The 177,065-nt window shown below is 44.0% G+C and carries 167 protein-coding genes, 10 tRNA genes, 1 riboswitch and 1 other annotated feature (1 of these 179 only partly in view); of the genes, 28 read left to right on the plus strand and 149 right to left on the minus strand.

Annotated features, from left to right (window positions below):
• The 12 genes from AC0MXB_RS16260 to AC0MXB_RS16315 form a co-directional block, all read right to left on the minus strand.
• Positions 1-141 carry the beginning of an amino acid ABC transporter permease gene (locus tag AC0MXB_RS16260; protein WP_474040777.1) on the minus strand. It extends 513 nt beyond the left edge of the window, so the window shows 141 of its 654 coding nt (coding positions 1-141); the start codon lies at positions 139-141; the stop codon falls past the left edge of the window.
• A 109-nt stretch (positions 142-250) separates the two neighbouring features.
• Positions 251-1,030, minus strand: a complete 780-nt coding sequence (locus AC0MXB_RS16265) for an amino acid ABC transporter substrate-binding protein (RefSeq protein ID WP_474040778.1) — start codon at positions 1,028-1,030, stop codon at positions 251-253.
• Between the two features lie 165 nt (positions 1,031-1,195).
• Positions 1,196-2,332 carry an acyl-CoA dehydrogenase gene (locus tag AC0MXB_RS16270; RefSeq protein WP_474040779.1) on the minus strand — a complete coding sequence of 379 codons (1,137 nt, stop codon included), beginning with the start codon at positions 2,330-2,332 and terminating at the stop codon, positions 1,196-1,198.
• Positions 2,333-2,455: 123 nt separating this feature from the next.
• On the minus strand, positions 2,456-3,715 hold the full coding sequence (locus AC0MXB_RS16275; RefSeq protein WP_474040780.1) for a CaiB/BaiF CoA transferase family protein: 1,260 nt from the start codon (positions 3,713-3,715) through the stop codon (positions 2,456-2,458).
• A gap of 223 nt (positions 3,716-3,938) precedes the next feature.
• A complete protein-coding gene (gene menC / locus AC0MXB_RS16280) occupies positions 3,939-5,051 on the minus strand; it encodes an o-succinylbenzoate synthase (RefSeq protein ID WP_474040781.1) in 1,113 nt (370 codons plus the stop codon).
• A gap of 222 nt (positions 5,052-5,273) precedes the next feature.
• Positions 5,274-6,812, minus strand: a complete 1,539-nt coding sequence (gene citF, locus AC0MXB_RS16285; RefSeq protein ID WP_474040782.1) for a citrate lyase subunit alpha — start codon at positions 6,810-6,812, stop codon at positions 5,274-5,276.
• A 10-nt stretch (positions 6,813-6,822) separates the two neighbouring features.
• Positions 6,823-7,686: an HpcH/HpaI aldolase/citrate lyase family protein gene (locus AC0MXB_RS16290; protein WP_474040783.1), complete on the minus strand. Its 864-nt coding sequence runs from the start codon at positions 7,684-7,686 to the stop codon at positions 6,823-6,825.
• 5 nt (positions 7,687-7,691) lie between these two features.
• A complete protein-coding gene (gene citD / locus AC0MXB_RS16295; RefSeq protein WP_474040784.1) occupies positions 7,692-7,964 on the minus strand; it encodes a citrate lyase acyl carrier protein in 273 nt (90 codons plus the stop codon).
• 10 nt (positions 7,965-7,974) lie between these two features.
• The gene (locus AC0MXB_RS16300) at positions 7,975-9,267 is read right to left on the minus strand and encodes a 2-hydroxycarboxylate transporter family protein (RefSeq protein WP_474040785.1); all 1,293 of its coding nucleotides are present in this window, start codon (positions 9,265-9,267) and stop codon (positions 7,975-7,977) included.
• A gap of 72 nt (positions 9,268-9,339) precedes the next feature.
• The gene (locus AC0MXB_RS16305; protein ID WP_474040786.1) at positions 9,340-10,017 is read right to left on the minus strand and encodes a response regulator; all 678 of its coding nucleotides are present in this window, start codon (positions 10,015-10,017) and stop codon (positions 9,340-9,342) included.
• On the minus strand, positions 10,017-11,564 hold the full coding sequence (dcuS, locus tag AC0MXB_RS16310) for a DcuS/MalK family sensor histidine kinase (protein WP_474040787.1): 1,548 nt from the start codon (positions 11,562-11,564) through the stop codon (positions 10,017-10,019). Before dcuS ends, AC0MXB_RS16305 begins: the two co-directional genes overlap by 1 nt.
• A gap of 87 nt (positions 11,565-11,651) precedes the next feature.
• Positions 11,652-12,035, minus strand: coding sequence for a winged helix-turn-helix transcriptional regulator (locus AC0MXB_RS16315; RefSeq protein WP_474040788.1), 384 nt, complete (start codon positions 12,033-12,035; stop codon positions 11,652-11,654).
• A 173-nt stretch (positions 12,036-12,208) separates the two neighbouring features.
• Here AC0MXB_RS16315 and AC0MXB_RS16320 point away from each other — a divergent pair, with 173 nt between their 5' ends.
• Positions 12,209-13,687 (plus strand): aldehyde dehydrogenase family protein, encoded by a 1,479-nt coding sequence (locus tag AC0MXB_RS16320; protein WP_474040789.1) that lies wholly within the window; start codon positions 12,209-12,211, stop codon positions 13,685-13,687.
• Between the two features lie 354 nt (positions 13,688-14,041).
• Positions 14,042-14,626, plus strand: coding sequence for a hydrolase (locus AC0MXB_RS16325; RefSeq protein WP_474040790.1), 585 nt, complete (start codon positions 14,042-14,044; stop codon positions 14,624-14,626).
• A 116-nt stretch (positions 14,627-14,742) separates the two neighbouring features.
• On the opposite strand, the gene AC0MXB_RS16330 is transcribed toward AC0MXB_RS16325, so the two are convergent.
• The 14 genes from AC0MXB_RS16330 to AC0MXB_RS16395 all read right to left on the minus strand — a co-directional run bounded on the left by AC0MXB_RS16330 (position 14,743) and on the right by AC0MXB_RS16395 (position 31,361).
• Positions 14,743-15,831, minus strand: a complete 1,089-nt coding sequence (locus AC0MXB_RS16330) for a glycerol dehydrogenase (protein ID WP_474040791.1) — start codon at positions 15,829-15,831, stop codon at positions 14,743-14,745.
• Positions 15,832-16,040: 209 nt separating this feature from the next.
• On the minus strand, positions 16,041-16,811 hold the full coding sequence (locus AC0MXB_RS16335; protein ID WP_474040792.1) for a hypothetical protein: 771 nt from the start codon (positions 16,809-16,811) through the stop codon (positions 16,041-16,043).
• Positions 16,812-16,876: 65 nt separating this feature from the next.
• Positions 16,877-19,144, minus strand: coding sequence for a hypothetical protein (locus AC0MXB_RS16340; protein ID WP_474040793.1), 2,268 nt, complete (start codon positions 19,142-19,144; stop codon positions 16,877-16,879).
• Positions 19,132-19,899 (minus strand): ATP-binding cassette domain-containing protein, encoded by a 768-nt coding sequence (locus AC0MXB_RS16345; RefSeq protein ID WP_474040794.1) that lies wholly within the window; start codon positions 19,897-19,899, stop codon positions 19,132-19,134. The genes AC0MXB_RS16340 and AC0MXB_RS16345 overlap by 13 nt, the downstream gene beginning before the upstream one ends.
• Positions 19,899-20,813, minus strand: a complete 915-nt coding sequence (locus AC0MXB_RS16350; protein ID WP_474040795.1) for an ATP-binding cassette domain-containing protein — start codon at positions 20,811-20,813, stop codon at positions 19,899-19,901. Before AC0MXB_RS16350 ends, AC0MXB_RS16345 begins: the two co-directional genes overlap by 1 nt.
• A complete protein-coding gene (locus AC0MXB_RS16355; protein ID WP_474040796.1) occupies positions 20,806-21,648 on the minus strand; it encodes a hypothetical protein in 843 nt (280 codons plus the stop codon). Before AC0MXB_RS16355 ends, AC0MXB_RS16350 begins: the two co-directional genes overlap by 8 nt.
• Positions 21,629-22,195: an RNA polymerase sigma factor gene (locus AC0MXB_RS16360; RefSeq protein ID WP_474040797.1), complete on the minus strand. Its 567-nt coding sequence runs from the start codon at positions 22,193-22,195 to the stop codon at positions 21,629-21,631. The genes AC0MXB_RS16355 and AC0MXB_RS16360 overlap by 20 nt, the downstream gene beginning before the upstream one ends.
• Positions 22,196-22,346: 151 nt before the next feature.
• Positions 22,347-22,793 carry a YaiI/YqxD family protein gene (locus AC0MXB_RS16365; RefSeq protein ID WP_474040798.1) on the minus strand — a complete coding sequence of 149 codons (447 nt, stop codon included), beginning with the start codon at positions 22,791-22,793 and terminating at the stop codon, positions 22,347-22,349.
• A 204-nt stretch (positions 22,794-22,997) separates the two neighbouring features.
• Positions 22,998-24,431, minus strand: coding sequence for a hypothetical protein (locus tag AC0MXB_RS16370; RefSeq protein WP_474040799.1), 1,434 nt, complete (start codon positions 24,429-24,431; stop codon positions 22,998-23,000).
• 49 nt (positions 24,432-24,480) lie between these two features.
• A complete protein-coding gene (locus AC0MXB_RS16375) occupies positions 24,481-25,737 on the minus strand; it encodes an MFS transporter (RefSeq protein WP_474040800.1) in 1,257 nt (418 codons plus the stop codon).
• A 92-nt stretch (positions 25,738-25,829) separates the two neighbouring features.
• Entirely contained in the window at positions 25,830-26,972 is a 1,143-nt protein-coding gene (locus AC0MXB_RS16380; protein WP_474040801.1) for an acyl-CoA dehydrogenase family protein, read from the minus strand.
• 24 nt (positions 26,973-26,996) lie between these two features.
• Positions 26,997-28,133 carry an acyl-CoA dehydrogenase family protein gene (locus AC0MXB_RS16385; protein WP_474040802.1) on the minus strand — a complete coding sequence of 379 codons (1,137 nt, stop codon included), beginning with the start codon at positions 28,131-28,133 and terminating at the stop codon, positions 26,997-26,999.
• A gap of 7 nt (positions 28,134-28,140) precedes the next feature.
• Complete coding sequence (locus tag AC0MXB_RS16390) at positions 28,141-29,715, minus strand: acyl CoA:acetate/3-ketoacid CoA transferase (protein WP_474040803.1); 1,575 nt, start codon at positions 29,713-29,715, stop codon at positions 28,141-28,143.
• Between the two features lie 242 nt (positions 29,716-29,957).
• On the minus strand, positions 29,958-31,361 hold the full coding sequence (locus tag AC0MXB_RS16395) for a sigma-54 interaction domain-containing protein (protein ID WP_474040804.1): 1,404 nt from the start codon (positions 31,359-31,361) through the stop codon (positions 29,958-29,960).
• A 359-nt stretch (positions 31,362-31,720) separates the two neighbouring features.
• Between AC0MXB_RS16395 and AC0MXB_RS16400 the strand changes: the two genes are divergently transcribed.
• On the plus strand, positions 31,721-32,830 hold the full coding sequence (locus AC0MXB_RS16400) for a hypothetical protein (protein WP_474040805.1): 1,110 nt from the start codon (positions 31,721-31,723) through the stop codon (positions 32,828-32,830).
• Between the two features lie 88 nt (positions 32,831-32,918).
• Here AC0MXB_RS16400 and AC0MXB_RS16405 read toward each other — a convergent pair whose 3' ends face one another.
• From AC0MXB_RS16405 to AC0MXB_RS16415, 3 genes are read right to left on the minus strand one after another with little or no spacing between them, the layout of a single operon-like run.
• Positions 32,919-35,165, minus strand: coding sequence for a hydratase (locus AC0MXB_RS16405; RefSeq protein ID WP_474040806.1), 2,247 nt, complete (start codon positions 35,163-35,165; stop codon positions 32,919-32,921).
• Between the two features lie 14 nt (positions 35,166-35,179).
• Complete coding sequence (locus AC0MXB_RS16410; protein WP_474040807.1) at positions 35,180-36,184, minus strand: isocitrate/isopropylmalate dehydrogenase family protein; 1,005 nt, start codon at positions 36,182-36,184, stop codon at positions 35,180-35,182.
• Positions 36,185-36,244: 60 nt separating this feature from the next.
• Positions 36,245-37,351, minus strand: coding sequence for a citrate/2-methylcitrate synthase (locus tag AC0MXB_RS16415; protein WP_474040808.1), 1,107 nt, complete (start codon positions 37,349-37,351; stop codon positions 36,245-36,247).
• A 1,138-nt stretch (positions 37,352-38,489) separates the two neighbouring features.
• Between AC0MXB_RS16415 and AC0MXB_RS16420 the strand changes: the two genes are divergently transcribed.
• Positions 38,490-40,166 (plus strand): methyl-accepting chemotaxis protein, encoded by a 1,677-nt coding sequence (locus AC0MXB_RS16420; protein ID WP_474040809.1) that lies wholly within the window; start codon positions 38,490-38,492, stop codon positions 40,164-40,166.
• A gap of 343 nt (positions 40,167-40,509) precedes the next feature.
• Here AC0MXB_RS16420 and AC0MXB_RS16425 read toward each other — a convergent pair.
• The 3 genes from AC0MXB_RS16425 to AC0MXB_RS16435 form a co-directional block, all read right to left on the minus strand.
• Positions 40,510-40,586: transfer RNA gene (locus AC0MXB_RS16425), tRNA-Arg, on the minus strand.
• Between the two features lie 86 nt (positions 40,587-40,672).
• Entirely contained in the window at positions 40,673-41,602 is a 930-nt protein-coding gene (locus AC0MXB_RS16430; RefSeq protein WP_474040810.1) for a response regulator, read from the minus strand.
• 4 nt (positions 41,603-41,606) lie between these two features.
• Positions 41,607-42,929: an ATP-binding protein gene (locus tag AC0MXB_RS16435; protein WP_474040811.1), complete on the minus strand. Its 1,323-nt coding sequence runs from the start codon at positions 42,927-42,929 to the stop codon at positions 41,607-41,609.
• A gap of 226 nt (positions 42,930-43,155) precedes the next feature.
• Between AC0MXB_RS16435 and AC0MXB_RS16440 the strand changes: the two genes are divergently transcribed.
• Positions 43,156-44,433, plus strand: a complete 1,278-nt coding sequence (locus AC0MXB_RS16440) for a cation:dicarboxylate symporter family transporter (RefSeq protein WP_474040812.1) — start codon at positions 43,156-43,158, stop codon at positions 44,431-44,433.
• Between the two features lie 33 nt (positions 44,434-44,466).
• Here the strand turns inward: AC0MXB_RS16440 and AC0MXB_RS16445 are convergent, their stop codons facing one another.
• Together AC0MXB_RS16445 and AC0MXB_RS16450 are read right to left on the minus strand one after the other, a co-directional pair.
• Positions 44,467-45,537, minus strand: a complete 1,071-nt coding sequence (locus tag AC0MXB_RS16445; protein ID WP_474040813.1) for an EFR1 family ferrodoxin — start codon at positions 45,535-45,537, stop codon at positions 44,467-44,469.
• Between the two features lie 45 nt (positions 45,538-45,582).
• Entirely contained in the window at positions 45,583-46,176 is a 594-nt protein-coding gene (locus AC0MXB_RS16450) for a DJ-1/PfpI family protein (RefSeq protein ID WP_474040814.1), read from the minus strand.
• A 188-nt stretch (positions 46,177-46,364) separates the two neighbouring features.
• Here AC0MXB_RS16450 and AC0MXB_RS16455 point away from each other — a divergent pair, with 188 nt between their 5' ends.
• Entirely contained in the window at positions 46,365-47,372 is a 1,008-nt protein-coding gene (locus AC0MXB_RS16455) for a sodium:calcium antiporter (protein ID WP_474040815.1), read from the plus strand.
• Between the two features lie 162 nt (positions 47,373-47,534).
• Here AC0MXB_RS16455 and AC0MXB_RS16460 read toward each other — a convergent pair whose 3' ends face one another.
• The 10 genes from AC0MXB_RS16460 to AC0MXB_RS16505 form a co-directional block, all read right to left on the minus strand.
• Positions 47,535-47,831, minus strand: coding sequence for a hypothetical protein (locus tag AC0MXB_RS16460; RefSeq protein ID WP_474040816.1), 297 nt, complete (start codon positions 47,829-47,831; stop codon positions 47,535-47,537).
• Between the two features lie 36 nt (positions 47,832-47,867).
• Positions 47,868-49,964 carry an RNA degradosome polyphosphate kinase gene (locus AC0MXB_RS16465; RefSeq protein ID WP_474040817.1) on the minus strand — a complete coding sequence of 699 codons (2,097 nt, stop codon included), beginning with the start codon at positions 49,962-49,964 and terminating at the stop codon, positions 47,868-47,870.
• A complete protein-coding gene (locus AC0MXB_RS16470) occupies positions 49,957-51,519 on the minus strand; it encodes a Ppx/GppA phosphatase family protein (RefSeq protein ID WP_474040818.1) in 1,563 nt (520 codons plus the stop codon). The genes AC0MXB_RS16465 and AC0MXB_RS16470 overlap by 8 nt, the downstream gene beginning before the upstream one ends.
• A 297-nt stretch (positions 51,520-51,816) precedes the next feature.
• On the minus strand, positions 51,817-52,965 hold the full coding sequence (locus tag AC0MXB_RS16475) for a tyrosine-type recombinase/integrase (RefSeq protein ID WP_474040819.1): 1,149 nt from the start codon (positions 52,963-52,965) through the stop codon (positions 51,817-51,819).
• A 225-nt stretch (positions 52,966-53,190) separates the two neighbouring features.
• Positions 53,191-53,430, minus strand: a complete 240-nt coding sequence (locus AC0MXB_RS16480; RefSeq protein WP_474040820.1) for a helix-turn-helix domain-containing protein — start codon at positions 53,428-53,430, stop codon at positions 53,191-53,193.
• A gap of 426 nt (positions 53,431-53,856) precedes the next feature.
• Positions 53,857-54,159, minus strand: coding sequence for a Rha family transcriptional regulator (locus AC0MXB_RS16485; RefSeq protein ID WP_474040821.1), 303 nt, complete (start codon positions 54,157-54,159; stop codon positions 53,857-53,859).
• 215 nt (positions 54,160-54,374) lie between these two features.
• A complete protein-coding gene (locus tag AC0MXB_RS16490) occupies positions 54,375-54,731 on the minus strand; it encodes a hypothetical protein (RefSeq protein ID WP_474040822.1) in 357 nt (118 codons plus the stop codon).
• Complete coding sequence (locus AC0MXB_RS16495) at positions 54,728-55,183, minus strand: terminase small subunit-like protein (protein ID WP_474040823.1); 456 nt, start codon at positions 55,181-55,183, stop codon at positions 54,728-54,730. The genes AC0MXB_RS16490 and AC0MXB_RS16495 overlap by 4 nt, the downstream gene beginning before the upstream one ends.
• Positions 55,184-55,367: 184 nt before the next feature.
• Positions 55,368-56,078: a helix-turn-helix domain-containing protein gene (locus AC0MXB_RS16500; RefSeq protein ID WP_474040824.1), complete on the minus strand. Its 711-nt coding sequence runs from the start codon at positions 56,076-56,078 to the stop codon at positions 55,368-55,370.
• Positions 56,079-56,093: 15 nt separating this feature from the next.
• Positions 56,094-56,345 (minus strand): helix-turn-helix domain-containing protein, encoded by a 252-nt coding sequence (locus AC0MXB_RS16505; RefSeq protein ID WP_474040825.1) that lies wholly within the window; start codon positions 56,343-56,345, stop codon positions 56,094-56,096.
• Between the two features lie 559 nt (positions 56,346-56,904).
• On the opposite strand from AC0MXB_RS16505, the gene AC0MXB_RS16510 reads away from it, so the two are divergent.
• The 3 genes from AC0MXB_RS16510 (at position 56,905) to AC0MXB_RS16520 (ending at position 60,413) form a co-directional block, all read left to right on the plus strand.
• Positions 56,905-57,465, plus strand: a complete 561-nt coding sequence (locus AC0MXB_RS16510; RefSeq protein ID WP_474040826.1) for a biotin transporter BioY — start codon at positions 56,905-56,907, stop codon at positions 57,463-57,465.
• 133 nt (positions 57,466-57,598) lie between these two features.
• Complete coding sequence (gene ppx, locus AC0MXB_RS16515; RefSeq protein WP_474040827.1) at positions 57,599-59,113, plus strand: exopolyphosphatase; 1,515 nt, start codon at positions 57,599-57,601, stop codon at positions 59,111-59,113.
• Between the two features lie 193 nt (positions 59,114-59,306).
• Positions 59,307-60,413: a tetraprenyl-beta-curcumene synthase family protein gene (locus tag AC0MXB_RS16520; protein ID WP_474040828.1), complete on the plus strand. Its 1,107-nt coding sequence runs from the start codon at positions 59,307-59,309 to the stop codon at positions 60,411-60,413.
• On the opposite strand, the gene AC0MXB_RS16525 is transcribed toward AC0MXB_RS16520, so the two are convergent.
• The 3 genes from AC0MXB_RS16525 to AC0MXB_RS16535 form a co-directional block, all read right to left on the minus strand.
• A complete protein-coding gene (locus tag AC0MXB_RS16525; RefSeq protein WP_474040829.1) occupies positions 60,361-61,542 on the minus strand; it encodes a DNA polymerase IV in 1,182 nt (393 codons plus the stop codon). The two genes, AC0MXB_RS16520 and AC0MXB_RS16525, sit on opposite strands and share 53 nt — an antisense overlap.
• Positions 61,539-63,254: a methyl-accepting chemotaxis protein gene (locus AC0MXB_RS16530; protein ID WP_474040830.1), complete on the minus strand. Its 1,716-nt coding sequence runs from the start codon at positions 63,252-63,254 to the stop codon at positions 61,539-61,541. Before AC0MXB_RS16530 ends, AC0MXB_RS16525 begins: the two co-directional genes overlap by 4 nt.
• Positions 63,255-63,419: 165 nt before the next feature.
• Complete coding sequence (locus AC0MXB_RS16535) at positions 63,420-64,292, minus strand: LysR family transcriptional regulator (RefSeq protein ID WP_474040831.1); 873 nt, start codon at positions 64,290-64,292, stop codon at positions 63,420-63,422.
• 148 nt (positions 64,293-64,440) lie between these two features.
• On the opposite strand from AC0MXB_RS16535, the gene AC0MXB_RS16540 reads away from it, so the two are divergent.
• Positions 64,441-65,382, plus strand: a complete 942-nt coding sequence (locus AC0MXB_RS16540; protein WP_474040832.1) for a nitronate monooxygenase — start codon at positions 64,441-64,443, stop codon at positions 65,380-65,382.
• Between the two features lie 20 nt (positions 65,383-65,402).
• Positions 65,403-66,584: an NAD(P)-dependent malic enzyme gene (locus AC0MXB_RS16545; protein WP_474040833.1), complete on the plus strand. Its 1,182-nt coding sequence runs from the start codon at positions 65,403-65,405 to the stop codon at positions 66,582-66,584.
• A gap of 94 nt (positions 66,585-66,678) precedes the next feature.
• Here the strand turns inward: AC0MXB_RS16545 and AC0MXB_RS16550 are convergent, their stop codons facing one another.
• From AC0MXB_RS16550 to AC0MXB_RS16585, 8 genes are all read right to left on the minus strand, one after another.
• A complete protein-coding gene (locus AC0MXB_RS16550) occupies positions 66,679-68,271 on the minus strand; it encodes an L-lactate permease (RefSeq protein WP_474040834.1) in 1,593 nt (530 codons plus the stop codon).
• A 46-nt stretch (positions 68,272-68,317) separates the two neighbouring features.
• On the minus strand, positions 68,318-69,139 hold the full coding sequence (locus AC0MXB_RS16555) for an acyl-CoA dehydrogenase family protein (protein ID WP_474040835.1): 822 nt from the start codon (positions 69,137-69,139) through the stop codon (positions 68,318-68,320).
• 17 nt (positions 69,140-69,156) lie between these two features.
• Entirely contained in the window at positions 69,157-70,278 is a 1,122-nt protein-coding gene (locus AC0MXB_RS16560) for a 2-hydroxyacyl-CoA dehydratase subunit D (RefSeq protein ID WP_474040836.1), read from the minus strand.
• Positions 70,279-70,280: 2 nt separating this feature from the next.
• On the minus strand, positions 70,281-71,546 hold the full coding sequence (locus AC0MXB_RS16565; protein WP_474040837.1) for a 2-hydroxyacyl-CoA dehydratase subunit D: 1,266 nt from the start codon (positions 71,544-71,546) through the stop codon (positions 70,281-70,283).
• Positions 71,543-72,352 carry an acyl-CoA dehydratase activase gene (locus tag AC0MXB_RS16570; RefSeq protein WP_474040838.1) on the minus strand — a complete coding sequence of 270 codons (810 nt, stop codon included), beginning with the start codon at positions 72,350-72,352 and terminating at the stop codon, positions 71,543-71,545. The genes AC0MXB_RS16565 and AC0MXB_RS16570 overlap by 4 nt, the downstream gene beginning before the upstream one ends.
• A gap of 24 nt (positions 72,353-72,376) precedes the next feature.
• Positions 72,377-73,948 (minus strand): acyl CoA:acetate/3-ketoacid CoA transferase, encoded by a 1,572-nt coding sequence (locus AC0MXB_RS16575; protein WP_474040942.1) that lies wholly within the window; start codon positions 73,946-73,948, stop codon positions 72,377-72,379.
• A 275-nt stretch (positions 73,949-74,223) separates the two neighbouring features.
• Positions 74,224-75,606, minus strand: coding sequence for a sigma-54 interaction domain-containing protein (locus AC0MXB_RS16580; protein ID WP_474040839.1), 1,383 nt, complete (start codon positions 75,604-75,606; stop codon positions 74,224-74,226).
• A gap of 317 nt (positions 75,607-75,923) precedes the next feature.
• A complete protein-coding gene (locus AC0MXB_RS16585; RefSeq protein WP_474040840.1) occupies positions 75,924-77,063 on the minus strand; it encodes an acyl-CoA dehydrogenase in 1,140 nt (379 codons plus the stop codon).
• Between the two features lie 479 nt (positions 77,064-77,542).
• On the opposite strand from AC0MXB_RS16585, the gene AC0MXB_RS16590 reads away from it, so the two are divergent.
• Positions 77,543-77,890, plus strand: coding sequence for a hypothetical protein (locus tag AC0MXB_RS16590; RefSeq protein ID WP_474040841.1), 348 nt, complete (start codon positions 77,543-77,545; stop codon positions 77,888-77,890).
• Positions 77,891-77,966: 76 nt separating this feature from the next.
• Here the strand turns inward: AC0MXB_RS16590 and AC0MXB_RS16595 are convergent, their stop codons facing one another.
• The 13 genes from AC0MXB_RS16595 to AC0MXB_RS16655 all read right to left on the minus strand — a co-directional run bounded on the left by AC0MXB_RS16595 (position 77,967) and on the right by AC0MXB_RS16655 (position 92,552).
• The gene (locus tag AC0MXB_RS16595) at positions 77,967-80,006 is read right to left on the minus strand and encodes a methyl-accepting chemotaxis protein (protein ID WP_474040842.1); all 2,040 of its coding nucleotides are present in this window, start codon (positions 80,004-80,006) and stop codon (positions 77,967-77,969) included.
• A gap of 227 nt (positions 80,007-80,233) precedes the next feature.
• A tRNA-Ser gene (locus AC0MXB_RS16600) sits at positions 80,234-80,324 on the minus strand.
• A 5-nt stretch (positions 80,325-80,329) separates the two neighbouring features.
• A tRNA-Ser gene (locus AC0MXB_RS16605) sits at positions 80,330-80,418 on the minus strand.
• Between the two features lie 220 nt (positions 80,419-80,638).
• Positions 80,639-81,541: a chemotaxis protein gene (locus tag AC0MXB_RS16610; protein ID WP_474040843.1), complete on the minus strand. Its 903-nt coding sequence runs from the start codon at positions 81,539-81,541 to the stop codon at positions 80,639-80,641.
• A gap of 42 nt (positions 81,542-81,583) precedes the next feature.
• Positions 81,584-82,810, minus strand: a complete 1,227-nt coding sequence (locus AC0MXB_RS16615; protein WP_474040844.1) for an EAL and HDOD domain-containing protein — start codon at positions 82,808-82,810, stop codon at positions 81,584-81,586.
• Positions 82,811-82,869: 59 nt separating this feature from the next.
• Positions 82,870-84,555 carry a methyl-accepting chemotaxis protein gene (locus AC0MXB_RS16620; protein ID WP_474040845.1) on the minus strand — a complete coding sequence of 562 codons (1,686 nt, stop codon included), beginning with the start codon at positions 84,553-84,555 and terminating at the stop codon, positions 82,870-82,872.
• Between the two features lie 585 nt (positions 84,556-85,140).
• Positions 85,141-86,772 carry a hydroxylamine reductase gene (hcp, locus tag AC0MXB_RS16625; protein WP_474040846.1) on the minus strand — a complete coding sequence of 544 codons (1,632 nt, stop codon included), beginning with the start codon at positions 86,770-86,772 and terminating at the stop codon, positions 85,141-85,143.
• 105 nt (positions 86,773-86,877) lie between these two features.
• Positions 86,878-88,269, minus strand: a complete 1,392-nt coding sequence (locus tag AC0MXB_RS16630; RefSeq protein ID WP_474040847.1) for a sodium:solute symporter family protein — start codon at positions 88,267-88,269, stop codon at positions 86,878-86,880.
• Between the two features lie 285 nt (positions 88,270-88,554).
• A complete protein-coding gene (locus AC0MXB_RS16635; RefSeq protein ID WP_474040848.1) occupies positions 88,555-89,214 on the minus strand; it encodes an energy-coupling factor transporter transmembrane component T in 660 nt (219 codons plus the stop codon).
• Positions 89,214-90,026, minus strand: coding sequence for an energy-coupling factor ABC transporter ATP-binding protein (locus tag AC0MXB_RS16640; protein ID WP_474040849.1), 813 nt, complete (start codon positions 90,024-90,026; stop codon positions 89,214-89,216). Before AC0MXB_RS16640 ends, AC0MXB_RS16635 begins: the two co-directional genes overlap by 1 nt.
• Positions 90,020-90,859: an energy-coupling factor ABC transporter ATP-binding protein gene (locus tag AC0MXB_RS16645; protein ID WP_474040850.1), complete on the minus strand. Its 840-nt coding sequence runs from the start codon at positions 90,857-90,859 to the stop codon at positions 90,020-90,022. The genes AC0MXB_RS16640 and AC0MXB_RS16645 overlap by 7 nt, the downstream gene beginning before the upstream one ends.
• Positions 90,856-91,434, minus strand: a complete 579-nt coding sequence (locus tag AC0MXB_RS16650) for a tryptophan transporter (protein WP_474040851.1) — start codon at positions 91,432-91,434, stop codon at positions 90,856-90,858. Before AC0MXB_RS16650 ends, AC0MXB_RS16645 begins: the two co-directional genes overlap by 4 nt.
• Before the next feature lie 52 nt (positions 91,435-91,486).
• Positions 91,487-91,749 (minus strand) — a binding site (T-box leader).
• 83 nt (positions 91,750-91,832) lie between these two features.
• Entirely contained in the window at positions 91,833-92,552 is a 720-nt protein-coding gene (locus tag AC0MXB_RS16655) for a polysaccharide deacetylase family protein (protein WP_474040852.1), read from the minus strand.
• Positions 92,553-92,595: 43 nt separating this feature from the next.
• Between AC0MXB_RS16655 and AC0MXB_RS16660 the strand changes: the two genes are divergently transcribed.
• Entirely contained in the window at positions 92,596-93,753 is a 1,158-nt protein-coding gene (locus AC0MXB_RS16660; RefSeq protein ID WP_474040853.1) for a D-alanyl-D-alanine carboxypeptidase family protein, read from the plus strand.
• Between the two features lie 55 nt (positions 93,754-93,808).
• On the opposite strand, the gene AC0MXB_RS16665 is transcribed toward AC0MXB_RS16660, so the two are convergent.
• Genes AC0MXB_RS16665 through hypA form a run of 4 tightly spaced genes read right to left on the minus strand, consistent with a single transcriptional unit; the run spans position 93,809 to position 95,803 of the window.
• Positions 93,809-94,588, minus strand: a complete 780-nt coding sequence (locus tag AC0MXB_RS16665) for a CheR family methyltransferase (protein WP_474040854.1) — start codon at positions 94,586-94,588, stop codon at positions 93,809-93,811.
• Complete coding sequence (locus AC0MXB_RS16670; RefSeq protein ID WP_474040855.1) at positions 94,585-94,791, minus strand: aspartyl-phosphate phosphatase Spo0E family protein; 207 nt, start codon at positions 94,789-94,791, stop codon at positions 94,585-94,587. Before AC0MXB_RS16670 ends, AC0MXB_RS16665 begins: the two co-directional genes overlap by 4 nt.
• Positions 94,792-95,460: a hydrogenase nickel incorporation protein HypB gene (gene hypB, locus AC0MXB_RS16675; protein WP_474040856.1), complete on the minus strand. Its 669-nt coding sequence runs from the start codon at positions 95,458-95,460 to the stop codon at positions 94,792-94,794.
• Between the two features lies 1 nt (position 95,461).
• The gene (gene hypA, locus AC0MXB_RS16680) at positions 95,462-95,803 is read right to left on the minus strand and encodes a hydrogenase maturation nickel metallochaperone HypA (protein WP_474040857.1); all 342 of its coding nucleotides are present in this window, start codon (positions 95,801-95,803) and stop codon (positions 95,462-95,464) included.
• A 117-nt stretch (positions 95,804-95,920) separates the two neighbouring features.
• Here hypA and AC0MXB_RS16685 point away from each other — a divergent pair, with 117 nt between their 5' ends.
• Positions 95,921-96,175 carry a small, acid-soluble spore protein, alpha/beta type gene (locus tag AC0MXB_RS16685; RefSeq protein WP_474040858.1) on the plus strand — a complete coding sequence of 85 codons (255 nt, stop codon included), beginning with the start codon at positions 95,921-95,923 and terminating at the stop codon, positions 96,173-96,175.
• 45 nt (positions 96,176-96,220) lie between these two features.
• Here the strand turns inward: AC0MXB_RS16685 and AC0MXB_RS16690 are convergent, their stop codons facing one another.
• From AC0MXB_RS16690 to trmB, 4 genes are all read right to left on the minus strand, one after another.
• Positions 96,221-98,188, minus strand: coding sequence for a penicillin-binding protein (locus tag AC0MXB_RS16690; RefSeq protein WP_474040943.1), 1,968 nt, complete (start codon positions 98,186-98,188; stop codon positions 96,221-96,223).
• Between the two features lie 80 nt (positions 98,189-98,268).
• Entirely contained in the window at positions 98,269-99,447 is a 1,179-nt protein-coding gene (gene ftsW, locus AC0MXB_RS16695; protein ID WP_474040859.1) for a putative lipid II flippase FtsW, read from the minus strand.
• 129 nt (positions 99,448-99,576) lie between these two features.
• Positions 99,577-100,803 (minus strand): DUF2935 domain-containing protein, encoded by a 1,227-nt coding sequence (locus AC0MXB_RS16700; protein WP_474040860.1) that lies wholly within the window; start codon positions 100,801-100,803, stop codon positions 99,577-99,579.
• Between the two features lie 65 nt (positions 100,804-100,868).
• Positions 100,869-101,510 (minus strand): tRNA (guanosine(46)-N7)-methyltransferase TrmB, encoded by a 642-nt coding sequence (gene trmB / locus AC0MXB_RS16705; RefSeq protein WP_474040861.1) that lies wholly within the window; start codon positions 101,508-101,510, stop codon positions 100,869-100,871.
• A gap of 181 nt (positions 101,511-101,691) precedes the next feature.
• Between trmB and AC0MXB_RS16710 the strand changes: the two genes are divergently transcribed.
• Complete coding sequence (locus tag AC0MXB_RS16710; RefSeq protein WP_474040862.1) at positions 101,692-103,488, plus strand: heme NO-binding domain-containing protein; 1,797 nt, start codon at positions 101,692-101,694, stop codon at positions 103,486-103,488.
• A gap of 94 nt (positions 103,489-103,582) precedes the next feature.
• Here the strand turns inward: AC0MXB_RS16710 and AC0MXB_RS16715 are convergent, their stop codons facing one another.
• The 27 genes from AC0MXB_RS16715 to kduI form a co-directional block, all read right to left on the minus strand.
• A complete protein-coding gene (locus AC0MXB_RS16715) occupies positions 103,583-105,712 on the minus strand; it encodes a heavy metal translocating P-type ATPase (protein WP_474040863.1) in 2,130 nt (709 codons plus the stop codon).
• 14 nt (positions 105,713-105,726) lie between these two features.
• Positions 105,727-106,092 carry an ArsR/SmtB family transcription factor gene (locus AC0MXB_RS16720; protein WP_474040944.1) on the minus strand — a complete coding sequence of 122 codons (366 nt, stop codon included), beginning with the start codon at positions 106,090-106,092 and terminating at the stop codon, positions 105,727-105,729.
• 211 nt (positions 106,093-106,303) lie between these two features.
• Positions 106,304-108,679, minus strand: coding sequence for a ferrous iron transport protein B (gene feoB, locus AC0MXB_RS16725; RefSeq protein WP_474040864.1), 2,376 nt, complete (start codon positions 108,677-108,679; stop codon positions 106,304-106,306).
• Positions 108,680-108,822: 143 nt separating this feature from the next.
• Complete coding sequence (locus tag AC0MXB_RS16730; RefSeq protein WP_474040865.1) at positions 108,823-109,035, minus strand: FeoA family protein; 213 nt, start codon at positions 109,033-109,035, stop codon at positions 108,823-108,825.
• A gap of 23 nt (positions 109,036-109,058) precedes the next feature.
• The gene (locus AC0MXB_RS16735; RefSeq protein ID WP_474040866.1) at positions 109,059-109,286 is read right to left on the minus strand and encodes a FeoA family protein; all 228 of its coding nucleotides are present in this window, start codon (positions 109,284-109,286) and stop codon (positions 109,059-109,061) included.
• Positions 109,287-109,305: 19 nt separating this feature from the next.
• Positions 109,306-109,947: an HD-GYP domain-containing protein gene (locus tag AC0MXB_RS16740; RefSeq protein WP_474040867.1), complete on the minus strand. Its 642-nt coding sequence runs from the start codon at positions 109,945-109,947 to the stop codon at positions 109,306-109,308.
• Between the two features lie 49 nt (positions 109,948-109,996).
• Positions 109,997-110,983, minus strand: a complete 987-nt coding sequence (locus AC0MXB_RS16745) for a GGDEF domain-containing protein (RefSeq protein ID WP_474040868.1) — start codon at positions 110,981-110,983, stop codon at positions 109,997-109,999.
• Positions 110,984-111,155: 172 nt separating this feature from the next.
• Positions 111,156-111,635: an FMN-binding protein gene (locus AC0MXB_RS16750; protein WP_474040869.1), complete on the minus strand. Its 480-nt coding sequence runs from the start codon at positions 111,633-111,635 to the stop codon at positions 111,156-111,158.
• Positions 111,628-112,347, minus strand: coding sequence for an ABC transporter ATP-binding protein (locus AC0MXB_RS16755; protein ID WP_474040870.1), 720 nt, complete (start codon positions 112,345-112,347; stop codon positions 111,628-111,630). The genes AC0MXB_RS16750 and AC0MXB_RS16755 overlap by 8 nt, the downstream gene beginning before the upstream one ends.
• A gap of 15 nt (positions 112,348-112,362) precedes the next feature.
• Positions 112,363-113,487 (minus strand): ABC transporter permease, encoded by a 1,125-nt coding sequence (locus AC0MXB_RS16760; RefSeq protein ID WP_474040871.1) that lies wholly within the window; start codon positions 113,485-113,487, stop codon positions 112,363-112,365.
• Between the two features lie 4 nt (positions 113,488-113,491).
• A complete protein-coding gene (locus AC0MXB_RS16765) occupies positions 113,492-114,772 on the minus strand; it encodes an ABC transporter permease (protein ID WP_474040872.1) in 1,281 nt (426 codons plus the stop codon).
• 11 nt (positions 114,773-114,783) lie between these two features.
• Complete coding sequence (locus AC0MXB_RS16770) at positions 114,784-116,046, minus strand: Fe-S-containing protein (protein WP_474040873.1); 1,263 nt, start codon at positions 116,044-116,046, stop codon at positions 114,784-114,786.
• Positions 116,047-116,115: 69 nt separating this feature from the next.
• Entirely contained in the window at positions 116,116-116,667 is a 552-nt protein-coding gene (locus tag AC0MXB_RS16775; RefSeq protein ID WP_474040874.1) for an iron transporter, read from the minus strand.
• A complete protein-coding gene (locus tag AC0MXB_RS16780) occupies positions 116,664-117,851 on the minus strand; it encodes an FTR1 family iron permease (RefSeq protein WP_474040875.1) in 1,188 nt (395 codons plus the stop codon). Before AC0MXB_RS16780 ends, AC0MXB_RS16775 begins: the two co-directional genes overlap by 4 nt.
• A 146-nt stretch (positions 117,852-117,997) precedes the next feature.
• Complete coding sequence (locus tag AC0MXB_RS16785; RefSeq protein ID WP_474040876.1) at positions 117,998-118,660, minus strand: energy transducer TonB; 663 nt, start codon at positions 118,658-118,660, stop codon at positions 117,998-118,000.
• The gene (locus tag AC0MXB_RS16790; RefSeq protein WP_474040877.1) at positions 118,660-119,076 is read right to left on the minus strand and encodes an ExbD/TolR family protein; all 417 of its coding nucleotides are present in this window, start codon (positions 119,074-119,076) and stop codon (positions 118,660-118,662) included. Before AC0MXB_RS16790 ends, AC0MXB_RS16785 begins: the two co-directional genes overlap by 1 nt.
• Positions 119,063-119,710 carry a MotA/TolQ/ExbB proton channel family protein gene (locus AC0MXB_RS16795; protein ID WP_474040878.1) on the minus strand — a complete coding sequence of 216 codons (648 nt, stop codon included), beginning with the start codon at positions 119,708-119,710 and terminating at the stop codon, positions 119,063-119,065. Before AC0MXB_RS16795 ends, AC0MXB_RS16790 begins: the two co-directional genes overlap by 14 nt.
• 25 nt (positions 119,711-119,735) lie before the next feature.
• A complete protein-coding gene (locus AC0MXB_RS16800) occupies positions 119,736-120,740 on the minus strand; it encodes an FAD:protein FMN transferase (protein WP_474040879.1) in 1,005 nt (334 codons plus the stop codon).
• 4 nt (positions 120,741-120,744) lie between these two features.
• Complete coding sequence (locus AC0MXB_RS16805) at positions 120,745-121,161, minus strand: FMN-binding protein (protein ID WP_474040880.1); 417 nt, start codon at positions 121,159-121,161, stop codon at positions 120,745-120,747.
• A 286-nt stretch (positions 121,162-121,447) separates the two neighbouring features.
• Complete coding sequence (locus tag AC0MXB_RS16810; protein ID WP_474040881.1) at positions 121,448-122,401, minus strand: hypothetical protein; 954 nt, start codon at positions 122,399-122,401, stop codon at positions 121,448-121,450.
• A 31-nt stretch (positions 122,402-122,432) separates the two neighbouring features.
• Positions 122,433-122,732 (minus strand): DUF2325 domain-containing protein, encoded by a 300-nt coding sequence (locus AC0MXB_RS16815; RefSeq protein ID WP_474040882.1) that lies wholly within the window; start codon positions 122,730-122,732, stop codon positions 122,433-122,435.
• Positions 122,733-122,768: 36 nt separating this feature from the next.
• On the minus strand, positions 122,769-123,203 hold the full coding sequence (locus tag AC0MXB_RS16820; protein ID WP_474040883.1) for a flavodoxin: 435 nt from the start codon (positions 123,201-123,203) through the stop codon (positions 122,769-122,771).
• A 54-nt stretch (positions 123,204-123,257) separates the two neighbouring features.
• The gene (locus AC0MXB_RS16825) at positions 123,258-123,878 is read right to left on the minus strand and encodes a DUF3793 family protein (RefSeq protein WP_474040884.1); all 621 of its coding nucleotides are present in this window, start codon (positions 123,876-123,878) and stop codon (positions 123,258-123,260) included.
• Positions 123,879-124,040: 162 nt separating this feature from the next.
• Positions 124,041-124,316, minus strand: a complete 276-nt coding sequence (gene nrdD, locus AC0MXB_RS16830; RefSeq protein ID WP_474040885.1) for an anaerobic ribonucleoside-triphosphate reductase — start codon at positions 124,314-124,316, stop codon at positions 124,041-124,043.
• A gap of 161 nt (positions 124,317-124,477) precedes the next feature.
• A complete protein-coding gene (locus tag AC0MXB_RS16835) occupies positions 124,478-125,245 on the minus strand; it encodes an IclR family transcriptional regulator (protein WP_474040886.1) in 768 nt (255 codons plus the stop codon).
• Positions 125,246-125,280: 35 nt separating this feature from the next.
• The gene (gene kduD, locus AC0MXB_RS16840; protein ID WP_474040887.1) at positions 125,281-126,036 is read right to left on the minus strand and encodes a 2-dehydro-3-deoxy-D-gluconate 5-dehydrogenase KduD; all 756 of its coding nucleotides are present in this window, start codon (positions 126,034-126,036) and stop codon (positions 125,281-125,283) included.
• Positions 126,037-126,068: 32 nt separating this feature from the next.
• On the minus strand, positions 126,069-126,896 hold the full coding sequence (gene kduI, locus AC0MXB_RS16845) for a 5-dehydro-4-deoxy-D-glucuronate isomerase (RefSeq protein WP_474040888.1): 828 nt from the start codon (positions 126,894-126,896) through the stop codon (positions 126,069-126,071).
• A 290-nt stretch (positions 126,897-127,186) separates the two neighbouring features.
• Between kduI and AC0MXB_RS16850 the strand changes: the two genes are divergently transcribed.
• The gene (locus tag AC0MXB_RS16850; protein ID WP_474040889.1) at positions 127,187-129,094 is read left to right on the plus strand and encodes a sigma 54-interacting transcriptional regulator; all 1,908 of its coding nucleotides are present in this window, start codon (positions 127,187-127,189) and stop codon (positions 129,092-129,094) included.
• A gap of 60 nt (positions 129,095-129,154) precedes the next feature.
• On the opposite strand, the gene AC0MXB_RS16855 is transcribed toward AC0MXB_RS16850, so the two are convergent.
• Positions 129,155-129,670, minus strand: coding sequence for a hypothetical protein (locus AC0MXB_RS16855; protein ID WP_474040890.1), 516 nt, complete (start codon positions 129,668-129,670; stop codon positions 129,155-129,157).
• 147 nt (positions 129,671-129,817) lie between these two features.
• Between AC0MXB_RS16855 and aroD the strand changes: the two genes are divergently transcribed.
• From aroD to AC0MXB_RS16870, 3 genes are read left to right on the plus strand one after another with little or no spacing between them, the layout of a single operon-like run.
• Positions 129,818-130,585 carry a type I 3-dehydroquinate dehydratase gene (gene aroD / locus AC0MXB_RS16860; RefSeq protein ID WP_474040891.1) on the plus strand — a complete coding sequence of 256 codons (768 nt, stop codon included), beginning with the start codon at positions 129,818-129,820 and terminating at the stop codon, positions 130,583-130,585.
• 30 nt (positions 130,586-130,615) lie between these two features.
• Positions 130,616-130,846, plus strand: coding sequence for a hypothetical protein (locus AC0MXB_RS16865; protein ID WP_474040892.1), 231 nt, complete (start codon positions 130,616-130,618; stop codon positions 130,844-130,846).
• A 19-nt stretch (positions 130,847-130,865) separates the two neighbouring features.
• Entirely contained in the window at positions 130,866-131,039 is a 174-nt protein-coding gene (locus tag AC0MXB_RS16870; RefSeq protein WP_474040893.1) for a YjfB family protein, read from the plus strand.
• Between the two features lie 447 nt (positions 131,040-131,486).
• Here AC0MXB_RS16870 and AC0MXB_RS16875 read toward each other — a convergent pair whose 3' ends face one another.
• From AC0MXB_RS16875 to AC0MXB_RS16890, 4 genes are all read right to left on the minus strand, one after another.
• Positions 131,487-131,645, minus strand: a complete 159-nt coding sequence (locus tag AC0MXB_RS16875) for a hypothetical protein (RefSeq protein ID WP_474040894.1) — start codon at positions 131,643-131,645, stop codon at positions 131,487-131,489.
• A 170-nt stretch (positions 131,646-131,815) separates the two neighbouring features.
• The gene (locus AC0MXB_RS16880; RefSeq protein ID WP_474040895.1) at positions 131,816-132,079 is read right to left on the minus strand and encodes a GlsB/YeaQ/YmgE family stress response membrane protein; all 264 of its coding nucleotides are present in this window, start codon (positions 132,077-132,079) and stop codon (positions 131,816-131,818) included.
• A 146-nt stretch (positions 132,080-132,225) separates the two neighbouring features.
• The gene (pyk, locus tag AC0MXB_RS16885; protein ID WP_474040896.1) at positions 132,226-133,977 is read right to left on the minus strand and encodes a pyruvate kinase; all 1,752 of its coding nucleotides are present in this window, start codon (positions 133,975-133,977) and stop codon (positions 132,226-132,228) included.
• Positions 133,974-135,131 (minus strand): glycerate kinase family protein, encoded by a 1,158-nt coding sequence (locus AC0MXB_RS16890; protein WP_474040897.1) that lies wholly within the window; start codon positions 135,129-135,131, stop codon positions 133,974-133,976. The genes pyk and AC0MXB_RS16890 overlap by 4 nt, the downstream gene beginning before the upstream one ends.
• 212 nt (positions 135,132-135,343) lie before the next feature.
• Here AC0MXB_RS16890 and AC0MXB_RS16895 point away from each other — a divergent pair, with 212 nt between their 5' ends.
• Positions 135,344-136,498 carry a CdaR family transcriptional regulator gene (locus AC0MXB_RS16895; RefSeq protein WP_474040898.1) on the plus strand — a complete coding sequence of 385 codons (1,155 nt, stop codon included), beginning with the start codon at positions 135,344-135,346 and terminating at the stop codon, positions 136,496-136,498.
• On the opposite strand, the gene AC0MXB_RS16900 is transcribed toward AC0MXB_RS16895, so the two are convergent.
• From AC0MXB_RS16900 to AC0MXB_RS16920, 5 genes are all read right to left on the minus strand, one after another.
• The gene (locus tag AC0MXB_RS16900; RefSeq protein ID WP_474040899.1) at positions 136,495-137,094 is read right to left on the minus strand and encodes an LOG family protein; all 600 of its coding nucleotides are present in this window, start codon (positions 137,092-137,094) and stop codon (positions 136,495-136,497) included. The genes AC0MXB_RS16895 and AC0MXB_RS16900 overlap by 4 nt on opposite strands.
• 154 nt (positions 137,095-137,248) lie before the next feature.
• Positions 137,249-137,956 carry an amino acid ABC transporter permease gene (locus tag AC0MXB_RS16905; RefSeq protein ID WP_474040900.1) on the minus strand — a complete coding sequence of 236 codons (708 nt, stop codon included), beginning with the start codon at positions 137,954-137,956 and terminating at the stop codon, positions 137,249-137,251.
• Between the two features lie 17 nt (positions 137,957-137,973).
• A complete protein-coding gene (locus AC0MXB_RS16910; protein WP_474040901.1) occupies positions 137,974-138,678 on the minus strand; it encodes an amino acid ABC transporter permease in 705 nt (234 codons plus the stop codon).
• A gap of 23 nt (positions 138,679-138,701) precedes the next feature.
• Entirely contained in the window at positions 138,702-139,568 is an 867-nt protein-coding gene (locus AC0MXB_RS16915) for a transporter substrate-binding domain-containing protein (protein WP_474040902.1), read from the minus strand.
• Between the two features lie 104 nt (positions 139,569-139,672).
• Positions 139,673-140,674, minus strand: coding sequence for a uroporphyrinogen decarboxylase family protein (locus AC0MXB_RS16920; protein ID WP_474040903.1), 1,002 nt, complete (start codon positions 140,672-140,674; stop codon positions 139,673-139,675).
• Between the two features lie 267 nt (positions 140,675-140,941).
• Here AC0MXB_RS16920 and AC0MXB_RS16925 point away from each other — a divergent pair, with 267 nt between their 5' ends.
• Positions 140,942-141,178: a DUF4405 domain-containing protein gene (locus AC0MXB_RS16925; protein WP_474040904.1), complete on the plus strand. Its 237-nt coding sequence runs from the start codon at positions 140,942-140,944 to the stop codon at positions 141,176-141,178.
• A gap of 125 nt (positions 141,179-141,303) precedes the next feature.
• Here AC0MXB_RS16925 and AC0MXB_RS16930 read toward each other — a convergent pair whose 3' ends face one another.
• The 3 genes from AC0MXB_RS16930 to AC0MXB_RS16940 form a co-directional block, all read right to left on the minus strand.
• The gene (locus AC0MXB_RS16930) at positions 141,304-142,002 is read right to left on the minus strand and encodes a hypothetical protein (protein ID WP_474040905.1); all 699 of its coding nucleotides are present in this window, start codon (positions 142,000-142,002) and stop codon (positions 141,304-141,306) included.
• A 126-nt stretch (positions 142,003-142,128) separates the two neighbouring features.
• Positions 142,129-142,377, minus strand: a complete 249-nt coding sequence (locus AC0MXB_RS16935) for a hypothetical protein (protein WP_474040906.1) — start codon at positions 142,375-142,377, stop codon at positions 142,129-142,131.
• 135 nt (positions 142,378-142,512) lie between these two features.
• Positions 142,513-142,737, minus strand: coding sequence for a hypothetical protein (locus tag AC0MXB_RS16940; RefSeq protein ID WP_474040907.1), 225 nt, complete (start codon positions 142,735-142,737; stop codon positions 142,513-142,515).
• A 190-nt stretch (positions 142,738-142,927) separates the two neighbouring features.
• On the opposite strand from AC0MXB_RS16940, the gene AC0MXB_RS16945 reads away from it, so the two are divergent.
• A complete protein-coding gene (locus AC0MXB_RS16945; protein ID WP_474040908.1) occupies positions 142,928-143,560 on the plus strand; it encodes a trimeric intracellular cation channel family protein in 633 nt (210 codons plus the stop codon).
• Positions 143,561-143,591: 31 nt separating this feature from the next.
• Here the strand turns inward: AC0MXB_RS16945 and AC0MXB_RS16950 are convergent, their stop codons facing one another.
• Both AC0MXB_RS16950 and AC0MXB_RS16955 read right to left on the minus strand, forming a co-directional pair.
• Positions 143,592-144,734, minus strand: coding sequence for a YkvI family membrane protein (locus tag AC0MXB_RS16950; protein ID WP_474040909.1), 1,143 nt, complete (start codon positions 144,732-144,734; stop codon positions 143,592-143,594).
• Between the two features lie 207 nt (positions 144,735-144,941).
• Entirely contained in the window at positions 144,942-145,448 is a 507-nt protein-coding gene (locus AC0MXB_RS16955; protein ID WP_474040910.1) for an L-2-amino-thiazoline-4-carboxylic acid hydrolase, read from the minus strand.
• A gap of 326 nt (positions 145,449-145,774) precedes the next feature.
• Between AC0MXB_RS16955 and AC0MXB_RS16960 the strand changes: the two genes are divergently transcribed.
• The 3 genes from AC0MXB_RS16960 to AC0MXB_RS16970 all read left to right on the plus strand — a co-directional run bounded on the left by AC0MXB_RS16960 (position 145,775) and on the right by AC0MXB_RS16970 (position 149,435).
• On the plus strand, positions 145,775-146,395 hold the full coding sequence (locus tag AC0MXB_RS16960) for a GntR family transcriptional regulator (protein ID WP_474040911.1): 621 nt from the start codon (positions 145,775-145,777) through the stop codon (positions 146,393-146,395).
• 13 nt (positions 146,396-146,408) lie between these two features.
• A complete protein-coding gene (locus tag AC0MXB_RS16965; RefSeq protein ID WP_474040912.1) occupies positions 146,409-147,221 on the plus strand; it encodes a D-alanyl-D-alanine carboxypeptidase family protein in 813 nt (270 codons plus the stop codon).
• Between the two features lie 246 nt (positions 147,222-147,467).
• Entirely contained in the window at positions 147,468-149,435 is a 1,968-nt protein-coding gene (locus AC0MXB_RS16970; RefSeq protein WP_474040913.1) for a methyl-accepting chemotaxis protein, read from the plus strand.
• A gap of 148 nt (positions 149,436-149,583) precedes the next feature.
• Here AC0MXB_RS16970 and AC0MXB_RS16975 read toward each other — a convergent pair.
• Positions 149,584-149,659 (minus strand) — tRNA-Thr (locus tag AC0MXB_RS16975).
• Positions 149,660-149,884: 225 nt separating this feature from the next.
• Between AC0MXB_RS16975 and AC0MXB_RS16980 the strand changes: the two genes are divergently transcribed.
• A complete protein-coding gene (locus tag AC0MXB_RS16980) occupies positions 149,885-150,538 on the plus strand; it encodes a GGDEF domain-containing protein (protein WP_474040914.1) in 654 nt (217 codons plus the stop codon).
• Positions 150,539-150,613: 75 nt separating this feature from the next.
• On the opposite strand, the gene AC0MXB_RS16985 is transcribed toward AC0MXB_RS16980, so the two are convergent.
• The 23 genes from AC0MXB_RS16985 to AC0MXB_RS17095 all read right to left on the minus strand — a co-directional run bounded on the left by AC0MXB_RS16985 (position 150,614) and on the right by AC0MXB_RS17095 (position 170,643).
• The gene (locus AC0MXB_RS16985) at positions 150,614-151,849 is read right to left on the minus strand and encodes an HD-GYP domain-containing protein (protein ID WP_474040915.1); all 1,236 of its coding nucleotides are present in this window, start codon (positions 151,847-151,849) and stop codon (positions 150,614-150,616) included.
• A gap of 99 nt (positions 151,850-151,948) precedes the next feature.
• Positions 151,949-152,022 (minus strand) — tRNA-Gly (locus tag AC0MXB_RS16990).
• Positions 152,023-152,072: 50 nt separating this feature from the next.
• Positions 152,073-152,600 (minus strand): ATP-binding protein, encoded by a 528-nt coding sequence (locus tag AC0MXB_RS16995; RefSeq protein ID WP_474040916.1) that lies wholly within the window; start codon positions 152,598-152,600, stop codon positions 152,073-152,075.
• Between the two features lie 150 nt (positions 152,601-152,750).
• Positions 152,751-152,826: transfer RNA gene (locus AC0MXB_RS17000), tRNA-Phe, on the minus strand.
• A 3-nt stretch (positions 152,827-152,829) separates the two neighbouring features.
• Positions 152,830-152,906, minus strand: a tRNA-Asp gene (locus tag AC0MXB_RS17005).
• 30 nt (positions 152,907-152,936) lie between these two features.
• Positions 152,937-153,012: transfer RNA gene (locus AC0MXB_RS17010), tRNA-Val, on the minus strand.
• 5 nt (positions 153,013-153,017) lie between these two features.
• A tRNA-Glu gene (locus AC0MXB_RS17015) sits at positions 153,018-153,092 on the minus strand.
• Between the two features lie 6 nt (positions 153,093-153,098).
• Positions 153,099-153,174, minus strand: a tRNA-Lys gene (locus AC0MXB_RS17020).
• 232 nt (positions 153,175-153,406) lie between these two features.
• Positions 153,407-154,690: an adenylosuccinate synthase gene (locus tag AC0MXB_RS17025; RefSeq protein ID WP_474040917.1), complete on the minus strand. Its 1,284-nt coding sequence runs from the start codon at positions 154,688-154,690 to the stop codon at positions 153,407-153,409.
• Positions 154,691-155,129: 439 nt separating this feature from the next.
• Positions 155,130-156,464, minus strand: coding sequence for a replicative DNA helicase (dnaB, locus tag AC0MXB_RS17030; protein ID WP_474040918.1), 1,335 nt, complete (start codon positions 156,462-156,464; stop codon positions 155,130-155,132).
• Positions 156,465-156,487: 23 nt separating this feature from the next.
• Positions 156,488-158,416 (minus strand): Lon family ATP-dependent protease, encoded by a 1,929-nt coding sequence (gene lonC, locus AC0MXB_RS17035; protein ID WP_474040919.1) that lies wholly within the window; start codon positions 158,414-158,416, stop codon positions 156,488-156,490.
• 40 nt (positions 158,417-158,456) lie between these two features.
• Positions 158,457-158,906 (minus strand): 50S ribosomal protein L9, encoded by a 450-nt coding sequence (gene rplI / locus AC0MXB_RS17040; protein WP_474040920.1) that lies wholly within the window; start codon positions 158,904-158,906, stop codon positions 158,457-158,459.
• Positions 158,878-160,875, minus strand: coding sequence for a DHH family phosphoesterase (locus AC0MXB_RS17045; protein ID WP_474040921.1), 1,998 nt, complete (start codon positions 160,873-160,875; stop codon positions 158,878-158,880). Before AC0MXB_RS17045 ends, rplI begins: the two co-directional genes overlap by 29 nt.
• A 16-nt stretch (positions 160,876-160,891) precedes the next feature.
• Complete coding sequence (locus AC0MXB_RS17050) at positions 160,892-161,851, minus strand: YybS family protein (RefSeq protein ID WP_474040922.1); 960 nt, start codon at positions 161,849-161,851, stop codon at positions 160,892-160,894.
• Between the two features lie 4 nt (positions 161,852-161,855).
• A complete protein-coding gene (locus AC0MXB_RS17055) occupies positions 161,856-162,164 on the minus strand; it encodes a MazG-like family protein (RefSeq protein WP_474040923.1) in 309 nt (102 codons plus the stop codon).
• Between the two features lie 222 nt (positions 162,165-162,386).
• The gene (locus tag AC0MXB_RS17060) at positions 162,387-163,022 is read right to left on the minus strand and encodes a nitroreductase family protein (RefSeq protein WP_474040924.1); all 636 of its coding nucleotides are present in this window, start codon (positions 163,020-163,022) and stop codon (positions 162,387-162,389) included.
• A gap of 95 nt (positions 163,023-163,117) precedes the next feature.
• Positions 163,118-163,618 carry a nucleoside recognition domain-containing protein gene (locus AC0MXB_RS17065; RefSeq protein ID WP_474040925.1) on the minus strand — a complete coding sequence of 167 codons (501 nt, stop codon included), beginning with the start codon at positions 163,616-163,618 and terminating at the stop codon, positions 163,118-163,120.
• Positions 163,611-164,267, minus strand: a complete 657-nt coding sequence (locus AC0MXB_RS17070) for a nucleoside recognition domain-containing protein (RefSeq protein WP_474040926.1) — start codon at positions 164,265-164,267, stop codon at positions 163,611-163,613. Before AC0MXB_RS17070 ends, AC0MXB_RS17065 begins: the two co-directional genes overlap by 8 nt.
• A 71-nt stretch (positions 164,268-164,338) precedes the next feature.
• The gene (locus tag AC0MXB_RS17075) at positions 164,339-165,499 is read right to left on the minus strand and encodes a M20 family metallopeptidase (RefSeq protein ID WP_474040927.1); all 1,161 of its coding nucleotides are present in this window, start codon (positions 165,497-165,499) and stop codon (positions 164,339-164,341) included.
• A 204-nt stretch (positions 165,500-165,703) separates the two neighbouring features.
• A complete protein-coding gene (locus AC0MXB_RS17080; protein WP_474040928.1) occupies positions 165,704-166,999 on the minus strand; it encodes a hypothetical protein in 1,296 nt (431 codons plus the stop codon).
• Between the two features lie 160 nt (positions 167,000-167,159).
• Positions 167,160-169,181 carry a methyl-accepting chemotaxis protein gene (locus AC0MXB_RS17085; protein WP_474040929.1) on the minus strand — a complete coding sequence of 674 codons (2,022 nt, stop codon included), beginning with the start codon at positions 169,179-169,181 and terminating at the stop codon, positions 167,160-167,162.
• 134 nt (positions 169,182-169,315) lie between these two features.
• Positions 169,316-169,410, minus strand: a riboswitch (cyclic di-GMP riboswitch).
• A gap of 101 nt (positions 169,411-169,511) precedes the next feature.
• Positions 169,512-169,982, minus strand: a complete 471-nt coding sequence (locus tag AC0MXB_RS17090; RefSeq protein ID WP_474040930.1) for a YjiG family protein — start codon at positions 169,980-169,982, stop codon at positions 169,512-169,514.
• The gene (locus AC0MXB_RS17095; protein WP_474040931.1) at positions 169,954-170,643 is read right to left on the minus strand and encodes a nucleoside recognition domain-containing protein; all 690 of its coding nucleotides are present in this window, start codon (positions 170,641-170,643) and stop codon (positions 169,954-169,956) included. The genes AC0MXB_RS17090 and AC0MXB_RS17095 overlap by 29 nt, the downstream gene beginning before the upstream one ends.
• Before the next feature lie 156 nt (positions 170,644-170,799).
• On the opposite strand from AC0MXB_RS17095, the gene AC0MXB_RS17100 reads away from it, so the two are divergent.
• Complete coding sequence (locus tag AC0MXB_RS17100; RefSeq protein ID WP_474040932.1) at positions 170,800-171,921, plus strand: amidohydrolase; 1,122 nt, start codon at positions 170,800-170,802, stop codon at positions 171,919-171,921.
• 184 nt (positions 171,922-172,105) lie between these two features.
• Here the strand turns inward: AC0MXB_RS17100 and rpsR are convergent, their stop codons facing one another.
• The 6 genes from rpsR to AC0MXB_RS17130 form a co-directional block, all read right to left on the minus strand.
• Positions 172,106-172,336 (minus strand): 30S ribosomal protein S18, encoded by a 231-nt coding sequence (gene rpsR / locus AC0MXB_RS17105; RefSeq protein ID WP_474040933.1) that lies wholly within the window; start codon positions 172,334-172,336, stop codon positions 172,106-172,108.
• A gap of 15 nt (positions 172,337-172,351) precedes the next feature.
• Positions 172,352-172,768, minus strand: coding sequence for a single-stranded DNA-binding protein (locus AC0MXB_RS17110; RefSeq protein WP_474040934.1), 417 nt, complete (start codon positions 172,766-172,768; stop codon positions 172,352-172,354).
• 23 nt (positions 172,769-172,791) lie between these two features.
• The gene (gene rpsF / locus AC0MXB_RS17115; protein WP_474040935.1) at positions 172,792-173,079 is read right to left on the minus strand and encodes a 30S ribosomal protein S6; all 288 of its coding nucleotides are present in this window, start codon (positions 173,077-173,079) and stop codon (positions 172,792-172,794) included.
• 145 nt (positions 173,080-173,224) lie between these two features.
• Positions 173,225-174,334 carry a redox-regulated ATPase YchF gene (ychF, locus tag AC0MXB_RS17120; RefSeq protein WP_474040936.1) on the minus strand — a complete coding sequence of 370 codons (1,110 nt, stop codon included), beginning with the start codon at positions 174,332-174,334 and terminating at the stop codon, positions 173,225-173,227.
• A gap of 102 nt (positions 174,335-174,436) precedes the next feature.
• Positions 174,437-174,643 (minus strand): DUF951 domain-containing protein, encoded by a 207-nt coding sequence (locus AC0MXB_RS17125; protein ID WP_474040937.1) that lies wholly within the window; start codon positions 174,641-174,643, stop codon positions 174,437-174,439.
• Positions 174,644-175,477, minus strand: a complete 834-nt coding sequence (locus AC0MXB_RS17130; protein WP_474040938.1) for a mechanosensitive ion channel family protein — start codon at positions 175,475-175,477, stop codon at positions 174,644-174,646.
• A gap of 172 nt (positions 175,478-175,649) precedes the next feature.
• On the opposite strand from AC0MXB_RS17130, the gene AC0MXB_RS17135 reads away from it, so the two are divergent.
• On the plus strand, positions 175,650-176,459 hold the full coding sequence (locus AC0MXB_RS17135) for a hypothetical protein (protein ID WP_474040939.1): 810 nt from the start codon (positions 175,650-175,652) through the stop codon (positions 176,457-176,459).
• Here AC0MXB_RS17135 and AC0MXB_RS17140 read toward each other — a convergent pair.
• Positions 176,456-177,065, minus strand: a 610-nt coding sequence (locus tag AC0MXB_RS17140) for a cation diffusion facilitator family transporter (RefSeq protein WP_474040940.1), incomplete at its 5' end; no start/stop codon positions are given. The two genes, AC0MXB_RS17135 and AC0MXB_RS17140, sit on opposite strands and share 4 nt — an antisense overlap.

Raw genomic sequence — 177,065 nt, forward strand, 5'->3', positions numbered from 1 at the left:
AAGCGGCCGATATTTTGAAATACGGGCAAGCGCTACCAGCAATCCCAAAGGAATTGATAGCACTAAAGTGATAAAAAACATTTGCAGTGTCAGGCCGGCGCCTTCCATCATGGGTTTAATCATGGCAATAAGTGATTCCATTTTTCGTCTCCTTTGTGGAAAATCGGGGAATTTTGAATGAGTTTAAAAGGCAAACAAGAGGCTAATGGTATTATACCATCAGCCTCAACGTGCTTGCCATACACTGTACTTATTTTACGATATCAGCGCCGAACCATTTTTTCGAGATTGTTGCCGACGTACCGTCTTTCTTCATTTCATTCAGTACGGCCTGAACTTTATCGCGCAATTCTTGATCTTCTTTTCTAAAGCCAACGCCATAAGTTCCAATTTCTCCGAGCGGCTGTTCAATCGCGATATATTTGCCGGGTTCTTTCGACATATAATATCTGCCAAGGATTTCATCAGTTACTACTGCATCAAGACGGCCTGTTTTGAGGTCCATGAAAGCAGCGATACAATCAGAATAGGTTTTGAAGTCTTTTAAAGAGCTTTTCAGTTTCTGGTCTTTCGTAACAGCTTCTTCACCGATGCTGGACTGCTGTACGCCAACAACTTTTCCAGCTAAATCAGCCGCACTTTTGATTGGAGAACCTGCCATAACAAAGATCAGCTGTTTGCTATCCATATATGGATCGCTAAATAACATATTCTTCTTTCTTTCTTCGGTAATATTCATACCGTTCCAAAGAGCGTCAATGCGTTTGCCGTTAAGTTCCGCTTCTTTACTGCTCCAGTCAATCGGCTTAAATTCAACTTCAATTCCGAGACGTTTTGCCGCTTCTTTCGCCATATCCACATCGAAACCAACGATATTATTCTTTTCGTCCTTGAAGCCCATTGGCGGAAAACTATCATCCAAACCAATTACAATTTTCTTTAGAGGCGCTTTGGCTGGCGCACCGCCGCAACCAGCGATGAGCAGGCCTGCCATCATAACCGTGAGTACCAGTGCAACTACTTTTTTCATTTAAAATCCCCACCCTGCTATTATCTTTACTTTCTAAGCGTTGATCTTATTTTACTTTAACTCGCTAAAATAAGAAAGTGATAAATTGCAGTAACAGGAGACTTTTTCCCTGAGTTTCCTCTAGTTAGCTCACAAATACTCATTTTTTTGCACTTTTTAAATGACTCAGCGCAACAGCGTCCCGGCAATAACCATTTTTTGAACCTCTGAGGTTCCTTCATAGATTTCCGTAATTTTAGCATCACGGTAAAAGCGCTCCACTTTGTTACCTTTTACATAGCCATAGCCACCTTGAATCTGCACGGCTTTCGCAGCGCATTTTACGGCCGTTTCGGAAGCAAACAGCTTAGCCACGGCTGCTTCTTGCGAAAATGGCTTCCCACTGTCTTTTAGCGCCGCCGCCTGATAAACAAGCAATCTCGCTGCCATAACATCTTTGCCCATATCGGCAATCATCCACTGAATCGCCTGATTAGCCGCTAAAGGACGTCCGAATTGCTGACGTTCTTTCGCATAACGAATCGATTCATCAAGACACCCCTGGGCAATGCCTAGCGCCTGCGCGCCAATGGCAATCCGTCCGCCATCAAGCGTTGCCATAGCAATTTTAAAGCCTTCGCCGATTTTTCCTAACAAGTTTTCTTTGGGTACGCGGCAATTCTGAAATAACAGTTCCGTCGTATGGGAACCGCGAATTCCCATTTTGTCCTCATGCTTACCTACAGCAAAGGGCGATACGGCTTTTTCCACAATGAAGGCGCTAATTCCTTTCGTTCCGGCGCCAGGCCCGGTTTTCGCCATAACAATGACAAGTCCAGCTTTATCACCATTTGTGATGAATGTCTTAGCACCATTAAGAACATAGAAGTCGCCGTCCAGTTCGGCCGTCGTCGTCACAGCCCCGGCATCAGTCCCTGCGCCAGCTTCGGTCAAAGCAAAGGCGCCCAAAGTTTGATACTCGGTCAGAAGCGGTAAAAACTTTTGTTTTTGCGCTTCTGTGCCAAACAGCACAATCGGGGAAGCCGCTAGAGTATGTACCGCTAAAATCACTGCCGTCGAGGCACATTCACGGGAGATTTCCTCGATGGTTAACGCATAACTTACATAGTCGGCGCCGCTGCCGCCATAGGCGCTGTCATAAGGAATCCCCGTCATCTCGAGTTTCGCCAATTTATCCATGGTTTCACTGGGAAAACGGCCATCGCGATCGAGTTCTTCCGCCAAAGGCGCCACTTCCGCTAACGTGAACTCCCGTACAGTACTCTGTAATAATTTGTGCTCTTCTGTAAGCATGAAATCCATATTTTCGCCTCCTATTTTAACATGCCGCTCTGCTACTACACACCTCTGCATCTATGCCATTTCGTAACTATATTGCCGCTACACTGATCATCCGTTCGCTGTCCCTCACTACAGCCACGCCTATTATATATAGCCTTTTTCTTTCAACGCCTGAATCTGTTCCGGCGTATAATGGAGGATTTTTGTTAAAACGGTTTCCGTATCTTGTCCCAACGAAGGCGCACCCCGCCACACTTTACCAGGTGTTTCGCTCAGCTTCGGTATAATACCTAATGCTTTAATGTCTTTTTGCAACGTCTGATCTTTATAATTGATAAAATCGCCTCGATCTAACCAATGGGGATCATCCACAACGTCTTTCGCTGTATTTACTTTGCTGCAAGGAACCTTGTATTTAGCCATCTGCTCTACAACTTCCAGGGCCGTCCTTGCTGCCACCCATTCCGTCAGGTAAGCATCAAGCGCTTTTCCCTTGGGTGATGCTAACGCCTCTGGCGTGGCCGCACATTCTTCATATTTATATTCCTGCGGATCTACGCCAAGAGCTTGAATGAAACGCTTATATACCCCAGCGCCGAAAGCGCCGATCGCCACATAATCATGATTTTTATCTAAGAACAGACCATAAGGCTGAAAAGCTGCTGACTTAGAGCCAGTGCGAGTCCGCACAATATCCGCTTCTGTATAGGAGACAAAAGTATCCGCCATAATACGAGCCTGCGCCTCAAACTGAGCGACATCCACAACTTGTCCCTTGCCAGTTTTCAAGCGATTTACATAGGCAGCAAGCAACCCAAAAACGCAATGCAGACCGGAAATATAATCATTTAGCCACGGTTTGCTTAGCGCTGGCACCGACGGCTCAGCATCCCCGTTTAAATGCATAAAGCCACTATAAGCCTGTCCCATCATATCGTAAGAAGCACGGTCGCACACTTCCGGCAAACCGCCAAATTGAGGCCGACCAAAACCGCTTACATGAACAATAATCAAAGCGGGATTCACACTTAGCAGCTCTTCATCGTTAATTCCATACTTATCAAGCCAAACCATATTCTCCATAAACACGTCAGCTTCTTTAATCAAGCCAAGAAACATTTCTTTCACTTCAGGAATATTCAAGTTAAGTTCCACTGTCATACTCAGTCGGTTACGGGCATCCTGAGCCCAACTCGTACTGACTTGACGGCCTTCATAATTAGCGAAAGGCGGCATAAAACGCCAGGTATCGCCTACATTCGGGCGTTCAATGTGAATTACTTCTGCACCAAAATCAGCTAACAGATTGGCGGCATGAGGCATAGCCACCAGTGAACCAGAAGAAATAATGCGCATACCGGCAAAAGCGCCAAACTCAGGAACAATGTACTCACGTTTACTCATTTGTTAAACCTCCTCTACTTTACTCTCTATCTTTATTTATTCTGCAGCAAAATCAAAATGCCTGTAAGTATTTATAAGAATTTTCCGTCTTTTTAACAAGAAGGGCTACCACACTCATAGAAAAATCCCGCATACGTTGTGATTCCATTCGGCAAAACTCACAAGATATAGGAGCAGTTTTTCTTAATATGATAGCTCTTTATGTTCTGATTTGAAAGCAAATTTATCGGATTACTTCACGACTAATCATAAATTTATCAATGGCTGTTTCATTCACTGCATAGCGAATATCATTCGTTTCATCAGGCACAATCAAAGTACAGCGCGACGTAATATCTACAATAGGCGTTGTAATATCATCCGCAAAATACCGATTGCTTGCGGCAATATCATGAGCTAGAAAAGCAAAGTTTGGCAGACTGGCGAAGGAAATGTTTTGAACGCGGCCAATTCCGAGTTCCGTCATACCGCCCACCCAAATCGGAATGTTATGCTTCTGGCACAAATCATGAATCTTAATGGATTCATGGAGTCCGCCGCAACGGCTTGATTTAATATTAATGATTTTGCAACTGCCTAGTTGAATCGCTTTGCGGGCCGTTTCGACCGAAACAATACTTTCATCAAGGCAAATTGGCGTTTGAATCGCTTTTTGCAAGACAGCATGATCGACAATGTCATCTTCCCCTAAAGGTTGTTCAATATACTGCAAATTAAATTCATCCATAGCTTTAAACAGTTCTATATCATCTAATGTATAGTCTGAGTTTGCGTCCACAGTAAGCGTAATGTCCGGATAGTGACGACGAACTTCTCTAAGCACCTCAATATCCTTACCTGGCTTAATCTTGATCTTGGTCCGATGATAGCCTTCGGCAAGATATTTTTCAATCTTTTTCAGCAGCTCCGTTGTTGTCGCCTCAATGCCGAGACTAACGCCGACCTTGACTTCTGTCTGCGTACCGCCAAGTAGCGTTTTTAACGACTTTCCTTCACGCTGGGCGTAAATTTCCCAAAGCGCATTTTCGACGGCTGCTTTCGCTAAACGATTTCCCACAATAAAAGAGACCTTAGCCATAAAATCGGCTGGATCCACAATGTCTTTATGTAAAATCACTGGCGCAATCATATTTTTGATGATGTGAAAACAAGTTCCGTTATCTTCCGGATTATACAAGGGGCCATAAAAAGCCTTACATTCCCCATAGCCGATGAGATCTTCTGAGTAGATCTTGATGAGCAACGCATCTCTTTCTTCAAAGCGGGTAAAGCTCGTTTCAAAGGGATGAATAAAGGGAACTTTTACGCGAATTATATCAATACGGTCAATAATCATAACATGCAGCCTCTCCCTTAAATGAAATTTAATAAAGCTCGATCCATTTTTATGTTACTTTTTACAATTTTATTATATGATTAAAAAATTCGACTTAAAATAGACTCTATTTTGTCTCAAACCCGACAAAAATAAAAAACCCAGAAAACTCCTTTGAGTCTTCTGGATTTTTCACCCATTATAAATTGAAATACCCCATCACTTGATGTAATACGTTAACACCTAGCCGATTACTTTGCGGACCACATCAATGATGGTTCCATCACGATACTCTACCAGAGCTACTACTTCATCACTTGTAGCAATTTTTTTTGGCGTACCGGCAATTTCTTCGGCCAAGTCTTTAAGTTCTTCAATGGAATAAACGGGCAGCCCTTTTTCCAATAAAGCGGCTTTAATCTCTGGTCTACGAGGATTTACAGCAATACCTTGTTCCGTCACAAGTAAATCAACCGTTTCTCCCGGCGTCGTAACCGTCATAATTTGATCACGTACAATCGGTAACCGACTGCGCAGTAAATTAGCCACAATAACGGTCAAGCCAGCACCAGCTGCCGCGTCACTATGACCGCCAGAGCCCCCCATAATCATGCCATTCGATCCGGTTGTCACATTCACGTTAAAATGAACATCAATTTCTGTGGCCCCTAATACGACACAATCTAGTTGATTGACCACGCAGCCCTTAGTATGGGGATTCGCATAATAGCTCGCGCTAATCTCTCTATGGTGAGGATTTACTTTTAAAGAGTCAATCGCCCGTTGGTCAAAACATTGTACATCGTAAATTCGTTCGAACAGCCCAGCGTCCAAAAGATCCACTAAATAGCCTGTAATTCCGCCCATAATAAAACTGCCTCGCAGCGACAATCGCTCCATCTTTTGCCGCAAATAATGTGCTACAGCAAGCGAAGCGCCGCCGGCGCCAGTTTGAAAAGAAAAACCCGGTTGCAACACCCCAGCCGCCTCAATCGCATCAGCAGCCAAAGCAGCGATCCGCAATCCTACGGGATCGCGCGTAATCTTGGTCGTACCAGAAACAATGCCGCTAGGATTGCCAATTTCCTGAAGAACTAAAATATAATCAACCTGCGTCATGGGAATAGAAAAATCCGCTAACGGCATTTCTACCAAATGATCGGTTACAGCAACAACAGTATCAGCATATTCAGCGTCAACCATGGCATATCCGAGCGAACCACATGCCGCTAGTCCATCTTTGCCGGAAATATTACCAAACCGATCCACTAGGGGTGCGGCAATAAAGGCAATATCGATTTTTAGACTACCTTCTTCAATCGCCCGCGGACGACCGCCATGGCTCCGCATAATTACAGGCGTCGACAAGTAGCCGCGGCTTACCGCTTCCGCTACAGGCCCATTCATATAATTTGTATCAATTGCTGTAATTGTACCGTCTTTTATTAGCGCCACAAGTGGTTCATGACAGGGAAAAATACTACTAAGGGCAATCTTTAAATTTTTAAGACCCATTTTTTGAGCGGCAGCCATTATGGTATTCACTACATAATCGCCATTGCGAAAATGATGATGGAAGGAAAAAGTCATACCATCTTTTGCCTGCAATTTTTGCAATAAAGCCTCGGCTGATTCCACAAGTTTCTGCTGTTTTGGCGAAAAACTGACGAGTCGCCGCGTTGCACCTTGCAGCGTCTGATTCCATTTGACCCCTTGAAAAGCTGTAACAGGACCCCAACCTTCGATATAGTCAGGCAACTCTCTGCCATCTACTGTTTTCATAGAAACCTCCTCAAATAAGCCTAGCTGACTTGGCAATATCAAGTAATCGTGTTGCCCGTAGCATAATTGGCAAATCGATCATTTTATTATCTAGCGATACAGCACCTAGACCGCGGGCTTTTCCCGCCTCTAAAGCTTCGACGACTCGCTGCGCCCAAATAATTTCTTGCTGCGAAGGCGTAAATACTGCTTGGATTGCCGCAACCTGCCGTGGATTAATTGCCAGTTTCGCCGTAAATCCCATTTGCTTAGCTAACATAGTATCAGCAATTAAACCTGGTTCATCATTTACATCTGTAAAGGGAGTATCAATCGCCTGTACGCCAGCAGCATAGGCAGCCGTCACAAGTGCCGCACGGGCATAGGCAATTTCAGCGCCTGCTTTTGTCCTTGTTGCATTAATTCCCGCTGTAAAATCTTCCGCGCCCAGAGCTAACGCCTTTACCCGAGAATTTGCCTTGGCAATAGCAAGAGCATTGCTAAGGCCTAGTGGTGTTTCAATCAAGGCAAAGAGAGAAATTTCTTTGTTCAGTTGATGCTCTTGCTCCAAGCGAGAAAGTTCTTGGCTCACTAACTCAATATCGCGAGCTTCCTGCACTTTAGGCAATAAAATCGCGTCAGGTGCAGCTGGGACAATTACAGGAAGATCCTCTTTAGCGTACGTTTCCAAAGGATTAATGCGAACAACGACTTCCGTATGGCCGAATTTGACTCTTTTTAATGCATTGGCTGTTAAAAACCGAGCAGCATCTTTTTCCGTAGGCGCTACAGCATCTTCTAAATCTAAAATCACCGTATCACTGCCTAGAATCCCGGCATTTTGCAACATATTAGGGTTACTCCCCGGAATAAACAGCAACGTGCGTCTCAACATATTCTTCACTCCTTTGAAGCGCGAAACAGCGCTGTCTGCAAGCGGCTCTCTAGCACATAGTCCAGCGCGCCACGATCTTGAATAAACACCCTAATGTCAGTTACTTTTGCCTGCTGTAAAAACTTTTTCACGGTCGCTTCGATTTGATCGCCATATTGGGCCTGCACGATACTTTGAATTTCGATAATAGTACCACTATTAGGTGACTCAGGCTGAATTTGAACCATGACATCACTTGATTCCAACGTGCCCGCCTGGGCAGTTCTCAATAAATTCATAACGATCCTCCTACTGAATCATTTTCAAAAGAACACACGCGCCAATTACGGTACAACCGCCGCCTAACCGCGTCGATACTTGGGCAAAAGGCATAAGCGACATCCGATTGGCACTGGAAAGAATCGCTACGTCGCCAGTTCCTCCCAGACCGCTATGGCAGGCTGTTACAATCGCAGTTTCAATTGGGTACATATTCATCATTTTGCCAACGAAAAATCCAGAAGATACCATCGTAATCACAGTTGCCACAATCGTAATCACATAAGCTGGCGAAACAGCAGCCACAACATCTTGCCACGGCGTGTAAAGTACACCAACGCCCACTAAAAGCGCCCAGGTTAGCGAGGAAGCTACAAACCGATACAAATGATAGGCGCCTTGCTCCATCGAAGCAGGCATAATACCAATCGCTTTAATAATAGCAGCCGAGAAAATCATAACAATCGGCCCAGGAATATCAATAAACTTATTTACTAATCCGCCAAACACAAAGAAGGTAGTTGCTAAAAGCAGTCCTGCTCCCATTAAAGCAAAGTCAACAGGCTTTTCTTCGGACTGAGCCTTACGCAAAAACTCATCATTTCCTGTTTTAACAAGCATTCCTTCGCCGGAGAATTCCGGTCGTTTTTGGCTTAAACGCTTTAATAATCCCGCCAGAATAATTGCACAAAGGTTACCAAGCATTGCCGCAGGCATAAGCTGCGGAATCAGCTGTGTATTAGACACATTAAGTATCTCAGCATATCCCACGGACAGCGGCAACACACCTTCACCGACACCGCCAGCAAATACAGGAATAATAACAAAAAACAAGGCCTTATAGGCGCCAAGACCCGTAATCGTGCCAACGGCAACCCCAACAAGAGATGCACAAATGGTTCCCACCAACAGCGGTACAAACATCTTCAAAAAACCTTGAATCAAAACAACGCGAAGCATCCCAAGAATACTGCCTGTAACTAAGCAAGAAATATAGAAATACAAAAAGTTAGAACCTTTCATAAATGCTGTAATTGCTTTTAATGAGGCCGGATCAAGCAGTTTATAAAAAACCATAATACTAGGAACAAACACGGATAGAATAGCCGGTCCGCCAATATCGCGCAAAATTGGAACTTTTAACCCAATATCGCCAAGGAGCATTCCCATAACAACCATGACGGCAATCCCGCCAATCATATCGGCAGGCAATTTACCATAATGAGCCCCGGCAAAAATAATCGCTACGACCACCAGGTAGATTGGCAGCGGCATTGGCCCCACTTTATATTTTGTAAATACATTTACGTCCTTTTCGGACATAAAAATCACCTCCGTTTTTATCATAAACGGAGGCGGCCTTTTTCTGTCTATTTTGGAAATTTCGAATATAATTTAGTTCATATTGTTCACAGCTGCATATTTGCAGACAGGCCGTCCGACACTGCCATAAGAAAAGTCTTTTTGTACTTCGTCTCTACTTACGAGATACTCCAAATAGCGACGGGCAGTAATACGAGAAACGCCCAATAAGGCGCCTGCTTCCTCGGCCGTAAAAGGCTCTGTCAGCTGCCCCACCAGTTCTCGTACATGCTCTAAAGTAACTTTATCTAGTCCTTTGGGCATTTCCGGTTCGGTCGGACGATGCAAAAGATAGCGATCAATCGCTTTTTGATCCAGCTCTTCAGTTTTGATAATCCGCCGTCGGCTTTGGTATGTTTCAATTGCTTCACAAACACGAGTATACTCAAAAGGCTTCACTAAATAGTCAACCGCCCCTAACCGCAGCGCTTCTTGAATATGCAAGGAGTCACGGGAAGCGGTAACTACAATCACATCAGTCTTCGCATTATTTTTCCGTAATATCGATAAAAATTGCAATCCATTGGTATCAGGCATATAAATATCAAGCAAAATTAAATCAATCTTTTTACACTGAAGAACTTGCAACGCTTCTTTAACAGATGCCGCCAAAGTAATTGATAAAATCCCTCGCAACTTCATCAGATACCGACGGTTTAACTCTGCCACCATGGGATCATCTTCTACAATCAATACATGAATATCAGACATTATTTACCTCCCAAGTGGACTGTAAAAACACAGCCAAAATCCGTATTGGCAAATTCTAAAACGCCATTATACTTTTTTACAATCTCATCAACTAAAAAGAGGCCCACGCCGCGTTGTCCCCCCTTTGTAGAAAAACCCCAATCAAAAATCCGCTGAGAAACATCAGCTTCAATTCCCTGGCCCGAATCGCAGATTTCTAGCATAAATTCAGTCTCATCACCTTGCAAAAACAAATGAACTTCCCGCTTATCCTGAAACCGTACCGCTTCAATGGCGTTATCAAGCAAGTTTCCTAATATGGTAATTAACTCAGCGTTCACTAAGCAAGTTTTCTCCGCTAGCGTAGATTCTGGATCAATGCAAAGACTTGTTCCCGCCTCGCGCATCGTGGAAAACTTAGCAATGAGTAGTCCAGCAACAGCAGGATTTTTAATGCGAGATATAACAAATTCCGCTTCTGTTTCGGCATGTGATACGATCGAGCGAATATAATCAGTCGCTTCGCTATAACATTCTAGTTTTACCAACCCCCAAACCACATGAAGTTTATTCATAAATTCATGAGCCTGCGCCCGTAAAGCTTCCGTATAGGTGCGAATTCCCGTCAATTCATCAGCCAGTTCTTTCATTTCTGTTATATCGCGAAATGTAGCAACAGCGCCAACCACTTGCCCGCGAACAAGAATTGGAATCCGATTTGTAACAATTCGCTTGCCCTGTAAATCTTGTACTTGGTTATATTCAGGACACCCTGTCTTAATGACCTCATTAAGCCGTGTATTTGGTACAAGCTCTTCTACTGGTTTTCCTAAATAATCGCCTGCGCCTAATAGCTGCAGGCTAGCTTTATTAACTAGGGTAATCAAACCCTCGCGATTAATGGCAATAACGCCTTCCTTAATCCCTTGTAAAACAGCATTCCGTTCTTCTAGTATTTTGGCAATCTGCTCTGGCTCAAGGCCAAATAAGCCTTGTTTAATATTGCGTGCTAAAAAATAGGAACCGATCGCCCCAATCAACAGGCCAAAAATCATTACTGCAAAAACAAATTTACGACTTTGCCAAACTGCCGCTTGCAAATTTTCCATCAAGACACCAACAACGACTCCGCCAATAATCTGCCCATTTTGGCTATGAATGGGCGTAAACGCCCGCAAAGATTCGCCAAAAGTACCAACACTATGAGAAAAATATTCCTGCCCCTGCAAGGCCATACCTTCATCACCGCCTTGAATGGGTTGGCCAACTAATTCTGCCACAGGATGAGAAAACCGAAAGCCCTGCGTATCGAAAATAACAATATATGTCGATCCAGTTGTCGTACGAATCCGTTCTGCCATTTCCTGAACACTTTGCCGATCGCCTAGCTCCATCGCTTCGATAATTGCTTGATTGTTCGCAACCGAACGAGCCACGTTCATACTACTGTTCCCGAGATTTTCTTTAATTGTCCCTTCTATATAATTGGACATGCCAACAGCAGTCACAACTAAAGAAATCGCTACAACAAATGAAACTAGCAGAATAATTTTGGTGGTTAATCGCATGATAAGCTCCTTATACAGGTAGAATTACAGTGAAATTTAAGTCCAAAAAAGCTCTTACCGCCCCTTTAGGGGGACAATGAGAGCTTCTTACGATTGGACTTCCTGCGGTTGAAATTCTTCAAGATGCTCCGCGCCAAAGCGATGCATCATGGAAAGAATCGAAAGAAACTTCTCGCCTTCTTCCGTCAGGCTATATTCTACTTTTGGCGGAACAACAGGATATACTTTTCGATGAATCAAATGATCCTGCTCTAAGCTTTTTAGCTGCCTTGCCAGCACTTTTTGTGTAACTTGCGGTAATTTCCGCTGTAAATCGCTAAATCGCAAGGTACTATAGCCTAAGTACCATAAAATAAGAATCTTCCATTTTCCTGCCAACATATTCTGCACAATGATCATAGGACACTCATCATATTTGGCGCATTTATCGCGCATGAAACATTCTTCATGGCGGCTTTTTTCAGTCATCATCTAAAGCCCCTCGCTTTTCATAGTGACATTTTAGTCACTATATGACAATAAAGTGCGTTCTTGTGAAAACCCTTTTTCTCCCTTACTATAATAACATACTCATAAAAAATACGCACTTGTTACCAAAGAGCGTATGAATCGGCTTTATTATTTACTTTGAGGGGGCGTTTTACATGACTATGATTCAACCAGATAAACATTATGACCTTTTTATTGACGGACAATGGACCAAAGGCAGCGTTGGTAAAACCTTTACTTCGGTCAACCCTTCAAACGGCGAGCCACTAGCTACCTGTATCGACGCCACAAAAGAAGACGTAGATCAGGCTGTGACCGCCGCCTGGAAAGCTTTTAAAACTTGGAAAGATGTCAGCCCGCAAGACCGTTCCAGAATGCTATTAAAAATTGCTGATCTCATTGACGCCAATGCTGAACGGCTGGCGATCATTGAAACTCTCGATAACGGCAAACCGATTCGTGAAACCCAAAATGCCGATGTACCGCTTAGTTCCGATCACTTCCGGTATTTTGCCAGCGCCATTCGTACCGAAGAAGGCGAAGCTGTTCTGATTGATAAAAACAATCTCAGCCTAGTTCTGCGCGAGCCTATTGGTGTTGTCGGGCAGATTATCCCCTGGAATTTCCCCCTGCTTATGGCAGCATGGAAAATTGCTCCGGCCTTGGCGGCTGGAAACTGCATCGTTATCAAACCTTCCTCCAGTACTTCACTCAGTCTTCTGGAATTAACGAAACTACTGGCACAAGTATTGCCGCCAGGTGTTATAAATGTCATTACAGGTAAAGGCTCCGTGTCAGGCAATTATATTTTAGAGCATGAAGGCTTCAGCAAGCTGGCCTTTACTGGCTCTACTGAGGTAGGCTATACCGTATCAGAGGCAGCAGCTAAACGACTGATTCCTGCCACACTCGAATTAGGCGGAAAGTCAGCTAATATTTTCTTTGCCGACGCCCCTTGGGAAAAAGCGATTGAAGGCTTCCAGATGGGCATTCTCTTTAACCAAGGGCAGGTTTGCTGCGCTGGATCCCGCGCCTTTGTCCAGGAAGAAATCTACGATAAATTTGTCGCAGCGGCTATTGAAGCTTTCTCAAAAGTCAAAGTAGGCCTTCCTTGGGAAAAAGACACGCAAATGGGCGCTCTCGTAAATCCCGGACAGCTCAAAAAAGTTCTCGGCTACGTAGATATTGGCAAAGCCGAGGGTGCTAAAGTGGCGTTCGGCGGTGAAAAGATTACGAGCCCTGAACTGGAAAAGGGATCCTTTATTCAGCCAACCATTCTGACTGATGTGAATAATAGTATGCGCATCGCCCAAGAAGAAATCTTTGGCCCTGTCATCTCAATCATCAAATTTAAAGATGAAGCAGAAGTGATTCGCTTGGCCAATGACAGTGACTATGGCCTTGGCGGCGCTGTTTGGACCAAAGATATCAACCGGGCCTTCCGCGTTGCCCGTGCTGTAGAAACAGGCCGGATTTGGGTCAATACCTACAATAATCTGCCTGCCCATGCGCCGTTTGGCGGTTATAAAAAATCAGGCATTGGCCGTGAAACGCACAAAATGATGCTTGATCACTATAGCCAAAAGAAAAATATTTTCATCAACTTATCAGACAGCAAAATGGGCCTTTACTAAAAGACCTTAGCAAAGTCTATAAAAAGTAAACCGAAGCAGCGCTTCTCGCTATTGAGAAACGCTGCTTTTTTTATAAACAATTTTCTCGCTTTAACCAGCTTTGCAAGTGGTCAATAAATTTTTTAGCAGCTGTCGAAAGTCGCTTTGCTGAGAGAAACCAAAAACCTTACGAGCAGTTTTTGCTACAAAGTATGATCATCCTTTGCTCGGTACTGCTGATCAGCCGACAAGAAAAATTAACATAATAACAGTTTCGCATGTTAAAAACGCTAAAAAATTTACAAAATAGCAGGGATACAAGAAGAAATAGAGTATTAATGGATAGAAAACGTTTACAGAACAGGAGACGATAGAATGGTAAGCGCAATTACACGCCAAGAAGCACTTGATCTACTGAAGACTTATAATAAGGAACCGTTCCATCTTCTTCACGCACTCACAGTCGAAGGCGTCATGAAGTGGTACGCTGCGGAACTCGGCTATAGCGAAGAACTGGACTACTGGGGAACTGTAGGTCTGCTCCACGATATCGATTTTGAGGAGTATCCCGAGGAACACTGTAAAAAAGCACCTGAATTATTAAAACAAGGCCGCGTAAGTGACGAAATGATCTACTCAATCTGCAGTCATGGCTATGGTCTCTGCACAGATATTGAGCCAAAGCATCAAATGGAGAAAGTTCTATTTGCCGCCGATGAACTGACAGGTTTAATTGGCGCCGCCGCTAGAATGCGTCCATCGCAAAGCGTAATGGATATGGAACTTTCTAGCCTAAAGAAAAAGTTTAAGGATAAAAAATTTGCCGCCGGCTGTTCTCGTGATGTTATCAAACAAGGCGCCGAACGACTCGGCTGGAGCCTTGACGAATTGCTTGAAAAAACGATCTTAGCCATGCGGTCTTGCGAAGAAACAGTAAACAAAGAAATGGAAACTCTCTAAAAACCAGCTTATTGCAAAACAGGAGCAGAGTATTTTCTCTGCTCCTGTTGCTGTCTAACTCCGCTATATTCAATGATGTCCAAAGCGAATCAAGTTTCTGTTTTTATAAATTTCTTTTATTCTAAGTAGCTTTTTCCCAAAGTGTCAGCTGCCAACAAAGCATCATACAGCTGCTCAGGTGTTACATCGCCAAGCATATTATGGATCGATTCGCCCGGAAGGCAAGCTTTTTCAGCCGCAATTTTCACACGGCTAACATCGGAAACTCCCACTTCTGCCAATGTAACAGGCAAGCCGACAGAGAGGCAAAAACCAATAACTTCCGTAATTTCCTCCATTGGCGCATTTTCTAAAATAAGCTGCGCAATTGTGCCGAAAGCGACTAGATTTCCATGCATGGTTGCTTCGCATTCTTCTAAAGCAGTAAAACCATTATAGACAGAATGAGCCACAGCCAGTCCACCATTATCAGCGCCAACGCCGCTTAGATAGGTATTTGTTTCAATGATGCTTTCTACGGCTGGTGTAAGCAAGCCTTGTTCAACAGCCAGCTTGGCCTTATAACCATCAGCCAAAAGAGTTTCGTAGCATAATTTACACAAAGCCATTGCGGATTTTGTAATGCCGCCGTTTTCTAAGCTAGGTGAATTCGTCTTTACACAAGCTCTGGCCTCAAAATAAGTGCCAAGCGCATCGCCCATACCAGCTACCAGGAACTTCACTGGCGCTGCGGCAATAATCGAAGAATCAACAATAACCGTTTCCGGATTCTTCGGATAAAAAATATATTTGCAAAACGTGCCATCATCATTGTAAATTACCGAAAGACCTGTGCAAGGAGCATCAGTAGCCGCTACAGTCGGCATAATCACAACAGGCCGATTTTCATAATGAGCTGTCGCTTTCGCTGTATCAATGGCGCTACCGCCGCCAATGGCGCCAATCACTTCAATCTTATCATCCCGAACAATCTGACGCATCCGTTCTATTTCACCAGTAGAACTTATGCCATTAAATACTTCAAACCGTAATGTAGCCGCCGAGTCTTTAAAGCTCTGCTCAATTTTGGGCTTAGCTGTCTTATAACCACTGCGACTGCAAATAAACAAAAAAGATGATCCTAGTTCTTTGGTGTTTTCATATGTTTCTAATAATGCATCCTTTCCCTGAACATATTTTGCAGGCGCTCTCATTAATTTCAACATACACGTAACCCCCCTAGACTCTTTTTGTTAAAAAATTCACATAAACAAAAATTTACCTTTGTCTATGTATAATAAATCTTCTCTGACTTCTGTCAGAATCCTGCCATACAGAAAAATCACCTTTCGCTAAAGTTAAAGGGTAGGGCAATGAAGCTAAGAATCGCTCCGTTGACCTACCCTAACATTTACTCTTTGTGAAAGACTCTATATTAAAAGCTTGAGCCAAGGCTGAAAAAGATCCCGCGCAACTCAACGCGTTTTTTATCATCATCATTCTTCGCGGTTTGCAACCGTTCGGCACGATATCCAACCTTTAACCCCAACTGATTTCCCATCGGAACTTTCATTCCGAATTCATATTGCCAATTACCACCGTTCCCCAAAGTCACAGGCAATACTTCTGCAAAATAATTCACACCTCGCGCATTTACACTTTCCCAGCCCCAACCGATATTGAGACAATTCAAGGCATCATCAGATGTCCGATTCAAGGCGGCTGTCGTATCGGTTAAACGAGTCTTAATATTACCGTGGTTATACTGGTAAATTGTCGCGATTTTACCACTCTCTGTTACTTTTTCATTGCGAAAACCAAAATGCAGCACATTCACCTTCACTTCGCTATCCACATGATTGCCCTGACCAAAAACCCCGCCGCCATAAGTAAAGTTCTGCGAAAGCTGCTTTGATCCGTTATACTTTACATCTGTATTGCTAAGGAAAAAGCTCTGATGATCCTCATTGCTATACTTTAGGGTCAAACCAGCAAGGTTTTTTTTCTCGGAAAAGCCCAAATCATTTTTCAAATGAATCGTCGATCCCTTGCCTGATCGAATTGTGCTGTTATTCGTTATCGATGGTTGCCAAACATCGGCATCAACAGCAATCGCGTTGGCGCCAGCAACCCCCATCGAACTGCAAGATACAATTGCCGCCGAAAAAACGGCAGCAATCTGTTTTAATTGTTTGTCTCGTTTCATTCTTTTTGACTCCTTTGTCTGTTTTTTATGCTTCACTGTAATTACGACAAAGGAGGGACTTTGGTTCACGGTAACCAATCTTCCATGCGAAAAGCAAAGAAAGACAGAGAGAATGGCGCTTGTTTTTTAACCTGATCTTGATTGTCTAATTGTGCTGCAAGCGTTTGCTGACAACGAGTCAAAGTTAGCTTTTCCTCTGGACTCCAGGAAACTTGCGCCGTAGTTTTTGCCAAAGCCGTTGAAAACTGCGCCTCTGATAAAGTTCCTGTCTGGTCATAAACAACATAGAGTTCCTGTATAAACGCCTTAAACGCCCTGGAATCTTTTGTCTGCACTGCATCAAGAATCATAAAAACATTATTTGCTACAGGTCCGCTCAATAAAAAAGGCTCTACAAAATCGTCACGAGTCCCCTTGGGATAGGTCTTTTCTTGATGAAGGTTATATAAATAGGCCATAACAGCTTCAGGAATTGAACCACCACGCCACTGACTGCTCTCTGCCGTCATATCATTCTGCCACCAGCGCTGCAGCGCAGCGATAGTATACTTACTTTTTTGAATCTCACGCAAAAATTGGAAAGGCTTATAAATGCCATAGTCATTTTCGCCAATCACTGTTGTTTGATAAAGAGTAAGCTCCTTTATCGGTTGTCCAACGCTGTTGGAGCCAAAGGATTGCGGTACTTCAATGATGGTACTTGGCAACGCCGCCCCGTCCCCGCCTTTGGCAATCCAGCTGTCATAAAACCAAGATGGCTCAGCAAGTTCCTGCAATGCTTCATTTCTTCGCATCTGATCCCAGGAAAAGGTATACACAGTGACCGGTGTTGCTTGCCCAGGAATCTCAGCTTCAGATCGTACATAGGGACCGGCAATCACAAATAAATTACGTCCCTTGGGCGAGTAAAACCGATAGCTCGTTTGATTCGCTGCCGCTTTAGTCTCTTGACCAACCAAAGGAAGGTTCGTGGCAATAGTCAAATCACTGCGATCCATTGTCACGGTTAGCTGAAATGGCACGGCCTCATGGAAAGCAGGCTGCGCCCCAAGCGTCACCTCTTGCTGTTTCGTCCAGGGATTTTCATAAGTTCCCTGTTTATAAAGCACCTGCTGTCCCGGTATAGGATACCAAGCATAGGCGCTGCGCAGCAACGAAAAATCACTGCTGATTCGGTTAATAACGCCGCGTGGCTGCGCCAACCGATCATTAAAGGACTCATCCACTCTACCGCCATAAACGATGGAAAGCGTCAACTCACCAGTTCCCTTCACTGCAGGCGGTACCTCTATAAAAAGATAGGCTCCCTGCCGCTGCCACGGTAAATCTCTGCCATCACTTGTTTTAACAGTCTGTACTGTTAAATAGGGTCGCAAGGTAAATACAAGTTCTTGCGCTGTCATTTTCATTCGACCGTGCATCGTCGCAGTAGCTGCTAAATGGCCTGTCTTGGTGTCAAGATTAAGCGCTAAATCATAAGACTCTAGCTGTAAGACGGCCTGGTCTTCTGCCGTTACTTCCGTAGCGGCTACTGCCACGGCTTGTCGAAAAGCAGCTTCACTTCGCTCAATAGCCGACCGTGTTTCAAAGCTGCCATAAAGAGCCATGCAACAAATCAACAAAAAGAACCAGCTCAAAATTCTCTCCTGGCAAATTGACTCCTGACGCCGCAGCATAGCCGCCAAAACGACCAGCCAAAGCGACAGAAAAGCTGCTGCAATTTGAGTAACAGCAAGAGAAAATATTAACTGCCAATCTGTAAAAAAGAGGCTCAGCGCCGACGGCGCCGTAGGCAACATCAGGCCAAATCCCCACAAAGCAAACCGTATGCTATAAGGTAAATAGCTGAGATTGTCAGCAAGAACCGTTCCAATGACCCAATAAAAAATAGCCAGCAAATAAAGCCAACCGCTTCTGCCGCCGCAAAGCGACGACATAAAAAAAACAAACCCGATTGCACAAAAAACCATGATTGCATACTGGAAAGTGAGCAGCGCTAATGCCATGGTATGCTGCAGAAAAAACTCAGGTCCTAACGGCCATAGGCTAATAACAATAACCATACAGGGCCATAAACATAACAAAAACAAAAATAAGACGGCAACGCGAATCGCAATTAGCTGCCACACCTTATAACTGTAAGAGTTTAGTAGAAAGTTTACGCCCTTGCGACGGTCTTCTGTTACACTTTGAATCACGAGTAGCTGCAGTAATAAAATCTCCGTACTGGGAAATAAGATAGCTACTATGGCCAAAACAGCCAGCAAACAGATGAGGCGATTTCGAATCAGCCGTTTATACTCAAAACTAGCTAAATCCTTTAAATATGCCACTTTTTTGCCTCCTGCAAAACAGCTTCGTAGCCTTTTTCTAGCAGAAAAGTCCAATGTTCCCAGGAACCTCTTTGCTGTTTCATTCTTACCAAAGCCGTAAGTTCTCCCGCTTTGGCAGCCAATTCAACAACAGTCCCATCAAACCCAATTCGGCCCTCTTGCATTACAAGAACCCGATCTGACAAGAAAGCTGTCTGCACATCACTGTCAGCAATCAAAATAGCCTGCTGTTCCCCGCGCTTTACCAAAATTTTAGCCAATAAATTTCTTTCTTCCGGATCAAGACTCATAAACGGCGCATCGAGAAAAAGTAGTGGCTTACCAACGACTAACGCCTGCCCAACAGCAATTTTTTGGCGCATTCCCGGCGAAAAAGAGCTAAGCCGTTGCCCTTGCCTGCCGCTTATGCCCAATTCAGTTAACAACGCTGTAATGCGTTGCTTTCGTTCCTTGGCAGAAACAACGCCCTGTAAAAGAGCGCTATATTCAAGCATCTCTTCGGCTGAAAAAACATCATACAAGCCGTAATGTTGCGGCAAGTAAGCGCATAAATTCCGCCGTTCCGGTGCAGTTACCGCTTTTCCATCAAAAAAGATTTTTCCCTGCGTCGGCTCGCTTCCGCCTGCCAGTATCTGTAGCAAGCGACTCTTTCCAGCCCCAGGTGGTCCCAAGAGGAGCGTAACTCCTACATCAGCCCGTACCGTTATCGCCGCCTGCCCAACTTGCATCTGCACCTTCTCTAATCGAATTTTCATTACAAACGCGGCCTTTCTCTGCCTCGAATTTCTTGCAGCCAAAAAAAGTAGGCTTTTTCTAGCGACGGGTCAACAGCCTTTATACCTTCGATTGGTGGTTTCTCCCGACCAATAATCGTATATTGACAAATTTCACCGTAATACCGGACCAGACTTGTATCACCATAAACCGATTCCCAAAACAACCAATCTTCTTTTGGCATCGTTCCCGTCCAAACTGCGCCCTGCGCTTTGGCGCAAAAAAGATTGGCAGCGCCGATAAACTCTAAATTACCAGCTACCAAGAGCAAAATTCTGGCTATCGGCAATGCATCAAATACATGAGTACTTAAGATCACCAATCTAGTTTCAGCCAGCCGCAGCAAAAGTCCATGAATCTGCATTCTTTCCTGCTCATCTAGTCCAGCATAAGGCTCATCAAGAATCAGAACAGACGGATCATTGAGCAGAGCCTGAGCTAAACCAAGACGCTGGCGTAGCGGCTGCGTCCAAGCAGATACTTTCCGATCCAGCCAAGACTCAAGTGAAAAAAGCTCAGCTACCTCGTTCACTCGTTGCACTACCATAGCTGCGGCAAGACCTTTCAGTCTCGCAAAATAGCCTAAGAAGTCTCTTCCCGTCATATGCTCATACACACCAAATATCTGGGGTAAATAGCCCAGCTTTGCTCGATAGAAACGAGCTTGTTTTTCTAGTGAGCGACCATTCCACCAGATCCGCCCCTGCTGCGGTTGCAAAAGTCCGGCCAACAGCCGCAACAAAGTCGTTTTTCCGGCTCCATTTGGCCCTACTAATATATATAAGCCTCTCTCTAACTCAAAAGACAAATGATCAATACCAAAACCACTCTTAGAAAAACGAAGGCTTACCTGATCCATAACTAACTGCCCAGATAAATACTTAGAATCATTCATTGGCCTCACCTGGCCCCATCAAAAGATCGCTGCCGCGTCGTAAAGCAGCGACAGCTAAAACAATACCAATAATACACCCTAAGCAATCAGCCCACAAAGCAGCCTGCTGCGGTAATAACAGCCGCAACAAAAACTCGCCTTTCCCAGCCACTAACTGCCAGACCCAAAGCGCCATCGCTAAAAGCATACCGCCAGTAACGCCCCAGCGAAGCGAAGCTGCCAGATTGACTCCTAAAATAAAAAACAAGGGTCCTAGCCAGCTAAGTACCGCTTCCCCTACCATAACTCTTTCTCTGGTCGATATCATCGGCATCGCCAAACAACTAATGATAATGGTATACCCCAAAACAACCACAAGACGGGCTGTTGCAATTTGCGCCGGCGTATAAAGACATACAGCCTCCATTTCAGCCATTTTGTTTTGTCTGGCCCGAAACTCATAAAAAACTGTTAAAATCCCCAATAAAGGTGATCCATTCGTCAAAAAGACAAGTTGATTCCCCGACAAATGACCAGTAAGCCAAAAACACAAGAAGAACAAAACCATCGTGGCTAGCATAAAGGGCTTGCTAAGCAGAGCCGCCTGCGGTTGCAATAGACGAAATAGGTCATTGAGCCACTCATAAAACCCGCTTGAATTTACTTCAGATTGTTCCATCTGTTCAGCGGCAAATGTCGGCTTTAAAAAAGCAATTAAGTTCTTTGTATCGGCTTCAGATGGAGCGTGCAGCTTATACCGATCCAGTTGCTCCATCGTCTTGATTAATTCACGATCTAGCGGATCTTCATCTAATTCATGAAGAATTTGCTTCTTTTTATCGAATGGCTGCATCATGAAATATCGCCTCCTTTGCCAGTAGGTCTCTGACGCGATGCAACGCCGTCGACAACCGCGATTTGACGGTTCCCTGCGGTATATTCATCATTTGCGCAATTTCACTGAGTTTTAACTCTTGATAATAGCGTAGTACTAACACCTCTCGATGCATTGGGGCAAGAAAACCCAAGGCCTGTTCCACGATCTGTTTATCCTCCTGCGCTGCGACAAGGTCTTCTAGCTCTGGCTCATAATCAGGGATTGATTCTGCTTCATCAAACAATACGCTGTCGTGACGTACATAAGCCTTTTTCAAGTAATCTTTAAAGGTATTGGAGGCAATTGTATAAATCCAAGGTCGAAACAGTCGTTGCGTCTCATAAGTATCAAGATTGCGGAAAACCTTGAGAAACACGTCTTGTACCAAATCCTGCGCCCGATGAAAATCGCAGCCCATCCGTACAACATAACTGTGAATCGGCCCGTGATAGCGGCTTACGAGAACCTCAAACGCCGCTTCATCACCATTTCTAATTTTCTGCACTAAAATTTCATCTGATATCATAGATCATCACCCGTTCTACTTCTACTACGAGTTCCGATGAAAAAAGGTTCGGATAGGCATAAAAAAACCGCCTCTGCTACTACAAGCATAGTCGGTTTTTCCTTCATTGGCAATTTCTAGTACACTTTCGCTGACGGGGTACTTCCTGTTGTCATAAATCAGAAATTACTCGATTTATTATGATTTCTAAATGTGCAGCAAATCGTTGATCCTGTTCTTTCGTACGCTTACTAGGCCCTTTGGTCCGACCGCCACCACGCCGATATTTCGCTTTGATCTCTCGCTCTTCCAGTAAAAAATCAATGGTTTCCGCGCGATATTCTGTGCCGGTCGGACTAATACAAGCCGCCCCTTTCGCCAACACCATCGAAGCCAAGCCCCAGTCCTGAGTCACAATAATATCACCGGATTCCGTTAAATTAATGATTTTCAGATCGGCTTCCTGTGACATACTCCCCACCGTTATATGGTTAGGAGAAACAATATTATGATTAAAGCTCGCGACAGTCATTACATCAATCCTATGTTTTTTCCCCGCCGCGAGACAACACTCCAAAACAGGTCGCGGACAAGCATCGGCATCTATCACTATTTTCATGGATTTCCCACCATTCTCACTGCCTAGCGAAAGACAGCATATGTAATAATTCTATCATTTTAATAGTCTGCTATTCTACAAACAACCTTGCTATATTATACCTAAGTTTACACTTCTAGAATACTAATTGCCGGAAATTTACCAAAATAAAGAGACAGCAACGCAATATATTGCGTTGCTGCCTCCACTGTATTGATGATCAATTTAGAACCAGAATCCAACTGTGAGTCCATAGGTTGTATCGAGTTTATCGCTTCCCAATTTTGGCGTTAAGGAACGGTCTGTTACTTGCAACCGTTGATAAGTGAAATTAACAGTCAAATTCTTTACAGGCACAAACTCATAGGCAAGGAGCCAGCCTTTCACATTATCGGTTCCATGTAGATATACATTATAAGGCTGGGATGTATAGGAAACAGCCATTGTATCAAATCCGCCTAATCCTAGCGGCGTGGTGCCTGACTGAACATGCCGATAGTTCACAAGCCAGGCGCTATCGCCAGCCTTGGCGACATTGGTAATTGGCGAATTATTGAAGAACATCTTCGCAGAAGGCCCGGTACCATTACTTAACTGCACAGACCAACCTTTTGGATTGCCCTCCATATTTACAGGTCGTTTCAATGTAGTTCCGATGTATTCACCTAAGAGTGTCACATCATCGAATTTATAGGAACCAAACAAATCATAGCCATGGGAATTTGCATAGGAAGCGCCATTTGTTGCTAATAAAGTTTGTCCCGAAGCGCTCGGGTTACTCGTTCCAGGAATATTGGCCCAATAATACCCTACACCGATCTTTGCATTGCTATTAATTTGCCACGCCGCCTGCCCGACAGTGAATTGATTTGATTTGCCAACGTCTGTTCCACTGCCGCTGCCAGCGCTGCTGTCACTGTTAGGATTCCCAGTGAAAGCGCTGAACGTTACATCGCCGCTTTTTTTCTCCAGCCAAATCCCATCGACTGCCAAAGGCTTCCCAATGAGGCCATTGCCAGTAGCAAAATTATCCCGCCCTAATTTAATGCTATCTAACCCAATCACATGATTTCCTTTTACATTAAATACATCAAAATAAGCCGTCGAACCATAAGATGAGTCCGTATTGCCAAAACGGTTACTCCAATTCGTAACAATTCTGGCATTTGCCGTAAATTGATCATTGATCGGACCGGTAATCCGAATACGACCTCTCCAATCAAACTGATCAGAGCCTCTTAATCTAGCTGTTCCTGGTGTTTGAGGATTGTCAGTGTGGAAACGGAATCGCATATCTCCGCCTATTTTCCACTCATTCTTCTTGGCCTCTGGCATAGGCGCCGCAGCGCGAACGCCCATTTTATTCAGCTCCGATGCAAACTCAGCCGATAATTTATCAATTCGCGCCTTGTCAGGATCACTGGCTTTTTCATACTGATCAATCGCATTCGCCACAAGAATTGCCGCTTCATAGCGATTCAAAATTTTATTGGCGCGATAGGAATCAGTCGATAATATTCCGTCTTTTTGCAATTGGGAAAATTCCGGATAAATCCAGTTGCCAGCTGGAACTGTTGCCAGTGGCATGGCATAGGCGCTTGTCATAAAAGAAAGTCCAATAATCGTATTCGCAATGGCTCGTTTTGTGCATTTATTCATAATTTTCCAACTCTTTTAATGGTAATTCGGTATATTATGAGTCATCCTTTTAAGCCTTTCGCGGCATCCTGGCAAAAACAAGGGCAATAATTCCAATAAGCGCAATAAGCATATTCAAATAAAACGCCATTTCATAACTTTTAAATGTATCAAAAATTTTACCGCCAATCAGACCGGCTGGTGAACAGAACAGTGCCGATAGCATCATCGTGGTGCCATTGACCTTGGGAAAAGCCACCGGACCGTAAAAGTTCCCAATAATTGTGTTGAGACAAACAAATGTCCAACCAAAACCGATCCCATATAAGGCAGCAGCGATCAAGGCCCAGAAAAAGGTCTGTGAAGTGACTTCAATTGCTAGCAGCGATCCGCCAAAATAGCAGCAGATTCCCAGCATAAAAACGTAGCGAGCTGATAATTTATCCATAAGCCAACCGCCTACTAAGCGTCCGCCAATTCCCGCCATCGTAAAAATCCCCATAGCCCACGCAGCATCAGCCGGTGAAATACCAACCCCTTTTAAATGAAGAACCCAATGCGCTGTAAAGAAAAAGAAAGGAAATTGACAAGCTACAGACGCGATCACTACCATCCAATAACTTCTTGTTTTATACGCCTCGGACGGCGTCCAACTCTCGCTAGTTACTAACGAGTTCAACTTTGCCGCCGACCCCTGCCCGTCTTCCTCCATGCCGCCATCCACTTCTTGTCCCAGATCTTCTGGCTTCTCCTTGACAAAGACCATGGCAATCATTCCAGCCAAAATAGCGATCCCTGCTACAATCAGCCAAGCTTGACGCCAATTACCACCGTTCATTGTTAAAATTTGATTCATAACAGGAGCACCCACAAATCCCGCAAAACCAGAAGCAGTCATCGCTAAAGCCATCGCTCTACCGCGATACCGTTTAAACCAGCGTGTTACCGTTGTTGACAGAGGAACTATCGTGCCAAAACCAATTCCCGAACCAATAATAACACCAAACCCCACTAAAAATTGCCAAGCTTCTTTCACAACAAAAGCAAGCCACAAGCTGCCCGCCAAAATCAAGCCTGAGCCGATCGAAAATGCCCCGCGCGTACCCCATTTGGAAATGGCCATAGCAATAAAGACAGAAGGAACGCCAATAAAAAAGTTTAAGAGAGTAAAAGCCATGCCGAAAGTACTGCGACTCATTTCCACTTCTTTTAACATATACGTATTAATGATAGCGCCACCATAAAGCGGAAATCCCATATTCAGCAAATAGAGAAACCACAAAGCCCCTGCTAACTTCCAGCCATAAAAAGACTTGGCTTTTGTCATATCGATAACCCTCCTACCTATATTGATTTACTGGGATCGTTCGGTATGTAAACCGGAAGCGAAGCAACCCCGCTTCCGGTTCGTCCTAGATATCAGCCAACAAGCTTTTCCACAATACTTTTTTCCGGATAGTCTGCTAAACGATCCTGAATGATCGTTCCTTGTACATCCCGGTATAGTCTGGATACAAGCATATCCTCGCTGTAGCCATAGCCGCCTTCTACTTGAATGATATCAATCAAAGCCGTTTGACCAATTTTCCCTGCCGCCAGTTTAACCATAGCTGCCGCCAGACTAAAATCTTCGCCGGCATCGGCAAGGCGTCCGGCATAGTAAACAGCAAGGCGGGCCAAATGTATATTGGTAGCGGCCTCGGCTAACATCGTTTGAATGGCCGGAAAGGAACCGATTGGCCGCTTAAACTGTACACGTTGTTGCGAATAAGCTATCGCATCATCAACAGCCATTTGGGCAATTCCCACCATCTGCGCGCCTGCGGCGATAGCGGCAAAAGATGAAATCTCATCTAAAATTCCATAGCCCGCCCCTTCACTGCCTAAAAGGTTTTCCGCCGATACAACGACCCCGTTAAACGAGATTTCGGCCGACGGACAGCCGCGAAGTCCCATCTTTTCAATCTGACGCTCCACTTTCACACCTTCAGTTGTGGCGTCGACAAGGAACATACTAAAAGCGCCTTGTTTCTTCGCCGCGTTATCAGTCTGCGCTAGTACAAGATATACATCAGCAACGCCGCCGTTGGCGACAAAGGTCTTTGTTCCCGATAAAATATAATGATTTTCATTTTTTACGGCAGTCACTTTCTTATCACTGTCTCCCGATGCGCCCCCCACCTCGCTGACAGCAAGTGCTCCGATTTTTTCTCCAACGCTTAATGCCGTTAAATAGCTTTCTTTTTGCTTCTCACTGCCAAATTTATATAGCCCGTAAGCCGCCTTAGCGCTATGCTCAATGACAATAGATGCAACTGAGCCGCTATAACGAGCCAACTGCTCCACAACAAGTAAGAAACTTACGACTCCCGCTTCTGCTCCGCCCGCTTTTTCCGGCAGATATAAACCCAAAAAACCCTGTTCTGCAATATTTTGAATTAAATCTGCCGGATATTTAGCTGAGCGATCTATTTCATTTGCCACACTTTCAATATACTGCTGAGCAAACTCGCCGGCTGTCTGCTGAATCAATTCCTGCTCTTCTGTAAATGAATGGCCCATTATATACCCTCCTAAAACGTTTGTTTACTTCAATAAAATTCCGGAAATGACAATACGCTGTACTTGATTCGTCCCTTCATAAATTTGAGTCACTTTGGCATCACGCATTAATTTTTCGACTACTGAATCTTTCGAATAGCCTTCCTGCCCCATCATATCAACAGCACTCGCCGCCACTTTCATAAACGTATCGGTACAAAAAGTTTTTGCAATCGCCGCTTCTTTCGTAAACGGTAGTCCCATGCCTTTCAGTCGCAGCGCATTTCTCACAACCTGCCGCGCCGCTTCTACCTGAATCTGCATATCAGCCAGCTTAAACTGAATCGCCTGATTTGCCGCTAAGGGCTTTCCGCCGTCAATATGCGTTTTGGCATACTTTACCGCCTCGTCAAGGGCGCGCTGTGCTCCGCCGACAGCCATGGATGCCACTATGGGACGAGCCATATCAAGCGTCATCATGGCAATTTTCATGCCTTCGCCTTCTTTACCAAGAAGATGGCTTGCCGGAATTCTCACGTCTTTTAAAATGAGTTCAATCGTGTTGGAACTGCGGATTCCCATTTTGTGCTCAACACCGCCGATAATCATACCTGCCCGCTCTTTTTCCACAATGAAAGCACTAAGACCCTTTACGCCTTTAGACGGATCGGTCGAAGCAAACACGACAAAAATAGCAGCATAACTGCCCGTAGTACAAAAGCACTTTGTCCCATTCAATACATATTCATCGCCATCGCGTTTCGCAAGAGTCGCCACGGATCCGGCATCTGATCCGGCATTGGGCTCAGTCAGAGCAAAGGCTCCCATGCCGCCTTCTACAAGACGGCTGAAATACAACTTTTTCTGTTCATCCGTTCCCGCAAGCAATAGCGGGTAAGCGCTAAGACCATTTCCGCCAAGAGTTGTGGCTACACCAGTACAACCATAGCCCCACTGCTCGACCACAACAGATTGTGTCAAAGAATCATAACCAGGACCGCCATATTCTCGCGGTACAGCCATGCAGTTTAAACCGACCTTTTTGTTTTCTTCTAAAATTTCAAGTGGAAAGTCACCGGTACGGTCATACTCACTGGCAACAGGAATAATATGCTTTGCCGTAAAATCCTCGGCTAGCTGCTGTAATCGCTGTTGTTGTTCCGTAAGTGATTTATCAATCATCGCTTCATCAACCTTTCTGTTTTGCTGCTATAATTTGACCTAACTCTCCCCAAGATTCCTGGAAAATCCCCCGCGGCATTTCTCGTAACGGTTCGGCAATTTCAGGTTTAAAATCCATCTGATCCAAAATATCACGTTTTAAATCCACTCCGGGAGCAATTTCAATGAGAGTCACCTTGCCATCAATTAATTCAAATACAGCCCGTTCTGTGACGTACGTAACCGCTTGACCGACTTTCGCCGCATATTTACCGCTAAAAGTAACCTGCTCCACATGATCAATAAATTTATGGCCTTTGCCTTCCTGCTCAATTACAAGCTGCCCTTCCTTCGCTGCAACGGCAAGTCCGCCAGCAGTAAAAGTACCACAATACACTACCTTTTTAGAGTTTTGCGTAATATTAATAAAGCCGCCGCATCCCATAGCACGTCCCTTGAATTTGCTTACATTGACATTTCCCCAAATATCAGTTTGCGCCAAACCGAGAAAAGCCGTATCGACGCCACCGCCGTCATAGAAATCAAACTGCGAATGATGATCGACTGTAGCCTCCCCGTTATAAGATTGTCCGAAATGAGGCAGGCTTGCTGGAACGCCGCCGATACCGCCCGCTTCTGTCGTCAAGGTCATTAAGTGATCAATTTTTTCTTCGGCTGCTACAGCAGCCACATCGCTAGGAATGCCGACGCCAAGATTTACAACTGTATTTGGCAAAAGTTCCATAGCCGCCCGGCGAGCAATAATTTTTCTTTCACTCAATGCCAACGGCGGAATTTTGTCTAAAGACACTTTTAAATCGCCAGAAAAAGCCGGATTGTAATAGGTGCCTTCTGTCTGCCAGCAAGATTCCTGCTTTTTAGCTACTACAATATGATCAACAAGAATGCCCGGAACTTTTACTGCCTTCGGATGCAGCGATCCGGTTTTGGCTAAATACTCAACTTGCGCAATCACAATGCCACCGGAATTATGCACCGCTTGCGCCAGTGGCAAAAGCTCCAAAGAAACGCCCTCATTGCCAATCGTTAAGTTTCCTTTTTCATCTGCCGTAGTCGCACGAATTAGCGCAACCTGAATCGGAAAACTTTTATAAAAAAGCCACTCTTCCCCTTCAAAATCCACAACTTTCACAAGGTCTTCCGTTGTTTTACTATTCATTTTTGCCCCGTCAAGACGCGGATCGACAAATGTTCCTAACCCAACCTTTGTAATGAGGCCAGGACGCTTTGCCGCAATTTCACGATAGAGTTGAATAATAACCCCTTGCGGTAAACAATACCCTTCGATTTTCCCTTCGCCAACCAATTTTGACATATTCGCCGAAGAGCCGATGTGAGCGCCAATCCAACGCTTAACGAGACCTTCTTTGCCCAGTCGCGTTGTGCCTCGCTCTTTCCAATCACCAATCGCCGATCCGTGAATCAACGTAATATCTTTCGGCTGTGATGATTCTAAAAAGCGCTGCTCGATTGCCTGAGCAATTTCTTCCGGCCAACCAGCCAAACCAAATCCAGTAGCTCCAACTGTTGCTCCATCAGGAATTAATGCTGCGGCCTCAGCGGCCGTAATGACTTTTGACATCTCTTCGCCTCCTGAATGATTCTTTTTCATGCGCTTTACTTATTTTGCAAAAGTTATGCCAATATGTAGCCGCGCCTTACGAAGCCAATAGACAAGCGATTTCTTCTTTGCTGACCGCAAAAAGTTGCGAAAAAAATGTATCATTTTATTCTCTATTTTCAGAATAAAAAAAGCTTTCTGACATTCAACGTACTGTTTAAGGTACATTGTGCCAAAAAGCACTTACTTGCAATAAGGATTCTTTATTCCGCGGTATTCTGCCGCAATTCTTTTAACTTTCGATATAAAACAGTTCGATAAATCCCTAGCTTGTCCGCTGTTTTACCAATTTTACCGTCACAAGATGCCAGAACATATTGGATATACTGTTCTTCGATTTGTTTCATCACATCTTTTAACGGCCCATTTAAGCCCATCAATTTAAAAATATCGATTTTGGCCACTTCGTAGGATTGAGTTGCTAAAGCAACACGATCATCAGAAAAATCATGAAGATCACTTACGACAATTCGTTCAACCTCATTACGCAGTTCTCGTACATTTCCTGGCCAGCGATACGCCAAAAGCGCCGACACGGTTTCTGGTTTCAGTTCAACATCCAAATGATACTTCTGATTAAATCCGGCTAAAAACTTTGCCGAAAGGGCAATAATATCTTCTGGCCTTTCCCGTAATGGCGCTATCTCTAAAGTAAAAACATTCAGCCGATAATACAAGTCCTCGCGAAACAGCCTTTCCTCAACCAGAGCTGCTAAATCACGATGAGATGCCGCAATCAAGCGTATGTCCACTTTGTGATAAGAAGTGCTTCCCAACCGTCGAAGCTCGCCTGTCTCCAGCACACGAAGCAACTTAGCCTGCATCGGCAAAGACAATTCTGCAACTTCATCTAAAAATAACGTACCGCCTTTAGCCGCTTCAAACAGGCCAAGTTTTCCATCTGTACTAGCTCCAGTGAAAGCACCCTTTTCATAGCCAAAGAGTTCCGATTCCGCCAAAGTATCCGGTAAGGCAGCACAATTTATCGCAATAAACGATTCGTTTGATCGCTTACTATGTCTATGAATATATTTTGCCAAAACCTCTTTACCAGTACCCGATTCCCCTTGCAAAACGATAGTACTATCTGTCTGAGCCAGACGATGAGCTTTTAGTAAGACTTGCCGCATAGCTGTACTTTCCGCCACTATTTCATCTGTTTCTAGCACGCGACTACGTAAATATTCAATCTCTCGTTTATATTGAGATACTTTTTCCCGTTCCTCTGGCGTGGAGCTCTTTTCCAGTTCGCGTAAGGATTTCCCCACAGTAATAACAGCAATCACTTCACCTGTTTCATTAAGAATAGGCGTACTTGTCGACATCATTGTGAAGTTAAGTTTTGTTTGAATGATGCCTTTTACCACACATTTTTTTCTTCCGGCCTGTACGGCATAAGATTCATTATAATAACCAAGCTTGACGACATCATTTAGATTTGATTTCAAAAGCTGATCAAGTGACATGTCCAAAGTCATTGCCGTCGAAGAATTCGACAATAAAACATTTCCATCTTTATCTGTAACAAAAATCGGATCAGGAAAACTATCAACAATTTTTTCTAGCGCACGCTTATTCATTTTAGCCTGGTTTTTGCCGATCGTCATATAACTTCACCTTCTTCTAAGAATCAAACAGATGTAAATTCGAAGCTATAAAAAAACCATTTTGAATAAATTTGAAATTTTCTTGAAACATCTTGTACATCCCCTATATTATATTCATCATGAAATGAATTCTGTCAAGTTTTTTCAAGACTCCGCTCTAGTTATTACCGATTTGTCTGTTTGGCTTTGAGTTATAGAAGATTTTTGATCAAAGTCTCTATGTATAAGACAATTGTTAAAACTATGTTAAGATTCTGTTAAAACAGTCAATTGCCAGCAGGGATTTGTTTAACCTTGTCTAATTATACCTCTCACCACATTTTTAACTAATTAAATCTATTAAAAGAGAGGTGTTATTCATGAAAGAGAGCTGGCAACGACTCACTAATGAAAGAAAGAAATTCCTCATACAGTTTTCTATCGGTATTCTAATTTTATATTCCTTTGTTACTTTCTTTAGTGCGCAAACCATGTACCAAAATAAACACCGCTCTGATATGAATCATGCTGCCAGAATGAATCCGACTGGCGCCGAACCGGGAAAAACACCGTCTGATCCGTTGCCAGAAAGCAACAATTATGTAAATGTTACTGTTGGCACCTACATTGAAGATGTTGACAGCTTCTCCATTAAGGACTCCTTCTGGAGCACAAACTTCTACATTTGGTTCCGGTGGAATGGCGATAAGGCTTTAGACCCTGGCGGTAAATTCGTCCTTGTCGACGGAATGATTAATAAAAAAGAGCTCATTGAAGAATACCATGGTCCTGATGGAGTAAACTACCAGCGCTATCGTATTTCCGGGAAAATCATCAAATTCTTTGATACTTCCCGTGTCCCCATCGAAGATCATATGCTAAACATCTATGTGGAAGACGGTGCTCGCGATGGTGGCAAAATTCGCTACATAGCTGATGAAACTTCCAACATCAGTTCAAGATTGAATATCCCAGGATACAAAATTACTAAGTCCAGCAATATAGTAAAAACTCATAGTTATCGCTCTTCGTACGGTGATCCGAGACTTGACCCCAACACGAAAAAGACGTTCTCACAATATATTGCTGCCGTACAAATCAGCCGAAATGACTATGGTTTTTACATAAAAATTTTCTTGTCACTCTTCGCTGCCATCCTCCTGACACTCTCCAGCTTTTTTATCAAACCCTCTGATATTGGACCACGCTTCTCGCTGCCAACTGGCGCTTATTTCGGCGCTGTGGCCAATTCTTACGTGGCCAATTCCATTTTGCCGCCATCTGGCGCGTTCGGGATTGCTGACCATATTGCCGGCATTGGCCTATTTACCATTGGGTTATCCATCATCTTATCTTTATGTTCCCATTACTACTATGTGCGCAAGGACGAAAAAGACCTCTCTATCGTAATGGATCGCCTAATGTTCTTGATTGTTGGCGGTAGCTGCCTGATCGCAAACATCCTGATTCCCTTGTGCGCTCGCGGTTAATCGTAAATACCACACACCTGTCTGGTATAAAAAGCAGCCCTTGGTTCTTCCGCAAAGAAGAATCAAGGGCTTGCTTTCTGTCTCCATACTATAAAGTCTCAGCGTAATAATTGATTAAGCAGCCTGCCAAAAGAATCTTTCGCTCTTCCTCTGACAATTCGCCTAAACGTAGATGTAGCGGCATCTTTCCGCCAGCTTGAATCTGCACTGCTGTAATTTCTGTTTTGCCACTAGCAATACACTCTCTAATATTGGGAAGATAAATATAATCATCTAGCTGCAACTTATGACAGTCCTGTTCATCAATCAAGAATGGCAGCATCCCCCAATTAATCAAATTGCTCCGATACCGTTTCGTTGCATAGTCTATTGCTAAATTGGCGGCGCCGCCTAACACGCGCTGTGAGGAAGCGGCTTGCTCTCTAGCCGAACCATCACCCGGTTTTCTGGCAAAAATCACACTACCTAAGGCAATTTGACTTAGCTCTTTAGGGGCGTCAATTTGCGCCAAAACAGGAGCTAACTCCAGGTGAAATTTATCAGGATAGTCCTGCCGCAGCTGTTCCAAACCTTGCAACTCTTTCGCTCTGGCAACATACTTAGGATCACGCCGCATTAAAGTAAATTCAGCTAATTTCAATGGATTGGACCGGAAAGAAGAAGCTTCTCCCGAAGGAATCAGTTCATCAGTTGTAGTAACAGGGTCATAAATTAAAGCTGACACTTTTAGCAGTAAGTGGTTGGTAAGTGGTGCAATCGTTGGCCATGGCGTAATATTGGGGCCAAAAACAATCTCTTTTTCGGCCTTACTGCAGCCAAAGCCTTGATACACGCACCGCTGGTAGATCGCTGCATCAAAGCAATACTCCTCTTGCTTATTGCTGACAGCAATCTCGGTGGCAGCTGTTAAGCGTCCGCCATTACGCACCGTAGCGGCAATCGACCGAGCATCCATGAGCGCCACAAAGGCACTCTGTCCCTCGCTAGGAATCGATCCTTCGCGGCTGGGAAAATTCCGTGTCGTATGACGGATACTGAGACCGTTGTTTGCTGGCACATCGCCAGCGCCAAAGCAGGGACCGCAAAAAGCCGTTCGCAAAATTGCCCCTGAGGTAATAAACGACTCTAGTTTATTCTGGCGAAGCAATTCCAAATGAATCGGCTGACTCGCCGGATACACGCTGAACGAAGTATTGTGGTTTTGTAAAAAAGGCTCTGCCAGAATATCGGCCATAGCCGCAATGTTTTCAAAGGTTCCGCCAGCACAGCCTGCCACAACAGCTTGATCAACTTGGAGCCGCCCCTCAATCAATTTATCTACTAAAGAATCATTGCTAGTTTCTCGCAGAATCTCAGCGCCATAGCGATTTAGCTCAGCAATCGTCCAGACATTACTTGGATGGAATGGCAGCGCGATCATGGGAGAAATATCATGGAGCAGCACTTTGACGGCGCCATCATAATAAGCAAGCGACCCTGGCTCTAATTTCGTATACGCTTCCGGGCGACCATGAGTTTGATAATATTTTGCCACCGTTTCATCCGTACGCCAAATCGTTGACAAGCAAGCAGTCTCCGTCATCATGACATCAATGCCATTGCGATAATCTACTGAAAGATTTTTGATTCCAGGACCGACAAATTCTAAAATTTTATTTTTAACAAAGCCCTTTTTAAATACAGCGCCAATGATCGTTAGGGCAACATCTTGCGGCCCCACGCCTGGCAAAGGATCTCCCTCCAAATAAACGGCAATGACTTCTGGATAGGCAATATCATAGGTCTGCTTAAATAACTGCTTTACCAGTTCTGGCCCGCCTTCGCCAAAAGCCATCGTTCCTAACGCGCCATAGCGGGTATGACTGTCAGAGCCGAGGATCATTTTGCCGCAGCCTGCCATCATTTCTCGCATGTATTGATGAATAACCGCTTGATGGGGCGGCACAAAAATCCCGCCTAATTTTTGAGCAGCACTAAGGCCGTAACGATGGTCATCTTCATTAATCGTTCCCCCTACAGCACAAAGACTGTTGTGACAGTTCGTCAGTACGTAAGGCAGGGGAAATTCCGTTAGCCCCCCGGCAAGAGCAGTCTGAATAATTCCAACATAAGTAATATCATGGGAAGCTAGCGAATCCATCCGCAGTTTCAAATGCTGTTCATCACCGGAAACATTGTGACTCATTAACAGCTGATAAGCGATGGTGTTGCGCCGAGCAATTTCTTTAGCCGCCGAGTCGGTTTCCTCGCAAGTATACTGCTGCAAAGCCTGCTTTGTTTCCAGCAGTTTTTCTCCTTGCACTACATATACGCCATCCTGGATGAGTTCAATCATACGTCCCATTGCTCCTATCCTTTCAACTTGCTAATAATAGCATTTGTAAATTCTAGTGTGGTGGCTTTGCCGCCTAAATCGGCTGTCTTAGTGATTCCCTCTTGCAAAACGCTTTCCAAGGCTTTACGAATTTCTTGGGCCTTATCACTTTCCCCGAGATGATCAAGCAGCATCGTAGCCGATAACAGCATGGCCGTCGGATTCGCCAGTCCCTTGCCGGCAATATCCGGCGCCGTACCGTGAACGGCTTCAAAAATTGCACAGTTCTCACCGATATTAGCGCCAGGCACTACGCCTAAACCGCCAACTAGGGCCGCACAGAGATCGGAAATAATATCGCCGTACAGATTCGGCGCTACCAGAACATCATATTTCTGCGGATTCAGTACAAGCTGCATACAGAGATTATCAATAATCACTTCTTGATAAGCAATATCAGGATAGTCTGCAGCTACCGCTCTAACACATTCCAAAAAGAGGCCATCCGTACATTTCATGATATTGGCTTTATGAACCGCTGTGACGGTTTTTCGGCCATGAGCCGCCGCATAGGCGAAAGCCGCTTTCGCAATCCGCAGCGAAGCATCGGCAGTAATGGTTTTTAAGGCTACAGCAGCACTTTTTCCTAGTTTCTGCTCGGTTCCGGCATAGAGGTCTTCCGTATTTTCGCGAAAGATAACAATATTGACGCCTTCGGGATAGCGAGTAGCAATACCAGGCAGTGTTTTAACCGGACGTAAATTACAGTATAAATCAAAGGTTTGCCGCAGCGTCACATTGAGACTACGATAGCCAGCGCCAATCTGCGTCGTTAGCGGCCCCTTCAGTGCAAGCTTATTCGTGCGAATACTGGCAAGTGTGGCTTCTGGCAGCGCGGTTTCATTGGCTGCAAGCGCCGCTTGACCAGCTAAGCAGGTCTCCCAAGTAATCGGGGCTTTCGCCGCAGCAAAGATCTTTTGTACGGCTTCTGCAATTTCGCTACCGATGCCGTCACCGGGAATTAATGTTACTTTATGCATAGTATAATCGCTCCTTCAATTCGTAACTTCTACTGGCTATTTTATTGTAAAGATTCCTACTCAGCGATCTTCTAGGTCAAGCCAGGCAATTTCTGACTTACCTTGATAAAAAGCTCGGGGCCGAATCAATTGATTGTCGTCATGCTGCTCTAAAATGTGAGCAAGCCAGCCACTAGTGCGGCTGATTGCAAAAATGAGTGTAAATAAATCACTAGGAATATGTAAATAGGTATATACAGAAGCAGCATAAAAGTCTACATTCGGCAATAAACCAATTTTTTTATGAACAGTTGCTTCAATTTCCGTAGACACTTCATACCAATAGGGCTCTTGACGCCATTCAGCCAGCTGTTTGGCTAAATTGCGCAAAATAGCGGCGCGCGGATCGCCTGTTTTATAAACCCGATGGCCAAACCCCATAATGCGTTCTTTTCGTTTTACTTTTTCTTCAATATAAGCTTCTACACGATCCTTACTGCCAATTTCCTGCAGCATATTAGCCACTTGTTCATTGGCATTGCCGTGTAACGGGCCTTTCAGCGTACCAATCGCTGACACAATGCCCGAATAAAGATCTGACATAGTTGATGCAGTGACACGAGCAGCAAAAGCAGATGCATTCAATTCATGTTCCGCATGGAGAATCAAACACTGATCAAGCGCTTTGACTACGAGCGGAACCGGTTTTTCACCTGTTAACTGCCATAAAAAAGCTTCGGATAAAGAGTCATAAGCCTGCACATCCAGTTCAACGGGCTCCAAGCCCTTACGGATTCGCTCAATTGCTGCAACAATGGCCGGTATCCGGGCCATAATCCGAATCGCCTTACGATGGTCTGCCGCAAAGGAACTATCTGTTACTTCATCATCAAAATGAGTTAAAAACGATACGCATGTGCGAAGCTTCGCCATGGGATTTCCCCATGGTGCATATAAATGCAGTAAATCATAAATTTTCTGCGGGAGTTTAGCCTGCTCTGCCAAGTCTTGTTTCAAAGCTTTCAACTCTGTTTTATTAGGCAAACGGCCATACCATAAAAGATAAATCGTCTCTTCAAAAGTTGCCTTTTCTGCTAAATCCTCAATAGAGTACCCACAATAGCGCAAGACGCCTTGATCGATAGAAGATATTGAGGTCTTACACGCAAAGTTCTGTACTGCTGCCATCTTCCATTCCTGCTCCTCTCTACCCGCGCCATTTTAAAATACATTAATACATGTATACGTGGGTTATGAAATGCATTATAACATTATTTTTTGCCTAGTGCAACGGATGATAAAATATGCAGAATTTTTGTATTTTATCATCACGAACTGGAAGCAAATAGGGAGAACCGTTGCGGAGTCACCCAATTACAAAAAATAAGAAGATCTCTCAATAAAATGAGAAATCTTCTTATTTTTGCGTATATTTTATGATGCACAAAAGTCGAAATTTAAAGTCCAAGTCTTGATTTTCTTATGTCTAAGTAGTTCACTAGGAATTACAACATTTTAGAAGCATGCCACTCTCACACTGAAAAATCTAATTGCTGCACGGTATGTGTGGCCGTACTTCCATCGCCTAATAGAATTTATTATTTAGCAAAAAAGTTTTACAATAGCACAATAATCTTCATACAAAATTGTAAAATTGAGGTATATAGTTATTTTTAAGCGGCTGGCATGGAATAACTTGTAAAATATACCAAAGGATGGCGATTTTTCTTGGAAAACACTTCTAAAGAATTATTCCCCGAAGTAGTATATTTAGATAGAACCGGACATCATGTTGACCCCAAAATAGCGTATCAAAAAGTCACGCGGCTATTCAATCGACATCGTGAGATCCTGAAGGTTTATCTACATATTCGTTTTTCCCTAGATACCGAGTGGTAATATCCTAGTTCTAAAATAAGGGATTCCATGCTACGCTACATAATGCACCAAATTGCCTATGGTTGCAACAATGTTGTTATAGATTCTTTTTGCTCCTCTATATTTCTACAAGGTCTGTGCTGCTCCGTACCTTGTTCTTCTAAATAAAATACTACTTTCTATACGCACTATTGGTAATGGACACCTCCGCCTTTTTGCCGCCAAGACTATTAGGGTTTTCTGTAGACTTGGCATTTTTATTGTCTACTCCAGTTTTTCCGCTTTACTAATTTGCTCTTTTCCATGTAAATATCACGTAAAATTTGTAGTATTTTAATGAAAAGTGGCAATTTTTTATGAATAATTGAAAGGCAACAACCTACATGTTAAACTGTTAAAGAGCTGCATTGGAAAACATTACGGCATTAATCGAAGAAAGGGATAACACATGACCATCAAAACAAAACTACTTCTAGGATACTTAGTAACTTCACTACTTATCGTCGTCATATCCGCTATTACAATGTATGGATTTACGACAACCCAAACACAATATGACACCATATTATCAAGAAATACTCCTGTCACTGTAGCGCTAAGAGAAATACAGTATTACTTTACCGGACAAGCTAATGATGAACGCGGATTTTTATTAACTGGAGGAGGCGAGTTTAAAAACGAAATAACTCAAAAATCTGACCAGATAAAAATGCGACTCCAGCTCATTCAAGGACTAGTTACTACCGATAATGAGAAACAACTTTTACAGGAAATAGCCAGCTCGCATGAACGATTTACCCAGATGAATTATAAGGTGATTTCTTTATACAACGAGGGAAAAATAGATGAGGCTAAAGCCCTTTCATTCGGAGAAGGGCGAAAAATCCGAAAAGAACTAGAAACCAGTTTCAACAATTTTGTAAAGATCAATCAGACCAATTCTGAAAACACAGAAGCCAATCTTCGATTATTACTCCAGAAAATGAAAGGGATTATTATCGGCGTAAGTGGAATTGCAATAATTTTTGGAATATGTATCGGGATTTTTATGTCAATCTATATTACTAAACCAATCAAAAAAGTTACTTCGCATATTGCAAAAGGTGATTTAAATATTCAAGAAAATATCGGTAACTCTCAAGATGAAATCGGGCAACTTGTGACCGCATTCATGAAAATGGTAATTGATTTGAAAAAGATGGTGCTGACCATTAAAACCAATGCTGAACATATTTCAAACTCATCGAAAGAATTATCCGTTAATGCCGATCAATCCGCTCAGGCAGCAAATCAGGTTGCTCAATCCATTGCTGAAGTAGCCACAAATGCTGAACAACAGCTTAGTGTAACTAATGCAACCTCTGTTGTAGTAGAACAGATGTCGTCCAGCATTCATCAGATTTCTGCCAATGCCAACCAAGTAGCTACTCAATCGACTCAAGCAGCAAATAAGGCAAATGAAGGTAATAAGTTGACTGAAAAAGCAGTCATTCAGATGACTAATATCGAAAAAGCAGTGAGTACTTCAGCACAATTTATTGGTAAATTAGGAGATCGCTCAAAAGAAATTGGTCAAATTGTAGATATAATCTCCAGTATTGCTGGTCAAACCAATCTATTAGCTCTCAATGCGGCCATTGAGGCAGCTCGTGCAGGTGAGCAAGGACGAGGGTTTTCTGTAGTAGCAGAAGAAGTCCGTAAACTGGCAGAGCAGTCACAAGATGCAGCTAAACAGATCGCAATATTGATTAGTGAAATTCAAGGAGATACAGAGAAAGCTGTATTAGCTATGAATAATGGAACGTCAGAAGTAAAACTTGGCGCCAATATCGTCAATGCTTCTGGACAAGCCTTCCAAGAAATTACGACAATGGTAAGCTTGGGTTCTGAGCAAATGATACAAATCTCTGTTGCTGTCGAGCAAATGGCTATCGGCAGCCAAAAGATCGTTAGCTCCGTAAAGCAGATAGAGGAACTGAGCAAAAAGTCATCTGGAGAGGCTCAAACAGTCTCAGCTGCTACAGAACAACAATCAGCTTCAACGGAAGAAATCGCCTCATCCAGCCAAACGCTAGCTCATTTAGTGACAGATCTTAATGCGGCCGTTAGTAAGTTTCAAGTCTAATTTAAACGTATGACAATATACTCCACAGCGGACGTTCGAACGTCCGCTTTTTTAAGTCAAGCTATTCGTGCCCCTCGCACTACCCACCATATTTCAGTCGCAGTAGCTCCACATTGCCCTTGCAAAAAACGCTATGCCCAATTACAAGCTAAAAAGCTCGCCGGAAATACTCGCATAAAAGTACACAATCTCGGCAAAAGCATTAATGAAAAAACTAACTGAAGATAAAAAAGAAAGCCCCTCAACTGAATGAGAGGCTTTCTTTTTCGGGAAGGTTTCACCACTATTGCACCATCAATGATAAGCAGTTATGATTGCACCGCCCCGGAACTGTTGATTTTACTGGTGCGCCCGAGTGGATTCGAACCACCGGCACGCAGTTTAGGAAACTGCTGCTCTATCCACCTGAGCTACGGGCGCATGATCTATTTTCAACGTTAATAAGTATATCATTTCGCCTTTCGAGTGTCAATTCAGCGGCAGAGAGGAAGCGACGCTAAACCCGCTTATTTTCTGGCTTCCTGCTTTGCCTCGAGATACAAAATCTGAACAAATTTCTTCATATTAATCTTAGAATCAGAAATCGAAGACTTCTGATTTTTTTGCAGGCACAGCATGATCTTTCGGACTTCCGTAAAATCAAAAAACTTCGGTGCGTAATTTTCAAAAGACGGGTTCGTATAATCAATAATTCCGAGCGAAGCTAAATGCGTCAATCCCTGAAAAATGGCTCGACGCACTCGCTGCTCTAACGCCTTTGCCTCTTTTTTTACGGCCGCTGCTTCAGCCTCAGTAGCGGCCACATGCTTCATGGCCACGTTTGTAAAAATATCCTTTAGCGAAGGAAAAGCGGCTTTTTCCGGCTGTTCCTGCTCATAGGCCTGCACATATTCAAGCATATCAAGCAGATCCTTACAGCCGCTTTCGCCGATCATGCCAAGTTCACTCAGTAGAAATTGGCCCGAAGTTAACAGAGCCACTGATTCATTTTTCAGTTTAGGACCCGCAGCGGCTTTTCCCCCTACCAATCCGTGTAAATTCTTTTCAATATTCTGGATGACATTTTGCAGCTGAATATGCTCCATTACATTTTGAATAATACTAATGACTTCAAGGCGATTAATTGGTTTTGTAATATAATTATTGACTCCTAAACCGTAGGCATTGCCGATCGTCTCCTTATCTTCCACCTGCGATAGCATAATGATTCTCCCCGTAAAAGCCGCTCTTAAATCTTTCACAGTTTGTATTCCATCTTTAATCGGCATTAGAAGATCAATAATCAGAATATCGACCGCTTTAGCGGCAAGCAGCATGGCATTGACTTTAGACCCATTTTCAGCCTCGCCAACCACTTCGCCAAGCTCGCAATCTTCAATAATTTCAGCAACCATGGACCGGATAACTTCATCATCGTCTACAATAAAAAAACGCATTGTCTTATCCTCCCTGTGTCAAATTCCGTAGCGGCAGCGTAATAATAAAAGCTTTTTCGCCCCTATCCCGCAGATCTTTTAAAAGGATATCGCCTTGTAGCTGATTGGTCAGATACTTTACGTACGGAAGTCCCATCCCAGTAGACGGATTCCCCGCTTGATCAAATTTCGTCGTATAGCCAGGCTGAAAGATCAGCTTTTGTTTACGCGCCGTAATTCCTGGCCCATTATCAGTAATTTGTATCTTTAGAGTACCTTCTACCTGCTCAAAGTTTATACGAACAACCCCTGCCGTTTCGATGGCCTCTACAGCATTTGAGACAAGATTATTGACAAGCGATAAGATCGTATATACATGAAGCTGCGGCAGAGAAGGCGTCACTTGCAACTCAAATTGTATTTCTTTGTTCAAAGAACGACTGTATTTTATATGAGACTGAATGATCATATCCGCTAGGTCAGGAGCGGCCATATACTCTTTCACTTCCCCATCGGCAATCAAGCGGGTCAAGCTCGCATAAATCCGCTGATTGTCTTTTTTTATGTCATGAACCTGACCGGCTATCTCCAGTAATTTTTGGGCCAACGCACTTGGGTTAAGCGAATTCTGGTTATTCTCCAGACTCTGATACAGTTGATAGCAGTCTTTAGTAACCAATTCGGCATTCTGCTGGGACTTAGTCAGATGAATCAGCTCTTTGTAAAGACTGGCTACGAGTAAAAGCATGTGCTCATTCTGTTCCTTTTGCTGCTCTGCCATAAACTCAGCTTGATGAAGTTTCATTATAAAGAAAAAGCTGAGCACAAAAAAACTACGGATCACGGCAATCAATAAAATCTTGCCGACTACAGGCCAGGTAATTGCGACCTGCGAGATGGGATAGTGCAACGTAAATAACAGTTCAACAATACTAGCCGTCATTTCCGCAGCAATGGCAACACAACCAATCCAGACTGGACGATTGTAAAAATGCTTGATTCTTATGCCGTAAAAAACGGCTGAATACGTTACATAATAGAAAAAAGCAGGAAAGTGAATCATAAAAGTCTGTGACAAACCAGCGCCGCTTACTAGCCAATCTAAAGTAATACGAAAAACTAATACGGCGGCGCCAGCGGTAAAGCCTGCTAAAAAATAAGCCTGACGCTGCGTCCATAGTAAAAAGAATAAAAAGGCCGGCGATCCTAAACAAACTCGAAACGTGCCGAATACACCGTCAAAAGGATGGAACTGCAATTCCCCCGCTAGCGGTACAACAAGAATCATCAGGAACAGCCACAACCACTTTTTCCCCAAAAAAATCACATCCTCCGCTGCAGAAATCATTTCTGATCATATCCTTATCCATTGTACAGAATAGCATAAAGATTTTTGATATTCCATAGATCTTGTCTACTGATCTATTTATTTTTTGTTCTTTTTGGGGAGACTTATAAAGTTTATGTAGATTTATATTGGATTTTATAGATTGCATGATACATTTTTAATAGAATTTACTGAAAAAAGCGACAACAGAAATTTTTACAAAATTTTGTGCGAAAGGGATGATTTTATGAAGAAACTACGTCTCGGTTTGGGAACTCAAATCTTAATTGGCCTTATTTTAGGCATTACCGTTGGCGGCGCCTTTTACGGCAATCCCGCTGTAGCAAGTTACCTCAACCCTATTGGCGATACCTTTATCCGTTTAATTAAAATGATTGTAGCTCCTATCGTACTCTCTTGTCTCGTTGTTGGAATCGCTGGCGTCGGCGATACAAAAAAACTGGGAAAAATCGGCGGCAAAACAATTTTCTTCTTTGAAGTTGTTACCACTATTGCAATCTTCTTAGGTCTTCTCGTTGCTAATCTGGTGAAACCAGGAGTGGGAATCGACAATAGCGGCGCTCTGGCCAAAACTAATATTTCTTCTTATCTAAATACAGCCGAATCAGTTGGTCATCACAGTCTGGCGGACACCTTTGTCAATATTGTTCCAAGCAATATTTTCGAGTCTTTAGCAAAAGGCGATCTCCTCGCCATTATTTTCTTCTCTGTTGTGTTCGGGTTAGGCGTTGCCGCAATTGGCGAAAAAGGCAAGCCTGTACTGCGATTCTGTGAGGGCGTAGCAGAGACCATGTTCTGGGTTACAGGACTTGTTATGAAATTTGCCCCCTTTGGCGTTTTCGCCTTAATCGGTGTAACTGTCTCTAAATTCGGCTTGCAATCGCTCATTCCCCTTGGCAAACTTGTATTAACTGTCTATGGCGCCATGGCTCTGTTCATCTTTGTTGTCTTTGGCCCGATTGCCAAAGCTAGCGGAATTAGCATCATTGCCTTAATGAAATTTATTAAAGATGAACTAATTCTGGCCTATACTACAGCTAGCTCCGAAGCAGTTCTGCCCAATATTATGAGTAAAATGGAACGACTGGGGTGTCCCAAAGCGATTACTTCATTTGTAATTCCTACAGGTTATACCTTTAATTTGACAGGCTCCACTCTTTACGAAGCAATTGCCGCTATTTTCCTAGCTCAGTTTTACGGCATTGATATTTCCCTGAGTGATCAGATCTATTTAATGTTTGTCTTGATGATTACCTCCAAGGGAATTGCCGGCGTTCCGGGAGCCTCTTTTGTCGTCCTCTTAGCCACTTTAGGCTCTGTAGGAATCCCCGTCGAAGGTCTTGCTTTTATTGCTGGCATTGACCGTTTCTTGGATATGTCCCGTACGGTCGTAAACGTTATCGGCAATGCTCTTGCGGCTATTGTCATTGCCAAATGGGAAGATCAGTACGATGAAGAAAAAGAACAAGAAACCATTGCACAAATGGCCTATGAATCTCATTAATAAACATCAGCTGAAAATGAAAAAGCAAAGACCTCAGGGTCTTTGCTTTTTTTGAAATTTTGCCCATAGAATGCCAGGAGCATGATATCTTCGCATATAGCGAGTATGGCACAAGTAGGAAAATAGCTTCCTTATCGGCTTATACCGCATAGCTTGATGCAATAGCCAATAGGCGACTGCAACAGCTAAAAAAGCATAGCCCATCTGGAGCACCATACCAAGATAAGACGGTATATAGCCCCCAACCAGATAATGGCTTACGTAGGTAATTAGCGGCACTGTTAATAAATAGTAAAAAACAATTACAAATAACGGACTGACTTCTATCGCCTGACTCGGACAGTAATTCATACAAGCCATGCAGCTATCACAAGAGAAACGCCAATAAGGGCGTTTTTCTTGTTTTCCTCGCATCATAATAGCTTGCTTAGGACAAAACTGCGCGCAGAGCCCACAGCCGCTGCATTTTTCTGAGCTAAAGAAAAGCTTTGCCAAGAAAAACTGTCCAAGCAAAAGATAAAGCAACGAAACCGGAACTAACATTAAGCCCATCACGAGCGGAATGATGCCTTGAAACGAAGCCTTGCCCGCAACAATGAAACGTACAAATTTTTTCACCTTTGCTTCGGCCCTATTGATCAGACTACTAACGTTTTCTTCACTCATGCCCCAGTGCAGCGCCGTCCAATTACTGGGCATGTCGATGCCTTTCACACCACGAACTCGATAGCCTTTTAAGGACAAAAGCAAAGCAACTAAATAGCCCGCTGTCCCTTCCATTCCCGGCAAAGCAACTCCCTGTACTCTCGTGCCAGCCCGTGACGGCAATACTACAGCCCTAGCATGATTGCCGCGAGGCAACCGCCAAATCGCCCGAATAACCTGCCACGGCGCCGTAAAGCCATGGGTAGGAAAGGCAAATACACATAAATCCGCTGCGTTAAGGGGTTCACCAGCTTGAGTTGCTGCGAAACCCTTGGAATCAAACAAACTATAAACCGTCGCAGACAGCCCTAATGATTCACCTAACTGCGCGCACCATAACGCCACTGTATAGGAATTCCCTGTTCCGGTCATATAAAATATAGCGAGTTTTTTGATCATAAAAAACCACCAACACTTTATCGGAATTGCCAAAGGCAAGAAAAGCTATATATCATATTCCATGCGTTTCGCTGTGTGCTGCCTAGCCTCTTCCCCTAGCAGCCGTTTTACAATATGAAGCGACATGACAATGCCTGCCGCAATACCGCCAGAAGTAATAATCTGGCCCTCATCGACGAATTTACTGTTTCGTTCTACCTTGATACGGGGAAAGTCCATCGCTAGCTGCTCCAAATCCATCCAGTGGGTTGTCGCCCTTTTCCCATCAAGCAGTCCTGCTTTCGCCAGTAAAAATGCGCCAGTACAGACAGAGGCAGTAATTTCCCCTAATATATGCTGATTTTGAATCCAAGCAATCAGATTTTTATTATTGATCTCAATTTCTTCAGCACCATAGCCGCCAGGAATAATCAAAATATCCAGCTTCGGCGCTGTGGCAAACGAAAATCCTGGTTGTACTAGTAGCCCGTTTCTTGCCTTAATCATTTTTCCCTGCTCGGAAATCGTATGTACAGAAAAAGGTTGAAACTCACTCTTAGGCTGTCGTGCCAAGGAAAATACTTCAAAGGGACCGGCAAAATCAAGCACTTCTACTTCATCAAACAGCAAAATTCCAACTTGACGTGTTGTATGCTCCACATTCTCTCCCCCAACCTTATGGCGTTCACTTCGCTCATCTTCTACTACGACACTCCCGCAGGAAATCCTCCCCTTTCCCTTCTCATCTCGACTGAACAGGACGCTTATTTGACTTTCAGTCGTGCTTTCGTTACAATGAGTTTGTTTTAACATTTTTTTCATGAAGAAATATTGTAAGGAGAATCACAATGACAACTTATTTAGCCTTATTGATTTCGGTAATTGTAATTTATTATAGCTGTGAACTCTTTGTAAACGGCATTGAGTGGGTCGGCAAAAAACTCAATATCTCACAGTGTGCTGTCGGCACGATTCTCGCAGCGCTTGGCACAGCTCTGCCGGAAAGTGTCGTTACCTTAGTCGCTGTAGCTTTTCAGGGTAGCAGCGAACAAAAAGACATTGGCGTCGGTGCGGCTCTGGGCGGACCGCTGGTACTTGGCACGCTAGCCTACGCCGTTGTGGGCCTCTGTATTATCTTGTTTCGGAAAAAACGCGATGCTGGTCTTGAAATTGACATTGACGGCCACAAATTATCGCGAGATCAGCTATGGTTTGTATCTATTTTTATCTTTAAAGTACTGCTTGGTCTCGTTCTTTTCGCCTATAAACCGCTCATGGGATTTGTGTTTCTGGGCCTCTATGCTTTCTATTTTTACCGGGAATTACGCGCCGAATGTCTTGAGGAATGTCTGCTGCCAGAGCCGCTAAAATTCCAACCTAAGCGGCAAGAGCCAACTATGACAGCGACATTTTTCCAGACGGGACTAGCCCTTGTGCTGATTTTTGCCAGCTCTCATGTCTTTGTAACGGAACTGGAAGTACTCGGTCGCTCTTTAGATGTCTCACCTTTAATCATTTCCTTATTATGCAGCCCGATCGCTACAGAACTACCGGAAATTTTAAATGCTGTGATTTGGGTGCGGCAAGGCAAGGAAACGCTGGCCCTTGGCAATATCAGCGGCGCCATGATGATTCAGGCAACGGTCCCCAGCGCCTTTGGACTCTTCTTTACCCCCTGGCTCTTCGATCTCCACCTGCTCTGGTCAGGCATCGTAACCTTACTTTCCGTAATGTATCTGCTCATTACGCTGAAAGAACACAAACTATCGCCCCATCGGCTGCTTTACGCAGCGATCTTTTATTTGCTCTTTGCCGCCATTTTTTTCTTCCCAGTAACCAATTTTTATAGCTTATAATGACTTATCCACATAAAATAAGGAATAAATTGTCACTCATCCACATAAAAGCTCATGTGAAAAATCCCGCAAATGCCGAAATTCAGCGACTTTGCGGGATTACTTTTTTGCACTTATGCACAATATCAACAGGTTTGTGAATAACTCTGTGGATAACTTGACTTATTCGATCACAGGATGACTCCAATCCACCAAAACCTGTGTATGATTATAAAGACGCGTCAAAACTTGTTTGAAAAAAGCAAGGCTTTCTGTTGGCAGACCTGTCTGATCAGCAAAATCACGAATTGTGGCGCCACTGGCAATATGAATGGTTTGTTCTGTCGATAAATACGTCTCAATTTCGCGGCGTTTTGCTTCATTAGCAAGCTTTACGCAAAAACTTTTATCCGCTTCGTTATAACGGATGGAACCATAGTCATTTTCATAGTGAATACAAACTACAAAATCTGTGTTCATTCTGTCACCTCAACGTTCTTTTTCATTACTTGAGAGCTATTCCTTACGATACAACGGTTTTAACCGATGCTCTAAAGGAACTTGCGGCAACTCGGCCGCCTTTTTCGCAAGTTTACAAAGCTCTTCTTGGCTTTTTACGACCTTCCCGCGTTTTGCCACGCGGCGATAAGTACCGTCGCTGCACATGCTGTGCGCCTTCTGATTGTCAGCAAGCATAAGCTGTAAAATCTGCTTAATCCGTTCGATATGTTGTTCGGCTTCCACCGGAAAAAGCAACTCAACTCGCTCATTCAGGTTTCGTGGCATCCAGTCTGCACTAGATAGAAAAACTTTTTCATCATCATCATTGGCAATATAGAGGATGCGATGATGCTCTAAAAACCGGCCAATAATACTGCGAACTTTAATGGTTTCACTAACTCCAGCTATTCCGGGCCGTAAGACGCAAATACCACGAACAATCAAATCTATTTTAACACCATATCCAGATGCTTCATATAGTTTTTTTATAATATCCTTATCTAACAGCGAATTCATCTTCGCCGCAATATAGCTGCGTTTCCCCGTTTTAGCGACTTCAATCTGTTCATCAATTAACGCCACAAGCTTTTGGCGCAAACCTAGCGGCGCCACTGTGATCTTATTCCAAACTGGCGGATCAGAGTAGCCGGAAAGCACATTGAAAAAGGCTGAAGCATCTGCGCCAAATTGATCATTGGCGGTAAAAATGCCCATATCAGTATAAAGCTTTGCCGTCGAATCATTATAATTTCCGGTTCCCATATGAACATAGCGCTGAATCCCGCGCGCTTCCCGCCGTACCACGAGAATCATTTTGGCATGAGTCTTTAAACCGCGCAGGCCATATATAACATGACACCCTGCTTCCTCTAACCGTTTGGCCCATAAGATATTGTTTTCTTCATCAAAACGCGCTTTCAGTTCCACTAAAACCGTAACCTGTTTGCCATTTTCCGCTGCCTGCGCTAACGCGCGAACAATCGGCGAGTTACCGCTCACCCGATATAAGGTCTGCTTAATGGCCAAAACAGCCGGATCCACAGCGGCCTGCTGAACAAACTGTACGACAGGTTCAAAGGATTCATAGGGATGGTGCAATAATACATCACTTTCGCGAATTCTGGCAAACAGATCGGTGCAACCGACTAAGTCCTTGGGAAGCTGCGGCGAAATCGGGGGAAGTTTTAGTTCCTCCAAGCCAGGCAACCCGATAAATTTAAAGAAACAAGTTAAATCAAGCGGTCCGTTAATATCATATACCTCTCGGTCTAGAACATGCAAGGAACTGACAAGAAGGTCTTTTAAGGCAGGCGCCGCCCCTTTGCCGATCTCCAATCGCACAGCCTGACCGCGTTTTCTCTGGCGCAGCGACTTTTCTACTTCTTCTAATAGGTCCTTGGCATCTTCCTCATCAATAAATAGGTCCGCATTACGAGTAATCCGAAACGGGATAACGTCTTCGACTTGATACCCATAAAATAATTCTTCACAGTAAGCTTCAATGATCTTTTCTAAAAAAACAAAGCGCCGTTTTCCTCCTTCAGGCGGAATTTCTACAATACGAGACAACACGGCAGGCACTTGAATGACGGCGAGTTTTTTTTCGTCTTTGCCTTTACGGCTAATTTGCAGCGCCAAATTGAGACTGCGGTTTGATAAAAAGGGAAATGGATGGCTGGCATCGACAGCAACGGGTGTAATAACTGGGTAGATGGTACTGCGAAAATACTCATAACACCATTCTTTATCAGAATCACTTAACTTATCCATAGCGGCGAAAAAAATCTTTTCTTCTTCCAAATGATACAAGACATTTTTTAAGATGCGATATTGGAGATTTACAAGCCCGTGAACTTCAACAGCAATATCAATCAACTGCTCTTCTACGGTCCGACCTGAAATATCGAGTTTATGGACGCCGCTATCGAACTGATGCTTAAGACCGGCCACACGAATCATAAAGAACTCATCAAGGTTCGAGCTGGTAATCGCTAAAAAATTAAGTCGATCTCCTTGCGGTCTATTCTGACTACCGGCTTCCTGTAGCACCCGTTCATTAAACTTAATCCAGCTTAGTTCGCGATTCAGAAAATACTCGCTACTTTCAAACATATATCTTTTCCACCCTTTCCAAATTGGCGCGAATCCCGAAAACATCTTCAAAAAAATCGGCTTTATCGGCAAAAGTCCATTCTTCCAAGGAATAATCTTCATTCACTTTCACTTGTATGTTTAACTCATTATTCTTGAAAACAGCGGCAGCCGCAATGGCCTTTTGCCGATGGCTCCGGTCCATAGCATCAGCCAAGCGCAGTATGGCCGAAAGCTTCGCGACAGTAACCTGGCTCTTTTTCGTAAGAATGGAATAGTTGTAATGATGATTGTCAGGAATCCCTTGCGAATGATAGTAGGCCACATTAGCCATTACCGCTTTTTCCTTCTCTGACAGTCCCAAAATATCAGAAGAACAAATCAGTCGATAGGAATAATAGGGGTGGGAACGAAGGCTCACGAACTTCCCAATATCATGCAGAATAGCCGCCCCTTGCAATAAAAGCCGTTCACGATTTCCTAGGCCATGAATCCTGGCCATGCGGTCAAAAATCAACAAGGAAAACTGTTCTACCGCCTGTGAATGCCGTTTATCGTACTGATAGCGCTTCCCAAGGGTTCGAATTAAACTAAAGACCTGATCTTCCATTGTTTGCAGCCACGGGTCTTGGTGTTTTCCTGCCAAATACAACAGCGTAATTCCATCCATAAATTGATCACAAGGAATGACAATCTGCTCAATCGTCGTTAACGATAAAATCTGATGGTATAAAACAAGCGTAGGTAAAACCATCGCTGCGTCATCTGGCGAAAGCGAGAAAATTTGCTGAAGTTGCGATAAGTTCAATCGCTTAATTTTTTCATATAAAGCCCTAAATTCGCTCAAACTGACAGGACAAGCTTCGACTTCTCCCCAGGTCTTGCCCAGCATTTTGAGCAGCAGTTCCGTTTCCCGGCCTGATAGACATAAATAATCAATGTCAACATGACCTAGATAGGCTTTTACTGGTTCAATGGCGGCATAGATAAACTCTTCTAACGCTTGATGAAAATATAGGGAATCGCGCTGCGCCGCCGAAAAGCTTTCTTTAATCCGTAGCGCCCCCATTTTTAAATTTTGCTGATATTTAATAGCGCCGTCCTGCCATAAGGTCATGCCGAGTCCGCCGGAAGAAATATCGACAAACAGCACGGCTTTCTTAGCTTCGAGAAAACCCTGTTCTGCTAGTTTTTTATAAGATGAAACGTATTTGTAAAAGATCTCCTGCGGTACATCCACTACTTTCACATCAAGACCTGTTTTTACTTTAATCTGATCAATAATATATTTCTGGTTTTCCGCTTCCCGTACTGCCGTTGTTGCAATGAGACGATAATCACGGACGCCATATTCAGCAAGCATCCGACGATAGCCTTTTAAAAGCTCACAAACCTCATTTAACGTACCAAAACTAATTTTATTGGTCTGAAAAGCCTCCTCACCTAAATCAACGGCGCGGCTGGCTCGGTCTATAACCTTCATATTTTGAAGTGAAGTATATTCGACAATCTGCATACTCACTTGCTCAGAACCTAAGTGAATCGCGGCAAAATAGTCTGGCATTTTATCTGCCACAACGTCGCCTCCTCTATCATATCTGCTCTATCTGCTCTACCTGCTCTATCTGCTCTATCTGCTCTATCTGCTCTATCTTATCTATCTTATCTTTCTTATCTTTCTTATAATTCGTGTTACTTTCATTTATTTTCCTGCTTAAATAATCCTCTTTATGTTAAGTAATTATTACAAAATTGTTATTTTTTTATGTTTTACTATAACCGTCAATGCCCGAATTTACTGGATTCTTGCCTTTTAGTATTTTTCTATAATTTTTCTTTGAGACATAAAACCGTCCCAAAAAACGTCCCAAAATTACAGTCCAAAATACGCAGTTACGGCCTGAGTAACAGACTCTTTATCGCCTGGAAGTAAATGACCGTATGTATCAAGTGTCATACTTATATTTGCGTGTCCTAAAACCTCTGATACAGCTTTTATATTCATTCCCTCACTTATTGCGACACTGGCGAAGGTATGCCTAAGTTGATGAATTGAATGATGTTTTATTCCTGCCTTTTTTACAGCAGTGCTAAAGCGATTCGCTAAAGTAGTCGGTGACATAATGTTTCCATCAGTCTCACTAAAGACTAAGCCTAAATCACTGTAAGACTCGCCAAACTCCTTTTTTAGCTTGTTTTGCTTTCTCTTATGCCACTTTAAAGACTCAATAAGCCTATCGCCTATAGGAACGATTCTATCTGATTTCGTTGTTTTTAAAGAACCCAAAAACCACCTATTTCCATCATCACGGTCTAGCTTTGCCTGTTGCTTTACATGAATCTCTTTTTTCTTCCAGTCAATATCAACCCATTTTAGACCACAAATTTCACCCCTTCTCAGGCCAGTTGTAACACCTAAGAGGATTATAATATACATATCGTTTTGATTTCCCACATCGCTAAGTAATTCCTGTATTTCGTCAGCCGTAAAAGGATTAATTTTCTTTCTCTGCACTTTTGGCAGGCTAATTCTTACCATTGGCGTTTTCAACAAAATGGAATCTGCAACAGCAGAATTAAAACAATCTGCTAAGATTGACCGAATCAGAGAAAGAGTTGCAGGAGAATAATCTTCTGCTAGCTCATTGAAATATGTCTGAATATCCGTTCGTTTTATGTTCTTTAAGGCAATTTGAGCTAACTTGCTTTTGTAAATATAAAGTTTAGCTATATTCCTGTAATGATTATAGCTAGTCACACCTACACCGTTTTTCTTTTCCGCTTCTATCCAAAGTTTCAACCAATCGCCTAAAGATTCTTTCCCTGCATTAGCCTTTAAACCCTCTGCAACGGCTTTTCTTAATGCCTTTTCTTTCTCTTGGACTTCTGTCTTTGTCCCGCCTCTGACAGTCGTCCGCTTAGACCGCCCTGTCTCAGTATCAATATATGTGATTTTCTTCCAGTAACGCCCGCTCTCGTCCTGATAGATCTTACTTCCTTCGCCATTATCGCGCCTTGTCATGATCTCAACACCTCCACATATTTTTCTCGATCTATGTAAAATCGCCTATAACGTCGCATAGGCTTAAATAAAATAACTCAGGGATAAATCCAGTAGTGGTATTTTTCACCACTACAACGCCCCACCTTGTATGCGCCTAGATAAAACAATGGCGACAGATAGACATATCAACCTATTGTCGCCACCCGTCCCTCTCATACTCATGAGCAGGCCTTTTGTTTTATTTCATGCTTCTGTTTCATTTTCCGAAACCTCGACTTTAAACTCTTCACTTTTAGCAGGTTTCATTTTACCCAGGAATTTCATAATGTCAGTTTCTGTAATACGCCATACTCGCCCAAGCTTCGACGCTTCAAGGCTACCGTTTGCAATATAATCGCGTACTGCCTGCTCGGTAATTTTCAACCGCTCTGAGGCTTCTCTTACAGTAAATATCTCGTCGATACTATCACCCCCTATAAACAAAATAAATGTTTTAGTATATATTTGTCAAGTTCTAATATATCTCCAAACTGTTTTACTTCCGATAACCATACATTATCGGAACTGATAATAAATGAGAATAACAGGGGTTTTTGCTACTCAAAAGAAGGTAGTTTCAACCGACACCGTTAAGATAAATTCACCTTGAAATAAAAGTTAATGGTTCAAATTTCGTCGGTTAACTCAGTATCGCAAGAAGTTGCGACAAGACGTTAGCCTTTAAGGCGAAGGTATATATGTTGATTCAAAGAATAGATTGGCACAATTTTGTGCCGATGTCACATAGAAAAGTTAGTGGACGATTTTCGGCTACTAATCCTCGTGCGCACAAGTGTGTACGACTCCCATTCACCATGAATGGTGAGAACAAAATTTTCCGTTTTATAAATTTCACCAATTTATTCCATTTCATTCAAGTGCTTCTTTTCCTGTAAATCCCATAGCCAAAAGAGTGAACCCATCCCTGTTCGTTAGATACTCAGGGTATTGTTTACCGCGATTTTCATAGGTTGACTCATAAAATAAATTGGTTCCTGAAATTTCAGGAACCAGATTTTTAATGTCAGCAAGTACATTATCATGCCTTTTCCCAAAATTTCCCGCTACCTGTCTACTTGAAACTACCGCTTGACCAGTCAAAAAACACCAATCTAAAAATAAACATATCGTACCATTATCAAAACACGATCTACCCACACCACTCAACAGCATTAATTCCGTCCTAATATCGCCAAAATTAAACTTTTACATATCACTGAATGTTTTTTACACACCAAGCAAGCAAAATGCCTTAAAACGGAAAATAGAGGTTGTATAAGAAAGAGTACTAATGTTTTCAAGGGTCTGTATTAAACACATACCCTCTTGACGAACAAAGAGACCGAACGTATTGCCAGCCTCTCCGTCTCGCCATTATTGAAGAATCGTCAAATCACCCCTGCTTGTCTGGCCTTTACATACTCTTCCATTGACATATCCTCGACGTCAATCTTATCATCTTGGGCTTTTTTGTTATTCGCGATAAACTCCGAATTTGTTTTCAGAAATTGATGAACGCCATCTTCGACAGGAAGCAGGTTCCCCCACATATCGCGGTACGCAACTTGCTGTCCGTCAATCACCTCCACGTCTTGAAAAAGAGCTTCTGCTAGCATCTCAGGCTTAATAGCTCCCGCCTGTGACAACGCCTGCCCTAAAGCCATCTGCTTCACAGTAACTGTCAACTTTTTATTTTCTGCTGTCAGCCTATCAACCTCGGCCTGTAACTGGTTTAGGTTTTTCATTTCATCACCTCCTGCGGTACGTTGTTTACGATTGTTGGCAACTTCTCGCCTTTCTCCAGAATTCCTCGCACCTTGCGAATGATTTTTGCCTTTTCTCGCGCGATTTCGAGTTTCGCTCTGTCGCATCGTTTCGCTTTGCCCCATCTCGCAGGGAACTTGTGTTCTAAAAGCCAAGCCAATGCACGCCAATCCTTTTGCCCTGCTTCGTTTATTTCAACCAAAGCTTTCACCTCGAACTCGGCCTGTGCCTTTCGAATAGCTTCGTAAAACTCCGCATATTCGGGCATTCTAGCCTGTCCTTTTTTGAGCCATGTGTAAAAAGTCGCTCTGCCAATCCCTGCAAAAATACAAGCCAGCTCAACAGCGGAACCGTTCTTCAAGTGCTTACAAATTGTTTTTGTTACGTCATCAGATAATTTGGGGGCTTTGGGCCCCGTTTTCGATCTAGCCAATCAACAAAACCTCTCTTTTTTATAATGTCCAATCGTCATGTAACCATCGTCACAATGACGAACCTCTTCCCACGATGTTGGGAAATCCACCTCATCTTATCGCAACTTCCTGCGATGTTTTGGAATCCAAAATTTCCAAAAGCGGTACTCTCACCTTCCGCACGCCTCGCTGTCCCGCATTTTATCAGAAATTTACATCTTCATTGCCCCATTTTGGGGACTCGTTATAATTCCGCTCAATATTTTTCCGATTGATTTGACTCCCCGAATCAGACAAAACCTCGTCCAACCACCGTTTTTCGCTCAGCCATCGGGCAGGGTTGGGCACGTACCGCCCACCATCTTCACGCCACGCGCTAGACTGCTTTTGTATTTCGACAGCGCGAAAAATTCTTTCAGCGAGAGATTGGTCGATGCCCAGTTTTTGCCACTCTCTTCGTGCTGTCGCCAGTTCTCTTTTCTTTGGATAAATCCTCCAAAATTGATCAAAACCTGTGCAAGTATCGGCGGGCGCTGTGTCTTTTTCTTTATAAGTGATATTTTTTCTTGAAAAAACTGGTTCTTTTTCCAGTGCATCCTGTGCACCATTACCGCGTGCACCCTGTGCACCCTGCTCGAACCTCGAAAAATCGACTGAATAGTGATTCACGCCCTGTCGCCCTTTGATGTTTTTTGCAACCGTCTTATGAATTAACCCCTTTGACACTAAGGACTCGATCGTACCAACAGCTTTCCGTCGACTCATGCCCGTTTTTGATGCAATTGTGTCATAACTCGGAAAGCCTGTTTTCCCCCCATTACAGCACCGTAACAGGTATGCATAGACGGAAAAATCGTAAGGGTTCAGTTCCATATCAAAAACATCGTTTGGCACTTGAAAGTATGGGAAACGCATGGTGATTCACCACCTCTACGCTTGCAAAAATTCATCAATCGCATCGCTGGGAATCAACCAACGACGGCCAGCGCGTACTGCTCGGATTGTCCCATCATTTAACAGCTTCATGATGTTGCTCCGCGATATGCCTAGAATCTCCCGCGCCTCGTCAGCGGAAAAGGCCTTCTTTTTTTGTGCAATGCCTTCGCTTTTTTGCAAGTCTGCCACGTTAACCTCCACCAATTTTCCATCTTCGATTTTGTAAATTTTGTCTTGGTTTTTCATTATTTTTACATCTCCTTACGCGTCCAAATTTTACTTCGCTCTATATATTATGCAAAATCAATACGTGTTACCGCGTTTTTAAAAATTTTTTTTATTTTTTTTGATTCTGTAGTTTTTGATAATAACTTTATATGTTTATATAAAGTCTTATGCAAAATAAATAGAACAAAAGCAGAAGCATTAAAATAGCTCTGAGTATTAATTTCATGACTTTATTACTCAACCTAATTAAAAAACCTCATAACTTTTATTTCTTATGACTTTATATAGTTTTTTACATAGAAAAAGGCCTCATTTTAGCAAAACCGTCCCAAAAAACGTCCCAGACAAGAAAACACACCATACTCTAAACAAGCTAGAAATACAGCATTTATAAGGTTCTATGGCATATCATAGAGCCCGTTGGTATGTTAAGTAATTATTAAATTTTACGGAGCTTCGACTGAGAAAGGGACTATCAGCTCATTAAAAGTTAACCTTTCATATTTTTTAGGTTTACATTGGCTGTAAAGTATTTTAGAATAGAGACAGAATTGATTAACAAAGGAGATTGTAATCCATGAAACTTCCTGTACGTGATATGATCCTCATTGCTTTATTTGCTGCCTTTACAGCGGTCGGCGCTTTTACTAAAATTCCAACTCCCATTGTCCCCTATACGCTGCAATTCTTATTCTGTGCCTATGCCGGTTTGTTGCTTGGTTCAAGAAACGGCGCTTATTCACAGCTTCTCTATGTAGCGCTCGGCCTAATCGGAATTCCCGTTTTTGTAAATGGCGGTGGCCCTGCTTATGTATTGCAACCGACCTTCGGCTATCTAGTCGGATTTATACTCTGCGCTTTCATCATTGGTAAATCAACCGAAGGATTCACAGGCAGACCCTCTTTTTTGCGTCTCTTTAGCGGTATTTTACTAGGGCTCGCTTGTCTGTATCTCATCGGCGTCACCTATCTTTACGGCATTGTAAATTTATATCTCCACAAAGAAATGGCTGTATTAAAAGCAATTGCTGTAGGGTTCACACCATATATTTTGCCGGATCTTCTTCTTAGTATCATCATTGCTTACAGTGGTACTAAAATTATACCGATCTTAAACAGTCTGGGGCTTCGTCGCTAGATCCTACCATAAATTACTGTCGATTCAAAACAGAAAGGGGAATGGAAAAATAATCCATTCCCCTTTCTGTGGTGTTCAGCCGACAAAGAGCGTGATAAAATAAGGGAAGTAAGATTTCTTCAGGAGGCAGTATATGACAGAAAGTGTAGCAGTTATCGATCTTGGCTCCAACTCAGCGCGTCTTGTCATTTCGAATATTTACCATAATGGCGCCTACAATCTTGTATACAATCAAAAAGAATCGGTCCGGCTCAGCGAAGGCATGGAAAAAGACAATTGCCTGCAGCCTGCAGCAATAGAGCGAGCGATTCGCACCTTAAACGCCTTTGCCCACATGTGTCAAATTCACAAAGCGGACAAGATTATTGCCGTAACTACGGCAGCAGTACGCAATGCCCATAATGGACAAGAATTTATCCAGCTCGTAAAAGACAAAACAAACATTGATTTAGAAATTATCAGCGGCGAAAAAGAAGCCAAAATCGGTAGTATTGCCGTGACCAATACAATTGATATTCGCGATGCGTTGCTCTTTGATCTTGGCGGCGGTAGTACGGAACTTACTCTGATCCGCGATCATAAGGTAGTCGAATTAATCAGCATTCCTTTTGGCGCCATTACTTTGACGGAAAAATTCAAAACCCAAGACAAAGTATCAAACGAAAACCTTACGGCCTTAACGGAATACATCAAAAAGACCTTTGCCGCCATCCCTTGGCTGCAAAATCTGAAACTCCCCCTTGTGGGCATTGGCGGCACAGCTCGTAATATTGCCAAAATGGACCAGAGACAAAAAAACTATCCCTTCCCGAAAATCCACAATTACCGCATGGGAATGATTTCTTTTGAAAATCTCTGGCAAACGTTAATTCGTACAAACCTCAATCAGCGACGCAAGCTGCCGGGTCTCAGCAGTGAACGGGCTGATATTATTATTGCTGGCATCAATATTGTAAAGACCTTGTTTGAGGTTGCTGCGGGAACGCAATTTATTGTCAGCGGCAGCGGTCTGCGCGAAGGATTGTTCATGCACTACTATCTGCAACGGGAAAATCAACCCGACGTTCTGCCTGACATTCTAATGCACAGCACTCGCAATATGTTGCTCTTTTATAAAGGGAATACCCTCCATGCCTACCACGTCTCTTATCTAGCTTTGAGCCTCTTTGACGGCTGGAAGGATCTCTTGCAGCTTACTGGGCGGGAACGCACGCTGTTAAAGGTCGCCGCGTTTCTCCATGATATCGGCATAACGATTAATTATTATGACCATACCCGCCACACAGCCTACCTCGTAGAAAACGCCCGTCTATTTGGCCTGACCCACCGCGAACAAATGCTTGTTGCCGTTGTAGCTGGCTGGCATCACGGCATGAGCGGCAAAGCCGTTCGCCGCAATTATTATGAATTTCTTGATGAAGCGGATTGGAGCACAGCTCGCAAGCTCGCTTTACTGCTCTCTCTGGCGGAAAGCCTTGACGAAACGCAAATGCATCGCATCCAAAGTGTCAGCGCCACTATAGAGAACGATAAAGCCAAACTCACGCTTAAGACGTTTGAAGAAGATGCGCTGATTGAACGACAATCCGCGGAGAAACACACCAAGTGGTTCCGTAAAGAGATGCAAATTCCACTGGTTATTGAATAACGCCTCAGACTCCTACCCATTCGCCTAAACCGGCGAAACGGTAGGAGTCTTTTTATGGTCGCTAAGCATAAATACAAAATATTCCTGGATATACTGATAACAAGAGCCGCTCTTGACTCACATACACACACAACTACTTATAAAAACGAAAGTGGACAGCGGATTCGCCATGAACTAAAGGAGCGTATGCACTATGACCTCTTGTTTAAGCAACTGGCCCCTGCTCTTACGCCTAATCGGGCGGAATTTCCCCCTCGTCAAACAAAAATTAACCGTTTGGCAAAAAAGCGCCTGTGAGCAGTTAGAACCCCGCTTGCGCCACGAAGCGCTTATCAGTTTACGGCAAAAACAATTTCATTGTCTTGGCGGCAGTGTCTTCAGTCTTTATCCTGGTGTAAAGCGCCAAGAGCTTACCGAATTTATTGTGGCTTTTCAAACCATCAGCGACTACCTTGATAACTTATGCGACCGTCTTGGACCCATGGAAGCAAAATGCTTTGCCCAGCTCCATGAAGCCATGTTACGAGCCGTCACGCCAAAAGCGCCACAGATAGATTACTACGCTTTCTATCCCATTACATGCGACCGAGGCTATCTCTATGACCTTGTGTCAGCCTGTCAAAAAGTTTTGTCGAACCTGCCTGCCTACGATCAGGTTCAACAAGATGTCTATGAGTTTACCAAATTGTATGTCGAACTACAGACCTATAAACATTTAACCGTGGGGAAACGGGAACCCGTGCTGACTGCCTGGAATGAGCAGCACAGCAGCACTTATCCTGAATTGATTGGCTATGAATTTGCCGCAGCGGCTGGTTCTACATTAGCGATTTTTTATCTTTGCGCCTTAGCATCACAGCCCGCCTTACCGCGAGAAAAAAGCACAGCCGCTAAAACACTCTATTTCCCCACCATTTGTGCACTCCATATTTTACTAGACTATTATATTGATAGAGAAGAAGACCGCTTGCATAATGACTTTAACTTTTTCAGCGCCTATGATTCACTTCTCCAGGGCGAAAAACGACTTCACTTTTTCGTAACCGAAGCGTACCGCCAAACAGAATCGCTCCAGACAATGATGACTCTAACCCCGTCATCATTGACCGTCCCACTATCCCGTAAAGAAATCTTATTTACGAGAACAGTAATCAGCGGCTTGCTAGCTCTCTATTTGTCGGATGAAAAAATCAGCACAAAACAAGAAAAAGCGCTGCGCAGCAAGCTGCTCAGCGCCTCTTCCGAAGCTAAATTCTTTTATTATCTTTGTTTAATACTGCGTCGCTGCCATAAACTTTAGCCTGCGCCCGACTAACGATCGCTGAGCCAAAGCGTTCCTTTAAGGAATCGGTTACAGCAGCGATTTTTTCCTGTCGCTGATTGGTCTGAAACAAATCAAAAGGCCGACTTCCCGTAAGATGCGATACGGTAACACCTAATAAGCGCACAGGCTGTAATATCTTTAATTTATTTAGTAATTCAACTGCCGTCTGATAAATCTCTTCATCCAGCGAAAAAGGCTCGATCGTTTTGCTGCGCGTCACCGTCTCGAAGGACGGATAGCGAACTTTAATCGTTACTGTCCGGGCAAACAGGCGTTCCTGCCGCAGCTGCCAACCTACATCTTCCGCTAACGCCAAAAGATAGCTAAACAATTCGTCTGGCCCGGTTATATCCTCAGAAAAAGTAATTTCCCGACCAATAGAGGCCGCTTCCCGGTGCGGCTCTACTGGCCGATCATCAATGCCCTGCGCCAAGGTAATCAGCTTAGTCGAAAAATCGCCAAGTTCTGCCGCAAGTAATGCGGCATCGGCTTTCGCCACATCATCAATCGTGTGAAAACCATAGCGATGCAAAATATCTGCGGTTCTTTTCCCAACGCCCCAGATTCGCTCCAAAGGAAGAGCGGCAATGCTCGCCGCTTCTTCCCCCGGATAAATAACCTTAAGTCCATCAGGTTTATTCATATCAGAGGCGACTTTGGCAAGAAATTTATTGGGAGCAAGGCCCACTGACGCGACAAGTTGCACTTCTTTCGCTATAGCTGCTTTAATTTCCTGGGCAATTGCCACTGGATCATCGTACAGAAGCTCCATGCCCGAAACCTCCAAAAAGGCTTCATCTAAGGAAAGTGGTTCAACAATAGGTGAAAAGCAAGCAAAAATTTTCCGTATCTGATGAGATGCCGCTTCATAGCGCGCAAAGTCCGGTCGAAGATAAATTCCCTGAGGACAGCGGCGACGCGCCTCTGTCATAGCCATAGCCGAGTGAACGCCAAACCGTCTTGCTTCATAGGAAGCTGTCGCCACAACACCGCGGGCGCTTAAGCCGCCTACAATAACGGGTTTACCCTGATATTCAGGATGATCTCGCTGCTCAATCGCAGCAAAGAAGGCGTCCATATCGACATGCATAATCCAGCGGCTCATAGGTGGAATTTCTGAATGGTCTCTTGCAAGTCCTGCGCTAGCAGCGCTAGGCTTTGACTACTTGCAGCAATTTCTTCCATAGAGGCGGATTGTTCCTCAGTCGAAGCGGAAATCATTTGCGCTTGTTCCATAATATTACGGCTCATCTTTTCTACATCATGAACATATTGGTCAATTTTAACTGTACCCTTGCCCATTTCCTGGCGCATTTGAATGGACTCCTGATTAAGCGTTACTACCTGACGCACAAGCGTGCTGATATTTTCAAAGGCGCTGCCAGTCTGCTTGATCACTTCCGATCCCTGCTTCGCTTCCTGCGTGCCTTCTTTCATAACAATGACAGCCTGCTGTGTATCGGCTTGAACGGATCGTATGAGATCCGCAATTTGTTTCGCTGCCTCCTGAGACTGTTCTGCTAGCTTTCTTACTTCCTCAGCCACCACGGCAAAGCCTTTTCCTTGTTCACCGGCTCGTGCGGCTTCAATCGCGGCATTGAGCGCTAAAAGATTCGTCTGACCGGCAATGCCGGCAATCGTATCAACAATATTACCGATTTCCTGGGACCGTTCGCCCAGCTTTTCAACCACACCAGCTGAATGATTTACGGAGGATTCAATGCGTCCCATCTGATCCACCGCGGTTTCTACCAGACGATTGCCTTCTTCTGATGCCGCCGCCGTTTCCTCTGATACTTTCGTAATCGTTACAGCCTTCTCACCGACGGCTTTACGCATTTCACCTGTTTCTACAATAAGTCTTAACGTTTCTTCTACTTTGTCAGCCTGCTGCTGGGCCGCCGCAGCGGTTTCCGAAGTCGAACCAGCAACTTGGGTCACTACATCAGCGGACTGCTGAGCTCCTGCGGTTAGCTCTTCCGAAGAAGCAGCAACTTGCTGGGCCGAGTGAGAAGCCATGCGAATCAGCTCCCGCAGATTTTTCAGCATAACATTGACAGCCACGGCCACTTGGCCTGATTCATCGCGCGACTGAATGGCAAGATCAGAAACACTTAAATCTCCTTTGGCCACAGCTTCAACAACGGTGACAACTTGCTGCAGCGGTTTTACAATCAAACTGCGAATCAGCCAGCCTACAGCGACAATGAGGATAAAGGACAAGATATTTAATGCGACCATCAAGAAGGTGGCTGTTTTCTCTTGCTGAGAATTTCGTTCCGCTGCCTCTGCCGCCTTCTTTTCGGTATAATGCGCTAGTCCCTCAAGTTTTTCACTAAAAGCATGAGCATGAATCTGAACCTTACTTGTGTATAAAACGTAAGCTTCTTGATTTTTATTCTGCATAGCTAGGTCAATGACCGGTCCCCGGCCATCACGATAATTTTGCAGACTTTGTTTCACATCTTGCAAGGCGGCCTTTTCTTTTGCATCTAAGGGAAGTTTCTCGTAATTTGCTAACGTTTCATTAAACCCTTTTACCTGGGCATCAATATCACTTTTCAATCGCTTATTTTCTGCATCATCGGTCGTAACCATCAGCGCAAAAAGATCACTTTCAATCTGTTTGGCAGCCGTCCGGCCCGTATTCAGCCAATCAATCGCCAAAAGCTGCTCTTTATACATACTGTCAATAGCCCGATTGGACTGGGACAAGTAATAATAGCCGGTCAACCCGACCAGAAAGACAAAAACAACGGCAATACTAATTAGAAAAGATATTTTCTGGCCAATTTTTAGATCGCGAAAAAACTGCATACACTTCTCTCCTGTCTCTCTCAATATTGCGGCAAACTGCCGCAGCCTTTACGTCAGCAAAATTCTTCCTATTATCTTACTGTTCATCATAACATAGCTCGATAACCGACAACAACAAAAAAGCGTCTGATTCTTTAAAATACTACAAAAAGTCCTATAAAAGCTTCAAAATTTCAAATGTCCCATATAGTCAATAAAAACTTGTGCGGCCTTTGATAGGAAACGATCTTTTTTCCAGGCCAAGCCAATTTCAATTTTCATGCTTTCTGCCAAAGACACCGATTGGATTTTATGATCTTGTTGAGCAATGGCATCAAGCAAAAAAGAAATCCCCACACCTTTGCCCACAAGGCCTCGTACGGTTTCAATCTGACTGGAAGATAAGACAATATTCGGTTCAAAGCCATGCTTGCGACACTCTTCCAACACGACTTGACGATGATAAGCATCTTCTTTAAGCAAAATAAAAGGTTCTTGCTTGAGATCATCAAAAGACACAGCGGTCCGTTCCGCCAAGGGATGCAATGGTGATACGCATAAAACAATTTCCCCTGTCGTAATTGGCTGCGTTTTTAATAAGGAAGATGTGAGCGAAGTAATGACCATACCTAAATCAAGTTCATCCTTTTCAATCAGTTCCCGCACAGCAAGAGATCCTTCTTCGATAACAACAAGATTCAAGTCAGGATATAGTTTTTGAAAACCGGCAAAAATATGGGGGAAAAGATAGGACCCAATCATGGGCGGCACGCCAAGCTTGATTCGTCCGCGCCGCAGCTCTTTATACTCGTTCATTTCCAAAACAGCATCTTGGGAGCGCTGCAAAATATCCTCAGCCCGTTCTAAAAAGACCCGGCCTTCCACGGTTAAGGTAAACTGCTTCTGACTGCGCTCAAAGAGCCGCACGCCGAGCTCTTCCTCCAGTTTTTGAATCGCCACGGAAATGGCTGGCTGCGCTACATGCAGCCGTTCTGCCGCCCGTGTCATATTATTAAGCCGACAAACCATCTGAAAGTACTCTAACTGCCGTAAATCCATCAAAGAATCACCTCGCTATGGCTTAAAGTTTTCCATACATTAAAATTATTATAACATAAAGAAAGTCTATTTCCCTTTTTTCGTCAATTCTCTTACACTAAAAGTAATCGAATTATCCCAAAACATTTACAAATAGGAGTGATGTTCTGTGAATACAAAAGTTACCCGCCTCTTAGGCATCCAATTTCCTCTCATTCAGGGCGCGATGGCCTGGATTTCTGAAAGAAAATTAACCTCCGCTGTCTCTAACGCTGGCGGTGCTGGCGTGATTGCGGCAGGCGGTCGCTCTGCCGACTGGGTCAGAGAAGAAATCCGCGCCACAAAAAAACTGACTGACAAGCCCTTTGGCGTAAACGTCATGCTGATGGCTCCCAATAAAGACGAAATCGTAAAGGTCATCTGCGAAGAAAAAGTCGCTTTTGTTACTCTCGGCGCTGGCAACCCCGTTCCCTTTATTGAAACATTTCACCAAGCTGGTATTAAAGCAATTCCTGTCGTCCCTAGCGTAAAATTAGCTAAACGTATCGAAGCAGCTGGCGCTGACGCCATCGTCATTGAAGGTATGGAGGCAGGCGGTCATATTGGTACGCAAACGACCATGGCGCTCCTCAGCAATGTCATCCCTGAAGTAAGTCTGCCAGTGATCGCCGCAGGCGGTATTTCTGACGGTCGGGCCATGGCAGCAGCTCTGCTCATGGGCGCTGATGGCGTTCAGATGGGTTCACGCTTTTTATTAACAGAAGAATGCACAGTTCATGACAAAGCCAAAGAAAAAATTATTGCTGCCACCGATACTGATTCGGCTGTTACAGGCTTCTCCCGCGGCCATGGTGTACGCGGTTTAAAAAATCAGTTTACTGACCGCTTCCTCGATCGGGAACGGAGCGGCGCTCCCCAAGAAGAATTGAATGATATGGCTACAGGCACGAATAAGCTAGCAGCGATTGACGGCGATGTCGAAAACGGCCTCGTACAAGTCGGTCAAAGCTTAAATCGTTTGACTAAAATCCAGCCAGTCCGAGAAGTTGTCACCGAGTTGATCGCTGAAGCTCTAGCTACGCTAAAATTAGCGCCGGAAAAAGCGAAATAATTGCTAAAGGAGTGATCCCCATGAGTGTATATGAACGGTCTCTCGCACTCCATAAACAGGCGCGGGGAAAAATCGGGATTGTCAGTAAACTTCCCTTAAATAACCTTACAGATCTGAGCCTAGCTTACAGTCCTGGCGTAGCCGAGCCTTGCCGCCGCATCGCGGCAAACGAAGCAGAGGTCTATGACTATACTTCAAAGGGCAATATGGTAGCCGTCGTTTCTGACGGCTCCGCCGTGCTCGGCCTTGGCAATATTGGCCCCAAAGCAGCCATTCCTGTCATGGAGGGCAAAGCCATTCTCTTTAAAAATCTCGCCAACGTTGATGCGATCCCGATCTGCCTAGACACACAAGATACGGAAGAAATTATTAAAACCGTAAAATTTCTCGCACCGACCTTTGGCGCCATTAATTTAGAAGATATTGCGGCGCCGCGCTGCTTTGAAATTGAAGCGCGTCTTAAGGCGGAGCTTGATATTCCCGTTTTTCATGATGATCAACATGGTACCGCTATTTGCGTCTTAGCCGGTCTGATTAATGCTCATAAGGTTGTCGGCAAAGATTTGACAGAGAGTGAAGTCGTCATTAACGGCGCCGGCGCTGCTGGTATCGCCATTGCCCGGCTGCTTCTCGCCTACGGCGTCAATCGTCTTATCCTTGTCGACCGCGAAGGCATTTTACATAAAGATATACCGCAAACACTGTTAAATGAAGGCCACCAGGCCATTGCACCGCTGACGAATCCTCAGGGAAAACAAGGAACCCTGGCTGATGCCCTCCAAGGAGCCGATGTCTTTGTCGGCGTATCGCGGCCCAAACTGGTTACTAAAGAAATGGTCGCTTCCATGAACAGTCAGCCTATTATCTTCGCCATGGCCAATCCCGAACCGGAAATTATGCCTGAAGAAGCAAAAGCAGGCGGTGCTGCGATCATTGGTACCGGTCGAGCTGATTTCCCGAACATGATTAACAACGTAGTTGCTTTCCCTGGCATTTTGAAAGGCGCTCTATCAGTAAGAGCTAGCGATATTAATCAGCATATGTGTCTTGCCGCTGCTGTCGCCATTGCCAACTGTGTAAATGCCTGCGACCTAAACGCCGAAAATATTTTCCCGGATCCGCTCAACGCAAAAATTTCTTGTCTCGTTGCCAAAGCAGTTGCTAAGGCGGCGAAGCAATCCGGTGTCGCTAGGATCGAATAATTACAAATAAACAAGGACTGCCAGCAATCCCCTAACAAGGACTGCTGGCAGTTTTTATTGTCGCTCAATAATATCTATTCTATTTTAAGCTAGTTTAGCCAAGGAAAAACCGCATATAGTTTACGAAAAACACCCAGAAGCCAAGCATCACCGTATAGATGAGGCAGTAGCCCACAGTGGAGCGAAGAATATCGCCTTCAATACCGATTTGATTCGTTGCGGAAGTGGCAATGGCAATACTTTGCGGTGAAATCATTTTTCCCGCTGTAGCGCCCGATGTATTGGAAGCAGTAATCCAGGTCGGATCGGCGCCAATCTGCAGAGCCGTCTGCTTCTGCAATGACCCAAAAAGCACATTAGCATTCGTGTCACTGCCTGTTACAAAAGTTCCCAGTGTCCCAATAATAGGGGCAATGAAGGGATAGGCGCCGCCTGTTGTCATAGCTAGCGCATAGGCGATATCTGAAATCATACCAGAATAACTCATAATTTTAGCCATAGCTACAATCGTAATGACGGTCAGTGAAGTTTTCTGCAATTGCTTTAAGGTTTTACCAGTTACGTCACAAAGATCCTGCCAAGATGCTTTTTGCAGTCTGGCTGAAAGCAATGACCCCAGCAAAATCAGCGTTCCTGGCGTAAGAATCCATTCAATGGAAATCGGATTGCCACCGGGACCGGAATAAATATGAACTGTTGTACTAAGATTCCGTAAGGCTTCATTCAAAGCGGGGAAAATGACTTCATTCGTCCCCAGAATAAAGATAAGCAAGAAAAAGTAGGGCGACCAAGCAATCATCTGCTCCTTAAGATTCGTCTGAAAAGCAGCGTCACTTTCTAACCCAGCCGCAGTTTCATCAGGAAAACGCCAAACTTTTTTGGGCGGTGAAATTTTATTAATCACTACAATTGCCAGCATCGACATAATCGAACCGACGATAGAAGTCAGTTCTGGTCCAATATAAGCTGCAATAAAGAGCTGTGGTACGGCAAAAAAAGCGCCAGCAGCGACAGACATCAGGAAAACGCCGCGAAAACCAGAAGCTTTTTTGGTAATTAGCCAAATCAAAGCCAGCGGAATCACCAGGATAAACGGCGTAAGCTGAATCGCGCAATCCAAGGTTAAACGAAGCACATCGACATCGGCCACTTTCGCTAAAGTGATAACAGGCAAGCCTACGCCTCCGAAGGCAACCGGAACGGTATTGGCAATAAGACATACCACCGAAGCAAAAAAGGGCGGAAAACCTAAACTGATTAAAATAGCGGCCGGAATGGCTACAGCCGTACCAAAACCAGCTGCCGATTCTAAAAAAGCGCCAAATCCCCAGGCAATTAATAAGGCCTGAACCCGCCGATCTTGAGAAAAGCTGGCCATTAAGCCTTTGATTTTATCCATAGCGCCAGTTTGTACAGTCATATTATAGGTAAAAATAGCAGAAAAAATAACGAGAATGATCGGCCATAAGGCCAAAACCACGCCGTCGGCAATTCCGAGAAAAACAAGATTTCCCGGCATCTGCCAAACAAATAAAGCCAAGACGGCGCTGAGGATGAGAGCCACGAAACAAGTTTTATGTGCCGCTAATTTCCAGACACAGAGTCCTAACAGAAGCCAAGTAAGGGGAATCAACGCCAGAAGTGCTGATACTTCAATTCCGAGGGGATGAGGAACGATTTGCCACATGTAGATCATCTCCATTCTCATAGTACAAAAAGTAAAGATTAATACGTCAAATCTTAATATTTTGAAAATTTTTCGCATTATTATTGCTATAACGTTGTTCCTGCTGCCATAACTGGCTCATATAGCTGAAAGTCGCACGGGAATGGCCCAGCGCATGGACAGCAATGCTAGCACGGACTATATGAATCGCCGCTATAGCGATTTTACAGCCATCGCCTTCTTCTCCCAGGCGCGCCGTTTCTTCCACAGAGCAATGATTCATGATCATAGTGGTTTGCATTGGCTTTGCCTGATCATATTCTATCTCGTCGCATTCAAAGGAGAGGCCCCGCTTTCCCTTGTCGACGATAAAAGCACTTACGCCGAGGAATTTTTGCGTACGATCCGTTGCTGCAAAGACAATTGCCTGATCGGCACTCGAAAAGCTCTGATAAAGCACTTTCCGCCCGTTCAGAATATAGCGTTTGCCATCTTTAATCGCCGTACATCCCTCTTTATACAAGTCTTGCGTCATGGAGCTTTCCGCTAAGGCAAATGAAACGATCTTTCTCCCTGACAGTAAATCAACAAGATATTTCTGTTTTTGTTCCTCCGTACCAAACTGAAAAATAGGCCAACAGCCTAAGATAATGTGATTGGAAAAAGCCATGCCTAATGCGGCAGACAGCCGGAAGATTTCTTCGGCGACAATCGCAAAATCCGTGAAACTGCCATCGGCTCCGCCATATTTTGCAGGAAAGGCCAGGCCCAAAAGGCCGGCCTCTCCTAATATGGTAAAAGCCTTACGAAGCGGGAAAGACTGCGGAGACTTCTCTTCTAGCACGGGGACAATGCTTTTTTGTAAAAACGCTTTGATTTTCTCGCGCATGATTTCCACCTCGGTTTTTAAGCAAGCATTTCCACAAAACTTTGAATCCGTGTTTTTGCTTGTTCGAACGAGACGGTTTGCTGGTCGATTTCGAGCATTAAGCTTTTTACGCCCGCTTCTTCCATTTCACGATACATTACCGGATAGTCCCATTCTTCTGGATCACAGAATTTCATCATACAGACAATCACTGCATCAGCGCCATATTTATGGACCATGTCGATCAGCATAGAACCACGCGGCTTTTTCGTATTCACAGCGAGGGAACAGCCATCAAAATTCTGCCAGGCTTTCGCCAAGGCGTAGAGCGGATCACGATGTTTTGGCGTGTCGACTCTTACTTGACGACTTTCTTGCGCTAAATCATCAGCCACAACAGCAATATTAAATTCCTGAAGCAACGCCAAAAATTCATTCGGTTCGGCTGTTATGCCTGTTAGTATGACTCGTTTTCCCTGCCAAGGAGTGATAGGTAAAACAGTGATTGCTGCAATCAGTTGCTGCAATAAGGCCGTATGCTTGGCTTTGTCCATAAAGAGACGCGCTTTCATAACAGCATGACGGTCTATAGGATTAATCACTTGCGGATAAGCAGCAGCGATTTCTAAAAAGAGACGTGTGGCCTGTTTATTCGCATTATACACAGCAATCGCTTCCTGAATTGCTTCTGTCGAAATGGTAACGCCAAGAATCTTTTCCAGCTTGGCTTTCACAATTTTATATTCTTCCACGAGGAATTGATTGGCTGATTCCAATTTACGATTTTGCGGATGAGTAAAAACAATAACTGGCGCTGTTCCCTTCCATTTCTGACTGAGACATTTCAGTGTATCACAGGGAACCGACATGAGAATCGCGTCAAAAATATCGTAAACGCCTTCGAGTTCCATTTCCATGACAGACTGCATGATTGAACAAGCAAAGGCTGGTAGATAGGTAGGCGCTTTCTTGATCTGTTTCTGACCGCCCCAAATTCCTACAGGCAGATAGCCTGCGGCATAAATAAGTTCTTCCGGCGCATAGTAAGGGAGAACGCCTACAGCGCCTTTACCTGTTGCGGCTTTATGTTCCTGAATTGATTTTTGCGGCTGAGCGGCAAATTCAGTGAATTGCTGTAATAATGCCTTGATCTGTTCCATGATTAACAACCTCCCTTTTTGGCTTGCGCTTCCATCATTTCACCTAAAGCCTGCACACGAGTATCAAACTGGGCCGGTGAAAAATTATTCGGGTCTGCCTGGTCGCCGTCAAAGCTGACAAAAGGAAGGCCTGTTCTTTCTTTCAGCTGCTCTGCTGTTTCTACATTCAAAAAGCTCATAAGCTTACAGCTGCGGTTTAAATGATACACTACGCCGTCGGATTTACTCTTGGTGATAATGTCATAAAGTACATCCACTTTGTTCTCTAAACAGGTATTAATATAAACATTACTGTAAGATTCGCCCATGGACCCAAGGTCCCCCGGCGTATAACTAAGATCCCACAAACCGGGATAGGCTGAACCAGTCATAATTGTTCCCTGGTTTTTCAGCGATTTAAAAGTATGTCCCAAATAAGGCCATACGGCAATTCCTTCCCAAGTTACGCGGTCCTTTTCGGCTCCTTTAAAGGCATAAACTCCATTTTTTAGGTTTTCTTCCAATTCATCAGCAAACTTTTTGAAAGTTTTTTCCGCATAATCACGGCTGCGGGCGCAAACAATGAGAGCCATATAGTTAAATAAATCAAAACAGTTTAAGGGTGATGGTTTATGCGCCGAAAGGTCGGCAATCCGTTTCCATTGCGCTACAGAACGCTGCGTCTGTTCCTGAACCGCTAAAAATTTATCAGGATCCATTTTCCTGCCGCTCAGTTTTTCTACTTGAGCGATGCCAGCACGAATCTGATCAGCAATATAAGCTTTGGCATATTCGGGAATCGGCATGGTGTGATTAAAGGGAACATCAATGACGATACAAGGAATATTGAGCTCAGCCGCCAGGTTTTCATACCACTTTAACAAGGTATTGCAAATGTTGTTGCAAGTAATGACAAAGTCAGGCAGCGGAACCTTAGCCGCTGGCGAATTGGCTAGTTTTTCTGGTGTTTTTCCCGTAATCGCCTGTTCTTTCAGTAATTCCATATATCCCATATTGACTCGGCCATAGGAGCAGCAATCAATAGAATAGCCTTTATTCGCAGCGACTTCGAGCAGATCCTGCGAGCCTTTGCGAGCAGCAACTCCCGCAGCGTGGGTTTCCGGATAGACGAGGGCTACATCCATAGCCACGCAGAACTCACTTGGCGCAACCGATGCAGACCAAGCAACCAGTCTCCCTTCGGCTTTTGCCTGACGAGCTTCCTCATCAAGCTGTTCCTGATAGTAAGCAAGTAATTGTTTGGAGCTCATGTTTTCTGTTTCATTCATGCTAACGCCTTCTTTCTATTATTTTGCAATAAACCAAAGAGATCTTCATAGGCAAATAAGGCCGCGCCGAGCGCGCCGGCAAGCTGTGATTCCGGTAAAACGATGACTTCCTGGGACAATTCTTTGGCAATCGCGGCAACAACGCCGCTATTTTTTGCAACGCCGCCACTCATAACCACATCGCCATCGATAGAACAGCGACGAATTAAACCGCAGGCCTTTACAGCTACAGACTGATGAATTCCGGCAATAATATTTTCTTTGGGTGTTCCCTGAGCTAGTTGGGAAATCACCTCAGACTCAGCAAAAACAGTGCAAGTGCTACTAATCGCAGCTACCTCTTCAGCTCGACTGCCATATTCAGCCATTTGGCTAATATCGATTTCTAAGATGCGGGCCATAACTTCTAAAAAACGGCCCGTACCGGCAGCGCATTTATCGCTCATAAAGAATTGATCAACCATGCCGCTTTGACTGAGCTTAATTGCCTTTAAATCTTGACCGCCAATGTCAATAATGAGCCGCACACTGGGACAAAGATAGGCTACGCCTTTGGCATGACAGCTGATTTCACTGATTTGCTTGTCTGCATCTTCGATGCGAAACCGACCATAACCGGTAGCCGCAATCTTCTTGATGTCTTTGGTCTGTAAATTAGCTTGTTTCACCACTTCCTGCATGACCCGTTGCGGTCCGGTTGATCCTGTACCGGCAGAAACAACAGCCGCGCCGACCACCTTAAGATCAGGATTCAAAATGACCGCTTTGGATGAAGTAGATCCCACATCAATTCCTAATACATACATTGAAAAAACCTCCTTGCCTCGTGCCTAGCGTCCCTTGATCATTGCCTGCAGCCCCATAGTCTCCAACTGAAAGATAGCCGGATTCATTAAGGACAGTTCCTGACTGATCTTCGGCTGAAAATCCATTTGATCGAGAATATGAGTTTTGAGATCAACTCCTGGTGCAATCTCCGTAAGATAAAGACCATCGCTGCGCAGCTCAAATACGGCGCGTTCTGTTACATAGAGTACTTTTTGGTTATTTTGCGCGGCGTAAGCGCCGCTGAAGGTAACTTGGTCTACCGCAGTAATAAACTTATGCTCTTTGCCTTCCTGTTCAATCAACAGACTTCCCTGCTCTACCTTAGTTTTCAAACCATTGGCCGTAAAGGTACCGCAAAATATTACCTTTTTAGAGTTTTGCGTAATATCAATGGAGCCGCCACAGCCAGCGAGCCGCGAACCAAAGCGGCTTACATTGATATTGCCTTGTTGATCAGCCTGTGCCATACCAATACAAGCTAAATCAAGACCGCCGCCATCATAGAAATCGAATTGGATCCCCTGTTCGAGCAGACAGTCGGCATTGCGACTACCGCCAAAACGCACACCGCCTTGCGGATTCCCGCCGACAGCGCCGCCTTCTACAGTAAGGGTCATATAATCGCTGATGCCCTCTTCGCCAGCAATCGCAGCAACATATTCCGGCGCGCCAATACCAAGATTAACGACAACGTTTTCAGCAAGTTCCATGGCTGCTCGGCGACCAATAATTTTTTTAGCGGAAAGCGGCAAAGGTTCCAGCGTACATTCTTCTGCCAGTCGCGCTTCACCGCAGAGACTGGGATCAAAACAACAGCCAAGACTTTGCTGCTGCGTCGCTTCGGGACCAATCACAACAGCGTAAACATAAATTCCTGGAATTTTTACCAGTTTGGGATCTAATGTGCCGGCTTTTACAATTTTCTCGACTTGGACAATGACTTTACCGCCACAATTTTTTACGGCCTGCGCCATAGAGGTCGCATCAAAGGGCCCTAGTTCTTTTTCAAAAGAGATATTACCAGTTTCATCGGCGTAGGTGCCGCGAATAAAAGCTACATCAATCGGAAAGGTCTTGAAGAAGAGACGCTCTTTACCATTAATTTGAATGACTTCCACTAAATCTTCTTGGGCCCTTTCATTGATTTTGCCGCCACTGTTGCGGGGATCGACAAAAGTATGAAGACCCACGTGACTGATCATGCCTTCACGTTTGGCCGCAATATCGCGATAGAGACAAGATAAAATGCCTTGCGGCAGATTATAACCGGCAATTTTATTTTCTACAGCCAACTTGCTGAGCTTTGGCGCCAAATTCCAATGACCGGCAATAACCTTTCCTGTCATTTTTTCATGGGCAAAATGATCGGCGCCGCTGCCATCTTTATTGCCTTGCCCGCCGGAATAAAAGAGAGTAAGGTTTTCCGGCTTTCCCGTAGCCAAAAATCGTTTTTCTAAAGCTTCACTGAGAGCTTCCGGCAGAGAACTGCCAACAAAACCGCCTGTAGTAATGGTCTGACCATCCTGAACCAGTGCTGCAGCCTGCTCTGCTGTGAGAACTGGAATTTTTCGCATCACTTATTACCGCCCTTTCCTTGATGTACAGAACAAATTTAATTACGTCTATATCTCAATGCATAAAGGATGCCAAATAAAATTGTCATTATCTTTGGAAAAAGCGAATTTTTCAGCCCAAATAACGCAAAAGTAAGCAGATTTACCGCTCTATTTTGTGGTAAAAATCGAAATGATGCATTTTGCTTCGGCCTGATGCAAAAGTACAGCAAAAAAGATGCCTGTAAAATCAGAATTTTACAGGCATCTTACGAGTTTGATGTATTTTGCATCACTTATTCAATGGAAAATCCGTATTTCTTCATTTTTCTCAGTACCGTACTTTGATTAATTCCTGTTATTTTAGCAATCGCTCGGCTGCTATGACAAGATTGTAAGGCTTGCTGAAAAATCTTCCGTTCAATTTCGGCAACAGCATCAGGTATAGACAGCGAGTGCAGTGTAATTGGCTCGCCAGGCAGCGCCGCCGCTTTATTCAGCAGCGCTGAAGAAGTAATTTCATCAGACAGCCCTTCCAGTGTAATGATATCGTCCCGACTCATCACAACCATTCGTTCAATGACGTGACGCAATTGCCGCACATTGCCTGGCCAGTCATAGTGGATCAACAGCTCCAATACCGTCTCATCGAGCTTTTTATTCTGTCCGTACCGCTCATTACAGAGATTCAAAAAATAAATACATAAAGAGCGAATATCATCTTGCCGTTCCCGGAGCGCCGGAATCTGCAAATGAATTACATTTAAGCGATAATATAAATCTTCACGAAACTTTTGCTCACTCACCATTTGCTTGAGATTTTTATTGGTCGCTGCTAGAATCCGCACATCTACATCGAGTTCCTGACTATCACCAATTTTCGTAATTCGCCCAGTATCGAGGGCCCGTAGCAGTTTTACCTGCAAATTGAAAGGAAGATCGCCAATTTCATCTAAAAACAAAGTCCCGCCATGGGCTGTTTCAAACAAACCCTTTTTGCCGTTTTTTCTCGCCCCAGTAAAAGCGCCGTTAGTATAACCGAAGAATTCCGATTCCAATAGATTCTCCGGAATGGCGCCGCAGTTTACCGCCACAAAAGGGCCTTGGCTGCGTCGACTCTGATCGTGAATATAACGTGCTACGACTTCTTTACCTACGCCGGATTCGCCAGTAATCAGTACCGTTACGTCAACAGATGCTACTTTTTCAGCCGCAAACAACAGCTGCTTCATATTGGGACTAGCCGCGATCGGACCGGATACTTTATTGCGCTCATGCTCGAGGTCTTCACGCAGTTTGGCAAGCTCTGTCATATCACGGCAATTGCCGATGACAAAACTAATATTCCCGTCGTCGTCAAACACAGGATTCGCTGTAACCATAATGACCTTGCCTGGGGACATGTCATAATGAATCCGCGTCGTCGATTTTTTATGATCTAACGCTTCTAAAATCGCAGCGGAAAAAACTCGTTTGGACCAGACCTCGCGAAAATTCCTTTGAATAATGTCTTCTCGCTTAATATGGGTAGAGCGGCAATAAGCGTCATTGACTAATACTACAGTTGCCTGACTATCAATAACGAGGATTCCATCATAAGACTGCTCAATGATCACGGTGATTTGATTATAAGAGAGATATCCTTCTACCTGATGTATATTTTGAAAAGTTGGAGCCACAAGTTTTCCCTCCTGCTATTTGTTAGCGCAAACTTCTAAAAAAATTACATAATCCCTTGTAGATTTCTGTTTAGAAAATATTTTCCCTTCATGTCGCCAAGAAAAGATCTTTTAAGCAAAATAGAAAAACCTCTTTATAGCGCAAGAGAGCTAGAGAGTGAGCTGTCTTCAAGCGTCAAAGAGGTTTTTCTTTCTATTTGATCTAAATCCTACCATTACAAGTCTACTGCCAACTATGAATAATCTATTAAGTCTTCTCTATACTATCCCTCACTGATAAATCCTGCAACGAAAACCACATGCATCAGAAATAAAACTTACCGCAAAATAGCGCCAGAAACAACCATCCGCTGTACCTGATTTGTGCCTTCATAAATCTGACAGATCTTAGCATTTCTAAAGAGTCGTTCTACCGGATATTCTTTCGAATAGCCATAGCCGCCAAAAATCTGAATCGCATCGGTTGTTACGGCCATAGCCGCATCAGAGGCGAACATTTTAGCCATAGCGGCTTCTTTCGAAAAGGGTTTTCCCTGTCCCTTGAGGTAAGCGGCTTGATATACAAGCAGGCGTGAAGCTTCAATCTGCGTAGCCATATCAGCCATCATAAAGGCCAGTACTTGCTGCTTGGCAATGGCTTTGCCAAACTGTACCCGTTCTTTCGAATAGCGGATCGAATGATCAAGCGCCGCTTGGGCAATCCCCAGAGCTTGGGCGGCAACGCCAATACGACCGCCGTCGAGAGTTGCCATAGCGATTTTAAAGCCATCGCCTTCTTTTCCGAGACGATTCGCCGCCGGAACGCGTACATTCTGGAAAATCAGTTCCATCGTTTGGGAAGAACGAATCCCTAATTTGTCCTCTTTTTTGCCAAAAGTAAAACCAGGCATTCCTTTTTCTAAAATAAAACCGGTAATCCCTTTCGTACCCAAACTGCGATCCGTCATGGCAAATACCACGTAAACATCGGCCACTTCTGCATTCGTAATAAAAATTTTACTGCCATTAAGAATATAGTCATCGCCGTCTTTTACGGCAACAGACTGCTGCGCACTGGCATCGGTACCAGCATTCGCTTCAGTTAAGCCAAAAGCGCCAAGGGACGTGCCTTCTGCCAAGGGACGCAGATATTTTTGCTTTTGTTCTTCCGTACCGTATTTGTAAATAGGCCAAGCACAAAGCGATACGGTTACCGAAAAAGCGATCCCCATACCATCGTCCACACGTGACAGAGCTTCTACTGCCATAATATAGGTTAATTCATCGCCGCCGGCGCCGCCATACTGTTCGGGAAAACAAATTCCCGGCAAACCCAGTTCGGCTACCTTAGTGTAGAGACTCCGGTCGAATACATCTTTTTCATCACGTTCGGCAACACCTTCCGCGAGTTCGGCTACAGCAAATTCATTTACCATTTTTTGCATCAAGGCTTGATCTTCTGTTAACTCAAAGTTCATTTTTTTCACACCTTTACTCATTTTTAATTGCCTTACATCATGAAAAACTTCTCTCTGATTTCGTGTAGAATAGAATCATGATCGCAAGTTTTTATATTGCAAAATCTATACCAAAACAAATTGAAAAAAGTGACTGAATTTTGTTTTTTTTAGTCATAAAGCTTGTTGATCAAGCGTCTATTCTAGCTATTAAGAATACAAATCCCCCACAAGGATGCAAAATGCATCAGTCATGAATAAAAGTGCATCACTAAAAATTAATATAAACAGAGCGTTTTGCCTAAATATTTCGTGAAATGGTCGTTTCTTTTGATGCAAGATGCATCAAAAGAAGCGCTTTCGCTTAAAATAAGCCGAAGTAATTAAAAAACTTTCTTCAGGTACTAGCAATAAATTTTGCATTTTAACGGCTCAGGGTATAGGCTTTTCCTGCAATACCTGATACAATCAAGATGTAATATGTTGAAGGAGAGATTTGCGTGCGCTACAACCAATATCGTCAACAAGAAAAACAAATGCAGATGCAGATGCAGATGAACACCAAGCCTGCTATGAAAGCAGACAATAAGATATACCGAGTACAAAACCCTGTTCGGAGCGAAGTATCGCTAAGTATTTTCTTCTTTCTGAAACCTTTAATCAAAGCAGGTATTAAAAAAACAGCCTTAGCTCATCCACAAGCTAAAATTATTTATGACAGAGTAGGCGGTTCCTGGTGGAAACCAGAAATCCGAATCATTGTCGGTGGCAAAACGAAAAAAGTCGTAGAAGAAGCTGCTAAAGCACTTGAGCAGAATTTAAACGGAAAAAAGAAGAAAAAAGAATAAGTTATGTTATTTAAAAAGGCCTGCTCGTTATATCGAGCAGGCCTTCTTTATAGTGCAAGCTATAGCTTTGCGTTTTCTATGCTTTGAATTTCGCTACAGCGTCTTGCAAATCCATCGCCAGCTTCGCTAATGTTTGGCTAGCTGAAGCAATTTCCTCCATAGCCGCTGATTGCTGCTCCGTAGCAGCCGAGACCGATTCGCTTTCTGCCGCATTGGCCTTACTGACTTCGTCAATTTTACCAATGGCCTGCAGCATCGTAAAACTATTGGCAGCCATATCTTGAATGGCTTCAGAAATAAGAGCAATTTCCCGGGAAAGGTTTTCCACAGCCACTACGATCTGAGTAAAAGTCGCATCAGCCGATTGAACTGCGTCGATCCCTCGCAAGATCCGCCCAGATCCTTCCTGACTTGCTGTTACAGCGTCTCTCATGTCTGCCAAATTCCGTTTTACCAAATCACCAATTTTTTGCGAAGATTGATTCGATTCTTCCGCTAATTTCCGGACTTCTTCGGCCACAACAGCAAAGCCACGGCCTTGCTCGCCAGCCCGAGCTGCTTCAATCGCCGCATTTAAAGCCAAAAGATTGGTCTGTCCCGCAATATCTGAGATTAAATCAACAATATGGCCAATCTCCTGCGCTCCCTGATCTAATTTTGTAATAGCTGTTTGAATTTGGGCAGACCCTCGACTGATCTCTTGCATTTCGGTAACGGCCTGAGCAATAGCGCCACGCCCCAGTTCCGCTTTATCAGCCGCCCCCTGAGCAATTGTCACGACATTCTGCGTCTTGGCGGCCACAGCCTCTGATCGACTCGAAAAAGTCTGAGCCAAATGATTCACTGCCTTGGCTTCAGCCGACTGCCTGTCAATCCCTTGGGCAATCGCTGTAATAGAGTCAGCGACCTGAGATGCCGCATCAGCCGATTGTTGCGAACTTGCTGTCAATTCTTCACTGGCCGCCGCCACTTGCTGTGACTGATCTTGCACACTGCGGATCAAACGTCGCAAGGTTTGCCGCATTTCATGAAAGCCTTTTGCCAACTGGCCAATCTCATCTTGCGATACCACACTGACATGATCTTGCCGTAAATCACCGTCATTTAATACCATGCATTCATCACGAATTGCCTCGATCGGCTGTGAAAGTCGCTTGGCCATAAAAAAGATAACAAAAATAGCAAAACCAATAAAAAAGGTTGAAACCACTGTCATCACTTTAAACAATAGGTCAGCATCATCCTGTACCTCGGCACGCGGCGCTGTAACAGTAATGATCCAACGACGCCCTTCCAGCTCGATGGGCGTCATCACCGCAATTGCTTCAATCCCGCCAACGGTTTTGTACTCTGCCGAGGTCTGCTGACCAGACTGAGCCACCGCCTTAAAGCTGTTGATTAGTCGATCATCTAGCTCGCGTTCCTTCGTATTTAATTCAGGTGGAACCTTTTTTTCTGTCAAGTTAAACTTACCAGCCCATTCGGGTTTACCGCCAAAACCTAAGACAACGCCAGAACTATCAGCTAAATAACCATAGCCGCTTTTTTCAAATTTAACCTGTTCCATCATGTGAGAAATATTATCTAAACTAATTGTGCCGTAGACAAAACCAATCAAATTGCCCTCGCGTAAAATAGGCCGGGCAAGCACCGTAATCAATTTTCCTGTAGTCCCTGATACAAAAGCGCTAGAAACATAAGGCTTTTTTGTCTCTTGCATTTTCTTAATATATTCACTTTGACTACGATCCATCGTAATGCCTGTATCACTTAAAGCTGCCCCATTGGCGTTAGCGTAGGCAACCATATCAAACCCCGGGCTACGCTGTTTTACACCAGCCAAAAGCTTCACCCGTCCAGATTCATCGTTACTTACTAGCTCTGGCATAGCGGCTAGCTCATCAAGGCGAATCATTTTTTCAGCAATTTCTTTTTCAATCTTAACGGCAAACTTATCGCCTACTCCGCGGGCAATTTCATCGGCTCCCCCCAAAATGGCTCGATTTGCCACGTAATAACTAATTCCTGATAGAACGACAAAACTCACTAAAAATAAGGGGATGAACAGAAGCAAGAATTTGACACGAATCGAATGTAACCGTGCATTAGATATCATTCTAAAACACCTCCAGCGAAAGCTTATATTTCTTTTCCCCGCCTTACCGTGTATCATCCGATCCTTAGCTTCATCTGCTTCACCTCGCTACTGACTATCTTTTTGCTGATTCACGCGGCAACTTTCTTTGCTACATTATAGCATATTAAGTCGAATTTGATCGAACAAAAGTTTTTCGTCACACAAAAAAACTGCCTACTAAACAGTAGGCAGTACTTGTTTCTATATGGCGGAGTGGCAGGGATTTGAACCCTGGCAGGCCTCACGACCTCTAACGATTTAGCAAACCGTCCTCTTCAGCCACTTGAGTACCACTCCATATATGGCGGAGAGGGTGGGATTCGAACCCACGGTCCCTTGCAGGATCACTGGTTTTCAAGACCAGCTCCTTAAACCACTCGGACACCTCTCCAACTTTCAAACACATTAAACAGTATAACAAAATAAGAATCTCTTGTCAATCATAACCGATTGTAAAAAGCCACCAACGATAAACTCTGGCAATAGACGGAGAAAATTTAAACGAAAGCCCTAGAAAAGAGAACTTGTAGTAACAATTCTCTTTTCTAGACTAACTTCGCTACGTTTAACATCGCCCTGGCTTGTATCATTTCCTCGGCACAAAGCTTTTCCTATTCAAACATAATCTTATCTACTACGCCAATTAACTGTTCAATTTCTGGTTTCGTGATTTGAGCACAGGCGCCTAAAGCCTCACCTTTTTTGCGCATAGCATCATTGATTAATGAAGAAAATACAATGATTGGCAGTTCCTGCAAAGCTTTATCCTCCTTTACTTTTTTCATTAAGTGATGGCCATCCATTTGGGGCATTTCTATATCGGTAATAAGCATTTGGAGCTGCTGCGTAATTGATTCGTCGCTGGTTACTAAATTCTTCATCTTTTCCCACGCGACCTGACCATTTTCCGCGGAAATCGTATTATAACCGGCAGTAGTTAAGGTTTGCAGTAATAATTCTCTTAGCATATGTGAATCTTCGGCAATCAACACCGTCTTTTTCTTGCGCAAATTGATTAACTCTTCCGTTGAAACAGGCACAGCAGTTAGTTTCCTAACGATTTCAGGATTTACTTCTGATAATATTTTTTCAAAATCCAATAGAAGAACTAAACGGTTTTCTAGCTTTACAACACCAATAATCTGCGCCGAGTCAGATACATTGGGAGCAGGTTCCATTTGACTCCATGAAATGCGATGAATTCTAGACACATCATCTACTTTAAAACCTACAAAGTACCCATTCATTTCAGCAACAATGATTTTCGGATTAGCAGCTTGGTCATCCCCATGTAAGGATCTCGCCAAATTTAATAAAGGCATAATTTTACCGCGCAAAGTAAAAATGCCATCAACAAGGGAATGGACCTGGGGCAACTCCGTAACAGGGACGATATTAATAATTTCTCTTACTTTTGCTACATTGATACCATAGGAACGATTACCAATAGAAAACTCAATAATTTCAAACTCATTTGTACCCGATTCTAATAAAATCCCTTTTTGATTGTCCATAAAGCCCTCCACTTTCTTAATCATTTACTGCTTTCATTATTTTCAGGCACTAGTAACTATATTATCGGCCCAAATAACAGCCGCTTTATACGCCTCTATTACATCATGTTCAGCCATACCCATTTTTCCAATACAATAAAAGCAGGTCTCCCAATCCCCTTTTTCATAGCTTATCACTAAATTATATAATAATGAGAATTCATTATTATGATTAGGAGTCTCTAGTAAAGCCTGTTTGAGTTCTTCCGCTAAATGAAGCTCATTCAATATTTCCGGCAAAGGCCGTTCCAGCAGCACATCAAGGTAAGAAAACATTCCCATGAGAAAGGTATGTTCTGCAAAGGCTTTGGGTAGTTTACGCAAGGCTAATCGCTTACAGAATTCCGCTCTAATCAGTGATTGTACGATGAGTTCATTCGGCTTATCAGTCGCAATATTTTTTAAAGCAATCAGTGATATCCATTTTTTCAGCTCTTGTTCACCCAATAGCACCAAGGCTTGCTGTAAAGAACAAATTCGTAGCCCAAAACCAAAAATAGGCGAATTAATAAATTTTAATAATTTATAAGATAACGAAAGATCCTTTTGTATAATTTTCCCAATTTGATTTAAATTCAATTCAGGCTGATTTAGTTCTTGCAGAATTCGCAGATAGTTCCCTTTATATTCAGGAATTTCCTTATGAGATGCAATCACAGGTTTACCAAAAAAATAGCCTTGAAAGTAAGAGTAACCCCGCTGCAACGCCCATTGAAACGCCTCTTGTGATTCAACCTTCTCTGCCAAAAACTTGACGGGATAATTTTTTAATCGCTGAACAATGGCAACTCTTTCCTGTTCAGTCGTATTACAAAAATCCACTTTAATAATATCAATCAACGGGATCAACGGTGCGAACTTATCTAAAAGAACAAAATCATCTAATACTAATAAATAGCCATCTTTTTTTAGTTGTCTACAGACTTTAATGATTGCTTCGTCAGGAAAGACATCTTCTAGAATCTCTACGGCAATTAATTCTTTCGGCAACATCCCAGGAGTATTATTTTTTATCGAATTAGCAGTAAAATTAATAAAAGCCTTTTTCCCTTTTGTTAATCGTTCAATGCCCATCAGTAAAAAAGAATTTACAATCACACTATTTGTCGAACAATCCCCATCCAAGCCATCGTACTGATCAACAAATTTATGCCGAAATAACAATTCATAGCCAACAACATTTAATTTGACATCAAATATTGGCTGCCGTGCTACATAAGCATCTGCCAAAACAAAGCTACCCCTTTCAGCTAATAAACGGCTAATACCATGAGACTACCGATTAGATTTTATAATTTAAAATACACAACAGCGGTTTGCAGCTCTTGGGCTAGATCCGCTAAGACCTGGCTCGCTGAGGCGATCTCCTCCATGGAAGCAGACTGCTCTTCTGTGGCTGCCGAAACATTCTGGGTTTCACTTGATGAATGTTTACTCAATATATCAATTTGTTCTACAGAAACAACTATTTTCCTACTTCCGCCAGCCAGATATTCCATAGAAGACGAAATCTCTTGAACCTGTTTTGAGACATTAGCCACAAGCGCGGCGATATCGGCAAAAGCCTCGCCTGATTCATTCACGGCAACGGCGCCAGCGCGTACTTCGCTACTCCCTTGCTGCATGGCAATAACAGCCTGGTCTGTATCACTTTGTATTTCCTGAATCAAGCTACTAATCTTTTTAGAAGCTTCTTGCGATTGTTCTGCTAGCTTTCTAACTTCTTCTGCGACAACAGCAAAGCCTTTGCCTTGTTCACCGGCTCTAGCCGCTTCAATCGCCGCATTAAGCGCTAAGAGATTCGTCTGGCCCGCTAAAGTAGAAATTGTATCAACGATTTGCCCAATGTCTTTAGACCGCTCGCCGAGTTTGGTAACTAGCTGCTCTGACATACCTACAGTCGCTTCAATTCGCTTAATTTGATCAACCGTCTTTAAGGCCTGCTCATTCCCTCGCTGCGCCTTAACAGCAACATCGGCTGCCGCACCGGAAGCGTGATTGACATTGCCAGAAATCTGCTCCATACCTGCCGACATATTTTGTACGACAGAAGTTGTCTCATGAGCCGCCGTCAGCTGTTTCGCTGCCCCATCAGCCACATTCGTAATGGCTACTGCCACTTGTGTTGCTGCCTGGGCTGACTGATTTGAACTTGCCGTCAACTCTTCGGAAGAAGCAGCTACCTGCTGTGCCGATTGACTAATTTTTTGTAAAAGCTGACGGACTTGCGCACGCATATCAGCTAACGCATTGGCCATCTCGCCAAGCTCGTCGCGCCGCGTTACTTTACGAGGCTTATCGCGAAAATCCCCTGCTGCTAACTCCTTGCTAAAAGCAACTACAGCTAAAATAGGCTGCACGATATTATGAGCAGCATAAAGGCCTACGAGTATGGCTAAAACAAGAGTAAAGGCCGCACAGATCAAAGCAACATATTTTGTATGTTCCGCTTCACTCACATCTTTTTCCATTACGCTGACAATCTGCTTACTCCGATAGTCTTGCGACTCCTTGATCTTGGCAAATAGCGCAGCCGCGCGCGGCGCCAAATCTGTTGCCATAAGCTGAGTCAGCTCTTCTTTCTTGCCTTGTTGTATCAAGACAAGAGCTTTATCAGCAGCCACAGAGTATTGATTATCAAGTGTTTTGATCTCTGTCGCCATTTTTTTGCCTTCCGGAGTAGTAGACATTGCAATTAATTCATCTTCTAAGACATCATTTTCTTTGGCTAATCGCCGATAGTCTTCTAATACGCCTTGATTATTAGTTAATGCATAACCTCGTAACTGCGCCACCATCTTTATCGCGTTTTGCGCCACTTCCTGATTCTTCATTTGACGAGGAATATCGCGTTCCTTCAATAATACAATGCTATCGGCTGTTGCCGCCACGTTCCAAATTGTATAGGCAAAACCGAGTGTCGCCACAAGCGCAACAAATAGAAAAAAAGCAGTAATTTTTGTTTTTAGTTTCATGTCTCTCTGGGTTCTTAGTCGAACCCTCTCCCTCCTCTAAATCCTTTTTAAATTGTATATATGTAAACAAAAAAACGCCCGCAACAATCTAAGTTGCAAGCGTCTCACTAAACAGCTTCAGCTATACCACACTGTTTAACTTTGCTCCCAAGGACCGGATCAAAATGGCCGCGATAAGAAACCAAAATACACTGCAAGGTAAAAGTCTACACCACAGACCACCCAATTTTATTTGCCAGTCCCACGGCTTATAAACTATACGTTGAACGTATCTAAAAAGAGTCTCCTGTTAAAACCGATAAAGCTTGATCGCGTATCGTTAAATCTCTGTCATTTATATTAGCAAATTTTAGTATATTATACTATTTAATAGTCTATTTTTCAACATTTACCCGGTCACTTTGACACATAAGCTTAGTACCTTCCCTGATATTATATCCAAAAAGCTCTAAACTAAGCTTATTTTGTAAGATATGATCAGCTCCTGTTGAATCTTTTTTAGCAAAACATTATTTAAAACAAAAAGCGTCTAGAATCCTTAAAAACAAAGGACTCTAGACGCTTTTATTATTTTAACCAAACATTTTAACCAAGAATCGCTTTTAAATCTTCTTCTGGCGTCGTAATCGCCATCAAGTTGAAGTTGTCTTGCAGCACTTGCAGCACAGCCGGTGTTACAAAAGCTGGGAGACTTGGGCCAAGACGAATATTCTTGATACCTAGGTGAAGCAGTGTCAGTAAAATTGCTACAGCTTTCTGTTCATACCAAGACAGGATCAAGGAAAGCGGCAAACTGTTTACATCAGTTTTAAACGCTTCTGCCAAGGCAACTGCAATGCGAATTGCGGAATAAGCATCATTGCACTGACCAATGTCTAAGAGACGCGGCAAGCCTTCGATCGTACCAAAATCCAGTTTATTAAAGCGATATTTACCACAGGCTAAGGTTAAAATCAAGCAGTCATCAGGAATTGCCGTAGCAAGATCCGTATAGTAGTTACGTCCGCTCTTGGCGCCATCACAACCGCCTACGAGGAAGAAGTGACGAATTTTGCCTTGCTGAACAAGCTCAATGACTTTGTCAGCGGCGCCAAGCACACTGTTATGACCAAAACCAACAAGAATTGTTTTTTCATCCTGATCAACAGCAAAGCCTTCTGCAGCCTGTGCAGCGGCAATAACTGGCGCAAAATTGCGGTCAGAAATATGGACAACATCAGGCCAAGCCACGAGACCACAGGTAAAGATGCGGCTCTTATAGCTATCAGCCGGTTTTTGAATGCAGTTTGTCGTCATCAGAATTGCGCCAGGGAATGCGTCAAATTCTTTTTGCTGATCCTGCCATGCTCCGCCATAATTTCCAACAAGATGAGCATATTTTTTCAATCCGGGATAACCATGAGCTGGCAACATTTCGCCATGAGTATAAATGTTAATTCCCGTACCTTCCGTCTGTTTCAACAATTCTTCCAGGTCTTTGAGATCATGACCTGATACAAGAATCGCTTTGCCTTTTACTGGAGTTACCCGTACAGCTGTCGGTACTGGATCGCCATAAGCGCCGGTATTAGCAGCATCTAACAGAGCCATTACTGTTAAATTCACTTCGCCGACTTTAAAGGCCATAGCCACAAGCTCGTCAACAGTAAAGGTATCTTTCGCTAAAAAGCTTAAGGCTTCGTGAAAGAAGCCATATACAGTTTCATCTTCCTGGCCTAATACCTGAGCATGATCGGCATAAGCCGCCACGCCTTTAAGGCCGGAGAAAATCATTTCCATGAGACCAGAAACATCGGCGCCAAAATTTTTCGTGCGATCCGCAATATAAGCAACGGTATCGCCGGCTAAAGTACTGTCATAAGTAAAATTAGCTGCAGCAGCCAATTTGTCTTGATTTACACCCGCTTTGGCACAAGCATCTTCATAAAGAGCCTTTGCCTTCTCTTTTAAACGATAGGCTTCTTGCAGCAGTCCTTGCAAACGAAGCGGATCAAAATTCACATTCGTTACAGTCGTAAATAAAGCATGAACAACAAAAAGATCTATTTCATGATCAACAACGCCTAATTTTCTAGCGGCATGAGCGTACACGGCAATGGCTTGAGCACCGTAAAGGAGCACATCCTGCAGACCAGCTGTTTCAGGGTTCTTACCACAGACACCGAAGGATTCACAGCCTTTCCCCTGGGCCGTCTGTTCACATTGATAACAAAACATAAATTCATTCCTCCTATAGCGGTTTCTTATCTGTCACTGCCTTAAGTATACAAATAAAAAAGGCAGGGCACTGTGATAGATATCACAGTGCCCTGCCTTTTTTTATTATTCTTCGTTCGTCTGTTTCTTCGTTACTAAGCTTAAGCCGACAAGAGCGATAAAGCTTACAATTAAGCCTGGATAAAGCGGATCAATTCCCTTTGGATACATCATAAACCAAATAATATTAGCCAAAGGCCCTAGTATTGCAGCAACAACGCCGGCCGTAGGAGAAACAAATCGCGGCAACAGCATCGCGCCAAGTAGCGGAAACAAAGCAGCGCAACCGCGCAGGCCTTGCGATAAGTAGGTCCAGCCTAAAATGAGCGATCCCGCATTCCCGTTGGCAATGATAGCCGTAATTACACAAACAACTACAATCAAAAGACGCTGTACCAGCAACGTTTCTTTGCCGCTGGCATTGATCCGGAAGAACTTTTGGTAGATGTCACGAGTAAACATCGTCGTAACACCTAAGGTCAAACCAGCCCAAGTACCGACAACCGTAATAAGTAGCGTACCTAAGATAATGCCGGCAGCCAAAGGTGGCAGATAATGCATAATAAAAGCAGGAAATACTTCAGCCGAAGGTGTATTCGGGAAATTTGCTTTCATAAATAAGCCGACTAAAATACCTCCAATACCGATAGGCGGCGCCAAAATAGCAGCCATAATCGCGCCCTTTTGCGATTCTCGCAAATTCTTCGCTGATACTACAGCCTGCATATAGGTCTGAGTCGATAAAATCCCGACAATAACCGAAAAGATAGCTGCGGTATCTTTTTCGATGCCACGACCAAAGAAGGAAAACCAAGGATATGCCGGAAACGCATTTGCATAGCCACTAACGCCGCCCATAAAAAAGTAGGCGGCAATCCCGCACATAATCATAGAAGCATATACGAGAAACAGTTTGGCCAAACCAGCGTAGCCAGTTCCCCAGATCCCGCCAAAAAGTACATAAGCCAAAGCAATGACTACACCGATACTTGACGATATGACGGGATTCATATGAAACATCGCACCCATTAATGCTACAAAAGATAAAACTTGAGCCACCAAGTTAAAAAAGATGCCTACAGACGTAAAAATACTGGAAATCGGGCCAATCTTATCACCATATGTTTTAACAAGATACTGTGGAATCGTTTCAGCGGAACTGGCATAAAACTTCTTAGTTAAGCCAAGTCCCAAAATAACCAAGCCAATGCCGCCGCCAATCGTATACCACCAAGCGGAAAAGCCATACTGAAAGGCCAACTGCGCTGTCCCAATTGTCGATGCGCCGCCGACAAACGTACCTAATAACGTCCCAGTTACAAGCGACCAGCCTGCTTTGCGGCCGCCTGTAGAAAAATCAGCCGTTGATTTTACTTTACTACCAGCATAAAGACCGGCTCCGGCTATAAGTACAAACGCGATCACAATTCCAATAATATGTGCTGAAGAAAGATCCATAATTTATGCCCCCTCACCAAAATAAAAGAATCCATCAAATAGTCTCTCTCTAAACTCTGCGGCCGCCTCACCCTCTTCTGCAACATTTGACCTCATATAATAAGGTAAAACTTTACACTTTTTATTCAAGTATACATGTACCCATGTCTTTTTGCTACTTTTTTTTTACTAATGGGCCAAAAACAACTCCAAGCGGGTAAGAAAACAAAACCAGCCGCTTAGAAAAATATCCAATCAGCTGGTTTGCTAAAACTTCATTTTTATTATATAGCAGCCTTATCTATTTTAATGAATATAAAAGATCAGTGCAGAAGCCAGAACAATCCCTGAAAAAAAGCCGTAATCAATACGATGAAGCACAGGTCCTTTTTCCGTTTTTTTCGCGGCAAAACCGCGTAGTGCTAGCGCCATAGCCATATTTTCCGATCGACTGATTGCGCGCAGCACGAGTGGCCCAATTAAAGCGCCATAAGCAGCTAGACGAGCCAGAACGGAACTCTTTTCCTGATAACCCCGACAGGACTGAGCCTCCCGTACCTGTTTGCTTTCCTTGACAAAATCGGGAATAAACCGAAAAACCGAAGTGAGCATAAAAGCATATTCTGGCGCCAACCGAAAGGTTTCTGTAAACAGTTGATGAAATTCACTGCTTGTTGTTGTCTTTAATAAATAAACAAAGATAAAGGTCATCGCCAGCATACGCAGTCCTGACAACAAAGCTAATGCATAAGAAGCGCCGCACAGAAGCTGCAATGCGCCGAGAAATAACGCAAAGAGAACTAAAGAACCCAATACTTTCTTGCCATCACCGAATAACCCAACAGCAGCAAGCAGTACAAGCTCGGCCAAAACCAGTCCGCCTAAATAAAGAGGATCAGTTAACACAATCGCCCAAACTGTCATCGCCAAAGTCAGACAAAATTTTGTAATGATGCGTGGTTCCATCACGGATTCCCCCTTATCGCTCGTATACTTTGGGCTAGTTCTTCTAAGCTAGCCGTTCTTACTACGCCAAACTCTTGCAGTTTCTGTGATAACACAGCAGCTACCGGCAGTGTCAGCCCCCACTCTAAAGCTTGATTATGGCGGAACAGCTCTAGTGGCTCACCGTCAAAAACAAGACTGCCGCCTTGAATCACAATGACGCGATCGGCATACTTTTCCAAAACCATCCGGTCATGAGTTATGACGAGAACCGCTTTCCCCTGTCGGCAAAAGTTTTTAAGAAGCTCCATCAAGTGAGTACGAAATACCATATCTTGACCGCAAGTCGGTTCATCTAAAATCAATAAATCCGGCTGCAGCGCCACAGCGCAGGCGATAGCTAGGCGCTGTTTCTCACCCTTTGTCATCAGTTTGGGATTTTGCTGCTCTTTGCCAGTAAGTTCCAGGGCGGCAAAAGCGGCCTCTGTCACTGCTTTGACTTTATCAGGTGAAAACTTAAGCTGCCGCGGCCCATAGCTTACTTCATCCCAAGCCGTATTCTGATAGAAAATCAGATCAGGATTTTGAAATACATAACCAATATGGCGCGCCTTGTCAGCCGTTTTCGCGAAAGTAATATTTTTTCCTTGAAATAAGATTTCGCCGCCATCAGGCTTTTCCAGTGACATAATCAGTCGAGTTGTCGTCGTTTTGCCGCTGCCGTTTTTACCGGCAAGAACGGTGAACTGACCAGCTTCCAGCGAAAAGTTCAGCGGCCCTAGTTGAAAATCTATGCTTTTATAATGAAAGAGTAGATCGGCTACAGTCAGCACCGTTTTTCCCCCTTTACAGCTTGCAAATAGCAAAACAAATCCTTACTAGCTTCTTCCTCTGTCTGCCAGTAAGGCAGCGACGCATCGCCAATTCGACTTCTGAGCTGCCATAAATCAGGCAAAAACCGCTGATAAAGGCTATCGGTTTCTAAAGTCGGCGCCAAAGATCGCGGCGTTCCGGCAAAGCGAAGTTTGCCTGCTTCCAAGACTAAGAGCTGATCGGCCAGTAGCAATAAATCGCGTGGATCCTGTTCTGCCGCCACAACCGTCATCCCGTCGTCAGCTAAACGACGGAGCAGTTTATAAAGCTGTTTTTTCCCTTCGGGATCTAATGCCGCAGCTGGTTCATCAAATACAAAAAACTGCGGTTCCCGAATCAGCGCTGCCGCAATCGCCAGCCGTTGTTTCTGTCCCCCTGAGAGAGCGGCAATTTCTCGATGAGCGAAACCAGCAAGCCCCACAGCCGCTAAATAGGTTTCTACTTTTTCCTTGGCGGCAGCTAAGGGCAGTGTGTTATGAAAAGTCATTTCTTCCCAAACGGTTAGGCTAAAGAGCTGGCTTTCATAGTCTTCCAAGACAATCGCCACCTGCGGCGAAATTTCTTGTAGCGTACTTTTCACGATAGAAGTTTCATTTAAATAAATGTCGCCAGCCGCCCTACCACCGAAAAAGTGAGGAACTAAGCCGCAAAGACTGCGGCAAAACGTGCTTTTGCCACAGCCGCTCAAGCCTGTCACCACTGTCAATGTGCCGCTGGCAAGCTCAACCGCAATATCTTGCAGCGCCAAATTCTTCGGTCCATAGCCGTAGGAAAAATGTTCAAAACGGATCAAAGGGATTCCTCCTGACGATGAAAGAGCTTTTCAGCCGGATAATAGAGGAGCTGCGTAATCACAAGATTAATCGCGGCAACAGCGATAACGACAGGTAACATGCCATATAAATATACGGCCCAAGGAAGCGCTAACACGAACTTTAAAATTAAGGTAAAGATCGCACCGCTGGCGATCGTACTGATCCCGGCTGATACGCCTGGTAAAAAAGCAAACCGTTTTGTTCCGGCTGTTGTAAAGAGATGAACCAGTATGGCACAGCAAAGCGCGCCAGCAAGTTCACTCGGGATATTTGCAAAAGGAAACGCCGATTTGGAAGTGGGTATATTAATCAGACCTGCCACTAAACCAATGCCGCCAGATTGTAACAGCGTCGGCCTTGTCAAGTTAATGGCAATAGCATACATAGCGATCATAAAATTCGGCGAAATTCCCGCCACACTAGGAACAACGAAATGTAAAATAGCGCCAATGGCTAAGAGAAGCGCCGTCACAGCAATCCACCGGAAACGATTTCCTTCGCTTTGATCAAAATTCGTAAATATCGGTTCCTGTTTCAGCTCTTTTTCATTCATTTTCGTTCATCCTCCCTAAAAATGATAAATAAAAAACCCCACGTCTCCTAACAATAGGGACGAGAGGTTAACTCGCGGTGCCACCCTGATTGATGACATATAGTCATCCGGCTCTACCAAGTACGGGACAATGAAATCCGATACTGGCTTCTAGGTAACGGTAGAAGTTTCCGGCAGCGCCTACCTCACCAACAAGGTGACTCGGACTGCTTCTCACAGGCCCATTCGACAGACTGATCGGACGCCAAACTCTCACTACCATTGGCTCGCTGAACTCTTCTGGTCTTGTGTACTCTTCCTGTTCATCGAAATTTTTATTTCAATTGTTGTTATGAGTATATAAAAAAAACAGCTTTTTTGTCAAGACCTTATTGCAAAAAAATTCTTTCGTCTTTTCCTCAAGGACTAACTTCTTCATATTGTAAAAGATCACTAACTGTGACAAACTGATAACCTTCCCTACGCAGCGTATCAATGAGCGTTGGCAAAGCCGCCGGCGTCGAAAGCGGATATTGTCCGTCATGCAAGAGAACAATAGAACCAGGCTTTACCTTCGAAACGACTCGTTCCACTATATTTTCTGCTGGCGGACAACGCCAATCTTCGGGGTCAACCGACCAAGTGACCGTCGTATAGCCTCTTGCTTTAGCCGCAGCTAGCACCGCTTTATTGGCTACTCCGCCTGGCGGGCGGAATAATACAGGCTCAACGGCCGTTTCCTGTCTAACTACAGCAGCAGTTTGGTCAAGTTCTTCCCCAATCGCATCAGCCGAAAGTTTGCTTAAAAGGGTATGAGTAAATGCGTGATTTCCTAGCTCATGGCCATCGGCAATGGCTTGTTTCACTAACTCTGGCTGTTCCTTGGCATTAACCCCTAACAAAAACAACGTGGCGTGAACTCCTTTTTCCCGCAGGATTTTTAAAATTTCTGGCGTTACCTTGCGATTCGGACCATCATCAAAAGTCAGCGCAACGACTTGATGGGTTGTAGCAACACTGCGAACCATTTTTTGTTCTTCCTGCAGCTTGTCAGTCGCCGCGCCTAACGATACAATCACAGCAAAAACAAGGGCACTCCAAAAAGCAGTGCGGCGCGTTTTCCAAATACACCTTTTCACCCTTTCCACCCCCACCAAACTTTATGCAAGCAGGAGGTATCCTATGTATAAAAAGGTTTTATATTTTTGTCTGTTAGTATTCCTTTCATGGCTTTTGCTCTACCCAGCAGCTTCCTGCCAAGGAGCACCGCTCATCAAAGCAGAGGCCGCGATTTTACTAGACGGCCGAACCGGTCAGGTCTTATACGAAAAAAATAGTACGAAACGCCAAGCTCCGGCTAGTACGACAAAAATTCTAACAGCTCTACTCGCGATCGAAAGCGGGCGCCTTGACGAAGTTGTAACAGTAAGCCCCGCAGCAGCGGCTACGCCAGGCTCTACTATGCAGCTTTATGCCGGACAAAAAATTACCATGAGGGAACTTCTTACAGGCCTCTTACTTCGCTCAGGCAATGACGCGGCTGTCGCAATTGCCCAACACTTAGCAGGCTCTACGGAGGCCTTTGCGGCATTGATGAATCAACGGGCGCTAGAACTCGGCGCCGCCAGCAGTCATTTTATAAATCCCCACGGACTCTCTCACGCTGATCATTACGTATCGGCTTATGATTTAGCACGCATCACCCAGTATGCTTTAATGAATCAGACCTTTGCCGCCATTGTACGGTTAAAAGAAACGCAGATTGATTGGACGGACCGCCGCGGTCAAGAAGCAGACCGCAATCTACGCAATACGAATAAACTGCTGTGGATGCTGCCGGAAGCCGATGGCGTAAAAACAGGAACAACAGGACGGGCAGGCCCATGTCTTGTTGCCAGCGCTACGAAAGACAACCAGCAACTGATTGCCGTAGTACTCCACGACAGCGCCCGCTGGCATGATGCGGCGGCTTTATTAAATTATGGGTTCTCACAATTTTCCCTAATAGATGTGGCCGCTTCCGGTGATGTCATTGCGCCTGTTTTAATAGAAAAAGGACTGGACTCTGCCGTTGATGCACTGGCTGCCGAAGACGCCGCCCTCGTCATTGCCGCTAAAAACAAAAAGAACGCCACAGTCGAATACCATTTGCCGGAAATAGTAAAAGCCCCCGTATACCGGGGGCAAAAACTTGGTGAAATCGTGTTCTTTCAAGATCAGCAAGCCGTGAAAAGCGTGGACCTCATCGCGGCGAAAGATGTGCGGGAAGATTCACTGGAACAAGCCTTCCTGACACAGTTACTTAAAACGTATCGCCTGCTGTCAAACTGCGGCTTGTAACCCTAGCGTAGCTCGCATAAGCGTGGTTAGCTTCGTCATTATTTCGGAGTGTAACTCAAGGTTTCCGATAAAAGAACGGTAAGTAGTGCTGAAAACCGATATCGCGGAAGTTCAAAATGGCTTCCGTACCGCCAACAAATAGAACACCTTTTGATTTTAACGCCTCAAAGAAACGGCGATATAAACCATCTTTGGCTTCTTCTGTGAAATAAATGACCACATTGCGGCAAAGAATCAAGTCAAAGCCAGTATCAAAGCGATCAAGCAGCAGATTATGCTTTTTAAATTCGATGCGGTTTTTAATATCGTCATTGACAACGGCGCCGCCTTCCACAGGCTTGAAATACTTTTTCATCCGAGCTGGCGAAACATTTTTTAGTTCATTATTAACATATTGGCCCTGCTTCGCTTTGGCCAACATTTCCACGTCAAGATCTGTTGCCACAATACGATGACGCGTATTTGGCGTAAGTTCATCTAAAATCATGGCAATCGAATAAGGCTCAGCGCCAGTAGAACACCCTGCGCTCCAAATGCTCAGCTTCGGCGTAGAACGAAGCATTTCCGGGAAAACCGTCGATTCTAACTCAACAAACTTTTCAGGGGTCCGGAAGAATTCCGTAACGTTAATCGTCAAAAAGTCGATAAAATCCTTGTACATTTTCTCATCACGGTTAATGAGTTCAAAAAAGGCCATATAGCTTGTTACACCGTTTCGAGTCATGAGGTTACCGATCCGGCGCTGCATCTGCGCCGGCTTATAGTCATTTAAATTAATACTTGATTTTGCAAATAGTTTTTGTTTAAAACTTTCCCAATCTTGATCTCCACTCATAATATCCCTCCATCTTTCTGGCAAAACTGTGCTCTTTGCCTGGTCTTTCGCTTTTCGTATTCTACAATAATCTGATCAAGCAAATGGCTCATCTGCGTAACTTCTTCACAGCTTAACGCGAGGCTTCGCTCAGATTGAACCAGAACATGAAGTTCTCGCCGCAAACGCTCAATCTCGACTTCCAGTTCCCGCAGTCGCTCCATTTAACAAGACCTCGCCGTCCGTTTTTTCTGTACTTGATCCAAAAGCCACTGTCTCCAAGCGGCAAGACCATCGCCGCTCTGACAAGAAATCTCTAACAGACAAACGGTCGGATTTAAGGTGGTAATATCTTCTTTCGCTGCCGCAAGATCAAAGGGGAGATAAGGCAGTAAATCTGTTTTATTAATCAAAACCACAGCGGCTTCCTTAAAAATCAACGGATATTTCAGCGGCTTATCTTCCCCTTCGGTAACACTCAACAATGTTGCTTTCGCATCTTCACCAATAAAGAATTCCGCAGGACAGACAAGATTTCCTACATTTTCAATAATTAATAAATCAATGTCATCTAAGGGCAGTTTGGCAAGCGCTTTTTCGACCATAGCTGCATCGAGATGACAGCCGCCGCCTGTATTAATTTGGATGACTGGTATACCTAAAGCGCCAATGCGATCGGCATCCTTCGCCGTAAATAAATCGCCTTCAATAACAGCTACACGTAACTTATCTTTAAGCGAAGCTAACGTTTTTTCGAGAAGCGTTGTTTTGCCAGCACCAGGAGATCCTAGCAAATTTAGCGCAAAAACACCTTTTTCCGCAAAAATCTGCTGCAACGACCTAGCTATACGGTCATTTTTATCGAGAATGTTTTCCATAACCTTGACTTCCATGTCAATCCACCTCCAAATGATCTACCTTAAGCTCTCTCCCTGACAGAATCGTTACAGCTCTTGACTCGCAACTTGGACAAAGGAACTTATAGTTCTCTATAGGAAATTCTTTGCCGCACTCACAGCAAGAACCAATCAAAGGCGTCTTTTGAATAAATAATTTGGCGCCACTGCAAAAAGTCCCTGCCGTTACGGCTTCAAAACAGAAAAAAAGAGAATCAGCCTCCACACCAGCCATTTCGCCAACAAGCAAATGGACTTCACGAACAATCCGAAACTCGTATTTCGCCTGCATGTCTTTTACAAGATCTAAAATTCCTTCGGCGATGGCCATTTCATGCATAATATCCCTCTCTGATTTTACTGACATTTGTGCAACTATTTGACAAGCCACACCAAGCATAATTCAAGCGCCAAATCCCGATAATAGAAGTAGTAACACAAAAGGAGGTGAACTACAATGGCAAGAAGCAATAAACCGGTTACACCGTCGGCCGAAAATGCTCTGGACCGTATGAAAATGGAAGTGGCCACAGAACTTGGGATTGCCGATAATGTTAAAAACCAGGGCTGGGCTACCATGACCTCCGCTGACTGCGGCCGCGTCGGCGGCCATATGGTCAGAAGAATGATTGCACAGTACGAAGCCAGCATGGGCGGCTCGTCAGAGGCAAATACAGGTTCGCTTACCGCAAAGATGGATCCTAACAGCTAAAGCTAAAAGGGTCTAATCGCAAGGACGGCTGAGGCCGTCCTTTACTTATTCAAAGATAACAACAACTTCCGCCCCAGGCTCAACAACCCGATTCGGTGCTATGTTTTGATTGACGGCAGTGCCAGAGCCAACAGGAATAAAGCAAAGGCCGCTATTTGCCAAAATCTGACCGGCTTCACGAATGGTCTTACCGGCTACCGAAGGCACCAGAATCTTGCCTGGCGGTACTGGCGGCAAGGAACCTTGTGAATCTTTCGGCGCTGTCGCTGTTTGGGTCGGCGGTACTTGGGGCAGCACATTGCCGCCAATTGGTCTGATTTCCAAATAACGCATAAGCTGCGTCATAATGTCGCTAAAGACAGGAGCGGCAATTTGTCCGCCATAATAAGAGTCGCCCCCCGTATCATCAAGTACAACGAGAACCGATAGAGCGGGATCTTCTACTGGGCCAAAGCCAACAAAAGAAGAAATGTAATGGCCTTCTTCATAGCCGCCATTTTTTTCATTTAATCGCTGAGCCGTACCCGTCTTACCGGCAAAGTGATATCCTTTTACCTGGGCTTTCACCCCGCCGCCTTCAGACACCACTTTTTCCAAAAGAGATACCAACGTATGGGCTGTTTCTGGCGTAATGACCTGACGCGCCGGATCAGGCAATTTTGTTGCCACAGTCGAACCATCAGGGTTGTAAATCGCTTTAATAATATGAGGTTTTAACAGCAAACCGTCATTGGCAATAGCCGATACCGCAGTAATCAGTTGCAGCGGCGTGACAGCAATACTTTGCCCAATCGACATGGTAGCCAGATCTGACGGTCTCATGTCGGCCGGATTAAATAAAATACCCTGTTCTTCGCCTGGCAACTCAATTCCTGTGGGCTTGCCAAAACCAAAATTACGGGTATAGTCCATGAGTCGCGTAGCGCCAATACGCATACCCACTTTGACAAAGCCTGTATTTAGAGATTTTTTAATAATATCGGTAAAGGACGTATTATTTAATCGTTCTTCATCGGCATTTTGTATTTTCCGTCCTGACACCTCTACATAACCTTGATCGGTAAACCGTTCATCAGGATATACGAGCCCTTCTTGCAGCGCGGCGGCAGCTACCACCGATTTAAAGGTAGATCCCGGTTCATAGACAATAGATAACGCACGGTTTCGCCAAGCCGCAGCCGTAGCCTTATCAAAATGATTCGGATCAAAAGTCGGTCGACTGGCCATAGCTAAAATCTCGCCCGTTTTGGGATTCATAACGAGAACAGTAGCCGCTCTAGCGTTGGTCATAGCAATCCCACGATCAAGACATTGCTCCACAATAAACTGAATATTACTATCAATCGTTAGGGATACGTTCTTTACTTGTTTCGCTGGTGTAAAGGTAAAAACGGAGTTAAAAATAGGGATACCGTAGTTGTCCGTATCGACAAGCTGTTGCATATTTTTCCCTTTGATCGTACTGTCAAGGCTCATTTCAAGCCCATCAAGCCCAACGTCATCAGTGCCAACAAAACCGAGCACCTGCGCAGCCAAGCGATCATTAGGATAATAGCGCTTACTTTCATCAACAAAATAAAGCCCTTTCAGCTTATGCTGCTCAATATACGCTTTTACCTGCTTATATTGCTCTGGCTCTAATGTTCGATGTATATACACAAAGAATTTACCGGATTTTAAAACATCAACGATCTCTTCGGGTTTCTCATTGACGATTGGCGCCAGCTCCGCTGCGACCGTATCAGGATCACCGTTAAATTCACTAGGATTGGCATATAAGGATTTATTCAGACTGCTGACAGCAAGCTCTTTGCCATTGCGGTCAAAAATTGTGCCGCGCGGCGACTGCAGCTTTAAATTCTCCTGAAGTTGATTTTTCATTTTTTCACTGTATTGTTTACCATCAACAAACTGAATCCAGGCAATCCGGCCAATTAAGCCTGCAATCACAACTAAGAAAACAGTTACAGTCAGGGCAATACGCCCTTTAAGCGAGGCCGTCTGGATACGCATCAATTCACACTTCCCATGATTTCATAAAACTTTACTTACCTATTTTTATTCCACGAAATACAGGTATTTCCCTGCCGTTTTTATTCTTCAATGCGACGTCGTACCAACTTAAGCCGTGGTCGCTCTAAGGGGACAACTTCCGATAAACTAGGTCGTTCCGCGCCGCCATAGCGGCCAATGCTCATGAGCATACCGATAGCCGTCATATTCACTAGCAAGGATGTACCGCCATAGCTGATAAAGGGCAGCGGCACCCCAGTGACAGGAATGACACCGCAGACCATCGCAATATTAGCAACAGCCTGCCCAACAATGAGCGATGTTAAACCAAGTCCGAGTATCGTACCAAAGCCATCAGGCGCTTTAAGGGCAATCCGCACCCCATAAATCCCAATAACCAGAAGTAAAAAAATAACACAGACGGCGCCAACAAAGCCCATTTCTTGAGCAAGAATCGCAAAAGCAAAATCGGTATGAGCTTCTGGCAGATAGTAGAATTTACTTGAACCCATCCCAAAACCAGTACCAAAAAAGCCGCCTGACCCAATGGCTAGTAACGACTGTACCGTCTGATAGCCAATCCCCTGCTGATAGGCCCAAGGATCAAGCCACGCCGCAATTCGCTCGGCTCGATAGGCTGCGGCAAACACAAGATAGACACAAGCAACGCAAAAAGACACAAATAAGCCTAGTATCTGCTGGCGAGGAATTCCGGCTATAACATACAAAAACAGACTGATTCCCGCTATGACCACAGCTGTCCCCATGTCGGGCTGCTTTAATACCATAACCCCCATTAGCAAAGAAACATAAATGGGCTGAGAAAACAAGGTAATATGGCGATGACGATCAATGCGCGGCCCTAAATAGGCGGCTGATAAGAGCACCGCTGTCAGTTTCGCCACCTCGGAAGGCTGAAAATTAATGCCCGCTAGACGAATCCAACGTTTCGCCCCATTTGCGTCCAGCCCCATAATCGGCACAAGAATCAGTACGAGCAGCGTTCCTAGCATTAGATAATTAAGGGGACGCCCGCGCCACCGCCGATAGTCAATTTTAGCGCAAAAAATAAGACTAATCAAACCAATCCCTAAAACCATCAAATGACGCTTTACATAAAAATAACTATCATGAAATTGCTGCCCAGCCGCTACAAAACTGGCGCTAAAAACATTCACCATACCAAACAAAACAAGTAACATGGTAACAACAAGCAGCGCCTCCACGGGATTTCGCCAAAACTGCGGTATACTTCTCACAATCATAAACTCCTCTTGGTTTTTACTACACTTTCACTTCTACCTCTTCACTTCTACTTCTTCAGAAAATCTTCCTGCTCTAAACCGCTAGAGGAAAAAGTCCTGAGCTGCTTTTAGCCCAGGACTTTTTTACTGTTTTATTTTCTTCACTAAGGGGCGCGGCCATTGATGTGACCATTTCATCTTTGGCTTTGCTTCGTTTTTCTTCGGGTCTTCTGCAAGGTCTTCCCCTAAGGGTTCAATGGTATCTTCCGCTAATTCTTTGTGTAACTCTTGCGATAGTTCTGTGATAAGCACGGGAGCTGCTTCTGTCGCTTCATCCCGTTCGCTTGCCGCTGGCTCTGGTTCTTCTCGCGGCACAACTTCTTCCCATTCACCGCTATTTTGTTGGTACTGATGAGCCCATTTCGGTCGATTCGCTGTATCAAGTCCGCTATAACAGGGCATAGGTTCCTCATTCTCAGCAACAGCTTCTGCATCGCTTTCCGCCTGCAATCCGAGCAGCTCTGGCGACAAAGTCATTTCAGGCGTAAACGGATAAAGCTCCGGCTCAACCATTTGCTGTGAAGACAAACAAGCTTTCTCTAACATGGCCAGAACACTCAAATAATGCTCCGCTTCCCGTCGCAAATGATCCGCCAATTCTCGTGGCAAAATTCCCAGTAGTCGACACTGCGCAATAAGTTCTTCTGCCAATTTTTTAAAATCCCTGAGTCGCAGCGTCGCCCGTCGCGTATCAGCTAGATAACGCAAAAAAGCCGGAATATCTTGGTGCCGCCGATCCAGCATGGACACAAAATCGCGGCCCTGCAAATAAATTTCATCAAACTCCTTCGTAAAACTTCGCGCCGTATCAATCACATTGCGCTCTGACGGATCCACCAAAGCTCCCATAAACTGCGTATGATCCTCCATAATGCGAACCCAGAAAAGATTTTCTTGCGCTTTTGTCGCCTGTAGGAGCGGCCGATTGTCTCTGATCTTTTCAAATAGACCTACAGCATAAGCATTTTCCCGCAGCAAGTGATCGATTTGCAAGGGATACAAATGGCTTAAGAGTTCGCAGGTAATCATCCGGTTGAGAAGCTGCCGCTGAAACTGATAAAAATTCATCATTACAGGTAATGCCTGATCGACCACTTCAACCGGACGCCGCAATTCATCAGCACGACGGCGCAGAGCGCGAAGTTCCTGATAAAAAGCCTGCGCTTTTTCAGCCAAGGCGGACTGCACTCCCGCCAGACCGGCACGAATAAACAAAGCATGTTCTTCTAAAATGTGCAGCCAAAACCGTACCTGATCGCCTGTAGGCGGCGACAGCGGCACTGCCGTTTTGGCAAAAGGCGGACGCGGCATACTAACACTCCCCTATTGCAGTACTTTCAACTACTATAGGTTTATGCAAAAATAGCACAGAATGTTCAGGAAAAATAGACCTCACAGCGATAAATTGGCTGTCCCAAGGCACTAAATTTTGCTTCATACTCTGTTTCTACATTTTCATCCCATTCTTCCTTATGGAGATCGAGAGAAATATGCTTTAATTTTAAATTACAGTCGGCAAACTCATTTAAAGAAAAAGCAAAGAGATCGCGGTTGTCGGTCTTAAAACAGAGCGGCGCGCCCATTTGCAACAGGCCGCTGTAAACAGAAAAAAAACTGCGATGAGTCAACCGTCGTTTGCTATGGCGTTTTTTCGGCCAGGGATCGCAAAAATTAATAAAAAGTCCGGCTATGGATCCCGGTGCAAAGAGTTCTGTAAGTAATTTTCCATCCATTAATAAAAACCGCACATTTTTTAACCCTTTTTCTCTCGCTTTGCGAGCAGCAAAATAAATAATATCGTGCTGAGCTTCGACGCCCACATAGAGCTTATCAGGATGAAGCGCCGCCATTTCCGTAATAAAGCGGCCTTTCCCTGTACCCACTTCCACATAGATCTCACCAGATTTGCCGAAAATCTGATTCCAATTGTCGGCACTCACAGATTCATTCAAATTTACAATTAAGTCACTATATTCCTGAATTGCTTCGACAATCCAAGCTTGCTTTCTCAGGCGCAAATTATTCACCTCGTCTAAAAATTATCCTCTGAAAACTTCAGACTTCTATTTTACGATACTTTTTAGTCTTTTGGTATCTTTCCGGCGAAAAAAGGCGAAATTTAACAGGAAAACAAAAGCTTCCGGCGAATAGTATGCCAAAGAGAAATCTTTTCAATGCAGATCGGAGTGAGCAATATACATGAAAGCGACAGTAGTAAGTACTTGGATGGATACAGCAAAGAAACTATGGGGCAACGATCTGACGGGTCAAGCCATGGAATCCGTCGGCTGGCCGCGCGATAAAATTTTTCTCATGACTGAAGATATTCCTGATGATAAACCGGGAAAATTCGTAAATTTTATTGCGCAGCATGCGGGAAAAAGTGCTGATGATATTTGGCTTGAAATTGGCAAAGATAATATCAAAACGTTCTTTCGCTTCTACCCCGCCTTCTTCCAAAAAGAAAATCTATACTCTTTCCTTCGTTCTATTTACGACATTCATGTCGTCATTGTAAAACGGATTGCCGGCGCCCATCCACCGGAACTATTAATTAATCCTATCTCAGAGCGTGAAGCCATTATTAGTTATCGTTCGAAGCGAGCTATGTTCGGTTATTTCCGCGGCCTGTTAGCCGGATCAGCCGAGCATTTTAAAGAAAAAATTCAAATTGAAAAAGTGGAACAGACCAGTGATTCTTTAAAGCTAAAACTGACTTTTGATAAACCGATTTCCTATACTAAAAGCTATTTCTTTAACCAGCTTCTCGCCTTTGGTATCTTCAAATCGCTTGCGGCCAAAGCTGGCCTTGCTACAGGTTTTGTAACTCTCGTTCTTTGCGGTCTTTTATCACTGGCTGGTCTAAACGCTCCGCTGTGGCTTGCTCTCGTCAGCGGCTTCTCCGCCTTCGGCGCTTCCCAGTTACTGCTGGCGCCGTTATCGGCCATAAAACAAGACTTGCAAAACTTGCAGGAACGCAACTATATTCCCGAAGAAAAAATCAAGTCCTCTGATGAATTGGAAACTATTTTTGCCATGATTCGCCGCTATAAACAACTGCTAAAAGGCGACTTTGTAGGCTTTAAAGGCATTACTGATGAAATGGGCAAATTTGCCGATGATTTTAACGGTCTTGCCGACCGCATGAGCGATACCTCCCAAGGCATTACGAATGTAGTGCAAGATGTAGCTGCTGCGGCTTCCAGCCAAGCCCAAGAAACAGAAAGCGCTGTAGAAATCTTGACAGGCAATCTTGATACGCTAAAAGATGTCATGACTCAACAAACCTTGAATAAACAACGTCTGGAAACAGCCGTTGCTGAAATCAATAAAGGGTTCACTGATGTGCAAGCTTCCAGCGAAAAAATCGGCGCGAGCTTAGTCCATTTTGCCAAAGTAAAAAATGCCGCCGAAGACCTCCAGTCTCAGGCTACCAATATCTCGGCAATCACGAATATGGTCGCAGCAATTGCCGGACAAACAAATCTCTTGGCTCTCAATGCCGCCATTGAAGCAGCCCGGGCTGGTGAACAAGGCCGCGGCTTTGCTGTCGTCGCCGAAGAAGTGCGAAAATTAGCCGAACAATCCCACGAACACTCGGAACAAATCTCTAGCGATCTAAAAATATTAACAGGCACGATCGGCGAAGTCGTCCTCTCCATCGAAAAAGAATTCGATATTCTCGACACAGAAAGCAAACAGCTTGGCAATGTTGTAAATGTGAACAACAGCCATGTGGAAAATATTCATTTAGTTGCTAACAACATTGTCGATATGATTGATAAACTGGAAGCAGAAATGGAAGGCCTGAACCGTGTATCTGATAAAATCGAATCGCTCGCCGCGATTTCCGAAGAAAACTCGGCAGCCAGTCAGGAAATGAGTTCTGCTGTGCATATCTACGATGAAAAGTTACGCGACATGCTTGAAAAGATCACTGAGTTTAAAGCAGTCATTCGCAACTTTAGTGCCGATATGAAACATTATCGTACCTAATAATAAGAGTCCCCAATTAACGCATTGTTATGAAAACAAAGAGCATTTACGACTAAGCCTCAGGCCAAGCGTAAATGCTCTTTATATTTTATATTTAAGAAAGTCTTGATTTTTGCTCTCGCAAAAGTCGCATCCCATTCAGTGTAACTAAGAGCGAAGCGCCCATATCAGCGAAGATAGCCAGCCATAAATTGACGATGCCGAAAAAAGTTCCCACTACGAATAGTCCTTTAAGGCCAATCGAAAAGACAATGTTTTGTTTAATAATCGCCATAGTCTGGCGGCTGAGTCTGATTAAATACGGAAGTTTACTAAGATCATCAGAGAGTAAGGCAATATCAGCAACTTCGATCGCAGCATCAGATCCAGCAGCCCCCATAGCTACGCCGATTTGCGCCGTGGCTAAAGCAGGCGCATCATTGATCCCATCGCCGACCATCAGAATTTGCCCTTGCTGCGCGATAATACTATTTAACGCCGTAACTTTATCTTCGGGTAGTAACTCACTATAATACTGCTGAAGTCCTAGTGAATCAGCTACTGTTTTTGCGACTAACCTATTATCGCCCGTAAGCATCGTGATGGAATCAATCCCTAACGACTGCAGCGAAGCAACGGTGGCTTTGCTTTGCTCTCGCACTTGATCTGCTAAAGCAATTACGCCATAGAACTCTTTGTCTGAGCCAAAATAAACAACTGTTTTCCCCATTTCTTCTAAGGCGATAGCCGCCTCGCTTGCTAAGGTCAGCGGCAAGTTCCGTTCCATGAAGAGACGACGATTGCCACCGTATAAAAGGGTCCCGTCAGCCAGTTCGGCCCTAGCCCCTCGCCCAGGCAAAGCTTGAAAATCCTTCGCTTCTAGTGCCGTTTCTAAAGTATTGAGGCGCTTGGCTTCTACCATAATCGCCTTCGCGATGGGGTGCTCTGACCACCGCTCTAAAGCGGCAGCAACCTGTAATAATTCCGCTGTTTTCGTATTCTCAATGGGAAGTACATCAGTAACCGTAAGTTTTCCAGTTGTAAGTGTGCCCGTTTTATCAAAAGCAATCGATTTCACCATGCCAGCGGCCTCTAAATAATTCCCGCCTTTCACTAAAATACCATGCCGCGAGGCATTTCCTAAAGCAGCGACGATCGACACAGGCGTAGAAATTACGAGAGCGCAGGGACAGGAAATGACGAGCAGCACCAACGCCCGATAAAACCAGGGTTGAAACGGCTCGCTAAACACGAGCGGCGGCACTGTCATCATCAGGACAGCCCCGGCTATAACGACTGGCGTATAGTAAGCGGCAAAGCGATCCACAAGCTGCTGAATCGGCGCTTTTTGCGCCTGAGCCGCTTCAACGCGTTGCTGAATCTTAGCTACAGTCGACTCGGAAGCCAACTGAGTCACTGTCATGGTAAAAGCGCCCTCGCCATTGATCGTACCAGCATATACAGTATCACCAATGGTTTTATCGACAGGCAAAGACTCGCCAGTAATCGGCGCTTGATTCACCGATGTGGCGCTGCTTAAAATATGTCCATCTAAAGCAATTCGTTCCCCTGGTTTGACTAGCACACGATCACCAATCTCAATCACTTCGACAGGCAGACGAATTTCCTGCCCATCGCGCTGTACCAGCGCTTCCGCCGGCGTTAAATCTAAAAGCGCGTTCACAGAAGAACGAGTCTTATACAACGTATAGGCTTGCAGTAAATTCCCTAGCGAGAATAAAAAGACCACCGTAGCGCCTTCACTCCACTGACCAATCGCTACCGCGCCAATCGCTGCTAGCAGCATAAGAAAATTCGTATCAAGACTCCGCTGCTTTAGACTATAAAGCCCGCTTTTCGCCACAGGATAGCCGCCAATTACCATAGTCCCAAGATAAAAGGCCTCAGCCAAAGAAATCTGTCCTAGCCCTTCTAAGAGATTTGCCAGCAAAAGGGCTATGCCAGAAGCAGCAACGATAAAAAATTTACGATTTTTAAACCAGTTTGTTGTAGCTTTTTCGTTGGGCCTCGCGGTCTGGCTATCAATCATTTGATAGCCCATCGTACGAACCACTTTATCAATCGTCGCCACAGTGACTCTATTTTCATCATAAATCACTTGCAGCTTACTTGCCGTAAAATTCACTTTTGCTAAAGCGACACCAGGTATTTTTCCAACTAACTCGCCAAGATGAGCCGCGCAATCCGCACAATCAAGGCCTTCAATTACAAATGCCTTTTCCATAACCTTCCCCCTTATCACAAATGGTTGATATGATCGAGCCCCTGACATAAGAGCGCCATAACATGACCATCATCGAGGCTGTACCAAGCCTCTTTACCAGCCTTACGATATTTTACGACACGAGCGCCTCGCAGGATACGCAATTGATGCGATACAGCTGACTGCCCAAGTTGCAGCGTTGCCGCAATATCACACACACAGAGTTCCTGCTTTGATAAGAGATGGACAATCCGAATCCGCGTCGGATCGCCAAGAATCTTAAAGATTTCAGCAAGCTGCTGCACTTTGCCCTCAGCTAACAATTCCGCCCTAGCCAGGCAAATTGTTTCGGGGTGAAAACACAGCGTTTCACATAAGTCACCACTGCTACTATTTTGCAAGACGGGAGTCGCTTCTAACGACTCTTGTTCGATACTATGATCTTCTAATATACTTCTCATTGTTTCACCCTCCAACATATGAATATATGTTCATATGTATATCATATGGCATTACATCACTTGCTGTCAATAAGCAAAGAAAAAACCGCCAGATTCTCATCTGGCGGCACTTTCCTTTGCGCAACGATTCGACTAATTATTCACTGAACTATTATAAACCGATGCCAAAAAACAGGCCCGTCTGATAGACGATAAAGGCTACAAACCAAGCTAAGGCTGTAGAGTAGGCGGAGCCGAAAATAGCCCACTTCCACGAGTTCGTTTCCCGTTTAATTGTAGCAATGGCTGCCAGGCAAGGCGAATATACAAGGCAAAATACCATAAGAGTGTAAGCCACAAGCGGATTAAAGGCCGGGTCTTTGCTAAGAGCTTCCTGTAGCGGTACGGTCTTTTCAGCATCGCCGCCAACGCTATAAATTGTCCCTAGCGTACTTACAACAACCTCTTTCGCCGAAAACCCGGATACAAGGGCAATATTAATCTTCCAGTCAAAACCGATAGGCGCTGTAATCGGTTCTAAGAAATGACCGATCATACCAGCATAACTTTGACTGATTTTTTCCGAAGCCTTTTCTTCTTCTAGCTTGTCTTGCTCTTCTTTGAGATCATCTTTCAGTTCTACATAGTGAGAAGCATAAGTAAACAAGTCTGGATTCGCCGTTTCTAATTCAGCAAGCTGCGCATCTCGCTCAGTCGCAACTGCCGCATACTCAGCAGAATCTTCGTCTAAATCGGCTGTTTTCTCATCAAAATCATCATGAATCGCCGTAATTTTTTCAATAAGTTCGTTAAGAGCTTCGTTCTCTTCCAAATTAGCAATAGCCAGAGGCTGCTGAATTTCTTCTTCCACCTGCTGCGTAAACGCCGCTTCGGCCTGAGCAGACAGAGCTTCATAGTCTTTAGAGTAAGTTACATCATCAGGGAAATTCGTTAAAAACCACATCAAAATAGATGCTGCTAAAATAATCGTACCGGCTTTCTTCAAATAAAGGACGCTACGCTCCCACATATGGATCAAAACACCTTTGAAGGTGGGCATGTGATAAGGCGGTAATTCCATGATAAAGGGTTCTGTGGCGCCTTGAAATAAAACGGAACGAAAAATTCTCGCCATGATCAATGCCAAGACAATACCAAGTAAGTAAATTGAGAAAAGTACGTTTCCAGCTACCTCATTAGAAAAGAAAGCAGCAATTAAAACACTATAAATCGGCAAACGAGCACTGCAACTCATGAGCGGTGTGACGAGAATTGTCACAAGACGATCGCGAGGATTTTCCAAAGTTCTGGTCCCCATAATCGCCGGCACTGCACAGCCAAAACCAAGCAGCAGCGGAATAAAGGATTTGCCATGGAGCCCTACTAAATTCATAATCTTATCCATAACAAAAGCAGCCCGCGCCATATAGCCCGTATCTTCTAGTAAGGAGATCGCAAAAAACAAAATAAGGATCAGCGGAATAAACGAAATTACTGCACCAACGCCGCCAATAATCCCATCAACTAATAAAGATTTTAAATTACCATCAGGCAAAGACTGGCCAACAAATTTACCAAAATTACCGATTGCGTCTGTCAAAGCATCTTGCGGAATTGCGCCAAGCGTAAACACAAGATTAAAAACAACCCACATAAGACCGAGAAAAATGGGAATCCCAAAGAGTCGATTCGTAAGAATCTTATCAATTTTATCAGATGTCGTTTCCTGATGAGGATTATTGACCGTAGTCACTGCACCATAAACTTGTGAAATAAATTCATAGCGTTTCGCAGCAATGGCCATTTCCGGATCTTCACCCAATTCAGCGATAAGCTCCTGCCGCAATTGTTGACTTTGCGCTACAAGTTCTTTTCCGCCAGCGAGTGTAGTAATCTTTGCTTGTATATCCTTGTCATTTTCTAAGAGTTTTAAAGCCAGCCAGCGTGCGGGAAATTTAAGTTCCGTCTCATAAGCCCCGGTTTGCGACTGCAACTTTGACAGCGCCGCTTCGATTCCTTCACCATAAGAAATAGAAAAAGCAAGCGCCTGTTGCGGCGTAACCATAGCTTGTAAAAGTTCTTCCACACCCTTGCCATGGCTGCCCACGGTAGCTACAACAGGAATATTACCGAACTTCTCGGCTAAGGCGGCCGCATCAATCGTAATACCGCGTGACTTCGCTACATCCATCATATTCAACGCAAATATCATAGGTCGTCCTAATTCCAGCAGTTGCAGCGCCAAATATAAATTTCTTTCTAAGTTTGAAGCGTCAAGTACATTGACTACTAAATCAGGTTTTTCCTGTACAATAAAATTGCGTGCGACTAATTCTTCTGGCGAATACGTTGTCAAACTGTAGGTTCCTGGTAAATCAATAATTGACAGCTCACAGCCGCCAAAATTGCGGTAGCCTTCTTTTTTTTCGACAGTAACTCCCGAGTAATTCCCCACATGTTGTCTGGCGCCAGTAATTTGATTAAATAAAGTAGTCTTGCCTGAATTCGGGTTACCAGCAAGAGCAATTGTCACCTGTTTACGTTCCATGATTCTCTCCTTTTAACGAGTTAGCCTATCCTAACTTTTGGATTATAATAACTGAAATTTCTTTGAGCTATACTTTCTATTTCATTGAATTGATTCTAACTAGGTTCGTCTAGTGAAACCAGCTTTGCTATAAAAAATAAACTTCAATGAACATGAATATGGTGAGCAAACTGAAACGGCAGCATCAGGCGGGTTTCCCGCACCTTGACTACTAGAGAAGATGAATTTTTCTGCAATACTTCGAGTGGAGCTCCTGGTAAAATCCCAAAACCAAGCAATTGATTTTTTAGTTTTGTTTCACCACTAACAACAGATACTTGAACAGGACAACCTGGCCCAACACAAGATAAAGGCATAATAAAATCCTCCCTAGTTTTTTTTAGGAAACCGCTTCTACTTCAATCATGCTTGCTTCAGCTTTTCGCAGTGACAAATTAAAACCTTTTGCCTTTACTTCTAACGGATCACCTAAAGGGGCTAACTTTTGTACTTTTACAAGGGTACCCGGTGTAATTCCCATATCTAAAATACGACGTTGCAATGGTCCCGTTCCAATAATTTTCTTGACTTTCGCCTGTGACCCTGACTCTACTTCATGCAAAAACATAGTCTCGCCTCACTTTTCTCTATTCTTTAACTTGCTTCTCTGGCACAACAGCGGCAGGAAGCTGCAAAAAAACTTTTACAATATAAGGATCAAACTGCGCACCGCTATGGCGGCAAATTTCCGCTAAAGCCTCTTTACGGCTCAAGCTACTGCGATAAGCCCGTGAACTCGTCATCGCATCGTAACTGTCGGCTACTGTAATAATCCGTGAAACTAAAGGAATCGCTTTGCCCGCCAATCCATCGGGATAGCCACCGCCATCCCAGCGTTCATGATGGTGTCTCACAGCGTCGGCAATAGCCTCCCAGCTCTTTACCTTGCATAGAATGTCATAACCAATCGTTGCATGAGCCTTAATCTGATCAAATTCTTCTTTCGTCAATGCTCCCGGCTTTAGTAATATGGCATCAGGAACACCTATTTTCCCTAAATCATGCAGATGTCCGGCAATATGAACAAAGTGTTGAAAGTTTTCCGAAAAACCAGCCCGGCGAGCAATCGCCAACGCTAAATCGGCTACACGATCAGAATGTCCCCTTGTATAGGGATGCTTCGCATCAATAGCCGTTGTAAAAGCATCAACAACTTCGTGAATGTCGGCCTGCAAGATAGAAGAAGGAAAATAAAACTTTTTCTCTCTATCTCCGATATTGATAATCATTATCGCAAATCCTCTTTCAGTATAATGGCCTCTGCCAAATTTGTCAACGTCAAGCGAACCGAACGGTATGGGGCTCTGGCGTTAAGTCTATATAAAAAATCTGATTGCGTCCGGCACCCTTGGCAGCATAAAGCGCCTGGTCAGCCATACTATATAACTTCGGTATATCAGACAAATCCATTTGGGGAAAGCAGCAAACCCCGATCGAACAAGTAACAGCAATAGTTCGCCCACTGCCGTCAGTAAAAGAATGATTTTGTACCATTTTATGAATCCGCCCGGCTAAACCTAGAGCCTCCCTAAGTCCTGTGCCAACTAATAAAACAGCGAACTCTTCGCCACCGATTCGTGCTGGTAAATCCCCCTGCCGAACGCCAGTCAACAACAGTTGAGAAAAATCCACCAACACAGCATCCCCAGCCTGATGACCAAAAGCATCATTTACTTTTTTAAAGTGATCAATATCTAGAATTAATAACGCTACGGCATCAATACAACAACTCTTTTGATACAAGGCACTTTCCAAATGATCAAAAAAGTGCCGCCGATTGGCAAGACCGGTGAGAGAATCAGACATAGCCAGCTCGGCTAACCGACGATTTGTTACTGCTAGAGCTTCTTTTTGTGCTAGTAAATTACTTTTTGCTTCTGATAGCTGCCCAATCGTTACTTTTAACTTAGTCTCCCGTAATTCAATCTGATGAAGCATCCAGTTTAAATCCCGCATTAATAGCTGAATTTCATTTTCATCATCTTTGCAAGCACCTTGATTTGGCAAAGAAAATGCAAGATAATCCCCCTGTTTAACGCGATCGCAAAAGAGGTGAATTTCATGCAAAGATTTTAAAACTAAGAACCGTGCCGCCGCATCCGGAGTTAAAAAGCTAACTAAAATTGCCGTAGATACAGCTAAAGCCAAAGCTGTATCAAACAAAGGATACTGTAAAAGTCGCCCTTGCGTTACGGCTAGTAAAAGAACTAAAGGGCCCAGCGAAATGAATAAAAAAAGAAGTCGTACCTTCGAAACAACCTTCATTCCGCTCCTCCTTCCTAAAATAAACCAGTAATGATAATTTTAAATATATGCTCGCTATGTTGTTGATAATGATTATCATTACCTGATAAGGTTAGCCTATTTTGTTAACTTTGTCAATAAAAAAGCGCCGACAGAAGTCGACGCAGATTTTCACATAATGTATTTTTAAAGCTCAGTGAGCCTGTTCTAACGCTTTTGTCGCCGCTTCGGCAAATTGTTTATAGGAAACTGTGGCGCCAGAGACAGCGTCGACTTTAGCTACATCCTGTACAGCTACAAGCTTTGATCCGTATGACCGCGCACCTTGTAAAGCCTGCTGCGCTTTCTTGTAAAACTCCGGATTTTCAATTTTTCCGTTTGTTTTACCATAATCAGCATCTTTAATCTTGCCGTCCTTTTGGACGCCTTCATAATCAGCCTTACTAATCCTGCCTTGCTGCACTATGATAGTAATTTGACCAACAGCGCCGCGCTCGTCAGGACTGCTTACCCCTTTGTAGGTGCCGTCTTTATAAGCTGCTGCAGCCTGTTTCGCCTGATTTTCATGGCCTTCATGACCTTCATGCGAATCCTTAGCCTGCTGATTGCCACAACCAACTAACAAGCCGGCTGAAAGCGTTCCGGCAAGAACAACTGCGCCCCATTTATTCATTCCTTTCCCCCCCCTTTGCCTTTGCAGCATTTTTTTCATTCGCACTTTTCGCTGGATTTTGAATCGTACGAGCAATCTTGCCATGCTCCAGCACTATGCAGCGCTCCGCCTGTTCAGCTACTTCCGGCGCATGCGTCACCATGATGATCGTATGACCTTCTTTATGGAGCTCTCGAAACAGTTCCATAACAATCTTTTCATTGGCTTCATCAAGATTTCCCGTCGGCTCATCCGCCAAAATAAGGGTTGGATAATTAATAAGCGCGCGAGCAATGCAAACACGCTGCTGCTCACCGCCAGAAAGCTGACTTGGCAAATGCCGCGCCCGCTCACGCAGTCCCACTCGTTGCAATGCGTCAAGAGCTTCTGTTTCATCAGGCATACTGTGATAATATTGTGCAACCATCACATTTTCCAAAGCGGTCAAATAGGGGACAAGATGAAACTGCTGAAAGACAAGACCAATTTTTTCTCGGCGCAGCATGGTAAGTTCCTTACTGCTCACTGTTGAAAAATCATGACCATCTAATTTAACGGACCCGCCAGACGCTTTATCCATACAGCCAATAATATTCATCAGGGTTGTCTTGCCAGAGCCAGACGGTCCCATTAACGCCACCCATTCGCCCTGTTCCACTGTAAGATGAATATGTTGCAGTGCTGCCACTGTATCGTAAATCATGGAAACATCGTTTAATTCTAATAAGCTCATCGTTCTTCTTCCTTTCTACTCACCGCGCAATACGATGGCTGGTTCAACTTCAGTCGCCATTTTTACAGGAATGAAACAAGCAGCGCCTGTAACGAGAATGGAAAGAGCCAGCGCCAATAGAGCTATGAGCGGCTGAAATGAAATAACGCGACCAAACACATTCACACTCACCGCCTGGGCAAAGAAAAAGCCCATCGCCGTACCAAGCAAACCGCCCAGAGCGCCAAGCGCCAGGCCTTCGCCCAAAAATTCAAGAGCAATTGTCCTGTTTTCGGCGCCTAATGCTTTCTTTAGCCCAATCTCCTTGCGCCGTTCCGTTACGACAGCCATCATTGTTGTTGCTACGCAAATCAAAGTTAAGAGAAGCACCACAATTGTCACAAGATACACTAGCGATTGCAGCTTGCCAAGTACTGTCTCTTCCGACTGAGTCACGCGTTTCACCAGTTGTGGCGCTACTTCCGGCGTTTTCTCACTGGCTTCTTTGATAAAGTGATTCAATTCTGGCTCTGTTGCCGCAACACTAACCTGAGCCAAACTAATCTGACCTTCTTTATGCAGCATTGACTGCAAAAGATCGAGCGGTAAGAAAACGAAGGCTTCCTCGGAGCCGCCTGTACGGACAATACCCGCTACTTTGACGGACTGCTCTGTCTCCCCAGTCCCCAAAGTGATGCTTTGCCCCGGTTCCGCTTTGAGCAGTTCCGCTACTTCCGCACCAAGCAGCACTTCTTGTTGCTGTTCCTTCGGCCATTCGCCGCGAATCTGCCAATAAGGGCTTACAGCCTTAACGGACTTTAGATCCGTGCCAGCAGCCATAAGGGGCTGCTCATTCACCTTAATCCGTTCATATAAATAAGGAGCTATTCCCACGACTTTATCCGCAGGAAGCAGAGAACTTACCGTCTGAACCGTATCACTGCCAATAAACTGCTGATCGCCTGATGGAATCAACAGAAGATTGGCGCCGTAAGAACGAAATTCTCGCCCCATTTGCCGCGGTACATCATAGTAAATCGTTACAAGGCCCGAAACGACCGTTGCGCCAATCGCCACAGCCAAAAGAGCAATGAGCATACGCGAGCGCCGCCGTAGCAAAGCGCTCCAAATCATAATTCCAAACATCTTGCGTCTTGTCATGTTTTCACCTGCCATGAAGCACAGCAGCCGGCCGCAGCGACAAAAGCATGCGAATAGCCGGCAAACTGCCCAGTAGAGTTACGAGTAAAACTAGGCCGATCACCCAAGGAATCACGATCGGATCAACGGAAATAGCCGTGCCAAAAACACTTCGCCCAATAATCTGGGCAAAACCAAGCCCTAGAATATAACCGCCAAAGCCGCCGATCAACCCCGTCACAGTGACTTCCGCCAAAGTCCGCAAAAGTACAGCTGAATCAGTAGCGCCAATCGCTTTTAATAACCCAATCTCACGGCTCCGCTCCATCATGCTTGCCGTAAGTAAATTGGAAATGCCGAGAGTCGATCCAGCTAGACTAAGCAAAGTAATAAGAACCATAAGTAACTGTGTTTTCTCCAAAATCGTCCCTTCCGACTCCGCTACTTGCCTTACCGTTTTTGCTCTCGCTCCTGCTATCGCTTCTTCAATTTGATACGATATAGAACTTACATAGGCGGTACAATACCAAGTCTCCCACTCTTTTAAGGACAAGCTTTTCGGATCATGGGCCGCTTTGCGCGCCAAATCATTTTCCGGCGTCGTAATAGCGCTAACTTCAATTTTGCCGATTCGCCCAGGCACATGAAGTGCTTGTTGCACCAGTGAAAGCGAAGCATAGATCTGCTCATCTTCCGGACCGCCGCTATTCAAAACGCCGCGTACGATAAGCGGTTGCTCTTGTCCGTTTACAGCGACTGAAAAAGAGTCGCCTACTTTAAGGCCTAGTTTCTTCGCTAGAGTTGCGCCAATTAAGACTCCCTGTTGATCCCCATCGCTCGGCCATTGACCGGCTACCGCCCACCAGGATTTCAGTTCTTGAATGCCTGCCGTTGCGGTTTCGCCAGTAGGCAACAGCAAATTATGCTGAAACCAAGTACCAATGAGCGTTACTTCCCCCTGATTCGGTCCAACCTGGACCTTAGTCTCGAGGAGCGGTGCAAAAGACACAATATTATTTGCCCAGAAAATTGTTTTTAATTTCCCCAGATCGCTTTCTTGTAAATACTTGCCGCTGCTAACGCTAGCATCAACACCGTAAAGATCTTGCAACAGTGAAGCCGAGCGAGGCGTCACTGTAATATTGGCGCCGTAAGCCTTCAATTCTTTATTCACCTTATCGCCTACATCGAACATTACGCTGAGCATAGCAGTGGTCAGCGAAGCGCCCAGTGCAATCGTAACAGCTACCATGGCCATCTTGCGACTCTGACGAAACAGAGCCCCTTGCAGCATCCGCCAAAACATAATGATCCTCCTTATTTAAAGCGATCTTTTTCCTTTTCCAACGCGGCTTGAGGAACAACAATTTTCCCGTCAGCTACTTTATATTCCAGTGGAATCGGATTACAGCCGCCTTTAAAACCAATTGTCGCTTTATTCATTACTACATCACACAATTTGCAAACAACTTGTCCGTCTCGTTCAAAATAACCGGTAGGACCGCAGATTTCACAAGCATCAAAACCAATGCCATAAGCAGAACCACTTTTTTTAATGACAATAAATCGTACAGTAGCCCCATTTGTCGCCTGATAGGAAAAGCGGTGCAGATGACCATCTTCGACCATCTCCAAAGCAATCTGCACGTCACTACCTGAAGCCTTAACCGCAATGGCTGGAACAAGCTCCGATTGTTTTTCCGCATAAGACATGCCTGCTGTAGAAAGAAGGAAAAAGAGTCCTAAACAAATAGCCACAGCCCCAGCCCAGCGTTTTTTATGACGAGCCGTGATTAGCATTTTACGATATTGCGCCGGATTAGACCCTTGCGGTTTATCAGGTCGTTTCTGGAAGAGCAGCGTAAATGGCAAAATTACGGTCATTGCCAGTAATAAATAGAGAAACCAGACCTTATGGTTAATTAAGGGAGCCATAATTGCCATAAGCTCCCGACTAATCGGAATGAACCGACGCAACATCATAACTTGGACCAACAAAACACCCTGTTCTGCCAAAAGCGTAATAAACTGAATCGAAAATACCGTTAAAAGAGGTTTAGTACGTAAAGCCGCCGCGGCCTTAAACACTGCCACCCCAGCAATCCAGGCCAAAATAAAAGCGAGGAGAAAGCCGCTTAGCTTGTAAATAATAGCAGTCATAGTAAGCGTATCGGCTATAACAACAAGATTCAGCGGGAAAAGCAAAAATTCTAATCCATGATATAAACAAAGAAAAAGAGCACTGGCGAAAGTAACCAAAGGCAAAAACTTCTCACTGAAACGAAGATACTTGCCGTGATAGCGAAAGCCCAATAAGAGCAAAAGTAAAGTTTCTGCCGAAAATCCGCCCAAAAGAACTAGCCCTTCATAAACTTCACGCTTGACAGCGCGAGAACCCAGTTTGACTGTAGCAATAAATAAAGCGCCAATCATTCCCCAAAGGACACCCCGCCAAAGCCATTTTTTCATAACGGGACTTTTCTCTTGTCCAGAGAGCGCTAAAAGCAATGCTAAAGGAATTGCAGCCATAACGACATTTTCTAAAACGGGAATTAGGCTTTGTAGTAGAGCCTGTAACATGCCATTCTCCTTTCATAACAGGCGAAATTGGTGAAAAGGCCCGAGGCACAGGGCCCCGGACCGTATTTCTTACCAGCTTCTCGGAACGTAGTCAAAGACCCAATGAAGCGTAATTGGTTTGTCCCAGAAATGTCCAGGAACGCCTGTTTCTTTATCAACATGGAGCATATAGTTTTGACGTTCAGGGCTATCGATTGTAAAAGTTACATCATAAGTGCCAGCGCCAAGCATTTTTACATTGGCACCGTAGTGAGGACCATCGCTGGCATTCATAGGCATTAAATTACCTTCGATAACCTGGTCTGTTCCCTGTTTTTTCAATGTATAATGCACCGTTAAATAAGGAATCCATTCGCCAACGCCAAAACCGGTTTCATTCCCTTCAATTGCCGCAATATCTGTTTCTAAATGGATATCCGATTTATCCGGTGTAAGACCCATTCCAGCTGGCTCCATTGGCACTGGCTGAAAGTAAACAACAGCCACTTTCAATTTTGCTTCCGGTACTTCCTGCTCTTCACCAATCGGATACTCCTGGAAGCCAGCAGCAAAGCATTGCGCAGCTGACATCGCCATAGTAAATAAAGCTAAAAAAGTCATTGATAAAAACCGTTTTCTCATGATACGACCTCCTGCATTTTCTTTTTTTGGTAAATAAAACCGGCTGCAAGTAACAGTAAGAGAATGACTTGTGGCAGCAAAGTTTCCCACGTAGGATATATGCCCAATAAATCAATCATGGGGAACCCATCAATCGGCGTTACACCAACAACGCCGCCTTCTTGCAGCTCTTTCATACCGCCTCCGGCAAAACTAACTGCTAACAGACTCATAAAGATACTGGTTCCTTGAAAAAACGGTTTAAGCGGAATTTTCAAAGTACCATAACGAACCAAAGCAAAAATTACAGCTAAGGCCAAGCAGCCGGCGCCAAACCCAAACCAAATCATCTGCATATCATCCCCGGCTTCATTAAATAAAGCCTGATAAAACAAAACGACTTCGGCACCCTCACGGTATACAGCTAAGAAAGAGGCCGCACCAAGGGCAAAAGCGCTTCTACTTGTAAGTGATTTTTGCACTTTGCCTTCAATATATTCTTTCCACTGTTTCTGGTCAGACTTTGCGCCCATCCAATAGCTTACGGAAAGCAACACAGCTACAGCAACAAGCATGGTTGCGCCTTCTAAAATCTCCTGATTAGCGCCGCTAGCCCCTACTAAAGAGTGGAAAGCAATTGCTGTCAGAAAACTAGCGACGATCGCAGCTCCCGAATAAGAGTAAACAATCTGGGTTTTATCACCATTACCGGATTTAATAAGATAAGCTAAAATTGCACCAATCACTAAAATCGCTTCAACGCCTTCGCGAACCAGAATTAAAAAAGCTGGCCAAAAACTTTCCCAGGAACTTTGCTCTTTATTGCTGCCAGACATCTTCTTTACATCTTCGCGCATCATCGAAATCATTTCAGTAATTTCTTTTTTAATTTCGCTGGAAGGAGCTTGATTGGTCATTAATTTTTTAACAGTGCTAAATTTGTACTCCGTAAGACCAGCCCGCTTGCTCGAAACGGTAGATCGAACAGCCATTTCCATGCCATCTTTCTCATAGATCCCGTAGTACGTGTCATTGACAAGCTTTTTGGCCCCTGCTACATCGCCCGCTTCATACACGGCTAAGGATTGATTCATGGACTTTTCGATACGGGTAACCACATCATTCCATTTAGGCGCCGCAAACCCCATGCCTTGTAAAACTAACAACATCAGGCAAATAAAAACAGCCATAAATTTTTTTTGCATCTCCTTCACCTCCTCTCTCATCTTTCATCTTTCTTATGATTTTGATAGTGCTTAAAAATAAAATTTTATTGCCAAGAAACAAGTTGCAAAGATATTGCATAACGCAACTAATAACAATAATCATTCTCAATGTCTAACGAAAAAATTTATGTTTCTGGCTTATTAGGAACTTGTTGCGACTTATCAAAAGAAATAATCAAAATGGTTGTACAAACCATAGGATTCCCTTCATGATCTTTGGCTGGTTTAAACCGCCAAAGCTTGGCGGCAGCAATAGCCGCCCCATCAATTTCCTTGCGGCTCGAAGAACGAGAAACAATAATATTTCCCGGCAATCCTGTCTCAAGAATCTGTACACGTAAAACAACTTGCCCTTTAAAACCCTTGCCTGATTTAGGATCTGGATAGACGCGGGTAATTACTTCTGGTGGCGTTCCCATCGCTTTACTTTTCCCGGGCGCCGCCACGCCAACAGCATTGGCAGCAAGTACAGGCAGCGCCTTTTCCTTGATTGACTCTTTACCTAATTCACTGACAAGAGTATCGACAACCTGTTCTTCTTGCTGATCTGCTGGTTCTGGCGGTATCTCTGGAGGTGTTTCCTGCGTCGCAGCCACCGTCTGAGGGACTGTAGCTGCGGTTTCTTCTTGCTCTGCTCCCATATCGATTATTTCCAAGGGAGTTTCTTCGTGAAGCGGCGGCGGAGCAGCAAATAAAAAAGCCTCTAAGCATAAAAAACTGCCTAAAATAAGAGCATGAAACGTTAGGGATAAACACCAAGCTTTAGGCCAGCGAATCCTTCTTACCATTACCGAATACCCGCCTTTTGCTCTGTGGCAATTGAAATCCGTCGAGCTCCAGCGCCCTTCAGTTCATCTAAAACAGCCACAACTTTTTCATACTCCGCTTTTTTATCGGCTCGCAATACAAAAATAGTTTCAGGTGTCGCAGCAAGTGCCACCTTTGTGCGATTTTGCAGCAGTGTAAGACTTAGAGGTTCTTGTTCAAACAAAACAGACCCATCCGCCAAAACAGTAATTGCCGTACTTTGTGTACGATCCATACGGGCTGCTGCCGCCTGTGGCAGATTAATCGAGATCGTATGCTGCTGAACCATATACAAAGTGCTCATCATAAAAAACACCAAGAGAAAAAAGATGATATCAATCATCGGAATAATCATTAGCTGCGGCTGCCCTTCTAGGCGCAAACTACGCAATTTCATGAAATTCCCCCCGCTCTGTTCTACCATGAGGCAAACGACTCATAACAAGGGCTACTGTTTGTTCTATATCAGTAACTAAGCTATCTAACCTCTGAGAAAAATACGTGTAAATCATCAAAGCTAAAATGGCAATACAAAGACCACTGGCTGTAGCAACTAAAGCCTCGCCAACGCCACCAGTGATCGCTCCCGGTTCACCCTGGGCCACATTAAAAACACTAAAAGAATTAATCATACCAACAACAGTCCCCAAAAGCCCCATCAGCGGTGCTAAGGTAACAACAGTACTTACATAATTGAGCCGTTCGCGAAGTTTGGCCGCCATAAAAGTAGCGGCACTCTCCATAGCTTTTTCTGCATTTCTCCCCTGTTGAAACGCTTCAATCCCAGCTCCGGCAACGACCGCAACAACGGTGGAACCGTTCTGGCAAAAAGTTTGCGCTTCACTAATCATTTTGCGTTGTAATAAGGGTTCTAATTTTTCTTTAAAGGTCGAAAAAGGGATCGAAGCCTGCCGATAATAGTAAAACCGCTCGATACCAACTGCAACAACAAAAAAGGAACTTAACAGCAGTGCATACATAACGGGACCGCCCTTATGAAATAAAGCAATACTTTCCTGTAAAAAATCCACAATAAGATCCTCCTTCTTGCCTACTTTAAAAATCCATATGAGGAATCAAACCATCCGTAGCTACGGTCTTGCCTTCTTGTGTAATAAAAAAAGCCTCGACACCAGGGAAGTTTTCTAAGAAAACCAGACTTTTCTCGATTCCCAGCGCTAAAAAAGCGCAACTCGGTAGTTTCAGCTTTTGATCGGCTTGTCGATAAATAAGCGACACGCTTGCCAATCCACCGGGCTGCAACCCTGTAGTAGGATCAAAAATGTGACTGTAGCGACTGCCTGCTTCTACAAAAAACCGCTGATAATCGCCCGAAGTTTCTACGGTGTCCCATTGATCTAGAGTAACCTCAGCAATCAGCTCGCCAGACCGTCGCGGATGTTCAATCCCCACCCGCCATTGGCTTTGGTCTGGTTTAACGCCGCTAGTACAAATATCACCGCCGGCATTAATCAATCCAGCAGTTACGCCAAAGTCAGGCAGTATACGGCAGGCTTCATACAAGGCATATTCCTTGGCTAAACCACCCAAATCAAGCATCATTCCCTTTTCTGACAAGAAAGCAGCGCCACTAGCAAGATGCAACTTGCGGTAATCAACCAACGCCCTGGCCTCCTGTAGTTGCGCTGCCGCCGGACGCTGGCCCGTTTTATACCCGACTTGCCACAAAGAACTAACAGGACCAATCGTAATATCAAAATTCCCCTCAAACAGCGCCGACAAATCTTTTCCCATTGTCAAAAGCTGAAACAACTCTTTGCTAATTGGTACAGGTTCATAACCAGCGGCTTGGTTGACTTCAGACACTTCACTCGTCGGATCAAAGCGGCTGCATAGCTTCTCGATTCGTTTAAACACAGCAAAAACAGCTTCACTAGCTTCTTTGGCTCGCCCGCCATATAAAACAAGACTTATAATGGTGTCCATAAAGACTGCAGCGTCTTCATAAAAGTTCGGCGCTTCCACGCGCGGGATAGCAGCAATCTTTGGCTGGCTCGTATCAAGAATAAAAGCAGCTTGATTAAACCGTATCGCTTCCATGACGTTATTCCCCTTTAACTTCCGCTTTGGACAGGGCATTTTGAGCCGCCGCTATAATTGTCTTACTACTCATGGTAGCGCCGCTTACACCGTCAATATCACTGGAATTAGCGGCAACCATAGAGCGAGCCACTTCCCTCATCACTTTCGCATCTACAGGCGACACAATTCCTTGATCCAAAGATCTTACATGGTGGATTTTACCAGACTCAACCATTACTTCTACGGAACGGGCCTCGCCTCGTTCCGTGACAGCTGAACCCTCATAAAGACCGTCGCGCCAATTTTGATGAGGTGGCTGAACTGCCGCGGCTTTCGCATTGCTGTAAAAAAGGACCCTTCCTAAAGGCAAAAAAGCAAAGAAAATTGCTGCCGTTGAACTAGCTGCCAGCACAATTTTAAACCAAGCTGCTCGCTTCATCGTAACCATGCGCCTCCATCAATGTATAAAACCATCTTAAGTCGATAACGATAATCAATATCATTTAACATGAACAAGTATAGATTCCATTTTATAACTTGTCAACCACTTATTTTAAAATAATGAAATTATTTCAATTTGCAAATGGAAATAGCAGGGAAAATTCACAAGAATTCTCCCTGCCACTCCTTACACATCTGCAATTTCGGTTACATAAGTTATATAATATTTTAAATCATACGAATCATGATTGTGATTATCATTATCACTATAGAGACAAAATAAATTAGAAACTATGCGTATATGTCGCTTCCAGTTTTGTATTATTTACACCGGCATCAAGTGTCTTCTGATCTTTATAAACAACTTCCACGCCATCAACATCAGAGAACTTATAGGTCAGGCCATAGTATATTCCCTTATTATTATTATCAAAATCGCTTTGTCCACCCATGTCGCCATTTGCTTCTACGCGAAATGCTGTCACATAGGCGCCAAGCTGTCCATCAAAATCATAGTTCCAATTCGCTGCGTATGCTTTATTTTGTTCACTACGATTCGACTTTGTATATTCCATTGTCCAGCTGTGTTTTCCGGCTTTATAGGTCGTATCAACAGCCCAGTGATTTGTCGTATCACCGCCATCATAGTGATAACGGCCCAGCGTCAAACCATATGAAAAATCTTCTTCCGGCGAAAAGCCCGCTCTAACGGCATAAATTTTATTTTTTTCTGAAGTAACATTATCTTCTCTGGCCGCAAGAACAGAAAGATCTACCACGCCAGTTTTCCCAGTTACACTCAGTCCGTCAACAAATTGATGTTTCCCAATATTGGAATCAGAACGACTGTAAAGAAGCGCTGTTGTCCCAACGGTAGCATCTTGGCGGCCAAACCGATAGGTCAAATCATCTTGCTTATAACTTATGCCAAACTGATCAAAACCAACAACGGTCTTTTTCCCAGATCTGTAAGCATCTGGGTTAAAATCGGCCAAAACAGGATCGGTCGCATGCTGCGCGCCAATTCGACCAAACAAACTCCAACCATTGCCAAGATCGGCTTCCATTTTGACTTTGACAGTACTCATTACCCCCGAGTGATCCGCCTCGCCATCCATCGTATCTTTTTCATATTTCAATGAAGCATCGCCGCTAAAATTCACTTCAGCTGCCAAAGCTGTCCCTACTCCCACTAATTGCATTCCAACAACCATCATTAATGCGAATTTTTTAACCATCTAAAAACTTCTCCCCCTAAAAGAAACCCCATTATTTTACGGCTGACAACAGCTTGCCAGCAGTCAATTTTTCTTCTACGGCACTCCAAGAACGCTTCGAAAAAACAAGCGGAATATCTTGCGACTTAGCCATATTTTTTACAGTCTCAGCAGTCCGGTGATTTACGTAATCGGTCATAACCAGAACAAAGGCAGTCGACTTCGGTAGACTCACCTTATTCTTCGTTGCAGCTTTTCTGCCTGAAATATGAACAATTTCCGTAACTCCGAGCGACTGCAACCGCTTTTCGATACTCCCCAAATAATCGGCACCAACAACGACAATTGACATAAAACCCACCTCACTTTCCTATCTGCTATTCTAAAATCATAAAGAAGCTAACTGCTTGCCTAGTTCACGGCATTCTGCTAAACCTGTTTCATCAGGCGCATTTTGTATGGCTAGACCTTCTCCGAGCAGCGAAAACCCCATATCCGTCATACGATCGGCCCAATCGCGCAGCCATTGACCGTCACCCCAATCATAAGAGCCAAAAAGAGCGACTTTTTCTGCGGCCCCTTCCTCGCCAGAAAGCGATTCAATAAAAGGTTCCATCTCACTTTCTTCCAAAACTTCATTTCCCATAGCTGGACAGCCAAAAGCTAATAATTCCGCCTGTAAAACAGCTTCTTTCGTCACATCAGCAACAGAAAGCACTGCCACTTCCCGGTCTGCTACTTCGCTTGCGCCAGCGCCAATTGCCTCCGCCATTGCTTCCGTATTGCCTGTGCCACTCCAATATACAACAAGTACTTTTTTCATCTTACTAACCTCTTTTCTTAATTCTTTAGTATGTATTCAAAGATTTTTTTAAAATCAAGCAACCGAAACAGCTAGATTACGTTGTGGCTGAACCACAACACCAGATAAAATTTCGTAACAACTTATACCGGCTGCCAAAAAAGCCGCGACTTCACAACGATCTTGCATAAATCTTTCCATGCGTGCTAACGACTCGTCAGGATTGCCATAGACACACCATTCTTCGCGACAAGTCAGCGGTAAACTAGACATTCCCATAAAGCCCAACACGTCTTTCAGGGGAATTCCCAGCAACAAGCCTAGTTCATGCGGGCAAGCATATTGAAAACGTTCTTTTAGTAAATTCAAACAAGCATGAATTCCCGCCTCTACAGGATACCCTAGACTTTCTAAAAAAAACCGGTGTTCATCGTCTTTCAAGCATTTTTCCAACACATCCGGTCGATAAAATAAAACGGTATGACGCTGCTTAGTTTGCCGTAAAACTAAAAAGCGGACTTTTTCCTGACGCAAAAATTCAAATCCGTAAATTTGCCACTGCGTAAACAAAGCCTGAAACGGCGTATCCACTAAAGATAAGATCGTTGAGGGTTTGCTTCCACAGATGGTAGGCGCCAATTCGATGGTAAGCCATTCGTAAAACTGCTGCGCTGCTTCCGAAAAACCGTCTTGCATTTGTCTCCCCCTTTCCTGTTTATATGATAATGATTATCATTATCATATAAACATATCATAGTGAAAATTTTCGCACTTGTCAATAGCTGCAAAAAAATAAATCCCTTGTCGCAACATTTGCAACAAGAGATTTATGAGATCAACACCATCATACGATTCGATTTAGGCCATGTGAACTTGACGATGAGCCAGTTCAGCCTGTTTAGCATCATTAAAGTTTTCAATATTTGATAAGTAGCCAGTAATACGTCGCACCCGACGAACTGGTGATTTTTCCCAAGCCTTGACCACAATATTGTCATCCTGCAGCGAAAGCTCTACTGCCGCCAACTCCTTGTGCTTCTCCGCCCAAAGTTTTTGCTCATTACCTACCACTGTTTCAATTTCCTGCTGTGTCAATTCGGCGTCTGCTACCACTGTCACACCGTCGATAATCATTTTTCTTACCCCCACCACTTTTTCTTTCTCAATTATAGCAAAGGTAAAAAATAAGGGCTAGTGACTTAAGTCGCCTCTTTTCCCATCTATAGCGATATAGGTCCGCTTTCTTACGAATATTTCACTATATCTAGTATTTTTACCTTTTGATGATTTTAGCTTCAGACGGTATAACCGAAGGTCTTGGAAATCGTATGGGTCGCCTCTAATAGACGATGAACCACTTCTTTTTCAATAAATTCACGAGCAAAGCGCGCTGCCAAGCCAGAAATGCTAATTGCTGCAATCACTTCACCAGACCGATTATAAATCGGCGCGCCAATACAGCGGCCTTCTAGTTCACTTTCGCGATCATCAAGAGCATAACCAGTTTGACGGACAATCCGCATTTCTGTTAAATAGCTCTCCGGCGTTGCAAGCGTATATTCGGTCCGTACGTCCATACCCTGCTCTCGAAGAATCTTTTCGATATCACTGTCGCTATGGCCAATTAATAAAGCTTTACCTAAAGCCGTACAGTGCACCGAATTCGTTGTACCTAGCTTGGCTACAAGCCGTAAAGCATGAGGACTTTCCACCGTATCAACATAGAGTACGCGATTTTTATCAAGCATCGCCAAATGAACCGTTTCTTTCGTAAAAGCATTGAGACTTTCTAAAAAGCCTCTCGCTACATTCTTTATCTCAAAATCTTTTTCTGCCAATTGATTTAACTTTAATAGCTGCAGTCCTAGCCGATAGGTGGAATTATGATCACAAGTAATGTAGTTGCGATTTTCCAAATTGCTTAACAGCCGATATACGGTTGACTTCGGGAGCCCTGTCATCTCAGTAATTTGCTTTAAACCGACAGGTGTAGTGCTAGACCCGATGGCTTCTAAAATATCGAAAGCTCGATGCAGTGATTGCACTTCTAATGAATTTGCCATAATGCCTCCCGTAAAACCTTTTTGCTAATGCAATTTTACCGTGCTAGCCAACCGCCGTCAACAGCCAGAGTATAACCGTGTACATAGTTTGCCGCTTCTGAGGCTAGAAATACGACAGGTCCTCCCAGATCGTCGGGCGTTCCCCATCGTCCCGCCGGAATCCGTCCGAGTATTTCGCCGTTTCGCTGTTCATCACTGCGTAACGCCGCCGTATTATCGGTGGCCATATAACCTGGCGCAATCGCATTGACATTGATATTGTGTTTCGCCCATTCATTAGCCAAGAGACGCGTTACGCCCATAACACCGCCTTTGCTGGCCGTATAGGAAGGCACGCGGATGCCGCCTTGAAATGAAAGCATCGAGGCAATATTAATAATCTTACCACCGTTATTTTGCTTCATATATTGTTTAGCCGCGGCTTGGCAAAAGAAAAAGAGGCTGCGAATATTGAGATTCATCACATCATCCCAGTCTTTTTCCGTAAAGTCAATGGCGTCAGCCCGACGAATAATTCCAGCATTATTTACAAGAATATCAATATGCCCGAAGGTCGCCACGGCTTGATCGACAATGCCCTGAATCGGCGCTGTACTCGTAAGATCTGCCGTAACTTCTAAAAATTTTCGACCGGTTTGCTCAATGAACCCTTTTGTTTCGGCTTGATTACGCGTACCAACGCCAACAATGTCAGCGCCAGCCTTTGCCAATGCTACAGCCATCCCTTGACCTAACCCGGTACCAGCGCCAGTTACAATTGCAACTTTACCATTCAAATCAAAAAGTCCCACATTACTCACTCCTTCGCCTGCGTTTGTTAGTATTAGCGCATATCAATCATAGCGATGCCGTCCATATCGTCAAATGTCTGATTTTCGCCAGCCATGCCCCAAATAAAAGTGTAATTATGGGTGCCTACACCGCTGTGGATTGACCAACTAGGCGAAATGACTGCCTCTTCGTTTTTCATAACAATATGACGCGTCTGTGTTCCCTCGCCCATATAATGAAACACAACAGAGTCTTCTGGTAGATTGAAATATAAATAAACCTCCATGCGGCGTTCATGCGTATGGCAAGGCATGGAATTCCACATATTTCCTGGTTCTAACGCCGTCATCCCCATAACTAGCTGGCAGCTTTGTACACCTAAAGGATGAATATACTTATAAATATTACGTTCATTCGACGATTCAATAGACCCTAGATGATTGGGCGTAATCTGGCTTCGTTCAATTTTGACAGTAGGATACGTGGCATGAGCAGGAGCGCTATTAAAATAGAACTTAGCAGGGCTTTTACTATCTTTACTAGAAAAAACAACTTTTTTTACCCCTTTGCCAATGTACAAGCCATCGGTGGTTGCCAGTTCGTAGACTGTACCATCTACCTCTACCTGGCCAGCAGGACCGATATTAATAATGCCCATTTCACGTCTTTCTAGGAAATAATCAACACCCATATTTCCTTGTACAGTCAATTCTATCGGCTTGGCCGGACATAAGCCGCCTGTAATCATGCGATCTACGTGACTATAGATCATAGTCATTTCATCTTGTTTAAATAAATCTTGAATCAGAAAACGTTCTCTTAGTTCCTCTGTTGTATACCGTTTTACATCTTCGGGATGCACCGAATGTCTGACTTCCATTTTCATTCCTCCTGTGTTATAAGGCTTATATCAGACAAGCCTCTATTCCATATAGTAAAACAAAATACCATTTTATATTGAAAATAATACGATATAGAATGGCAAAGTCCTGCTGAAAATTCCGATTTCGGCACAGTAATTCACCATATGGAACAAAATTCAAAAAAATTTGTATTTACAAAAAAATAGACAAAATTATCAAATTTGACTATACTATTCTTTTGAAACCGCATTAAAATGTGATATGATGCTACTAACGACAGTTTTGCGGTGAATGCAGGAGGGACAATATGCTACGAGAAAAACGCAACAAAGAAAAACTAAAACTCTATTATGACAAATATATAAAAGAAAATACTTTAGATCCCAATGTACATCCTTGGGTAGCTGAAGCTTGGCAAGAAAGCCAAGCCGCACAATTGGCTACAGACGGGCCGCTGCTTTTGCCTAAGATGTCCAAACCGGCTCTTACAGAACTACAGGGAAAACACGAACAGGCACTTGCATTTTTAGGCGACTACTATCAAAACGTGCATGAATATTTTAATACACGAAATCTAAGTTTACTGCTGCTTGATGAAAACTGCTACGTACTAAAAAGTTATGCTATGCCCTTTTTCCAAAAAACAGCAGGTGAAGTAGAAGGCTCGCGCCTAGCTACGCAAGATATTGGCGCTTCCAGCATCAGTATTGCCTATGAGCACCAAACACCCTTTCTGATGTTTGGTCCGGAAATGTGGCGTCAAGACGGCCACGACAGCCTAGCTTGCACTGCCCCTATTCTCGTGGAAGGCGAATTACGTTATCTCATTACACTAGTGGCCGCCGACGAAGAACTCATTGATCACAATACGCTGGTAACGCTGCTGCTTTCGATGCGTTATGCCATGGAAAATCATCTGAAAACCATGGAACATCTCAATGCTAGTCATGCCATTCTTGATTCCGTTCCCCTTGCCGTCTATCATCTATTACCAGATGGCAAAGTGGCTTATACGAACCAGCTCGGCCAAAGTCGAATCGAGGGACTCGTACCTGAACCGACAAAAGAGTTACCTCTCTTAAGCGATATTATTTTGAACTACAAGCACACGCCTATTAGTAAAGGCTTTTTAGGTGTTCCTTCATACAATAAGGAAGTTACTTGGATCACCTCCCAGAAAACCTATGAGGACATTACGACAGTCGTACCAATCTTTCGCGAGAAAGAAGTGCATAGCGTAGTGGCCGTATCACTGCCCATTGAAGATCTACGTACACTAGTGGCTCACGCCGCCGGTTACATTTCTCGCTACAGTCTAGCAAGTATGGTTGGTGAATCTACGGCGTTTATTACGATGAAAGAAAAGGCGGCTAGAGCAGCCAAGCATGACCATCATCTACTGCTGCAAGGAGAACCCGGTACAGGCAAACAGCGCCTAGCTCATGGCATTCATCAGGCCAGTCCTCGCGCTGCTGGCCCGCTCATTTCCGTTAAATGCGGCGATATGCCGCCAGAACTCTTAGAAACAGAATTATTCGGTGTTGTCGAAATGCAGGATGAAGCGCGGCCAGGTAAATTAGAATTAGCCAATGGCGGCACACTATTCCTTGATGAAATTGAAAAATTGCCGAATCATCTGGCGTCCCGCCTTGCTGATGCGCTGCTGTCCAGCACAATTACCCGTGGTAATGACACGATCATGCGCAAAGTCGATGTAAGAATCATCGCCGCCTGTGATAGTGACTTAAAACGCCTAGCAGAACGAAACGCCTTTTCAGAAAAACTTTATACACTCATTTCCCGCTCCGTAATCCGTGTTCCATCCCTAAGAGCAAGACAAGGCGATATTGCGGTGTTAGCTGACCACATTGTCACCGAGCTATCGGAACAGCACCATATTCCGACCCGCACTTTCTCGCCAGAAGCGATGCAAGTATTGACGGAATATGACTGGCCTGGCAATATTAAGCAATTGCAAGGCGTTGTAGAGCAATCCTTCTTCCATACAACCAGCAACGTCATTGCAACAGAAAGTATTGTCATTCCTGGTCGTACCAACTTGGACAAGGCTTGGAAGGAAGACAAAGAAGTATTCATGACTGCCTGGCGCGCCGCTGGCGGTAACATTTCTCGTCTTGCTAACATGCTTGATGTAAGCCGTGTAACCTTATACCGTTACTTGAAAAAATACGGTCTAGAAAAACACCAATCCTAAACCGTCTTTTCCCTAAAAAAAGTCTAACTAGCTGCCATGCAGTCTAGTTAGACTTTTTTACTACCGTTTTTTCTCTTTTTCCTCGTCTTGCCGTAGTAGGCACATCGGCGCGACTAGTTGATCAAAAACATTGACATTGGCTGTTCCCGGCGACATCCCATAGGTCGTACGATCTAAATGATAGTTGATGGCGACGCCCTGAATGCGAGCTAGACCGCTGGCTGTAGGAATTCCCCTAAAAGGATTGTAATTAAATTGAGCGATATAGTAATTTACAATACCATTGGAATTCACCACAAGTCGATTCGGATCAAAACCATCAGATGTATAAACAGCGTCAAGCGGCGCTGCCGGATAGTAGCCTCTATCGGTTATAAAAAATACGGTATAGACCCCTAGTGGCAACAGACCATTCGCAGTAATCTCAATATGACCATATTGTTTTTCCCCGCAAATTTCGCCAGTTGCTGTCGCCTGCGACCAAAAGTTAGCTGCTACAGTAGCTGGCTTATTGGCTACAACTACAGCAAAGCTGAGCTGACAGCAGCCGCAGGGAACTTTGCGTCCTTCTTCCATGCATTTCCCCTCCCTCCCTACAGCGATAGGCAAGCTGTAAGAACTAATCGTACTACATTCTATGCATGAGTTTTTATTTTGCTTCTATTGACAACCTGCAGGGGAGTTGCTACAGTAAAGAAAAAACGGCGGGAGAAGAGTGAGATAATGATGAATATCCAGAAAGTAAGCAAAAATGACCAAGCACTTTGCTGTATCCCGCTTGTTAGTCAATCTCAGACAGAACTTCTAACGGAATTACAAACGATCCTACCCAAACAGCCAGATCTTGTGGAATGGCGCGCCGATTATTTTCATTCCTTAAGTAATACTGCGGAAGTTCTTTTAACAGCGAAAAAATTAAAAGAAGCCGCTCCTGATACAACTTTTATCTTTACCATTCGCTCGCTTGCCGAGGGAGGGCAAGCGACTTCGCTGTCGGCTGATCAGTCCGTTGAATTAACGGCAACCGTTTGTGAGCAAACCCAGCTTGAATATGTTGATTGTGAGCTGAGCCAAAAAAGCGAAGCAAAAGCACTGCTCGCCCGACGTGCAGCTGCGGTCGGCAAAAAAGTCATTGGTTCTTATCATAATTTTAGCCACACGCCACCACAATCAGAGTTAATTGCTAAGTTTAAGGAAAGCGAATCCGCCGATTTTTCTGTGGCTAAAGTAGCGGTTATGCCGCAATCAATGGAAGATGTCCTCACCTTAATGAGCGCCGCTCTGGCAGCTCGCAAAATTTTATCCATTCCGCTTATTGCGCTATCGATGGGCGATTACGGCGTAATTACACGGATGATGGCCGCTGATATTGGCTCTTCTGTTACTTTTGTTGTTGGCCAAAAAGCATCCGCGCCGGGACAAATTCCAATTGATGATTTTCGCATCCTCCAAAGCCTCGTAAAAAAGAAAGAGGATTTAGCCCCTTCTTAGTAGTATAATACTGTCAAAGGAGCTGATACCATGAGTCTTGTAAATAAGTGCAGCGATGCCCTGTTACACAAAAATAGAACAAAGAAATCTTATTCACATCCTATGTTTTTGTCTCCTTCCAGCGGAAAATGGATCAATGTAGACGAAAACGAAAATATTTATGTATTAAATCGCGACGAGTGGCGATTCATCTACCCGTCCAGCCCAGAATGGCAAATCTATCTCACTGAGTCAAAACAACAGCATCAAGTTAATGCATAAAAGCGAGGTGTAAGCCCGAATGGATATAGCAGCTTTAGCAACTGTCTCAAGTCAAGTTCAGACCTTATCCACAGCTGATACATTAGTTATGAAAAAAGTATTAGAAAATATGGATCAGACAGGACAAGATACGCTGAGTCTGTTGCGCGAGGCCTTACCTCACCTTGGACAAAATATTGATATTCAAGCCTAGACGATAAAATTTTTTATCAAAACTCCACATAATGAAAATAAAAACGCCTAAAAAGAGGCGTTTTTATTTTTTTATTTAAAAATGAGCAAAATAATTTTATCCTACGATATATTTTTACTATTTCCATTTGTATTATACTAGTATATATTAAATACTAGATGGTATAAATTGGAATTTAGAAATGTTTGAAAGTGAGTGATCTATCCATGGATAAGTGTGTACAACAAGGATCTATTGAAATCACCTATGCCGACAGACAGGGCCAGCAAACCACTGAACCTCAGGCCTTTCACAAATTAGTCTACTTCTATGACAAAAACAAACGTCTAGTCCAGTCAAGCCTTCATGTCCGCTTTTCCCTGCAAGACCAATGGTAAAGAAAAAAACTCGCCCCCCGTTAAGAGTTGCGAGTTCTTCCAAAAAGTTCTACCCTATTTTATATGTTACTCAAGCAAGAGAAACAGCATAAAACAATACAGAACTAGAAAGAAGTGAAGCTAAATATCCGCCAATGACAATGCGGCTGTTACTCTGTTTTAATTTACGATCTTCTTTAGCATATATTTTAGGAGCGCAAGCGTCCAAATAACATACATTGCTATTCATATAAATTCATCCTCTCTATTCATTTACTTTTTCTTGCAGTCCCTATTATAGTACCATTAGAACTTTTTGTAAATGAGAATCATTATTGTTATAATTTTAAATGTAAAGATACTTTTTCGAAAAGTTAGAAAGGTTTTATTTTAGCGAATCGCCAAAATAAAACCTTTTTTCTATTCCTTCTTCTTGGCAGCCGCTGGTGCTACATGAAAAACCATCCGCAGAATCCACAATAATAAAACTGCGCCGAGGGTGCTGGCAAGCAGCGTTCCCCATAGACCGTAAACGGCAATTCCCATCATATTAAATAAAAAACTGCCAATAAAAGAACCGACAACGCCTGTCACTAAGTCGCCCCAAAGCCCCAGACCGCTGCCTTGTGAAATCATGCCAGCAAGCCAACCGGCAACAAGTCCAATTCCTAAAGACCACAGCATTTTATTCACCTCCTCGCTCTAGTATTCGCCATTTTTATCCTTTTATACAAAATTAGAAAAAAAGGGCTACAAAAAAACTGCTGCCACGGCAAATTCAAGCCGAGCAACAGTTTTTTTATTAATAAAATAGCAATAATAAGCACTACCTATTTTGCTTTAATTTCCCCTTGATATACAAGGCCTCGCGCCGCATCGACAGTGACAAGATTGCCTGTCTGCAAAAGCTCTAGCGCGTGATCAACACCGACAATGACTGGGATCTGTTGATGAATGCCAACGATTGCCGCGTTAGAAGTAAGACCGCCTTCTTCGCAGAGAATGGCTTTTGCTTTACTTGCTAAAGCCGCCTGCTCTTCTTCCAGACCTGCCAGTACCAGAATATCTCCTTCTGTGACACTCTGCCAGTCGCTAGCAGACCGAATCACTTTTACGGTTCCAGTGACTACACTTTGGCCAATTCCAGTGCCACGCAATAAAATTTGACCAACGACGCAAACACGAATCAGATTCGTATTGCCGCTTAATCCAGCCGGAACACCTGCGGTGATCACAGCTAAATCGCCTTCTTTAATCAATCCCGCTTCCAGAGAACGATTGACGGCGCCTTTCACCATTTCATCCGTATCCTGATAATCGGTTCCTACCAGAACCTGCACACCCCACAACAGTTGCATTGCTCTTGCTGTTTTTTCATGAGGTGTTACGGCAATAATTGCCGCTTGCGGACGATATTTAGAAACCATGCGCGGGGTATAGCCTGACTGGGTTGTCGTAATAATGGCCGCCGCCTCTAGCTGTTGCGCAATCTGCACTGTGGCATGGCTGATCGCGTCAGTCATGGTATTATTCAAGCACAAGCCTTTACGGCGCAAGATGTCCTGATAAGCCAAGGCAGCTTCGGTGCGAATTGCAATTTTCTCCATCATCGCCACGGCTTCGATGGGATACTTGCCAGAAGCCGTTTCACCACTTAGCATAATGGCATCGGTTCCGTCCATAATAGCATTTGCTACATCACTGGCTTCCGCGCGAGTTGGCCGAGGATTCACGATCATCGATTCTAGCATTTGCGTAGCAGTAATAACTGGCTTTCCTGCTTCATTACACTTTTCAATAATCATTTTCTGGACAAGGGGAACTTCTTCCGTGGGAATCTCCACGCCAAGATCGCCTCTAGCCACCATAATTCCATCAGAGAGGGCAATAATCTCGTCTATATTTTTCACGCCTTGAGCATTTTCGATCTTGGAAATAATCTGCATAGTAGACCCGGCTTCTTCTAAAACTTTGCGGATTGCTAAGATATCAGCGCCGCGCTGAATGAAGGAAGCGGCAATAAAATCGAGACCTTCTTTTACGCCAAATCGTACATCGGCAATATCCTGTTCCGAGAGCGGCGGCAAATTAACGGAAACTCCCGGCGCCGCTACGCGTTTACGATTGCCAATGCTGCCTGTATTGAGTACGGTTGTATGAATTTCGTCACCCACAACGGTCTCCACTCGCAGAGATACAAGGCCGTCAGAAAGCAAAATCAGATCACCTGCCGTAACTTCTTGCGGTAGCAGTGCGTGATTCACTGTAGAGATTTCTTTCGTACCACTTACCTCGCGAGATGTAAGAGTAAATTTCTGTCCTTGTTCTAAGATAACTTTTTCGTCAGCAAACAGACCGAGTCGCATTTCCGGCCCTTTCGTATCAAGCATTAACGCCACAGGCAGACCTTTGGCTTTAGCGGCAGCGCGCACTTTTAAAATCCGTTCGCCTTGCTCTGTATGCGTGCCATGCGAAAAATTAAAGCGAGCCACATTCATTCCGGCATCTAACATCGCTTCTAAAATACCCGGCTGATCCGTACTGGGTCCTACTGTACAAACAATTTTCGTTTTTTTCATCATGATAACTTCGTTCCTTTCACGCGCATCGCTCCAGCAATAATACGGCATAATCGATCTGCCGCCACTTCAATAAAATCAGCGCCGCCCTTAAGGCATTCGTCTAAGGCCATCGGGGCAGGCACACTACTCATAACACCATCAATACCGGCTTGAAAAACAGCTTCATAGCCCTGGCCAAGGCCGCCAGCAAGACAGAATACTGGCACATCGTACTTTTGCGCCGCTTTCCCCACACCGACAGGGGCCTTGCCAAAAGCGGTTTGAAAATCAGTACGCCCTTCGCCAGTCATGACAAAAGCAGCTTCTTTGACGAGAGCATCAAAGGAAGTTGCCTCCAAAACAATTTCAACACCAGGACGCAGTACAGCATCCGTAAAGAATAAGAAACCAGCGCCAATTCCACCGCCAGCGCCCGCACCAGCTTGCGCCGCAATGGAGCGGCCTGTAGCCTTAGACGCAATCACAGCATAATGGCCCAAAGACTGATCAAGGCTCGCTACCATTTGCGGTGAAGCGCCTTTTTGCGGGCCATAGACAGCGGAAGCGCCATTTTCGCCACACAAGGGATTATCTACGTCGCAAGCTACAACAAGTTCTACTGTTTGCAGCCGCGGGTCCATACCGGAAAGATCAATCGTAGTCAAATCACGCAAAGCCAACCCGCCGTAAGGCAATGCTTGTCCGTTCGCATCAAGAAATTTGCCACCAAGCGCTTGAATCATTCCGCAACCGCCATCATTCGTAGCACTGCCGCCAATTCCCACAATAATCTTGCTTACGCCACGTGACAAAGCGGCTTTAATCAACTCTCCCGTACCATAGGTTGTTGTAACGCCTGGATCCTTCTGTCCCTCAGGCACTAAGGTTAATCCGGAAGCGGCGGCCATTTCCACCACAGCGGTATCCCCGTCGCCGAGCATGCCCCAGAAAGCTTGTACTTTATTACCAAGCGGTCCTACGACCTCGGCAGCAATCAGCTCACCTTTTGTTGCCGCAACCAAGGCTTCAACAGTGCCCTCGCCACCGTCGCCAATGGGAACTTTCACTACAGACGCCTGCGGAAAAACGCGGAGAATTCCCCGTTCCATCGCTCGAGCTGTCTCCACAGCTGAAACACTGCCTTTAAATGAATCGGGCGCTACTACAATGCGCATGCTACCCCTCTTTTCCAGTTTATTGTACATTCATAAATTTACTTTCATTGTATAAAAAAATAAGACTAAGTACAATATTCAAACATTATAAGGAATCGTCATGCATAGTTTATTTTATTGTGCAATATATACAACAAACAAAATTAAAAGCAGGATTTTAGCGCTCCTTTAGAATATATTTTATATAAAATAACTAATGAAGGTGAAGCCTCTTGCTACTCTCCCCCTTGCTAGCCCAACAGATTGTTAATAAACTGCTGCCGCTCGTTCACCAAAATATTAATATCATGAACCCGCGCGGGATTATTATCGGCTCCGGCCAGCCTGATCGAATCAACAGTCTGCACAAAGGCGCCGAACAAGTCATCGCCAGCGCCAAACCAGTAGAAATCTATCCCCATGAGATTGATCGCTACAACGGCGCTAAACCTGGACTCAACATGCCGATTATTATTAATCGCCAAATGATCGGCGTTGTCGGCGTATCAGGCCATCCAGACGCCGTACGTTCTGTTGCTCTCATGGTCAAAATGATCACTGAACTAATTATTGAGCAAGAACTGCTGCAGGAAGAAGCCCGCTCCCAATCCCAATTACGGGAAAACTTCGCCTTACAGCTGCTTTCTCCCGAAGCGTCCTTAAATACTGATAAAATTGTCAAAATGGCAAAGCTGCTCAAATTCGATTTATCACTGCCGCGCTGCGTCCTGGTTTCAGACATGCAAAGTTTACTGCCAGGAGCGCTGGAAACAACAAATTTAGCGGAATTTGCCTTAGCCCGTTCTAAAGAAGCTCTGCTCTTGCAGCTCACTGACGCCGCCTTATTAAGGCCGGAAGATTTTGCCGTATTCCTTGAAACAAAACTGCTGATTCTAAAACATTTCTCTCAGGAAAAGAGTTTACAGCACCGTCAAGAATGGGCGCAAGCTGTCAGAAACGTCTTATCGCCAGACAAAGCTCTCGCCTTCCCGCTGGGACTGGGCAGCTTACTAAACTCCTCCAACAAACTGGCGCAATCTTATAAAGAAGCGCTGTTCGCCTTGAGTAGAAAACAGCCGCTGGCCACAATTCATGATCTAGATATATTAGCCGATTATGTCACGACTACCCTAGCCGCTAATCCGCCACAGCCGCTAGATCAACTGCGCCGTCAAATCGAACAGGAACTTGAACGAAAATATAATATGAAGCAAACATTGTCCTATCTGCTTGCTAATAATCTCAGCCTAACCGATACGGCGAAAACGCTGTTTATTCATCGCAATACACTATTATTTCGTCTGGAAAAACTAAAAGAAGCGACAGGATTAGATCCCTGCCACTTCTTAAATCACGCGCTATTATGTAAAGTTATTTTGCACAGTTAATTGCCAACTTGCCGCTTTTCGGCCAGGTTGCGCCATTTCAAACCAGGATCAACCTTTTCATAGTTTTTCATCTTGGCCACTAACTCTTGCGGATCCGAGGAAACAAGCAACAAGTTAAAACTTGACTCATTCATAAATCCCTCTTCCGTTGTATTTTTCAAGAGATTTACTAGCGGATCATAAAAAGCGGCTACATTCAAAACCGCCACAGGCTTATTATGAATCCCGAGCTGCGCCCAAGTAAGAATTTCAAAGAGTTCTTCAAAAGTGCCAATCCCGCCAGGCAAAGCAATAAATCCGTCAGAAAGATCAGCCATGGTTTTCTTTCTTTCATGCATGTCCTTTACCTCAATCAGCCGCGTCAGTTCGCTACTAACAATTCGATCAGGAAACAGCCCTTTGGGAATAACACCAGTAACACGGCCGTTTCGTTTTAAAACCTGGTGGGCAATCTCCCCCATCAGTCCTACGTTAGAACCGCCATAAACAAGTTCTATCCCATTTTCCACAAGGACATTTCCTAATGTAATGGCGCTTTCTCTGTATTCACTTCGCACTCCGGCATTAGAACCGGAATATACACAAATTCGTTTCACTAACAACCACCTCATCTGCTAATACACTCTAACGAAACAACCAATTTATAAAAACAAAAGCCTGCCACAAGAAAAAGTTCTCATGACGGCATCTGTTTTGCAAGAAGCTCGCTTTATTATGATTCCAGTAAAAGCAGATAATTCCTGTAAGCTATCAATATTTTAGCCTCTGAAACACGCCGAGGCGCTGTTCGGCCCAATGAAAGGCCAGCTGCGTTACCGCACACAAAACAAGGTAGACAAGAAAGACGTCTATATATGCTTCAATGTAATTATAACCGAAGGAAGCGGCAATTTTTCCTGTAGCGGTAACTTCCTTCACTGTCATTAGAAAAGCCAACGAAGTATTTTTCATCAGATTGACAGTCAGATTGCACAAGTTAGGCAAAGCTGATACAAGGGCCTGGGGAATCAAAATACGCCGATAAATCTGGAAGTAAGACATGCCTATAGATAAACCTGCTTCCATTTGCCCGTCAGCCAAACTCAGCAGCGCTGACCGAAAAACTTCCGATAGCAAAGCCATCGTATTTAGGGTAAATACGATATATGCGTAAAAAATGGGATCCACGTCAAACACTTTGATTTGCCAGCCGAAGGTTTTCACAACCGAATTAAGCAAGCTAGGCATCAAACTATATACGACTAGGATCTGAAGCACCATGGGCGTGCCGCGAATAAAGGAAACATAGAGCTGCACTAAAGGCTTAATTCCTTTTACCTCATAGATCCGCGCCAAAGCCATAAAAAAGCTAAAGGGAATCGCTACAGCAAGCGATACAGCCGTTAGTTTTAACGTAACAGGAACGCTTTGAAGAATCACCCATAGCGTCTTCGCCATAAAATCATAATCAAGTTCCACAAAAGCCGCCTCCTTTCCTATACGGTCTGCGGCCGTTTGTGCCGTGACAGTCGATGCTCCAACATAAAGAAGGCTTTTTCAAATAAAAGAGCCATAGCCCAATATATAGCCGATAAGGCTAGGTAGATTTCCAAGGCATAGGAACCATAATTTTGCGCAATGATTAGGTTGCCAGAGCCTAACACATCAATTAAGCCGATCGTATAAGCCAAAGCGCCTTCCTTTAACAGCGAAATAAAGGAGTTGCCGAAGTTAGGCAGAGCGATGATCGCCGCCTGCGGAATCACGATGCGCCGCAGGGCTTGAATTGGAGTCAAACCAATGCTAACTGCCGCTTCATATTGTCCGCGGTCAATTGCCAGATAAGCGGAACGCATCACTTCCGATACAGGCGCTGCAAACAGCAACGTAAAGGTTGTTATAACAAAAAACATTTTATGAAATTCATTGATATCGTAATCAAAGACCTCCAAGCAAAACTTGGGCAGTCCATAAAAAACGATAAATAACAGAATAATGGACGGTGTACAACGAATGATGCCTGTATAGGCATTGGCCAAGAAGCGGAGCAAAGGCTTCTCACTCAGCTTGGCCGTTGCCAGCAAACCACCAAGCAAACTGCCTAAGAACACCGAACTGAGGACAACAGCTAAGGTGATCCCCAAAAAGGGCAACAGCTCGGGTATGACCGTCAAAATATAGAGAGGATCAAAGGGTCTCATGGCGTCCTCCATTCGGGAAAACTTTATTTGGCCACAAGCCGCAGCAAGTCTTCGCCAAAATATTTATCTTCCAATTCTTTTATTTTTCCAGACTTCGTTAATTCATCAATTGCTTTATCGTAAGCGTCAGCAAGCTCCTGATTCTTCTTGTTGAAAATCGGATAAGTCGGAATCGCGCTATAACGAACATAAGTCAATTGGTCATTGAATTTATGATAGGTTCCTTTTTCATCAGCTACATTATTTTTGAAAGCTAGTTCAATATCAAAGAAGGCGTCATAGCGGCCCTCCAAAACCCAAGTATAGGCGTCAGCAATCTGGAATGACTCGGAAGCCTGCAATTTAATAGGCGTATCAGGATGCTTCTTATTGTAATCTTCTACAACGGCATACTGAGCATTTTGCGGTGCAATCGGCACAAGCTTACCGCCGCTTTTCGCAAAGCTGTCCATATCGGTAATCTTATCGGCGTCACTCTTACGGATCGTTAACCCAATCACGCTGGCGGCAATATAGTTTTTCGGGAAAATAAATTTGCTCTTACGCGCTTCTGTCTGCCAGACACCTTTGATCCCTACATCATATTTGCCTGACTCCACACCAATCAGCAAATCATCATCTGATGTGGGTACAAATTTAAATTGATAGCCTGGCAGCTTCTTTTCTACTTCCTTCATAATCTGCACTTCAATCCCGTCTTCCTGACCGTCTTTATTGACAAAGTCATAGGGCACATAATAATTCGTAAAGGCAACGCGCACTACTTTTTTATCACCGCTAGACGCCGCCGCATTTCCCGCATTTTTGTCAGCTGATTTGCCGCAGCCGGCACTGACAACCGTAGCTACGAGAACTGCCGCCACCGCCAACAGCTTTATAAATTTATTCATGATTCATTTCCTCCTCTAAATTCTTATGGCAACACAGTATCCCCTAAAACCAGCTTTAGATCGGCAACTTTAACCGATGTCGCCTTACAAAATCCACAGTCTTCTCAAAGCGAAGCCGCTTTTTCACGTACCCATTGAAGTCGCTGCAAATCAATATCGCCAGGAACAGTGCAGTCGGCGCCAATAATCACACCCGTTTTGCCTGCATCACGAATAATATCTGCCACAGCTGCCTCGATGTCTTCTTTTGTTCCGCTATATAACAAGCTGTTCTTCGTATTATCAAGCCCGCCGATCACAGCCCGACCGCCAAATAAATCCTTAGCCTTTGATAAAGGAATCCCTTCAACAACAGCCGCATAATTGATGACTTTTGCTTCGTAGTCAGTGTACCAGCTTAAATCATTGTGACAGCCAGCATAGCCGCAAATGTGAAGAATATTATGAGCGCTGACCTGATTCGCAGCAGCTAAAATCTTCTTTTCTGCTGGCGCAATAATCTCTTCATAGACTCCTCTGGTTACTTCCGGCTTCGGCAGATTCTGCACACTGAAATAGATTCCGTCAGCGCCGCCTTCCGTAATCACCCGTGTTGCCAGAGAGGCTAGATCCTCTGAAATCACGTCGAGAATTTCTTTAAGCGCTGCCTTGTCTTCCTTCAACAAGTTCACAAAAACACCGTTCGGATCCGCTGCAGTTTGTAAAAACTCCAAATAGCGCGGCGCCGCAAAAACATTATAAAAGAGCAGTACCTCTTTACCATAAGCGTCTACCGCTTGTTTTACCAAATTGACCTGTTCTTCAATCCAGCGAGCCTTAGGCCCAATTGGACGAATCGGCAAAGCTTCCTTAACAGACTTAATATCACGCAATGCCGCATTCGGATAGAGAAAGTAGCCATCACTCATAATCTTGATAAAATCAGGCTGGAAGCCCTCATAAAATCGTTTCAGACCTGCCAAATTGGCTGCGGCAATCGCCGGATTCCCTTCCCCTTCAGCCGTTTCCGCGTCGGGCAGGAAGTGATACCAAAAGCCAACAGGAATCCGATCTACCGGTTGATTTTGAAAAGCTGCGAGAACAAGTTCTTTTTTCGTTTGTGTCATGATTTTATACCCCTTTATCGTTTCTTTTTAGACAACATATCTTTTTTAGGCAACACAAAAAGGCTAAGCACAGAAAAATCCCTTCTGTGCTTAGCCTTCAATCTTTTTGATCAGCTAAAGCGCCTAAAAATATTTTATTTGTTCCTTATATTACACAAGTGCTGCAGCGATGTCAATAGAAAATTTAGTCGTAGAGAAGTTATCACAAATTTGTCACAACCTTACGGTATGATAAGTAATACTTTCTTTTCATAGGAGGATTCACTTATGATATCAAAGGCAGATAAAAATTTTTACTTAAATATAGCCTTATTCTGTTTGGGCTTGATCAGCGCTGGAACAGGGATCTTGTTATCACTCAAACTGCCGGAACTAAGGGTTTTGCCGCTCAAACCCTTTCACGAATGGTCGAGCTATATTTTAACAGGTCTCGTACTAATTCATCTCTTCTTTCATTCTGGCTGGATAAAGACCATGGTCAGAAATAAACTTACGTCAAAATAGGAACATCCCCCTTAAAGCTCTCGGCTACATCGCCGAGAGCTTCTACTTTAGATAAAGCGGAAGCCCCCGGTCATAGATTCATTCATCTATAACTAGGGGCTAGCGGCAAATCTATATTCCTTTATTCAATTCATGCCTTGTTGAAAAGCATGGGGGCCGTGTTGCCCGGGAAATCCTTGCGGTTTCATCGCCTTATGAATACTTTTCATATCTTCTTTAAAAGTATTTTCATCGACGCCTAAAGACGCGGCCACATCCTGCCAGGAGTTATTGATCCGCTTTTGCGCTAATATATCACCAATTGATTTGCCCGTATTTTGGGCCAATGCATTAGCTACAGTAATATCACGCGGATGATAGCCTTGCCCAAGCAGATCAAGCGAAGTTTGCTTGGAGATTTTCAGTTTCTGTTCCATTCGCGTTGCAGCAATATCATTACGGGTCGCTTTCATTTGCTCTTTGCTCACACCCAAGGTCTGCGCCACATCTTTCCAAGTATTATCATACGTCTTAGCCTGCATCACTTCTGTTAAAGATTTTCCGCTGGCTTTTGCCAAAAAAGAAGCTCGGAAAATATCGCGAAAAGCGATATGCTCTTGCTGATATTTCAAAACTTCATCTTTACTTACACCAAAAACGCTTGAAACATGTTCTGCAAATTGATTCGGGTTTGGAGCAAATTTACCTTGATGCACAATTGGCGGTTGTTCGCCACCTTCAAATTGCGGTGACGCATTCACAACGAAAGGACTCATCGTTCCGGCAAGAATGGCGATCCCTGCAGTCAAACCTAAAATACGCTGTTTATTGAATATTTGTTTCATGGTCCATCCCCCTCAAGAATATTTTTAGTATCTTTAGGCTTATTATAGCCAGCAAATATGACAACTTTATGATAATCCGAAGGGGATTCATTACTTTTTATAAAAACAGTAAAAATCACTGCTAACTTAGAGGTATTCTTCGTTCTTGACGATATAAGCTTCGCCATAGCTTATAATATAGGGCAATAATTGTCCATAAGTATCACGTATAATTTCATTAAACTCTTGCTTGCCAACAACCACAAGTTTAGGTAGTACCTTTTTTAATGTTCCATGACATTCAGGAATATTTCTTACTAGCATTAGTTGCTGCCACATAAACCGAGTATTGGCATTGAAAAGTTCTTCTTCAAACGGTTCTGGCTCAAAGCTCATTGTTTCCGCCTCCTTTTTTAATAAAATTCGACATTTTTAGTCATTTTCCTTCAATGGAAATAAAATAAAACCACCGCAATAAAGCTGCTGCTTTACTTCGATGGTTGTAATACATTCTACAAATGAATTTTTCTACTACTTTCTAACTACACCAAGCTGCTGGCTGATTTCACCTTGTACCAAAAGCGTATTATTGGCTTCTTCTTTTTTAACGCCAATTACGTTACATTGCTTGCAGAAATAGTACGTATATACCGTCTCTGAATAATGATCACTCCCTGGCGCCCCCCAACGCATTACTTTTTTCCGCGGAGATTCTTCCATGGTACAATTGCATTTTTCACAAATCGTTTTGATCACCCTCAAAATCAGCTTATTATTTAAGATATACCACATTCCCGGCAATAATAAAAGCTTTATTTTCGGAAATGTCCAAATGCACCTAATAATTCCCAATCTTTTTTTAAATTTTTCTTGACTAAAAAAATACGCCAGCTATAATATAGTCACTATTTTGATAAGAACTATAGCTAAAGGAGCTCTTCTACAAATGATCCATATCGACTTAGTAATAAGTATGAATCTGCTCGGCGTCATTGCCTTTGCCTTCGCTGGCGCAATGAAAGCAATCCAAGAACACTTAGATCTTCTCGGAATCCTTATTTTAGGTATCGTTTACGCCCTCGGCGGCGGCGTAGTGCGAGATATATTAATTAATCGAATTCCTTACGCATTTTCCGCCAATGTCGATGTAGCCGTAGCAGCGTTGGGAGTTATTATGGCAGGTGTAGTCTATCGATTGCTAAAGCGCGATATATCTAACCGCTCTTACATCCTCATTCCTGATGCCCTAGGCTTAGCTGCATTTACTACTGCGGGCGCCGTTACGGCCCATCAAACAGGTATATCCGGAATAGGACTTATTTTCCTTGCCGCAATTACTGCTGTTGGCGGCGGTGTTATCGGAGATTTATTACTAGGAAAAATTCCCGCTGTTTTAAAAAATGACTGTTATGCAACTTGTTCGATTCTTGGCGGCCTTTGTTTCTATTTAGCGACAATGTGGAATGTTGATCTAGGTATCACCTCACTTGTAAGCAGCAGCATTACCTTCTTGATTCGTTTATTAGCCATACGCGGGCAATGGAGTCTACCAAAACTAACCTGGCAAAAGACCAGTTAAAGCTCCTCGTAATTAAAAATTCATTTCAGTACTATTCCTTTATGATATGCCGCTCAGCATTGGAAACTTCCGTGAAAGCGGTGGACGGTGCGGCGCTTTTGCGTCTAACTTCTTTAAAAAGCATCAAAATCGCAAATAAAATGGCGGCATAACCAGTAATCGGAAAAAGCAAATTTACTAGTTTGTCAAAGGGAATGACACTGCCAAAAAACATACCGATACTAGTCAACACAACAGCTACTGTATTAAACGTTTTTGTCTTGTCCACAGCAAATTTGCGAACGACCATCAGTAAAACCGAGGCTACGGCTGAATAAATGCATAATACGATAATGATCGAAAAAGTGAGTCCCAGCAACGGCGAAACGTGATTCGCGATAGCCAGAGTGGGAACCTGCTGTCCTACAATAAGAGCATGATAAACAATCTCCGCCAAAACAAGAAATATAATAGCTACCGTAAACATAACCCCGCCGACAATTGCGCCGATGCGAGCTTCTCGCTGATTCGCAGCTTGACTACCACAAGTTACTTGGAAGGGGATACTCATCATTAATGCTAAGAACGCGTAGAGAGCGCCTGACCAGGCCCAATTATCAGAAGCAGACTGGAAACCAAGCGTCGGCATTAGCGCATCGCCGCGCATGAGCATAGCGGGCTCACCCAAAACAGAAAACAATGCAGCGATCCCGATTACGGCAACAAATAAAATCTTAACAGGCCCAATAACCCCAATAATATTAATGAGTCGATCCACGCCAAGCAATACGGTCAGCAGTGAGAGAATCCCGATAAAGCCTGTCCCCAAATAGGTCGGCACACCAAAATACTGATGGATTGTTGCACCGCCGCCAGCCATCATGACCACAAAAATGCCATAACTTAAAACAACGCTGAACCAGATATAGACTTGGCCCAAATATTTACCACAATAATACTGAAACGCATCGTAGGGATTTTCAAAATTCTCCCTTTGCCCTAGATTCCATAATGTATAGGAGAAGATGCAAGTAAGGATACAGCACAAGCCAGCAGCCCATATACCCTTAATTCCATTCACAGCAAAAAACTGCAGAACCTCTTGGCCCGTAGAAAAACCGGCTCCAATCCAATAAGCGCATATCGCACCAGCAAGAATAAATATTTTTTTCAAACGCACCGTATGATTATCCACAATAACATCTCCTATCCTATTAAACTCGCCTCTAATTTAATCCCTTACTAATCCTTGTATAAAGACAAAGAGCAGCTAAGTCATCACCTTGGCCTTTGCGGTTATAGGTATACTTAGCTGCTCTGCTAATCGTGCATTCAATTATGTACAAGCTGTATATCGTCATCCTCCAAGTATGATATTTAAAATTTTTGTACTTTACATTGTTTATTTCTCTTTTTTAAAGTACGTAATATGACAGGTCTTGCATCCCTTAGCAATGGTGTCGCCTAACTCAAAGCCGTAACCCATGGCTTTAGCAATATAACGATCGCCATCCATCGCCATGTCACATAATTTTTCACAGGTTTCATCATCAAGCCCCAACTTCTGCCAGGCTTTTAGCAGCGGACAGTAATGAAAGTCCATTTCTAAAAGTTCTTGTGTTTTATGCCTGTACTCAAGCTCAAAAGTTTTTGCCACATCTTGGGCAAGAAAAACATCACCAAAACAACTTAAATTTTCAGGATCAGAACAAGCCGCTTTCAGTTCCGCGCCTTGCGTTAGTCCGGTTTCGACAATCGCCTGACGAATAAATTTTTCTGCCGCTGCCGCTTCACCGGCTTCTCGCGCTTTTACATAGGTCAAACCAGTCCAAGTGGCACGATGCTCTGTAGCACTACGCCGTACATTTACCAATTCATCATCATGAAGTTTCGCCTCATTAATTATCATAGAACTCCTCCTCTAATATGATCACATCATGTATTATTAACTCTTTAAAAAATCCAATTGACATCCATAAATCCTCTTTTTACTACCCATAAGAGCTCTTGCCGTAATCATATCACAAGAAAACAGCAAAGGCAATAGTTTTCATTATGGAGATTTATTTATCTGTTTATTTACACTTAGCTTCAACAAAATAACAAACTTAACGACAATCGAGAATTTGTTTACAGTATTTTTAGTCATACCACTGCGGTTTACCTTCGGCAGCAACTTGACTTATAAAATTTTCCCAAGGTATAATAAGCCTATATCGATCGAGGAGATCCACAATGAAAAATCGTCTTGTAACGACTTTAAAAGATCAAGTATATGAGGCTATGTTTACTGATATTATCAAAGGCGTCTATTCTGCCGACATGATTTTGACGGAAAAGTTTTTTATAGAAAAATATCAAGTAAGCAGAGCTCCTATCCGCGAAGCCCTGCTCCAGTTAACTAGCAAGAAGTTTTTAATCAGCATCCCGCGCCAAGGCTATCGAATCTTGCAACCTGATAAAAGTTATATGATAGAACTGGCAAAATTTCGCGCCGTTACAGAACCAGCCTTTTTAGAACGTTACTTTTCTAACATAGATACAGACTGTCTGGAAACATTGCGCATAATCTGCGATAAATATGCAGCTTGCCCTGATCATGACTTCATGGCTCACTGGAAATATAACTGCGAATTTCATTTGAAATTGTTTTCCATGTACAAAAACCCCTACGCTTATGAAGCTCTGGAAAACGCGTTGTATCTTCAAACCGTGTACTTTGTCCAGACTGAACATGACGCGACCATGGATTTACACCGAGCAATCGTAGATTATATTGAAAAAAGGGATGTCAACACAGCCATGAAAATACTACGAGCCGATATCGAAACACTTACGACTTCCGACTCTTTATAAGGAGAAACCATTCATGAAAAAACGTTGTCTTTATGTTATTTTTTTATTACTACTTTGCTGGCAGACATTAGCTGCCGCTGCGCCCATAGCGCCAACAACTAGTGCCGAGGCCGGTATAATGATCGATGGTAAAACACAGCAAGTCCTCTATTCTAAAGATGCCGACAAAATCATGTACCCAGCAAGCACTACTAAAATGCTCACTCTTTTAATTGCTTTAGAACGAGGCAAATTAGACAGCATTGTTACTGTTAGCAAAAACGCCGCCTCTACGGAAGAATCAAACCTAGGTATCCATGCTGGCGACAAACTGCCGCTACGGGATTTATTAACTGGAATGATGCTTGTATCTGGCAATGATGCTGCTGTCGCCGCCGCAGAACATATTGCTGGTTCTGTCCCCGCCTTTGCCAAACTGATGAACGAAAAAGCCGATCAACTTGGCGCAGTAAACAGTCACTTTTCTAATCCTAACGGTCTACCCGACCCCTATAATCACTTTTCTACGGCCAGCGATCTAGCAAAAATCGCAGCAGCAGGTATGCAAAATCCCGAATTTGCCAAAATTGTAGCAACACCAAGCTACACCGTTCATTTTTTAAACCGTCCACCACTGTTCGTAAAAAATATTGATAAATTTTTGCGAATTTATCCTGGCGCTAATGGAATAAAAACAGGCTACACTGATGCGGCAGGAGATTGTTTAGCCGCTGGCGCCAAGCGAAATGGCGTTGAGCTTATTGTAGTATTATTAAATGATGATGAACGTTGGGATGACTCAATTCATTTAATGAATTATGGTTTTCAATTAAAAAAAGCGCTTTAAGCAAAGCGCCAATCAATTTCATAGTATAATAACATTTCGACTGACTGCGAAATATTTCAAGCCAGTCTTTTTTTTGCCCTTTGTATTCCATTTATTTACAATTAATCGGTTTAGTATCTATTAATTTAATACGCATTAATTCATTATCGATTAATTTAACATATATTTAATTCCATATTAACACCACTTTGCTCAGTAAATGTAATAATCATGTAAAGTGTAATCACATCAATGCGGGAGGCGCCTATGAATATTAAAAAAAAGCTCGTAATCTACATTTTATCGCTAACGATGGTAATGCTACTTTCTATTTGTCTATTTAGTTATTGGAATGCCAGTAAACAACTCACTAGAGACATCAACATAAATATGGATATAATTGCCGACCAACAGGCGCAGGTTCTTGATGATTGGTTAGAAAAAAAGGCAAAAACACTGCAAGATTTAGCCTTCGTGATCCAAAATACAACAAATGGCGAAATTCCCGCTTCTTATTTCAAACTGGATCCCAACGATAAAGAAATCTCTGATATCTATATCGGCTTTGAACGAGATGGCAAATTCATTCACGGTGAGTCCTCACCAATGCCTTCTGATTATGACCCTCGCAAACGCGGCTGGTATTCAAACGCTAAAGATAAAACCGGACTCATTTTTAGCGATCCCTATATTGATGCAACAACAAAAAAGTTTTGTGTAAGCCCGGCTATCGCCTTAAAAGATTCCCAGGGAAAGCTTAGGGGCGTCATGGCTGAAGATATTTTACTCGAAACGCTGACTAGTATTATTGAAAAAGCGACCTTGAACGGCAAGGGATATGCTTATATTATTGACGGAAAAGGAACTATTTTAGCTCATCGTGACCCACAATTTATCGCTTCGAACCTTGCCGATAATGAAGAGTTAAAAACGATTGCCACCAAAATGTTAAATACGCCATCGGGCAATATCGAGTATACGCTACAGGGAAAAGATATGATTACCGTATTTAGAAAAATCCCAAGTACCGGCTGGACAATTGCCTTTACTGTATCAAAAGCGGAAATATTTGAACCACTGGCACAACTGAGGAACGTCTATTTGCTAATTGCTTGTTTATCCCTTTTACTCATGGGGCTTGCTACTACGTATATATCACGGAAAATTGCTAATCCAATTTCTAATTTAACCAAAAACGCCTTACTCTTGGCCGACGGTGATCTACGCATTTCTGTCGAAGTTGCCGGAAAAGATGAAGTGGCGTTATTGTCACAAGCTTTCAATCAGATGGGCAGTAATTTACGCAAATTGATAACAGAAATATCAAGTACAGCTGATTATCTATTAAAATCCGCCTCAGAAATGAATCATGCCGCTGGCGAAGCTGGTCAAGTATCGGAGCAGATTGCAATTACCATTACTGATATGGCTCAAGCCGCTACGAAACAATCCGATGTAATCACCTCTAGCGCCGATAGAGTAAAAGAAATGGCAAATTCCGTTCACTTAATTACTAGTGCCGCACAAAAATCGAATACCACAGCAGGCGAAGCGATGACAGCAATCCACGAAGGAAATGCGACGATTGCTAAACAGGGAATATTGATGCAGGAAAATCAAAAAGCTGTTATCAATGTCCGTGATTCGATCGCCGAACTAGCTGAAAAATCCTCACAAATCGGTCATATTATAGAAGTCATCTCCAATATAGCCGATCAGACCAATCTATTAGCGCTCAATGCAGCTATAGAAGCGGCACGCGCGGGCGAACAAGGCCGGGGTTTTGCCGTCGTAGCCGAAGAAGTTCGTAAACTTGCCGAACAGTCCAATCACTCGAGTAAAGAAATCGAACAGTTGATTAAGGACATTCAAGCAACAACAAAACTGGCTGTTGAAGAAATTGCACTAAGCAATGATATTGCTCTCGACTTAGAAAAGGCCTCTCATACAAGTCAGCAGTCACTCCACGAGATTAACAAGGCTGTACAAGACTTTGTTGTACAAATTGAGCATATTTCGACCGAAACAACGGCAGTCAACGAAAATGCCACTGAAGTATCTAGCTCCATCAACGAAGCCGCTGCCGTTTCTGAAAGCAATGCAGCAGCTACCGAAGAAGTTGCTGCCGCTACGGAAGAACAAGCCGCTTCGGTTCAATCTATTTTCTCAGAAACCAATACACTGTTAAAACAAGCCGAAACATTAAAAAAGGAAATACAAAAATTCAAGATTTAATGCCAAAGGCCCTCTTCCAAGTGAACCTCATCAGAATTCACCCTCAGATGCAATAATATTTTACCTTAATAGCTTTCGGCGCAAACCACCGACAACTATACAGATATGAAAGAAAAGCCTTCCGATTTCTCGGAAGGCTTTTCTTTATTGGAGCCGATGATAGGATTCGAACCTACGACCCCCTCATTACGAATGAGGTGCTCTACCAGCTGAGCTACACCGGCACATAACAATAGATATTATAACTTATGTATAGTAATCTGTCAATATCTTAGTGTTACCATCACCTGCTATATTTAAGCCCATTCAAAAAAGGAAATTTTCTTATTATATTATCTGATGGTTTAAAAATATCTTAAAAATATAATTTCACTTAAGAAACCTAGTTAAAAAATACGATATTATATTAAGCCATTGACCAAAGGCTTCATTTAGAGAAAGGTGAGACTATGAAATATACAGGAAGAATTCTCGGCCTAACATTTACAATACTTTTCATTATTGCCGTAAGAATCTACGCTTATTTTTATCTGAACTATCCTTTGACAGCGTTGCCGCTGCCAGGTCTCATCGCGCTCACTTTCGCCTATTGGGCTGGAAAGAAATACGATCAAGTGAAATTTTATTCAGAAAGAGATTCTCTAACGGGTCTTTATAATCGGCGCATGATTGATAAACTTTCAGCAACAACTTTTGCCCGTTCGCATAAGCGTCGGGAACAAGTTGGGCTAATCCTTTTCGATTGTAATAATTTCAAAATAATTAATGATACATATGGGCATAATAAAGGTGATCTAGTCTTACAAGCCTTTGCCCAACTCCTGGTAAAGGAAACACGAAAGAATGACGTTGTAGCTCGCTGGGGCGGCGATGAATTTCTCGTCATTGTTACTAACGTAGATGAACAGCAAATGAAAGCGATACTGCAACGCATCGAACTTAAGACGTACGAGCTATCCAAAGAATTTGAATTTCCCATTTCCGTCGCTAGCGGCTTCTCACTTCATGTAAAAGAATCGGAAGATCTTGATACCTTACTGGCTGAAGCCGATCATATGATGTATCGCCAAAAACGTACAACTTGCTATTCTATTGCTACCTAAGGCAAAAAGAATTTCTAAATAAAAGACAAAAACGGTTAGAACCTGTTACTTGGTTCTAACCGTTTCCTCGTTTCATTAAAAATAACTATCTGCAATAATTTGCTGCTGCAAATCATAAATTTGGCGAGAATTGCTAAACAAATCCGCTGTAACACCACCATCAATCTTATGATGATCGACCATACCTGTCATGATTTTTTCTACTTCCTGTAGCGTCAAATTCTTTCGATAAGGACGCGTTTCGGTAAGAGCTGTAAATACATCAGCCACAGCAACAATACGGGCCCCCAAGGATAACGCTTTTTCGGGAATCCGAAAGGGATAGCCAACACCATCTAATGTTTCATGATGATAGGCGGCCCATTCAGCGATCGTTTCAAATCCTTCAATTTGCTCTAAAACCCGATATGTATAATAAGTATGCTGCTTGATCATGTGAAATTCGGCGCCGCTAAGATGCCCGGGCTTTTCTAAAACAGAACTGGGAATAGATAGTTTACCTAGATCATGTAACAAACCAGCAATCCGCATCATTTTAACTTCATCATCACAAAAGCCCCTACCTTCCGCTAAAAAGGCCGAGATCGACGCTACGCTCCGCGAATGAGCTCCTGTAAAACGACTCGTTCTATCAATAATTGTGGCAAAAATCTCAGCAATATCAATCATATCACAAAGAGAAAAGTTCACTTTCCCATAATCATAAATCTGACTAAAGAAATTTTGATAGTAATGAGGATTCATTAAATCAAGCCAGAAGCTCTCTTGACTAGCGAAATCATGCAATGCCTTGACTAACTCAGGATCAAAAGCTGTGCCGCTCCTTTTGCGAATATTTGTAAGAATATCAGCACGTTGCGAAAAAACAAATTCATTATCGTGAAGTTGTATTTCTACGCGATCGGCCAAATGAATAATCCGACTATGCAACGGTATTTTATCACCAGCAAGCCCCGAAGGACTAGACCCGTCCCAAAAATCATGATGATGCCGAATCGCTTCAGCTAAATAGCCAAGTTGCGTAGAATTTTTTAAAAGGTCATAGCCCATCTGGGCATGTTTGTACAAAAAATCGGCGCCTACGATCCGCAATTGACTTTTTTCCTGCCAATTGGATGCCGCACCAATATCATGAAGCAAGGTAGCATAAATCAAGTTATGACGTTCAAAATCTTCCATCCCAATGGCTTCGGCAATACGACTCGCAATCATCGCAGTACGCCAATGGTGACGAGAAAGACCGCCGGAAGAAAGCTCTAAAGCCATGGATAAGGCACGTAATAAATTAATCGGATTTACAGTTGAATACATAAAACCCTCCCCCAAAAATCTTGCCAAGCCGTTCAATATAAAGAAAGCCATGCGCTTTTCTGCTACGCATGACTAGTTTATAATGTCTACATAAATAAATGGAGCGGGCGACGAGAATCGAACTCGCCTAGCTAGCTTGGGAAGCTAGAACTTTACCACTAAGCTACGCCCGCAAAAATCACTCAACAAGTAATATTATACTCTAACTGAACCTTAAAGGCAACTAAGGATTACTTTCCTGCTGGCATTTTTTCACCATCAACAATTCATTGCCTTGACGATTATAGCGAACAAGATCCATCCATGCCGTAATAATCGCTAAACCACGGCCGCTTTCTTCATACAGAAAGCGCTCAAAAATCGTCCCCTGTTCTTCGCGGAGTATTTCAATCATATGATTGCCTGCAAATCCAGGCCCATCATCTTTCACACGCAAAATCAGATTTTCACCAATTTTATTCAACCGAATGCGGACGACCGTTCCGTGTCTAAGTGCATTTGACACAGCCTCGCCTAAAGCAATAATGACTTTTCCTTGGAAAATTCCAGCACTTTTGGCTAACAAATTCTCAATTTGCGGTCTAAAGCGCTGACGATCTTCTTGTCGCCGATAGTAGTACACCGCAGGAAAAGGTTTCATATTCGCTTTTGTATAGGAACCCACTTTGGAAGAAAAACCTTGCCTTGTTTTCTCTGTACTGCTCATTTTTTTTATTTGAACAATCATGCATTTCAAATTCCAGGGTTTCATCTAATGCCCCCTTTATGAGCTTTTCCAACACCACACCTTAGAGAAAAAAACTATCTTACGTTCTTCGACAAAAATATGTTTTTTTCCTTTAGCCAAAATAAAAAAACGTCCTGTACACCAAAGGTGTATAGAACGTAGTATTGTTAAACATGGTGCCGCAAGACAGAATCGAACTGTCGACACGAGGATTTTCAGTCCTCTGCTCTACCGACTGAGCTATCGCGGCAAATGGCGACCCGGATGGGACTTGAACCCACGACCTCCGCCGTGACAGGGCGGCATTCTAACCAACTAAACTACCGGGCCTTATCTAGCAGTCTTAGGAAAGAAAATTTATGGTGGGGGATAACGGGATCGAACCGCTGACATCTTGCTTGTAAGGCAAGCGCTCTCCCAGCTGAGCTAATCCCCCGTATATGGTGACCCGTAGGGGATTCGAACCCCTGAAGCCGCCGTGAAAGGGCGGTGTCTTAACCGCTTGACCAACGGGCCATAATGTGGTGATCCACCCGCGACTCGAACGCGGGACACCCTGATTAAAAGTCAGGTGCTCTACCGACTGAGCTAGTGGATCGTGTCTCACAAGATATTATTATACAGATCGATTATACTTCTGTCAACACTTTTTTCATAACTTTTTTATAGATCTTTTATGAACTGAGGCAAAGGTCGCATCGCCTGATAAAATAGGTAACTTAACTTATATAATCCATCGGAAAATTTCGCCTCAAAATACAGCAAGAGGCCTTTTACAGGCCTCTTGCCAGTTATCTAGTATTCGTGTCCGCGTCTAAGCTGTTAACAGCTTAGAATGGTTGTTTTAAAACCATGGTTTGCTCCCGATCTGGACCGACCGACACAATTCCCAAGGGAATCTCAGCAACTTCACTCAGACGTTCTAAATACTTACGGGCATTTTCCGGCAAATCTTCATATTTACGAATATGACAGGTTGAAGTTTTCCAGCCAGGGAATTCTTCATAAACTGGTTCTACGGCGCCTAAAACTTTTAAACTGGCTGGGAACTCACCAATCATTTCCCCATTATATTTATAACCCACGCACAATTTTACGCTATCAAGATCATCAAGAATATCAAGACGCGTGATCGCCATAGCATCAATACCGCTTAAATGTCCAGCATAGCGGACTACGCAAGCGTCAAGCCAGCCGCAACGGCGAGGACGACCTGTTACCGTACCATATTCATGGCCCGTTTCACGAATTTTATTGCCAACTTCATCGTGAAGTTCAGTCGGGAAAGGACCTTCACCAACACGAGTGCTGTAAGCTTTTACTACGCCAATGATCTGTTGGATTTTGCTAGGACCGATACCAGAACCGACACTGGCGCCACCAGCGATCGGATTAGAAGAAGTTACGTAAGGATACGTGCCATGATCTAGATCAAGCATCGTCGCCTGAGCGCCTTCGAATAGAATTTTTTGGTCAGCTTTTACTGCTTTGCTTAAAGCATAAGACGTATCAGCCACGTAAGGACGTAAGAAATCAGCATACTCCAAGTATTCCTTAAGAACCGTTTCATAATCGAAGCCTTCGACCTCGTAAACACATTTCAAAAGCTTATTCTTAGTTTCGATATTCAGTTTCAATTTAGCGCTAAATTCTTCTTCATCCATTAAATCAACAATTCGGATACCAATTCGCGCCATTTTATCCATATAGCAAGGACCAATCCCTCGCTTCGTCGTACCAATCTTAAAAGCGCCACGCGCTTCTTCTTCTACTTCATCAAGTAAGCGATGGTAAGGTAAAATAACATGGGCCCGATTCGAGATTTTCAAACCTTGTGTTGTAATCCCTTTGGCTTCCATGTTCTTGATTTCAGTAATCAGCGCTGCTGGATCAATAACAACACCATTTCCTAAAAGACAAGTTTTCCCTTTGTATAAAATTCCCGAAGGTAATAACTGCAATTTATGGGCTACGCCATGGGCTACAACGGTATGCCCCGCATTGTTGCCCCCTTGTGAACGAACTACTACATCGGCTTGTTCTGCCAAATAATCTACTATCTTGCCTTTGCCTTCATCGCCCCATTGTGTACCGATAACTACTACTGTTGACATCACATTACCCTCTTTCTCCCGGCCAAATCTAGCCATAATTGTGTCGACATGCCGCAAACAGTACCCACGTGAACCTCGGCATCGACATCTTCAGTTTTTGTGCAGACCAAAAATCGCCCTACGCTATTTAAGCAGGTGCGAAAATCACAACAATATATTTTATGCTGTCTTTAGGTAAATAGAACACAAAAATGTATGCGCGTTCGATCCCTTGAATATCATATCATTAACCCTTTTCCCTGTCAATCAAAAATCGAATATTCATAACCATTAAGATTATATCGTTCGTACTTTTTATAAAGGAAATAACGTTTGGGTTTTCTCAACAGACAAAAACGCTTTTTTAAAAGTTTATATATAACATATTTGGAATTTTCGGGGTTGAAATCGCCAAAATGTGTCTACGCAACAAAACAATAAGCGAAGCCTGTGGCTTCGCTTATCCTGGCATTTTCGCCAAATCGGAAAACTTGGTAAACTGCTTGTGGAAAAACAGAGGCACTGTATCTACAGGGCCATTTCTATGTTTTGCCACAATAATTTCCGTAATATTTTTTCGTTCTGTATCAGGATCATAGTAGTCTTCCCGATATAGAAAAGCAACAATATCAGCATCTTGCTCCAAAGAACCAGATTCGCGCAAATCGCTGAGCATCGGCTTTTTTACCTGACGCGATTCTACGCCGCGGCTGAGCTGCGATAAGGCAACCACAGGCACATGAAGTTCTCTGGCTAATGCCTTTAAGGATCGGGATATCTCCGAGATTTCCTGTTGTCGGTTTTCACTGCGACTAGAACCGCTGCTACCCTGCATAAGCTGCAAATAGTCAATGATGATGAGCTTTAAGTCATGCTCTACCTTGAGACGCCTTGCTTTCGAGCGCATTTCAAGTACAGTAATCCCCGCCGTATCATCAATAAAGATCGGCGCGCTAGAGAGCCTGTCTGAGGCTCGCACTAGTTTCGTCCAATCATTTTGTTCTAGTTCACCGATTTTCAGCCGTTGCGCATCAATCGGCGCTTCCGCGCAGAGCATTCTCTGTACGAGCTGCTCCTTCGACATTTCTAAAGAAAAAAAGGCGACAGCTTTCTTTTCACGAATCGCTACATGCTGCGCAATATTAAGTACAAATGCCGTTTTCCCCATACTAGGGCGCGCCGCAATCAAAACAAGGTCGGAAGGCTGCAATCCCGAGGTTAAGCGGTCAAGATCTTTAAATCCTGTAGGCAATCCGGTAATCCCGCCCTTAGAAGCATAGAGCTGTTCAATCTTGTTGAAGGCATCCATAACAATCGTACTAATGGGTGTAAAATCAGAACCCATTTTACGGCCTGATACTTCAAGAATTTTCTTTTCCGCTTGATCAAGAATCTGACCCGCTTCTTCGCTGCCTTCGTAACCCATGCTGGCAATATCAGTTGCCGCATTAATCAACGAACGCAGCAGTGACTTTTCTTCAATAATGCGAGCATGATATAGTACATTCGCCGCTGTCGGTACACTGTTGGCCAGAAAGGTAATATAAGAAATACCGCCAACACTTTCGAGCTTATCGACACGACGCAAGCTTTCCGTAATCGTTATCAAGTCGACGGCGTCATTTTTATTAAAGAGGTCAAGCACCGTATCATAAATGACACGGTGCGCCTCCCGGTAGAAATCTTCGGGCCGCAAAAACTCGGCTACCTTGGAAATTGCCTCTTTTTCGATGAGCATGGCTCCCAGAACGGACTGCTCCGCCTCGACATTCTGGGGTGGTACGCGATCAATCACAATACATTCCTCCCGATTTGCCCTTAGGCGCTAGCTTCGTTGCAGGGAACAAACAGAATATCAAGAGCTTGTTCGACTGTATCGACAGCATGAATAGTAAGATCAAGATGGTCGGGAGAAATATCCTTTTGATTTTCCTGCGGAATCACGAGAGTTGTCATTCCGGCCTGTTTGGCGCCATAGGCTTTTTCAAAAACGCCGCCCACAGCCTTGACCTGTCCTTGAATGCTGATTTCGCCAGTTACAGCGACATCCTGACGAACTTTTCGTCCGGTAATCGCTGAAATAATCGCGCAAAGTATGGCTGTTCCAGCTGACGGCCCATCAATATTGCCGCCGCCAATCACATTGACATGAATGTCATAATTGCTGACATCCTCGCCAGTAATTTTTCGAACAACAGCGCTGGCGTTAAACACCGAGTCTTTCGCCATGCTGCCAGCCGTATCATTAAACCGAATACTACCCTTGCCTTTTTCACTAGCCGGAAAAGCTACTGCTTCGATCTCAATAACCGAGCCGAGATACCCGGCCACACCAAGACCGAATACACGACCTACAGCTGCGACAGAAGAAGCTTTTTGATTGACATAGGGGCTGAGACGGCTTACCTGCGTGACCTTATACAGATCATCTGCCGTAATGATCAGCTTCTCGTCGCTGTCACCGCGCTGATAGAGCGCGAGACTGTACGCATCAGAAAGCAGATTGACTGCCTTACGGCCTTCTATCGTATACTCACTGATAATCCGAGGCACATCAGGTTCAATCTCTACTTCCAGACGTTTCGCTGCATTATAAACAATCTCTTCGATATTCATCGGTGTAAGCGGTTCAAAATAGATTTCAGCGCAGCGTGATCGAATAGCTGGACTGATATCAAAAGCGTCACGAGTCGTTGCACCGATTAAGATAAAGTCGGCAGGAGCGCCTTCTTCAAAGAGCTTCTTGACATATTTGGGCACACCAGCGTCACTGGGATCGTAGTAAGCCGAATCAAAATGAACTCGTTTATCTTCCAAGACTTTTAAGAGTTTATTTTGCAACATTGAATCCATCTCGCCGATTTCATCAATGAATAAAATCCCGCCATGAGCTTCTGTAACCATGCCTGGTTTCGGCTCCGGCACGCCGCTTTCCGCTAAATCGCGCTTCGCCCCCTGATAAATCGGGTCATGAACCGAACCAAGCAACGGATTCGTCATATCGCGCGGATCCCAGCGCAGCGTCGTGCCATCAGCTTCTACGAAAGGAGCTTCCGGTTTAAAGGGGGTTACTTTCGATTTTTTCGCTTCTTCCAGTACGAGACGAGCTGCTGTCGTTTTGCCAACGCCGGGCGGTCCGTACAGAATTAAATGCTGCGGATAGGGCGAAGCCAGTTTAGACCGTAGCGACTCGATAGCCCGTTCCTGACCGACAATCTCAGCCAAGGAAGCAGGCCGAACCAGCTCCATAAGGGATTTTGTCAGTTTGATTTGCTCTAGCTTTTCGAGCTCGGCATATTTTTTCAGGGTCTGAGGGTTCTCCACATTGTTTTCTTCTTTTAAAACCTGCATTTTTATTTCTTTTACATATTCTTGATGGCGTTCATCCATCTTATCAGCAATCTTTTTCTCAATTCGCTCCTCCACAACGCGGCGCGCCATGAGGTCAGCTAACTCTTCCTCAATTTCTTCTAAAATTGCGGGAATCTCAGCTGCCGTAGGAGTCTTTTCCACGGTGGGGTCTTCAAAAACGAGCTTTTGCAGCGCCAAAACCCGTTCACGGATATCGTCGCTATTCATAAGAGTCAGTGCATCCAGTTTACCAGCGCGAAGCACAAGGCGATCTGTACCGATAATCCCGGAATAAAGCTGGTACAAGGAAGCAACCTGCCGTTTTAATTGCTCATCGGCATCTAATTTATCAGAAAAGGGCATTTTTTGAACCAGCTTATTAAAAAAATTTTTCATACTAAATCCTTTCTCCTATGAGTTATCCCAGCTAAAAAGCTTATTCTTTTGCGGTAACTTTCATTTCAATTTGGCTGGTCACTTCCGGATGCACTTTAATTACGACCGGATAGGTTCCCAAGCTTTTTACAGCTTCTTTTAACTCAATTTTACGTTTATCAATCTCAATCTGATACTGTTCTTTTAGCGCGTCAGCTACATCTTGCGCCGTAATCGAACCAAATAATTTACCATTGGAACCAAGTTTAGCGGCAATAGTAACGCTCACTTTCGTTAATTGCGACGCCATAACCTTAGCTTCGTCAAGCTGCTGCTGTGCGCGGCGTTCTTCCGAAGCTTTCTTCTGCGTTGCCGTATTCACATTCGTCGCAGTAGCCACAACAGCAAGTTGTTTCGGCAAGAGGAAGTTTCTAGCGTATCCTTCGGAAACCTCTATAATATCGCCTTTTTTACCGAGTTTTTTAACTTCTGCTTGTAGAATTACTTTCATTTACTTCACTCTCCTCTAAATATTGATTCACAATGGTCAAGAGCTTATTTTTCAGCTCCTTCACTGTGATACCTTTGACCTTCACACCGGCAACCATCTGGTGACCGCCACCGCCCAGCGATTCCATGACAAGCTGTACATTAATCTTGCCTTCAGAACGAGCGCTGATACCGATAGAATCACCAGCAGGGACTAGTACAAAGCTAGCATTGACACTTTCAATGCCAAGGAGCAAATCAGCAGCCTGTGCAGCTACGACTTGCGCATCTTTTATATTCTCCGGACACACAGCAATGACAATCCCGCCGGGATAAATTTCTGTGTTATTTAATATAGCAGCCCGGGAACGAATGGTTTCAAAGTCCATACGGAACAAGTGGCGTACAATTGAAGGATCCGCGCCAGACCGACGCAGATAAGAAGCCGCTTCAAAAGTTCTTACACCTGTTTGCACGGTAAAATGTTTCGTATCAACAATAATCCCCGCATAAAGGCCTGACGCCTCTAACCGGGTCAAATCTACATTATCATCAAAATACATGAGAAGCTCAGTAACCAGCTCACTTGTCGACGAAGAAGACGGCTCTAAATAGACAAGCAAGGGATTTTGCACAAAAGATTCGCTACGCCGGTGGTGATCAATAACAATCGTTTTACCCACTTCTTTAAGCAAATCTGGCGCCGCTGTCATTTCCGGCCTGTGCGTATCTACCACAAACAGCAAGGTATGATCTACCACTAACGCATTGGCTTGTTCCGGCGTAATTAACAGATCTTCATATTCGGGATAATCCGGCAGCAAATCTAATAATTTATTTACGGCCATACAAGCAGGACTCACAATAATATGAACCGGTTTTTTCAGTACGCGAGCCATTTTGGCTACGCCTAACGCAGCCCCAAGGGAGTCAAAGTCCTCGGCCACATGGCCCATGACTAGTACAAGTTCGGCATCACCAATGGTTTCCCGAATCGCCTGAGCAACCATGCGCGCCTTCACCCGCGTATTTTTTTCAATCGCTTTCGTTTTACCGCCGTAAAACTGCACTTTACTATCAATACGAACAGCCGCCTGATCGCCACCTCGCCCTAAAGCAAGATCCAAACAAGCCTGAGCGCGTTCATCGAGCTCCGACAGCGATTCTTCGCCTGATGCAACGCCAATACTCAGCGTAAGCGGAATTTTATTGCCGCCTTGAATGGATCGGATCTGATCTAAAATTTCAAAACGATCCTGCAAAAGTTTTTCTAAAGCGTGGTGATTAAAGACACCCACATAGGTATCTTCGGCATATTTTTTTAAAGATCCCTTGAGGCCAGAAACCCACTCAACAAGTCTTTGATGGACTTGGCCTAAAATTGCCGTTTTCTGCGTTTCATTGAGTCCTTTTAAGACATCATCATAATTATCAATTTGTATATAAGTAAAAACAGGCATCAACGCCTCGACCTTAAGCCTGAGCGTCTCTTTTTCCGTAATGTCAGTGACATAAAACAGTCGAAGGGTATTTTCATCACCGCTAGTGACACGATATAGAACCTGATAATGACTAGACTTTGCCGAAAAGGTGAAAGAACCGGCTAACTCCTTTAGGCTATCCAAGGGCAGATCTGGCCAAAAATCAAAAATATTGAGTCCTGACCGACCTTGCCCCTTCGTCCATTCTGTTAATACCTGATTGCACCAATGAATATGCCCGTCTTTATCAACAAGGGCAATCGCCACAGGCAGCCCCTGCAATGCATACAGACAAGCTTCATCTACATGAGTTGTAATCGATTCCATATAAGCAGTCAAAGCCCGCTGCCGCTCTAAATGACGCTCCCGACCATACAAGTAGAGTGCATAGAGCAGGACTGCACCAAGCACAGCTGCATATTGGTTGTAAAACAGGATCACTGCTAGGAGCAGTGCGGCCACGGAAAGATAAATTCTCGTATCAAACCAAAAGGAAGGGCCTTGCGACATTTCCAAAACCTCCCGTTTACTTCAGGCGCGGGGAGCGCAAATGGCGATAATCAATAGCCATATCAAACGCTCCAGCAAGAATGACTATCTGCGTAAAGAATCCATTTGTCAGAATCAAAACAAGTATAATCCCTCGCACGAACCTTGACAAATTGTATTTTGCGGCAAGAAAGTAAAATAGCGCCAAACCTTGCACTAACAGCAGTACACTGCCAACCACCTGAACATTCGTGCCAATCATCGTAACTAGTTCATTTTCATTGGCCCTGCCTAATAGCAGCATTCCTAGCCCCACTAAGAAAAGGACTAAAATGGAGCGTGGCAGACACCACGATGGAAAGGGCGGCAGACCCATATAAACATAACCGAGTTTCTTTAAAACCTTTTTAGCTAGCCAGTAATTTAAAAGTGTATCCATCACTGACGCCATGATCAACCCAGCCGGCAAAATCACTTTTACTAAGTTGACTACGACCGTCATCGTCTCAGTCATCTTCTGTAAATCAGCTTCATTATATCCCATATTTTGATAAAAACTCATGGTTTGGAAAATAGCCGTGTCAAAAGCTTCCATCTGCATATGAAGCGGATTGACACCAGTCATCAGCGCCGTAATAGCTAGAACTGCCAGTTTACAAATCAGCGAAGCAGCGGAACCAACCATGAGGGTTTTCGCCGGACTGTAACGACTGCGAAAGGCATGGCCTAACGCAATCCCGATGAGGCCAAAACCGACAACAACAGATAGAGCTTGTAGGGGATGAATCAACAGGGCAATAAGCAGCCCAGCCACTAAAGTGGCCATAATACTATATTGATAGCCGTGCCGTACGCCAAGCAAAATAATCGGTACTGGCCAGATAAAACCAATTAAAATACCGAATACCGGTAAATAGGCGCTGATAAAAGCAAAAATAATTGCCAGAGCGGACAAAATGCCGCTCTCAACAACCGGCGTTGTGGAGCGAAACTTCATGAATTCACCTCTTCTGTCGTAAATAGCGTTCCAATTGGCTATAATCACCGAATTGCCGCTCTAACTCACTAGATTGTCTACCTAAATTTTTAACTTTCTGAAGCATAGCTTCTTCTAAAACAGAAAAATCAATTCCCATACGGCGGGCCAAAATATAGACAGTAACAGCCAACGAAGCGAGAGCTTCTAAGAGCAGATTTTCACTTCGTTCGGCAGCAGCGGATAAAACCTGTCCGACGCCTACGGCCAACTGCGCTTTCAGCCAATCCATTAATTTGATTTTCTTTAATAAATCCGGTTCCTGATGAAGCACCCTGAGGCCTCCTTCAGCGGTCTTTCCTGCAAAGCCGCCTTTTACAGCATATGTATGTGTATCATTCGGAGGAAAGAAGGCTCATTCCTGCTTTTTTGATTCCAAACTATCATAGCGCTAAAAATAGATTTTTGCAAGAAATAATCTTTGTTAAAAAAAACAGACAGAATCCTTGCGGCAGCGGCCGTAAAGTCCTGTCTGAATCATATTATTTCCGGGAAATTACCGAATAAAAGTGAGTACTTCTGCAACAGCTTTACGCGGCGGTGACGATAATTTATCAGATGCCGGATGGCCCAGTGGCGCCATCGCAATAAGGTCATAGCCACTTTTTTCAAAACCAATATATTTTGAAATGGCTTCCGCTGCGTAAGTAGGCCCTGTCATCCAGCATGTTCCCAAACCTTCACTGGCTGCGGCCAACAGCAAATTTTCCATAGCAGCGGCCACATTTTGAATGCCTGGATTCGGTTTATAATAACGATGCAATTCTTCTTTCGCCATAACCTTGGCTTCTGCCAGCATCGTACCGACTGTTTCATAGGGTCCGGCATAAGCAAGAATCAAAACAGGCGCCCCTTTAAATACGGTATGATAGGCGACAGTACCTTTAAAAGCTTTAATTTTCGCTTCATCAGTTAAAAAGCCAGCCAAACGACTGTTTTCTGCTTCCACCAGGCGAGCAATCTCTTGGATTTTCTTCGGATCTGTCACTGCAACAAAGTGCCAGTTCTGCTTATTCTTGCCTGACGGCGCCGCAGTTGCCGCCTGCACCAGCTTTTCAATTAAGGCTTCGCTGACAGGCTCTTCGGTAAACTGACGAACACTATGACGGCGATAAATAAAATCATAATCCATGGGCAAATCCCTCCCTAAAATAAACTCTTTCTTTATTGTCCCATAGGGAGCTAGCGCTGTCAACGCCGCCGCAAACTGCCAGTACTAATTCTACTTTAGGAAAAAAACAAGAGAAGAAGTTTCGTCAGCCACATGCCAATAGCTGCATCAATAAACGCGGTTGCTAGGAGCAGCGGCTGCCATTTACGGTTCGTATTCGATACAAGCACAACGCGAACAAAATTCCCCACAAGGGTTCCCATAATAATGCAGGCTGGAAAAAGAATGGTTGCTTCAGCGGCTGTAATAACACCATTGGCGTATAGTGTAGCTGCCGCCGCACAACCTGCAGCCTTGGCAAAAAACGCGGCCGTAAGCACAACGATCGCTTCACCAGGTAACCCAAACAGCGCCATAACCGGACCAAGCAGTTTACCGACAATCGGCATAATGCCTGTTAGATTAAGAAATAAAATGAGTACATAAGCAAATACCATGGCCGGTGCAATCATTTCCACACCGACATAAAAACCTTTTTTCGCGCCTTTTACAAATTCTTCAATTAAACTTGGTTTTAAACTAAGAAGAGCATCTTCGGTCGGTTTCACTTCAGCCATGACTTTCCAATCCTTTCACCGCTTTTTTCTCATGCCAGTTCAGATAAAAACGTACTATATTTGTGCCAATAATTTTTGAAATAAACATAACTAATAGCAAAACACCAATGGGCAATACACTAATGGGCAGAAGCGGCCCGCCAGTACCAAAGGTATTCACAATAAAAGCCGATCCAGCAAATTGATAGGAAGCAAAAACGGTTCTTTCTTTATCGCTAATCAAGCCATCTTCCACTAGCCCTTTCGTCATAACCGCGCCTACATCGGTACTCGTAAAGGAGCTAACAAAAGCCAGACCGCTTACGCCAGGAATCCCTAAAAGTGGCTTTAATAACGGTTGAAACAAACGCTCCGCCGCCCGCAAAGCGCCAAGCGATTCAGCAACTTGAATCGAGCCGAGGGCAAACATAACTGTAGGAATCAGCGTCAAGGCAAACATAAAACCGTCTTTGGCCCCAAGACCGCCTTTCCCCGTAAAAATAATACCTTTAGCAACTTCGCCAAACTGGCCAGTAAGTACCATAAAATCAAGAGCCTTCCAGGGAGCTGGCGCACTCGTAAATATACCTGACAATGAAATTACGAGAATGGCCAAGGAAAGCCAACCCTTCCAGGTAACTTTCAAGACTTGTTCATTTTGCTCTGTCAATGAAAACCTCTCCTTATATATAGTTTGTTATATAGTTGCGGGGAGCTTTACGCTCCCCGTCCCCTTCAAATTCAATCAAGCTCCAGTACGCAAGCCGCTAAAAGCTTCGCCCGTTCAAATAAGCTTTCTACTAGCGCATACTCTTCCGGGCTATGATTGCGTTCGCCTTTTACGCCCATAGCACAGACAGTTGGTACTCCCGCCATAACCGTATAAGCCGAATCGGCCCCGCCGCCCACGGCTTTTTCATAAGGCTTGCCAAAACCATTTTCTTCATAAACCTTGGCTACAAGAGCAAACAGTTCTTTCACGCCTGCCGTTGTTTCCATGGCTTCAATACCAGGACGGCGTGTTACCGTCGTTGTCGTTCCTTCAATATAAGTCTTTGCTGCCACGCTGCGAATCGACTCTTCCATCTTTACAATGGCTTCCGGTTTTTTATAGCGAATATCTACGACAATCTGAGCATGTTCCGGTACAGCGTTGGCAACAGAACCGCCGCTGATTACGCCGACATTCACTGTCGTCCCTTCCTCCCAGTCCGTAAGTGCTTGAATTGCAATCGCTTTATGAGCCAATTCAATAATGGCATTGCGGCCATTTTCCGGATCATTGCCAGCATGAGCAGCCACGCCTTTTACAGCTACAATAAAGCGAGCCGTGCCTTTGCGGCCAACAACAATGCCGTCATCAATAAACCCAGTTTCACAGTTAAAAGCCGCTGCCGCTCCTTTAGCTTCAGCCATCATACGCTGTGCTGCCGTCGAATGTTCATGTCCTACTTCTTCGTCGCCAGCTAAGAGCACTTTTAGCGGCCGTTTATCATAGCCTGCTGCTTTTAAAGCTTTTAAAGCATATAAAAAAGCTACAATGCCGCCTTTCATATCAAGAACGCCAGGGCCATAAGCTTTGCCGTCTTTAATGCAAAAAGGACGCTGCGCTACAGTACCTGTTTTAAAAACCGTATCCATATGTCCCATAAAAATTACACTAGGAGCCTCTGTTGTTGCATCAACATGGCTTACTAACAGATTGCCAGCCTGTTCAAACTCAACAAATTCTGTTTTTGCACCAACATCATCTAAGACTTGTCCAATGCGTTTCGCCACAGCGTCTACGCCCGCTTTGTGCAGCGAACCGCTCTCCATGGTAACAAGTTCCTGCCATAAACTGATCATTTCGTCACGATGCCCGTCGATATACGAAAAGGCGGCTGTTTTTTGCTGATTCATACAAATTCCTCCTTTGGTAAAAACGCATAGTGCTATAAAAAAACCGTCTAATTCGCCAAACAGAACGGGATTAAACGGCTTTTTTGTTTTTATGAACACACTATTTGTTTATTTTAGGCCTCATTTAGGCTATGTCCTTAATTGGAATTATAGTATACCTGTAACAAATCTGTCAAGTTAAAGACTATAACTCAAAAATATACGTCAACTCTCCGGCTCCAAAATCAATCGATATAATTTCCGCGGTCTTCCTTTCAAACTGGGATTTTCTTCACCCACGGCCTCGGCATAACCGTTGCTTTCTAAGGCAAAAAGAATACGTCTAGCACTGCGCGGCATAATTTTGAGTTGACTAGCTAGCTCTTGAGCGCTAATCTCGCTGCGAGGATAACGTCGCTTTACAGCAAGTAGTTTCTCGAGCGTAGCCATACTGAGCGATGTTTTGTCGCTAATGGTCTGCAGCGCGGCAGAGTGATAGGAATAGCTGAGCTGCTCTGCTTGCCCCAAGGGGCCCATAATGCGTTTATCGTCAAAATAAACCATCCAGGCGCCTTGCCCCTGCTGCTTAGCAGCCACTAAGGCTTTTGCCCCGTGAAATTCGGCTTCATAGGCCGATAGGCCAATCCCAATGCCGCAATGAGCCTGCTCTAATCCCTTAACAATCGCTTTTTGTGTAAACCCCTGCGTAGCCAAAGACAACATGCCTCGCGTCGTAAAAATGACATAACGCCCTGCCGTAGAATGCTTCAAAGAGCCTTGGACTTCCTTCGCATAAGCTAACAGCTCCTGTGTTACTTTTAGTTCCCGACGGTAAAGATCATCTGCTGACAGCCACTCCCCCTCGGCATCTGTCACAACGTCACAAGCAAACATCTGTACAGCAATTTGCGCATCTTTCATTCGTTCCATTTCGGCAAGACGCAGCATCGACTGAAGTACTGTCTCTACAGCTGACCGGGCTGGTAAGACGCGATAAAAGGGAACACCGAGTTGCTCTAAGCCCTTTTTCGTATTAAAAGCGCAGGTCACCGCAAGCTTTGTCTTTCCTTCCCGCCACAGACGGTAATGATAATCGACGCCTTCGGCCTCCGTCATGCCCACGACAAAGGGCCGCACATAAGTCGGCTCCTCATCAATCCCCAATTCCGCGAAAACAAGCTTTAAATCTTCATAGAGAATCGAGTCAAAACTAATTTCTTGCATTGTGATCGACTGCTTATAAAAAATCTCACAAAGCGTCCGATAGAGACTAGCGCCTTTATAGGGAAGATGAAAACAAGGTTTAGTCAAACCACCCCAGCTTTGCGCCGTTAAATAAGGAATTCGTCCGGCAAACAGCCACATATCTACATCCTTATCATGCTCTTGCAGTATTGAGACAATTTCAGAAATCTTGGACCAGCGAAAAGACTGGCAAGAAAACTCTTTGTAATCCTTGGCGACTGCTTCAATGACCGGCAGCGAATCCTCTGCTCCCAATAAACCCAGACGAATATGCAATCAAACCGTCCCTTTCCGCTGTATAGCTTTTCTAAGTTACATTTATCGTAGCCGATTTACCAGATCGATGCAAGAATAAGCCGGAAGAACAAAAAAAGACTGCCTTGCTAAGAGACTTTCAAGCCCTTACCAAAACAGCCTTTATTTACTCTATAAAAATTTATACTTTAAAATGAGCGACAGAACTACGCAGATCTTCTGCCATCTTGGCCAAAGCCTGACTCGATGCCGCAATTTCTTCCATTGAAGCGGATTGCTCTTGTGTAGCAGCTGACACATTCTGAGTCTTCTGAACAGTTGTCTGACTAATTTTATCGATTTGCTGCGCCGCGGCAACAATTTGCTGACTGCCGCTGGAAGTCTGTTGGATTGCAGCGGTAATATCCTGTACCTGAAGTGATACTTTCTCAATGAATCCAACAATACTTTGGAACGATGAACCGGCCGCGGCAACAACTTCACTGCCCCGTTTGACTTCTTCCGTACCGCTGTTCATAGCCACTACGGCTTTTTCGGTATCTGTTTGAATCTCATTGATAATTTGAGCAATCTGCTGCGCCGCCTCACCGGATTGCTCAGCTAATTTACGTACCTCCTCAGCCACAACGGCAAAGCCGCGACCGGCTTCGCCCGCCCGAGCCGCTTCAATCGCCGCGTTCAAAGCAAGTAAATTAGTCTGTCCGGCAATCCCCGAAATCGTATCGCTGATTTTGCCGATTTCTTGGGATCGATCCCCCAGCTTACTCACCACTGCAGCCGATTCGGTTACAGCTGTTTCGATATGAGCCATTTGCGTTGTTGCCGCACCGATAGCGCTCTGTCCACCTTCAGCGGCCTTCGCGGTATCGGCAGCAGTAGCAGACACAGTTGAGGCATGGGTAGAAACTTGTTCTATACTTGACGACATATTGCTAATGGCCCTGGTCGCTTCTTCAATACTCGCGGCCTGGCCTTCCGCCCCTGCCGCTACAGCACTGATCGAAGCAGCTACCTGATTGACTGCTTGGGAAGATTGATCGGCACTTGCCGTTAACTCCTCGGAAGAAGCAGCGACCTGTTCCGCCGAATGAATAATTTGCTTAACTAGTTTCTGCAGTCCGGCAACCATGCCATAAAAATGTGCAACCATTCGTTCCAGCTCATCTCGCTGCGAAAGATCTGCTTCGTTTATATTGCGTGCTTGGCTGGCAACCAAAACAAGATTACCCTGAGCCACTTCGCTAATTGCTGCATTCAGGCGAAGAATCGGTTGCGTAAATCGCTTTACGCCATAAATGCAAACAGCGCAGGTAAGCAATAAAATTACAATACTCGTCACTAGGGAGGAAAGCATTAATGGTCTTAATTTAACTGTAACTTCTTTTTCAGGTACATTTAAACCAAGGCTCCATTTTGTCCCCGGAATTGGTGCATAGGCCAGATACTTTTCCTGTCCGCCATAGACATAATCGCCAAGTCCCTTTTCACCTTGCACCATCTTTTCGCTAATTTGTTTTAGTTTTGCCTCAATATCCTGATCAGTTATTGTATTTTGTTTAAGGACTTTATTTTTATCAGAATGAATAATAACAGTACCATCCGTCCTTATGGCGTAAGCATAACCGCTTTGTCCGACTTTAATTTCGCCAAAGCGGGCGATTAAGCTGTCCATGTTTACCGTACCGCCAAAAACGCCCACAATCTGGTTATTTACTCTGATTGGCGCTACAACCGATACGACAATCGATCCGTCAACTTTAGAAATAATCGGGTCAGTAACAACAACCTCGCCTGTAGACATTACTTGTTTGAAATAATCACGATCCGCTATATTCGTCTTATCTCCAGTGGAGTGAACGCCGTTACCAGCGCGATCTACGATCCAAAACCGAGAAAAAATAGGATTGCGCTTGGTTTCTGCCGCTAAATAAGCGATTGTTTCCGGCTGTGGTCCCGCTAACACTAGCGGATTTGTCGACAAAAGCGATACTTCCCGCTTGCGTGAATCAAACCACAGGCCGATTTCCTGGCTATAGCCGTCTACACGGTGAATCAAATCTTCTTTCGCGTCGTCTACCAAAAGGTTTCTAGCCGTATAAAAATTAAGACAACCTAAAACTCCTAGCGATACAAGTAGGGCGAGTACAGCCAAACAAATCACCTTTGCCTGCAGGCTGCTGCGAATCCGTCCTATAAAATCCAATTTTCTTCTCCTCCTAATACCTACATTGAATTTGCGTAAAGAAATTCGAGAGTACTTGAAAAGAAAATAAGGATTTATTACAAAGCGCCAATTTTGCGATAAAAAAAAAGACTTATCAAAGTCTCCTATAGTGCTAGTGCAACCTGGCAGTCATCAGTACTCCTTGCGAAATACCCTTAGACCCATGGCTTTGCGTCCTTATTTTTCAATAAGTTTGCCTATAGAAATTGTATTAGCCCGAGTTCGTTTACACTCTTTATAGCATAACGAAGGAACTATTCCTTGTCAAGCATTGGAAAGCCGCCGGATTGCTCCGGCGGCTGGTCTGCTCTAAGCAAAAAAGCGCATAATAAACATGGCAATAGCCGCATTAATAATACTTGCCAACATGAGTAGCGGCCAAAATTTTTTTGGAACATCGGCTACACCGAGCAATCTTCCCATATACTGCAATTGTGATCCAATCAAGAAAATCGCTGGAAGCAAAATTGTCGCATGCGTTCCATTTAGCGTCCCTTGATTGATTAGATTGACTGCTACCCCCACCGAAGCTGATGAAGAAAGCCAAGCTGTCATAAGTACTGTAGCCGCCTCACCAGGCAAACCGAATAGAGACATAACCGGTCCAAAGAGCTTACCGATAAAGGCCATGATCCCCAAAATACGTAGGATTTCAGCAATCACATAGGCCATTAATACATTTGGCATTAAATTATTAATAGCGATATTCCAGCCCTTGCGGGCGCCAATGACGAATATATCAAGAGGATTATTAGAAATTTTTGGGTTCTGGCTGCTCATCAGTAAAATCCCCCTTATAGACTGTATTCAAGACAAACCGGACAAACACTGCGCCGACAAATTTTAGTAGAAACATTAAAATTAACGGAATAATAACAGGAACCGTTAAAAAAGCGAACAAGGCTGAACCAATCGAAAAAAGGTTATTAATTAACCCGGCGCCAGAATATTGCCAAGCTCCCATTACAATAAGATCTTTTTCCGTAATCTGACCATTATCATAGAGTTCCTTCGTAAGCGCCGCGCCGGCATCAGTGCTTTGCAAATCGGTAATCATGGCTAGTCCCGTAAGTCCGGGAATTCCTAGCAGCGGTTTTAAAAACGGTGTAAGCAACTTATGAGCCGCTCGAATCGCACCGTAGTGGGAAAAAATTTCTAAACAGCCAAGCGCTAACATAACGGTAGGTACAAGGGACAAAGCAAATAAAAATCCGGCTTTAGCACTCGCTCCGCCGATGCCGATAAAATTCGCCTTAGCAGGATCTTTCATCGTACCAAACTGGCCGCTTAAGGACGTATAGTCAAAGGCGCTGAGCCATTTAAAACCTTCCACTTTCATAAATAGCCCGGAAAAAAACAAAATTGCCGCAATCAGTGCAATATAAGCTCCTATTCCGACTTTCCATTTCTGCGGCGAAGAAGTATTCTTTTCTTCCTCCATCTCATCCACTCCCTTAATAATATTGTGATAGATCCACCTCTATATAGATTGTAGGGGAAACAAAAGTAGCAAATTATTATTATGCAGTTTATATAAATCTTTTTATTATTGCTAAATTATACTAGATTGATTACACTTTAGCAAGGAGGGGATTTTATGGAAAATGTAATTAAACTATATGATTCACTACACACCATGCCTGAACTAGGCTTTCAAGAGTATAAGACAGCGGCCTTTCTAGCTGACAAATTAAAACAAGCGGGTTTCGTTGTTACGGAAGGGATTAATCATACCACAGGACTCGTTGGTGAATATGACAGCGGCGTGCCTGGTCCCACTCTAGCCTTACGAGCCGACATGGATGCTTTAGGTCATAAAATCAACGGCGTCTTGTGTGCGATCCATAGCTGCGGTCATGATGCCCACTGCGCTATGGTGCTTGCTGCCGCCCAAGAGTTGATTCAAACCGACTCAATCCAACAAGGAAAGTTAAAAATCCTGTTTCAGCCAGCCGAAGAACTCGGTACAGGCGCTCTGGCCATGATCGAAGGCGGCGCTATTGATGATGTTGATATGATTTTAGGACTTCACTTACGGCCAATCGAAGATCTCACAATAAAGCAATCCGTCCCGGCTTTGTATCATGCCGCCTCAGAACGCCTTGAGGCCATATTTCACGGTGTCCCGGCCCATGGCTCACGGCCCCATCTGGGCGTCAATGCCCTTGATGCAGCAGCTGCCGCCATTATGGCTGTCAATGCCATCCACATGAATCCTGTTGAGTCTTACAGCATTAAAGCCACAAGGCTCAACTGCGATTCCGGCGTCACCAATGCGATTCCGCCCGAAGCAACAGTCACTTGGGACGTCCGTTCTGAGCGCAATGGCACAATGCAAGCGTTACTGGAAAAAGCCAAACAAGCCATTCACGCCGCCGCGGCTACAGTGGGGGCAACCGTCAGTGTAACAAACTACAATGGAATACCCGCCGCGGAGTATACAGATGATATGGTTGCACTCTTAGCAGAAGCCATTACTGCCGTTTATGGACCATCCGGACTTCACGAACCACTTAAAACAACGGGCGGCGAAGACTTTCACTTTTACATCAAGAAGAAACCGTCACTAAAAGCAGGCTACTTTGCCCTAGGCTGTGACTTGACGCCAGGGATTCATCATCCTGACATGACCTTTAAGAAAGAGGCCTTGCCGACAGGACAAGCCATTCTTGTCTATGCCGCTAGGAAAATACTCAAAAAAACTAAAGCTAGCGTTTAATCCCGCTGAAGTTACAAATAAGTAAAGAAGCCTCGCTGCAAGCGAGGCTTCTTTACTGGAATAAAAGGGATCGGTTAAGTTAAATTTTAATGCTTTTACTTTAACTATATTAAATTTAACACAAGATTTTTATTTCGTCAAATAAAAAGAGAGCTCACTAGAGCTCTCTTGATGTATATCCGATTTATTCTGCTGTAAACGGCAACAAAGCGATGTTTCTTGCCCGTTTAATGGCAATCGTCAACTGACGTTGATGTTTGGCGCAGTTGCCGGAAATACGGCGCGGTAAAATCTTGCCGCGTTCAGTCGTATAACGGCGTAGTCTGGGAACGTCTTTATAATCGATATGTTCGATTTTATCAACGCAGAAACTACAAACTTTTTTCTTCGGTTTTCTGCCTCTTTCGCGCTTCACGTGATAACCTCCCTTTTAAAATGGAATTTCCTCTTCAGGGAAGACTTCTTTGCCAAAGGAACTGGCGTCAATGGGTTTCGCACTTGAGCTAGGCGCCGGAGCACCACTAGCCTCATGGGAACCTTTTCGTTCTAAGAACTCCATATTTTGCGCAATGACTTCGGCAACACGCCGTTTTTGACCATCATTGCCCTCATAGGAGCGGATCGTTAAACGACCTTCAACGAGGATCCGTTGTCCTTTGGTTAGATTGTTGCCACAAATTTCGGCCAGTTTTTCCCATGCCACAATGGGTATAAAATCGGCCTCGCTTTGTCCTTGACCGGAATAGCGATTTACGGCAAGTGAAAAAGATGCCACTGCTTTGCCGGTTTGCGTATAACGCACTTCAGGATCTTGGGCAAGGCGACCAACTAGTATAACCTTATTCATGGTTTCATCTCCCTGGCCTGTAATTATTTCTCGTCTACTTTAACAACCATGTGCTTAAGAACTTCTTCAGTAATCTTAGCTACACGATCGAGTTCTTTAACAACTGCCGGCTCTGCATTGAACGTTGCCAATACATAGTAGCCGTCCATAACGTCTTTAATCTCATAAGCCAACCGTTTTTTACCCCAACGGTCGAGTTTTTCGATTTCACCACCATTGTTAGTGATGAGGTTTTCAAATTTAGCAATAACTGCATTTGTAGCCTCTTCTTCTAACACTTGGAAAATAAACACGACTTCGTACTTTCTCACGAAATCACCTCCTCCTTTGGACTAATGGCCCCGTGGCGGGGCAGGAAGGGTTTCTCGGCCTAAGCCAAAAAAAACCGATACTTGTCCTTGACTAATATAGTATAGATCATTCTTTTATCAAAAGCAAGCAAAAGCGCAAAAAGACTTACACATTAAACCTAAAATAGGTAACATCGCCATCTTGCATAATATATTCCTTGCCTTCGAGACGAACAAGGCCTTTTTCTTTCGCCGCCTGATTGGAGCCTGACGCCATAAGATCAGAGAAAGAGACGATTTCAGCGCGAATAAAACCCCGCTCGATATCAGTATGAATTTTTCCGGCCGCTTGCGGCGCTTTCGTATCACGCCGAATCGTCCAGGCTCTAACTTCTTGTTCACCGGCCGTAAAGAAAGTCATGAGACCAAGGAGAGAATAGCTTGCTTTAATGAGCTTATCAAGACCAGACTCTGTAAGTCCTAAGTCCGCTAAAAACATCCGAGCTTCCTCATCATCCAGTTCAGCAATTTCTGATTCGATCTTAGCGCAAACGGCAATTACAGCCGCCTGCTCCCCTTCGGCGTATTCTTTTACTTTCAAATAATTAGCATTGCTTTCCGGCTCAGCCACTTCGTCTTCGCCTAAGTTCGCTACAAACAAGGCTGGTTTTAATGTCAGAAGCGTCAATTCCTTTAAAGCGGCTATTTCATCTTCCGTCAGACCAATCCGTCTAGCCGGTTGGGCCTCTTCGAGGGAAGCTTTTACTTTATTCAAAAGATCCAGCTCTTCTTGCGCTTTTTTCTTATCGGCGCTTTTGAGCATTTTGCCAAGACGTTCCATCCGTTTTTCCACGGTTTCCAAATCAGCTAAGCAAAGCTCTGTATTAATAATTTCAATATCTCGAAGCGGATCAAGGCCGCCTTCCACGTGGGTTACATTTTCGTCGGCAAAGCAACGAACGACTTGCGCTACCGCATCAACTTCCCGAATATGGGCAAGAAATTTATTGCCGAGACCTTCACCAGTCGAAGCGCCTTTAACAAGGCCGGCAATATCAACAAATCGCATAGCCGTAGGTGTCGTTTTTTTCGGTTTAAACATGGTTTCCAAACGAGTCAACCGTTCATCAGGCACTTCTACTACGCCCACATTCGGCTCAATCGTGCAAAAAGGATAATTAGCCGCCTCGGCGCCTGCTTTGGTAATCGCATTAAATAAAGTACTCTTGCCCACATTAGGCAAACCGACAATACCGACTTCTAAATTTGTACTCATCAAATAGTTCCACCTTTATCTTCAAAATCTATAAAGCTATCATAGCACAGAAAAATGCCAGGGAAAAGCCTCTCTTCTCCCCAGCGAATCAGTCCGTCTAAATCATTTGGAATCGGTCGCTCCGGCTTTTCTAAGTATAGTCTTTACGGCCTTTTCAAATTTCACGCGCGGCACCATAACCTTTCGACCGCAAGTCAAGCAGGTAATGCCAAAATCAATTCCGGTTCGATAAATCTCCCACTCACTGCCGCCGCAGGGGTGAGTTTTTTTCATTTTCACTACATCGCCTACATCATAGCGTACAATCATCTACTTCTTCTCCTTTACTGCCTCAGGCCCAAAAAACTGCGGACGAGGAATTTCTGCCGCTTCAAATGCCTGCTTGATTTTATAACGCAGCAGCGTCTCAACTTTTCCTTGCTGTAGCGGTACTGTCTGCGCGAGTATTTTAATGACGAGATTCATTTCCTTAAGTTCCACGACGCCAAGAACCTGCGGCAAAGCCAAAACTACATCAAGTTCTTCTTTTACATCGTGGCATATCTGATCCAGCAGAGAAAAAACTTGATCAAGATCCGCTTCATAGCTGACAGGTACAAGAACGACCGCCAACGTATGCCCTCTGGTATGATTACTCACAAGCTGAATTGTGCCATTGGGGATAATATGCAAAATGCCGTTCGCATCACGCAGTTTTGTTACGCGAAAGCCCACTTCCTCAACCGTTCCCGCTAAGGAGCCACAGGCAATATAATCGCCTACGGAATATTGATCTTCTAAAATGATGAAAAAACCAGTGATGGCATCTTTCACCAAACTTTGTGCGCCAAAACCGACAGCAAGCCCCAAAATCCCAGCGCCAGCTAAAATAGATGTTGTATCAATCTGAAATTCGTGGAGTACGGAAATCCCGGCAAAAAAATAAACGGAATAGCGAATAATACTCTTTAATAGCGCTGTGAGCGTTTTTGCCCGCCGTTCTTCCAAGTAAAAAAAAGTGCTCCCTGGTTTCGGCATAAACAAATGGTCGACGACCACGCCAATAAATCGCAAAGAAAAAACGGTAATGATTACAATGAGGGCCAGCCGGAACAAATGGCTGCCAATGTCTAACAGTACACTTGCCGATATAATATCGCTCACTTTACCCTCCCTTATACATAGCAGCCTATGGCTTCTCCTAAGTTGCTATTATTAGAAAAAACATCTTATGCTTATTACCACTTAGAGTAGGCAAATTCCTGCTTACCGCCTAAAGCGCCGTCCTAATCTTGCAGTTTTTCTCATATAGTAAACCAGAAGGGAGGAGATGATTTTGGCTAACCTTTCCCAGGAAATTATTACAACCATTATGGCTGACATTAACGCTGTTATGCCAAATTATCAAGTTCTCGTCGCTTCCCAAAGGCTGCTCGTTGGCGCCGCTGAGGAAATTCAGCGAACACCTGGCGTACCAAAAGAGGTCTTTGAACGAGCCGTTCTGCGCATGGATAACGCCGGTACGTTGATTGATATTTTTCTCGATCTACTATTGTGCAAAATTTCCTTTACCAGCGACTTTCTTGGCGTAACCTGTGCGCCTGTCGACTTATTTCGAATTCTGGCAAATCGCAATATGGCGGTAGATACGCCTTACCATACAGGAGAACAAATTTTACAGCTTGAGCTCTTGCGCCGTCTGCTTGATCAAGTTCGCTGCTCCTGCGTCCCTGATGAACCAGGGCCGGAACCTTCTCTAGAAGGCATTTTAACACCCAAAAATCCTGTCAAAACCAAAACGGCAGCAGCCCCGCCGCCCACAACGATGACACCACCGCCGTCGACTCTCAGAAAAACTCCAGCCGAAAAAGAAGCCGAAACTGATACACGGTTAGATCCATCTTTGGCTCAAAAAAGTTCAGCCCAAGCTGAACCATCGGTAGAGCCTTCCTTAGCCTCCCAAGATCCAGTCAACTCCGATACTCCGATAGATCCGCTCATCCCACGGAAATCGCCAACTCAATCTGATCCAGATCCCGCCTCAATAGCAAGCAACGCTGACCTTCCCCACTCACGCACCGTAAAGTCTCAAAGAGCAATCTGGCACTTTCCTGAAACTAAAAAAAATAGACGGCCCAAGGCTTAGCCTTCCCGTCTATCCTTTCCATCTTCCACTGGCGGCAAAGGACAAGCCCCAATGCCATCGTGGTAGTCGCAAGGCTCTGTATGAATAATCACATCACATAAGCCAAAGCTTTGCTTTATTTCTTGCTCCAGCATATCACATACAGCATGGGCCTTATCAAGATGCATATTCTTATTTAATATGATATGGACATCAATCAGTCGATAGCTGCCGCTGCGTCGTGTTCGTAGCCGATGAAAAGCAATGACCTCTGGATGGCTGCAAATGATTTGCTCAATATTGGCTTCCTCGCAAGCCGGTAAACTTACATCAGTTAATTGATACATACTCTGTTTCGTCATTTTATAACCCGCCCGAAATACAATAAGCGCTACAAACAGAGCTATAGCCGGATCGATAAAATGCCAGCCAGTAAGTTCCATTAAAACTAAACCGACGAGAACGCCAATGGACGTCCAAATATCAGCGCGCAAATGAACCACATCGGCTTCGAGCGCTGCTGATTCGGTTTCTTTCGCTACTTTCAGCAAGCGACCCGTTACGAAAAAATTTACGATGATCGAAAGCGCCATAACAGCAATGCCATAAGGCAAATTTTCCGGTGGC

The sequence above is a fragment of the Pelorhabdus sp. sgz311001 genome (assembly GCF_055901755.1).

Excerpts from the sequence above, each read along its gene's own strand:
- AC0MXB_RS16265 (WP_474040778.1), bottom strand. The coding sequence starts at position 1,030 with ATGAAAAAAGTAGTTGCACTGGTACTCACGGTTATGATGGCAGGCCTG.
- AC0MXB_RS16270 (WP_474040779.1), bottom strand. The coding sequence starts at position 2,332 with ATGGATTTCATGCTTACAGAAGAGCACAAATTATTACAGAGTACTGTA.
- AC0MXB_RS16275 (WP_474040780.1), bottom strand. The coding sequence starts at position 3,715 with ATGAGTAAACGTGAGTACATTGTTCCTGAGTTTGGCGCTTTTGCCGGT.
- menC (WP_474040781.1), bottom strand. The coding sequence starts at position 5,051 with ATGATTATTGACCGTATTGATATAATTCGCGTAAAAGTTCCCTTTATT.
- citF (WP_474040782.1), bottom strand. The coding sequence starts at position 6,812 with ATGAAAACAGTAGATGGCAGAGAGTTGCCTGACTATATCGAAGGTTGG.
- AC0MXB_RS16290 (WP_474040783.1), bottom strand. The coding sequence starts at position 7,686 with ATGTTGAGACGCACGTTGCTGTTTATTCCGGGGAGTAACCCTAATATG.
- citD (WP_474040784.1), bottom strand. The coding sequence starts at position 7,964 with ATGAATTTATTGAGAACTGCCCAGGCGGGCACGTTGGAATCAAGTGAT.
- AC0MXB_RS16300 (WP_474040785.1), bottom strand. The coding sequence starts at position 9,267 with ATGTCCGAAAAGGACGTAAATGTATTTACAAAATATAAAGTGGGGCCA.
- AC0MXB_RS16305 (WP_474040786.1), bottom strand. The coding sequence starts at position 10,017 with ATGTCTGATATTCATGTATTGATTGTAGAAGATGATCCCATGGTGGCA.
- dcuS (WP_474040787.1), bottom strand. The coding sequence starts at position 11,564 with ATGCGATTAACCACCAAAATTATTCTGCTAGTTTCATTTGTTGTAGCG.
- AC0MXB_RS16315 (WP_474040788.1), bottom strand. The coding sequence starts at position 12,035 with ATGATGACTGAAAAAAGCCGCCATGAAGAATGTTTCATGCGCGATAAA.
- AC0MXB_RS16320 (WP_474040789.1), top strand. The coding sequence starts at position 12,209 with ATGACTATGATTCAACCAGATAAACATTATGACCTTTTTATTGACGGA.
- AC0MXB_RS16325 (WP_474040790.1), top strand. The coding sequence starts at position 14,042 with ATGGTAAGCGCAATTACACGCCAAGAAGCACTTGATCTACTGAAGACT.
- AC0MXB_RS16330 (WP_474040791.1), bottom strand. The coding sequence starts at position 15,831 with ATGTTGAAATTAATGAGAGCGCCTGCAAAATATGTTCAGGGAAAGGAT.
- AC0MXB_RS16335 (WP_474040792.1), bottom strand. The coding sequence starts at position 16,811 with ATGAAACGAGACAAACAATTAAAACAGATTGCTGCCGTTTTTTCGGCG.
- AC0MXB_RS16345 (WP_474040794.1), bottom strand. The coding sequence starts at position 19,899 with ATGAAAATTCGATTAGAGAAGGTGCAGATGCAAGTTGGGCAGGCGGCG.
- AC0MXB_RS16350 (WP_474040795.1), bottom strand. The coding sequence starts at position 20,813 with ATGAATGATTCTAAGTATTTATCTGGGCAGTTAGTTATGGATCAGGTA.
- AC0MXB_RS16355 (WP_474040796.1), bottom strand. The coding sequence starts at position 21,648 with ATGATGCAGCCATTCGATAAAAAGAAGCAAATTCTTCATGAATTAGAT.
- AC0MXB_RS16360 (WP_474040797.1), bottom strand. The coding sequence starts at position 22,195 with ATGATATCAGATGAAATTTTAGTGCAGAAAATTAGAAATGGTGATGAA.
- AC0MXB_RS16365 (WP_474040798.1), bottom strand. The coding sequence starts at position 22,793 with ATGAAAATAGTGATAGATGCCGATGCTTGTCCGCGACCTGTTTTGGAG.
- AC0MXB_RS16370 (WP_474040799.1), bottom strand. The coding sequence starts at position 24,431 with ATGAATAAATGCACAAAACGAGCCATTGCGAATACGATTATTGGACTT.
- AC0MXB_RS16375 (WP_474040800.1), bottom strand. The coding sequence starts at position 25,737 with ATGACAAAAGCCAAGTCTTTTTATGGCTGGAAGTTAGCAGGGGCTTTG.
- AC0MXB_RS16380 (WP_474040801.1), bottom strand. The coding sequence starts at position 26,972 with ATGGGCCATTCATTTACAGAAGAGCAGGAATTGATTCAGCAGACAGCC.
- AC0MXB_RS16385 (WP_474040802.1), bottom strand. The coding sequence starts at position 28,133 with ATGATTGATAAATCACTTACGGAACAACAACAGCGATTACAGCAGCTA.
- AC0MXB_RS16390 (WP_474040803.1), bottom strand. The coding sequence starts at position 29,715 with ATGTCAAAAGTCATTACGGCCGCTGAGGCCGCAGCATTAATTCCTGAT.
- AC0MXB_RS16395 (WP_474040804.1), bottom strand. The coding sequence starts at position 31,361 with ATGACGATCGGCAAAAACCAGGCTAAAATGAATAAGCGTGCGCTAGAA.
- AC0MXB_RS16400 (WP_474040805.1), top strand. The coding sequence starts at position 31,721 with ATGAAAGAGAGCTGGCAACGACTCACTAATGAAAGAAAGAAATTCCTC.
- AC0MXB_RS16405 (WP_474040806.1), bottom strand. The coding sequence starts at position 35,165 with ATGATTGAACTCATCCAGGATGGCGTATATGTAGTGCAAGGAGAAAAA.
- AC0MXB_RS16410 (WP_474040807.1), bottom strand. The coding sequence starts at position 36,184 with ATGCATAAAGTAACATTAATTCCCGGTGACGGCATCGGTAGCGAAATT.
- AC0MXB_RS16415 (WP_474040808.1), bottom strand. The coding sequence starts at position 37,351 with ATGGCAGCAGTACAGAACTTTGCGTGTAAGACCTCAATATCTTCTATC.
- AC0MXB_RS16420 (WP_474040809.1), top strand. The coding sequence starts at position 38,490 with ATGACCATCAAAACAAAACTACTTCTAGGATACTTAGTAACTTCACTA.
- AC0MXB_RS16430 (WP_474040810.1), bottom strand. The coding sequence starts at position 41,602 with ATGCGTTTTTTTATTGTAGACGATGATGAAGTTATCCGGTCCATGGTT.
- AC0MXB_RS16435 (WP_474040811.1), bottom strand. The coding sequence starts at position 42,929 with ATGATTTCTGCAGCGGAGGATGTGATTTTTTTGGGGAAAAAGTGGTTG.
- AC0MXB_RS16440 (WP_474040812.1), top strand. The coding sequence starts at position 43,156 with ATGAAGAAACTACGTCTCGGTTTGGGAACTCAAATCTTAATTGGCCTT.
- AC0MXB_RS16445 (WP_474040813.1), bottom strand. The coding sequence starts at position 45,537 with ATGATCAAAAAACTCGCTATATTTTATATGACCGGAACAGGGAATTCC.
- AC0MXB_RS16455 (WP_474040815.1), top strand. The coding sequence starts at position 46,365 with ATGACAACTTATTTAGCCTTATTGATTTCGGTAATTGTAATTTATTAT.
- AC0MXB_RS16460 (WP_474040816.1), bottom strand. The coding sequence starts at position 47,831 with ATGAACACAGATTTTGTAGTTTGTATTCACTATGAAAATGACTATGGT.
- AC0MXB_RS16465 (WP_474040817.1), bottom strand. The coding sequence starts at position 49,964 with ATGTTTGAAAGTAGCGAGTATTTTCTGAATCGCGAACTAAGCTGGATT.
- AC0MXB_RS16475 (WP_474040819.1), bottom strand. The coding sequence starts at position 52,965 with ATGACAAGGCGCGATAATGGCGAAGGAAGTAAGATCTATCAGGACGAG.
- AC0MXB_RS16485 (WP_474040821.1), bottom strand. The coding sequence starts at position 54,159 with ATGCTGTTGAGTGGTGTGGGTAGATCGTGTTTTGATAATGGTACGATA.
- AC0MXB_RS16490 (WP_474040822.1), bottom strand. The coding sequence starts at position 54,731 with ATGAAAAACCTAAACCAGTTACAGGCCGAGGTTGATAGGCTGACAGCA.
- AC0MXB_RS16500 (WP_474040824.1), bottom strand. The coding sequence starts at position 56,078 with ATGCGTTTCCCATACTTTCAAGTGCCAAACGATGTTTTTGATATGGAA.
- AC0MXB_RS16505 (WP_474040825.1), bottom strand. The coding sequence starts at position 56,345 with ATGAAAAACCAAGACAAAATTTACAAAATCGAAGATGGAAAATTGGTG.
- AC0MXB_RS16510 (WP_474040826.1), top strand. The coding sequence starts at position 56,905 with ATGAAACTTCCTGTACGTGATATGATCCTCATTGCTTTATTTGCTGCC.
- ppx (WP_474040827.1), top strand. The coding sequence starts at position 57,599 with ATGACAGAAAGTGTAGCAGTTATCGATCTTGGCTCCAACTCAGCGCGT.
- AC0MXB_RS16520 (WP_474040828.1), top strand. The coding sequence starts at position 59,307 with ATGACCTCTTGTTTAAGCAACTGGCCCCTGCTCTTACGCCTAATCGGG.
- AC0MXB_RS16525 (WP_474040829.1), bottom strand. The coding sequence starts at position 61,542 with ATGAGCCGCTGGATTATGCATGTCGATATGGACGCCTTCTTTGCTGCG.
- AC0MXB_RS16530 (WP_474040830.1), bottom strand. The coding sequence starts at position 63,254 with ATGCAGTTTTTTCGCGATCTAAAAATTGGCCAGAAAATATCTTTTCTA.
- AC0MXB_RS16535 (WP_474040831.1), bottom strand. The coding sequence starts at position 64,292 with ATGGATTTACGGCAGTTAGAGTACTTTCAGATGGTTTGTCGGCTTAAT.
- AC0MXB_RS16545 (WP_474040833.1), top strand. The coding sequence starts at position 65,403 with ATGAGTGTATATGAACGGTCTCTCGCACTCCATAAACAGGCGCGGGGA.
- AC0MXB_RS16550 (WP_474040834.1), bottom strand. The coding sequence starts at position 68,271 with ATGTGGCAAATCGTTCCTCATCCCCTCGGAATTGAAGTATCAGCACTT.
- AC0MXB_RS16555 (WP_474040835.1), bottom strand. The coding sequence starts at position 69,139 with ATGCGCGAGAAAATCAAAGCGTTTTTACAAAAAAGCATTGTCCCCGTG.
- AC0MXB_RS16560 (WP_474040836.1), bottom strand. The coding sequence starts at position 70,278 with ATGGAACAGATCAAGGCATTATTACAGCAATTCACTGAATTTGCCGCT.
- AC0MXB_RS16565 (WP_474040837.1), bottom strand. The coding sequence starts at position 71,546 with ATGAATGAAACAGAAAACATGAGCTCCAAACAATTACTTGCTTACTAT.
- AC0MXB_RS16570 (WP_474040838.1), bottom strand. The coding sequence starts at position 72,352 with ATGTATGTATTAGGAATTGATGTGGGATCTACTTCATCCAAAGCGGTC.
- AC0MXB_RS16575 (WP_474040942.1), bottom strand. The coding sequence starts at position 73,948 with ATGCGAAAAATTCCAGTTCTCACAGCAGAGCAGGCTGCAGCACTGGTT.
- AC0MXB_RS16585 (WP_474040840.1), bottom strand. The coding sequence starts at position 77,063 with ATGAACTTTGAGTTAACAGAAGATCAAGCCTTGATGCAAAAAATGGTA.
- AC0MXB_RS16595 (WP_474040842.1), bottom strand. The coding sequence starts at position 80,006 with ATGATATCTAATGCACGGTTACATTCGATTCGTGTCAAATTCTTGCTT.
- AC0MXB_RS16610 (WP_474040843.1), bottom strand. The coding sequence starts at position 81,541 with ATGGACAATCAAAAAGGGATTTTATTAGAATCGGGTACAAATGAGTTT.
- AC0MXB_RS16620 (WP_474040845.1), bottom strand. The coding sequence starts at position 84,555 with ATGAAACTAAAAACAAAAATTACTGCTTTTTTTCTATTTGTTGCGCTT.
- hcp (WP_474040846.1), bottom strand. The coding sequence starts at position 86,772 with ATGTTTTGTTATCAATGTGAACAGACGGCCCAGGGGAAAGGCTGTGAA.
- AC0MXB_RS16630 (WP_474040847.1), bottom strand. The coding sequence starts at position 88,269 with ATGGATCTTTCTTCAGCACATATTATTGGAATTGTGATCGCGTTTGTA.
- AC0MXB_RS16635 (WP_474040848.1), bottom strand. The coding sequence starts at position 89,214 with ATGGAACCACGCATCATTACAAAATTTTGTCTGACTTTGGCGATGACA.
- AC0MXB_RS16650 (WP_474040851.1), bottom strand. The coding sequence starts at position 91,434 with ATGAATGAAAAAGAGCTGAAACAGGAACCGATATTTACGAATTTTGAT.
- AC0MXB_RS16660 (WP_474040853.1), top strand. The coding sequence starts at position 92,596 with ATGTATAAAAAGGTTTTATATTTTTGTCTGTTAGTATTCCTTTCATGG.
- AC0MXB_RS16665 (WP_474040854.1), bottom strand. The coding sequence starts at position 94,588 with ATGAGTGGAGATCAAGATTGGGAAAGTTTTAAACAAAAACTATTTGCA.
- AC0MXB_RS16670 (WP_474040855.1), bottom strand. The coding sequence starts at position 94,791 with ATGGAGCGACTGCGGGAACTGGAAGTCGAGATTGAGCGTTTGCGGCGA.
- hypB (WP_474040856.1), bottom strand. The coding sequence starts at position 95,460 with ATGGAAGTCAAGGTTATGGAAAACATTCTCGATAAAAATGACCGTATA.
- hypA (WP_474040857.1), bottom strand. The coding sequence starts at position 95,803 with ATGCATGAAATGGCCATCGCCGAAGGAATTTTAGATCTTGTAAAAGAC.
- AC0MXB_RS16685 (WP_474040858.1), top strand. The coding sequence starts at position 95,921 with ATGGCAAGAAGCAATAAACCGGTTACACCGTCGGCCGAAAATGCTCTG.
- AC0MXB_RS16690 (WP_474040943.1), bottom strand. The coding sequence starts at position 98,188 with ATGCGTATCCAGACGGCCTCGCTTAAAGGGCGTATTGCCCTGACTGTA.
- AC0MXB_RS16700 (WP_474040860.1), bottom strand. The coding sequence starts at position 100,803 with ATGCCGCGTCCGCCTTTTGCCAAAACGGCAGTGCCGCTGTCGCCGCCT.
- AC0MXB_RS16710 (WP_474040862.1), top strand. The coding sequence starts at position 101,692 with ATGAAAGCGACAGTAGTAAGTACTTGGATGGATACAGCAAAGAAACTA.
- AC0MXB_RS16715 (WP_474040863.1), bottom strand. The coding sequence starts at position 105,712 with ATGGAAAAGGCATTTGTAATTGAAGGCCTTGATTGTGCGGATTGCGCG.
- feoB (WP_474040864.1), bottom strand. The coding sequence starts at position 108,679 with ATGGAACGTAAACAGGTGACAATTGCTCTTGCTGGTAACCCGAATTCA.
- AC0MXB_RS16730 (WP_474040865.1), bottom strand. The coding sequence starts at position 109,035 with ATGCCTTTATCTTGTGTTGGGCCAGGTTGTCCTGTTCAAGTATCTGTT.
- AC0MXB_RS16735 (WP_474040866.1), bottom strand. The coding sequence starts at position 109,286 with ATGTTTTTGCATGAAGTAGAGTCAGGGTCACAGGCGAAAGTCAAGAAA.
- AC0MXB_RS16740 (WP_474040867.1), bottom strand. The coding sequence starts at position 109,947 with ATGATTATCAATATCGGAGATAGAGAGAAAAAGTTTTATTTTCCTTCT.
- AC0MXB_RS16745 (WP_474040868.1), bottom strand. The coding sequence starts at position 110,983 with ATGAAGGTTGTTTCGAAGGTACGACTTCTTTTTTTATTCATTTCGCTG.
- AC0MXB_RS16750 (WP_474040869.1), bottom strand. The coding sequence starts at position 111,635 with ATGAATAAATGGGGCGCAGTTGTTCTTGCCGGAACGCTTTCAGCCGGC.
- AC0MXB_RS16755 (WP_474040870.1), bottom strand. The coding sequence starts at position 112,347 with ATGAGCTTATTAGAATTAAACGATGTTTCCATGATTTACGATACAGTG.
- AC0MXB_RS16760 (WP_474040871.1), bottom strand. The coding sequence starts at position 113,487 with ATGACAAGACGCAAGATGTTTGGAATTATGATTTGGAGCGCTTTGCTA.
- AC0MXB_RS16765 (WP_474040872.1), bottom strand. The coding sequence starts at position 114,772 with ATGTTTTGGCGGATGCTGCAAGGGGCTCTGTTTCGTCAGAGTCGCAAG.
- AC0MXB_RS16770 (WP_474040873.1), bottom strand. The coding sequence starts at position 116,046 with ATGTTACAGGCTCTACTACAAAGCCTAATTCCCGTTTTAGAAAATGTC.
- AC0MXB_RS16775 (WP_474040874.1), bottom strand. The coding sequence starts at position 116,667 with ATGAGAAAACGGTTTTTATCAATGACTTTTTTAGCTTTATTTACTATG.
- AC0MXB_RS16780 (WP_474040875.1), bottom strand. The coding sequence starts at position 117,851 with ATGCAAAAAAAATTTATGGCTGTTTTTATTTGCCTGATGTTGTTAGTT.
- AC0MXB_RS16785 (WP_474040876.1), bottom strand. The coding sequence starts at position 118,660 with ATGGTAAGAAGGATTCGCTGGCCTAAAGCTTGGTGTTTATCCCTAACG.
- AC0MXB_RS16790 (WP_474040877.1), bottom strand. The coding sequence starts at position 119,076 with ATGAAATTGCGTAGTTTGCGCCTAGAAGGGCAGCCGCAGCTAATGATT.
- AC0MXB_RS16800 (WP_474040879.1), bottom strand. The coding sequence starts at position 120,740 with ATGGAAGCGATACGGTTTAATCAAGCTGCTTTTATTCTTGATACGAGC.
- AC0MXB_RS16805 (WP_474040880.1), bottom strand. The coding sequence starts at position 121,161 with ATGAAGCGAGCAGCTTGGTTTAAAATTGTGCTGGCAGCTAGTTCAACG.
- AC0MXB_RS16810 (WP_474040881.1), bottom strand. The coding sequence starts at position 122,401 with ATGGTTAAAAAATTCGCATTAATGATGGTTGTTGGAATGCAATTAGTG.
- AC0MXB_RS16815 (WP_474040882.1), bottom strand. The coding sequence starts at position 122,732 with ATGTCAATTGTCGTTGTTGGTGCCGATTATTTGGGGAGTATCGAAAAG.
- AC0MXB_RS16820 (WP_474040883.1), bottom strand. The coding sequence starts at position 123,203 with ATGAAAAAAGTACTTGTTGTATATTGGAGTGGCACAGGCAATACGGAA.
- AC0MXB_RS16825 (WP_474040884.1), bottom strand. The coding sequence starts at position 123,878 with ATGCAAGACGGTTTTTCGGAAGCAGCGCAGCAGTTTTACGAATGGCTT.
- nrdD (WP_474040885.1), bottom strand. The coding sequence starts at position 124,316 with ATGATTATCGACGGTGTGACAGTGGTAGCAGACGCCGAATTGACACAG.
- AC0MXB_RS16835 (WP_474040886.1), bottom strand. The coding sequence starts at position 125,245 with ATGGCAAATTCATTAGAAGTGCAATCACTGCATCGAGCTTTCGATATT.
- kduI (WP_474040888.1), bottom strand. The coding sequence starts at position 126,896 with ATGGAAGTCAGACATTCGGTGCATCCCGAAGATGTAAAACGGTATACA.
- AC0MXB_RS16850 (WP_474040889.1), top strand. The coding sequence starts at position 127,187 with ATGCTACGAGAAAAACGCAACAAAGAAAAACTAAAACTCTATTATGAC.
- AC0MXB_RS16855 (WP_474040890.1), bottom strand. The coding sequence starts at position 129,670 with ATGGAAGAAGGACGCAAAGTTCCCTGCGGCTGCTGTCAGCTCAGCTTT.
- aroD (WP_474040891.1), top strand. The coding sequence starts at position 129,818 with ATGATGAATATCCAGAAAGTAAGCAAAAATGACCAAGCACTTTGCTGT.
- AC0MXB_RS16865 (WP_474040892.1), top strand. The coding sequence starts at position 130,616 with ATGAGTCTTGTAAATAAGTGCAGCGATGCCCTGTTACACAAAAATAGA.
- AC0MXB_RS16870 (WP_474040893.1), top strand. The coding sequence starts at position 130,866 with ATGGATATAGCAGCTTTAGCAACTGTCTCAAGTCAAGTTCAGACCTTA.
- AC0MXB_RS16875 (WP_474040894.1), bottom strand. The coding sequence starts at position 131,645 with ATGAATAGCAATGTATGTTATTTGGACGCTTGCGCTCCTAAAATATAT.
- AC0MXB_RS16880 (WP_474040895.1), bottom strand. The coding sequence starts at position 132,079 with ATGCTGTGGTCTTTAGGAATTGGACTTGTTGCCGGTTGGCTTGCTGGC.
- pyk (WP_474040896.1), bottom strand. The coding sequence starts at position 133,977 with ATGATGAAAAAAACGAAAATTGTTTGTACAGTAGGACCCAGTACGGAT.
- AC0MXB_RS16890 (WP_474040897.1), bottom strand. The coding sequence starts at position 135,131 with ATGCGCATTGTAGTAGCGCCCGATTCATTTAAAGGCAGTGTTTCAGCT.
- AC0MXB_RS16910 (WP_474040901.1), bottom strand. The coding sequence starts at position 138,678 with ATGAGACCCTTTGATCCTCTCTATATTTTGACGGTCATACCCGAGCTG.
- AC0MXB_RS16915 (WP_474040902.1), bottom strand. The coding sequence starts at position 139,568 with ATGAATAAATTTATAAAGCTGTTGGCGGTGGCGGCAGTTCTCGTAGCT.
- AC0MXB_RS16920 (WP_474040903.1), bottom strand. The coding sequence starts at position 140,674 with ATGACACAAACGAAAAAAGAACTTGTTCTCGCAGCTTTTCAAAATCAA.
- AC0MXB_RS16925 (WP_474040904.1), top strand. The coding sequence starts at position 140,942 with ATGATATCAAAGGCAGATAAAAATTTTTACTTAAATATAGCCTTATTC.
- AC0MXB_RS16930 (WP_474040905.1), bottom strand. The coding sequence starts at position 142,002 with ATGAAACAAATATTCAATAAACAGCGTATTTTAGGTTTGACTGCAGGG.
- AC0MXB_RS16935 (WP_474040906.1), bottom strand. The coding sequence starts at position 142,377 with ATGAGCTTTGAGCCAGAACCGTTTGAAGAAGAACTTTTCAATGCCAAT.
- AC0MXB_RS16945 (WP_474040908.1), top strand. The coding sequence starts at position 142,928 with ATGATCCATATCGACTTAGTAATAAGTATGAATCTGCTCGGCGTCATT.
- AC0MXB_RS16955 (WP_474040910.1), bottom strand. The coding sequence starts at position 145,448 with ATGATAATTAATGAGGCGAAACTTCATGATGATGAATTGGTAAATGTA.
- AC0MXB_RS16960 (WP_474040911.1), top strand. The coding sequence starts at position 145,775 with ATGAAAAATCGTCTTGTAACGACTTTAAAAGATCAAGTATATGAGGCT.
- AC0MXB_RS16965 (WP_474040912.1), top strand. The coding sequence starts at position 146,409 with ATGAAAAAACGTTGTCTTTATGTTATTTTTTTATTACTACTTTGCTGG.
- AC0MXB_RS16970 (WP_474040913.1), top strand. The coding sequence starts at position 147,468 with ATGAATATTAAAAAAAAGCTCGTAATCTACATTTTATCGCTAACGATG.
- AC0MXB_RS16980 (WP_474040914.1), top strand. The coding sequence starts at position 149,885 with ATGAAATATACAGGAAGAATTCTCGGCCTAACATTTACAATACTTTTC.
- AC0MXB_RS16985 (WP_474040915.1), bottom strand. The coding sequence starts at position 151,849 with ATGTATTCAACTGTAAATCCGATTAATTTATTACGTGCCTTATCCATG.
- AC0MXB_RS16995 (WP_474040916.1), bottom strand. The coding sequence starts at position 152,600 with ATGAAACCCTGGAATTTGAAATGCATGATTGTTCAAATAAAAAAAATG.
- AC0MXB_RS17025 (WP_474040917.1), bottom strand. The coding sequence starts at position 154,690 with ATGTCAACAGTAGTAGTTATCGGTACACAATGGGGCGATGAAGGCAAA.
- lonC (WP_474040919.1), bottom strand. The coding sequence starts at position 158,416 with ATGAAAAATTTTTTTAATAAGCTGGTTCAAAAAATGCCCTTTTCTGAT.
- rplI (WP_474040920.1), bottom strand. The coding sequence starts at position 158,906 with ATGAAAGTAATTCTACAAGCAGAAGTTAAAAAACTCGGTAAAAAAGGC.
- AC0MXB_RS17045 (WP_474040921.1), bottom strand. The coding sequence starts at position 160,875 with ATGTCGCAAGGCCCTTCCTTTTGGTTTGATACGAGAATTTATCTTTCC.
- AC0MXB_RS17050 (WP_474040922.1), bottom strand. The coding sequence starts at position 161,851 with ATGAAGTTTCGCTCCACAACGCCGGTTGTTGAGAGCGGCATTTTGTCC.
- AC0MXB_RS17060 (WP_474040924.1), bottom strand. The coding sequence starts at position 163,022 with ATGGATTATGATTTTATTTATCGCCGTCATAGTGTTCGTCAGTTTACC.
- AC0MXB_RS17065 (WP_474040925.1), bottom strand. The coding sequence starts at position 163,618 with ATGGCTGAAGTGAAACCGACCGAAGATGCTCTTCTTAGTTTAAAACCA.
- AC0MXB_RS17075 (WP_474040927.1), bottom strand. The coding sequence starts at position 165,499 with ATGAATCAGCAAAAAACAGCCGCCTTTTCGTATATCGACGGGCATCGT.
- AC0MXB_RS17090 (WP_474040930.1), bottom strand. The coding sequence starts at position 169,982 with ATGAGCAGCCAGAACCCAAAAATTTCTAATAATCCTCTTGATATATTC.
- AC0MXB_RS17095 (WP_474040931.1), bottom strand. The coding sequence starts at position 170,643 with ATGGAGGAAGAAAAGAATACTTCTTCGCCGCAGAAATGGAAAGTCGGA.
- AC0MXB_RS17100 (WP_474040932.1), top strand. The coding sequence starts at position 170,800 with ATGGAAAATGTAATTAAACTATATGATTCACTACACACCATGCCTGAA.
- AC0MXB_RS17110 (WP_474040934.1), bottom strand. The coding sequence starts at position 172,768 with ATGAATAAGGTTATACTAGTTGGTCGCCTTGCCCAAGATCCTGAAGTG.
- ychF (WP_474040936.1), bottom strand. The coding sequence starts at position 174,334 with ATGAGTACAAATTTAGAAGTCGGTATTGTCGGTTTGCCTAATGTGGGC.
- AC0MXB_RS17125 (WP_474040937.1), bottom strand. The coding sequence starts at position 174,643 with ATGATTGTACGCTATGATGTAGGCGATGTAGTGAAAATGAAAAAAACT.